The following is a 185,104-nucleotide window of genomic DNA, read 5'->3' on the forward strand; positions in this document are numbered from 1 at the left end:
CGCGCCTTTCGGCGTGATCACTACTTTAGCGGAATTCCTCGGTGACTCATAATCGAGTCATGGTCCGAATTTCGGCATGCCGAAATGCTTCCCGGTGAGGAGGCCGTGCAGTAGTGGTGTGCCGCTGAAGCGGCGGATGGCTGTCCGGGGCCTGACGGCTCCGTGGCAACTCGGAGGACACTACACGAGGCCCCCAGATGCTTCAAACCCCGCGCCGGACGGCGGTTGTAGGGGTACTTTGGCCCGCATGAACCCGCATGCGCTCGTACAGCAGTGGTGGCTCGCCTGACGGCGGCCGACCACCAGCGCATGCATGACCACGGCCGCCGCTTCGGCGGCCGTTCGCGTTTCTCCCACTCGTAGCCGGCCGGCGACAGCGGTGGCTCCCTCACCTCACAGCAGTACGGGAGCGAGACGAGATGGCGATGACGCGGATCTTCAGTGGTGTGAAGCCGACCGGGCACCTGACGCTCGGGAACTACCTCGGGGCGATGCGGCGGTGGGCCGAGGTCGACCAGCACCGCGCGGATGCCCTGTTCTGTGTGGTGGACCTGCACGCGCTGACCGTGCACCACGATCCGGCGCGGGTGCGGCGGCTGAGTCGGCAGGCCGCGACGCTGCTGTTGGCCGTGGGGCTGGACCCGGAACGGTGCACGGTGTTCGCGCAGAGCCATGTGGACGAGCACACGCGGCTGGCGTATCTGATGGAGTGCACGGCCTCGGACGGCGAGATGCGGCGCATGATCCAGTACAAGGAGAAGGCGGCGCGGGAGCAGGCGCGGGGCGGGAGTGTGCGGCTGTCGCTGCTGACCTACCCCGCGCTGATGGCGGCGGACGTCCTGGCGTACGGGACGGACGAGGTGCCCGTCGGTGAGGACCAGGCGCAGCATCTTGAGCTGACGCGGGATCTCGCGGTGCGGTTCAACCAGCGGTACGGGACGACGTTCGTGGTGCCCAAGGTGACGCTGCCCGCGGTGGCGGCGCGGGTGATGGATCTGCAGGAGCCCACGTCGAAGATGGGGAAGTCCCATGTGCGGACCGCGGGGATCGTCTATCTGCTGGACGAGCCGGAGGCGGTACGGAAGAAGGTGTCCCGTGCGGTGACGGACGCGGAGCGGGATGTCGTCTATGACCGTGCCGAGCGGCCGGGGGTGGCGAATCTGCTGGATGTGCTGGCGGCCTGTACGGGTGGTGACCCGGAGGCGGTGGCCGGGGGCTACTCGTCGTACGGGACCTTGAAGAAGGACACGGCCGAGGCGGTGGTGGAGCTGTTGCGGCCGGTGCGGGAGCGGCATGCGGATCTGGCCGCCGACCCGGGGTACGTCGATGCGGTGCTGCGGGCGGGGGCGGAGCGGGCACGGAGGATGGCGCGGCCCCGGGTGGATGCGGCGTACAAGGCGGTGGGGCTGATGCCGGTGGGGTGACGCCGGTGCGGTGACAGCGGGAGGGGAAGAGAGGGGCCGCGGGGTGGGTGCGGCCCCTCGGGCTCGTCAGCCGTTGCCGGAGGCCAGTTCGCGGCTGCGGTCACGGGCGGCTTCCAGGGCGGCGATGAGGGCGGCTCGTACGCCGTGGTTCTCCAGCTCGCGGATGGCGTTGATGGTGGTGCCGGCCGGCGAGGTGACGTTCTCGCGGAGCTTGACCGGGTGCTCGCCGCTGTCGCGGAGCATCACCGCGGCACCGATGGCGGCCTGGACGATGAGGTCGTGGGCCTTGTCGCGGGGCAGGCCCAGCAGGATGCCCGCATCGGTCATGGCTTCGACGAGGAAGTAGAAATACGCCGGGCCGGAGCCGGACAGCGCGGTGCAGGCGTCCTGCTGCGATTCAGGGACGCGCAGGGTCTTGCCGACGCCGGAGAAGATCTCCTCCGCGCGGGTGAGGTGGGTGCCGGTGGCGTGGGTGCCTGCGGAGATGACCGACATCGCCTCGTCCACCAGGGCGGGGGTGTTGGTCATGACGCGGACGACCGGGGTGCCGGCGGCCAGCCGCTCCTCGAAGTAGGCGGTGGGGACGCCGGCGGCGCCGCTGATGACCAGGCGGTCGGCGGGGACGTGCGGGGCCAGTTCGACCAGGAGGGTGCCCATGTCCTGGGGCTTGACCGTGAGGATCAGGGTGTCGGCGGCCTTGGCGGCCTCGGCGTTGGTCACCGCTTCGACGCCGTAGCGGGTGCGCAGCTGCTCGGCGCGTTCGGCCCGGCGGGCGGTGACCAGGAGGTCGGAGGGTGCCCAGCCGCCTCGGATCATTCCGCTGAGCAGGGCTTCGCCGATTTTGCCGGTGCCGAGTACGGCGACCTTCTGGGTCATGCTGCGGTTCACCTCGCCGGTGGTGCCTGATCGCTTACCTCGTCATCCTCGCACCCGGGAGCGCGGGGCGCCGGGGCGTTCCGAGGGCCGGGACGGGTGCCGAGGCGGGCTCCGGCGGGCGCGACCGCCTCGTCAGGCCGTACGGCGTCGGAGGGTGGCGGCCCCCAGGGCCAGGACGAGGGCCGCGCAGCCGGTGACCACGACGATGTCGCGGAGGAAGTCTCCGGTGATATCGGGGTGCTGGAGGACTTCGTTCATGCCGTCGACGGCGTAGGACATCGGCAGGACTGCGGAGAGCGCTTCGAGGGCCGGGTGCATGGTGTCGCGCGGGGTGAACAGGCCGCAGAGCAGGAGTTGGGGCATAAGGACGGCGGGCATGAATTGGACGGCCTGGAATTCGGAGGCGGCGAAGGCCGAGACGAACAGGCCGAGTGCGGTGCCGAGCAGCGCGTCGAGAACGGCCACCAGGAGCAGAAGCCAGGGGGAGCCGATGACGTCCAGGCCGAGCACCCATACGGACAGGCCGGTGGCGACGGCGGACTGGAGGATCGCGAGCAGGCCGAAGGCGAGGGCGTAGCCGGTGATCAGGTCGGCCTTGCCGAGGGGCATGGCCAGCAGGCGTTCGAGGGTGCCCGAGGTGCGCTCGCGGAGGGTGGCGATCGACGTCACCAGGAACATCGTGATCATCGGGAAGATGCCGAGGAGCGAGGCGCCGATGCTGTCGAAGGTGGCCGCGTGGGCGTCGAAGACGTAGCGGAGCAGGGCGATCATCACGCAGGGGACGACGAGCATCAGCGCGATGGTGCGGGGGTCGTGACGCAGCTGGCGCAGGACCCGGGCGGCGGTGGCGAGGGTGCGGGCGGCGGAGAGCGGCGCGGTCCCGTAGCGGGGTGCGGCGCCGGGGAGGGGTGCCGAGGTCATCGCGCTGACTCCTTGGTGCCGGTGGGGTCTTCGGCGTCGGGTGAGGCGGGCCGGTCTTCGCGGGGCCCGGGGTGTGGCGTGTGCCGGGCGGGTTGATCCGGGCGGGTGGTGGCCTGGGGGCCGGCGGCCTGGAGCGGGGCGCCCGGTTCGCGGGCGGACGTGGCCCTGGCCTCGTCGACCAGGTGGAGGAAGGCGTCCTCGACGGTGGCGCGTCCGGTGCGGCCGCGGAGGGCCTCGGGGGTGTCGTCGGCGAGGATGCGGCCCTCGCGCATGAGCAGCAGGCGGTGGCAGCGCTCGGCCTCGTCCATGACGTGCGAGGAGACCAGGAGGGCGGCGCCGCGGTCGGCGGCCAGGGTGTGGAAGAGGTTCCACAGGTCGCGGCGCAGGACCGGGTCGAGGCCGACGGTGGGCTCGTCGAGGACGAGGAGCTCGGGGGTGCCGAGCAGGGCGACCGCGAGGGAGACCCGGCTGCGCTGGCCGCCGGAGAGGTTGCCGGCGAGGGCGTCTGCGTGGCTTTCGAGGTCGACGTCGGCGATTGCGCGGGCGACGCTCGCGCGGCGCGCGGCGCGGGCGGCGCGGCCGGGGTTCAGGACGTCGGCGAAGTAGTCGAGGTTCTGCTTGACGGTCAGGTCGTCGTAGACGGAGGGCGCCTGGGTGACGTAGCCGATGCGGGGGCGCAGCCGGGGGTGGCCGGCGGGCAGGCCGAGGACGTCGAGGGTGCCGGTGACCTTGCCCTGGGTGCCGACGACGGCACGCATCAGGGTGGATTTGCCGCAGCCGGAGGGGCCGAGGAGGCCGGTGATCTGCCCGCGGGGGACGTCGAAGGCGAGAGAGTCCAGGACGGTGCGGCCGCCGCGGAGGACGGTGAGGTCGTCGGCGTGGACGGCTGCGTGGACACCGGTGTGCGCGGCTGCGCGCGCGGTGGGGTCCGAGTGCGTGGCGGGGTCCCCCCGGCCAGAATTCATCATGCGATGAATAATGCTCCTGGCGGAATGCGGCGTCAAGCGGTCGGGTGGGGTGAGCGGACGGGTGACGCCCCGGCCAGGAGGGGGGCAGGGGCCGCATCTCACGACCGGAGGACCGGGCGCACAGAGGTTCCCCCTGCGCTCCGGCGGTCGCCGGAGTGATCGGAACTGATCATTCTGTTTCGATGACACCGCGTTTACCTGACGGTTACACACCGACGTGCCTCAGGCCCATATCTCCGTGGACACAATGGAGTTGAGTGTCCAACCGCGCCGGAAGGGAGCGACGATGGCGAAGGTCCGGGTCGGCGTCCTGTGCCGGCTCCTGGCGATCCTCGCTGCCGTCGTCATGGCCCTCCCCGCCCTCGCCGACGGCACGTACGGAGGGGTCGCGGCAGCCGCGGCCCCCGCGTTCGCCGCCTCCGCCACGGCTCCCCGCGCCGCCCAGCTCGCGGTGGACGCCGTCGAGCACCAGGAAACCGGCGCCGACCGCTGCCAGCCGCGGCGCGGCGGGCGGTCCACAGCCACGGTGCCCATTCCGGCGCCGCTGTCCACCCCGCTGTCGACGACCACCCCGGTACATCCGGTCAGCGGGCTCGCCGTGACCGTCCCGCTGACCGGCCGACAGGCCGTACCCCTGTCGAGATCGGGCGAACTGCCCGTACAGCACCGCGCCTTCCGCTGCTGAGAGCTGCCCCAGGGCTTCCCCGGCCCACGCATCCGACGGATCCAGCCGTCCCCCACCCATGGCGCCTCGCGTACGCGGTGCACCCCGCCGGCCGGCGGGCTGCCGCTCGCGGGCCGCCGCTCGCCGGCACCGGATTCCGGTGAACGGCCGGCGGTGCCCCGCAGCCGGTGGCAGCCGCCCGATGGCCCGTGCCGCCGGCTCCCGACCATGCCGCCGCATCGCCCCGCGGCCGCTTGCGCGCCCCCGCATCCGCATCCGCTGGAGGCATCCCTCGTGCAGAGATTCCCCGTCATCCGCCGCCGTCCGTCGAACCCGGCACGGCAGCGGAGTTCGTTCCGCCCGTCCTTCCCGACCCTGCGCGCCGACTTCACCTCGTCCCTCGTCGTCTTCCTCGTCGCCGTCCCGCTGTGTGTCGGGGTGGCCGTCGCGTCCGGGGTGCCGGCCGAACTGGGGCTGGTCACCGGCGTCGTCGGCGGGCTGCTCACCGGCCTGCTCCCGGGAAGCAGCCTTCAGGTCAGCGGGCCGGCCGCCGGACTGACCGTCCTGGTCTACGAGGCCGTGCAGGAGTACGGGCTCGGCGCTCTGGGCGCGCTCGTGCTGGCCGCGGGCCTGTTGCAGCTGACCATGGGCGCGCTGCGGCTCGGGCGGTGGTTCCGGGCCATCTCGGTCGCCGTCGTCCAGGGCATGCTCGCCGGCATCGGCCTGGTGCTGATCGCCGGTCAGCTGTACGCGCTGGCCGACGCCCCGGCGCCCGGCAGCGGACTTGCCAACCTCGGCGGACTGCCGAACCTGGCGGTCGCCACCGCCGGATCGGGCAGGTCGCTCACCGCTCTCGCGGTGGGCGCCGGGACGATCGTGGTGCTGGTGCTGTGGCCGCGGCTGCGGCGGGCGGCGCGGGTGCTGCCCGCGCCGCTGGTGGCGGTGGCTCTGGCGACGGTCGCGGTGTTCGTGCTCGACCTGCCGGTGGCGCGGGTGGAGGTGCAGGGCCTGCTGGAAGCCGTCCAGCCGCCGTCCGCTGCCGCCTTCGGGCGGCTGGTGGAGCCGGTGATGCTCGCGGGGACGATCGGCACAGTGCTCGCCTTCACCTTGATCGCGTCGGCGGAGTCGCTGTTCAGCGCGGCCGCGGTGGACCGGCTGCACGAGGGACCGCGCACCCACTACGACAAGGAACTGATGGCCCAGGGCGCGGGCAACGCGGTCTGCGGGATGCTCGGCTCACTTCCGATGACCGCGGTGATCGTGCGCAGTGCGGCCAATGTGCAGGCGGGTGCGCGGACGAAGGCCTCGCGGGTGCTGCACGGTGTGTGGCTGCTCGTCTTCGCCGCGGCGTTCCCCGCCGCCCTGGGAGTGGTGCCCCTCGCTGCGCTGGCAGGCGTTCTGATCCACGCGGGCTGCAAGTTGATCCCGCTGAAGGAGTTCGGGCCGCTGTGGCGCAAGCACCGGGGTGAGGCCGTGGTGCTCGCGACGACCGCGGTGGCGATCGTCGCGACGAACATGTTCGAAGGGGTGCTGCTGGGACTGCTGATGGCCATCGCCAAGTCGGCCTGGGAGACCTCGCACGTCCACCTGGAGATCGTGGGGTCGGAGGGGACCGCCGAGCGGGCCGGGACGGAGGACGATGCGGCGGCGTCTCCCCCCGCCCCTGCCCCGTCCGGCGCGACCGCACTGAGTGCGACGGCGCTGTCCGCGGTGCCCGGCACGGCTGTCTCGGCCGGCTCGTCGGGGGCCTCCGGGGCGGCCGGGGCGGCCGGGGCGGCCGAAGCATCCGGGGATGGCCTTGCGGACGGCGGAGCGCGGCGGACGATCCGGGTACGGGCCGTCGGGCATGCGACGTTCCTGCGGTTGCCCAAGCTGCTCGACCAGTTGGAGGCACTCCCCCGGGACCGGGAGATCGAGCTCGACCTCTCCGGGCTGCGGCATCTCGACCACGCCTGCGCGGCCGCGCTGGGCAGCTGGGCCGAGCAGCGCCGGTCGACCGCTGAGGGGGCGGGCAAGGGCGACCGAACGGCCGACGCGGACGAGGCGGACGAGGCCGCCCCCTTCGGCGGGGACGGTGGTACGGGAGGGGCAGAACGCACCGACGACCGGCATCGAAGGTGACCGGGCGACCCGACTGCGGGGTTACGGGGTCGCCGGGGACCGGACGACCCGACTGCGGGATCACCGGGCGACCAAAACCCTCGTAAACGTCCTCATCTGACATCGCACCAGTAATCCATCTCTCATACGACCAAAGCGGAAGGGACCGGCGTTGCGGCGCAAATGACCGTAGGGTCGGGGGGCTTGTGATCACCCACCGACCCTGGGAGTGCTGTGAACCGCCGGCCCCTCCGCTCCTGCGGCGCGACCGCCGTCCTGGCCGTCGCCCTGCTGCTGTCCTCGTGCACCAGCGAGACCGTGGCCGCCAGTGGGGCCGCAGGCTCCGGCAGCGTGGGCGACCCGCTCTTCCCGGGGCTCGGCAACGGTGGCTATCAGGTCACCCACTACGGCCTCGACCTCGACTACGACGTGCCGAGGAAGCAGCTGCGGGCGAAGGCAGCGATCACCGCGAAGGCCAAGGAGGATCTGCGGTCCTTCCAACTCGACCTCCAGGGGCTGAAGGTGTCCGGCGTCCGCGTGGACGGCCAGGAGGCGGCGTTCAGCCGCAAGGGGCACAAGCTGAGGGTCCGGCCGACCACCGGCCTCAAGAAGGGATCCACCTTCCGCACCACCGTCGCCTACGGCGGCACACCGCAGGAGATGGAGGATCCGGACGAGTCGACGGAAGGGTGGGTCAAGACCGGCGACGGCGCTTTCGTGGCGGGTGAGCCCGCCGGGGCAATGACCTGGTTCCCGGTCAACAACCATCTTGGGGACAAGGCCGCGTACGACTTCAAGATCACCGTGCCGCAACGCTACCGGGCCCTCGCCAACGGCGAGTTGCGCGCGATGAGGACGGCCAAGGGCCGGACGACGTACGAGTGGCACAACGGCGAGCCGATGGCCAGCTATCTCGCCACCGCCACCATCGGCGTCTTCGACTTCCGCACCTACCGCACCCCCGAGGGCCTGCCCGTCTACGTCGCGGTGGACCCGGCGGAGGCCGCGGCGAGCAAGCGGGCGCTGGACCGGCTGCCGGAGATCCTGAAATGGCAGACCAAGCTGTTCGGCCGCTATCCGTTCTCCTCGGCGGGGGCGATCGTCGACAACACGCCCGACCGGATCGACTGGATCGCGCTGGAGACCCAGACCAAGCCGATCTACGCCGGCGCACCGGACGCCGCGACGGTGGTGCACGAGATGGCGCACCAGTGGTTCGGCAATTCGGTGACGCCGAAGACCTGGCGGGACACCTGGCTCAACGAGGGCTTCGCCACCTACGCCGAGTGGCTGTGGGAGGAGCGCGAGGGCGGCCGGACGACCCAGGAGCATTTCGACGAACTGTTCGCCTCGTCCGAGGGCGAGGAGCGCTGGGACTTCCCGCCGGGGGACCCGGGCAAGCCGGAGAACGTGACCGAGACGCCCGTCTACGAGCGTGGCGCGATGGTGCTCCAGCAGCTGCGGAACGCCGTCGGCGACAAGACGTTCTTCTCGATCCTCAAGGAGTGGCCCGCCGCGCACCGGCACGGCAACGCCGATTCGGCGGACTTCATCGCCTTCTGCCAGGAGCGGACCGACGAGGACCTGACCGACCTCTTCGACGACTGGCTGTACGGCGAGGGGCAGCCGGACTGGGAGTACTGAGCGGGGTGGGGGCGGCCGGGCTGTCGGAGCCCGCCCCTACCGGTCGGTCTCCGACGCCGCTACCGGCGCTTCCTGCCCGTGGCCTTGGTCTTCCGGGCCGCCGGATTGCCCGTGCGGGCGCCACGGCGGCGCTCATGACGCTCCCGGGCCGCGGCGAATTCGGCACGGTGCAGTTTCTCGCCGGGTGCCTCGACGAGGCTGCGGCAGAAGTAGGCGAGGAGCGAGCCGATGAAGCCGATCAGCTGCAGGCCCTGCGCGGACTTGTCGGCCGTGCTCGCGGCGGACGGGTCGGGGCGGCGGGTGAAGCCTTCCCAGGTGCGCCGGAAGGCGAGAGCGCTGCAGATGGCGAAGCCCGCGACGACCAGGATGCCGACGAAGCCACCGACATCGGCGACCACCAGGCCCTCGAAGGCGAAGCGCAGGACGAGCGCGCCGGCCGCGGCGAGCGCCAGCGAGCCTGCCGCGACGCCGGCCCGGCGCAGGGCGTAGCCCCCGTCGTGCTCGACCCAGGTGGTGCCGAAGAACCGGATCTCCTCCGGCTCGGGGCCGCGCCGCTCCGGGCCGCCGGTCGTCGTCTGCTCGTCGCTCATGGCATCGATTATCCCCGGCGGCCCGGTTTGCTCAGCCGCCGCAGGGCGCCGCGACGAAGCCGTCACTCCCGGTGTGGACGTAGGTGTCGGAGACGTACTGACCGGGGGCGATGTTGTCCCAGATGTCGGAGGTGCCGTACGGGCCGCTGACCCGCTCGCCGTGCCGCTGGCAGCGGATCTCGACGTGGGCGCCGCTCTCCAGCCGCCCGACGATCGGGAAACCGGTGCCGGGGCCCTTGCGGATGTTGACGCGGTAGCCCGGCGCGGTGGCGTAGCTGCGGCGTGCGGGCGTCGCCAGGGCGGTCGGCGCGGTGTCGACCGGGCCCGTGGCGCCCGGTTCCAGGTAGCCCTGAACGTCCTGTGTGCTCATGTCCTGCTCCCCCGTTGCGTGATGCCGGCGCCGCGCTGTCATGTGGCGCTCGGCGCGGGGCGCAAACAAGCCCCGCAACTCGCACGCTAGCAAGCCTCATTCATGTCGTACGCACCATCGACTAGGCTCCGCGCGTCGCACCTGCGACCGAATGGCATGGCAATCACACGGGGGTGGATCGATGCCGTCGCTGCGCGATTCCGGGGTCGGCCCGGAAGCGGAGCGTCCGGAATACGCCGGGCAATACCGCCTGGAGGCGCGCCTGGGCTCCGGCGGCATGGGCGTGGTCCATCTGGCGCGCTCGTCCTCCGGGCTGCTCCTCGCGGTCAAGGTCATCCACGCCGAATTCGCCCAGGACCCGGAGTTCCGGGGGCGGTTCCGACAGGAGGTGGCGGCTGCGCGACGGGTCAGCGGGGCCTTCACCGCACCGGTCGTGGACGCCGATCCGGACGCCGCGCGGCCCTGGATGGCGACCCTGCACATCCCCGGCCCGACGCTCTCGGACCATGTGAAACGGAATGGCCCGCTGCCGCCCGCCGAGGTGCGCAGGCTGGCCGCGGGGCTGGCGGAGGCGCTGCGCGACATCCACCGCGCCGGGGTCGTGCACCGCGATCTGAAGCCGGGAAATGTGCTGCTGGCCGCCGATGGGCCGAAAGTCATCGACTTCGGCATCTCGCGGCCGTCCGACAGCGAGATGCGGACCGAGACCGGCAAGTTGATCGGAACGCCTCCGTTCATGGCCCCCGAGCAGTTCCAGCGGCCGCGCGAGGTGGGGCCCGCGGCCGATGTCTTCGCGCTGGGTTCGGTGCTGGTGCACGCGGCGACCGGAAGCGGGCCTTTCGACTCCGAGAGCCCGTACATCGTCGCGTATCAGGTGGTGCACGACGAGGCGGACCTGACGGGTGTGCCGCCGGAGCTGGCGCCGCTCATCGAGAGCTGTCTGGCGAAGCACCCCGAGGACCGGCCGACACCGGACGCGCTGATGGCGCGGCTGCACTCCGATACGCCGACCGAGGTCCACGACCGGCTGCACGCGGAGCTGCTGGACGAGCTGCACGCGCGGGCACGGGGCGGGGCGACGAGCGGCCCGGGCGAGGACCGGCCGGGCGGACCCGGGGCGGGCGAGGTGCTCAGTGGCACGGACGGCGCGGTCGAAGAGGCCGCCCGGATACCCGGTCAACGGCAGCCGGTGCGCGCCGAATCCGCGCCGCCCCGGGCCGAGGCCACGCATGTCCGTGCCCGTATGCCGGGTGCGGGCCCCGTGGACGGCGTCCCGGCACCGCCTCCCGGGAGGGCCGGAGCGCCTACCGCCGGGGCCGCCTCCGGCGATGCGCACTCGACCGATGACGCGGCGGACGGCGCGGGAGCCGGAGCAGCCCCGCCGGACGACCGGCGCCCCGAAGTCACCGGGGGCGTCCCTCCCCGTGGGTCCGCCCCTCTCCTCGGCCCCACCGGCCACCCCGATTCCGGACGCCCCAGCCATCCCCGGCGCCTCCGCCGCCGAGCGGTCCGCGCCACGCTCGCGCTCGTCCTGGCCGGGGCCGCCGCCTTCGCGGGCTTCCAAGCCCTGTCCGACGACGCGCCCGGCCAGGACCCGGCGCTCCAGACCCGCCCGTCCCGTGCAGACCGCGCCGCCTTCCACCCCTGGCGCACCACCGTCATCGAACGCCCCGAGGGCTACCGCGCCGAGATGCCGTTCTGCACGACGCGCCCGCCGGGCGGCTCCGGCCCCGCCTCCCCCGATGCCGGCGCGGTCTTCTGCGCACAGTCCGGCGTAAGGGCCGCCCGACTCGCCCCGGACACCGGCCGCCTGGCCTGGCGCCGGACCACGAAGCCCCCCGGCAAGGCCGATATGCCGCCGAGCGCCCCGGTGTTGTCCGGCGGACTGCTGTACGTCTCCTCCCCCGACGGAAAGCGGCTGGAGGCACTCGATCCGTCGGCCGAGGGCAAGGGCGCGACGCGCTGGAGCAAGGACGTCTCGGGGTACGAGGGCGGGGCCGTGGTCATCGGGGACCGGGTGCTGCTGACCGCCGGGGACGGCACGGTCACCGCGCTCGACAGCGCCACGCACCGGCAACGGTGGCGCAAGAAGTTCCCCGGCCACGCGCTGACGGCCTTCGTCACGTTCGGCGACCCGCACTCCGCCTTCGCCGCCGAGGCCGGTCCCGGAGGGAGCACCCAGCTGACCGCCATCGATCCGGCCGACGGCCGGCTCCGCTGGCAGAAGCGGCTGCCCGGCTCGCTCACACCGGCCGGGGTCGGCGCCTCCGGGGCCCTCTATCTGACCGCCACCGACCCGCAGTTCACCTTCAGCACCTCAGCCGTCGTCCGCTACGACCCGAAGACCGGTCGCACCCGGCGTCTCCCGCTCGACGCTCCGCTCGACGGCGTGACCGCCGTGGTGCGCGGCGAGACGGCGTATCTGCTGGCCGAGGGCGGTGCGCTGCAGGCGGTCGGGGAGCGGCGATGGGATATGGAGACATCGGTCAGCCGGGGTTCGGCACCGGTGGTGACCGGTGACCGGCTGTACTTCTCCGCCCAGGACGGGCGGCTGATGGCCGTCGACACCACCACGGGCACCATGCTCGGCCAGACCCCGCCCCGGCTCTCGGCCGGCCGGCACCACGGATTCCTGGAGACGCTGCCCGTGCCGCTGGTGGACGCGGCGCGCGGCCGGATCTACGCGGCGGCCCCCGACGGCACGGTCTTCGCGGCGGCGACGAAGGAGCCGGCGGGCTGGTGAAGATCGGGTCGCCCGCCCTCGTGGCAGCAAGGGGAGTGCCCCGGGTGAGCTCAGGCCAGGCGCCGGAACAGCTCCATGAAGACGACCCAGCACACCAGCACACCCGCCAGCGCCACGTACAAAGGGCGAGTTCGGTTGGCGCGCCAGCTTCGGACCATGACATACACCCCGGCATACGAGCCGAGCAGGTTCAGCACCGGGATCCACAGGAGCCCCGGATTCCTTGTGGCAACCCAGATGAAGACCAACGGGGCCGCCAGGCCGATGACCACCATCGAGTTCCTGGTGAAGCGGTACTCCCAGGGAAGAAACCCGTCATACGGAGTCGATTCTTCTATCTCCGGGAGCTCAGGCTGCGTCATGGGTTCCTTCCCCGAGGTGTGTGTGGCACAGCGGACCTGTGCGCGTACGGGTCAGCGTGCAGTCGAGGTGCGAGAGTCCTCGATGCCGGCCTTCAACGTACGTGGCTTCCGGGGACCACCATCTCAGGCCGCCGCCGGGCGGGGCATGCGGGTGCATGTGCCGGGAGCGGGGAGACGTACGCCGTGGATCACGACCGGGCCCGCGTCGATACCGCGCAGCGCCATGTCGAGTATCCACCGGCGTTCCGCCTGCGCCTGTCGCTCGGGGCTGTCCTCGCTCTCCTGCCACCCGCGGTATCGGCTGAGCAGGTAGGGGCGTACGGGGCTGGGCGTGTCCATGAGAGGGCGGTCTTCGGCGGCGTCACGGGCGTAGGGACTCTTTTGACGCGGCAGCGCGCTGCGGGGCCGCCGGTGAGCCGGTGTGGGCGACGGTTCCGGCGCGGGGGAGGCACGGTGCTTCCCGCACGCCGGTAAGAGGTGCGCGAGAAGCCGTAACAGGCACGCGATCACCGGGACGCCGCCTTCTTCAGCGCCTCGATGAGCTTGTGGGTCGTCGCGAGGTTGCAGCGCCCCAACTCGATGAGGGGACTGGGCTGTTCGTAGCTGTAGGACAGCGGATCGACGCACAGTGACGGCAGGACCACATCCACCCGCCGAAGCGCGGCCGCCAACTCGTCGCGGGCCGCCTCGGCCTCTGCGTGTTCCCTCGTCATGCTGCTGCTCCCGTCGTTTCGTTTCCCTGTCCGAGGAACCGGGCCACGACTACGCTGAGTGGTCCGGGGATTACGAGGATGCATCCGGCGGAGGGTGAAAACGCCCCAGACGGGCCGTAATTCCACGCCCAGGCCCGTTAGTTCCACACCTTCCACGGAGGAGGGCGCCATGCCGCCGAGGCGAGCGGTCACCGGTCGCAGCCAGGAGCCACGCCAACGGTTCGCGGAGGAGCTGCGATTACTGAGGAGCGGGAGAGGTGACAGCCTCCGGCAGCTCGGTGAGGTACTGGGCTGGGACTCGTCCCTGTTCGGCAAGATGGAGAGCGGCCAGACCCTGGGCAGCCCGGAGGTCGTCCAGGCACTGGACCAGCACTACGGAACGCCGGGATTACTGCTGACGCTCTGGGAGTTGGCGGCGGGGGATCCGGCACAGTTCAAGGAGCGGTATCGCCGCTTCATGACGTTGGAAGCCGAAGCGACCGGCATTCAGCAGTACTCGCCCGCCGTGGTGCCGGGGCTGCTTCAGACGGAAACGTACGCCCGCAGGCTGCTGTGTCTCGGCGGCTTGGCACCCGGCGCCTACCTCGACCAGCAGGTCGATGCACGAATGAACCGCCGCGGCCTCTTGTACGGGGACAGCGCGCCGCAGTTCCGGGCAATTCTCGACGAGACGGTGTTCCGTCGTTCGCTGCTGGACCGCGAGGAGTGGCAGGAGCAGCTGAAGCACCTCAACGAAGTGGCCGACCAGCCCAACGTGACGCTCCAGATGCTTCCGTTCTCTGCCGGACTGCGGGAGCTGCCCAACACGGACACGGCGCTGCTGCGGCTGCCGGAGGGGCGGACCGTCGCCTGGGTGGAGACCGGATATGACGGGCAACTGGTGGCGGAAAACGCCGGAGTTGAGCGGCTTCAGTTCAGTTACGATCGGCTGCGCGACCACGCCCTGTCCCCGCGCGGGACCGCGGAGTTCATACAGCGCCTCCTGGAGGAAGTCCCATGGCCGTCCGCCGACTCGATCTGAACGCTGCCACTTGGCGCAAGAGCTCCTACAGCAACCAGGACGGGGGCGAGTGCATCGAGGTCTCGGAAGACTTCCTGACCGCCGCAGCGTGGCGCAAGTCCAGCTACAGCAACCCCGACGGCGGCAACTGCATCGAGGTCGCCGACAACCACCCCGCCCTCGTCCCCGTCCGGGACTCCAAGGACCCCCACGGTCCCGCGCTCATCTTCGAGGCGGCCGCGTGGACGTCCTTCATCACCGCCGTAAAGCATCAGGGGCTGGCCGGAGCCTGACAGTCGCCGTCACGCGCACGCGAACGGCCCCCGTCTTCCCGACGGGGGCCGTTGCCGTACTGCTGCCGGATCAGCCCAGCTTGCTCACGTCGCGCACCGCGCCCTTGTCCGCGCTGGTGGCCATCGCCGCGTACGCGCGCAGGGCCTGGGAGACCTTGCGTTCGCGCTGCTTGGGGGCGTAAACGCCGCCCAGGGCCTCGCGGCGGGCGGCCAGCGTGGCGTCGTCCACGAGGAGTTCGATGCCGCGGTTCGGGATGTCGATGCGGATGCGGTCGCCGTCCTCGACCAGCGCGATGGTGCCGCCGGCCGCCGCCTCGGGCGAGGCGTGCCCGATGGACAGGCCGGACGTGCCGCCGGAGAAGCGGCCGTCGGTGACCAGTGCGCAGGCCTTGCCCAGGCCACGGCCCTTGAGGAAGGACGTCGGGTAGAGCATCTCCTGCATGCCGGGGCCGCCCTTGGGGCCCTCGTAGCGGATGACGACGACGTCGCCCTCCTTGACCTGCTTCTTGAGGATCTTGTCGACGGCCTCTTCCTGCGATTCGCAGACCACGGCCGGGCCCTCGAAGGTCCAGATCGACTCGTCGACGCCCGCGGTCTTCACGACGCAGCCGTCCTCGGCGATGTTGCCCTTGAGGACCGCCAGTCCGCCGTCGACGGAATAGGCGTGCGCCATGTCGCGGATGCAGCCGCCCTCGGCGTCGGTGTCCAGGCTCGCCCAGCGCTCGGACTGCGAGAAGGCGGTCGCGGAGCGCTTGCAGCCGGGGGCCGCGTGCCACAGCTCGACGGCCTCGTCGGACGGGGAGCCGCCTCGCACGTCCCAGGTCTTGAGCCACTCCTCCATCGAGGCGCTGTGCACCGTGTGCACGTCCTCGTTCAGCAGGCCGCCGCGGTAGAGCTCGCCGAGGATGGCGGGGATGCCGCCCGCCCGGTGGACGTCCTCCATGTAGTACGTACCGCCGGGCGCGACGTTCGGCGCGACCTTCGCCAGGCAGGGCACCCGGCGGGAGACGGCGTTGATGTCGTCCAGGTCGAAGCTGAGGCCGGCCTCCTGCGCCGCGGCGAGCAGGTGCAGGATCGTGTTCGTCGAGCCGCCCATGGCGATGTCCAGGGCCATGGCGTTCTCGAAGGCGGCGCGGCTGCCGACGTTGCGCGGCAGGACGGTGTGGTCGTCCTGGTCGTAGTGCCGCTTGGTGATCTCCACGACCGTGCGGCCGGCGTTCTCGTACAGCGCCTTGCGGGCGGTGTGGGTGGCCAGCACCGAGCCGTTGCCGGGGAGGGCGAGGCCGACGGCCTCGGCCAGGCAGTTCATGGAGTTCGCGGTGAACATGCCGGAGCAGGAACCGCAGGTCGGACAGGCGTTTTCCTCGATGCGGAGGATGTCCTCGTCCGAGATCTTGTCGTTGACCGCGTCCGAGATCGCGTCGACCAGGTCGAGGGTGCGGACGGTGCCGTCCACCAGCGTCGCCTTGCCGGACTCCATCGGGCCGCCGGAGACGAAGACGGTGGGGATGTTGAGCCGCATCGCGGCCATCAGCATGCCCGGCGTGATCTTGTCGCAGTTGGAGATGCAGATCAGCGCGTCGGCGCAGTGCGCCTCGACCATGTACTCGACGGAGTCGGCGATCAGGTCGCGCGAGGGCAGGCTGTAGAGCATGCCGCCGTGGCCCATCGCGATGCCGTCGTCGACCGCGATGGTGTTGAACTCGCGCGCGATGCCGCCCGCGGCGTGGATCGCCTCCGAGACGATGCGGCCCACCGGCTGGAGGTGGGTGTGGCCCGGCACGAACTCGGTGAAGCTGTTGGCGACGGCGATGATCGGCTTACCGAAGTCCTCGCGCGCTACGCCGGAAGCCTGCATAAGGGCTCGGGCGCCGGCCATGTTGCGGCCATGGGTAACAGTGCGGGACCTCAGCTCGGGCACGATGGTCACTCCCTCGGGGTTCGTACGTCGCCGGTCTCGATACGTGCGGCGCACATATCAGCTGAGCTTCGAGATTACGCCCCTGATCCAAGATCCGGACGCTCTCTCCGCCATGTGAGACAACTGCCCGCAGTGCGGACACCACGGGCGGGCCCGGCCGCTGCGGGCGCGGTTCACGGCTGGGTCAGATACCTCTGCAGCGTCGGCGCGACCATCGCGATGATCTCCTCCACCTCCGCGGAGGCGACCGGCTCCATCTTGATCACGTAGCGCAGCATGGCGATCCCGATGAGGTGCCCGGCGGCCATCTGCACACGGAACTTCGGGTCGGCCACCTGGAGCTCACCGGCCACCCGCTGCAGCAGCCGGCGCTCGATGAGCCCCCGCAGGACCGTGGCTGCGGTCTCGTTGGTGAGCGCCGAGCGCATGATCGCCAGCAGCGGCTGCCGGCTGACGGGGTTCTCCCAGACGGCGAACATGAAGCGGGCCATCCGCTCGCCCACGTCGGCGCCGCCGCCCGCGATGGCCTCCGGCATGGTCATCGCGGGGGCGAAGGACATTTCGATGGCCGCGGCGAAGACCTGCTCCTTGGTACCGAAGTAGTGGTGCACCAGCGCCGCGTCCACCCCGGCCGCCTTGGCGATGCCGCGGACCGAGGTCTTGTCGTAGCCCCGCGCGGCGAACTCGGCGCGGGCCGCGGCGAGGATCCGCTCACGCGCCCCAGGACCGGCTTCGGACCCGGCGCGGGCCGGACGGCCCCGTCTGCGGGCGGCCGGTGCGGCGTCCGGCTCCTCACCGGGCGAGGCGGCGTCCGACGCGCCCGCGCCCCGCCCCTCGCTCACGAGCCCGGCACCCAGGTCGGCGAGGCGAGATGGAGCCGGGTGAAGGCCAGCGCCTCGGCCAGGTCGGCTTCGCGTTCGGCTGCGGACATCGCCCGGCGGGTGTTGACCTCGACGACCACGTGCCCCTCGAAGCCGGTGGCCGCCAGCCGCTCCAGCAGCTCGGCGCAGGGCTGGCTGCCGCGTCCGGGCACCAGATGCTCGTCCTTGGCTGAGCCGTTGCCGTCGGCGAGGTGGACGTGCGCCAGCCGGTCGCCCATCCGCCCGACCATGTCCAGGGCATCGTTGCGGGCCGTGGAGGTGTGCGAGAGGTCGACGGTGAAGTGCCGGTAGTCGTCGTTGGTCGGGTCCCAGTCCGGCGCGTACGCCAGCATCTCGCGGTCCCGGTAGCGCCACGGGTACATGTTCTCGACGGCGAACTTCACATCCGTCTCGTGCTCCATCCGCCACACACCGCGCACGAACTCCCGTGCGTAGGCCCGCTGCCAGCGGAACGGCGGGTGCACCACGACGGTCGAGGCTCCCAGCTTCTCCGCGGCGTTGCGCGCCCGCTGGAGCTTGACCCACGGGTCGCTGGACCACACCCGCTGGGTGATCAGCAGACACGGTGCGTGCACGGCGAGCACCGGCACGCCGTGGTAGTCCGAGAGCCGGCGCAGCGCCTCGATGTCCTGGCTGACCGGGTCGGTCCACACCATGACCTCGACGCCGTCGTAGCCCAGGCGCGCGGCGATCTCGAAGGCCGTCGCCGTCGACTCCGGATAGACCGAGGCCGTGGACAGGGCGACCTTCGCATCGGGGATGCGCACCACTGGCTCTGTCACGAGGGACAGCGTACGGGCCGAGGCCCGGCCCATGGAGGGAGGTCCGGACGACCGGCTTCCGCGCCTGGCGGCATCCTCGCCGCTCCGTGTGAGCCCCGAGGGCGGTGAGACGGGGATCTACGGGTGTGGCGCGCCCTCCGGGCCCCGCCAGGAGTGTGACGCGTCTTACGCCGGCGGGACGCGCCTCATGTCGTGGGCAGATGGTCGAGCCGCCGCAGGATGACGCCCTCGCGCAACGCCCACGGGCAGATGTCCAGCGTCTCGACCCCGAACAGGTCCATCGCCGCCTCGGCGACCAGCGCCCCGGCAAGCAGCTGGCGGGAGCGGCCCTCGGACACCCCGGGCAGCTCGGAGCGCTCCAGCACGGACATCCCGCCCAGCTTCGGCACCCACTCCTCCAGCTTCTTGCGGGACAGCTCGCGCTGGACGTACAGCCCCTCGGCGGAGCGGGCCGCGCCCGCGATCCGGGCGAGCTGCTTGAAGGTCTTGGATGTGCCGACGACATGATCGGGCGTTCCGTAGCGGGTGAAATCGCTCACCACGCGGGCGATCTCGGCCCGGACGCGGCGGCGCAGCGCCCGTACGTCGTCGGCGTCGGGCGGGTCGCCCGGCAGGTCGCTGCCGGTCAGCCGGCCCGCGCCGAGCGGGAGCGAGGCCGCCACGTCGGGCTCCTCGTCGAGGCCGTAGGCGATCTCCAGCGAGCCGCCACCAATGTCCAGCACCAGCAGCCGGCCGGCGGACCAGCCCAGCCAGCGACGGGCCGCGAGGAAGGTGAGCCGCGCCTCGTCCTCGCCGGAGAGCACCCGCAGCTCGACGCCGGTCTCCAGGGCGAGGCGGCGCAGCACCTCCTCGCTGTTGCGCGCCTCACGCACCGCGGAGGTGGCGAACGGCAGGACATCCTCGACGCCCTTGTCCTCGGCCACCTGCATCGCGTCGCGGAGGGTGTGCACCAGCCGCTCCACCCCGGCTTCGCTGATCGCGCCGTCCTCGTCGAGGAGTTCGGCGAGGCGCAGCTCCACCTTGTGCGAATAGGCGGGCAGCGGGCGCGCGCCCGGGTGCGCGTCCACCACCAGGAGATGGACCGTATTCGAACCCACATCGAGGACACCGAGTCTCATACGGGGAAACCTACTGCCGGGGCGGTGACCGTTGGTCGGCCACCCTCCACCCGGGGTCGCCGGCGGCGCCCGGGGGCGACGTGGACGAGCCACCGGCACCCAGGTCGTAGGCTGGAGTGGTGGCTAAGACGAAAAAGGCGAAGCAGGAGAAATCCCTGAAGAAGGACGCAAAGCGGCGCACTCCCGGGGACAAGGGAGCGCAGCCCGCGCACGGGGCTCCGGCCGACGAGGTCGGCCTCGACTTCGCCCGCGCCTGGGTCACCTTCCCCGACCCGGCCGACGACGAGCAGCTCTTCCGCTGCGACCTGACCTGGCTGACCTCTCGCTGGACGTGCATCTTCGGCAGCGGCTGCCAGGGCATTCAGGCCGGTCGGGCGGACGACGGCTGCTGCACGCTCGGCGCGCACTTCTCCGACGAGGACGACGAGAAGCGGGTGGCCGAGAATGTGGCCCGTCTCACGCCGGAGCTGTGGGAGTTCCACGACGTCGGCACGTCCTCCGGCTGGGTGCAGGAGGACGAGGACGGCGAGCGGCAGACCCGGCGGTGGGAGGGCTCGTGCATCTTCCAGAACCGCCCCGGGTTCGCGGCCGGCGCCGGCTGCTCGCTGCACATCCTCGCGCTGCGCGAGGGCAAGGAGCCGCTGGAGACCAAGCCCGACGTCTGCTGGCAGCTGCCGGTCCGGCGCACCTACGACTGGATCGACCGGCCCGACGACACCCAGATCCTCCAGGTCACGATCGGCGAGTACGACCGCCGCGGCTGGGGCGCCGGCGGCCATGACCTGCACTGGTGGTGCACCTCGGCGACCTCCGCGCACGGCGCGGGCGACCCGGTGTACGTGTCGTACAAGCCGGAGCTCACCGAACTGATGGGCAAGAAGGGCTACGCCAAGCTCGCGCAGCTCTGCGAGGAGCGGCTGGCCGCGACGCTGCCGATGGCGCCGCATCCGGCCGATCCGCCGCGGAAGTAACGCCGCAGCGAGCGCAGCGCGCCCGCATCGGGGCCGCCGGGTGTCTCCCGGCGGCCCCGATGCGTTTCAGCTCGTCGGGGACCCGGTGTCCGACGGTGGCGACGTGGGGGTCGGTTCGGTCGGGGTCGGGGTCGGTTCGGTGGGCGGGGCCGTCGGTTCCGTCGGGGTCGGCGTGGGGTCCGTCGGCGTGGGATCCGTGGGCTTCGGGTCCGTGGGCGTCGGGTCCGTGGGCCCTGGGTGGCTCGGGCCGGGGGCGGGACCGGTCGCGCCGTAGCCCTCCAGGGTGACGGCGCTGCCACCGGGACCGATGGTGATCTTCGCCCGCCAGTGGCCCGCGGGCTCCCGGTCGTGGTCGACGTAGACCGTGATCGTCGTGGACTCCCCCGGCCGCAGCTCCCCCGCCGTATGACTCATCTGCAACCAGGCGGCGCCGGACGACGCCCGCCAGCGGACGGGTGCGCCGCCCGAGGCGCTGAGCGTGATGACGGTGGTGTCGCCGCTGGGCTGCGCGCTGACGGTCAGCCGCCCCGGACCGGTCCGCGCGCCCGTCGGCTCGCCGGGCCGCACCGGCGTGCCGTCGGCGCTGATCACCTCGACGGACACGTCGGGGGTGCCCGCACCGGCGGAGAAGCCGGGCCCGGGGGTCGTCCGGGCGTTTCCCGCGTTCTCGTACGGGCGGCCGTCCAGCTCGCCCGCGGTGTCCGACTCGTTGGCCGTCACCGACGGCGAGCCGTCCGCCTCGCCCGTCATGGGGGCGCTGCGATAGGCCGCCCAGAGCGCCAACACCGGCGCGGCGAGCACCGTGGCGACGACCGTGGTGGTCAGCGCCCGGCTGCGCAGCCGTCGGCGGCGGGCGGCCCGGTCCGTGGGAAGGACCGGGAATCCGCTGCGGTCATACCTAGGAGAACCGTTTGCCCCGCCGCTGCGGCCGGTGCGTCCGGCGGCTGCCGCGGCGCCCGCACCCGCCACGCCCTCGGCACGGCCGGAACGGGAGCGCAGCGCCGCCGTCAGCGCACCGAGCACCGCCTCGCGCGGGGCCGCGACCAGCGGCAACGCGCCGTGGTCCGCGGGCGCGGTGCCCGGCCAGGGCCCGGCCGCGGTCGTCCGCTCGGCCATCCGCCGGCACTCCGCGCAGTCGTCAACATGGCGCACCAGCTCACGGCGGAGTGCCGCGCCCAGCAGCATCTGGGTGTCGCCGGCCAGCCGCGCGACGTCGGGGCAGCGGCCGAACTCGACGACGGCCAACGCGGCGCGGGTCCGCTCGACCTCGCAGGACGCGGCGGCGAGCAGGGCGCGGGTGGCGACCGGCTCCGCGCCGAGCACCGCCGCGACCTCTTCCGCCGACAGGCGGTGGCGCACCGAGAGCTCCAGTGCCTCCCGCTGCTCCGGGGTCGTCCCGGCCGCCTCGGGCCAGGCCAGGACGGCGAGTTCGCGCTGTCGGTCGCTCTCGCAGGCGGCGTCGGGGACGGCGTCGGCATCCGGTCCGGAGTGCTCGGCGAGCCGGCGCAGACAGCCCCAGCGGGCAAGGGCGTAGAGCCAGGGGCGGTAGAGGGCGGACTCGGAGGGCCGCTTGCCGTGGTGCCGCTCGGCGAGCGCCAGCACCTCGCCGAGCACGGCGGTGGCCGCGTCGTGTTCGCACAGGACCGACAGGCAGTAGGTGAACAGCCCGTCCAGATGCGTGTCGTAGCGCTCCGGATGCCCCGCACGATCCTGGCCCGCGGGGCCGCCCGGACGGTCGGTGCGGCCGGTGGGGTCCTGGCGGGCGGAGCGATCGCGCCGCTCGGGGTGCTGCGCGGGGTCGGGCGGGCCGGGCCGCTCGGAGGGCTGCGGCCGGCTCCGGCGGGGCGCGCCGCCGCGCGACCGGTGTGCGCCGGTGGTGTGCCTGGGGTGCTCGGGCCTGCTGCTCATCACCCGGCGACGGTAGGCGGATGATGCAGCGGCTCACTCTCCCCTTGAAGGCTTTTAACCCTTACGGGTGACCATCTCCCTCAAAAGGGGACACCAACTGCCCCATCCGCCGCTGAATGCGCTCGGCGTGCGCCGCTCGGTCGGCGCAACCCTCGACGGACGGCGGCGACGGAGGACGACGGCGGAGGACCACCGAGGGGAGCGACCCGTGACCCCGCTGCTCCGCGACCGCTCGGGTGCGGGCGTTGTCCTACCCCGCCGCTACGGTGACTCCATGGCAACCCGTAAAACATCGGCCAAGGAGCGCCCCTCCTACCGCTGCACCGAGTGCGGATGGACGACCGCGAAGTGGCTCGGCCGCTGCCCGGAGTGCCAGGCGTGGGGCACGGTCGAGGAGTTCGGCGGCGCCCCCGCGGTGCGCACCACCACCCCCGGCCGGGTCACCACCGCCGCGCTGCCGATCGGTCAGGTCGACGGCCGGCAGGCCACCGCCCGCTCGACCGGTGTGCCGGAGCTCGACCGGGTGCTGGGCGGCGGCCTGGTGCCCGGCGCGGTGGCGCTGGTCGCCGGGGAGCCGGGCGTCGGCAAGTCCACCCTCCTGCTGGACGTCGCCGCGAAGGCCGCCTCCGGCGACCACCGCACGTTGTACGTCACCGGGGAGGAGTCCGCGAGCCAGGTCCGGTTGCGCGCCGACCGTATCGGCGCCATCGACGACCACCTCTATCTGGCGGCCGAGACCGATCTGTCCGCCGTGCTCGGCCACCTCGACACCGTCAAGCCGTCGCTGCTGATCCTGGACTCGGTGCAGACCGTCGCCTCCCCGGAGATCGAGGGGGCTCCCGGCGGCATGGCCCAGGTCCGCGAGGTCGCCGGCGCGCTGATCCGCGCGTCCAAGGACCGTGCGATGTCCACGCTCCTGGTCGGCCATGTCACCAAGGACGGCGCCATCGCGGGCCCCCGTCTGCTGGAGCATCTCGTCGATGTGGTCCTGAGCTTCGAGGGCGACCGGCACGCCCGGCTGCGCCTGGTGCGCGGCGTCAAGAACCGCTACGGCACCACCGACGAGGTCGGCTGCTTCGAGCTGCACGACGAGGGCATCACCGGCCTCGCCGACCCCTCGGGCCTCTTCCTGACGCGCCGCGCCGAGCCGGTGCCCGGCACCTGCCTGACGGTCACCCTCGAAGGCCGCCGCCCCTTGGTCGCCGAGGTCCAGGCGCTGACCGTCGACTCCCAGATCCCCTCCCCGCGGCGCACGACCTCCGGCCTGGAGACCTCCCGGGTCTCGATGATGCTGGCCGTCCTGGAGCAGCGCGGCCGGATCAGCGCGCTGGGCAAGCGCGACATCTACAGCGCGACGGTCGGCGGCGTGAAGCTGACGGAGCCGGCCGCGGACCTCGCCGTGGCGCTCGCGCTGGCCAGCGCGGCGAGCGACACCCCGCTGCCGAAGAACCTGGTCGCCATCGGCGAGGTGGGACTCGCGGGCGAGGTCAGGCGGGTCACCGGCGTGCAGCGCAGACTGTCCGAGGCGGCCCGGCTCGGCTTCACGCACGCCCTGGTCCCGTCCGACCCCGGCAAGATCCCCGACGGCATGCGGGTGCTGGAGGTGGCCGACGTCGGGCAGGCACTGAGCGTGCTCCCCAAGCGGGTGCGACGGGAGGCCCCACAGGAAGAGGAGCAGCGCCGGTAGACTTTGCCCTGGTCTCGCCCGCCACCGCAGTCTTGCCGCCGGCCACGTACGCTCCGCTGGTACGTACGTCACCGCGGCACCGGCCGGGCGGCCTGCGGACCGACAGACCGTGCGACGGAGGAGTGCAGTGGCAGCCAACGACCGGGCATCGTCCCCTGGTGGCAGGTCTGGTTGGGTTCCGCCCTACCGAAGGTCGGGGGACACCGAGGGCCTGATGCGTGCCTCGCTGAGCGCCGTCGCGCCCGGTACGCCCCTGCGTGACGGCCTGGAGCGCATCCTCCGCGGCAACACGGGCGGCCTGATCGTGCTGGGCTTCGACAAGACCGTCGAGTCCATGTGTACCGGCGGCTTCGTGCTGGATGTGGAGTTCACCGCGACCCGGCTGCGCGAGCTGTGCAAGCTCGACGGCGCGCTGGTGATCGACAAGGACATCACCAAGATCATGCGGGCCGGGGTGCAGCTGGTCCCGGACGCCTCCATCCCCACCGAGGAGACCGGCACCCGCCACCGCACGGCCCAGCGCGTCTCGATCCAGGCCGGCTTCCCCGTCGTCTCGGTCAGCCAGTCCATGCGGCTGATCGCGCTGTACGTCGACGGCGAGCGCCGCGTCCTGGAGGAGTCGGCCGCGATCCTCTCCAGGGCCAACCAGGCGCTGGCGACCCTGGAGCGCTACAAGCTGCGCCTTGACGAGGTCGCCGGCACCCTGTCCGCCCTGGAGATCGAGGACTTGGTGACGGTCCGCGATGTCTCCGCGGTCGCCCAGCGCCTGGAGATGGTCCGCCGGATCGCCACCGAGATCGCCGAATACGTCGTCGAACTCGGCACGGACGGCCGGCTGCTCACCCTCCAGCTCGACGAGCTGATCGCCGGAGTGGAGCCCGAGCGCGAGCTGGTCGTCCGCGACTACGTCCCCGAGCCGACCGCCAAGCGCTCGCGCACGGTCGTCGAGGCGCTCGCGGAACTGGACGCGCTCAGCCACACCGAGCTGCTCGAACTCCCCACCGTGGCACGCGCGTTGGGCTACAGCGGGTCGCCCGAGACGCTGGACTCCGCGGTCTCGCCGCGCGGCTTCCGCCTGCTGGCGAAGGTCCCGCGGCTGCCCGGTACGGTCATCGACCGCCTCGTCGACCACTTCGGCGGCCTGCAGAAGCTGCTCGCCGCGAGCGTCGACGACCTTCAGGCGGTGGACGGCGTCGGCGAGGCCCGCGCCCGCTCGGTCCGCGAGGGCCTGTCGCGGCTCGCGGAGTCGTCGATCCTGGAGCGGTACGTCTAGGCGTCACGCTCCCGCGGCCCTCGCCACGAACGTTTCTGCGGCCCGCGCGGTGCACACCGCGCGGGCCGCTCGCGTCAGCTCGTCGTGCCCCGCAGCGCCGCCGCCTCCTTCTCCGGGGCGAGGCCGACCACCGGGCGGTCCGGGCGTTGCGGCGCCACTCCGCCGATGCTCCGCAGCCAGGCCCAGGTATCGGCCACCGTCTCGCCGACAGGACGGCAACGCAGGCCGACGGCAAGGGCCTTGGAGATATCGGCGCCGTACATGGTGTCGTGCGCCTCGCCCGCCGGCAGCCAGGCCGGCAGCTCCGACCAGGGCTCGATGCCGGCGGCGAGCACGTCCTGCGGCGCCGTCCAGCGCAGCGCGGCATCCGAGCCGGTGACCCGCACGCAGCTCTCCAGCAGCTCTCCCATGGTGGCGTGCCCCGGCTCGCTCACCAGGTTGTATGCGCCGCCGATGCCGCCTTGCACCGCGTCCAGCGTCCACTGCGCCAGATCGCGGACGTCGATGTACTGCAGGGCCAGCTCGCGCGGCCCCGGCGCGAGGACGGTGCCGCCGCGGGCGATCCGGTCCAGCCACCACGGCAGCCGTCCGATGTTCTCGTAGGGGCCGAGGATCAGGCCCGCCCTGACCAGCAGCGCCCGGTCCCCGAAGGCGTCGACCGCGGCCAGCTCGCCGCCTCGCTTGGCCTGCGCGTAGTCGTCGGCGTCGGTGGCGTCGGGTGACGCCTCCACCACCGGGCCCTCCTCGTCGAGCCCGGCCGGGGCGGGGTAGGCGTACACCGACCGGCTGGAGACGTAGGCGTAGGTCCGGACCCGGCCTGCCAGCAGCCGCGCCGCGTCCCGTACGGCCGCCGGAGCGCCGCTCCAGGTGTCGACGACGGCGTCCCACTCGCCTTCCCGCAGGGCCTTGAGGCCCTCGGCGTCCGCGCGGTCGCCGTGCAGTGCCGTCGCGCCCGCCGGCGGGGCGTGATGCCCGCGGTGGAACACGCTCACCTGCCACCCGCGCGCCAGCGCCGCCTCGGCGATCGCCCTGCCCACGAACTCGGTACCACCCAGCATCAGTAGCTTCATGCCGGTGACCCTGCCCCACCACGGTGCCCGGGACCACCGCTCCACGCTGTCAGCGGAATCGCCTACAGCGGACAGGGTTATCCGCGCCGGTCAAAGGCGCGGAGACGGAGGGCGGCAGGCCAACTCCGCATAAGGACGGTGGCGTTGGCGACACTGGGCCGCCGGCTCCGCGACGCCCGGGTCAGTCCTTGGCGAGGACGAAGGAGGTGCGGGCGGTGGACAGCCCGGGGACCTTGGCCTCGATCAGATACGTGCCGGCCGGCACCGCGGCGGCGCTCGGCGTCGCGCACCGCGGGGCGCTCGCCCTGCGGTCCCATTCGACGACGCGCTTCGTGGAGCCCTTCGCCGGCACCTTCAGCAGTGCCGTACCGCTGCCCTCGGGGCAGTCCGCGGACACCCACACCCGGTCGTCGTCCGCGGTGTCGCTGATGGTGAGCACCGCGGCCTTCCGGCCGAGATCCACCTTGCAGGCCGAACCACCGGAGTTCTTGACCGTCACCTCGAACTTCGGCTTCTCGCCCGGGGCGTAGGAATTCTTCACGCTGTGCAGGGCCAAAGTGACCTTGCTGTTCGTGCAGTTGGGGACGGACGAACCGGCCGGTACGGCGACGCCGCCCGATCCCTCGCCGATCGGCAGGCTCGCGCCGGCGCCACCGGAACCGCCGGAGCCCGAGCCACCCGAACCGCCGCTGCCGCCGCTGGCACCGCTGGCACCGCCGGAAGCCGAACCGCCACCCGCACCGCCGGAGCCGGAGCCCGAACCGGAATCGCCCCCGCCGGGACCCGACTCGTCACGCCCGCCCGGCTTCTGACTGATCGCCGGGCCGGTGGAGGAGGGGCCGGGGGTGATGGAGGTCGCGGGACCCGGGCGCTCCGATCCCTTGCCCTGGTTGTCGCCGGAGCCGTCGCCGCCCCAGCTGACGACCCACACCACCAGGAGGGCGAGCAGGACGACGATGGCCAGCGCAACGGCCCTCCGCCGCCAGTAGATGGAGGAGGGAAGCGGCCCGATCGGATTGCGCAGTGATCCCACGCGGAAACTGTACGAGAGATCCGCCGCCGCACCGTCCAGTACCCGCCGTACGAAGCGGCAACTTTTCCCATGATCAGCCCGGAGAGCGGTCCCGGCCCGGCCCTGCCCCTCCCAGGTGCGCCGATCCGACGGCCCATCCGGTCCGATCCGCCCTGGTCGGACCCGTTCCGACCGCTTCGCGACGGCTCGGGCCCGAGGCGGCCGGATCACATCCGTACGGTCGCAGCCTGCGACCCAAGGGTGCCGGAGGGTGGCCTACGAGGCGGCCGCCCGGTGCCACTCCTCCTTGTGCCCGAAGCCCTGACCGTTGTCGATCAGCCGCAGCCAGTCGGGCCGCAGCTCCCACAGCGTGGTGCGCTCCAGGGCCCCGCGGAGCCGCTCGTCCGCCGCGACGAACGGGAAGCGCTCGGTGTAGATCCGCCAGCCGGCCGCCCGCTCCGCCTCGGCCAGCGGCCGGCAGTCGCCGCGCCCCTGCAAGCCGGTCAGCGCGCTCCACTCCTGGCCATCGCGCTGCGCGGTGAACGCCACCCGCGCGCCGGGCCGCGCGAGCGTCCGGCCGTGCCGGGTCGTGGTCGCCGTGACGAAGTACAGCGCGGGCCCGTCCGCCGCGCCCGGCGCCTGCGCATCACTGGCGTACAGCACGGCGCACGCCTGCGGTCCGTCCTCGTCCGTATAGGCGAGCGTCATGGTCGAGTGCGCGGCAAGTGCCCGCCGGATCCCGTCCGGGCAGTTCATCCCAGTCATCCGGGCATCCTCACCCGTCACCGTCGCGGCACACGCACCGGCCCGCCCCGGGCGGCGCGTGTCCGTGTGACAACCCGTCCCGAGCACGAACCGGCCTCCGAACGGGCCGCGTCCGGCGCGCCGCGGTCGCGCCACGCCGTCGGCGCGCGACGAAAACCCGCACTTTCCCGCGCTTCGCCGTCGCGCCCGGGTACTGCGGCCGCCCGCCGGCGCCCGCCCGCAGGTCAGGGGCACGACGCCGGTCGCCGCCCGGGGCAGCCGCGTACCGCCGGTAGCCGCCACCCGTAGGTATCCGGCCGTGCTGCGAGCGGGTGGGCGTGCGGCGGCGCGGGCCCGGTACGTTTCCCGGTCGCTCCTCCTCGTGCCAGGATCGGTGTGCCATGACTTCGACGCCTGCCCTCCCCACTGCCACGACCGCCGCCGCCGAGATCGCCTCCTCCGCCGCATCCGCCGTGGAGGCCGCCGACGGGACCGGCCTGCACGGCCCGGTCACCGACTGGTTCGACGAGCATGCCCGCGATCTGCCCTGGCGCCGCCCCGAGGCCGGCGCCTGGGGCGTGATGGTCAGCGAGTTCATGCTCCAGCAGACGCCGGTCAGCAGAGTGCTGCCGGTGTACGAGCAGTGGCTGGCCCGCTGGCCGCGCCCCGCCGACCTGGCCGCCGAGGCGCCGGGCGAGGCCGTGCGCGCCTGGGGCCGGCTCGGCTACCCACGGCGCGCGCTGCGCCTGCACGCCGCCGCGTCCGCCATACAGGAGCGCCACGGCGGTGACGTACCGCGTGAGCACGGCCAGTTGCTGGCGCTTCCCGGTGTCGGCGAGTACACCGCCGCTGCCGTCGCGTCGTTCGCCTACGGGCAGCGGCACGCGGTGCTGGACACCAACGTGCGCCGGGTCTTCGCCCGCGCGGTCGTCGGCCGCCAGTACCCGCCGAACGCCACCACCGCCGCCGAGCGCAAGCTCGCCCGCGCGCTGCTGCCCGAGGACGAGAACCTCGCGGCGCGCTGGGCGGCGGCCACGATGGAGCTGGGCGCGCTGGTGTGCACGGCGCGCGCACCGGAGTGCGTACGCTGCCCGATCGCCTCGCAGTGCGCCTGGCGGGTGGCCGGGTCGCCGGTGCACGAGGGCCCGCCGCGCCGCGTGCAGACGTACGCCGGCACCGACCGGCAGGTCCGCGGCAAGCTGCTGGCCGTCCTGCGCGAGGCCGTATCGCCGGTGCCGCAGGTCGTGCTGGACTCGGTGTGGGACGAGCCGGTGCAGCGGGCCCGTGCGCTGGACGGGCTGGTCTCCGACGGCCTGGTGGAGCCGCTGGCAGGCGGCCGTTACCGACTGCCGCTGACCTGACGCGAGGGGCGCGCCCGGCCCGCACGCGGGCCGGGCACCGACCGACCGGACAGCGGCACGCCACGTCAGGCGTGCCGCCCTCCCCTCGGTTCGCCCCTGCACTCCGGGCCCGTCGGTGGCGAGCTCTCCGGGCACGCTGATGACGGATCAGCCGCCGAGCGGGCAGCGTCCACGAGGGCCGGACGGTCCCCGATTCCTGCCGCCACCAGGCCGGTAGCCCTTGCGACGGGGGTCGTGTCCGTCCGGAGGATGATCCGCCAAGGCCCGCCGTCCGTCCGAGGTATGACCCCCGGCGGGCTGTTACACAACCGAGGGTTTTCCGTGCACTCGCTGTGGGGCCGACGCACATTACGCCGCAACACCCCCTCCGTAGCGTCTTCCTCGTGCTGGAGATGACCACCAGCGCGGTCAACGTGGGGAACGCAAGCGGATCGGAGGCGTCGGAATGGCGACCAGCGGCGGCAAGGTACTGGACTTCGAGGAATACGTACGTACGCGGCAGGAGGCCCTGCTGCGCAGCGCGCGACGGCTGGTACCCGACCCGGTCGACGCCCAGGACCTGCTGCAGACGGCCCTGGTCCGCACGTACGGGCGCTGGGACGGTATAGCGGACAAGTCACTGGCGGACGCCTACCTCCGCCGCGTCATGATCAACACCAGGACCGAGTGGTGGCGGGCCCGCAAGCTGGAGGAAGTGCCCACCGAGCAGCTTCCCGACGCCAGCGTCGACGACGGCACCGAGCAGCGCGCCGACCGCGCCCTGCTGATGGACATCCTCGGCGTGCTGGCGCCCAAGCAGCGCAGTGTGGTCGTCCTGCGACACTGGGAGCAGATGAGCACCGAGGAGACCGCGGCGGCGCTCGGCATGTCCACGGGTACGGTCAAGAGCACCCTGCACCGCGCGCTGGCGCGGCTGCGTCAGGAGCTGGAGAACCGCGACATCGACGCGCGGATGCTGGAGCGCGGGGAGCAGGAGAGGGATCGGTGCGCGGCCTGAGCGGCGGCTTACGCCACCGGGTACCGGGCGCCTCCCGGCACACAGCTCGGCGCGCGACAATCACCAAGGGAACAGCGGCGAAATCGGCGGCTGTGCGAGCAGCACGGTGAGCAGGAGCGGATTGACCAGGAACAGGTTGACCAGAAGCGGGTTGACCAAGGGCGGCGCGGCCACGGCGGGGGTGGCCGCCGTCGGCCTTTTGCTGGCCGGATGCAATCCCGGAGGCGAGGGCGTGCGTGCCGAGGGGACGGCGAGCAGCACGCCCGCGCCCCAAGGAGCGGTGTCCTCTCCCGCCCCGACCTCCAGCGCCCAGTACAAGAAGGTCGACGCGGTCGCGTTGGTGAAGGCCGACCCGGAAGTCGGCGCCGATGTGAAGAAGTCCCTCGCAGAGCCCTGCGCGGCCGACGAGTACCCGGTCGAGGTGTCCCACGCGTCCCTGACCGGCGGCAAGTCACCTGACATCATCGTCAACGTCATGACCTGCGCGGACTCGGTCGGCATCGGCGCGTACGTCTACCGCAGGGACAGCGGCGCTCCCAGCGGGTACGAGAACGTGTACGCCAATGAGCAGCCCTCGGTCTCCGCCGGGGCCACCAACGGCTACCTCGAGGTCTCGCTGCAGACCTATGACACGGATGACAAGGTGTGCTGTCCTTCCGGTGAGGATGTGATGACCTACCGGTGGGCGGGCGGCCGCTTCACCGGGAGCACCGAGCACCACACCGACTACAGCAAGACCACCGCCGACGGCAGCGAGCCGGAGGACGGCACCCAACGGGAGGGTTGAGACAACCGCATGGCCGACACCCATGTGCTCTTCGTCGAGGACGACGACGTCATCCGCGAAGCCACCCAACTCGCGCTGGAGCGGGACGGCTTCGTCGTCACGGCGATGCCCGACGGCCTCGCCGGGCTGGAGGCGTTCCGCGCCGACCGCCCCGACATCGCGCTGCTGGACGTGATGGTGCCGGGGCTCGACGGGGTCAGCCTGTGCCGGCGGATCCGTGATGAGTCAACGGTTCCCGTGATCATGCTGTCGGCCCGCGCCGACTCCATCGACGTGGTGCTCGGCCTGGAGGCCGGCGCCGACGACTACGTCACCAAGCCGTTCGACGGCGCGGTGCTGGTCGCCCGGATCCGCGCGGTGCTGCGCCGCTTCGGGCACGCCGGCGGCGCGGACCGATCGGCCTCCGCGGACGACGTGCCCGCCGAGGCCGTCCTGCGCTTCGGTGACCTGGAGGTGGACACCGAGGGCATGGAGGTCCGCAAGGGCGGCGAGAACGTCGCGCTGACACCCACCGAGATGCGCCTGCTGCTGGAGTTCTCCGACGCGCCCGGTACGGTCCTCTCGCGCGACCGGCTGCTGGAGCGGGTGTGGGACTACGGCTGGGGCGGGGACACCCGGGTCGTGGACGTCCACGTCCAGCGGCTGCGCGGAAAGATCGGCCAGGACCGGATCGAGACGGTCCGCGGCTTCGGATACAAGCTGAGAGGCTGAGCCCCGCGGTGGTCAGGCTGGCCCTGCGGACGGGTCTGAGATGGAAGCTCAGCGCCGCGATCGCGCTCGTCGGAGCGCTGGTCGCGATCGCGCTGAGCATCGTCGTGCACAACGCCGCCCGCGTCTCCATGCTCGACAACAGCCGCGATGTGCAGGTCGAGCGGCTCAACTTCACCGAGAAGATCTTCGAGTCGACGAACCGGCTGCAGTTCGGCGCGAAGATCGACGACCCCGCCCTGCCCCAGGAGCTGCGCGACGAGGTCGCCAAGAACACCCGCGCCACCTACCTCCAGGACACCGGGCAGACCGCCCCCGAGGTATGGGCCGCCGCACCGATCGGCAACGGCCGGGTGCTGTCCATGCACGACAGCTTCCCCGACCGCTTCGCCGTGCTGGACGACCTCGACCGCGCGCTGCTCGTCGGCTCCACCGCGGTCGTGGTCGGCGGCTGCGCGCTGGGTGTGCTGGTCGGCGGCCGGCTCTCCCAGCGGCTGCGCAAGGCGGCGGCCGCCGCCGGGAAGCTCGCCGACGGCGACACCTCGGTCCGTATCCGCGACGAGGTCGGCGGCCGGGTCCGGGACGAGACCGACGACCTGGCGTGGGCGGTCGACGCCATGTCCGACGCCCTCCAGCAGCGCATCGAGGCGGAGCGCCGGGTCACAGCGGACATCGCCCACGAACTGCGCACCCCGGTCACCGGCCTGCTGACCGCCGCGGAACTGCTGCCCCCCGGCCGCCCCTCCGAGCTGGTGCGCGACCGGGCGCAAGCACTGCGCACACTCGTCGAGGACGTGCTGGAAGTGGCGCGGCTGGACGGCTACGCGGAGCGTGCCGAGCTCCAGGGAGTCGCGCTCGGCGAGTTCGTCACCCGCCGGGTCCGCGCACTCGACCCGGACATCCACATCGATGTCGTACGGGACGCGGAGGTGACCACCGACCCGCGCCGCCTGGAGCGCATCCTGGGCAACCTCATCGCCAATGCCGCCCGGCACGGCAAACCGCCGATCGAGGTCACCGTCGAGGGCCGAGTGCTGCGGGTCCGCGACCACGGGCCCGGCTTCCCCGAGGCGCTGCTGCGGGAAGGGCCGAGCCGCTTCAGGACCGGCAGCAGCGACCGGGCGGGCCGGGGCCACGGCCTGGGCCTGACGATCGCGGCCGGCCAGGCCCGGGTCCTCGGGGCGCGGCTGACCTTCCGCAACGCCGACGCGGTCACCGACGGCTCGACGGGCGCGGTCTCCGTGCTGTGGCTGCCGGAGAACGCGCCGACCGATACCGGCAGCTTCCCCGTCCTCCACCTCCCCGACCGTTGAGCGCCGGCCCGCTCCCCGCGTCAGACCTCGGTCCACTTCTCGTCGACGCAGTCGACCCAGCCCCGGTCCAGGTCGAGCTGCTCGCGCCGCTGGACCAGGGAGAACCGGTTGCCTGAGTCGTCGCGGAAGAGCGCCTCGGTTCCGTACGGCCGCTCCTGCGGCTCCTGGAGGAACTCCACTCCCCTGGCCTTGAGCTCGGTGTACTCGCCGTACACGTCGTCGGTGGCCAGCACGCCCGCGCCCAGCATTCCCTTGCCGACCAGCTGCTTGAGGACGTCGGCGGACTCCGGGTCCATCCCGGGTGGCCCCGGCACCATCAGCGTCAGTTCAACCTCGGGCTGGCTCTTGGCACCGACAGTGAGCAGGCGCGGGCCGCCCGCGCCGCCCATCCGCAGGTCCGTACGGACCTCCATGCCGAGCTTCTCGGTGTAGAACTCCTTGGCCCGGTTCTGGTCGAGCACCCAGACGGTGCTGATGGCGATGCCCTTGATCATGGTCTGCTCCTCACGGTGTCCCGCCCGCGACGCGGTCCCGGGCTGCGTGCGGACTTCTGCCATGTGCACTTGTGCCCGTTCACCGTAGGCAGGACCGCCCCCGCGGCGCTTCTTCGGTGGGACGCGGTTTCGCGGCACGGCCGACCTTCGCACCACAGAGCGAGCGGCCCCCGGCGCGTACGCCGGGGGCCGCTCGGCCGTCATGAGGTGAGGCGGGTCAGACGGACTCCGCCACCGCCGGACGGTCCACCTGAGTGGTGCCCTCCTCGGAGCTCTCGGCCGGAGTGGCCGGGCCACCGCGCAGCGGCACCTCCTTGAGGAACCAGGCCGCGGCGAAGCCGATGACGCTGACGGCAGCGCCCCACAGGAAGACGTGGTGGGTGCCGGTGGCGACCGCGTGCAGGTAGGCGTCCTTGACCATGGGCGGCAGCTGGGCCAGGCCCTTGGGGTCCATCTGGGCCCCGCCGCCGGTCACCTTCTCGCCGGCCCCGCCGATCCGCTCGGTCATCGCGGACTGCACCTGGTTGGTGAAGATCGCCCCGAAGATCGCGACACCGAAGGAGCCGCCGATCGTACGGAAGAGGGTCGCGGAGGAGGATCCGACGCCCATGTCCTTCATCTCGACGCTGTTCTGCGCGATCAGCATCGTGGTCTGCATCAGGAAGCCCATACCGGCGCCGAGCACCGCCATGTAGGCGCCCGAGGTGAAGCGCGTGGTGTCGGTGTCCATCAGCGACAGCAGCGCGAGGCCCGCGGTGATCAGACCGCCGCCCACCACGACGAAGATCTTGTACCTGCCGGACTGGGTGGTGACCCGGCCGGCGAACAGCGAGACCACCATCATCGCCAGCAGCATCGGCAGCAGCAGCAAGCCGGAGTTCGTGGCCGAGGCGCCCTGCACGGTCTGCTGGAACAGCGGCAGGAACGTCATCGACCCGAACATCACGAAGCCGACGAGGAAACCGATGAGGGTGACGAGCGAGAAGTTGCCGTTGCGGAAGATGTGCAGCGGCAGCACCGGCTCGCTGACCTTGCGCTCCACCAGGACGAAGAGGACCAGCGCGACCACGCCGAGGATGCCGAGCCCGACGATCTGGGTCGATAGCCAGTCGTACTCGGTTCCGCCCCAGGTGGTGATGAGCACCAGCGAGGTGATCCCGACGGTGAGCAGCGCGGCGCCGACGTAGTCGATCCGGGCCTGCGCGCGCTTCTTCGGCAGATGCAGCACCGCGGTCACCATGACCAGCGCGATCGCCCCGAGCGGGAGGTTGATGTAGAAGCTCCAGCGCCAGCCGAGGTGGTCGGTGATGGTGCCGCCGACCAGCGGCCCGCCGATCATCGCGACGGCCATCACACCGGCCATCATGCCCTGGTACTTACCGCGCTCCCGCGGCGGAATCAGATCGCCGATGATCGCCATGACGCCGACCATCAGACCGCCCGCGCCCAGCCCCTGGACCGCGCGGAAGCCGATCAGCTGACCCATGTCCTGGGCCATTCCGGACAGCACCGAGCCGATCAGGAAGAGCACGATGGACGTCAGGAAGACGCCCTTGCGCCCGTACATGTCGCCGAGCTTGCCCCAGATCGGGGTCGAAGCGGCGGTGGCGAGCGTATAAGCGGTGACCACCCATGACAGGTGTTCCAGACCGCCCAGCTCACCGACGATGGTCGGCATCGCGGTGCCGACGATCATGTTGTCCAGCATGGCCAGCAGCATCGCGATCATCAGCGCGAAGAGCACCACCCGCACGCTGGCGGGCTGCTTCCCCGAAGCCGCCGGTTTCTGCTCTTCCCCCGCTGGCGTCGCTTGTTTCTGCGACATCCCCCATCACTCCCACTTACTTGCCGCCCGGCTAGTTCAGTACAGTGATGAAGGTAAGCCGCCAACTAGCCGGTCGTCAAGTAAGTTAATTTGCGGTCGCGCCGGACCGGCCACGACAAACGCAGGAGAGCAGCAATGGGCACACCGCAGGCGCGCAGGGGCAACACCCGCCAGCGCATCCAGGACGTCGCTCTGGAGCTGTTCTCGGAACACGGCTACGACAAGACCTCGCTGCGGGAGATCGCCGAGCAGCTCGATGTCACCAAGGCGGCGCTCTACTACCACTTCAAGACCAAGGAAGACATCGTCATCAGCCTGTTCCAGGACCTGGTCAAGCCCATCGACGAGCTGATCACCTGGGCCCAGGGGCAACCACGCACCCTGGAGACGAAGCAGGAGGTCATCCGCCGCTACAGCGAGTCGCTGCGGGCGGGCGAGCCCCTCTTCCGCTTCATGCAGGAGAACCAGGCCGCCGTCCGCGACCTCAGCATCGGCGAGACCTTCAAACAGCGGATGCTCTCGCTCTTCGACCTGCTCAAGGAGCCGGAGTCCGAGCTGACGGATCAGGTGCGCTGCATCACGGCGCTGTTCTCGCTGCACGCGGGCATGTTCGCGATGCAGAACGTGGAGGGCGACCCCGAGGAGAAGCGCAATGCACTCCTCGAGGTCGCCACAGAACTGGTCACGGCGGCCAACCCGCCGAGCCGCCGGCCAGCCCGGCCGGACTCAGCTCAGACAGAGTCGCCGTGAGCCCGCAGGAATCCGGTCGGCTCGACGCCCGTCCCGTAGTCGGGACCGGTGCGGACCTCGAAGTGCAGGTGGGGGCCGGAGGAGTTACCGGTGCTGCCGGACAGACCGATCTCCTGGCCGGTACCGACCTGCTGCCCCACCTGGACCTTTATCGATGACAGGTGGGCGTACTGGGTGTACGTGCCGCCGTCGTGCTTGATCACAATGGCGTTGCCGTACGCGGGACCGTCGCCGCCACCGTTGGGACCGGCCTTGACGACGGTGCCCTTGTGGACGGCCTTGACCGCGGTGCCGCTGGGCACGACGAAGTCCTGGCCACTGTGCTTGCTCGACCACATGTTGCCGGCAAGACCGAAGGTCGAGCCCAGCGTGTACTTGTCGACCGGCTTGACCCAGCCGTTGGCCTTCTTCGCGGCGGCGGCCTTGGCCTTCGCCGCGGCCTGCTTGGCCTCGACGGCAGCCTTCGCCTGTGCGTCGGCCTGCGCGGTGACGGCCGAACCGACGCCAGAGGTCAGGTTCATCAGGCCGCCGTCGGCCGCGGTGGCGACACCGGCGCCGAGCGCGACGGTGACGCCGACACCGGCGGCCACAACGACGCTGCGATTGCGCAGAGCGGACTTCTTGGCGTTAAAGAGAGTGGCGAACTTCGACATGCGGGTTTACCTCCGATGAGAAATGAACTTTCCGGCTGCGGACCGGGATAGCCATTCCTTGGTAACCCCTCGGCGCCACCTCGCCAAGGCCCCTTTCTACTAACCAATGCCGTACCGGGGGGCCTGGAAATAGACCCACGCCGGCACCATCACCACCCCGGTACCAATCGACCGAAATCGGGCATACCGAAGCGGTTCGGGCACCCCCCATGCCCCTATTGAGCTGGGCATTTACGCATACGCCCCACGGCCGCTCCCCATCCCAAGGCAACCCGCGCGCCACCCTTGTGCGCCAGGGGCACACAACCCCCCGCCACCCGATGCCGCATTCTGCTAATTCCTCTAGTAGGGCCAAAATCGCCTGTGCGGCAAGTCACGAATACCTAAGATCGAATCCCTTTTCGCGGGCCTTTCGGGCGTCCGCTTCGGGACCTAAGGCCTTTGTGACGTGGGTTACCGGAAGGCCGGGGACCTTTGTGACGTGGGTTACCGAAAGGCCGATTCCTTTGTGACCCGGGTAACTCAAAAGCACGAGAAATGTCCAAATTGCTCGCAAATGGGGGTCTCGACGCCGCGTCCGGCGCGCGTGGCGGGCTCCGGGCCCCGGCCGGGCGCCTCCCGGCGGATCGCACGCACCCCTGCGCCCCGCATCGCCCCCCCCCCCCCCGCCTCCGCCCCCACCGGCGATGGCCGCACGCCCGCCCCCGGCTCCCGCCGCCACACCCACTGGCTACCGCACGCCGCACCCACCGGCCCCGGCCGCCTGCCCGAGGCCGTCCACACCTGCCCGTCGGCCGCGCCCTCGCCTAGGCTGAACCCTCAACGACCGTGTCCTGAAAAGCAGTTACGGGGAACGCATGGATCCCACGACCGTCGCCGCCCGCCTCAGCCCGCATGTCATCGATCCGCTGATCCGCAAGCTCTTCGCCCACGACGGCCCCGCGGCCGACCTCGTCGACCGCCCCGTACGCATCTCCCGCCTGGTCTCCTTCGCCGGTGAGAAGCGCACCCTGACCGAGCGGGACCTGGATCACATCGCCGCGGTCCTCGTCGAGCGGGCACTGGACGGCGACGGCCCCGGCGAGCGCCTCATCGGCGCGGACGAGGACCCTGCCGTCACCGCCGCCCTCGCCCGCACCCTGCGGGCACTGGACGAGATCGAGATGGACGACCTCCAGGCCGCCCGGCTGCTGCCCGCCGCGTTCGCCGGCCGTCTCCGCGAGACGGTGCCCGGCGTGACGGAGAAGCTCACCGAGCGCGGCGCGCGGCTCTACGGGCTGCTTCTGGACACCGCGGCCCTGCACATCCTGCACTTCTTCACCCGGCGCTCGGCGTTCGTCGCCCGCACCCTCACCGAACAGACCCGCACCCTCGCCGAGCTGCTCCACGGCCACGGGGCCCTCACCCCGGCGCCGTCCCGCGCCACCGAGGACGCCGCCTTCGAGGAGCGCTACGCCCACGACACCGCCGTCCTCCACAACCACCTCACGATCTTCGGCATCGACCTCGCCCACTCCCCCGACAGCTGGCCGCTGGACACCGCCTACCTGGGGCTTCAGTGCGAGCCCGGTGCCCTCGACGACGCCGGCGGCGCCGCACCGCGCGCCGATGGCACCCCGCGGGACGCCGCAGGGCAGGACGAGCCACCGGTGCCCGCCGAGCAGGCGCTCTCCGGCCGCAGCAAGGTCATGGTCCGCGGCGTCGCCGGATCCGGTAAGACGACCCTGCTGCAGTGGCTGACGGTGGCCACCGCACGCGACGAGCTGCCCGAGGCGCTGTCCGACCTCCGCGGAAAGATCCCGTTCCTGCTGCCGGTACGCCGCTTCGCCCGCGACGGCTTCCCCTCCCCCGCGACGTTCCTGACCGCCGTCGGCTACCCGCACGCCGCCTCCCAGCCGCCCGGCTGGGCCGAGCGCGTACTGACCGCCGGCCGCGCCCTGCTGCTGATCGACGGCATCGACGAAGCTCCGGAGAGCGACCGCGAGCAGGTACGCCGCAAGCTGCGCGACTGGACCGCGCGCTACCCCGGCAACGTCTGGATCGTCACGTCCCGTCCCTCCGCCGTACGCGACAACTGGCTCGCCGCCGAGGGCTTCACCGAACTGGCCCTGGCGCCGATGAGCCGCGACGACATCGCCGCGTTCATCCAGCGCTGGCACCGCGCCGCCGCCCAGGAGAACCCCACCGACCTCGACCGCCTCGACCAGTACGAGCACACCCTGCTCAACGCCGTCCGCATCACCCGCGACCTCGGCAGGCTGGCCACCAACCCGCTGATGTGCGGCCTGCTGTGCGCCCTGCACCGCGACCGCCGCGGCTACCTCCCCAACGGCCGCAAGGAGCTCTACGACGCCGCACTGTCGATGCTGCTGGAGCGCAGGGACCGCGAGCGCGCCATGGTCGCCACCGACGGCGTCGACCTGACCCGCCAGCCCAAGATCCAGCTGCTCCAGAAGCTCGCCCAGTGGATGCTGCTCAACGGCCGCTCCGAGATGGACAAGGACGTCGCGATCGCCACGCTCGCGGAGCATCTGCCCGCCATTCCCGACGCGGCCCGCCAGGGCGGACCCGAGGACGTCTTCCGCCACCTCCTCAACCGCACCGGGCTGCTGCGCGAGCCCACCCCCGGCACCGTCGACTTCGTGCACCGGACCTTCCAGGACTACCTCTCCGCCCGCGCCACGGTGCAGCGGCACGACTTCGGACTGCTGCTGAAGCACGCCCACCACGACGACTGGGAGGACGTCATCCGGATGGCCGTCGCGCTCTCCCGCCCGGACGAGTGCGCGGCCCTCCTGGACGGTCTGCTCGCCCCGTACGCCGGCGTACGCGCCGCCGAGGCCAGGCACCGCAAGCTGCTCGCCGCCGCCTGTCTGGAGCACGCCACCGAGCTGGACCCCGCGGTCCGCGCCCGCGTCCAGCGCTTCACCCGCGACATGGTGCGCCCCAGCACGCCATCCGCCGCCCGCGCCCTCGGCTGGATCGGGCCGATCGTGCTGGAAATGCTTCCCGACCCCACCGGCGTCCCCGACGACGAGGCCCACCTCCTCGCCATCACCGCGACCTCCATCGCCGACGACATGGCCATCGACTACCTGACCGGGCTGCGCGACCGGGCGCACCACGACATCCGGTCGCAGCTCGCGGGGGCCTGGCGGCGCTACGACACCGCCCGCTACGCCCGCGAGATCATCGCCCACCTGGAGCCGGCCGAACTGTATTTCCCGGTCTCCGACCTGGAGGAACTGCACGCGCTGCGCCGCCTGGGCGGCCGTCCGCACCTGCGGATCGCCGGGGCCTTCACCCCCGACCAGCTCATCGAGGGCATCGCCCCGGCCGACGGGCTGACCCGGCTGTGGCTCGGCTACGACCTCGGTGTCTCCATGGAGTGGCTGGCCGCCTTCCCCCGGCTGGAGATCCTCATGATCGGCAACCGCATCCGCCCGGTGACCGGCATTCCCGAGGACATCCGCGTCATCCAGCTATAGAGCGTGTCCGCAAAGTCCCACCTCTGGCCCGCGGGCGGGCGATGGCATTTTGCGGACACGCCCTGGCGCACAGCGGCAGTCGCCGGCCCGTCAGCCCCTCCCGCCACACAGAACCGCCCCGGAACCGTACGAAACGGTTCCGGGGCGGTTTCTGTCGTGCGGTGCGCGGACGCGGGTTATGCGTCCTTGCTCAGGTTCGGACCCGAACCGCCGGCCGCGGACTCGATCGGCGGGGCGTCCGGCAGGGCCGACTTCTCCTCGCCGCGGAAGGTGAACTTGGCGGTGTCACCCTCGCCCTCGACATCGACGACCACGATGTGGCCCGGACGCAGCTCGCTGAAGAGGATCTTCTCCGAGAGGGCGTCCTCGATCTCGCGCTGGATCGTCCGGCGCAGCGGCCGGGCGCCGAGCACCGGGTCGTACCCGCGCTTGGCCAACAGCGACTTGGCCTCGCTGCTGAGCTCCAGACCCATGTCCCGGTCCTTGAGCCGCTCGTCCACCTTGGCGATCATGAGGTCGACGATCTGGATGATGTCTTCCTCGGTCAGCTGGTGGAAGACCACGGTGTCGTCGACACGGTTGAGGAACTCGGGGCGGAAGTGCTGCTTGAGCTCTTCGTTGACCTTGTTCTTCATCCGCTCGTAGGAGGACTTGGTGTCTCCCTGGGCCGCGAAGCCCAGGTTGAAGCCCTTGGAGATGTCCCGGGTGCCGAGGTTGGTCGTCATGATGATGACCGTGTTCTTGAAGTCCACGACCCGGCCCTGGGAGTCGGTCAGACGACCGTCCTCCAGGATCTGCAGCAGCGAGTTGAAGATGTCCGGGTGGGCCTTCTCGACCTCGTCGAAGAGCACGACGGAGAACGGCTTGCGGCGCACCTTCTCGGTGAGCTGGCCGCCCTCTTCGTAGCCGACGTAGCCGGGAGGCGAACCGAACAGCCGGGAGACCGTGTGCTTCTCGCTGAACTCCGACATGTCGAGGGAGATCAGCGCGTCCTCGTCACCGAAGAGGAACTCCGCCAGCGTCTTGGACAGCTCGGTCTTACCGACACCGGACGGGCCGGCGAAGATGAACGAGCCACCGGGACGCTTGGGGTCCTTCAGTCCGGCGCGGGTACGGCGGATGGCCTGGGAGAGCGCCTTGATGGCGTCCTTCTGGCCGATGACGCGCTTGTGCAGCTCGTCTTCCATCCGCAGCAGACGCGAGGACTCCTCCTCGGTGAGCTTGAAGACCGGGATGCCGGTGGCCGTCGCCAGAACCTCGGCGATCAGCTCCTCATCCACCTCGGCGACGACATCCATGTCGCCGGCCTTCCACTCCTTCTCCCGCTTCGCCTTCGCGGCCAGGAGCTGCTTCTCCTTGTCGCGCAGGCCCGCGGCCATCTCGAAGTCCTGCGAATCGATCGCGGACTCCTTCTCCCGGCGCACGTCGGCGATCTTCTCGTCGAACTCGCGCAGGTCCGGCGGCGCGGTCATCCGGCGGATCCGCATCCGGGAGCCGGCCTCGTCGATCAGGTCGATCGCCTTGTCCGGCAGGAAGCGGTCGGAGATGTAGCGGTCGGCCAGGGTGGCGGCGGCGACCAGGGCGGAGTCCGTGATGGAGACGCGGTGGTGCGCCTCGTAACGGTCCCGCAGGCCCTTGAGGATCTCGATGGTGTGCGGCAGCGACGGCTCCGCGACCTGGATCGGCTGGAAGCGGCGCTCGAGGGCCGCGTCCTTCTCCAGGTGCTTGCGGTACTCGTCGAGCGTGGTGGCACCGATGGTCTGCAGCTCGCCTCGCGCCAGCATGGGCTTGAGGATGCTCGCGGCGTCGATCGCGCCCTCGGCGGCACCCGCACCCACCAGGGTGTGGAGCTCGTCGATGAACAGGATGATGTCGCCGCGGGTGCGGATCTCCTTGAGCACCTTCTTCAGGCGCTCCTCGAAGTCACCGCGGTAGCGGGAGCCGGCGACCAGGGCACCGAGGTCGAGGGTGTAGAGGTGCTTGTCCTTGAGGGTCTCGGGCACCTCGCCCTTGACGATGGCCTGCGCCAGGCCCTCGACGACCGCCGTCTTGCCGACGCCGGGCTCGCCGATGAGGACCGGGTTGTTCTTGGTACGGCGGGACAGCACCTGCATGACCCGCTCGATCTCCTTCTCGCGCCCGATGACCGGGTCGAGCTTGGTTTCACGAGCGGCCTGGGTGAGGTTGCGGCCGAACTGGTCCAGGACGAGCGAGGTCGAGGGCGTGCCCTCGGCCGGGCCGCCTGCGGTGGCGGCTTCCTTGCCCTGGTAGCCGGAGAGCAGCTGGATGACCTGCTGCCGCACCCGGTTGAGATCGGCGCCCAGCTTCACGAGGACCTGGGCGGCGACGCCCTCGCCCTCGCGGATCAGGCCGAGCAGGATGTGCTCCGTACCGATGTAGTTGTGGCCGAGCTGGAGGGCCTCGCGGAGCGAAAGCTCCAGGACCTTCTTGGCACGGGGGGTGAAGGGAATGTGCCCGGACGGAGCCTGCTGGCCCTGCCCGATGATCTCCTCCACCTGCTGGCGGACCGCCTCGAGCGAAATCCCGAGGCTCTCCAGGGCCTTAGCGGCGACACCCTCACCCTCATGGATCAGGCCCAGGAGAATGTGCTCGGTGCCGATGTAGTTGTGGTTGAGCATCCGGGCTTCTTCCTGAGCCAGGACGACAACCCGCCGCGCGCGGTCGGTGAACCTCTCGAACATCGTTAATCGCTCCTCAGAGCGGTCAGGCAGTTAGGGGTCGGTCCCCTCCCTGTCCTTCCGCATGCTAGTCCCGCAGGGCGGGACAGCTCATTCCAACTGCCGACACCCGTCCTTGGCCTCCTGCCCCGAACAGCCGACATCTGCTCCAACCCGATGGTGCGAGACGATGTTCCCGCAGGCCAGGCATATACGCCCTCCGCCACTACGCCCGTGGCGAACGCGCCCTTTGTCGACACGCCCGCCGACCCGTCCGCCCTCTGCGCAGGACCGGCGCATTGCACGCGGTCACACCGTTTCTTCCCACTGGGAATGTCTTACCCGCTGGCACTGACACTCCATGCAGCGCGGGGCCGCTCCATCCGCTACGGGCGAACAACCGCACGCCACTGAATGCGCCGCCACACCCCCTTCTCCCAGCACGTTGCGTATTCAGCTGTCAACCCAGCGTAACTTCCCGGGTATTCGGCAGTTGCACCGGGCATGGCCCGCGCGCTTCCGCGACCCCGCAGCCCTCTCTCCGCCGTACGCCGGTGGTACGAGGAGGAGCTGGGCTGGGCGACCACCGGCACGGAGCCGGTGGAGCTGCTCACCGGGCTGGGCTTCGACGTCCTGGAGATGCCGGCCGACGCGGGCGGCGCCGTACTGCGCAGGCTGCCGCACACGGGGCCGGTGGCGCTGCTGCGTGACCCGCGCGGCTCCCGCGGTCCGCACGGCCGCCGCCGCGCGGAATGCGGCGGCTGGTGCGCGCGGTGCGGACGCGACGGGAAACGCCATGCTGATCGGCCGAAATTACTCATCCTCATCGCGGCGGGTGGCGCGGAGGAACTCCCCGGAATCCTGGAATGGCTGGAGTGGGGCGACCTCGTGCCGGATCTCACGGCACGCGGGGCAGGAGACCGGATGCCCGCCCCCTCGCTCCCCACGCCCGCGTTACGTGCGGCCGGCCCGCCGTCGTGCGGATTCGGCACGCGGGAGGCCGCGGGGTGGCTGCGACCTCCCGAACCAGGCTGCGAGGCCGGTATTTCCCTGTCCACCACGGGGTTCGGGGCAGGAATCGGGGACGTTGGGGGCGCCCCCGACCTCGTACGACTCGTGGGCGCGGCGGCGACGGAATGCCACCGGGCCCGGTTGCTGCGTGCTGGTAAAGCCCAATCGGATCGCGCGTGTGGCGATCAGCCGTTGGCCTTCTCGTATGCCTCGCGAATGTCGGCGGGGACACGGCCACGGTCATTGACGTTGTAGCCGTTCTCCTTCGCCCAGGCGCGCACCTTGGCGGTGTCCTGCGTGCCACCGGCGGCCGCACGGGCCTTGCCGCGACCCGAGGAAGCACGACCACCGGTACGGCGACCGGCCTTGACGAAGTCGGCGAGCGACTCGCGCAGCTTGGCAGCGTTGGCGGTGGTGAGGTCGATCTCGTAGGACTTGCCGTCGAGAGAGAACGTGACGGTCTCGTCGGCTTCGCCGCCGTCGAGGTCGTCGACAAGAAGAACCTGAACCTTCTGTGCCACCGGGTTTCCCTTTCATCGAATGTGGATTACGACGGAAAGCAAACCGCTTTTCCCGGAAAAACACAAACCCTTGGGTAGGGTTCAGTTGCCCGCAGAGCGGGGAACGCATCCTTCCGTAGCCATGAGATAGGGGAGCGATTCGGACATAGAACACTGATCACAGGTGCAGAAGCATCCGACTGTTACCCAGGGTGTTCGGCTTCACTCGTTCGAGACCGAGGAACTCGGCAACGCCCTCGTCATAGGAACGCAGCAGCTCGCTGTAGACATCACCGTCAACGGGAGTCTCGCCGATCTCCACGAAGCCGTGCTTGACGAAGAAGTCGACTTCGAAGGTGAGACAGAAAATGCGGCGTACTCCGAGCCAACGCGCGGTGCTCAGCAGCTTGTCGAGGACTTGGTGTCCGACGCCGGAGCCCTTCAGCTGCGGGTCCACGGCGAGAGTGCGCACCTCTGCCAGGTCTTCCCACATCACATGGAGTGCCCCGCAGCCGACCACGGCGGCATCTTCGTCGCGCTCGGCGACCCAGAACTCCTGGATGTCCTCGTAAAGCGTGACGGTGGCTTTGTCGAGCAGGATCCCGTCCCGTGAGTAGGAGTCGATGAGGCGGCGTACGACCGGTACATCGCTGGTCCTGGCGCGGCGGACGGTGAGGCCTTTTGAATGCGGAGGCATGCGGGGACGCTATCGCCCCTTGCCGGCATCGCCCGCTTCGGGTTCATCACCTTCGGCCGGCGGTCCTTCTTCAGGCGCTTGCGCGGCTTCCGGAGGCGCGGCTTCAACGGGTGCCACGACTTCTGCAGCTTCGGGTGGCTCATCGACCTGCACCATGCGTACGGCATCACGCAGAGCATGCCGTTGTTCCGGCGACATCATGCCGAAGAAGGCCACGAGAGCGGCCGCCGGGTTGTCACTGGCGGACCATGCTTCGTTCATCAGTGCGGCCGAGTAGGCGGCGCGGGTCGAGACCGCCTCATAGCGATAGGCGCGGCCTTCCGCTTCGCGGCGCACCCAGCCCTTCTGATGGAGGTTGTCCAATACGGTCATGACCGTCGTGTACGCGATCGACCGTTCCTTCTGGAGATCTTCCAGGACTTCTCGAACGGTGACCGGGCGGTTCCACTCCCAGACCCGCGTCATCACCGCGTCTTCCAGATCACCCAAGCGTCTCGGCACACAAGAAGAATAGTGGGAAATGTCGCGAATGACGGTTGATCTCGCAGCGTTGTGCGGGAAAAAGGATGTACGACCCGGGACGATCAATCCCGGGTCGTACCGTGTGTGCGGGCCGCCCGAAAGGCGGCGGGGCGTCAGGCGCCGTGCGCCGTGGGGCCCTGGTGGGCGGCGTCCGAGCGGTTGAGCGCGGCGTCCACGGCGGCGTCTTCCTTGGACTTGTTCGCGCCGCCCTGGCTCTTGACGATCGTGACGATCAGCCCGGTGAAAGCCACCGCCATCACCACGGGCGGAAGCAGCGCTGCGACGTAATCCATGGCGTGGGCCTCCTTGAGACGTGAGGTTTCCAGGGTACGCAGCGCTCAGGCGGTGCGTGTCTCGGGGGGCGGGGCGGGCTTGCGACGGGGCGGGAAGACCTCCCCCGGCGTGGGGATGGGGCGGTCCGGCTTCGGGGGGTGCGACTGCGGCTTCGGCGCGGGGCGCGGCTCCGGCTCGTCGTCGGGACGCTTCTCGGGCTCGTCGCCCGACCGGCCGCCTGGCAGTGCGCGCAGCCGGGCGCGTACGGAGCGCTCGGCCAGCCGCTCGCAGTGGCGCAGCAGCGTGATGCGGCGCTCGCTCTCCACCGCTCCGGTGGGCCGGGCGTTCAGCGCGCGCAGGGCGGCGAGGTCGTCGGGGTCGGGGACGTAACCGGTCGCCAGGACCTCCTTGAGCTGGGCCAGATAGCCGGCTGCGGAGCCCGGCAGGGCCTCGCGGTAGCGGGCGAGGTCGGCGAGCAGAAAGGCGCGCAGCCGGCCGCCTTCGTGGACCGCCTCGTCCACCGCCTCGGCAAGCCGGAGATATTCCTGGATGTCCTCCGTCCGGTCCGGGGCGAAGGCGCCGAACGGGGCGGAGGGGGACGTCGACTGCAGGACATGGGCGAGGGCGCGACGGAGCACACGCAACTCATCGGCGCCGAACGCCATGCCGCCGCGGGATCCGTAGGGCATAGGCATGCCGCGACTTTACGGCCGTTTCGGACAAATGCCGCTTAATTCGTGTGCTGTGGCGCGGCAGCGAGCCGCGCCACAGCGCGCGTGAGGGAGGTGCCGGTCGTGCTCCTCCAGGTCCTGCCGGTCACGACCGGGCGATGTTCCGTTCGTAGACCAGCCGCAGGCCGATGAGGGTGAGCCACGGCTCGTGCTCGTCGATCACCGAGGACTCGCCCAGCACCATCGGCGCCAGACCGCCGGTGGCGATGACCGTCACCTCGTCCGGATCCTCGGCCAGCTCCCGGGCCATCCGCTGCACGACGCCGTCGACCTGACCCGCGAAGCCGTAGAGGATGCCGGACTGCATCGCCTCGACGGTGTTCTTGCCGATGACGCTGCGCGGCCGGGCAAGCTCGATCTTGCGCAGCTGGGCGCCCTTGACCCCCAGGGCGTCCACCGAGATCTCGATGCCGGGCGCGATCACCCCGCCGACGTACTCGCCGCGGGCGCTGACCGCGTCGAACGTGGTGGCCGTACCGAAGTCGACGACCACCGCGGGACCGCCGAACAGCTCGACCGCCGCCAGGGCGTTGATGATCCGGTCGGCGCCGACCTCCTTCGGGTTGTCCATGAGGATCGGCACGCCCGTCTTGACGCCCGGCTCCACCAGGACCGCGGGGACGTCGCCGTAGTAGCGGCGGGTGACCTCGCGCAGCTCGTGCAGGACGGAGGGCACCGTGGAGCAGATGGCGATGCCCTCGATGCCGTCGCCCAGCTCCTCGCCGAGGAGCGGGTGCATGCCCATCAGGCCCTGGAGCAGCACCGCGAGTTCGTCGGCGGTGCGCCGGGCGTCGGTGGAGATCCGCCAGTGCTCGACGATCTCCTCGCCGTCGAAGAGGCCCAGAACGGTGTGGGTGTTGCCCACGTCAATGGTCAGCAGCATGGCGCTCAGGCATCCTCGGGCAGGTCGTCGTCGCCCTCGCGCAGGTCGAGGCCGATGTCGAGGATCCGGGAGGAGTGCGTGAGCGCGCCCACCGCGAGGTAGTCGACACCGGTCTCGGCGTACGTCCGGGCGTTGTCCAGGTTCAGCCGGCCCGACGACTCCAGCATCGCGCGGCCCTTGACGAGGGCCACCGCCTCCCGGGTCTCCTCGGGGGTGAAGTTGTCCAGCAGGATCAGGTCGGCGCCCTCGGCGAGGATCGGCGGGATCTGGTCGAGGCGGTCGACCTCCACCTCGATCGCCAGACCGGGGAACTCCGACCGTACGGCCGTGAAGGCCGCGGCGACGCCGCCCGCAGCGACGACGTGGTTGTCCTTGATCAGCGCCGCGTCCGACAGCGACATCCGGTGGTTGACGCCGCCGCCGCAGCGCACCGCGAACTTCTCCAGGGCACGCAGCCCCGGGGTGGTCTTGCGGGTGTCACGGACCTTGGCCTTGGTGCCTTCGAGGGTGTCCGCCCAGGCCCGGGTTGCGGTCGCGATGCCCGAGAGCCGGCACAGGATGTTCAGCGCGCTGCGCTCGGCGGTGAGCAGATCGCGGGTGCGGGTGGTGACGCTCAGCAGGCGGGTGCCGGCCGCCACCCGGTCGCCGTCCTCGACGTGCCGCTCCACGGCGAACTCGTCGGTGCAGACGATGGACAGGACCGCCTCGGCGATACGCAGCCCGGCGACCGTACCGGCCTCCCGGGCGGTGAAGTCGCCGGTGGCCACCGCGTCCTCGGGGACGGTCGCCACGGTCGTGACGTCCACCCCCTGGTCGAGGTCCTCCTCCACGGCCAGATGGGCGATGTCCTCGACCTGGACGGGGTCGAGTCCGGCGTCCACCAGGAGGGCGGCCAGGTCGGGGTCGAGGCCGCAGGTGAGCGGGTCCAGCTCGTAGGCGCCGTCGTCGGCGCCGCCGCCGCAGCCGCAGGCGTCGCCGCAGCCGCCACCGGTGGGGGCGCTGCTCGCCTGCCCGCCGATCTGGAGGAGAGGGAGGTCGTCGGGGGTGCTGCTCACGGGGCGGGCTCCGAATCGGGGGAGGTGGTGGGCTGAGGGGTGGTGAGGAACGGCTGCCGGGCGAGGGTCGCCGGGAAGTCCGCGGTGTCCGTCGTACGGATCGTCAGCGCGCGGTCCGCGTCGAGGGTGATGCGGAAGTGGCGGCGCCAGGAGACATCGTCCCGGTCGGGGTGGTCCTCGCGCCAATGGCAGCCGCGGGTTTCCTCGCGGCGCTGCGCGGCGGCGACCAGTACCCGGGCCACACACAGCAGGTTGGTGGCCTCCCATGCCTCCACGCCGGGCGTGGGCGGCTTGCCGAAGGCGCCGTCGGCCCCCTGCGCCACCTCGGCCGCCTCACGGTGGGTGCGGTCGAGCGCTTCCGCGGCCCGCGCGAGGCTCTCGGCGCTGCGCAGCACTCCGGCGCCCGTCGTCATGATCCGCTGCACCGCGATACGGGTCTCCGGCGGGAGGAGCCGCAGCGTTGCGGGCTCCGGGGCGGGGGCGGACGCCGGGGCGGGGGCGGCCGGCTCCGCGGCGATGTCCGCGGCGATCCGCTCGGCGAAGACCAGGCCCTCCAGAAGGGAGTTGGAGGCGAGGCGGTTGGCGCCGTGCACGCCGGTGCAGGCCACCTCGCCGCAGGCGTAGAGGCCGGGCACGGTCGTACGGCCGTACAGGTCGGTGCGGACGCCGCCGGAGGCGTAGTGGGCGGCGGGGGCCACCGGTATGGGGTCGGTGACGGGGTCGATGCCGTGGCTGCGGCACGCGGCGAGGATGGTCGGGAAGCGGGTCTCCCACATCGCGGCGCCGAAGTGGCGGGCGTCCAAGTACATGTGCTCGGCGCCCTGTTCGTGCGCCCGCCGCATGATCGCCTTGGCGACGATGTCGCGCGGCGCCAGCTCGGCGAGTTCGTGCTGACCGACCATGAAACGGGTGCCGTCGGCGTCCACGAGGTAGGCGCCCTCGCCGCGCACCGCCTCGGAGATGAGCGGCTGCTGGCCCTCGGCGTCCGGCCCCAAATACAGGACGGTGGGGTGGAATTGGACGAATTCGAGGTCGGACACCTCGGCGCCGGCGCGCAGCGCCAGCGCCACCCCGTCACCGGTGGAGACGGCCGGGTTGGTGGTCGCGGAGAACACCTGCCCCATGCCGCCGGTGGCCAGGACGACCGCAGGGGCGTGCACCGCGCCCACGCCGTCGTGCTGCCCCTCCCCCATGACGTGCAGGGTCACGCCGGACGTACGGCCCTCGGCGTCGGTGAGCAGGTCCAGCACGAGCGCGTTCTCGATGGTGCGCAGCCCGGCGGCGCGGACAGCCTCGACGAGCGCGCGGGAGATCTCGGCCCCGGTGGCGTCGCCGCCGGCGTGCGCGATACGACGGCGGTGGTGGCCGCCTTCACGGGTCAGCGCTATCTCGTCGCTGCCGGGCGCGGTGTCGAAGCGCGCACCGGTGGTGATCAGCCGGTGGACGGCGTCGGGCCCCTCGGTGACCAGGGCCCGGACGGCTGCCTCGTCGCACAGGCCGGCACCGGCGACGAGGGTGTCGGCAAGGTGCTGCTCGGGGGTGTCGCCCTCCCCCAGTGCCGCGGCGATGCCGCCCTGGGCCCAGCGGGTGGAGCCGTCGTCCAGGCGGGCCTTGGTGACGACGACGGTCCGGCGGCCGGCGGCGGCACAGCGCAGCGCGGCGGTCAGACCCGCCACTCCGGAGCCCACGACGACGACATCCGCGGCGATGGACCACCCGGGGGCGGGGGCATTGAGGCGTATGCCGGGGCCGGGGCCTGTTCCGGTGGCGGTCATCGGGTCGCTCCGAGGGGGCCTGGTGAGGTGGTCGGGGACGCGGCGGGGTCGCCGGTCCCGGGTGTGCGGTGGTGCGCAGGGGCGGTGCCCGGGGCCTGCTCGGAGCCCTGCTCCGGGGCCTGCTCCGGGGCGGTGGTGCCGAAGGCGAGGCGGATGTTGTCGATGAGACGGGTGGTACCGACCTTGGCGGCGATCGCGAGCACCGCCTCGCCCTCGTAGTCCTCCGGGACCTCGGTGAAGTCGGACGGGTCGACCAGGGCCACGTAGTCCGGCACGAGCGGCGGGTCGAGGCGGGCCGCGTCCTCCAGGACGGCGCGGGCCGCGGCCAGCGCGACGGACGGGCCGTGCGGCGGTCCCGACGCGGCGTAGGCGACGGCGTGCGCGTCGGCGGCGGCCCGGTCCTCGCCCAGCGCCGCCAGCGCCGCGGACCGGTCCGGCGCGGGGTGACCGGCGAGGGCGGCGCGGGCGCGCAGCGCCTCCTCGGCGGCGAGCCGGTCACGGGCGGCGAAGAGCGCGGCGGACAGCGCGAGCGCGGTGCGCCGCTCCTCTGCGGAGAGGTAGCGGTTGCGGCTGGAGAGGGCCAGGCCGTCGTCCTCGCGAACCGTGGGGACGCCCACGATCTCGACGGGGAAGTTGAGGTCGGCCGCCATGCGTGTGATCACCGCGAGCTGCTGGGCGTCCTTCTGTCCGTAGAACGCGACGTCAGGGGCGGAGAGGTGCAGGAGTTTGGCGACGACCGTCAGCACGCCGTCGAAGTGCCCGGGGCGGCTGGCGCCCTCCAGGGGGGTGCCCATGGGTCCTGCGCTGATCCGGATCTGCGGCTCGCCGCCCGGATAGACCTCGTCGACGGAGGGCGCGAAGACCACGTCCGCGCCCGCCCGGCCGGCCAGTACGACATCGGCGTCAAGGGTGCGCGGATAGCGGTCGAGATCCTCACCCGCGCCGAACTGCAGCGGGTTGACGAAGACCGTCACCACGACCTGGCCGTCCGCGCCGACGCGCTCGCGCGCGGCGCGGATCAGGGTGGCGTGTCCCTCGTGCAGGGCTCCCATCGTCATCACGACGGCACGCCGGCCACTGCGGCGCGGCAGCTCGCGGAGAGCCGCGGCGGAGTGCACGAGCTGGGTGCGCGGGGCGGGAGCCGCGCCGGTGCCAGGGCGGGCGGCGGTCATCGGTCGTCTCCCTCGGGGTCGTGGCCCGGGGACCCGGGACCTTCGTCCGAGCCGGGCCCTTCGTCGGCACCGGGGGTGTCCGGGGGGCCGGAGGTGCCCTCGCCGGACGTGGACGTCTCGGGGCTGGGCTCCTGGGCGCCGGAACCCCGGCCGCCCTCGGCGAGCACCTCCAGCAGGTCCTGGGCCAGCTCCGGCTTGAGCAGGCCGTGGGCCAGCGCCCGGTCGGCCGTCATACGGGCCATGGCGAGGTATCCGGCGACGCTCTGCGGCGCGTGCGCGCGCAGCTCCTCGACGTGGGCGGCGACGGTGCCCGCGTCACCGCGGGCGACCGGGCCGGTCAGCGCCGCGTCACCGGAGCGCAAGGCGTTGTCCAGGGCCGCGCCGAGCAGCGGGCCGAGCATCCGGTCCGGGGCAGCCACACCGGCCGTGCTCAGCAGCTCCATGGACTGGGCGACCAGCGTGACCAGGTGGTTCGCGCCGATGGCGAGGGCCGCGTGGTAGAGCGGACGGGCCGATTCCGCGATCCACTCGGGCTCGCCGCCCATCTCGATGACCAGGGCCTCGGCGGCCATCCGCAGCTCGACGGGCGAGGTCACGCCGAACGAGCAGCCGGCCAGCCGCTGGACGTCCACGGTGGTGCCGGTGAACGTCATGGCCGGGTGCAGGGCCAGCGGCAGCGCACCGGCACGGGTGGCCGGATCGAGCACCGCCGTGCCGAACCGGCCCGATGTGTGCACCAGCAGCTGGCCCGGCCGGACCGCACCGGTCTCGGCGAGGCCGCTGACCAGGCCGGGGAGGGCGTCGTCGGGGACGGTCAGCAACACCAGGTCCGCGCGGGCGAGGACCTCGGCGGGGCTGACCAGGGGGACATCGGGCAGCAGGGCGGCGGCACGTCGTACGGAGGCGTCGGAGACCCCGGACACGGCGACCGGATGGTGCCCTGCGAGCTGCAGCGACGCGGCGAGGGCGGGACCGACGCGGCCGGCGCCGACCACTCCGACGGAGAGTCGGGCGGGGCGGTCCTGGGCCTCGGTGGGTGGGATTGCATTCACGCGGCGATGGCCTTCCGTTCCAGTCCGCGGGGGGTACCGGACGATTCGTGGCCATGCTACGCGAGTGTTTCGGGCGGACTTCAGAGCTGTACGGAGGGTGAGACGGGCGTCTCGTCCGGCGGTTATCCACAGGGGTCGCGGAGGCGCGCGGGGGTGGGCCATGCTCGATGCGACAGCGCGAGCGGAACAGCAGGTGGGGGCCATGCGGGTAGGGGACGGGCAGGTAGGGGACATGGGCGAGAGCGGTCGGGCGCGGGAGCAAAGGCACGGCGGCGGGGCGGCGGCAGGGACCGGCGGCGGAGCGGGGACCCGGCGACCGGGCGCGCACAGCCCGGACATGGAGGCGCGGGTCGACAGCGCGGCGACGGGAGCGGAGCGGGCGGGACCTGTGGGCGGTGCGGAACCCGTGAGCCCCGCGGGCGTCATGGGTCGTGACGGCGGCCCGGCGGCGCGGAGCCGGTTCCTTGCCGCCTTGCACGGCTCGGAGCGGGTGCTGGCCGACGGCCCGACGGGCGAGACGGTCCGCGAGCGCCTGAGCCGCCTGGTGGCCGAGGCTCCGGCCGCATACGACCTGGACGACTGGACCGATGTCTACGGCAACGACGACGGCGTGGTCGGCGAGCTGGAGCGCAGGACCGCCGAGGCCCTGGGCACCGAGGACGCCGCCTTCTTCCCCACCGGCACGATGGCGCAACAGGTGGCGCTGCGCTGCTGGGCGGGGCGGACGGGCAACACCACCGTCGCCGGCCACCCGATGTCCCACATGGAGGTCCATGAACGCGATGCGTTCGCGGTGGTCAGCGGGCTGCGCATGGTGCATCCGACGGGCGAGCCACGGCTGCCGACCGCCGCGGAGCTGTACGACCTCCAGGAGCCGTTCGGCACCCTCGCCCTCGAACTACCGCTGCGCGACGCGGGATTCGTGTTGCCGGGGTGGGGCGAGCTGACCGGGGTGGTGCAGGCGGCGCGCGACCGTGATGCGGTGGTGCACTTCGACGGCGCCCGCCTGTGGGAGTGCACAGCACACTTCGGTCGCCCCCTCCCGGAGATCGCCGCGCTGGCGGACAGCGTCTACGTCTCCTTCTACAAGTCGCTGGACGGCATCTCCGGTGCCGCCCTGGCCGGCTCGGAGGACTTCGTCGAGGAGGCCCGGGCCTGGCGGCACCGGTACGGCGGGCAGCTGTTCCAGCAGTGGCCGGCCGCGCTGGCCGCTCTCGTCGGGCTGGACCGCGAGCTGCCCCGGCTGCCGGAGTACGTCGCCCACGCGAAGGTCGTCGCACAGGCCCTGCACGACGGTCTGGCCGAGGCCGGTGTGCCGTGGTTCCGGGTGCACCCCGAAGTGCCGCACACCCACCAGTTCCAGATATGGCTGCCGCACCCGGCAGGGATACTCAACGAGGCCGCGCTCCGGCAGGCGGAGGAGACACGGACGACGCTGTTCCGGAAGTGGTTCGAGGCGGGCCCGCCCGGCATGTCGATGACCGAGGTGACGGTCGCGTCATCCGCAGCGCACTGGACGGCCGGAGATGTGCGCACCGCTCTCGCCGACTTCCTGGGGCGCGTGGCCGGACCGCGGTGAGTTGGCCGGGCCCGGTGCTCCCGAGGCGGCCGGTGTTCCCGAGGGGTTCGACGTGCCGGAGGGGTTCGAGTCGATGTGGGGCAGGGCGCCGGGCCGGCCGGTCGGCAGGGGGGAGGTGAGGTCGGTCGGAAGGCCGGCTGTGCGGCCGGTCAGCAGGCGGGCCGTTGCCGCTGCCGCGGCGCGGAGGGCGCGGCGGGTGCGGGCCGGAAGCCGGTCGGCAGGGTCGGTGACAACGGCGTGGAAGCGGCGCCACTCGCGGATGTCGCGGACAGCGCGGACGGTGCCGGCTCCCGGGAGGACAGGCGCCTCCTCGCCTCGTCGGGCGGCGCGGTAGGCATCGAGCAGGTGCTGCTGGCTGGCGTTCATGTCTCTCACTCTGCGGGGGGTGCCGGGCCGTCGGCGCGTCGATTGACGGGAGCCGTCAATCGACAACCGTGCAGGTCGCGGCCTCGCGCATGATGGGGACATGGCCAACGTCATCGACATCACCGGGCTGCCGCCTGAGCGCATCGTCTTCGCCCCTTCTCCCCTGGCGGAGCTGGGCGCCGCGCTGCACGCACTGTCCGAGCCGGGGCACCACCCCGGGCTGCACGGCTGGGTCACGGCGACCTCCGCGTCGCTGAAGACCGACCTCGCCGACCGGCTGTGCGAGGCGGACTTCCTGTGGCGGTCCGCCCGCTCCGACCTGCTGGTCCCTGCCCGGCCCGAAGCGACGCTGGCCCAGGAACTCGACGCCATGGACACCATCGACGACGAACGCTTCGTGGCCGCCGCGTTCGAGATCACCTGCTCGGCCAGCTACACCCGCAGCACGCCCTCCCCCCTGGTCGACGAGGGCGAGCGGGCGAGGGTACGGGAGATGGCCGCCGCTCGGGGGCCCCGGCAGGCGGCGTTCACCGACCGGATGCTCACCGACCCGGACGGCATGCGGGTGTGGCTCCGCAGGCTGCTGGAGGACTGTGAGGAGGCGTTCTTCGGGGACATCTGGCAGCGGGTGGGCATCCAACTGGCCGCCGACGCCCGGCACAAGACCGAGCTGCTGCGCCACAAGGGCCTGGCCGAGACGCTGTCCGCGACGTCGAGGGCGCTGGCCCTGGAGGAGGCCCCGGACGGCGGCGGGAGCCGCATTGTGGTGGACAAGCTCGCAGGAGGACGCACCACGGCCTTCGCGAACCCCGCGGACCCCGGGATCACCTTCCTGCCGACCTCGTTCGGCTGGCCGCACCTGGTGGTCAGCTACGCGCCCGGGTGGCGCCCCGTACTGCAATACCCGGTCGCCGGTCCGGAGTTGCCGCCTCCGGCCGAGCTGGAACTCGTACAGCAGCGGCTGGAGGCGCTGGGCCATCCCATGCGGATGCAACTGTGCCGGTCGCTGTCGCGGGGGCCGCACACCACGGGGGAGCTGGCGACGGCCTTCGGGATCACCTCACCCGAGGTGTCCCGCCACATCGCGACCCTGAAGAAGGCGGGCCTCATCCAGACCCGGCGACGCGGACGCTATGTGCTCCACCAGCTGGACCTTCAGGTGGTGGCCCGGCTGGGCAGCGACTTCCTGGAGGGCGTGCTGCGCTGAGGTGGGGGTGGTGGGTGGGAGGGGAGGGGAGGGGGCCCGGGGGGAAGAGGAGGGGCGGGCAGTAGGCGACGGGCGGATTCGCACCGCCCGCGCTCCCCGCGCTCCCGGCACTCCCCGCGCAGGCCCGCGCGCCCGCTGCTCTCTTACGCGCCCGTGCTCCCGGCTCGCACCAGGCCCGTCTCGTAGGCGAGCACCACGGCCTGGACCCGGTCCCGCAGGCTCAACTTGGTGAGGATGCGGCCCACATGGGTCTTCACGGTGGCCTCGGACAGCACCAGCTTCGCCGCGATCTCGCCGTTCGACAGTCCCTGCGCGACGAGCAGCAGCACCTCCCGCTCACGGTCCGTCAGCCGGGCGAGTTCGGGGCGCGCAGGCTCGGCGGACGTCGCGGGCAGCATCGGTGTGAAGCGGTCCAGCAGGCGGCGCGTGGTGGACGGCGCGACCACGGCATCGCCGCTGTGCACCGCCCGGATCGCGGCGAGCAGCTCACTGGGCGGCACATCCTTGAGCATGAAACCGCTGGCCCCGGCCTTCAGCGCGGAGAAGGCGTACTCGTCCAGGTCGAAGGTGGTCAGGATGAGGACCTTCGGCGCCTCCTCCTTGCGCCCGGCCTCACAGACCCGGCGGGTCGTCTCCACACCGTCCAGATGCGGCATCCGCACGTCCATGAGGATCACGTCGACCTCGACGGAGCGCAGCACCTCCAGAGCCTGCACCCCGTCGCCCGCTTCGGCGACGACCTCCATGTCGGGCTGCGCGGCCAGCACCATCCGGAAGCCGGTGCGCAGCAGCGCCTGGTCGTCGACGAGCATCACGCGGATCGTCATGGCAGGGGTCCCTTCGGGAGTGTGACTACAGCGTACGGAGCGGAGGCAAACGGGCCGGCCGGGAGAGGATTGGGGTGTGAGGCGTGGGGAGTGGGGGCGACGCGGGTCAATCGATCGCAGCCGTCACCTCGCCGGCTCTCGGCGCGCGCACACCCATCGCGTCCGCCCCGGCCGCATTGACGCTCATCGTGTCCGCTGCCGCCCCGACCCCTCTGCGTCCACGGTCACCGTGTCCGCGCCCGCCCCGTCCACGCTCACCCCGTCCACGCCCACCGGGTCCGCGCTCACCGCGTCGGCTTCAGGGGCAGTACGGCGCTGACCCGGAAGCCGCCGCCCGGCCGGGGGCCCGCCTCCAGGCTGCCGCCGACCATGCCGACGCGCTCGCGCATGCCGATCAGACCGTGGCCGAGGCCGTCGGCGCCGCCTTCTTCGTACAGCTCGTGCTGCGCGCCCCGCCCGTCGTCCTCGACCAGCAGATCGAGGTCTTCGTCCTTGTATTCGAGGCGGACTGTCGCACCGACGTCCGGGCCGCCGTGTTTGCGGGTGTTGGTGAGCGCTTCCTGCACGATGCGGTACGCGGTCAGTTCGACGCTGCTCGGCAGCGACTGCGGCTCGCCCTCCACCCGGAAATCGACCGGCAGGCCGGCGCCCCGCACCTGGTCGATGAGGTCGGAGAGCTGCTCGACGCCCGGCTGCGGCACGTATTCGCCGCCCTCGGACTTCTCCCCGGTGCGCAGCACCCCCAGCAGCCGGCGCATCTCGGCCAATGCCTGCCGCCCCGTACCGGAGATCGTCTCCAGCGCCTGCCGGGCCTGGTCCGGTGCGGCGTCGAGAACATAGGCGGCGCCGTCCGCCTGCACCACCATCACCGACACGTTGTGCGCGACGACGTCGTGCAGCTCGCGGGCGATCCGGGCCCGCTCCGCCGCGACCGCGATCCGCGACTGCGCCTCGCGCTCCTTCTCCAACCGGGCTGCCTTCTCCTCCAGTTGCGCCCAATAGGCGCGGCGGGTGCGGATGGAGTCGCCCAGCACCCACGCGAGAACGAACGGCACGGTCAGCAGGGCGGTGAAGGCTCCGGCTTCCCAGAGGGGCCGGTCCACGGGGGCGTTCCCGAAGCGCCAGATGGACAGCGCGGGGCCGATAAGGGCACCGGCGAGGGCGAAGCGGGAGGCCCAGCGGGTGGCGGAGGTGCCGGATGCGACGGTGTAGATGATCACGAGCATCGCGAAATCGGCGGGGTTGGTCTCGATGTCGAAGATCAACTGCCCGATGCCGATGGCGGCCGTCAGCAGCAGCATCTTCTCCGGTGCCCTGCGGCGCAGCGCGATGACGAGGCACAGCCCGACGGTGCAGACAGCGCCGTAGATCTGCTGCACGCCACTGAGGTCGGAGGAGATCCACAGGCAGTTGAAACCGAGGAGGAGGACAGCCCAGAAGGAGTCCACTCCTGTCGGGTGCCTGCGAAGGAAATCGTAGAGGCGCTGCACGTAACCCAGCGTAGGCACTCGGATAGGTGTACGGGTCAACCGCTGGAGCGATCCTGCGCGCCGGGACTACTCCCCAAGGTGGAGACGGAGTACGCCGAGCCGCGGGAGGTGCGAGCCGCGCATCGGGGCTTGTCGGTGCCCGTGCGCCTTCCGTCCCGGGACCGGCTCCGGGCGCGCGCCCCGCTCGCCCGTACCGTGGAGCGCGTGACGAACGAGTGGTGCGGCTGGCTGGATGCGACGGAGCGGGCGTTGTACGGCCCGGACGGTTTCTACACCCGTCCCGGCGGCCGGGGCCCCGCCGACCACTTCCGCACCTCCGTGCACGCCTCCCCTCGCTATGCCGACGCCGTCGCCCAGCTCCTCTGCCGCGTCGACGACGCCTTGGGCCGGCCGGACGAGCTGGCCCTGATCGATGTGGGCGCGGGCCGCGGCGAGCTGCTGACAGGTGTGCTCGGCGCGCTGCCCGAGGCGGTGGGCGCACGCGTCCGCCCGTACGCCGTCGAGCGCGCCGCGCGCCCCGCCGGTCTGGACGCACGCATCGAGTGGCGGGCGGAGCTGCCCGCGCCGGGCTCGCTCACCGGTCTGCTGTTCGCGAACGAGTGGCTGGACAACGTGCCGGTGGACGTCGTCGAGACGGACGCCGACGGGGTGCCGCGGCGGGTGCTGGTCCGCGCCGACGGCACGGAGCGGCTGGGCGAACCCGTCGACGGGCCGGACGCGGAGTGGCTGAGCCGCTGGTGGACACCGTCCATGGCCCCGGGCGCCACATCCGACCCGGCCCGCTCCCCAGGGCTGCGGGCCGAGATCGGCCGACCTCGTGACGCGGCGTGGGCGCGGGCGGTCCGCACCCTGCGCTCCGGGCTGGCCGTCGCCGTCGATTACGCGCACGAACGGTCCGACCGCCCGCTCTTCGGCACCCTGACCGGCTTCCGGGAAGGGCGCGAGGTGCCGCCGGTCCCGGACGGCAGCTGCGACATCACGGCGCATGTCGCGCTGGACGCCTGCGCCGGGCCGGCGGCCGAGCTGCTGACCCAGCGCGAGGCGCTGCATGCCCTCGGGGTGGACGGTCGACGCCCGCCGCTCACCCTCGCCTCCACGGACCCGGTCGCCTACGTGCGGGCCCTCGGCGCGGCCGGAGCGGCGGCGGAACTGACCGATCCGGCGGGCCTGGGTGCCTTCGGGTGGCTCCTGGAACCGGTGGGCGGGACGTGCGCGGGGCTGCTCACGGCGTAAGGCGAGGCCCCGACCGCCGGCGGCTTGGGCGCGTACGGAGCGAGCGGAGCCCGGCGGTCAGGCGCCCGGGCGGCTCCGGGGGCGTACGACGTTCGTGGAGCCCGGTCGGCCCGCCGCGAGGCCGAGTCTCACGGCAGCGTCCTCCCCAGCCCCTCAGCTCCCAGCCCCAGCCACCCGGTCCTTGACCACCGTCTTAACCACCGCCTTAACCACCGGCCCTTATCCACCCGCCCACAGCGAACTGCGAGACTGTTCCCATGACGGAGACGACGGTCGGCATCGGCGGCGCGGCGGAGAGCACCGACATGGTGCTGAACATCGGCCCGCAGCACCCCTCCACGCACGGCGTGCTGCGGCTGCGCCTCGTCCTGGACGGTGAGCGCATCGAGCATGCGGAGCCGGTGATCGGCTATATGCACCGCGGTGCCGAGAAGCTCTTCGAGGCGCGCGACTACCGGCAGATCATCATGCTCGCCAACCGTCACGACTGGCTGTCGGCCTTCTCCAACGAGCTGGGCGTGGTGCTCGGCGTCGAGCGGATGCTGGGCATGGAGGTCCCTGAGCGTGCCGTGTGGACCCGGACGCTCCTCGCCGAGCTGAACCGCGTCCTCAACCACCTCATGTTCCTCGGCTCGTACCCACTCGAACTGGGTGGAATCACCCCCGTCTTCCATGCCTTCCGCGAGCGGGAGGAGCTGCAGACCGTCATGGAGGAGATCTCCGGCGGGCGCATGCACTACATGTTCAACCGTGTCGGCGGACTCAAGGAGGACCTGCCGGCCGGCTGGCTGGGCCGGGCCCGGCACGCCATCGCCGAGGTCCGCTCCCGGATGGACGTCTTCGACAACCTGGTCCTCGGCAACGAGATCTTCCGCGGCCGCACCCGAGGCATCGGCGTCCTCTCCCGGGAGGCGGTGCACGCCTACGGCGTCTCCGGGCCCATCGCCCGCGCGTCGGGCGTCGACTTCGATCTGCGCCGCGACGAGCCGTACCTCGCGTACGGCGAACTGGCCTCCACCCTCAAGGTCGTCACCCGCGAGGAAGGCGACTGCCTGGCGCGGTTCGAGTGTCTGCTGGACCAGAGCCACAACGCCCTCGATCTCGCCGACGCCTGCCTGGACCGCATCGCGGACCTGCCGCCGGGGCCGATCAATCAGCGGCTGCCGAAGGTGCTGAAGGCACCGGAGGGCGCGACCTACGCGTGGACCGAGAACCCCCTCGGTATCAACGGCTACTACCTCGTCTCCAAGGGCGAGAAGACCCCGTACCGCCTCAAGCTGCGGTCGGCGTCCTTCAACAACATCCAGGCGCTGACGGAACTGCTGCCGGGCACGCTGGTCGCCGACATGGTCGCCATCCTCGGCTCGCTGTTCTTCGTCGTCGGCGACATCGACAAGTAGATCGACCCGCAGGCGGAACGTAGGCACCAAGCAGCAGCGGGCGAGAGGCTGAGCGCCCGAGCTGAGCTTGGGCTGCCCTTGGCCTATGGGCGGGCGAGGGCGCGCGCCTCCGCGCCATGGCATCCATCGGGAATCTGGCGACGGTGCTCCCGCTCCCGCCGGAGCGCCGCCGAGGCGGACGTGGCGTGGGTGGCGTGCGTGGTGTTGCGACCACTCCATCCACACCCTGTGGATAACTTTTCGCCTGTCCGCAGCTCCACGGGCGGGCACATGCGGGCCCTCGTCGCCTGCACGACCCTGCCCGTCCCAGGCAGGGGTCGCCCCGTCACTGGAGCCTCTAACGCGACGAGCGCAACCCACGACACGACCGCCACATGGCGCAGCCGTGCTGGGGCGTCCAGGACACGGGGCACGCACCTGCAGAGAGGCCTCCGGCGACGCGTGCGATCGGCGAGCACCTGCGGTCGGCGGACGCGTGCTGTCGGCGGGCTCGTGCGATCGCCACAGAAGCGTCGCCCTGCAACCGGCCTGGAAGACGTCGTGGTCCCGCAAGGGCGGGGGCGGGGGCGGGGTCGTGTTCGGGGCCCGGGGTCGGGGTCGGGGTCGGGGTCGTGCCAGGCGTAGAAGGTGCCTTGGCCGTAGCCGCCCCGGGCTAGGTGCCGCAGTCCCCTGAGTCTCCTCCGGCTCAGCCTCGCCCTCAACCTCGACGTCGCCCTCGCCCCTGGCCTCGTCCCCGACCTTGCGGGTGGCTGCGATCAACCGGTTCCCCACCGGACGTGGTCGACGAAGGGGCGCATCGAGCCGGAACAACCGGTGAGCCCGAACAACCGGTGACCGCGACACCGGCGCAATCGCCCGAGCGGCCACCTCCACGGGGCGGACAACAGCACGGACGAAGGGAATTCGAGGCACGGAGCTCCTTTGCGGAACTCTTACGTGCCTTCAATCCTTGCCGCGGACGGGCGACCGTCCGTGCGCCGGGGAAGGCCTCGCCACTCGCCTTGGGCCGTCGGCAGCGCCCCACCGCTCCCCCGGAACGCACTCGGCCGGGGCCAAGACCGGGGCCTGCGCCCTCATCAGTCCCGGCCCCGGCCTGCGCCTAGGAAATCGCGCTGCGCAGCTCGGCGACGTCGAATTGCTCGGTCTCGTCGTGCGCGGTCAGGTCGATGACCGCTCCGACACCGTCGACCCGCCGGCCGTCGCCGGACTCACGGTCCCCCGAGTCGCCGTCGCCTGCCTCGCTGTCCGCTGTCCCACCGTCGGTAGCAGCGCCCTCAGCCGCAGCACCGTCAGCCGCAGCTCCACCTTCGGCGCCAACGCCGTTCGCGACAGCACCGCTCACCGAGGCATCCTGACGCGGCGCCTCAGGGCTCTTCTCCGTACGTCCCTGAGCAGAGGCTTCCGCCGTCATGTGGGCGCGGGCCTGAGCGCGCGCCGACTGCTCGGCGAGGGCCTCGTCGCCGACGACGTCGGCCAGATCGTCCTCCAGGGAAGACGCCAGTTGCCGCGGCTGCGCTGCGGCCACGGTGCCGAAGAAGTCGAAGCCGCCCAGAGCACGGGACGCAGTGGGGCGGTAAGGCGCGACGGCTGCCGCGGCGGCCGGGACCGGTCGCAGCGAGGGTGCGGCCTCGATGGCCCTACGGGCGTGGCGCGCACGGCCCTCGCCAGGTGCGGCGGCCGCCTCGACATTCCCCCGGTGCCTGTCCCCGTCCTGGCTGCCCTGCTCGTCGCTCGCCGACTGACTGCCCTGCGAACCGTCCCGCGGCGCCCGTACGGCGCTCCGGGCGGTCTCACGCTGCTTGGCGGCGTTACGTGCCAGCTGCCGCAGGGCCTGATCCGCCTGCGCAAACGTGGCGTTCGCCGAAGCCGGCCCGCCGGTCGTCGGGCGCGCGCCCCGCGGGGCTGTCGTGTCCCCCGCGGTCCGGGCGCCCGGGACCCCGTCGGTCGAAGTGACGTCAGCCGAAGCCCCGTCAGCCGGTGCGCCACCCGCCCCGGTCGTCGCCGCAGTCGCCGTCGCGGTGGGTTCGTGCCGCACCGGGCGGTGGCCGCCGGCGGCCGGCAGCGCCGCCCTTGCCGGAGTGGCGGCCTCGATCGCGAGGAGCCGGCGGCCTTCCAGCGCGGTGGCCCGCTCGGTCTCCGCGGTGGCGTAACGGCGCAGCAGTTCGGCGTGCTCGCTGCGCAGCCGGGCCAATTCGGCGCGCTTGGCACGCAGTTTGGTGTCCAGCGCGGTACGGATCTCGCGGGACTCCTCGATATCCGTTTCGAGCTCGGCTATCCGTTCCTCGGTGCGCCACTCGTCGCGCACCCGCGCGCGGGTGAGTTCGGCGACCCGCTTACCGGCCTTACGGTCCCAGGCCCGCAGAAGGACCGCACCGGTGACCGCGGCGCCCGCGGCGCCGGCCGCGAGCACCCGCTGCACCAGGTCGTCGCCGACGAGCCACGTGCTCGCGGCGCACGCGATCGACGCACCGGCGACCGTCGACGGAGGAAGCAGCCGGTGGAGGGGTGGTGAATGGCGGTGGCGTCCTCGTGGCATGGCCAGAAACTTACCGTGCGTGCGGGACCTATGGGGCCCCGCCCGCCAATCCGTTTCTCGGTGGTTACTTCTTCAGCAGCCCCTTGGACTCCAAATATGTCTGCGCGACATCCGCGGGCTTGAGGCGCTCGGCATCGACCTTGCGGTTCAAGTTGATCAAGTCCTGGGTCGTGAGCGTGCGCGTGAGCTCGTCGAGGGACGTCTCGATCTCCTTGTCACCGGCGCTCTTGGCATTCACCACCGGCAGCACATTGTCGGCGTTCTGCAGGCTCTTGTCGTCCTCCAGGAGCACCAGACCGAAGCTGTCGAGCGTGGCGTCCGTGGTGGTGGTCAGCACCAGTTGGTCGGTGCCGTCCTTGACTGCCTGCTTCGCCGGCGGGGTGCCCACACCCTTCGGGTCGATGGCGGTGATGTCGATGCCGTACGTCTTCTCCAGGCCCGGCTTGCAGAACACCCGCGTCTCGCACTCCTCGCCCGACGCGAGCCTGATCTTCTGCTTCGACCTGCCCAGATCGGAGAGGGTCTTCAGCTTGTGCTGAGCGGCGAATTCCTTGGTGACCGCGAAGGCGTTCTGGTCGGTCGCCTCCCCCGCCGCCAGCACCTTCAGACCGCGCGGTTCCGCCAGCTTCTTCAGCTCCGTCACCGTCTTGTCGATGTCGCTGGACGCCACGGGCTTCGCCTTGGCGCCGTTCTTCTTCGCGTTGAGAAATTCGGCGAGGGTGGAGGCGTATTCCGGAACGACATCGATCTGCCCCTTCTCCAGGGCCGGTTCATACAGCTCCCGATTGGCGAGCGTCTGCACGCGCGCTTCGTAACCGGCGTTGTCGAGGACCCTGGAATAGATCTCCGCGAGCACCTTCGACTCGGTGAAACCGGCCGAGCCGATGACGATCTCGCCCTTCCCCCCGCCCTTGTTCTTGCTACCGCCCTTGGCCTCCAGGCTCTCGCCGCCACATGCGGCCAGCCCGGCCGCCAGCGCGATGACAGTCCCTGCGACAAGCGCGGTGCGCGCCGCGCGCCTCTTGCTGCTCATGGAATTCACCAATCAGTTCGTTCGGATGGGGTCACGTGCTGGTGTGGGCGATTCCGCCGGGCGGCTTTCGACGCCCGAAGGCCCGGCGGCCCAAAGGGCCAGGGGCCCAGAGGGCCGGAGGCTCGAAGGCCGGTCCCAGCGGTTGGGTTGGGGGTGAGTTGGCGTATCCGGTGACGGTCTGTGGTCAGCCGTGCCGTGCAGTTCGGCGGCTCGGTGCTGACCCGGTATCTGTGCCTATCGCGGTGCCGGCACCGGTGTCATGAAGGCCATGGCCAGGTGCGTGCCATGACCAGGCGCCATGACTCGGTGCAATACCCGGTGCGATGCTCGGTGCGTTGAAGCTCAGTGGGTGAGGGGCCGGTTCGTGACGATCAGCCCTCGAAGGGCTCTGGTACGCGGCGCTCGTGCGTCAAGGGCTCGGTACGTGACGACGCTCGGGCTGCGTCCGGGCCGGGGTCTGCGATCCGTAAGGCAGCTTGGCAAGAGCGGAGGCCCCCGTCAGCTCCGTTTCCCTAACGCGACCGCCTCGTCATCGCGCCCTGGCCCTCCGGTCTCGAAGGCACCCGCCTCGGAAGCACCTGCTCCGGTTCCGCTCACGGCCTTCGCCTCCGGCCCTGCCCCGTTCGCCCGACCCGCCCCCGGCGGCACGCCCTTCGCCGTACGCGAGCTTCCACGTCGCCCGCGCATCGGGTCGAGCAACCGGTCCGCCAGGACCAGGAGACCCTCGACGGCGAGCGCGAGCACGGCCACCAATACCGCTCCGGCAACCACCTGCGCGGTGTCGTAGTTGCCGAAGCCCGCGGTGATGATCCGCCCCAGTCCTCCGCCCCCCGCGAGCGCGGCCAGCGTCGCCGTCGCCACGACCTGGACCGTCGCCGACCGAACCCCGGTCATGATCAGCGGATAGGCGAGGGGTATCTCGACGCGCAGCAGGAGTTGGGGACCCGACATACCCATCCCACGCGCCGCCTCGACCACATCGCGGTCCGCCTCCCGCATGCCCAGATGGGCGTTGGTCAGGAGCGGCGGCACCGCGAACAGCACCAGGGCGATGATCGTCGGCAGGTCCCCCTGCGACCCCAGCGGGCTGAGCGTCAGCAGCACCAGCACCGCGAAGGTCGGAACCGCGCGGCCCACGTTGGAGATGTTGACCGCCAGCGCTCCGCCCTTGCCCAGGTGCCCCAGCCAGAGTGCCGGCGGCAGGGCTATCAGGCAGGAGATGACCAGGCACAACGCGCTCAACTGGACATGTTCGCCGAGGCGGTGCCACACCCCCTTCTCGCCTGCCCAGTTGGCGGCCGTGGTCAGCCATTGCCACGCACCCGTGATCGCGTCCATCGCTCAGGCCACCACCTTCGCCGTGCGGCCCCCGCCTCGCGCGCGGGGCCCTGGCCGCGTCCGGACCCGCGTCCAGGGCGTCAGCAGCCGCTGAAGCCCCATCAGCAGCAGGTCGGCGGACAGGGCCAGCAGCACACACAGCACGGACGCCGTGAGCACCTCGGCCTTGAAGAAACCCTCCATGCCGCTGGCTATCAGATTTCCCAGGCCGCCGTAGCCGACCACCGAACCGATGGTCGTCATCGCCACCGTCGAGACCGTAGCGATCCGCAGCCCGGCCACCAACGCGGGCAGTGCGAGCGGGAGTTCCACCTCGAACAGCAGCCGGGCGGCGCCGTAGCCCATCCCCCGGGCCGCCTCCCGCACCTCCGTGGGCACCGCCTCGAGCCCGGCGAGGATGTTGCGCACCAGGATGGTCAGCGAATACATCACCAGGCCCGTGACCACCACCGAGGCTGATACCCCGAAGAGCGGTGTCAGCAGCGCGAACATCGCCAGCGACGGCACGGTGTAGAGGACCGTCGTCAGCCCGAGGACCGCTCCCGCCGCGCCCCGCCACCGCCGGGCGACCAGCGCGAGCGGAAAGGCGATCAGCAGCCCGATGACGACGGACACGGCCGTGATGCCGATGTGCTGGACCGTGGCGTCGGCCAACTCCGTGTCGCGGGTGCGGACATACTCGGCGCAGATCCAGTCATTGGCCTGCAGACAGCCGGGTCCCGGCACCTGCCCGCCGGCCTGCGCCTGGGTCGCAGCTGCCGCATCCGTCACCGCCCGAACAGCCTCCGGCCCGCCCATCGATGCGCTCACCGTCCTCACCTCCCCCGTCCCGGCCGCTCCCGATTTCGGTAACTCTCTGCGACCCTAACCCCCACCACTGACAATCGACCCGGCCCGCAATCCACGCGCAACACCGCGTTCACGGCGGCCCGTCCACAATGGGGAACCATGATCCGCTTCGAGCACGTCACCAAGAGCTACCCCGACGGCACCACAGCCGTCGACGACCTCTCCTTCGAGGTCGCGAAGGGCGAACTGGTCACGCTCGTCGGTCCTTCGGGCTGTGGCAAGACCACGACGATGAAAATGGTGAACCGGCTCATCGAGCCCACCAGCGGCAGCATCCACCTCGACGGCGAGGACATATCCACCCTCGACCCCGTCGCGCTGCGCCGCCGCATCGGATACGTCATCCAGCAGGTCGGGCTGTTCCCGCACAAGACCGTGCTGGACAACACGGCCACGGTTCCGCACCTCCTGGGCCGCCGCCGTGACAAGGCACGCGCCCGCGCCGCCGAACTCCTCGACCTGGTCGGCCTCGACCCGTCGACGTACGGCGACCGCTACCCCGACCAGCTGTCGGGCGGGCAGCGGCAACGCGTCGGCGTCGCCCGCGCGCTGGCCGCCGATCCGCCCGTGCTGCTGATGGATGAACCGTTCGGCGCGGTCGACCCCGTCGTGCGCGAGCACCTCCAGAACGAGTTCCTGCGGCTCCAGTCCACGCTGCACAAGACGGTTCTCTTCGTCACCCACGACATCGAGGAAGCGGTCCGCCTCGGCGACCGCATCGCCGTCTACGGAGCCGGCCGCATCGAGCAGTTCGACACTCCCGCGGCGGTCCTGGGCGCCCCCGCGACCCCGTACACCGCTGCCTTCGTCGGCGCGGACCGTGGCCTCAAGCGGCTCTCCGTCACCCCCGTGGAACGCGACGACCTCGAACTGCCCCCGGTCGTCCACCTCGACGACCCCGCGGCCGACGCGGCCGCCCGGCTGTCCGCCGACGGCGCGTCCTGGGGCGTCGTCCTCGACGCCGACGAGTCGCTCCACGGCTGGGTCTCCGCAGCCGCACTCCAAGGGACGGGCGACGGCACCGGCGTCGGCGTCGACGTCGACGTCGACGTCGACGACAAACGGCCCGAAACAGCCCACAGCGTCACGAAGCATGCCCGGCAGGCCGTCACCGTCCGGGACTTCGCCCGGCGTATGGACGCCTGGCTGCCGCTCGGCGCCCCGCTCAAGCAGGCATTCAGCACGCTGCTGCAGCACGACGCGGGCTGGGTGGCCGTCCTCGACGAAGGCGAACGCTTCCTCGGCGTCCTCACCCCGACCCGGCTGCACGCCGCGCTACGCCGCTCCACCACCGCGGACGCGGCGAACGTCCCGCGAGGGGAGGTTTCGCTCGACACCGTCCCCGGCCCCTGAGACAGAGCCGACCGCGGGAGGACACCACCGGGGGCACGGAGGGGAGGCCGGGCCACCGCCCTGCACCTACCGCCTCCGACGCACTAAGCCGCCGTCGCGCCCGCGTCGTCCTCGTCGTCCGGCAGTTTGCAGACCCGCTCCAGGAAGATCGCGGCGGCGACCACCGCGGCTCCGGCGAGCACCGAGAGACCGGCATAGATCGCCTGGTCACGGCGGGGCTCGACCTCGATGCCCGAGGCCAGCAGGAAGACGCCGACGCCGCCGTACAGACCGGCCACCAGCGACGCCACCAGGGCGCTCGCCTGCCCGAAGACCACCGCGCGGGCCGCCACCAGCGGATCCACGCCCTTCGCCTCCGGCCTGCGCTCGCGCTGCGCGCGCAGCCGCGACCGCATGGAGAACGCGGTGGCCGCCAGCACCGCGGCGATCAACGCCAGCACGATCGGGGCGGCCACCGGCACGCCCGGCAGGGTGCCCAGGGAGTCCCACAGCCGGGCGCCCGCCCAGGCGAGCACACCGGCCACCAGAAACAGCCCGACCAGCACCTTGATGTGTAGCTGCTTCACCGAGCGATCGCCCCTCGCACCGTCATGGCTGTCCTGCCGTCCTGGGCCACTGTCCTCATGGCCGCCCTGTCCGTTCCGTACGTATCCATGCCGCACCGGCCCGGTTCGTAGGCATCCATGTCATACGGGACCTTTCCCTACGCAGCACACCGCAGGCAACCGACCCGCACCCCTAACGACTACTCCGGCAGCCGCAGTTCCAGATCGGCGCGCTCCGTCACACCCTCACGACCGACCGCCGCCAGCAGCTCGGCGACCACGCCGCGCCCCGGAACCTCGGCCTCCGGGTCGATGTCGTACCAGGGCACGAGCACGAACGCGCGTTCGTGGGCACGCGGATGCGGCAGCGTCAGCTGCGGGTCGTCGGACACCACGTCCTGATAGGCCAGGATGTCGACGTCGATCGTGCGCGGACCCCACCGCTCGTCGCGCACCCGCTCGAAGGCTTCCTCGATCGCGTGCCCGCGCTCCAGGAGGGAGGCCGGCGGCAGCGTCGTCTTGATCAGCACCACGGCGTTGAAATAGGAGGGCTGCGAGCCCGCCTCGACGCCCCACGGCTCGGTCTCGTAGACCGGGGAGACCGCCTTGACCCGCAGGCCGGGAGTGTCCTCCAGCGCGTCGACGGCGCCCTGCAGCGTCTCCAGGCGGTTGCCGAGGTTGCTGCCGAGCGAGATCACGGCGCGTTTGGGATTGGAGAGCGTCACATCCGCGGCGTCCACTCGCTCCACGACGGAGGCGGGCACCGGCTGTACGGTCGGGTCGCTGCTGGTGTTCATACTCGGCTCCGGGTGATGGTGATGGTCACGTCGTCGAAGGGCACGGTGATCGGGGCATCCGGCTTGTGCACCACCACCTCCACCTCCTGCACGCCCTCGTTCTTCAGGCACTGTGCGGCGATCCGCTCGGCGAGGGTCTCGATGAGGTCGACCGGCTCCCCCTCGACGACGGCCACCACCTCCTCGGCGACGACGCCGTAGTGCACGGTCTTCGCGAGGTCGTCCGTCGCCGCTGCCGGCCGGGTGTCCAGGCCCAGCACGAGGTCCACGATGAAGGTCTGGCCTTCCTCGCGCTCACGGGGAAACACCCCGTGGTGCCCTCGGGCCTTGAGCCCGCGCAGCGCGACACGATCCACGCGAATCACTCCCACTGGTCCACTGGCACCTCTGGCGCCACTGCTGATCGGATTTCCGGCGCGCGCCGGAATCCTCCGGCAACACCGCCCTGTCGTCGAATCTACCTGCGAGCACCGACAGTGCTCCCCCACGGGGGCTATGGACAAGCCCCCGTACTGCTGCTAGCCGACCGGGGAGGTCATCCGCGCGGCCTCTTACCCCTGCCCCCCGCGCCCCACCCCTACCCCTGCCGCACTTGGCTCGAACGGGTGCGCCTCGGCCACCCCGCTGACGCCCACCGTTTACGCCGGCCGACGGCCTCCACCGGACGGCCGGCGCCGGCTCCGCGCCGGTGGATCCGCCCACAGAAAGGCGCCTCGGGCTCACCACACGGGACCGGCGGGCCGCGCGCACTCGCGCGGCCCGCACGCCCTCAGACCCCGCCGGGCGCCCCTCCGCCTACCGGGCCGTCGTCGTCGCCGTCCTCGTCGTCATCGCCGTCTTCCTCGTCGTCGCGGTCCGCCAGCACGGGCGAGCCGTGGTGCGACCACACCCGCCAGCCGTCCTCCGTACGCCGGAAGACATTGGTCGCCACCACCAGCTGGCCGATGAGCGGCCCCACCGAGCCGTCATCCTCGGCCGGTCCGCCGCTGAGGATGTTCTCGGTGCAGGTCACCAGCGCCGTGTCGCCGACGACATCGATCTCCACATCCGTCAGGAAGAACTGGATGTACTCGGTGTTCGCCATGATCAGGGCGTACGAGCGGAGTACCTCACCGCGCCCGCGCAACACCGGCCACCCCGGGTGGACGACGCTCACCTCGCCGTCCAGCCACAGCTCGGACAGCGCCTCGTGATCGCCTTGCTCGATGGTCTCGTACAGGGTCGTGTTCGCCTGCTCGACCAGCTCGATGTCCGTCCGTGGGCCCAAGCCGCTCACACCGTTCCCGTCGCGTTCGCCGTCATATCGCTCGTTCCTGCCATATTTCCCGCATTGCCCGTATCGCCCGTGGGGCGCGAGTCAGTCGTACCGGCCGTACGGCCCGCTTCCTCCACGGCACGCGCCACCCGCACCGCATCCGCGCTCGCCCTGACCTCGTGCACCCGCACCGCCCAGGCCCCCTCTCGCGCCACCATCGCCGACACCGCGGCCGTCGCGGCGTCCCGCTCCCGGGCCGGCGGCGGGGTGGCTCCCTCGTCCCCTGCCAGCACCCTGCCCAGGAAGCGTTTCCTCGATGCGGCCACCAGCAACGGCCTGCCCAGCGCCCGCAGCCGCGCCAGCTGCGCGACCAGCGCCAGATCGTGCGCGGCGCCCTTGGCGAAACCGAGCCCCGGGTCGATGACGATCCGCTCGGGGTCGACGCCGCCGGACACGGCCCGCTCCATGCTCTGCCCTAGCTCGTCGACGACCTCCGCGACCACGTCGGTGTAGACGGCACGGTCGTTCATGTCGACGGACTGCCCGCGCCAGTGCATCACCACGAAGGGCACGTGGGAGGCGGCCACCATCGGCACCATCGCCGGGTCGGCGTTCCCCGCGCTCACGTCGTTGACCAGCCGCGCCCCGGCCTCCACGGCCCGCTCGGCGACCGACGCGCGCATCGTGTCGACGGAGACCACGACACCGGCGGCGGCCAGCTCGCGCACGACCGGGACGACCCGGCGCAGCTCCTCGGCCTCGTCCACCCGTGCGGCGCCCGGGCGGGTCGACTCACCGCCCACGTCCACCACGTCGGCCCCCTGGGCCACGAGGTCGAGCCCGTGCTTGACGGCCAGCTCGGTGTCGAACCACTGGCCCCCGTCGGAGAACGAATCAGGCGTGACGTTCACGACGCCCATCACCGCGCAGCGGTCCCAGTCCGGCAGTCCGGCCACCCGGCCACGCAAGGTACTCATGGCACCAGCCTAGGCCGTGTTCCGACTGGCCGGATTGCGGCCACCTGCAGCGGCGAGGCGCCCTCGCACGGGCCGGCGGCCGACAAGGCGGTCCGGGCCGGAGCAGCCCGCCGCGGGGGCCGGCCGGGCCCCCTCAGCCACAGGCACCGCGGCAGGCTTCCGGTCCCCGTACGACGCCCCTCCCCCGCCCTCAGGCGGCCTTCTCGATCGCTGTCGCCCTGGGCGTCACGGGCGCCGGACCATGCGCGCACGGCCGGAGTTCGGCGGGGCCCCCGCGGCGCAGTACGCGCGGCAGGCGCAGCTCCAGATAGCCCTCGGCCTGCAGCGCCGCCAGGCCGATCCGCGGGATGTCGCGGCTGTTGCGGAAGACCACGAAGCGGGGCTCCCAACGTGGCCGGAACTTGTCGTTGAACTTGTACAGCGACTCGATCTGGTACCAGCGGGAGAGGAAGATCAGCATGCCGCGCCAGATCCGGAGAACCGGTCCGGCGCCGAGCTTCTCACCGCGCTCCAGCGAGGAGCGGAACACCGCGAAGTTCAGCGACACCTGTTTGACACTCAGGTCCGGAGCCGCTTGCAGAGCGGCCACGATCAGCAGTTCGTTCATTCCCGGGTCGGCGGCGCGGTCGCGACGCATCAGCTCCAGGGAGATCCCCGTGTCGCCCCACGGCACGAAGTGCTGCATCGCCTTCAAGTCCCCGTAGGGCCCGGCTTCCTCACCCTCGGCGGGCGCACGATGCGCCGTCGCGATCACCGCGTCGCCGTCGTCGCCCGCGTCGATCCGGCCCAGCGCCATGGAGAAGCCGCGTTCGGTGTCGGTGTCCCGCCAGGCGTTCGCGGCCTGCTGGATCCGCTCCAGCTCCGCGGGCTCCAGGTCGCACACCCGCCGCACACGGGTCACGTACCCGTTGCGTTCGATGCGCTTGACCATCTGCCGTACGTTGCGCATCGCCCGGCCGGACAGGGTGAAGTCGGCGACATCCACGATCGCCTCGTCGCCGAGCTCCAGCGCGTCCATGCCCGTCTCCCGGGTCCACACCTGGCCGCCGGTCTCGCTGCAGCCGGTCACCGCCGGCGTCCAGGAGTGCGCACGGGCCTCCTCCATGAAGCGCTCGATGGCACCCGGCCAGGCCTCGACGTCACCGATCGGATCGCCGCTGGCCAGCATCACACCGGAGATCACCCGGTAGCAGACGGCGGCCTTACCGGTCGGCGAGAAGACCACGCCCTTGTCCCGGCGGAGCGCGAAATAGCCGAGCGAATCCCGGCCGCCGTGCTTGTCGAGCAGTTCCCGCAGCCGTCGCTCGTCGTCGTAGGTCAGCCGGGCCGCCGGGTGTTCGGGCCGGAACGCGAGGTACGCGGTGGTGGCGACGGTCAGCAGGCCGAGCGCGCCGAGGGAATAGCCGACGGTGTAGTCGACGCGGTGGGTGTAGCCGACCGGGCCCTCGAAGCCGAACAGGCCCCACAGCACGTGCTGCGCCCGCTCCCAGAAGGACGGCGAGCCGATGGTCTTGTGGGGGTGGGAGCTGACGACGACCATGCCGATGGCGAAGCTCACACCGCCGAGGACGACGAGATTGGCCACCGCCTTCCAGCGGCTCCGGGGATCCGGGAGGGCGGCGAACTCACGCCGGTGCCACACCAGGAACACCAGCAGCGCGAGCGAGAGCGCCGCCCCGAGAGCGGAGTGGCGATAGACGAGCTGCGCGGCGATACCCACCGGCAGCAGCGCCACCGCGGCCACCCACGCGCGCCGCTTGCGCCGCTTCAGACCGTGGGCCAGCAGCAGAAGCAGAATGCCGACGACGATCGACGCGGCCGCCGCCAATGGGCTCACGGCACCGGGCAGCACCTCGGCCATGGCATGCATGCGACTGTGCCGGAATCGCGGGAAGACACCGGCCGCGAGGTTCAGCAGGCCGACGACGGCGCCGGCCGTCCCGACGCACCGCGGCACCGATTCCGGCCGCGGGCCACGGAGCCGGCGTGGCGTTCGCCACGCAACCCTCTCCGGCTTTTCGTCATCTTGCCTGTCAGACATCACTTTCCCGTCGCCCCGGTCGAGAGAACATGCGAGCCTTGTCGCAACATCTGGACTTTTTGCGCCCTGTATGACGGCGTTTCAGGGCTCGGGGTTCCCTTAGCGGCACGGATGGGCCGGCCGCCCGGAAGAAAGCACCACATGGGTCTCACCAGCAAGAAAGTGCTGCTTCTTGCCGTCGTCATCGCAGTAGCACTGTTCATCCTCACCATTTGGCTCTGGCCTCGCCTGTCCAAGGGAAACTGGCGCGCCGTTCTGGGCCGGATCGGTCTGCTGCTGGCCACCCAGATCTCCCTTTTCGCCTCGATCGGTCTTTTCGCCAACCATTCCTTCGGCTTCTACGCCTCCTGGGCCGACCTCTTCGGCCAGGAACAGGCACCCGGCGTGGTCACCGACTACGAGAGCGGCCCGAACGGCACCAAGCTGAAGATGCTGGGCACCCAGCGCGTCAGCGTTCCCGGCGGCTCCGAGCCCAAGGTCGGCGGGCGGATCGACAAGGTCCTGGTCCGCGGCGAGACGTCGAAGATCAACAGCCCGGCGTACGTCTACCTTCCGCCGCAGTACTTCCAGCCGGAGTACGCGCACCGGAAGTTCCCCGCGGCCGTGGTCCTCACCGGCTACCCGGGCACCGCCGAGGCGCTCTACAAGAAGCTGCACTTCCCGCAGACGCAGCACAACCTCGTCAAGCAGCACAAGACGCAGCCGACCGTGCTGGTGATGATGCGCCCGACCGTCGCGCCGCCCCGCGACACGGAGTGCATGGACATACCGCGTGGCCCGCAGACCGAGACCTTCTTCACCCGGGACCTGCGCACGGACATCTCCACGCACTACCGCATAGGGACCGAGGCCAAGAGCTGGGGCATCATCGGTGACTCCACCGGCGGCTACTGCGCGCTGAAGATGACCATGCGCCACCCCGACGCGTACTCCACCGCCGTCGGCCTCTCCGCCAACTACCGGGCGCCGCTCGACGCCACCACCGGCGACCTCTTCGGCGGTGACCGGCAGCTGGAGCGCGAGAACAACCTGCTGTGGCGCCAGCAGCACCTGCCCGCTCCGCCGGTGAACCTCCTGGTCACGAGCAGCAAGCAGGGGGAGCCGAACTACCGGCACACGCTGAGGTTCATCGAGCAGACGAAGTCGCCCTCGCGCGTCGCGTCGATCATCCTCGACAGCGGTGGCCACAACTTCAACACCTGGCGCCGGGAGATCCCCGCCGCCATGGACTGGCTCGGCGACCACCTCAAGGTCTGACGAGGACCCTCGGAGGCCCCACGCGGCCCGGGAGCCTCAGCACGCCCCCAGAAGGGCGCAGAGTGCGCCCTCTCACAACACGCGCCCTCTCATAGCAATACGGCGCACGGAAGGTCCGCACGCCGCATCCGGCCCTCGCAGCACTCCGCCGCACCGCCCCCGGGGGCCGGTGCGGCGCCACGGCTCAGCGGCCGATGATCAGGCTCATCGCCTCGGAACGGGTCGCGGCGTCCCGCAGCTGACCGCGGACGGCCGAGGTCAGGGTCTTGGCTCCGGGCTTGCGGATACCGCGCATCGACATGCACATGTGCTCGCACTCGATGACGACGATCACGCCGCGCGGCTCCAGGATCTGCATCAGGGAGTCGGCGATCTGCGTGGTGAGCCGCTCCTGGACCTGCGGGCGGCGGGCGTAGACATCCACCAGCCGGGCCAGCTTGGACAGGCCGGTGATCTTTCCGTCGGTGGACGGGATGTAGCCGACATGCGCGACGCCGTGGAACGGGACCAGGTGGTGCTCACAGGTGGAGTACACCTCGATGTCCCTGACCAGCACCATTTCGTCGTGGCCTATGTCGAACGTCGTGGTCAGGACATCCTTCGGCTCCTGCCAGAGGCCCGAGAAGATCTCCTTGTACGCCCTCGCCACCCGAGCCGGCGTCTCCTGCAGCCCTTCGCGGTCCGGGTCCTCACCGACGGCGAGGAGCAGCTCGCGCACGGCTTTCTCGGCGCGCTTCTCGTCGAATACGCCGATGGTGCCGTCGCCGGCCAGCGTCACAGGGTCCGTCATGAGGTGCCTCGTTCCTTCTGCGCCCGCACGAATCGCGGAATGCCGCGCCCCCCAGGCTAAAACCTGGGGGGCGCGGCATTCATTCCGGGGCCGGGAAGAACTCCCCGATCAGCTCTCCGAGCGAGGTTCCTCGGGGGCTTCCGTCTTCTCCGTGGAGACGGTGGCGGTCGTCACGGAGCCGTTGGCAGGCGCCAGCTCCTTGGGCGACAGCACCGGCGGCCGGGTCGACGGGGTACGACGCGAGGAGCCGGTCCACGCCGGGCGGGCCGGGCGCTTCACGATGTGCTTGAAGACCTCGGCGATCTCTTCCTTGCCCAGGGTCTCCTTCTCCAGGAGCGTCAGCACGAGGTTGTCGAGGACATCGCGGTTCTCGACCAGGATCTCCCACGCCTCGTTGTGCGCGGTCTCGATGAGGGCCTTGACCTCCTCATCGACCAGCGCGGCGACCTCTTCGGAGTAGTCGCGCTGGTGACCCATCTCGCGGCCCAGGAAGGGCTCGGAGTTGTCGGTGCCGAACTTGATCGCGCCGAGCCGCTCCGTCATGCCGTACTGCGTGACCATCGCGCGGGCCGTTGCCGTGGCCTTCTCGATGTCGTTCGCAGCGCCCGTGGTCGGGTCGTGGAAGACCAGCTCCTCCGCCGCGCGCCCGCCCAGCATGTATGCCAGCTGGTCGAGCATCTCGTTGCGGGTGGTGGAGTACTTGTCCTCGTCGGGCAGGACCATGGTGTAGCCCAGGGCCCGGCCACGGGACAAGATCGTGATCTTGTGTACCGGGTCGGAGTTCGGTGAAGCCGCCGCGACCAGGGCGTGTCCGCCCTCGTGGTACGCGGTGATCTTCTTCTCCTTCTCGGACATGATCCGGGTCCGCTTCTGCGGTCCGGCCACGACACGGTCGATCGCCTCGTCCAGGAAGTGATTGTTGATCAGCTTCGCGTCACTACGAGCCGTCAGCAGAGCGGCTTCGTTGAGGACGTTGGAGAGGTCGGCACCGGTGAAGCCGGGGGTGCGCTTGGCGACGGCCGTGAGGTCGACGTCCGGGGCGACCGGCTTGCCCTTCTGGTGGACCTTGAGGATCTCCAGACGGCCCTGCATGTCCGGGCGGTCGACGGCGATCTGCCGGTCGAAACGGCCGGGGCGCAGCAGCGCCGGGTCGAGGATGTCCGGACGGTTCGTGGCGGCGATGAGGATCACGCCGCCCTTCACGTCGAAGCCGTCCATCTCGACCAGAAGCTGGTTGAGGGTCTGCTCACGCTCGTCGTGGCCACCACCGAGACCGGCACCACGGTGCCGGCCGACGGCGTCGATCTCGTCGACGAAGACGATGGCCGGGGCGTTCGCCTTGGCCTGCTCGAAGAGGTCACGCACGCGGGAGGCACCGACACCGACGAACATCTCGACGAAGTCGGAACCGGAGATCGAGTAGAACGGGACGCCGGCCTCACCGGCGACGGCGCGGGCGAGCAGCGTCTTACCCGTTCCGGGCGGGCCGTAGAGCAGCACGCCCTTGGGAATCTTGGCGCCGACGGCCTGGAACTTCGCCGGCTCCTGGAGGAACTCCTTGATCTCGTGGAGTTCCTCGACCGCTTCGTCCGCCCCGGCGACGTCCGTGAAGGTCGTCTTCGGGGTGTCCTTGGTGATCAGCTTCGCCTTCGACTTCCCGAACTGCATCACCCGGGAGCCGCCGCCCTGCATCTGATTCATCAGGAACAGGAAGACGACCACGATGAGGACGAAGGGGAGCAGCGACAGCAGCACACCGACGAACGGGTTCTGCTTCGACGGGGAGACGGTGTACCCGTCCTTGATCTCGTCGGTCTGGTATTTGGCCTGCAGGTTCTTCGCCAGATCGACGCCTTGGTCGCCGATGTAGCTCGCCTGGATCTTGTTGGAACCATCGATCTTGTTGTCGCCCGACAACTCGACCTTGATCTTGTTCTCGTCACCGGTCGTCAGCTCGGCGGATTTCACCTTGTTGTCAGCGATCGCCTTGACGACCTGACCGGTGTCCACCGTCTTGTAGCCGCCGGACGAGCCGACGACCTGCATCAACACGACCACGGCGAGGACGGCCAGCACGATCCACATGACCGGCCCACGGAAGTATCGCTTCACGTCCATCCATACGGAGCCGCTGAGGCCCCGTCCCTCCTGCCACAGTGAGGCACAACAGCCCTGTGGAGAGCTGGTCGTGCGTACGGTGTATTACTGGCCCGAAAAAGGACTGCCTTCGGACGGTACCCCAGCATTGTCACCCGACGACGCCGCCCACGGTTAACAATCCCGCCTTCCCCTGCTCCAACGGCGGGAAACCCCAGTGGGTTCCCGCCCGGCGTCGGAGTTCGGTCCGGGCCCTCGTCCGGCCACGGCGGCCGGCGAGCGGGTGGTGCTTCCTCAGCCGCCGTAGACGTGCGGCGCGAGGGTACCGACGAACGGCAGATTGCGGTACTTCTCCGCGAAGTCCAGGCCGTAGCCGACGACGAACTCGTTGGGGATGTCGAAGCCGATCCACTTCACGTCGATGGCGACCTTGGCCGCTTCCGGCTTGCGCAGCAGGGTGCAGACCTCCAGGGAGGCCGGCTCGCGCGAGCCGAGGTTGGACAGCAGCCACGACAGCGTCAGGCCGGAGTCGATGATGTCCTCGACGATCAGGACGTGCTTGCCCTTGATGTCGGTGTCGAGGTCCTTGAGGATGCGGACCACGCCTGAGGACTGGGTGCCCGCGCCGTAGGAGGACACGGCCATCCAGTCCATCGTGACGGGGGTGGACAGCGCGCGCGCCAGATCCGCCATCACCATCACGGCGCCCTTCAGGACGCCGACGATGAGCAGGTCCTTGCCCGCGTACTCCGCGTCGATCTTCGCGGCCAGCTCGCCCAGCTTCGCGTCGATCTCTTCTTTGGTGATGAGTACCGACTGAAGGTCGGAGCCCATGTCCTTGTCGTCCACCCGTGCCACTCTCACTCGGTTCGGTGTTCATGTCAGTCGTGAGACTCATGAAGCGGGGCGGCGCCTCGGTGTCCCGCGACTCAGCCCTGCCGAATGACCAGTCTGCCACCCTGCCGTCGCACACCTACTCGCCCGGGGAGGTTGATGGCTCCCTGCCCCCGCCAGGCGGTGATCAGCCGGTCGACTTCTTCGATGTGGCGGGCGAAGAGTGAACCGGCCGGCGCGCCCGCGCTGATGGCGGCCCTGCGCAGCACCCGGCGGCGAACCGCGGGGGGCAGTGCGAAGAGTGCGGCGACATCGAGGGAGCCGCTGTCGTCGAGCACATTGCCCTCGGCGTCGGCGGCCCAGGCGTCCAGGGCGTCGGCGTCGTCACGGGAGAGCTGGGCGGTGCGGGCGAGCGCCTCGACGACCCCTTTGCCGAGCGCTTTCTCCAGCGCGGGCAGCCCTTCGTGGCGCAGGCGCGAGCGGGTGTAGGCGGGGTCGGCGTTGTGCGGGTCGTCCCAGACGGGCAGGGCCTGGATGAGACATGCCTTACGGGCGGTCTGGCGGTCCACGTCCAGGAAGGGGCGGCGGTAGCGGCCGTCCCGTCCGGCGGTCGCGGCCATACCGGAGAGCGAGCGGGTGCCGGAACCGCGGGCGAGGCCGAGCAGTACGGTCTCCGCCTGGTCGTCGCGGGTGTGGCCGAGCAGGACAGCGGCGGCGCCGTGCCGTTCGGCCACGGCGTCGAGGGCGGCGTAGCGGGCGTCGCGGGCCGCGGCTTCCGGGCCGCCCTCCCGGCCGACCCGCACGGTGACGGTCTCGACGGGATCCAGCCGCAGGGTCCGCAGCCGGAGCGCCACCTCGGCGGCACGGAGGTCGGAGCCCTCCTGGAGGCCGTGGTCGATGGTGACGCCCCCGGCGCGTACGCCCAGTTTCGGGGCCTCGAAGGCGAGGGCGGAGGCGAGCGCCATGGAGTCGGCGCCGCCGGAGCACGCGACGAGCACGAGAGGGGAGTCGTGCCGGTCCTGCGCGCAGTGGTGGTTCAGTACGTCGTGGAGTACGCGGCGGACCGCCAGGCGTATCGCGGCGACCGCTGGATGGGGACCCATGTCCGTTTCCAATCGTTCAGCTGGGGAGCCTCGGGCCGTGGACGGAAATCGTCACACAGAGTGCCTAGATGGTGACAGAGGCGAGCGGTTCCCCGAGCATTGCACGCCTATCCATGGGCCACGGTCCCTCAGACGGGTGATAGAAGGGGCGCGCTTCTGCCGAGCGGCGTGCCCAGCACACGCCGCTCGCCTACGGTGCCTACTCCGCCTTGCGGTGCACCCGCGCGACCCAGTCCGCCGGTTTGGCGATCTCCTGTTTGGTGGGGAGGGTGTTCGGCGACGTCCAGACACGGTTGAAACCGTCCATGCCGACCTCGTCGACGACGGCGCTGACGAACCGCTCGCCGTCGCGGTACTGGCGCAGCTTGGCGTCCAGACCGAGCAGCTTGCGCAGGGCCTGGTCGAGCCGGCCCGCGCCGCTGGCCCGGCGCTTTTGGAACTTCTCGCGGATCTCGGCGACGGACGGCACGACGTCGGGGCCGACGCCGTCCATCACGAAGTCGGCATGGCCTTCGAGCAGCGACATCACGGCGGTGAGGCGGCCGAGGATCTCGCGCTGGGCGGGCGTCTGGACGATGTCGACGAGCGAGCGGCCGCCCTCCTCGCCCTCCTCGCCCTCCGGCTTGGCACCGGCCAGCGACTGGGCGGCTTCGCGCAGGCGCTCCAGCAGGGTGCCGGGGTCGATGTCGGTCTCGCCGAGGAACGACTGGATCTCGCCCTCGATGTGGTCGCGCAGCCACGGGACGGCGGTGAACTGGGTGCGGTGGGTCTCCTCGTGGAGGCACACCCACAGCCGGAAGTCGTGCGGGTCGACCTCCAGTTCCCGCTCCACGTGAACGACGTTCGGCGCGACGAGGAGCAGGCGGCCGCCCTGGGCCGCGGCGGGCAGGTCCCGGGAGGCGGGGGCGAACGTCTCGTACTGGCCGAGGACCCGGGAGGACAGGAACGACAGCAGCATGCCCAGTTCGACACCGGTCACCTTGCCGCCGACCGCGCCGAGCACGGCGCCGCCGGGGGTCGACGAGCGACGGTCCTCCATCTTGGCCAGCAGCGGCTTGAGGACGGCCCGGAAGCCGGCGACATTGGCCTTGATCCAGCCGGGCCGGTCCACGACGAGGACCGGTGTGTCATGCGGCGCCTCGCCCTCCGTGCCGGGCTGCGCCATCCGCGTGAACGCGCGGACGTGTTCCTCGGAGGACTTGGCGTGCTTGCGCAGCTCGGCGACGATCGCCCGCGCCTCGTCCCGGCTCACCTCTGGACCCGGCCGTACAAACCGGGTCGCGGTCGCAACCGCGAGATTCCAGTCGACCATCTCCGCACCACCGATGCTCGTCATGAGTTCACGGTACGTGGGCGGTCCGCTCGGGGGTAGCCGACCAGGCGGATCGCGCACGGTCCGCGTACAACTCAGGCGCCGCGCGGCGCGTGCCGGCCGGTCCGAACGTCGTGGACACGGCCTGGGGCGTGTCCGCGAAGTCCCGTCGTCGCCTGTAGGGCGGGGTCCGCGGCGTCTGGTGCACTGCGCTCGTTGCACTCGCTCCGTCTCGGCTCGGCGTCGCCTTCGGAGGCCGAGCGCGATCGCAAGGCGGAGGGGCGTCCTCGTAGTCGGTCCACGTGGGCGATCCCGACAACGCAGCGAGCGTGCGTGCCAGACGTCGCGGGCCAGGCGGGACTTCGTGGACACGGCCTAGCTGTGCTGTCCCGGCACGTTGGTGACACGCGTGCTGGTGCTTGAAAGAGGTGAGGGCCTTCTGGCTCGGTGGGGATTGCGACATCTACCGCCGAGTGCAGGAGGCCCTCGTGATCCACCGTAACGCGCCGCTGACTCCGACCGGACGGCTGCGCCTTGCCCGGTGCGTCGTTGATGACGGCTGGCCGCTGCGTCGGGCCGCGGAGCGTTGCCAGGTCAGCCACACGACAGCCGCACGCTGGGCCGGCCGCTACGAACTGCATGGTCACGCGGGGATGAAGGACCGCTCCAGCAGGCCCCACCACCAGCCACACCGCACCTCCGCAGGCCTCGAGGGCCAGGTCGTGCGCATGCGGCGTGAGCACCGCACCGGTCCACTGCGGCTGGCCGTCCGCGTCGGCGTCGCAGCCTCCACCGCTCACCGGATCCTTCAGCGCCACGGCCTGCCGCCCCTGGCCGTCTGCGACCGGGCCACCGGGGAGCCCGTGCGCCGCTACGAACGAGAGCGGCCCGGCGAACTTCTCCACATCGACGTCAAGAAACTCGGCCGGATCCCCGACGGCGGCGGCCACAAAGTCCTCGGCCGGGCAACCGGACGCAAGAACCGCAACAGCGCCGGCCTGGCCTATCTCCACACCGCGCTGGACGACCACACCCGGCTCGCCTACACCGAAGACCTCCCCGACGAGAAGGCGGCCACCTGCGCCGGTTTCCTCACCCGGGCAACGGCCTGGTTCGCCGCCCGGAACATCACCGTCGAACGCGTCCTGACCGACAACGCCTGGGCCTACAGCAAGAACACCTGGCTCCAGACCTGCCACCAGCTGGGCATCCAACCGCGATGGACACGGCCCTGGCGCCCGCAGACCAACGGCAAGGTCGAACGCTTTCACCGCACCCTGCTCGACGAATGGGCCTACCACCGGCCCTACACCTCAGACGCCGAACGACAGGCAGCGTTCACCGACTGGCTGGACTGGTACAACTACCACCGACCCCACACCGGAATCAGCGGCCACACCCCAGCCAGCCGCGTCACCAACCTCTCCGGTCAGCACACCTAGCGGCACCCGCAGTTCGCCACCGCCGAGGCGAGCTTGTCGAGGGCCCGTTGGGCGCCCTGCGGGTCTGTGGTGCCGCTCGTCATGAAGGCGAAGACCAGTAGCCGCCCGTCGGCGTCGACGACGCTGCCGGCCAGCGTGTTCACGCCGGTGAGCGTGCCGGTCTTCGCGCGCACCGCACCCGCGCCCGCCGTCTCGTCGGCGTAGCGGCCCCTGAGCGTGCCCGTGAAGGCGGCAACCGGCAGGCCGGTGACGACAGGGCGCAGGTTGGGGTGGTCCGGTGCGGATGCGCGCAGCAGGAGCTGCGAGAGCAGGGCCGCGGAGACCCGGTCGTCGCGGTCCAGGCCGCTGCCGTCGTCGAAGACGGCGCCGGCCAGCGGTAGCCGCTGCGCCGCGAGAGCCTTGTGGACGGCTTCGCCGGCGCCCGCGAAGCTGGCGGGCTTTCCGGTGGCGAGCGCCGTCTGCCGGGCCAGTCCCTCGGCGATGTCGTTGTCGCTGTAGGTGAGCATCCGTTCGACGAGGGCGGAGAGCGGCAGGGAGCGGACCCGGGCGACCCGGTCGGCCTTCTCCGGGGCCTTGGCCCCCTCGGGCTTCCCGTCGACGTCGATACCGCGCTCGCGCAGCAGTCCGGCGAAGGCGCGGGCGGCGGCTCCCGCCGGGTCGGCGTCGCGCGGCGCGGTGCCGTGCTCGCTGTCGTCGAGGCGGGCCTCGTCGGCCATCAGGGCGCTGACGGGAGCGATGTTCTCGTTGGCGCCGATGGGGTGCTGGGGCGGTCCCGAGTAGGCCGAGGAGTCGTACCCGAGTGTGATCTTGGTGGTCCGGCTCTTCTTGAGGACGCGGGCGGTGTCGTCGGCCAAAGCGCGCAGGCTCGCGGGCTGCTCCCCGGCTCCCGGTTCCGTCTCGCGGGCGGTGAGGGTCGGGTCGCCGCCACCGACCAGGACGACGCGGTCCTTGCCGTCGCGTACGACCTTGGTGTCGATGCGGTGGTCCGCGCCGAGGACGGACAGTGCGGCCACGGCGGTGGCGAGCTTGACCGTCGAGGCGGGGGTGGCGGCCTCCTTCTGCTTGGCGCCGAAGACCTCGCGCCCCGCAGCGACATCCACGACGGACGCGGTGCGCAAGGGGCCGAGCGCGGGGTCCTTGAGCAGTGGCGCGAGGGCGTCGGCCAGGCCGGCTCCGGTGGGGACGGGCGCGGCGCCGCGGCCGGAGGATCCGTGCCCCGGCCCGCCGAGCGCGGGCAGCACGGGCGGTGCGCTGGGCGCGGGCCCGGCGTTTCCCGGGCTGCCTGGGTTGCCGTGATGCTCACCACCTGTGCCCGCTTCGGCGGCCGCTCGGGCCCGCTCGGCCGTACGCTGACCCGAGTCCCACGGACCGGTCGCCGCCACCGCGACGACCGCGACCGTCAGCCCGGTGGCGGCGGACACCGCTGTCAGCCGCCAGGTCTGCCTCGTACTGCCCGGTGCGGACCGCCACGCGAGCAACGCAGCGTCCGCCGCCGCCCGCGCGGATTGCTGCGCCGACTGCCATCTGACCTGCCATGTTCTGGTCTCCGGCACCTCGGACCAGCCCCTTTCGCCACCACACACCTGCGTGGGGGACACTTAATCACCAGACGTATGTGTTGATCATGGAGGAGCCACCCGTGGAGTTCGACGTCACCATCGAGATCCCGAAGGGTTCGCGGAACAAGTACGAGGTGGACCACGAGACCGGTCGGATCCGCCTGGACCGTCGACTCTTCACCTCGACCAGTTACCCGGCCGACTACGGCTTTGTCGAGAACACCCTGGGCGAGGACGGCGACCCGCTGGACGCCCTGGTCATCCTGGACGAGCCGACTTTCCCCGGCTGCCTCATCAAGTGCCGCGCCATCGGCATGTTCCGGATGACGGACGAGGCCGGCGGCGACGACAAGCTGCTGTGCGTGCCGGCGTCCGACCCGCGTGTGGAGCACCTTCGGGACATCCACCACGTGTCGGAGTTCGACCGCCTGGAGATCCAGCACTTCTTCGAGGTCTACAAGGACCTGGAGCCCGGCAAGTCCGTCGAGGGCGCCAACTGGGTCGGCCGCACCGAGGCCGAGGCCGAGATCGAGGCCTCGTACAAGCGCCTTGAGGCGCAGGGCGGCGCACACTGACCCAGCGGTTTTGCGGCGGTCCGCACTGATCGCCGCACGCTGAGTTCCGCGCACCTCGCGCACTACGATTTTCGTACGCGAACGGGCGGCACCCACTTGGGGGTGCCGCCCGTTCTCGTGTCGCGGCCGGTGGGCCGGCCGGGTGTGCGGGGCCGAGGACGGCTCTAGAACCCTCGGGTGCGCTTGGCCGCGCGGCGACCGCCGGCGACCTCGACGCCCGGAGCCCGCAGGAACAGCCGTGCGACCTCGCTTCCGAGGTTGACCCCGACGGCGATGGCGAGCGCCAGCGAGACCGCCTTGATCAGCGACGAGATGCCGTCGAGCAGGTTGCCCTGGGCGAAGTTGAGCAGCCCGAAGTACGTGGCGCTACCGGGCAGCAGCGGGCCGATGGCCGCGGTGACGTAGGGCAGCGCCGAGGCGTAGCGGTAGCGGGAGAGCAGCTGGCCGAAGAGGCCGACCAGGCCGGCCGCGATGGCGGTGGCGGGCACGGCGTTGAGCCCGGCGACGTTGTCGAGGGCGCCGTAGACGACCCAGGCGACGCCGCCGTTCAACGTCGCGAAGGCCACGGTGTGACGTTCCTGCTGGAGCAGCACGCAGAACGCCAGCGCCAGCAGCATCGAGGCGCCGATCTGCACCAGCGGCTCGTTGTACGCCGCCAGCGCCTGCTCCGGGTTGAGCCGCTGCAGGCCGGGATTCAGCTGGAGGCCGATGTAGAGCACGCTGAGCACGCCGACGACGATGCCGACGATGAGGTAGCCGACCTCCAGCAGACGGGCGGCCGCGGTGATGTAGTAGCCGGTCAGGCCGTCCTGGACGCCGGCGACCAGCGCCCGCCCCGGGATCAGGGCGAACAGCCCACCGGTGATCACCGCGGACGCCTGCACATTGGCGTGCAGCAGGCCGAAGGCGACACCCATCGCGGCCGGCGGCATCGCCGCGACCACGAACTGGTAGAACTCCGGCAGCCCGCGGCCGGACGCGAGCCAGGCGAGCCGGTCACCCAGCATCGAGCCGACCGCCGCGGCGATGAAGACCAGCAGCCCGCCGCCGACCAGCATGCTCGCGCCGCCGGAGAGGAGCCCGGAGGCAAGCGTCAGGCCCCAGCTCGGGTAGGGGTGACGGTTACGGCGGATCTCGGCGAGACCGCGGTAGGCCTCTTCGAGGGTGATGCCCTCGGAGGTGATGTCGTCGACGAGCCGGAACACCGCGGAGAGGCGGTTGTAGTCGACGCCGCGGCGCCGGACGGTCCTGCTGGCCGTGACCGGGTCGTCGACCAGCGACGGCTGGTAGGAGATCGAGAGCAGCGTGAAGGTGACGGTCGGCTCGACCCGCTCCAGCCCGTAGGCGTGCGCGACACCGAACATCGCGGCCTCGACGTCCTCGGCGCCCTCACCGCCGGCCAGCAGGATCTCGCCGATACGCAGGGTGAGGTCGAGCACGCGCGGTACGGCGGGCCCCGACTCGTCGGTGCGCTCGACCCGCTCGGGAACGGGCCGCTCACCGATCGGCATCCGGAGCATGGTGCGCATCCGGTCCTGCCAGGGGACTTCCTTGGTGAGACTGACGATCGGGATGCCGTGCGGCGGGGTGAAGGCGAAGCCCGCGGTGGTCGAGCCGGTCTGGCCGGTCTGGCCCGTGGTGCCGGCGGGGGGCGTGAACGCCGAGCCCTCCTGCTCGGTCGGCGTCTCCGGGCGCAGCCCCTCGGGCAGCGCGAATTCGGAGGTGGGGTGCTCTTCCTCGGGCACGGGGGGATACGGCACGCCCAGCGGCGGGGTGAAGGCGCTGTGCGCCTCGTCCGACTGGGACTTGCGATCTTCAGGGGTGCCGGCCGGGTCCGAGGAACCCTCGCCGGGCTTACCGGTGTTGCTGATGGCGCTGCTGCCGTTCTTCGCGCTCTTCGAGCCGTTGCTGGGGGATGTCTGGTCGTTCGTGCCGTTGGTGCCGCGCTGGCCGCGCCTTGGATCCGACGCCACGTCTCCTCGCTCCTCGTACGCCTCCTGCCGACCGTCAAGGACACGATGCCCGATGACCGATCGCCGCGCTTGCTCGGGGCGCGCGTTTCCGGTGCGGCGTTCTGCCGCCCGGGGCGGGCGGGGAACGCCGATGACACGGTCCGTCGTGTGCCCGGAGGGACGCGTGTGACACGCAGCCGCAGGCGGGGCGGAGGAAACGAGGTGACGGTGAGGGTAAGAGGCAGGGAGCGCGGGAGCAGGCCCCGGCGTCAGCGCTTGGCGTGCCGCCCGCGTCGGCCGTCGGCACCGCTCTGCGGCCGCTCGACCGCCGGGTCCACCGGGCGGGCCGCGCCCGCCGCGGCCTCCTTCTTGGACTTGCCCCGCGCCCGGAGGTACTCGATGGCGATCGGCACCACGGAGACCAGCACGATCAGGATCAGGATGGCTTCGATGTTCTTGTGGACGAACTCGATGTTGCCCAGGGACGCGCCGAGCAGCGTCACACCGGCTCCCCACAGGGTGCCGCCGATGACGTTGAAGGTGATGAAGGAGCGGTAGTTCATCCGGCTCACGCCCGCGATGATCGGCGTGAACGTCCGCACGATCGGCACGAAGCGGGCCAGGATCAGCGACTTCGGGCCGTGCTTCTCGAAGAACTCGTGCGCCTTCTCGACGTTCTCCTGCTTGAAGAGCTTGGAGTCCGGGCGGGTGAAGAGCGCGGGGCCCACCTTGCGGCCGAAGAGATAGCCCGCCTGGTCGCCCAGGACGGCGGCCAGCACGATCAGGGCGCACACCAGCCACAGCGGCTTGTCCAGCTTGTTCGTCGTCACCAGCAGACCGGTGGTGAACAGCAGCGAGTCGCCCGGCAGGAAGAAACCGATCAGCAGGCCGGACTCCGCGAAGACGATGACCAGGACGCCGATCAGGCCGAACGTCGCGATCAGGTAGTCCGGGTCCAGCCACTGGGGGCCGAGCGCGAGAGTATTCACGGGGTGAAGGCTCCTGGGTCGAGGGCGCCGGATCGTGCGGTGCGACGGGTGCAGGCGCAGTGTGCGGCCCAAAGCTATCAACGCCGGGCGACGCGCCATGGTTCCAGTCGGCTCCCGGGCCGTGGCGACGCCACGGGTGTCGTACGCCACTCGGGCGGGCCGCGACCCACGCGCCGCCGGCCGGCCGCCGCCACCCGCTCGCCGCCGACCGCTGGCAGGGCCCGCCGGTGCGGGTGATCCTGGCGCCGAGGAGGTACGCCATGAGCATCGAGGACTACGGCGGCGGGCAGTCCCAGTCCGACGTCCTGGTGGTGACCACGAACGACGTACCCGGCTATGCGGTCCAGCGGGTCATCGGCGAGGTCTTCGGCCTCACGGTGCGCTCCCGGCACGTCGGCAGCCAGATCGGCGCGGGCCTGAAGTCGATGATCGGCGGGGAGCTGAAGGGCCTGACCAAGACGCTGGTGGAGACTCGTAACCAGGCGATGGACCGGCTCGTCGAGCAGGCCCGCTCGCGGGGTGCGAACGCGGTGCTGATGTTCCGCTTCGACGTCACCGAGGCGGCCGACGTCGGCACGGAGGTGTGTGCCTACGGCACGGCCGTGGTGATCGCCCCCAGGAGCTGACCCGGCGCGGCGCGGCGGTACGGGCCGAAGGCGCAGCCCCCGGCCCGTACCGGATCACACTCGGCGGACGGCATTGGCCAAGATCGCGTCGCGCAGGTAGCCGGCCAGGCCCGTCCTGATCTCCTCGTAGGTGGCCGTGAACCGCTCGTCCGCGACGTACATCTCGCCGAGCCCGGTGTGGATCTCGTAGGTGCAGTCGTAATAGGCGCCGCAGATGAACTGCCGGTGCTCCTCGGCGACGTCCGTCGCCGCCTCGGAGTCCGGCGCCACTCCCTGATCGAGCAGGTCCGCCATGCGGTGGTGGATGGCGTCGAGTTCCGCCGTCAGCCGCTGCCAGTCCTCCTTGCCGTACGCGGCCGTGCGGCGCTGCGAATCCTTGTATGCCTCGGTCTCGCCCCAGCGGCGCTCGACCTCCTCCGCGTACTGGTCGGGGTCGAAGTCGCCGAAGACCTCGAACTTCTCCTCGGGTGTGAGTCGAACCTTCATCCTTCGTGCCTCCATCGCTCGTTCGACGGCGGCGGCCATCTCCTGGAGCCTGCCGATCCGGGCGCTCAGCAGCTCGTGCTGATGCCGCAGGTGCTCCTGCGGGTCCGCATCGGGGTCGTCCAGAAGTGCCGCGATGTCATCGAGCGGAAAGCCCAGCTCCCGGTAGAACAGGATCTGCTGCAGCCGGTCCAGATCGGCGTCGGCGTAGCGCCGGTGACCTGCGTGGTTGCGCGCACCGGGCACCAGCAGCCCGATCTCGTCGTAGTGGTGCAGGGTGCGCACCGTGACGCCGGAGAACTCGGCGACCCGCCCTACCGAATAGCTCACTTCCGCTCCTTTTCCGGTACCCACGCCACGATGTGTCCTCACGTCACGTGAGGTGCAAGTCCGGATGCTGAAAGCCGGATGAAGGGGGCGGGCCCGGGATGACATCCTGCCGCCCATGCTGGGAATAACGGATCTGTCCACCTACCTGGTGGGGCTCGCGCTGATCATTCTGCTGCCGGGCCCGAACTCGCTGTACGTCGTCTCGGTGGCCGCGCGGCGCGGTCCGCGTGTGGCGTACCGGGCGGCGGCGGGGGTGCTGTGCGGTGACACCGTGCTCATGGCGCTCTCCGCGGGCGGGGTGGCGTCGCTGCTGCAGACCAGCCCTCTCCTCTTCGCGATCGTGAAGTTTGCCGGCGCGGGTTATCTGACGTGGCTCGCGGTCGGCATGCTGCGCGGCGCCTGGTCCCTGTGGCGCGGCCGCGAGGCGCGCCGGGCGGCCCGTGGCGACGAGGACGCCTCGGCGGGGGCGAAGGAGACCGTCGAGCGGCCCTACCGCAGGGCGCTGGTGGTCTCGCTGCTCAACCCGAAGGCGATCCTCTTCTTCATCTCCTTCTTCGTGCAGTTCGTGGACCCGTCCTACGCGCACCCGGTGCTGTCGTTCCTGGCGCTCGGCGCCTGGGCCCAGCTGTTCAGCCTCACGTACCTGTCGATCCTGATCTTCAGCGGGACGTTCCTGGCCGCGACTTTCCGGCGCCGCCGGCGTCTGTCGGCCGGCCTGTCGGCGGGCGCCGGAGCGGCGTTCCTCGGCTTCGCGGCGAAGCTGTCGATGGCCGGACCGGGCTGAGCCCGGCCCCGGCGGTCGCCCACGGGGCGGGGAAGTGGCCTCACGGGGCCCGCCCCGCCCGTTTGCCTTCCCCCGGCCGCCCTCTGGAGGCTCCACCCCCTTTGTCCCCTTATCGTCGGGGTTCAGGAGGTGTGCCGATGCCCGTGCATGACGTGAACGTCGCCGTCATCTACTACTCGTCGACGGGCACCGTGGCCGAACTCGCCCGGCTCATCGCGGACACCGCCGAGCACGCGGGCGCCGACGTACGGCTGCGCAGGACCGCCGAACTCGCTCCGCAGGCCGTCATCGACGCCTATCCGGCCTGGGCGGCGAACGCCGCCGCGACCGCCGACATCATGGAGGCCGTCCCGGAGGACATGCTCTGGGCGGACGCCGTGATCTTCGGCTCCCCCACCCGCTTCGGCAATGTGACCGCCCAGCTCAAGCAGTTCCTCGACACCCTGGGCGGCCTCTGGCGGCACGGCCAACTGGCCGACAAGGTCTACAGCGGCTTCACCGCGAGCGCCACCGCGCACGGCGGCCAGGAGTCCACACTGCTGGCGCTCTACCAGACGATCCACCACTTCGGCGGCATCCTCGTCACGCCCGGCTACACCGACCCGGCGAAGTACACCGACGGCAATCCCTACGGCACCTCGCACACCGGCGGCCCGGACGCGCCGGTCGACGACGACGCGCGCACCGCTGCCCGGATCCAGGCGGCCCGCGTGGTGAAGTTCACCAAAGCCATCAAATCCGGCCTCGCCCAGGCCGGCTGAGGAGTAGGCGGCCAGATGACTCTCCACAAAGGCGGTTCCGGCGCCGGTCGGCCATCCACCGGACGCTCGGTCAATCCCTTCTACGGCGAGGCCGATCCGGTATCCGGCATGACCGAGGCGCCCCCGTGGCACAAGCTGCCCGACGGCCCGATCTCCCCCCACACCGCCTATCAGTTCGTGCACGACGAGCTGATGCTGGACGGCAACTCCCGGCTCAACCTGGCGACCTTCGTCACCACCTGGATGGAGCCGCAGGCGGGCGTCGTGATGGCCGAGTGCCGGGACAAGAACATGATCGACAAGGACGAGTACCCGCGCACCGCGGAGCTGGAGACGCGCTGCGTGTCGATGCTCGCCGACCTGTGGCACGCGCCCGACCCGGCGACGACCGTCGGCTGCTCCACCACCGGCTCCAGCGAGGCGTGCATGCTCGCGGGGATGGCGCTCAAGCGCCGCTGGATGCAGCGCAACCAGGACCGCTATCCCGCGACCGCCCGGCCGAATCTCGTGATGGGCGCCAACGTCCAGGTCTGCTGGGAGAAGTTCTGCAACTTCTGGGAGGTCGAGGCACGCCAGGTCCCGATGGACGGCGACCGCTTCCACCTCGACGCGGCGACCGCCGCCGAACTGTGCGACGAGAACACCATCGGCGTGGTGGCGATCCTCGGCTCGACCTTCGACGGGTCCTACGAGCCGGTGGCCGAGATCTGCGCGGCCCTGGACGAGATCCAGGAGCGCAGCGGCTGGGACATCCCCGTCCATGTGGACGGCGCGTCCGGCGCCATGATCGCGCCGTTCCTGGACCCGGATCTGGAGTGGGACTTCCGGCTGCCGCGGGTCGCCTCCATCAACACCTCGGGCCACAAGTACGGCCTGGTATACCCAGGTGTCGGCTGGGCCCTGTGGCGCGACCAGGAGGCGCTGCCCGAGGAACTGGTCTTCCGCGTCAACTACCTCGGCGGCGACATGCCGACCTTCGCGCTCAACTTCTCCCGCCCCGGCGCCCAGGTCGCCGCCCAGTACTACACCTTCCTGCGGCTGGGCCGGGACGGCTACCGGGCCGTCCAGCAGGTGACCCGTGACGTGGCCCGCTCGATGGCCGAGCGGATCGCCGCCCTGGGTGACTTCCGGCTGCTCACCCACGGCGATCAGCTGCCGGTCTTCGCCTTCACCACCACGGACGACGTCACCGCATTCGACGTCTTCGACGTGTCCCGGCGGATGAAGGAGCGGGGCTGGCTGATCCCCGCCTACACCTTCCCCCCGCACCGCGAGGACCTGTCGGTGCTGCGGGTGGTCTGCCGCAACGGCTTCTCCCACGACCTCGCCGACATGTTCCTGAAGGACCTGGAGGAGCTGCTGACGGAACTCCGGCGCCAGACCGGGCCGTTGGAGCGTCCGGCGAACGTGGCCACGGCCTTCCACCACTGACGGTCCCCCGCGACCGCGCGCGGCGCCGTACGGGTTCCGTCACGGCCGAGCCCGCGGCCCGGCCTCAGCGCCCCGGCCATCGGCCCTGCGCCACGCCGCCGCTCAAGGTGCCTGCTCACCGGGCTCGGCGCCCGCCTCCGCGCGGCCGGCCTGCTCCTCGCAGGTCCGCTCGCCGACCGGCGGGCCGGAACGCTTCGTCGCGTACGGGTTCGCCACCCCGTCCGGGAGCACGCCGAGGAACGGCTCCCCCTCCCCCGCGAAGACGTACGCCCCGCCCTCGATCCGCTCGATCAGACCACGCGTCCACGCGGCTCCGCTGTCCGCGGAGTGCACCCACATATCCATGATCTCGCCGATGTGGCCGAGCTGCCCCGGCCCGCCTTCGGGCGTGTAGTACTCGGTGACCGTGCCCCGCCACTCCTCGAATGCCCGCACCCGCTCCCTGAGCAGCTCCAGCGCCTCGGCGCGCGGCAGGTCGACCAGGAAGCCGATGCCGGCGCTGAGCACGTCGACCTTCTGGTCGTGCCGGGAGAGCGCCGCACGCAGCAGCGTGAAGAACTCGGCCTCCCCCGCAGCGGTCAGCTCGTACTCGGTACGCGGCGGACCGCCGGCGGTGCTCGGCGCGATGTCGTGGGCGAGCAGCAGGCCGTGCTTCGCCATCTGCTTGAGCGCGTGGTAGATCGAGCCCGGCTTGGCGTTGGACCATTCATCGGCGCCCCAGTACTCCAGGTCGTTGCGCACCTGGTAGCCGTGCGCCCGCCCGTGCTGCCGCACGGCACCGAGTACCAACAGCCGGATCGCCGACATCGTCCGCTCAACCCCTCACATGCGCCGCCGCACCCGTTTGCGGCCGGTGCCGTCAGCCTAGACGGGTGAGGCTATTCAATTTTGACTAACCTCGCCCGACATCCCCGGTCCGGCAGAGGAAAGCCAGGCAGCGCCGCGCGGTGGGCCGCCCGCGCGGCGCCGAGGGCGCGCCCTACTCCTGACCGCCCTGTCGCGCCTTCTGCTCCTCGTCGACCAGGGCGAACGCGGTCCTGCCGTCCAGCGACTCGCGAATGATGTCGCCGTGCCCGGCGTGCCGGGCCGTCTCCTCGATCAGGTGCAGGACGAGCCAGCGCATCGACTGCCGCGCCTCCGGCGGGTACCAGGGCGCCGACGGGAGCGGGAAGGTGTCGTTCAGGCTGGGCACGGACCGGACGAACTTCTCCGTCCGCCGCGCGACGGCCTCGTAGAACTCCAGCACGCTGCCCAGCGTCTCGCCGTCCTCCAGCTGGAAGCTCAGGTGCCAGGTCTCCTCGGTCCGCGCGATGGAGTGCGGCAGCTCCTGCGCGGTCTCCACCCAGCCCTGCTCGGTCTCCGCGACGTGCTTGACGAGGCCCGCGAGCGACAGCTCGCTGGCGCTCGGCCGCTGCGCCGCCTGCTCGTCGGTCAGCCCGAGCACCGCGCGCCGCAGGCCGCCCCGCTGCGCTTCCAGGAAGGCCAGGAGCGCGCCGCGCTCGTCGCCGTGGGCCTCGGCAAGAACGTGAGTGGGCATTGGGTCCACCTTTCGTGACATCCCCGGGCGGACCGGCTCTGCGCCACCCGCCTTCCGACATCACTCAACGTACGAGCACTTGCGGTCAGGTCCTGTCCTCAACGGCCGCGCGACAGGCTGATCCTGAAGTTCTCAGAACGGGAAGGTCGACCGCCCGTGCTGAATCGAGATCCACTTGGTGGTGGTGAAGGCCTCCACCATGGCATCGCCGTTCAGCCGCCCGACCCCGGAGCTCTTCTCGCCGCCGAACGGCACGATCGGCTCGTCGTGCACCGTGCCGTCGTTGATGTGGATCATTCCGGTCTCGATGCGCTTCGCGAAGCGCACCCCGCGCTCGATGTCCCCGGTGTGCACCGCGCCGCTGAGTCCGTACGGCGTCGCGTTGGTGAGACGTACCGCCTCGTCGTCACCGTCGAAGGGGATCAGCAGCACCACCGGGCCGAAGATCTCCTGGGTCAGGATCGAGGAGTCCTCCGCCAGCCCGCTCAGCACGCTCGGCGCGACGAGCGTGCCCCGGGTCTCGCCGTGCAGGAGCGCGCTGGCGCCCTCGGCGAGGGCCCGGTCCACCAGCGAGGAGATGACCTCGGCCTGGCCTTCGTTGATCAGCGGGCCGATGTGGGTCTGCGGGTCCGCGGGGTCGCCGACCTTCAGGGACGCGACCTTGGCGACGAACTTCTCGGTGAACTCGCGCTCCACCGACCGGTCCACGAGCACCCGGTTCGCGGCCATGCAGACCTGGCCCTGGTGCACGAAGCGGCTGAAGACCGCGGCGTCCACGGCGTAGTCGATATCGGCGTCCTCCAGCACGACGAGCGCGCTGTTGCCGCCCAGCTCCAGCACCGCGTGCTTGAAGTGCGAGGCGGCGACGGTCGCGACATGCCGGCCGACCTTCTCCGACCCGGTGAAGGAGATCGTCTTGGGCACCGGGTGCTCGATGAGCGCGTCGCCGATCTCGGCGATGTCGGTGACGACGACGTTGAGGACGCCCGGCGGCAGCCCGGCCTCCTCGAAGATCTTGGCGACCAGCCCACCGCCGCAGATCGGGGTGTTCTGGTGCGGCTTGAGGACCACGGCGTTACCGAGCGCGATGGCGGGTGCGACGGACTTCATCGACAGCAGGAACGGGAAGTTGAAGGGGCTGATGACGCCGACGACGCCGACCGGCAGGCGGTAGAGGCGGTTCTCCTTGCCGTCCACCGGCGACGGCAGGATGCGGCCCTCGGCGCGCAGCGCCAGCTGTATCGCCTCCCGCAGGAACTCCCTGGCGAGATGCAGTTCGAAGCCCACCTTGGCGAGCGTCCCGCCGACCTCCGCGGCGATCGCCTCGCCCAGCTCCGCCTCGCGGTCGTCGATGATCCGCAGCGCGCGCTCGAAGACGAGCCGCCGGCGGTAGGGGTTCACCGCACCCCACTCGCGCTGCGCGCGCTCGGCGGCGCGGTATGCCTGGTCTATCTCCTCGACCGTGGCGACGGGTATGGACGTCAGCTTCTCGCCGTTGTACGGATTGAAGTCGACGATGTCCCACGAGCCGCTGCCGGCCCGCCACTCGCCGTCGATGAACTGATACGCCAACTCGTCGAAGTAGGACATGCCATCCCGATCTGGAGAACAGGGCACACAGGGCGCCGCGTTGGGGGGTGCTGACTCCTGATGGCTTGTCATCCTACCGGTGCGTCACATCAGTTGGAGTAGACCACGCAACAGGTCCCTGGTCTCGGCCGGATTCGGCCCTTCCTCCTGGAGACGGTCCATCGCCCGCGCGTACAGGGCCACCTCTTCGGGCTTGTCCACATACAGCGCGCTGGTCAGCTGCTCCAGATAGACGACGTCCGGCAGACCCGCCTCCGGGAAGCCCAGCATGGTGAAGGCGCCGCTTTCTGCCGCGTGCCCGCCATAGCTGAACGGCATGACCTGGAGGCGCACATTCGGCCGCTCGGACATCTCGATCAGATGCCGCAGCTGATCGCGCATGACCTCGCGCTCCCCGTACGGACGGCGCAGTGCGGACTCGTCCAGTACGCAGTGGAACTGCGGCGGGCGCTCCGCCAGCAGCAGTTTCTGGCGCTCCACACGCAGCGCGACCCGGCGCTCCACATCGGCGGCCGTGGCATCGGGCATCCCACGCCTGACCACGGCGTGGGCATAGCCCTCCGTCTGCAACAGGCCGTGCACGAACTGCACTTCATAGGTGCGGATGGCGGAAGTGGCGCCTTCCAGGCCGACATAGGTCTGGAACCAGCCGGGGAGGACATCGGTGTAACTGTGCCACCAGCCGGTGACGTTGGCCTCGCGCGCGAGGGAGAGGAGCGCTTCACGCTCCTGCTGGTCGCCGACTCCGTACAGGGTAAGCAGGTCCTCGACGTCCCGCGCCTTGAAGCTCACCCTGCCCAGCTCCATGCGGCTGATCTTCGACTCCGACGCGCGGATCGAGTAGCCGGCCGCTTCCCGGGTTATGCCACGGGATTCACGCAGCCGGCGAAGCTGCGATCCGAGCAGGATGCGCCGTACCACCGACCCGCTCGACTCGTTAGCGGACACCTCTCGGACCCTCCTGTGACCACACCCGTCCAACAACGCGCCGCAGTCTGCCACGTTCGCGCTTCGTTGAGTGCTCATCCGGTTACTGATATGTGAGGCCCCCGCAAGCTCTCCACAGAAAGCCGCAAGAAGAATTGGCCGCGAATCCGCCCGTCCTGGCGCAATCACGGCACGTGCACGTGCATCTGCCCTTGCATCTGTCGTGCCCATTGGGAACCATGGGCGTCGCACGCATGCACGCTCGTGAAAGATCCGCCAGATCCGGCTGACCGGCCAGGGTCATGACGTCCGCGAACGCCAGGAGTGCCTCGCATGGGGACCAAGGTTTTGACCATGCTCGAGCCGTTATGGCAGGGCCTTCCTCCCGTCGACCCCTTGGCCGTCTCCGGATCCGCGTCCTGCACGCTCCCGCCGCGGTACGAATCGGTCGGCGGCGCACGGAAGTTCACCCGCGACACCCTGCAGGGCTGGGAGCTGGACGAACTCTTCGACGGAGTCGCCCTGGTGGTCTCCGAGCTCGTCACCAACGCCCTGCGGCACGCGATCCTCGCCGCTCCGGAACACGCCGACGACACCCCGCCGGCACGCCTCCACCTGATGCGCTGGTCCTCCCGGCTGATCTGTGCCGTCCGGGACCCCAGCGACTGCTCCCCGGTCGCCGGCGAGGCCGACGAGGCCGCGGAGTCGGGGCGCGGGCTGTACCTCGTGGACGCCTTCAGCGACAGCTGGGGCTGGCAGCCGCTGACCGGCGCCGCGCCCGGCAAGATCGTGTGGGCCCTCTTCCGGCTGCCGTAGGGGCTTCGCCCCACCGGGCTTCGCCCGCCCTCAGGGCGGCGGGCCCGGCCGTTCGCGTGCGCGCACGCGGGTGCGGCGCGGGCGCCGCAGGCCGCCCCTCGCGCCCTAGTCGGCCACGAGGTGGTCGAACTCCCCGTCCTTGACGCCGAGGAGCATGGCCTCGATCTCGGCCGGCGTGTAGACCAGCGCCGGCCCGTCCGGGAAGCGGGAGTTGCGCACCGCTATCTCGCCCCCGGCCAGCTTCGCGAACTCCACGCACGAGCCCTGCGAGTTGCTGTGCCGGCTCTTCTGCCAGGCCACGTCACGGAGATCCGTTGCGGCCATGCCGTTGTGTGCGTGGGGCACAGAGGTCTCCCGGGGATAACAGATGGCAACTGCCCGGGATCATAGCTGCGTTCATATGCAGATGCATGCGCAGATGCACGTGCACGACAGCCGGTACCGAAACGGTCACAGCTCGTCGCATACCGGATCCTCACTCCCCCACCGTCGGCCCCCGATGCGGGAGAGAACGGCAGGCCCCTCGCGACCGGCCGCACCGTGGAGGTGAGACGGCCGCCGACGCCTTCGGGTTCCACCCCGGGCGCCGGCCCGCTCCCACTCCCCCCGCTCCTCACCGGGAGGCATACGGCAGCAGTGCCATCTCCCTCGCGTTCTTGATGGCGCGGGCCAGCTGCCGCTGCTGCTGCGCCGTGACGCGGGTGATCCTTCGGCTGCGGATCTTGCCGCGGTCGGAGAGGAACTTCCGCAGCAGCGTGGTGTCCTTGTAGTCGATGTAGGTGATCCCGGCCGCATCGAGCGGATTGGGGCGGGATGCGGGCTTGCGGCGAGGGTCGTGCCGACGGGTCATGGCGGGGTTTTCCTTACGGGTACGGGCAAGGCCGGTCGTTGCATACGGGGCGCACCTCGGCGGGCCGCCCCGGCGGGAGGCGACCGGCCTACGAAACGGGATCGAGGAGAGCGTCGAAGGCGGGCGGCAGGCTCTTCCACGCCGCCGGTCCGCCCGCGTACTCGGCGTCGGTGAGCACACAGGACCGCAGCAGGGACGCGAGTCCCTCACGGTCCAGTCCGGGCGAGGTGAAGACCAGATGCTGGGCGCGGTCGCCGTGCTCGGGATGCCAGTCAAGCGCGGCGGCGGCCCGCCGCACCGGCGGGACCATCTCCCAGGCGGCGTCCGGCAGCGAAGCCAGCCAGGGCCCGGCGTTCTCCACGCAGAGCGCACCGCCGGCGGCGTCCCAGGACAGCAGGGTGTCCGGGCGGTCGGCCAGCCAGAAGCGGCCACGGCTGCGCGCCGCCGCGCAGGTGAGGTCCTCCAGCGCCGCGTAGAGCCGCTCGGGGTGGAAGGGCCGGGTGTGCTGCCAGACGAGCGTGGCGACGCCTTCCGCATCCGCGTCCTGCGGAAGGAGAGCGCAAGCGGGGTGCTGTCGCGCCGCGGCCGCCTCGACGTCGAATCCGGCCATCGCGGCAGCAGCCAACTCTCCTGACTCCACGGCGACCTGATGTGCCGTGGGATGCAGTTGCGCGAGCAGCGCCAGATCGGCGGGCTCCGCCTCCTCCTCCCCCGGGGCGAGCGCCAGCACCGGTGCGTACTCCAGCTGGCGGGCCCAGGTGTCCGCGACGGTGCGCTGGTCGGAGGCCGCGGCGGCGAGTCCCGCCTCGGCGAGGTCGTCGCCGCAGCCGAGGTAGGGCAGCAGCAGCGCGGGGTCGACAGCGGTGATCACTCCGGTCAGCGCCAGATTCTCGCTGCCGCAGCCCGTGACCACCTCGGCCATCGCCTTCGGCTCGACCGAGTCCCACAGCTCCACGATCGCCAGCCGGCAGGTGCGGCCTGCGGCCAGGCGCTCCAGTTCGGGCACCAGGTCCTCGCGCAGCGCGCAGCAGGCGCAGTCGTTGACCAGCGGCGCCTCGCCGGTGTCGAGGACGCCGCCGCCGTCGCGGACCGTGCGCCGGACGGCGCCGTCGGCGGCCGAGGCGAGGTCGTGGTGGAGGGCGACGCTGCCGGGGACGGTGCGCAGCAGCCGCTCGACGGCGGCCTGCCGCGCCGTTGCGTGCAGGCCGCCCACCAGCACGACGTTGAGCCGCTCCATCAGCGGGCCTCGCGCTTGCCGTAGCGGCGCTCGAACCGCTCGACGCGTCCCGCGGTGTCCAGCACGCGGGCGGTGCCGGTGTAGAAGGGGTGGCTCGCCGAGGAGATCTCGACGTCGATGACGGGGTAGGTCCGGCCGTCCTCCCACTCGATCGTCTTGTCACCGGTGGCGGTCGAGCGGGTCAGGAAGGCGAAGCCGGCGGCACGGTCGCGGAAGACGACGGGCCCGTACGCGGGGTGGATTCCAGGTTTCACGGTGCTCAGCGCTCCTCTCGGAAGTCGACATGACGGCCGGCGACGGGGTCGTACTTGCGCAGCACGAGGCGGTCGGGGTCGTTACGGCGGTTCTTGCGGGTGACGTACGTGTAGCCGGTGCCGGCGGTGGACCGGAGCTTGACGACCGGGCGTAGTTCGTTGCGGGCCATGTGGTTACTATACGGAAATGGTTTCCATTTTCAATAGGCCCCCGAGGGCCGCGACCGAAGGGACCGCACCTTGTCCGCCCACTGCCAGCTGACCGGCCGCAAGCCCGGTTTCGGCAACACCGTCTCCCACTCGCACCGCCGCACCTCGCGCCGGTTCGACCCGAACATCCAGCGCAAGCGCTACTGGCTGGAGAGCGAGGGCCGGCACATCCGGCTGACGCTGAGCGCCAAGGGCATCAAGACCGTGAGCACGATCGGGATCGAGGCGGCCGTCGCCCGCATCCGGGCACGAGGGGAGAAGGTCTGATGGCGAAGCAGAGCAAGATCGCCAAGAACGAGAAGCGGCGCGCGACCGTAGCGCGCTACGCGGCCCGGCGGGCCCTCCTGAAGGCCGTCATCCGCAATCCGCAGACCCCGCAGGAGGAGCGCGACGCCGCCCGGCACGAGCTGGCCCGCCAGCCCCGGGACGCCAGCCCCACCCGGGTCCGCAACCGCGACAGCGTCGACGGCCGCCCGCGCGGCTACTTCCGCGCCTTCGGCCTCTCCCGCGTACGACTGCGCGAGCAGGCCCACGCCGGCTACCTGCCCGGCGTACGGAAGTCCAGCTGGTAGGACCGGCGGGCCACTGCCCGGGCCGGGCCACCCCCCGGCCCGGGCAGTGGGACCGTTCGGGTGATACTGGACAGAACGTCCACAGGCACCCCCCGACGAAAGCGAGCCCGCGATGCTCCGGAACGCCTTCGAACCCTGGCACCTGGTCCTGATCATCCTGGCCTTCGTGCTGCTCTTCGGCTCGAAGAAACTGCCCGACATGGCACGCGGCCTCGGCCGCTCGATGCGCATCCTCAAGTCCGAGGCCAAGGCCCTCCAGGACGACACCCCTGCGCACCCGTCCGGCCAGGAGCCCGCGACGAAGCCCGACACGGAGCCGCACGCGGAGCCCTCCGCCCGCCACTGACGCCGGGGCACCCGGCCCGCCGGCAACCGCCGGCCACGACCTAGTGGTCGCCGCCCTCGTCGATCAGCCGCCGCACCTCGCGGTCGATCAGCCCGAGCCGCGCCTCGGCCACCAGCGGCACGGCACGGCGCTGCCGGCGCGCCTCCGCCAGATCGATGTCGACGGTGACCAGCGCGGGCTCCCACTTCGGCGCCTGCGCCACCACCGCGCCCCGCGGATCCACCACCCGCGAGCCGCCCCAGAAGGCCGCGCCGTGCTCATTGCCGACCCGGTTCACGAAGACCACCCAGCACTGCAGCATCCGCGCCGTGTAGGACAGCAACGTGTCCCAGTAGAGCCCGGTGTCCATCGCCTCCGGGTCCAGACTCGCCGCGCTGTTCGTCGGCACGAACAGCACCTCGGCGCCGTCCTGCACCGCCAGCCACGGCAGCACCGGCTGCCATGCGTCATTGCACACCAGCGTCGCGCCCCGGCCCCCGCTCGCCGACTTGCTGAGGTCGTACGCCCGCAGCGACTGCCCGGGGCTGACATGCTTGCGCTCCTCCCACGCAAGGTAGTTGGGGAGGTAGAGCTTGCGGTGCGCATGCAGCAGCGCCCCGGCCGAGTAGTGCCCCGCGGTGTTGTACGCGCGCAGGCTGGTGTACTCGTGGAAGCCGACCACGACGTCGGGGCCGAGGATGCTCAGCTCAAGCAGCCGGGGGTCGCGCACCTCGATCGAGGAGTCCCGTTCGAGGGCGCCCAAGTGATAGCCGTGCAGGCTGAGTTCGGGGAAGACGACGAGGTCGGCGCCCTGCGCCGCGGCCTGCTCGATCTGGTCGCGGGCCACGTCGAGGTTCTCCGCCACATCGCCCAGCACACAGTCCGTCTGCGCCAGCGCCACGCGCATCGCCCGCACCTCCCCGATTAATCACCTTTGCCCCTTTCGCCAAGTCTGCCAGAGCTGACGCCGCGCCGAGCGGTGATGGCCGAGCCGGGGCCTTCCGACACCCCCCACGGGTACTGCGGACCGGCTCGGAGGCCCACACCCCCACCACCCCCGGTCGCGAACAGAGATGCCGGAGGGCGGTCTCCCCGGAGCACCGGCCGTTGCCTCGTCCATGCGATGCATTCCAGCCGAGTTCAAACCCCCGGCGTGAGAGGTACCACCAATGAGCGAAAGAACGATCCTTCCCGTGCCGCACACGGGTTTCGCGCGTTGATCCCCACGATCCGCCAGACGCCCCGCCGGACGGCTTCCAGCCGCAGCCCCCCGGCGGCAGGGGCGCAGCGGTAAGCGGTGGAGTCGCCCGGCGATGCCGACGGTCGGCTCGACCGGGTGGCCAAGGCCGAGCGGCCCCGCCGGACCCGCTCGGCCGGCCGCCGAGACCACTCCGCGGCGCCGACCGAGCGGGACCACCGGCCGCCGCCCCGGCGCACAACTGCGCAGCACCATCCCCCGCCGCCACGCGCGGACGTCCCTCTTCCTACGGGCACTTGCGCCCTCTCCCCAGGAATGGACAGGAAGAGAAACAGAATGCACTGAAGACATCGGACGCCGGCGCAATGTTTCCAGAATGTGGATGCTGCGCACCGCATATACGCCCGGAATTGACGGTACGGATCGAGTGTCCGGTCAGTTGTACGCCTGGTGGATAACAGGGAGCTGCTATCGGTCCACACCGAAGTGCTCACCGGTTCCCGCTCCTGGCCTGCATGCCAATGCCCGGGCAACCCCATCAATTTCGCCGGGGCATCGGCATGCATCCCTCCACACACTCTGCTAACGACTGATTCCACACCCGGCAGTCACAACCGAATAACAATGCCGTGTGCGGATGGCAAAGGCCCGGGCCGCCCAGAAGAAGGAGGTCTGGGTGACCCGGGCCTTGAAAGGCTGCTCCAGGATTGTCGGCACCTTTGCCGACTCCGGAGAGGACCGTGATGTCGTCCGGAATGTGCGACGCATCGAGAAGCGAGCCGAGGTTCGCCACCATCGCTCGGGGGGCACCTGGATTTCGGCCGAAAGGGAAAGTGACGCGACGCCAGGTGTCTCACTGCCGGACGACTTCGGTATCCGCCGCCAGCAGGAGCTTTCACACGCCGGGAATTACTTCCCGATCTGCACCCCACCGAGCAGCGGCGACTTCTTGGTGGCCCCCGTGGCGCCACCGAGAAGCCGATCGGGGTCGGACTTCGCCTTGTCGGCAGCTCCCTTGACGGTGTCGACCAGCGGCGCGATCTGGTGGCCGTCCAGGTCCTTGCTCTTCAGCGCGTCCGTCAGTCCGCCGTTGACGCTCATCTTCGAGCCCGTGGCACCGGCGGGACGGGCCGGGCCCGCGGCGAAGGAGGGTGCGGCCGCTCCCAGCGCCATGACCGAACCGACAACAATCGCGGCAGACTTCGCGTACTTCACTTCAGCTGTCCCTTCTCGGGCGGTGCTTGAGGGATCCGCGACACCAGATCCACATGAGCATTCACATCGCTGCTCGGCTCACCGCATTCCCTCTGACTAACGAGTACCGCCCCGCGGGGAAACTCCGCCGCGCCCGGTTCCTCGACACGCCGCCCAAAAGGTTTCCGGAATCCACACCCCGCGCGGGACCACTCGAACGCCGATCGGCCCCGGCGCACAAACTGTGCACCGGGGCCGATCGGAAAGAATTGACTCAGCTGGTGGTGAGTCAGTCGTTGACGCACTTGTTGCCGAACGCGGGGTTCAGCAGCGCGAGGACATTCACGGTGTTGCCGCAAACGTTGACCGGCACGTGGACCGGCACCTGGACGACGTTGCCGGAGATGACACCGGGCGACTTCTTGGCAGAAGCCTTGGCACCCGAGTCGGCGAACGCCGGCGCAGCGGCACCCGCAACCATGAGCGAACCGGCAGCGACCGCAGCGACCTTTGCGTACTTCACTTTCAGCCCTTCCTGCAGCGGGTCCGTAGCGAACACGACCATCGTGCCGCACGGGCGTCGTGACTGCTCGCCCGTAACTCCGCTGCCATGATTGGTAACGACGTCCGCTCGCCCGCGAAACTATTGCGAGGCGGACTTTGCGAAGGATCACCCGAATGCCGCAAGGACATCTCCGGGAGATTTGCCATGCCTACGACACAAAAAAAACCGGTGCCCCTCGAACGGACGGCGGCCCCTACCGAATGCGAATCCTCACCCAATGGGAAACGCGGAATGCAAGGGATGCCGCCACCGCGCACTGATGCGGTGGATCCGCGGGCGGCCCCCCGTGCTTGACGGTCTGCCGATGCCGGCGAGTGGCCGCGGACACGGCAAGGGCCGGTACGGAGAACCCGTACCGGCCCTGAAGGCCTACCGGACAGCGGACGGCCTCGATCGCTGAAGGGGAATCAGCGGTTGGTGCACTTGTTGCCGAACGCCGGGTTGAGGGCCCCGACGAGGTTGGCGGTGTTACCGCAGACGTTGATCGGCACCGAGATCGGGACCTGGACGACGTTGCCCGAGATCACACCCGGGGAGTGCGAAGCACCGCCCACCGCGCTGGCACCGCTTTTGCCGGTGGTGGCGCCGGCGATGCCCGCCCCGCCCACGACAGCGATGCCCGCGGCGGCGGACATGACGACGGCCTTGGAGACAAACTTCACGGCGAACCTCTTCACTGAGCAGCTTCAGGGTCTTTACATGCCGCTTGGAGCGACGATCTGCCCAACGCATGAAGTCAGCGGGAGGTAGCGGTCGCATTCGGGTGAACATGCTTCTCGTGTGCTGGAAGGTGCAAATGGGGCTTTCGTCGTGAACGGGCTGCCCACACTGCTCACGCCCTCTCGGGAATACGGACGAGCGCTCGCCTCATCTGTCAGTGGTGTGCTGTGCAATGACGCCATGAAAGACGTGGTGAAGGTGACGCACGCACAGGTGCTGGCCTGGCGGCTGCGGCAGCAGAGCCTGGCGCCGCGTACGACCGCCTCGCCCGAGCGGCTGGTGGGGCGGCTGGCCGGTGTGCAGGCACAGGTCGCCTCCGCCGCCGAACTGGCCGTCGGGACACGGCGGAAGAACCCGTCCGCCGATGCGGTGCGGCGTGCCCTGGAGGCGCGTTCCGTGGTCAAGACCTGGGCGATGCGCGGCACCCTGCATGTGCTGCCTGCCGACGAAGTGGCCTCGTATCTCGCGCTCTTGGGAGCTGCGCGGAGCTGGGAGAAGCCTTCCTGGCAGAAGGCCTTCGGGGTGAGCCCCCGGAAGATGGAGGCGCTGGGCGAGGCCGTGGACGGCATCCTGGACGGCGAGGTGCTGACCCGTCAGGAGCTGACCGATGCGGTGGCCGCGCGCCGCGGTCTGGAGGGGCTCGGGGAACAGCTGGCCTCCGGCTGGAGCGCCGTCCTGAAGCCGCTGGCGTGGACCGGGAGGTTGTGCCAGGGGCCTCCCCGGGGACAGAAGGTGACCTTCACCTCGCCGCGATCGTGGGTCCCCGGGTGGCATGGCGTGCCGGACGCGGAGGAGGCGGCTGCCGACGTGATCGGCGCCTATCTCGGGGCGCACGGCCCTGCCGATCCGTTGGCGTTCGACGCCTGGCTGCTGCGCGGCGCGACCGGTAAGGCCACTCTGCGCGGCTGGTTCGCCTCGCTCGGGGACCGGCTGACGCGGGTCGAGGTCGACGGCGTGGGCGGCGCGTTCGTGCGGAGCGAGGACGCCGAGGCGCTGACGCGGGCGAAACCGTCGCGGGAGGTACGGCTGTTGGCCGGCTTCGATCAGTACGTCCTGGGGCCCGGCACGGCCGACACCCGGCTGATCGAGGCCGGGCGACGCACGGCGGTGAGCCGGACGGCGGGCTGGATCTCACCGGTGGTGGTGCACGAAGGCCGAGTGGCCGGTGTGTGGGAGTTCACGGAGGAGAGCGTCGCGGTGACATTGTTCGCCGAGCACGGCGAGGTGCCACGTGCCGGTCTGGAGGCGGAGGCCGCGCATCTGGCCCGCTGTACGGGGCGTGAGCGGTCGCTCGCCGTACGAACGGAGTGAGGTCGGCGTGCCGCCGAGTTGGGCCAAAGCGGCGCGTGGGCCGCGCGGCGTGCCGAAGGTGCTGGTCAGGGGCATTGTCAGACCCTGGTGGAAGACTCAGGGACATGAGATGGGCGGTGGCGGAGACGGGCGACGGGGGTGCGCGTCTCTGCCCGCTCGCCCCGGACGGCCGGCCCGCGGGGCCGGTGGTGGAGGAGCCCTCACTCGCCGAGGCGGTGCGAGCGCGACCCGAGGTCGAGCGGTGGGTGTGGCGGTCCACCTCGGAGATCTACCGGCGGCTGCTGGCTTCCGGGGTGCGCGTCGAGCGCTGCTACGACGTCGAGGCCGCCGAGTCGCTGCTGATCGGGCACGAGGAGGGGCAGTCGGGTCAGCCGCGGTCGCTGGCCGCCGCCTGGGCGCGGCTGCACGCTCTGCCCGTGCCGCAGGACGCTCCCGCTCGGGCCGCTGAGACCCAACCGTCGCTGTTCGCGCCCGGCCCTGTGCCGCTGCCGCCGGGGACGGACGAACTCACGGCCCTGCTGGAGGTGTACGCCGGGCAGCTGGCCCGCACGGCCGGGACTGAGCACCCCGAGCGGATGCGCCTGCTGCTGGCCTCGGAGTCCGCGGGCATGCTGGTCGCCGCGGAGATGAACCGGGCCGGGGTGCCGTGGCGGGCGGATGTGCACCGCAAGCTGCTGGACGGGCTGCTGGGTGAGCGCTATCCGGGCGGGCTGGAGCCACGCCGGATGGCGGAGCTCGCGGAGAGGGTGTCCCGGGCCTTCGGGCCGGGCGCGCGGGTGCGTCCCGATCTGCCGAACGACATCATCAGGGCCTTCGCCCGCGCCGGTTTCCCGCTCGCCTCGACCCGTAAATGGGAACTGCAGCAGATCGACCACCCGGCGGTGGCACCGCTGCTGGAGTACAAGACGCTCTACCGCCTGCACACCGCGCACGGGTGGGCGTGGCTCCAGCAGTGGGTGCACGACGGCCGGTTCCGCCCCGAGTACCTCCCCGGCGGCACGGTCTCGGGCCGCTGGACGACGAACGGCGGTGGCGCACTGCAGATCCCGAAGGTGATCCGGCAGGCCGTGCTCGCCGACCCGGGGTGGCGTCTGGTGGTCGCGGACGCCGATCAGATGGAGCCGCGGGTGCTGGCGGCCGTATCCCGGGACCGTGGCCTGATGGACGTCGCGGGCAGCGGCGAGGATCTCTACGCGGATCTGGCGGCCCGTGCCTTCGGCGGCGACCGCGCCCAGGCCAAGCTCGCGCTGCTCGGCGCGATCTACGGCCAGACCTCGGGCGACGCCCTCAAGCACATGGCGGACCTGCGCCGCCGCTATCCGGCCGCGGTGGCCTACGTCGACGACGCGGCGCGGGCCGGCGAGGAGGGGCGGCTGGTGCGCACCTGGCTGGGGCGCACCTGCCCGCCGGCGTCCGTGGCGGCGCCCGACGAGGCCGGGCTGCCGCAGGAGGAGGACCCTCCGACGGGGTACGGCAGCGGTTCGGCGGCCCGGGCGCGCGGGCGCTTCACCCGCAACTTCGTCGTCCAGGGCAGTGCGGCCGACTGGGCACTGCTGGTGCTGGCGGCACTGCGTCGCTCGCTGTCCGAGTCCGGCCTCCGTGCCGAGCTGGTCTTCTTCCAGCACGACGAGGTGATCGTGCACTGCCCCGAGGAGGAAGCGGCGACGGTGTCCGAGACGATCGCGGCGGCGGCCGCGACGGCGGGCCGGATCGCCTTCGGGGAAACGCCGGTCCGGTTCCCGTTCACCACTGCGGTGGTGGGTTGTTATGCGGAGGCGAAGTGAAGCGGGTGTGGGCAGTCGGCGGCGGCGCGGGGTGCCATCGCTGCTTCGCGTTGCCGGGCGTGTTGGCTGCCGGCGTCCTTGGCCGGGGCCGGTGCACGGTGCCGAGGGCATCGCGTGGCAGCTCGGGACGGCCTTCCGCGTGGCGGGTGACACAGGAGAGGACCCTGTGCCGAGTGGTGCTTGTGCGACGCGGGGGTACGTGTCAGGAGACACCGACGGACCACGCGCCCTCGGTGCGCACCGACGGGGACGGTAGGGGTTGCGGAAGCGGTGGGGCAGCGGAAGCGGTGATGCCGTGGCAGCGGCGCCTCACGCGCGACCGGCACCACGCCGGCACGGCACCACGCCGACGCCCCTGATGACCAGGAGGGGATTCGCATGACCAACCGGCCCGCACCGCAGGTGCATCCTGAACTCACCGAGATTTTCGATTCGTTGCCACCGTCCGCCGATCCGTATGAGGACATCGAGGGGACCCGCGAGGGGTTCAGAGCGATGCTCGCCGCGCATCCGGCAGACCGTAGCGGCGTGCGCAGCGAGCGGTTCGACATTCCGCGGGCGGACGGCAGCGCGCTGACGGTCGAGGTGTACAGGCCGGAAGCGTCCTCCCCGGGGAAGCCGTTGCCCGGCGTGCTGCACTTCCACGGCGGCGGATACGCGATCGGGCGTTCGCTGCCGGGCCAGGACCGTGCGGCCATCGCGCTCTGCCGTCAACTGCCCGCCGTCACCATCGCGGTGGAATACCGGCTCGCGCCCGAGCACCGCTACCCGGCCGGCCTGGAGGACTGCTACCTCGCCCTCGAATGGACCGCGCGGCGGGCGGAGGCGCTCGGTATCGACCCCGAGCGGATCGCCGTCACGGGGAAATCCGCGGGCGGCGGCCTCAGCGCGGCCGTCGCGCTGATGGCCCGCGATCGCGGCGGCCCGGCGCTCGCCTATCAGTCGCTGTGCGTCCCCGATTTGGACGACCGCGTGGGCGCCGAGGCGGCGAAGGAGCAACCGGGGGCGGATTCGCGGGTGTCGAGCCCACGGACCGTTCAGGCGGTGTGGGACCACTACCTTCCCGAGGGCGTCAAGGCGGACGCGTACGCCGCGCCGTCCCGGGCCACCGACCTGTCGGGCCTACCGCCGGCCTACGTCCTGGTCTGCGACCTCGATCCGCTGCGCGATGCCGGGCTGGCCTACGCCCGGCGCCTGATGGACGCGGGCGTCGCCGTCACGGTCCGCAACGTGCCCGGCGCCTGGCACGGCTTCGAGCTGTACGCCCCCGGCACCCGGGTGGCGAGGGAGATGACAGCGCACTGGACGGGGCAGCTGCGGACGGCGCTGTACCCGGCGGCAGCCGAGCAGGAGGTGGAGTAGCGGGGGGCGGAGGGACCGGTCCGTGGCTCCCTCTGAGGGTGATGACGAGGGTGCGGTGATGACCCGTCACGCGTACGTCTCCGCGCAGGAAGAGCCCGGCCGCGTGAGGCCGCCGGACCTCCGGGAACTGGCGTCGCCGGGGACTTCGATCACGTCATCTCCGGCGAACCGCTTCCCCGGGAGGATCAGGACGCGCTTGAATCCCTCGGAGTGCGATACGACTTGGCGACAGAGGGGACTCATCGGCCATGAGCACGCAGAACGGCGCGGGGAACGCGGGCCACGCGGGCGGCACCGGCGGCACACCTGCCGGGCGGAACGGGCCCGACGACCACGGCGGCCGCGAGGGCTCGCGACCGGACACCGGCCCGGCCCCGGGCCCCCGCTCCGATCTGGAGCGCATCAACCCGCCCCATCTGGCTCCGCCGACGGGGTTCAGCCACGCCGTGCGCGCCGCCTCCGGCACCATGGTCTTCCTCGCCGGGCAGACGGCCCTCGACGGATCCGGCCGGATCGTCGGCGCCGGCATCGTGGAGCAGTTCGAGCGGGCGCTGAGCAACCTCCTGGAGGTGGCGGCCGCCTCCGGCGCCGGCCCCTCCGACCTCGCCAAACTCACCGTCTTCGCCGTGGACATCGCCGACTACCGCCGGCACGCGGCGGACATCGGCCGGGTGTGGAAGCGCCTGGTCGGCGGTGACTACCCGGCCATGGCGGTCATCGGCGCGACGCGTCTGTGGGACGAGACGGCGCTGGTCGAACTCGAAGGGATCGCCGTCGTCCGCTGAGGCCGTCCGGCGGGGCCGAAGCGCGAAAGACCAGGGGCACTCGCTCCACCGGCTCCCCGGTGGGGCGAGTGCCCCTGGCACTGCTCGAACGCTCGCTCACGCGCGCATGGGACTTCAGTTCCTGCCGCGTGCCGCCCCGACGGGGTCCTTCTTGAACGCCCAGGTCATCTTGGGTTCCATCGCGAACCGGAAGGCGCGCTGTACCGGTGGTGTGCACAACACCGTGACCACTGTGCCGGCGATCACCGTCAGCAGGACCGCGCCCCAGGGCGTGTGCATCCACGGGTTGTCGTACCAGTCCCAGAAGCGGGAGCCCTTGGCGAGGAAGCCGTGCAGCAGGTAGCCGTAGAGGGTGCCCGCGCCGAGCGCCGTGCACCACATCGTGCGGCCCGGGATCCAGGCGAAGAAGCAGGCCACCAGCACAAGGGAGCAGCCGAACATCGCGAGGGTCATCACCGCGCCGCTCCACCAGGGAGCCGCCAGCTCCTGTGCGCTGTCGCGGTGGTAGAACCAGGCGGCGTTCATGCGCGGCGCCGCCCAGTACGCGAAGAGCAGGGCGAGGGCGAAGACCGGCACCGCCAGGATCCGTGCCTTCCGGCGGCGGACCAGCTTGAAGTGCTCCGGCCGCAGGCACAGGCCGATCACGAAGAACGGCAGGAACTGCAGCGTGCGCTGGAGGTCCATGTCGTCGCCGATGTCGGGTGACACGGAGGCGAGTACCGCGATGGCCAGCGCCAGCGGGACCGGCCAGCGCACGATCTTCCACAGCGGGGTGGTCAGCCGCCAGACGAACAGCGCCAGCAGGAACCAGGTGAGGTACCAGGGATCGGTGAGACTGATCGGATAGCCCGGGTCGTCGTCCGCCCACCTCTTGAAGAGCGTGTAGGCCACTTCGAAGAGGACGTACGGGACAGCGACGCCGGTGACCAGTCGCTGCAACCGGTCCTTGCGCATATCGAAACTGCGCGAGAAATATCCGGAGATGATGATGAACGCCGGCATGTGGAAGGCGTAGACGGTGATGTAGAGGGCCGCCGCCGACCGGCTGCCGTCGCGCAGCGGCTCCCAGCTGTGCCCCATCGCCACCAGCACGATGGCCAGGTACTTGGCGTTGTCGAAGAACGCGTCGCGCGGCTTGGCCTTGGCGTCGGCCCCGGTGGGCGCCTTGGCGCGTCCCCTGCCGTGGCCCTTGGGCTTGGCGTGCGAAGCGCCGCCCCGGTTCGCCTGCGCCGGTGGCCGGTTGGTCTTGGTGACGTCGGCGGGCACCGCGGTCATCGTGGCCGTCGCGGTCGCTCCGGCCGGCGCCGCCGGCTGCTGCGCGCCGGGCATCGCGGCCGACGGACTCAATGCGTCATGCGGTACCTGCCGCGGCGGGGGAAGGGGCACCCGCCGCTCGCCGTACGCCGGAAAATCGTTCTTCAAGGGCCCTCCCGGAACGAACCCAGGGGAGGAGCTGAACGCGGGCCCGCACCGGGCCTCAAGACGGAACCCAAAAGCCAAATCCTGCGTCTTAGTTCTTCTACGGGGAGTGTGGCGGCGTCGAACATCTCAGGCACCTTAGCCCCGCCACGGGAATCCCGTAAATCCCCGCCCGGCGGAGCCCACACGCCACTCGTGTGGCGCACACACATCCTTCACGCGGCGCGTCCCGGAAACGAAGTACGGGTCAATATGCCTGTCCGAAACAGGCTACCGGCGAGATCTAGACAATCAGTCCTTCGATACCGCGCCCCAACGCCAACCGCGCGCCGGCACGGTTGCCGACGTCCCACGCGTAGACCTCCAACGGCCTTCCGTGGGGCCCCCGCAGCCGGTGCACGGCCGCGATCCAGCGCGAACTCACCTTCGAAAGCGGTGGGTTGATCTGGTCGGCGAACCGCGCGTAGCGAGCCAGCCGGTCCACGGCGGGGGCTCCCAGAATCCCGGTACGGACCTGCGGCGACAGTCTGTGCACGGTTTCCACGCAGCGCACGCAGAAGCTCTGGACGACCAGCCGGTTTCTCACATGGGCACGATCGAGCCACCCGGTTCGCCGCAGTTCACGGACGACCTGGGCCTCCATTCCCGGGTACCTGAGGGGCGTTTTCAGTTCCAGCAACAAGCGCTGACGGTTGTGATCCATCCGGCGCAAAAAAGCCGTCAGTGTCGGCACACGCTCCCCCGCGAACCGCTTCCCGAACCAGCCGCCCGCGTCCAGCCGGGCGATCTCCGCGGCCGTGAAGTCGGCCACGCGCCAGGGTGCCCGGCGGGGGAACAGCTTTTCGGCGTTCGTGGTCCGCGCCAGCGTGGCGTCGTGCATCACGACCAGTACGCCGTCCTTGGTGCGCTGCACGTCGTTCTCCACCCAGAGGAGTTTGCGGGCGTGCGCCGCGTCGACCGCGGCGAGGGTGTTCTCCGGCGCGTACCGGGACGCGCCGCGGTGCGCGATCATCCGGGGCGCTCCCACCGCCGGACGGTATCCCTCGCCGCTCATCACGCCGACGAACGCGCCGTCCTCCGCGGCCGCGACGGCCGAGGAGGGCACCGCGGCGGCGACGAGGAAGGCGACCCCTGCTGCGGCGAACCGCATCGACCCTCTGACCATGCGGCAGCCTCCTGGTCGCTCCCGCAGACGCGGCGGCCTGCGTCCCGTACGTCCCCTCAGGCCCTTCCCGCGTCCAGGAGTGCGCTGTCAGCTCACGATGCCTCCATCCAGCCGCCCCCGCCACGCGGACGTGCCCCGGCCGGCGGTCCGCCGAACGCCTCGGCTGCCGGGTCTTCGCAGGTCAGCGAGGTCCGATGGCGAGCGCGGTGGCTGCCGCCCATCCGAGTGCGCCGTGTCCGGGCGTCGCGACGGGGCACAGGCGGACACTGTCGGTAAATTGTTGCTATCGCTGCGTCACCGGCGAGGACCGGTCGCCCCTTCGCCGGTGACGCACGGCCATGCCAGGAGATCCGATGGTCTGTCCTTCCGTACGCCCCTTCCGCCCCGGTGACGGACCCTCGCTGCTGACCGCCTGGTGCCGCAGCGCCCCGGGCGATCCGATCACCGCGGCCCGCTTCCGCGCCCAGGTGCTCCTCGACCCCAATTTCGACCCGGACGGGCTGCGGGTGGCCGTCCACGACGGGCGGGTGGTGGGCGCCGCCTACGCCGTCCGCCGACTCGTCCCGATGGCGGGCACCGACCTGGAGCCGGACCAGGGCTGGCTCCCGTTCTTCTTCGTGGACCCCTCCGTGCGCGGCAACGGCGTCGGCCGCCGCCTGCTCACCGACGCCCTCGACTGGCTGCGCGGGCACGGGCGCCGCCGCGTCGACTTCGCCGCGTACGCCCCCCATTACGTGCTCCCCGGCCTGGACCGCGAGGCGTACCCGCAGGCGGCCGGGCTCCTGGAGAGCCTCGGCTTCCGGGTCCGCTACGAGGCGGCCGCCATGGACCGCACCCTGGTCGGCTACCGCGTCCCTGAGGAGGTGCGGCGGCACGAGGAGAGTCTGGTGGCGCAGGGCTACCGCTTCGGCACACCGTCCGACGACGACCTGGTGGACCTGGTCCGCCTGGCGGCCACCGAGTTCAACCCCGACTGGGCGCGCACGATCCGACGGTGCCTGTCCACCGGGACGCCGCTCGACCACGTGGTCATCGCGCGCGAGCCGGCCGGTCAGATGGCGGGCTGGGCCATGCACGGCGCGTACGACGCGTTGGCCGAGCGGTTCGGCCCGTTCGGCGTACGGCCGGAGCAGCGCGGTACGGGACTGGGGAAGGTACTGCTGCACCGGACGCTGGAGCGGATGCGGGCGCACGGCGCCCACGGGGCGTGGTTTCTGTGGACCGGCGAGCAGAGCCCCGCGGGCCACCTCTATCGCGCGGCCGGATTCCGTACGACCCGCACGTTCGAGGTGATGAGGCGTGAGGCCACGTGAGACCACATGAGGCAGCCCGGGACGAGGACGAGGCGCCGGGTGACGGGCAGGGCGTGGCGGGTGGCGCGATGAGGCGCCGGGCGTTCGCCGTGGGCGCCGCGGGCGGGCTGCTTGCCGCGGCCGGGTGCGGTGCGCCGGACGAATCCGCGTCGGGTGCCGGCGGCGGCTTCGGGCGCGCCGCGCACGGCAGGACCGGCAAACCGGTCGTGCTGACGGTCCTTTCGCACTACGCGAGCGACCCGCTGAAGTCGGCCCTGCAAGGGGCGGTCGATGCATGGAACGCCACGCACGACCGGGTGAAGGTCCGGACCACCGCGGTGAAATTCACCGACCTGCTGACCACGTACATGGTCCGTCAGGCCGCGGGCCAGGGGGCCGACATCCTCCATCCGTACTGCCTGTGGACGGGGCAGCTGGCACAGGCGCGGGTGCTGCGGCCGGCGCCGCCCGACGCCGCACGGCAGATCCGCCGGGAATTCTCCCCCGCCGCCGTCACCGCGTCGTCGGTGAACGGCACGGTCTACGGCTATCCCACCGAGGTGCAGACGTACGCGCTCTACTACAACAAGCGGCTGCTGCGGAAGGCCGGACTCCACGGGCCGCCGCGCACGTTGCGGGAGCTGGAGGAGACCGCCTACCGCACCGCGCGGCGGGACCGTCACGGCAACACCCTGGTGCAGGGGTTCGGGCTGTCCCGGGCCGACGACTCCACGGTGGTGGGCCAGACGCTGGCGATGCTGGCCGCCCGCGGGGGCACCTTCCTCACCCCGGACGGCCGGCGGGCCGCCATCGGCTCCCCGGTCGGGCGGGAAGTGCTCGACCTGGAGCGGCGGCTGATCGCCCGGCGGGCCAGTGACTCCGCCATCGCGCTCTTCAAGGCGTTTCCGTCCGGGCAGGTGGCGATGGCGATCAACGGGGGCTGGTGGACGGGGAGCCTGCGCAGCGTGATGGGCAAGGGCTACCGCGATGTCGGGACGGCCCCGGTGCCGGGCCTCACCCCGGCGGACCGCGGCACCCTCGCCACCGGCTTCCTGCTCGGCGTGAACACCCGGAGCAGGCACCCGGACGAAGCCTGGGAATTTCTGCGCTGGCTCAACACCGGCACGGCGCCCGCCCGAGCCGGCGGTGGCACGTCCAGGCAGGTCGCGGTGACGCGGATGAGCGCGCTCCAGGTGTCGGTGGGCTCGATGACCGGACGCGCGGACGACATGCAGGCCCTGCTGGGGAAGGGCAGCGGCAGCGACCCGAACCTCGGGCCGTTCCTGGACGCGCTGCACTACGCCGTCCCGGAGCCGAACGGGCCGCGCGCGCAGAAGGCGAAATCGCTGCTGCGGAAGAACATCGAGGCGGTGTGGACGGGCCACCGGTCCGTCGACGAGGCCCTGCGGATCACCTCCCGGCAGGTCGACCAGGAGCTTTCCCGGCCCGGCTGACCGGTGCCGTACCGCCTTCGGCCGGCAGCTGCCGTCGGTCGACCTTCAGCCGACGCAGCCGGCGAGCCCCCCGGGACCCGACCCCACCACCCGCGAACACCGATGCTCCAGAGAGGTGATGCCGTATGGCTTCCGCCGAAGGCGGTCCGGTCCGGGCGGCACGGCGGCGGCAGACCGTCGTCGCCTACCTGTTCCTGACCCCCACCCTGCTGTTCTTCACGGTCTTCCTCGCCCTGCCGCTGCTGTTCGCCGTCCTGCTCTCGCAGTCGCGGTGGGCCGGGTTCGACCTCACCGACATCGACCCCGTCGGCCTGGACAACTTCACCGACCTCTTCGCCGGCGGCTCGACCTTCCTGACGCCCATCCTGACCAACACCTTGCTGTACGCGATCGGCACCGTGGCGATCGCCCTCTCCGGCTCGCTGCTGGTCGCCAACTGCATCAACAATCTGCGCTTCCAGGGGCTGTGGCGCACCCTGTATTTCCTGCCGATCGTGACCACGGTGGTCGCCGTCGGAAACGTGTGGAAGTACATGTACGAACCCGGCGGACTGATCAACGGCGTGCTCAACGGGCTCGGCATGCCGTCCTTCGCCTTTCTGCAGGACCCCGACACCGCCCTGCCGTCCGTCGTCGTCGTCCAGGCATGGGCGTCCATCGGCACCGCGATCCTCATTCTCACCGCGGGCCTGAAATCGATTCCCGAGGTCTATTACGAGGCCGCGGAGCTGGACGGCGCGGACAAGTTCACGCTCTTCCGGAAGATCACGCTGCCGTTGCTGCGCCCCTCCCTGCTGTTCGTGTGCATCACCCAATTCATCACCGGATTGCAGTCGTTCGCCCTGATCAACGTCATGACCGGGGACGGTGGTCCGGGTGATGCCACCAACGTCGCGGCCCTGGAGATGTATCAGCAGGCATTCCAGTACGGCGACTGGGGACTGGCCGGCGCCGCGGCGTTCGTCCTGTTCCTGGTGATCGCGGTCAGCACCGTGGTGCAACTGTGGCTGTTCCGCCGGAAAGGGGCGGAGGCGTGAGCCCGCGGACGGCCCGGGTGCGCTTCCCCTGGGCGTCCTACACGCTGGTGGCCATCGGCGCCGTGCTGACCGTCGTGCCGTTCCTCGACATGCTGCTGACCTCGTTCAAAGGCCCGGGAGAATACGGCAGGCTGCCCTACCGCTTCCTCCCCGAAGCCTTCGAATTCTCGAACTACCGGGCCGCCATGCGGCAATTGAACCTGCCGCTGCTGTTCCGCAACAGCGTCATCGCCACCGCGCTGATCACCGGCTCCATCCTCATGACCTCCTCACTCGCCGGATACGCCCTGGCCAAGCTGCGCTTTCCGGGTCGTGAGCTGATCTTCCGGGTGGTCCTGTCAACGATGATGTTTCCGCCGTTCATCTTCTTCATCCCGCATTTCCTGATCCTGGTGCACTGGCCGGGAGCCGGTGGGAACGATGTCCTCGGCCGCGGCGGAGCGGGCCTCACGGTCAGCCTCGCCGCACTCGTCATGCCCTTTCTGGTCTCCGGATTCGGGATCTTCCTGATGCGGCAGTTCATGATCTCCATTCCGGACGAGATGCTGGAGGCGGCCCGGATCGACGGCGCCGGGGAATTCGCCGTGTGGTGGCGGATCGTCGCCCCGCAGACCAAACCCGTCGCCGTCACCCTCGCGCTGCTCACCTTCGTCAACGCCTGGAACGAATACATCTGGGCACTCCTGGTCTCCACCGCGAACCCGCAGCTGATGACGCTGCCCGTCGGCATCCAGATGCTGCAGAGCTACCTCGACCCCGATCGCATGGTGCCGGTCATGATGGCCGGACTCGTGCTGAGCATCCTGCCGATCCTGATGCTCTTCCTGCTGCTGCAGAAGCACTACATCCGGGGGGTCATGCTCAGCGGCCTCAAGTGAGCCCGGGGTGCTGCATCCTCGCGACCCGGGAGGGGCTCAGCGCGGCACCCGCCAGCGGTTGCCGCGCGCCGTCGACACCAGCTGGCGGACCGTGGCCAGTTTGACCCGCGGGCGGCCGTCGCTGCGTCCTCGGGCCACCTCGGCCCGGTTGATGGCGGCCAGGCCACGGGCGTCGACGAGATGGCGGTTGCGGCGCCGCGCGAGCCTGCGGAACGCGTTCGGCGCGCCCGTCGGCGCGGGCAGCGAGCCCGCGACGGCGTCGGCGAGCAACGTGCCGACCGTCTCGGCGGCGCAGGTCCGGTTGGCGCCGATGCCGCCCGAGGGACCGCGCTTGATCCAGCCCACGACGTACGCCCCCGGCCGGCCCGTCACTCGGCCCCGCTCGTGCGGGACGGTGCCGGTGGCCTCGTCGAACGGCAACCCGGCTACCGGCGCGCCGCGGTATCCGATCGCCCGCAGCAGCAGGCCGGCCGGCATCTCCACCTCCCCCGAGGCCCCCGTGATGCGTACGGCGCTCACGGGTGCATCGCCGAGCGCCTCCACGGGCGTGGAATGGAAGCGGAAGACGATGCGCCGCCCCGGCGCGGGCGCGACCGACCAGTCCTCCCGGGCACGGTTCACCCCTTGCAGGACGGCGGCTTTGTCCTTCGGTCCCGCCGCGTCGATCGCCGCACCGATCCGCGGATCGTGGTCGTCCACAACCAATTGCACGCCGGCCAGGTGCTTGAGGGCGAGGAGTTCGGGCCGGGTGTACGCCGCGTCCTCGGGACCGCGCCGACCGAGCAGCACCACCTCGCGCACCTTGCTCGCGCGCAGTGCCGCCAGGGCGTGGTCGGCGATGTCGGTGCCGGCCAGGGTCTCCGGGTCCGAGACCAGGATGCGGGCGACGTCGAGGGCGACGTTGCCGTTGCCGACCACTACGACCCGCTCGGTGGACAGGTCGATGGTGTCCGGCGCGACCTCCGGGTGAGCGTTGTACCAGGAGACGAACGTGGTCGCCGAGATGCTGCCGGCCAGGTCCTCCCCCGGAATCCCGAGCCGGCGGTCGGCGGAGGCACCCACGGCATAGATGACCGCGTCGTGATGCGCGGAGAGTTCCTCCGCGGTGATGTCCCGGCCCACTTCCAGGCCCAGGTGCATCCGCACCCGGGGGTGCGTGTGGAACCGCGCGAAGGTCTCGCCGACCTTCTTGGTCGCCGGGTGATCCGGCGCCACGCCGTACCGCACGAGACCGCCCGCCACCGGCAGCCGGTCGACCAGCGTCACCTCGGCGTTGGTGTGCAGCAGCAGGTCCTCCGCTGCGTACATGCCGGCCGGGCCGGTACCGACCACCGCGACCCTGATCGGTGCGAAGTCGGACGGCAGGCTGCGCTCGAACGTCGGCTCGCTCCAGGTGTGGAAGTTCGGTCCTTCGCCGACCGGCTCGGGTTCCGCTTCGTCGAAATACGCCGCGTTGATCTCGGCGTACTCCTTCTGCGGGCCGAACAGGCTGTCGACAGGGAAGATCGCGTCCACCGGGCAGGCGTCCGCGCAGGCCCCGCAGTCGATGCAGGTCTTCGGGTCGACGTAGAGCATCTCCGTACTGCCGAACGCCCGCTCCTGCGGCGTCGGGTGGATGCAGTTCACCGGGCATACGGCGACGCAGGTGGCGTCGCTGCAGCAGGTCTGGGTGATGGCGTAGGTCATGGCCCCGGCTCAGATCAGGTTCGCGCGCTTGTAGAAAAACAGCGCTGGCTTGGTCAGCAGGCGGGCCGAGGCCAGGAAGTCCATAAGGCCCGAACAGCTCGACCGCATCATCGACTTGTGATGTTCGTTGGTCCGCGCCTCGTCGAGGGCGCGCCTTCGGTCGAGCCCGGCGTTCGCGTAGACGCCCTTGTTCACCATGCTGGTGACGATGACGTAGGAGGCGATCGCGATCACGAAGGCATGGATCTGACGTCGTACCCAGCCCGCCTTCTTCAGCCGCTTGAGCGTCTCGTCGCGGGCGAATTTCATGTGCCGGGACTCCTCGACGACATGAATGTTGTTGATGGTGCGGACGAAGGGCACGACCCGCTCGTCGCGCATCCAGTCGCGCTGCATGACGTCGAGGACCTCCTCGGCGACCAGGATCGCGGCGTACGCGGCCTCGCCGAACGCAACTGCCTTGAAGGCACGGCCGAGTTCGATCGCGAAACGGTGCGGGCGGTAGGCCGGCGCGCCGAGTTTTCGGGCACCCCGAGCGAACATGATCGAGTGCCGGCACTCCTCGGCGACCTCCGTGAGCGCCCACTGGAACTCGGCCTCGGTGGGGTCCTTCGCGTAGATGTCACGCAGCACCATCTGCTGCAGGATCATCTCGAACCAGATGCCGGTGCTGGCAACCGACGCGGCCTCCTGCCGCGTCAACTCCTTGCGCTGCGCCTCCGTCAGCTCACCCCAGTACGCCGTGCCGTACAGCGTGCTCCACTCCGGGCTCGCGCCGTGGAAGTTCTTGTCCAGGGGCGTTTCCCAGTCCACCTCCGTGGCCGGGTCGTACGACAGCGTCGCGGCCGAGTCGAGCAACCGCTGGGCGACGACGTGCTCGTGAAGCCGGTCCTGCGTCTCCGGCCGAACGGGGCTGCTTGCCATGATGCGGCTCCTCGAATCGAGTGGGCTGTTCCTTGTTCTCTGTGCCGTGTGCTCTGTGCCGTGTCTCTTGCTGGTGCGTTGAGGCAGTGCGCTGTTGCGTGGGGGGCGTTGCGGGGGGGGCGCCTTGCTCGGGGGTGGGCCGCGGCGCCCGGCGGTCGCGACCCGGAAGGTGCGCGGCTCGTGGCCGCGGCCGTCAGGTCATTCCGTGCGCGCCCTACCGGATCGACGCCGACCGCGCGTCACGACACGCGGCGATGTCAGGCCAGGTCAGGGCGTACCGGGCCGCACGGGTGGCGCGAACAGACGTGGTGGAGCATCCTCATCCGCCGTAACGCTGCAGGTCAGCGCAGGCGTCTTCGTGACCGCCATGATCGACACCTCCGGTGGACCACTGAGAGGCCAACCACCCGCCCTCTCTTGTTAGACGGACCGTATAACAAGCGCCCCGGGCGGGCCTACCCCTCAGTAAGAATTTCGCGTTCCACTCCAGGGTCTCCGCGCGTTGAATGGCGGTCCGAAGGGCCGGAGGCCCGTGCCTGTGCCTCGGATCGGCAGGGGTGGACGCGGGCGGCGCGACGGCGGCGAACATCCCGTTGAGGACGTACGGCTCCCTGTTGAGCAGGGGTCAGCCGGCGGCTATGTCGTGCACGCGCAGCGGCTCCCACCAGGCTCGGTTCCCGCGGTACCAGGCGACGGTCTCGGCCAGGGCCTCATCGAAGTCCCGCTCCGGCCGGTACCCCAGCTCCGTACGGATCTTGGTGTAGTCGACGGAGTAGCGCCTGTCGTGCCCCTTACGGTCAGGGACGAAATCGACCATCTCCCAGTCGGCTCCGCAGGCGGCGAGCAGCCGCTGGGTCAGCTCCCGGTTCGACAGCTCCATGCCGCCGCCGACGTTGTAGATCTCGCCCGGCCTGCCCTTGGCCCGTACGAGTTCGATGCCTCGTACGTGGTCATCGATGTGCTGCCATTCCCGGACGTGGAGCCCGTCGCCGTACAGCGGCACCTTGCGGTGCTGGAGAAGGTTGGTGACGAAGAGCGGAATGACCTTCTCCGGAAACTGGTGGTGCCCGAAGTTGTTGGTGCAGCGCAGGATCCGCGTGTCCAGGCCGTGGGTGTGGTGGTACGCCAGGACGAGCAGATCGGCCGCTGCCTTCGAGGCCGAATACGGGGACGTCGGGTGCAGCGGCTCCGTTTCGAGGCAGGCGTGGTCCACGGAGCCGTACACCTCGTCGGTGGAGATGTGGACGAAGGTGCTGCCGTGTCGGGCGGCCGCGTCGAGGAGGACCTGCGTACCCAGGACGTTCGTCCGCACGAAGGGGGCGGCACCGGTGATCGAACGGTCGACGTGGGTCTCCGCCGCGAAGTGGACGATCTGGTCGTGTTCGGCGACCAGATCGTCCACCAGGGCGGCGTCGCCGATGCCGCCGCGCCGGAAGGCGAACCCGGGGCGGTCGCGCACCGCGTCGAGATTGGCTGGGTTCCCGGCGTACGTGAGCTTGTCGAGAACGGTGACGCGGACGTCGCCGGGGCCGGTGGCGCCGAGCAGCGTGCGGACGTAGTGCGAGCCGATGAAGCCGGCTCCTCCGGTTACCAGGATCCTGTTCGTCATGAGGAGATCTGCACCTTGCTGTAGTCGCCGAGGAGGTGACGGTGCGCCGCACGGGTCCGGGGCGCCGGGATGCTCTGCACGTCCCTGCCCACGAGGGAGATCTCCAGCCGGCGGACACCGGGATATTGGAGGAGTAGCCGTCCGAGAACATCGAGAACTCGATTCTCGCGCACTGCTCGGAGGCCGGGCCGAGCAGTGGCCTCGGCTCAGCCGAAGATGTGGATGTTCTCCTCGACCCAGTCGCGCAGGGTCAGCGGCGCCTTGCCGGTGATCTTCTCGACGGCGTCGGAGATCTTCCAGTCCCAGGCGGCCGACTGACGCTTGAGCTCCAGCAGGGCCTCGAGGCGGGGGCCGCCCCAGCCCAGGCGGTCGAACTCCGCCTGCGTCTCGGCCCTGGTGCGCTCGACGACCTTGACTTCCTGGCCGAGGGCCTCGCCGACGATCTCACCCTGGCGCTGCGAGCTGAGCGCCTCACCGCCGGTGAGCGTGTAGGCCTGGCCCTCGTGACCGGAGGTGGTGAGGACCTTGGCGGCGACGGAGGCGATGTCGCGCGGGTGGATCATGGCGGAGACCGGGTCGCCCTCGGTCACGTAGATGGTCCGCTCCTCGCCGATGGTGCCGGCGTAGCCGTAGAGGTAGACCATGAAGGTGCCGGGACGCAGGATGGTCCACTCCGGACCGGACTCCTGGACGACCTGCTCGCCCTGGCGGTGGCCGGAGGTCAGCGGGTCGGTGGCGCCGAAGCCGACGCCGCTGGTGGAGAGCTTGACCAGATGCTTGACACCGGCCTCGCGGGCAGCGGCGACGAGGGTGCGCTCCTGGACCGGGCCCTCGGGGCCGTAGCCCGGCGGGACGACGAAGACGCGGTCGACGCCTGCCAGGGCGGCGGGCAGCGTCTCGGGCTTGTCGAAGTCGCCGGCGACCACTTCGACGCCGGCGGGGAACTGGGCCTTCTCGGGTGAGCGGGTCATGGCCCGCACGGGTACGCCCTCGGCGGCGAGTTGGGCGACGAGTTCGCTGCCGACATTGCCGGTGGCGCCGGTTACCAGAATCATGCGTGGATCTCCTTGGGATGGGCGGCACGACGGGGCCGTGCCGGAAGTCCGCTGGGTGAAAGGGGTGTGTCAGGATTCGCCGCGAGCAGCGGACGGGGAGTCGCCGACGGCGTCGTCACCGGACTGCTCCGGCTCGGCATCGCCATGGCCGTGACCGCCGGAGAGTTTGACGTCCTTGAGGAAGAGCGCCGCCACGAGTCCGGCGAGGACGATCGGGATCACCGCGTGGAAGACCCCACGGAGCGAGTCCGCGTAGATCTCGGCGACTTCGAGGCGGACGGACTCGGAGAGACGGCGGAGCACCTCGGGCGCGAGCGAGCCGTCCTTGTCGATGTGAAAGCCGGATTCGTTGCCGAGGCGCTCCGTGAGGCCGTTGCCCAGACGCGCGTTCATCAAAGCGGCGAAGAACGAGACACCGAGCCCCGTGCCCAGTTGCCGCATGAGGGTGGCGGTGCCCTGTACGGAGCCGATGTCCTGCATGCTCGCGGTGTTGCGGGCGGCGAGGGTCAGCGCCTGGGAGTTGAGACCGCCGGCGATCCCGAAGAGCAGGACGTACACGATCGCGAGGCCGACGCTCGTCCCGGGACCGGCCCTGGAGAACAACACGGCGGCGACGGCGAACACCACCATGCTGAGCACCGGGAACCAGCGGTAGGAGGCGGTGTGCCCGATGACCTTGGCGCTGGTCCACGAGGTCACCACAACGCCGAGCATCATCGCGGTCAAGATGTAGCCGGACTTCTGCACGTCCAGGCCGAGGACGCTCTGCAGCCACAGGACCAGATAGTTGATCAGGCCGAGGCCGACGAAGCCGGCGATGAAGCCGAGGATGACGACGATGGTGAAGGTCTGGTCGGCGAAGAGCCGCAGCGGGATGACGGGGTCCACCGCGCGGCGCTGCGACAGGATGAACAGGGCCACCGCCAGGGCGGATCCGACGGCGAGGCCCAGGATGACCGGCGAACTCCAGGAGTACTTGACGCCTGCCCAGCCGGTGAGGAGGTTCAGGGCGACGATCGCGGCGACGAGAAGGAGGACCCCTGCGTAGTCGATGCGGGCCTTCTTCCTGGCCTGTGCGGGAAGGCGCAGCATCGAGGAGACGATGACCAGGACCGCGGCGCCGAGTGGCAGATTGACGAAGAACACCCAGCGCCAGTTGGCGAGTTCGGTCAGCACGCCGCCAATGGTGGGCCCGGCGAGCGAAGCGGCGCCGAAGGTGAGGGAGAACCAGCCGTAGTAGCGCGCGCCCTCCCGTGGGGAGAACATCTCGCCGATGAGGGCGAGGACGCAGATGAACAGCCCGCCGCTGCCCACTCCCTGGATGACGCGGAAGGTGATGAGCTGACTCATCGTCTGGGCGAGCCCGCAGAGCGCCGACCCGAGGAGGAACACGACGATGGAGGCCATGAAGACGCGCTTGCGTCCGAACAGGTCACCGAGCTTGCCGTAGACCGGGACGGTGGCGCTGCCGCCGATGAGGTAGCCCGTGGTGACCCAGGCGAACCGGTCCAGTCCGCCCAGGTCACCGACGACGCGGGGCAGTGCGGTGGCGACGATCTGGGAGTCGAGCAGGGAGAGGAAGACCGCCACCATGAGAGTGAGGACCACCGCGTTGGTCCTGGCGGGCGAAGCCGGTGCCGCGGGCGTGCCGAGGGCAGGCTCGGCTGAAGGGGAAGCCATGAGGAATCCTCGTAATCGCGGAACGATGCCGTGCGAGGGGCACCGCTCGAAGTGGGAGTACGCAAACGAAGTCGATGAAGAACGCTGCCTGTCATCAGCAGCGGAGAATGGGGTGGTCGGATCTCGTCCGACTCCGGCCTCTTGCGGCCCTCTCAACCGTTGATCAGACGCCAGCACATGTGCTGATCACGGTTCCTCGTGATTCGTCTTTGCTACTCGTCACTTCCTCTGTCTCGATTACGGATGCCGAACACGGTAGCGGAGGGCCCGGGCGGGGCGCTAGCAGGGCGGCCAGACTGGACGTTGCCTGCCCCCACGGGCCGACTCGCCCTCGAAGGCCAGGAGAGCCAGTCCGGTGACTTTGGCGGCGGCGTCTCACTCGTCCTGCTCAGAGTCGGACAGCTCGCCTGCACCTGCCGCGGAAGACCGCGCCGGTCTGCGCACAACAGCAGGTCCGGCAGCCCTACGTCATAGTCCGCCAGCCGAAGACCGAGGCTTCGTCCCCAGGAGTGGTCCTCAGGACCAAGGGCGACCAGCTCGACGCGGGAGCGCTCACCCAGCACCTCCGACGCCATTTCGCGCAGCGTCGCACTGAGGTCGGCCTCGGGTACACCCCGCTGTGGAAATGCCCACGATCATGGAGGTTCTTCGGCACACGCAGATCCGCCAGACGCGTCGCTGCGTGAAGGGGCGATCGCACCTCTCGAAGGATGCGATGCGCCGGATGGGGGACGTGTTCCTTCCTCGCCCCGAGCCCACACCCGCAACTGAGACCAGAACTGAGACTGAAGACCGCCGCGCGGCCCGCGCCCGGCTGCGCCGCCGCGTCCAGCAAAAGCAAAAGCCCCAGGTCACGGCGAGTGAGTCCTGGGGCTTCCACAGAGCCGCCTTCGGGATTCGAACCCGAGACCTACGCATTACGAGTGCGTTGCTCTGGCCAACTGAGCTAAGGCGGCGTGGTGCGCGGCCTAGTCTACACATCGGCAGGGGGTGCTTTGACACCGGTTTAAGGGCTGGTCAGGGGTGGGCGGCGGGCCTGACGGGCGAGTGTGGTGCAGGTCACTCGCAGCGCTTGTTCTTGGGTGGCGGGGTGCCTTCGAGGAGGTAGGTGTTGATCGCGGTGTCGATGCAGTCGCTGCCGCGGCCGTAGGCGGTGTGGCCGTCGCCGTCGTAGGTCAGGAGGGTGGCGCTGGAGAGCTGGTCGGCCAGGCCCTCGGCCCAGGCGTACGGGGTGGCCGGGTCGCGGGTGGTGCCCACGACGACGATCGGGTCGGCGCCCTTGGCCTCGATGCGGTGGGGCTTGCCGGTGGCCTTGACCGACCAGTAGGCGCAGTTCAGGGCGGCCCAGGCGAAGTTGTCGCCGAAGACCGGGGAGGTCTTGCGGAAGGCGGGGATGGCCGCGCGGGCCTGCTGGGTCGTGGTGAAGGCCGGCGGCAGGTCGAGGCAGTTGACAGCGGCGTTGGCGTACATCTGGTTGGCGTAGGAGCCGTCCGGGTCGCGCTCGTAGTAGCTGTCGGACAGCATGAGCAGGCCGCGGCCGTCGCCGCTCTCGGCCTGGGCGAGGTATTCGCGCAGGACGGACCAGGCGCCTTCGTCGTACATCGCGGCGATCACGCCGGTCGTGGCGAGGGACTCCGTGAGCGGGCGGGCCTCGCCGGTCTCGACCGGGTGCGCGTCCAGCTTCTTGAAGAGGGCGGAGAGCTGCTTGCCGGCGTCCTCGACGCTCTTGGTGCCGAGGGGGCAGTCGCTCCGCTTCACGCAGTCCGCGGCGAACGCGGTGAAGGCCGTGTTGAAACCCGCGCTCTGGTCGGTGTTGTTGGTGCGTGCGTCCAGCGCAGGATTCATCGCGCCGTCCAGGACGAGGCGGCCGGAGCGGGAGGGGAAGAGGCCGGCGTACGTCGCGCCGAGGAAGGTGCCGTAGGAGGCGCCGACGTAGTTGAGCTTCTCGTCGCCGAGGACCGCGCGCAGCACGTCCGTGTCGCGCGCCGCCTCGACCGTCGAGACATGCCCGAGCACCTTGCCGGAGCGGGATCGGCAGCCGTCGGCGAAGTCGCGGTAGGCGTGCGTCAGCTTGCCGACCTCGGCCTGCGAGTCGGGGGTCTGGTCGGTCTGGGTGTAGCTGTCCATCTGCTTGTCGGACAGGCACTTGACGGGTTCGCTGCGGGCGACGCCGCGCGGGTCCATCGCCACCATGTCGTAGCGCGCGCGGACCGCCGCGGGCTGGGGTGCGTACTGCTGGAGGTAGTCGATCGCCGAGCCGCCCGGGCCGCCCGGGTTGACCATCAGCGAGCCGATCCGCTTGCCGGGGCCGGTGGCCTTCTTACGGGCCACCGCGACCTTGATGTCGGTGTCCGCGCCGGGCTCGCGGTAGTCCAGGGGCACCTTCATCGTGGCGCATTCGAAGCCGGAGACCCCGCATCCGTGCCAGCTCAGCTTCTGGTCGTAGTAGGGGCGGAGGTTGGCCGGGGTGGCGCTGGGGAGCGGGGCGAGAGTGGCGGACGCGCCGCCCGGGTCGGTGCGGCCCGCTCCGGCCTCCGATCCGCGGCCGGGCGACGCCTCCTCGTCGGGTGAGGAACTCCCCGACGAGCAGCCGGAGATCAGCAGGGCGGTCGCCGCGAAAACGACGGCGATGGTGCGGAGCGGACGGCTGGTGGCCATGGGTGGTCCCTCGGTCTCGGTACCTGGTTCGGCTTCGGCGGCGATGGCATCGGAGATGGCGACGGGGAGGCGTGGGAGGGGCGAAAGGAGAGGGCTGAGGGGCGGACGCTACGGAGAGAGCGGTCAGCCTGCGCGGAGGGCGGCGGTCATGGCTTCGACCGCGAGCAGGGGCGCCACGTTGCGGTCCAGGGCGCCCCGGCAGGCGATCACGGCTTCTATCCGGCGCAGCGTGCGCTCCGGGGTCGAGCCGCCGGCGACGCGCTGGATGCTGTCGCGGACCTCGTCGTTGGCGATGGGCACCGAGGCGCCCATCTGGAGGGCGAGCACATCGCGGTAGAAGCCGGTCAGGTCGATCAGGGCCAGGTCGAGGCTGTCGCGCTGGGTCCTGGTGGAGCGGCGCTTCTGCTTGTCCTGGAGCTCCTTCATGACACCGGCCGTGCCGCGCGGCATCCGCCCGCCCGTGCCGGAGGCGGCGCCGAGCGCGGCACGCAGTTCCTCGGTCTCCTTGGTGTCGACCTCCTCCGCGACCTGCTTGGCGTCCTCCCCCGCGGCGTCGATCAGCTCCTGGGCGGCCTTGAGGCAGCCGCCGATGTCGTCGATGCGCAGGGGCAGCTTGAGCACCGCCGCGCGGCGGGCACGGGCGCGCTCGTCCGTGGCGAGGCGGCGGGCCCGGCCGATGTGCCCCTGGGTGGCGCGCGCGGCGAGGGCGGCGGCCTCCGGCGGGATGCCGTCCCGGCGGACCAGGACGTCGGCGACCGCGCTGACCGGCGGGGTACGCAGGGTGAGCAGGCGGCAGCGGGAGCGGATGGTGGGCAGGACGTCCTCGATGGAGGGGGCGCACAGCAGCCAGACCGTGCGGGGCGCGGGCTCCTCGATGGCTTTGAGCAGGACGTTGCCCGCGCCTTCGGTGAGGCGGTCGGCGTCCTCCAGGACGATCACCTGCCAGCGGCCGCCGGCCGGGGAGAGGGAGGAGCGGCGGACCAGATCACGGGTCTCCTTGACGCCGATGGACAGCAGATCCGTCCGGACGATCTCGACATCGGCATGGGTGCCGACCAGGGCGGTGTGACAGCCGTCGCAGAAGCCGCAGCCGGGGGCTCCGCCGAGCGCGCGGTCCGGGCTGACGCACTGCAGTGCGGCGGCGAAGGCACGGGCGGCGGTGGACCTGCCGGATCCGGGCGGCCCCGTGAACAGCCAGGCGTGGGTCATCTGCGAGGCGCCCGACTGCTCTTCCGCCACCTGGGAACCGCGCGGCGCGGCGGCCGCGGCGCTGTCGGTGGACACGATGGCGTCGGCGTCGCGCGCGGCCGCGGCGAGCCGCTCGGTCACCTGGTCCTGCCCGACCACGTCGTCCCATACCGCCATCGCTGCCGCCGTCCTGTCCGTGTCGCTCCATGCCGCCCGTATGGCGTACGGCATGTCCTGCGTGTGATGCGTGCTGTACGTCGTGCGCCGTGTCACGCCGCCGCGCACGACGGCCTGCCATACCCGCCGGCCTGCCCGTACGCCTCGCGGTGCTCCGCGTGCGACCCATTCTGGTGCAACCCGCTGACAAACGAATCCCGGGCGCCGGTCCGCGGCCCCCGCCGTGCCGTGCCGACAACCCGAAAGGCCGTGGCCGCAGCATGCGCGCTGCGGCCACGGCCGGTGGTGATACGGGGCGTGCGCTAGCCGCGCCGCCCGCCGCGACCGCGCCGCGGGTCGTCGCCGCCCGCACCGCCGTCCGCGTCCTCCTCGCCCCGCGGGCCGAGGAGTTCGTCGGCGAGCGTGGGCAGGTCGTCCAACGGGGTCTCCTCCGCCCAGTCGGGGCGGCGGCGGCCACGCTGCGGCTGCTGCTCCACGGGGCGGCCCGTGGCCGGGTCGATCTGCGGGAGTTCGCGGGTCCGCTCCGCACCCGACTCCGCGGCGCCGGGCTGCTGCCGCCCGGCTGCGTCGTGGGTGTCGTCCGTCCGGAACATCCAGGACGGCACCCGCTCCGCCGGGTCGGCGTGGCGCGGCTCCTGGTGTGCGTCCCGCGCGTGGCCCCGTCCGTAGCCGTGCTCCTCGCCCCGCACGGGCGGCAGCACGCTGGTCTCTTCGGCGTCGGGAGCCGACCCGGGCTGCGGCAGCACGGCGGTCTCGTCGGCGGCCGGGCCGCCTCGGGCGTCGCGGACCGGCGGCAGCACCGTGGTGTCATCCGTCGTCCCGGGCGCCTCGGGGCGGTGCAGCGACTCCGTCCGCTCACTGTCGGAGCCGGAGTCCGCGGCGAAGCCGGTGGGCGTTCCGCCCGAGGGCCCCTCGCCGCTGTCGTCCGTGCGGTCGGTCCGCTTGTGCAGATCCGGGAGCGGCGTCTCCGTGGTGGGCGCATCGGCCGCCTCGGCGGCGGCAGCGGCTTCGGCGGCAGCCTTGGCCTCCGCCGCGGCCGCGGCCTCGGCTGCGGCCACCCGGGCCTGTTCGGCACGCAGCAGCGCCGCTTCCGCCTTGCGCTGCTTCTCCAAGCGGCGCTCCTCGGCCTCGCGGCGCAGGCGCGCCTCCTCCTCGGCCTGCTTCCGCAGCCGCGCCTGTTCGGCCTCGCGGGCCCGCTCCTCGGCCTCGCGCCGCTGGCGCTCCGCCTCCGCGGCCTGCCGGGCCTCCTCGGCGCGCAGCCGGGCCTCCTCCGCCTGGCGGGCGGCCTCCCGTGCCTTGGCCTCCTCCAGCTCGCGGCGCCGGCGCTCCTCTTCCTCGGCCCGCAGCCTGGCGAGCTGCTCCTGACGCTCGCGCTCCTGACGCTCTTCCTCCGCCTTGCGCGCGGCCTCTTCCTCGGCCCTGCGGCGGGCTTCCTCCTCGGCGGCCTTACGCGCCTCCGTCTGCGCCGTGAGTTCGGCGTCGGACAGCGGCAGCATCTGGTCGAGGCGGTGTCGTACGGCGGTCGTGACGGACTCGGGCTCCTGCCCGGCGTCCACGACCAGATAGCGCGCGGGGTCGGCGGCGGCCAGGGTCAGGAAGCCGGACCGTACCCGCTCGTGGAACTCGGCGGGCTCGGACTCCATCCGGTCCGGCGCCTCGGTGAAGCGTTCACGTGCGGTCTCCGGCGAGACGTCCAGCAGCACCGTCAGATGCGGGACGAGGCCGTCGGTGGCCCAGCGCGAGATCCGGGCGATCTCCGTGGGCGCGAGGTTGCGCCCGGCGCCCTGGTAGGCGACGGAGGAGTCGATGTAGCGGTCGGTGATGACGATCGCGCCGCGCTCCAGGGCGGGCCGGATGACGCTGTTGACGTGCTCGGCACGGTCGGCGGCGAACATCAGCGCCTCCGCCCGGTCCGAGAGACCGGACGTCGAGACGTCCAGAATGATCGAGCGCAGTCGCTTGCCGATGGCGGTGGCGCCCGGCTCACGGGTCACCACGACCTCGTGGCCCTTGTTGCGGATCCAGTCCGCGAGGGCTTCGACCTGGGTGGACTTCCCGGCACCGTCGCCGCCCTCCAGGGCGATGAAGAAGCCGGTGGCGGCGGGCGCCTGGTTCGGGTCGCCACCGCGCAGCGCCTCGCGCAGATCACGCCGCAGCGTCACGCCCTGCCGGTCGTCGGCCTTGCCCAGCACCCAGGCGGCGACCGGCAGCAGCAGCGCGCCGACCAGCATCAGGGCGAAAGCGGCACCGCCGTGCACGAAGCCGTAGGTCTCGCTGCCGATGCGGTGCGGGCCGATGACGGCGGCGAGCAGCGGCGCGGCGATACCGGCCAGTGCGACGGCGAGCCGCACGACCGCGTGCAGATGGGCGGTGATGCGGGCGCCGCGGGCTTCCTCGACCTCCTGCTCCAGCAGGACGTGGCCGGTGTTGGCCGCGATCCCCGCGCCGACTCCGGCCAGCAGCGCGAGCAGCAGCACCGTCGTGCGGTCCGGGACCAGCCCCATGGCCAGCAGCGCGAGGCCGGTGACGGCGACCGCCAGGGCCAGCAGCCGGCGCCGGGAGAGCGCGGGCAGGACCTTGTGGGCGCCACGGATTCCGGCGACCGTTCCGCCGGTCAGCGCGAGTACCAGCAGCGCGAAGGTGACCGGGCCGCCGGTCAGGTCGTAGGCATGCAGAACGGCGAGCGAGACGGCCGCGGCGATCGCGGCGGCCACCGCGGCGCAGGCGAGGACCAGCAGCGGGATCGCGCCCGTGCGGCCCTTTTCGACGGCCTTGTCGGTCTTCGGCCGGCGCAGTCCCTCCAGCGGGGAGCGCGGGCGCGGCGTCTGCACACCGGGGAGTTCGATGAAGTAGAGGATCGACACGGAGGCGGCGAACAGGCCGGCCGAGACGTACGACCCGAGTGCGGCCTGGTGGGCGTCGAACCAGTCGATGCCCAGCCCCAGGAGCTTCCCGATCAGCGTGACGACGACCAGCGCGGCGGCCGCGATGGGCAGGGACACGAAGAGGGTGCGCAGGGAGAGTCGGCGCAGCGCGTCCATGTTGTCCGGCAGCGGTCGCACGGCCGAGCCCTCGGGGGGCGGCGTGGGCAGCAGTCCGGGCGCCGCGCTCTCGTGTGCGACCGTCCAGAAGCGTTCGGCGACGCCGACCACGAAGACCGTGACCAGCAGCATGGCCAGCGCGTCGCCCGGGGTCCAGTCGATCCACAGGGGCGCGATGACCAGGAGCGCCAGCCGGACACCGTCCGCGGCGATCATTGTCCAGCGCCGGTCCAGCGGCCCGGAGGGCGCAGTGAGCGAGGACAGCGGGCCCAGGAGGACGGCTCCGAAGAGGAGCGTCGCCAGCATCCGGGCCGCGAAGACCACGGTGACCGCGAGGGCTGCGCCCCGATAGCCACCGCCGAAGGCCGCCTCGGCTCCCAGCGGTTGGTACAGCGCCGCCTGAAGGGCGAGCAGTACCAGGACAAGCATGGACAGGGCATCGCCGATGCCCCCGACAAACTGGGCGCTCCACAGCCGCTTCAGTGGGGGGAAGCGGAGCAGGGCTCGCACGGCGCGCTCGCGGGAATCCGCGGCTAGGGCGCCAGAAGTGGGGGTCACGACCGTTGGCTGCTCGGCACGCGTCATCTGGCCAGCCTATCCGGAGCGCACGCACCCCCGGGGGCCCCACCCGAACAAACGGGCGGGCCCGACGGAACACTGTCCGCCTTGCCCGCCCTTGTCCCGCACCGCTGCCGCCGACGAGGCCGACGGTCGCGGCCCGACTCAGTCCTCGGCGGCCGCCGTCTTCTTCGCCGCCGCCGTCTTGGCCGTGGCCTTCTTGGCGGTCGTCTTCTTGGCAGTCGTCTTCTTGGCCGCGGTCTTCTTCGCGGTCGTCTTCTTGGCGGCGGTCTTCTTCGCCGCGGTCTTCTTGGCCGGCGCCTTCTTGGCGGTCTTCTTCGCCGGCCCCTTGGCCCGCTTCTCCGCCAGCAGTTCGTAGCCCCGCTCGGCGGTGATCGTCTCGACGTCGTCGTCCCGCCGCAGCGTGGCATTGGTCTCGCCGTCGGTGACGTACGCACCGAAGCGGCCGTCCTTGACCACCACCGGCTTCTCGCTGACCGGGTCGGTGCCCAGCTCCTTGAGCGGCGGCTTGGCGGCGGCCCGCCCGCGCTGCTTGGGCTGCGCGTAGATCGCCAGCGCCTCGTCGACGGTGATCGAGAAGAGCTGCTCCTCGCTCTCCAGGGAGCGCGAGTCGGTGCCCTTCTTGAGGTACGGGCCGTAGCGGCCGTTCTGCGCGGTGATCTCCACGCCCTCGGCGTCCTTGCCCACGACCCGCGGCAGCGACATCAGCTTGAGCGCGTCGGCCAGGGTGACGGTGTCCAGGGACATCGACTTGAAGAGCGAGGCGGTACGCGGCTTGACCGCGTTCTTCCCGGTCTTCGGGGTGCCCTCGGGCAGGATCTCGGTGACGTAGGGGCCGTAACGGCCGTCCTTCGCCACGATCTGGTGGCCGCTCTCCGGGTCCATGCCCAGCTCGAAGTCGCCGCTCGGCTTCGCCAGCAGCTCCTCCGCGTACTCCGCGGTCAGCTCGTCCGGCGCGAGGTCGTCGGGGACGTCGGCGCGCTGATGGCCCTCGGCGTCCTTCTCACCGCGCTCGACGTACGGGCCGTAGCGGCCGACGCGCAGCTTGATGTCGTCGCTGACGGCGAAGGAGGAGATCTCCCGGGCGTCGATCGCCCCGAGGTCCGTGACCAGCTCCTTCAGTCCGCCGAGGTGATCGCCGTCGCCGTTGCCGGCGTCCGCGGCACCGGCCGCGACGGTGTCACCTTCGCCGCCCGCGCCGAAGTAGAAGCGCCGCAGCCACGGCACGGACTGCGCCTCGCCCCGCGCGATGCGGTCGAGGTCGTCCTCCATCTTGGCGGTGAAGTCGTAGTCGACGAGCCGGCCGAAGTGCTTCTCCAGCAGGTTGACCACGGCGAACGACAGGAACGACGGAACGAGCGCGGTGCCCTTCTTGAAGACATAGCCGCGGTCCAGGATCGTGCCGATGATCGACGCGTACGTCGAAGGGCGGCCGATCTCGCGCTCTTCCAGCTCCTTGACGAGCGTGGCCTCGGTGTACCGGGCCGGGGGCTTGGTGGCGTGCCCGTCGGCGGTGATCTCCTGCGCGGAGAGCGCGTCACCCTCGGTGACCTGCGGCAGCCTTCGCTCGCGGTCGTCCAGCTCGGCGTTCGGGTCGTCGGCGCCTTCCACGTAGGCCTTCATGAAGCCGTGGAAGGTGATGGTCTTGCCGGACGCGCTGAACTCGGCGTCCCGTCCGTCGGCTGCCCGGCCACCGATCTTGACGGTGACGGAGTTGCCGGTCGCGTCCTTCATCTGGGAGGCGACGGTCCGCTTCCAGATCAGCTCGTACAGACGGAACTGGTCGCCGCTCAGACCGGTCTCGGCCGGGGTGCGGAAGCGGTCGCCCGAGGGGCGGATCGCCTCGTGCGCCTCCTGCGCGTTCTTCACCTTGCCGGCGTACGTACGCGGCTTCTCCGGCAGATAGTCGCTGCCGTAGAGCTGCGTGACCTGCGCCCGGGCCGCGGCGACCGCGGTGTCCGAGAGCGTGGTGGAGTCCGTACGCATATAGGTGATGAAGCCGTTCTCGTACAGCTTCTGCGCCACCTGCATCGTGGACTTCGCGCCGAAGCCCAGCTTGCGGCTGGCCTCCTGCTGGAGCGTCGTCGTACGGAACGGTGCGTACGGCGAGCGGCGGTAGGGCTTGGACTCGACCGAACGCACCGCGAAGTCGGTGTTCTCCAGGGCGGCGGCGAGCGCGCGGGCGTTCGCCTCGTCCAGATGGAGCACGTCGTTCTTGAGCTGGCCGTTGGAGCCGAAGTCGCGTCCCTGCGCGATACGACGGCCGTCGACGGTGGTCAGCCGGGCGTTGAGCGTGGACGGGTCGGTGGTGTCGCCCGCACGGCCCGTCGCGAAGGTGCCGGTGAGGTCCCAGTACTCGGCGGAGCGGAAGGCGATGCGCTCGCGCTCCCGCTCGACGACGAGGCGGGTCGCCACGGACTGCACCCGGCCGGCCGACAGCCGCGGCATGACCTTCTTCCACAGGACCGGCGAAACCTCGTAGCCGTAGAGACGGTCGAGGATGCGGCGGGTCTCCTGGGCGTCGACCAGCTTCTGGTTCAGCTCACGCGGATTTTCGACGGCCTCGCGGATCGCGTCCTTGGTGATCTCGTGAAAGACCATCCGGTGGACCGGGACCTTGGGCTTGAGGATCTCCTGGAGGTGCCAGGCGATGGCCTCGCCCTCGCGGTCCTCATCTGTTGCGAGGAAGAGTTCGTCGGACTCGGCCAGCAGCTCCTTGAGCTTCTTGACCTGGTCCTTCTTGTCGCTGTTGACGACATAGATCGGCTGGAACTCGGCATCGACGTTCACACCGAGGCGGGCCCACGGCTCACCCTTGTACTTCGCCGGGACCTCTGCCGCGCCGTTGGGAAGGTCGCGGATGTGCCCGACGCTGGCCTCGACCACGTAGCCCGGGCCGAGATAGCCCTTGATCGTCTTCGCCTTGGCAGGCGACTCGACGATGACGAGTCGGCGGCGGCCGCCGCTTGCGGTCTCGCTGGTCGGGGACAACTTCGCTCTTCTCTCCGGTCGACGCTTGTGGGAACCCCCGGGCCGGACGCCCGGGGCGCACTGCGGTGACGCTTGACGCTGCGGAGTGTGACGGTACCTCCCGCCCCCGTGTCAAACGGAAAAACCCCGCAACGCCACTCGAACGGTAACCCGACTACATGCCTTCATGCCGCCCGGACCGCGCTGAGCGCTCGCCGCAGGGCCTCGGCGATCTTCCGCCGCCGGACCGGCGGCCGCCCGTCCGCCCGCATGCACCCCCTCCCCCGGCCTGTCGGTGATCTCTCACAGTGACGGTTCCCACCCCGCAGGGCCCACGGCACGGGGGTCACCGGGGAGGCACCGACTGTCACAACGCTGCCCCGGATCCTGCCGATCCCTTGGTACGGCCCGGAAGGCGGCTGGCAGGATGGTCGCGGCACGGCTCATCTCTGGAGCCGAGGACTGCCGTCATCACGCACTCTCGGGGGTCAGATCACACATGGCGAACCAGTACCCCGGCCCGCCGCAGGAACAGCCCGACCAGAATCCGTACGCCAAGCCGCCGGGTGGTCAGCCCGCCGACGCCGGTTACGGCTACCCGCAGGGCGGCGTACCCGGAGAGCCCGGATACGGCTACCCGCAGGCCGCCCCGCAGCCCCAACCCGGCTACGGCTACCCCGGCGGCGCGGCGCAGCAGCCGCCCGCGCCCGACTTCCCGCCGAACGCCGGGGCGCAGCAGGGCATGGGGGGCTTCCCAGGCCAGCAGCCCGCAGGGGCCGCCACGGGTATGTCGCTCTCCCTCGGCGACATCGCCGTGACGGGCGACACGATCATGACCCCGGCCGGTCCGATGCCGCTCAGGGGCGCCATCTGGACGGCGACCGACATGTCGCGGACCGAGGAGAAGATCCCGGCGCACGCGGTCGTGCTCGCCATCGTCTTCTTCCTCTTCTGTCTGCTGGGTCTGCTCTTCCTTCTGATGAAGGAGCGCGTCACGACCGGGTTCGTGCAGGTGACGGTGAACAGCGGTGGCCGCCACCACTCCACGATGATTCCCGTGCAGTCGCGTGAGCAGGTCATGTTCGTGCTCAATCAGGTCAACTACGCCAGGTCGTTGAGCGTGTGAGTCCCAGCGAGCCCATGAGCCCCGGAGGCTCCATGGACCCCGGCGAGCCGGGGCGGCCCGGCGACGCCCCGGGCACGGTGGGGCCCGCCGACCCGGCGGGCCCCACCGCCCGGTCGATCCGGACGCGCACCATCCGCCAGGCGTCGGCCGCCCTCGGCGTCGGCGCGCTGGGTGCCGTCTACCTCTGGCACACCAATCCGCACCAGCCCGGACAACTGCTGCTCCCCTGCCCGTTCAAATGGGCCACCGGCCTGCTCTGCCCGGCGTGCGGCGGCACCCGGATGGCGTACGACCTGATGCACGGCGATGTCCTGGCGGCCTTCCACGACAACGCCGTGCTGCTCGTCCTGGGTGTGCCGGCCGTCGGCTATCTCCTCGCGCGATGGCTCGGCGCCGGGCTCCGCGGGAGGCGGTTCCGGCCACGGCTGACCGCCCGCGGCAACGCCGCCGTGCTGGGCGTCGCCGCGGTGTGGATGGTCGCCCGCAACCTCGTCGGCTGACGACCGGCCGGGAGCCGCCGCCCCCGGCCGGTCGTCAGCGGACGGTGACCGTGACCACCGGTGAGACGGCACTGCCGCCGACGATGCGCAGCTGGTTGACGCCCTTGAGGCCGAGCTTCACCCGCACCGCGTACCCGCCGGTGGCGTTGACCGGGGTCTGCGCCGGCAGGGCGACCCATTTGGTGCCCTGCTTCTGCTGTACCCCGACCTTGGTGCCGGCGGCGATGCCCTTGGCGATGCCGGAGATCCGGAACTCCTGCCAGGCGTTGACCGTGGTCGCGCTCGCCTTGGCCGTCAGGGACGCGGCGGCGGGAGCGGTGGCGGCGATCGGCTTCGGCGAGTGGAGGTCGGCGGGTGCGGCGAAGGCGGCGGCCGACCCTCCCGCGAGCAGGGAGAGAGCGATCGCGCCGACGGCGACGTAGCGCAGTGCACGGTTCATGCGGAGATCCTCACTGATGGACATGATGTGACCTTCAGTGAGAAACACGGCTGATGCCACACGAAGGTTCCTTCCTACCCCCGCGCACAGGCCACTCGGGTGAGAACTGGCCGGAATTGAACCGCCACGCCTGCGCCCTCAGGGCGCGCCGCCCAGCCGTCACCCAGCCCCTACAGCGACAGCAGCAGCCAGCAGCCCGTGGCCGTGAACAGCGCCCCGAAGAGCACCGCGGCCACGGCGCCCACCGGGCGGCTGACGCCGTCGGCGACCGGCGAGCCGATGCGTGCGCTGACGCCCGTCCACAGCAGCAGTGCCGCGCCGAACAGGGCGAAGGCCGAACCGGCGAAGACCTCGGGTCCACTCTCCATGCGGGCAGCGTGACACCCTGGGACGGCGGCCGGGCGAACGCCGGGTGAACGTCCCCCGTACGGCCCTCAGCCCGCCTGGTCCACCGGCTCCAGGAATCCCTGCTCGACGAGCATCCGGATCGCCTCCGGCGTGCGGTCCCGCAGGAGAACCGGGTCCTCGCCGACGAGTTGCGCGATGGCGTCCAGGATCCGGCCGGCGGGCAGCGAGCCGTCACACACACCGGCAAAGCCCGCGCCGACGGTGTCGACCTTGGTGGCCCGCCGCATACCGCGGTTCTGACGCAGCACCACATGCTCGGGGTCCTCCGCCCCGGGCAGCCCGACCTGCTCCTGGACCACTTCGCCGGCGAGCCGGAAGTGCCCGGCCAGCAGCGCCGCGTCATCCGTCGACCGCAGATAGTCCTGGCGGTCGAAGTGCCCCACGACACGCTCCCCCAGTGGCTGTTCGACCGGATGCGGCCATTCCTCGACCGTGACCGACGGGGTGTCCGAGCCGGACTTGCGCAGCGTGATCCAGCCGAAGCCGACCGCCTTGGTCTTGCGCGCCTCGAATTCGTCGAGCCAGGCGCCGTACCGCGCGGCGTAGGCGTCGTCGGCGGCGCGGTGATCACCGCCGTCCCGCAGCCAGAGCTCGGCGTACTGGGTGACGTCCTGCACCTCGCGCTGCACGATCCACGCGTCGCACCCGTTCGGCACCCACGACCGCAGCCGGTCGCGCCAGTCCTCGCCCTCCACGTGCTGCCAGTTGGCGAGCAACTGGCAGTATCCGCCGTCGTTCAGATACGCCGCGGACTGCTGGACGAGCGTGCGGCAGAGGTCGTCGCCGCCCATCCCGCCGTCCCGGTAGGTCAGACGGGCGCCCGGCGAGATGACGAAGGGCGGGTTGGACACGATCAGGTCGTACGTCTCGCCGTCGACCGGCTCGAACAGCGAGCCCTCCCGCAGGTCGGCCGGCTGCGCCCCGGAGAGGGCCAGTGTCAGCGCGGCGATGCGCAGGGCACGGGGGTTGAGGTCGGTGGCGGCGACACTCGTGGCGTGCTGAGCGGCGTGCAGCGCCTGGATACCGGAGCCCGTGCCGAGGTCGAGCGCCTTGGCTACGGGCTTGCGCACCGTGATGCCGGCGAGGGTCGTCGACGCGCCGCCCACCCCGAGCACCAGCTGCGAGCGGTCCACTCCGCCGGCGCCCTGGATGCCGCCCGCGCCGCCGACCGCACAGCCGAGGTCGGAGACGATCCACCAATCCTGGCCCTCGGGGCCGCCGTAGGGGCGGACGTCCACGGCGGCGCGTACCTCGTCGCCGTCCTGCACCAGCCATCCGTCGGCGAGGCAGTCGTCCACGGGCAGCGCGGCCCGTGCGCGCCGCAGCTCCACCGGACGCTGCAACAGAAACAGCCGCACCAGGGTCTCCAACGGCCCGTCGCCGCGAGTCCGGCGCAGCGCGGGGACGGTCTCGCTGCGGGCCAGCGCGGCGTAGGCGGGCGCGCCGAGCAGGTCGAGCAGACCGTCGGCCGTGAAGGCGGCGGCCAGCAGCGCCTCGCGCAGCCGGGCGGTGCGGGCGCTGCTCTCGGGGTCCTGGGCATCAGCGGTGGGGAGGTGCGTACTCACACCCCCATTGTCAGCCCAACCGCTGACAATCCGCGACGGCCCGGCGCCACGGCCCTCTCGGGCGTGGCGGCCGGGCCGTGCGTCAGCCGGTTACTGCCCCTTCCGCTACGACTTCTTGGACGGCGAGGCGGACGGGTTGCCGGTGGCCGCCTGGCTCTGGCAGCCCTCCTGATTGGCCATCGCCTTGCCGACGTCGCCGGATTCGAGGTTCTTGAAGGCTTCCTCGCTCTGCTGGTTGAGCTTGTTGATGCCGTTGGAGAGGCTCCGCAGGCCGTCCGCGAACTTGAGCTTGTCCGAGGTGTTCAGGGCATCGACCTGCTTCTTGAGGTCCGCGTATCCCTTGGAGAGAGAGTTGAGTTCGTTGACCGCGTTCTTCTGGGCCTGTTCGCCGCCGTCGCTGGGCGGGGGTCCCGCCTTTTCGAGGGACTTGGCCAGCGAGGCGTAGGCATCGGAGATCTTCTGGAAGGCCGCCGAGTCCGTCTGCTGGACCTTCTTGGAGTCCGTGTTGCCGTCATCGGCCGTCTGCATGGCGGCGTTGGCGTCCTGGATCTGCTTGAACTGGGCCTGCGCAGGGTCGCAGAACGACTTGGCCCAGTCGTCGAGCTTCTTGTTGCTGTCGTCGCTGCAGCCGGTCAGCGCGAGCACCAGTGCCGCACCGCCGGACAGTGCAGCCACAAGCTTCTTGTTCACCGGATTGGTCCCTTCCATGGCTCTCGGCCCCGGAACATACACGCCGAAAGGGCCTGGGCCATGGGTCGGGCAGCCCGCCCACCCCTCATTGCAGCCATTTGCACCAAGGAGTACAGGGCCACCCGAGCACGACGAGGGCGGGTGACCGGCGCCCGCAAAATGCGCCGTCCACCCGCCCGTTGAGCGGTTCGTGAGCGTTCTCGGGCTAGGACGCCACGGCCGTCTCCGCCGACTTCGCCGCCTTGTCGGAGGCACCGGAGTTGCCTTCGTCACCCATGGCGATTCCACGCCGCTTGGAGACGTAGACCGCACCGACGATGACTCCGATCGCGAGCAGCGAGACCACGATCCGTACGCCGACGTTCTTGTCCTCGCCGTAGCTGAACTTGACGACCGCGGGGGCGATCAGAAGCGCCACCAGGTTCATCACCTTCAGCAGCGGGTTGATCGCGGGGCCCGCGGTGTCCTTGAACGGGTCGCCCACCGTGTCGCCGATGACCGTCGCGGCGTGCGCCTCGCTGCCCTTGCCGCCGTGGTGGCCGTCCTCGACCAGCTTCTTGGCGTTGTCCCACGCGCCACCGGAGTTGGCGAGGAAGACCGCCATCAGGGTGCCGGTGCCGATCGCGCCGGCGAGGAACGAGCCGAGCGCCCCGACACCGAGCGAGAAGCCGACCGCGATGGGGGTGAGCACCGCGAGCAGCCCCGGGGTCGCGAGCTCGCGCAGCGCGTCCTTGGTGCAGATGTCGACGACGCGGCCGTACTCCGGCTGCTCGGAGTAGTCCATGATTCCGGGGTGCTCCCGGAACTGCCGGCGCACCTCGAAGACCACCGCGCCCGCCGACCGCGACACCGCGTTGATCGCCAGCCCCGAGAAGAGGAAGACGACCGAGGCGCCGAGGACCAGCCCGACGAGGTTGTTGGGCTGCGAGATGTCCAGGCTCAGACCCAGCCCGGTCGCGGCGTCGCCCACTTCCTGCACGGCCGTGGCGATCGCGTCCCGGTAGGAGCCGAACAGCGCGGCCGCCGCCAGCACCGCAGTGGCGATGGCGATGCCCTTGGTGATGGCCTTGGTGGTGTTGCCGACCGCGTCCAGGTCGGTGAGGACCTGGGCGCCGTCGCCGGTGACATCGCCGGACATCTCGGCGATGCCCTGGGCGTTGTCGGAGACCGGACCGAAGGTGTCCATCGCCACGATCACGCCGACCGTGGTGAGCAGACCGGTGCCGGCCAGTGCCACCGCGAACAGCGCCAGCATGATGGAGGTGCCGCCGAGCAGGAACGCCCCGTAGACGCCGAGGGCGATCAGCACACCCGAGTAGACCGCCGACTCCAGACCGATCGAGATTCCGGAGAGGATGACGGTGGCCGGACCGGTCAGCGAGGTCTTCCCGATGTCCTGCACGGGCCGCCGGTTGGTCTCGGTGAAGTAGCCCGTCAGCTGCTGGATCAGCGCGGCGAGCACGATGCCGATGGCGACCGCCACCACGGCGAGGATCCGCGGGTCCCCGCTGTGGTCCAAGATCGTCGTGTCGGTGACGCCGGACAGGTCCGCGTACCTGGACGGCAGGTAGACGTACACCGCGATGGCCACCAGGACCAGCGAGATGCCCGCCGAGATGAAGAATCCTCGGTTGATGGCGGTCATTCCGCTGCGGTCGGAGCGCCGGGGCGCCACGACGAAGATGCCGACCATCGCGGTGAGCACACCGATCGCCGGAACCAGCAGCGGGAAGGCCAGACCGGCGTCTCCGAAGGCCGCGGTGCCCAAGATGAGCGCGGCGACCAGCGTCACCGCGTACGACTCGAAGAGGTCGGCGGCCATACCGGCGCAGTCGCCGACGTTGTCGCCCACGTTGTCCGCGATGGTCGCGGCGTTGCGCGGGTCGTCCTCGGGGATGCCCTGTTCGACCTTGCCGACGAGGTCGGCGCCGACATCCGCGGCCTTGGTGAAGATGCCGCCGCCGACCCTCATGAACATCGCGATCAGCGCGGCGCCGAGACCGAAGCCCTCCAGGACCTTGGGCGCGTCGACCGCGTAGACGAGCACCACACAGGAGGCGCCCAGCAGGCCGAGCCCCACCGTGAACATGCCGACGACGCCGCCAGTACGAAATGCGATCTTCATCGCCGTGTGCGAGACGGCGGTGAGATCCCTTTTCCCGGTATCGCCCTCGGCCGGCGTGGCTTCCCGGGCAGCCGCCGCCACGCGCACATTGCTGCGCACGGCGAGCCACATGCCGATATAGCCGGTGGCCGCCGAGAATGCGGCGCCGATCAAGAAAAAGACACTGCGACCCGCGCGCTGCGTCCAATCGTCCGCGGGCAGCAGCATGAGCAGGAAGAACACCACGACGGCGAATACGCCGAGAGTCCGCAACTGCCGTGCCAGGTAGGCGTTCGCGCCTTCCTGCACCGCCGCCGCGATCTTCTTCATACTGTCGGTTCCCTCGCCGTAAGCGAGGACTTGGCGCACCAGCACCGCCGCGACGGCCAGTGCCGCCAGGGCGACGACGGCGATCACCACGACCAGCGTGCGGTTGCCCGACGTCAGCGACGGTTCGGCCAGAAGAGAGGGGGTGTCCAGCAACTGAGGGGTATAAGGCCCCGCCATTCGTCCTCCTTGACGTTTGGCACATGGGCGCGCGGAAGCACGCTCAGGCGTCCTGAGCAAGATGTGGACGGATTGTAGGGAGCCGCACGAGATCAAAACAGTACGCGTCAAAGGGAATTCGGCCGCAGCCGGGAAGATCAAAAGGATGACGCCCGCAGAATTCGCCCGGACGACGGAAAGCAGCAAATTCGCTGACCACGGGCTGATGATCTCGATGTCCTACTGATCGTCGCTGCTCAAAGCCGTCGCAGGGGGAACCGGACCCTCCGGTGCCCGGCGCGGTGTCCTGGGGAACCGGTCCGGTCCACTACCGCCGAACGGGTGACGGGCTCGTCGAGCGCGGCTCCCGGGCGGTGTTGAGCAGACGTCAGATCGAGTCCTGATCGGAACACGCGGCCTTCCCCCGGAGCGCCGGTGGCGGGGGCACGATGCCGGTCCGGTAGGCGGGGCGTGGGACGCGTGGGACACACGCTGCGCCCGGTCCTGGGCGGCATGGCTCAGGGAGGGCGCGGCACGGCGGTCGCCGGGTCGTGAGTCGACGAGTGTGCCAGCGGGGCGTGCCGGATGCGCTGAGGCGACCAGGGGGCTTGCGGCTGGTCTACGAGGCGCAGCCGTACGTGCGGGGACCACCGGCCGCGGCGTACCGCGTCTACGAAACGGGGCGCGGCCGAGACGGGGCATCGCAGCGGGCGTCTCCCGGGCGTGGAGCCTTCGCTGGGAGGCATGCTCGCGGGCGCGCGGCAGTAGCCGGCCAGGGGAGCCGCTCTCGGGCGTGGCGGCCTGACCGGAGGGAGCAGCGCTCGCTGGTGCTAGGGCAGTGCGGGTGCCGCGGCCGTGGGCCAGCTCATCCGGATCACTCCGCCGCTTTCGCCGGAGGTCACCTCGACGTCGTCGACCAGGCCGCTGATGACCGCGAGGCCCATCTCGTCCTCGCCTTCGGCATCGCTCTCGCCGGAGCCGTCGTAGTCGGCGCCGTCCCCGCCCGCTCCGGCCGCGCCGGAACCGCCGGGCACGCCGTCGCCCACCTCGATCGAGAACTTCTTCTCGTCCTCGATCAGCAAGACCCACACGGGATCGCCGATGTCGTTGCTGGAGTGCAGCCCCACAGCCCGGCTGCACGCCTCACCGACGGCGAGGCGCACCTCGTCGAGCACGGCCTCGTCCACACCGGCACGCCTCGCCACGGCAGCCGCGACCAGACGAGCGGTCCGGACGTGCTCGGGAAGGGCGCTGAAGCGTAGTTCGACGGTGGCCATGCCATCCCCCTCGATATGCGGGCGTGCAACGCAGGGGGCCGGACCGCTACGTCCGGAACCCCCCACTACTTCCATCCCCGCGCCGAGTGGCGCGGGGTACCGCGAAGTCGTCAGTCAGTGGCTGCGACGGCTTCGTCGACCGAGGTGTGAATCGGGAACACCTTGGTCAGACCGGTAATACGGAAGATCTTGAGAATGCGCTCCTGGTTGCAGACCAGGCGCAGCGAGCCCTCATGGGCACGCACACGCTTCAGCCCACCGACCAGAACGCCGAGCCCAGTGGAGTCGAGGAAGTCGACACGTTCCATGTCCACCACGAGGTGGTAGCTTCCGTCGTTCACAAGCTCGACCAGCTGCTCACGCAGCTTGGGCGCGGTGTATACATCAATCTCGCCACCGACCTCGACGACCGTACGGTCGCCAACGGTCCGGGTCGACAGGGACAGGTCCACGGATCCTCCAGCACCTTGCTATCGAGCGGTCGCCCCCCTGGGGCCTCCCCACCATGGTGGGGGCGGATCGGCAGCCGCGATGGCATTCAATCACTTACCAGCAGGCGCGCACGACGCCTTGTGAGCATTGTCCGTCACTCCGGTGACACACTCGGTGCCGATGGCCTCCAATCAACGCCCGCCGGACGCGGGCACGAGACCCACCCCGGGCATGATTCTCGACCGTCTCGCCCGGGGAGCGACCCGCGCTGAACGCATCACTCATACGGAGCACTTGCCCCCGCGCATCGGCAGCCATGCCGACTGGCCCGAACAGATCCGGCCGGAAGTGATCGCCGCCATTCATTCGGCCGGAATCGAGCGTCCCTGGGCTCACCAGGCACGGACATCCGAACACGCGCTGCGCGGCGAGTCGGTCGTCGTCGCCACCGGCACCGCATCGGGCAAGTCCCTCGCCTATCTCGCGCCGGTCCTCTCGACGCTTCTGGACGGCTCCGAGGCGCCGAACGGGCGCGGCGCCACCGCCCTGTACCTCGCCCCCACCAAGGCGCTGGCCGCCGACCAGCGGCGCGCCGTCCGGGAGATCGCAGCCCCGCTCGGCTCCGCCATCCGGCCCGCGGTCTACGACGGCGACACTCCCGTCGAGGAACGCGAATGGGTCCGCCAGTACGGCAACTACGTGCTGACCAACCCCGACATGCTGCACCGCGGCATCCTTCCGGCCCACCACCGCTGGTCGTCCTTCCTGCGGGCGCTGCGCTACGTCGTCATCGACGAATGCCATTCCTACCGCGGCGTCTTCGGCTCCCACGTCGCGCAGATCATCCGCCGCCTCCGCCGAATCTGTGCCCGCTACGGCTCCGACCCGGTCTTCCTGCTCGCCTCCGCCACCGCCGCGAAACCGGCCGAGGCGGCCACCCGGCTCACCGGCCTGCCCGTGGTGGAGATCACGGAGGACACTTCGCCACGCGGCGAGCTTGTCTTCGCGCTGTGGGAGCCTCCGCTGACCGAACTGCACGGCGAACAGGGCGCGCCCGTCCGACGTACCGCCACCGCGGAGACCGCGGACCTGCTCACCGACCTCGCCGTCCAGGGCGTGCGCACCGTCGCCTTCGTACGCTCCCGGCGCGGTGCGGAACTGATCGCCCTGATCGCCCAGGAACGGCTCGGGGAAGTGGACCGCTCGCTGCCGGCCCGGGTCGCCGCCTACCGCGGCGGCTACCTGCCCGAGGAGCGACGCGCCCTCGAACGCGCGCTGCACAACGGCGATCTCCTCGGCCTGGCCGCCACCACCGCACTCGAACTGGGCGTGGACGTCTCCGGCCTCGACGCCGTGGTCATCGCCGGCTACCCCGGAACCCGCGCCTCGCTGTGGCAGCAGGCCGGACGGGCGGGCCGCTCCGGGCAGGGAGCTCTCGCCATCCTGGTGGCCCGTGACGATCCGCTGGACACCTTTCTCGTTCACCACCCCGAGGCGCTCTTCGACCAGCCCGTCGAATCCACCGTCCTGGACCCGGACAACCCCTATGTGCTCGCGCCCCACCTGTGCGCCGCCGCAGCGGAAATCCCGCTCACCGAAGCCGACTTCCCGCTCTTCGGGCCCGCGGCAGCCGGTCTGATGCCGCAGTTGCAGGCCGCCGGCCTGCTGCGCCGGCGCGCCACGGCCTGGCACTGGACCCGCCGCGAGCGGGCCGCCGACCTCGCCGACATCCGCGGCCAGGGCGGTTCGCCGGTGCAGATCGTCGAGGCCGGTACGGGGCGGCTGCTGGGCACCGTGGACGCCGGCGCGGCGCACACCACCGTCCACGACGGCGCCGTCCACCTCCACCAGGGCCGTACGTACGTCGTCAAACACCTCGACCTGGAGGACGACGTCGCCCTCGTCGAGGAGGCCAATCCCCCTTACTCGACGACCGCCCGCGACACCACCGCCATCTCCATCCTCGAAACCGACACCGAGATCCCCTGGGGTGACGCCCGGCTGTGCTTCGGCTCCGTCGAAGTCACCAACCAGGTCGTCTCCTTCCTTCGCCGCAAACTGATCACCGGCGAGGTCCTGGGCGAGACCAAGCTGGACCTGCCCCCGCGCACGCTGCGCACCAGGGCGGTGTGGTGGACGGTCACCGAGGATCAGCTCGATGCAGCCCGGGTCAACCCCGAGCAACTGGGCGGCGCCCTGCATGCCGCCGAGCACGCCTCCATCGGCATGCTGCCCCTCTTCGCCACCTGTGATCGCTGGGACATCGGCGGCGTCTCCATCCCTCTGCACCCGGACACTCTCCTTCCGACCGTCTTCGTCTACGACGGCCACCCGGGCGGCGCCGGCTTCGCCGAACGCGCCTTCCACACGGCCGCCGACTGGCTGACCGCCACCCGCCAGGCCATCGCCTCCTGTGAATGCGAAGCCGGGTGCCCCTCCTGCATCCAGTCCCCCAAGTGCGGTAACGGCAACGACCCCCTCCACAAGCGAGGGGCGATCCGCCTCCTGGGCGAACTGCTCCGAGGGGCGCCGGCGGAGGCGCCAGAGGAGCAGGACGACGCGGAGGAGCGGAAGGAGCCGACGGAGCCGAACCAGCCTGGGGATGCGGGGGCAGGGGAGGGGCCCGAGGAGCCGCGGGCGTAGGGGGCGGTGGAGGCGGTCTGGGCGGGCTGAGGCCTGTGGGACGGACTGGGGCCGGCTGGGTGGGCTCGGGCGGACCAGCTGCGTCATGGCGGTCCCGTAGCGTGCCTGCGCCCTCGACGCGGCGACTCGAAGGCGTCCGGGGCGCCGTACACGCCTACGGCCCACCCGATGGGCCCGGACCGGGCCGGGCCGGGCCACCGCCTCACCAGGACGCCGGCCCGCCTCCTCAGGGGAGCCCCTCTGCCCCGGGGCGGGGCGACGGAGCGAGAGGCGGCCCCGCTCGGGCCCGAACCCGGGACGTGAACGGGGAGCTGCCCGCCTCGGCCGATACGTCGGCGGTCGCGGCGACCACGGAGCAGCGAACGAGGCGAGTGTGCTGGGCCGCCGCCACCCGACGAGCCGCCGCGCAGGCCACCGCCCGCCCCTCCACGGCACGCCCCGCTGCCGCCAACGCCGCCAGGTCCGCCGCGCCGCCGGCCCGGTGCCGTGCCGTGACGGCCTGTCCCAGCCCGATCAGCGCCGTGAAGACAGCACACAGCGCCGCCGCGGCGAAGACCGTCCACACGGTCGCCGAGCCTTCATCGCCCCACCGTCTCCTCTGCAAGAGCCACCGCCTCCCCCTGCACCTTCACCGCGAGACGTCCCATCCCCGGCAAGTCCGCCACGACCCGTACGCGCACCAGGTCGCCCTCCCGCGCCAAGCCGATCCTTGCTCCCCGTGGGGCCGCGTCGCGTGCCGCCTTGAGCACGGCCACCCGCGCCTCGGAACGCGCAGCCGCTCTCGCCCCGGCCCGTGCCGCGTCGACACACTCGATGCGAGCGCAGACGGCCATCAGGCCCCAGATGAGAGCCCCCGCCACAGCCACCAGCACCGGCATCACCAGGGCCGTCTCCGCCGTCACGAATCCGGCGTCACGACGCGCTCGCCCGACGACACCGCCGACGCTTCGCGCGGGCCTCTCCCTCCAAGCCGTGGCGCCGTCCGCCCGGATCCCCGCGCGCCTGGCCCTACGTCGCCATACGCCGACCAGCTGTCTCCAACTCCCGCCCGTGGAAGCAGCTCTCCGCATCCCTCGGGGCGCCACTGCTCTGCTGACCAAAGCCGCGCGTCGTACGGAGGCATCATCTGCATCGGCCGTGCCCCCGTCGTCCGAGGCTCTGGCCCCAGCTCCGGCCCCGGCACTGGTGTCGCCTGCCCGGCCGACGTCCGGGGGCCGGGATCCACCGTCAACGAAAGCCCCACGTGCCCCTGGCAGCACATGTGCCATGAGCCGCGCAGGCAGCCCAACCATCCACGCAGGCCCTACAGCACCGCACTCCCCCTCGCCTTGCCCGCTCTCGCCGCGCGACTGGTGCGATCCAGCCGCCGCCCTGCCGTCAGACGCCGTGCCGTCAGAACTGGACATCGACTGCCCTCTGGATCACAGATCGCAGCATCCCTTGCACCGCTTCGCTCGTCACGACCTTGTAGAGCACCGCCGCGAACGCGCATGCCGCGAGGGTCCCCACGGCGTACTCCGCAGTGGCCATCCCCCGGTCCTTCCCTGCCGCACGCAACTCCGCTCGCCATCGTCGAAACATCGCCAACCCCCTTGAACCCAGCTTCACCAACAGATCAGTTACGCCCCAAGAGCCCGCCGGCAAGGCCGATGAGCACCGGTGCCACCCCGAGCGTCAGAAACGCCGGGAGGAAACACGCCGAGAGCGGCAAAGTGACCAGCACACCGGCCCGCCGCGCTCGCTGTGCCGCCGCCCTGCCCCGCTCCGCACGGAGCTCCGCGGCAATACGCGACACCGCCTCGACGGCCGGCACCCCGGATATCCCGGCGCGCTCCATGGAGCGCGCCAAAGCCTCCGCCCCAGGGAGATCTGCCAACCGTCCCCACACGGTGGCCGGTTCGCCGCCCAACCTCAGCTCCGCCGCCACATGGCGCAGCCGCGCGGCAACCGGCCCGTCGAGCGAGCGCCCCACCGCCTCGGCTGACTCCCGCGGCCCTGCGCCCGCGGCGAGACATGCGGCCAGGAGATCTCCGACCGGCGCCAGATCCGCTTCCACGCGGGCTTTCGCCAACCGGGCACTGTCTCCGACTCGTTGACGCACGATCCAGGCGTGAGCCCCAAAGCCGACGGCGAGGCCCATCAACAAACCGGGCGCCCCATCCACCAGAATGACCACGAACCCGCACGCTCCCAGCGGCCCCACCCACTCCTGCAGTCCCCGGCCCCGACGACCGATGCCCCCAGCTCCACTACGTTCCGCGTCCGGTCGCTCCGCATCCCGATATGCGGCTCGTGCGATCCGGTGCCACAGCCTCCGGGTGCCGCCGTTCCGGCCGTCGTCGCACCGACTCCGGCTCCCACACAAGACAACCGACGCCCTCTTGCGCAGGGCCCGGCGCGACCACACTCCACGTGCCACGGCAATCGCGCACAGCACGCCTCCGATGGCCGCAATCACCATCCCCAGCCTGTGGACAACTTCACTCACGGCCTCCACCTCGCCTTCGCCTCTCCCCGCAGCCGATCGCTACCGGCGTCGGTGTCCATGCGCGTCTCGGCGGCACGCGGTATCGGTGGCATCGCATCGGCGACGATGCGTGCCGTCCATGCCACGCCGCCCCACTCCAGGAGTCCGCCGATCACCAGGCAGCCCCAGCCGACCGGCGTGTGCAGCAGCACCCGCAACGGGTCCGCGCCGAGTGCGGTGCCCATCAGGAGCCCACAGACCGGCAACAGCGCGAGCATCAAGGCCGTCGCCCGCGGGCCCGCCAACTGAGCTCGTAGCTCCTCGCGTTGATCGCGCTGCGACCGGAGCCCGTCCGCGATGCGTTCCAGTCCTGCAGCCAGTCCGGCGCCGCCCTCCACCGCGACCCGCCAACACGCCGCAACGCCCGTCAGCCCATCTGCTCCCGGCAGCCGCGCAGCGTCTCGCAACGCCTGCGCAACATCACCGCCGTAACGCGCCGCCGCCAGAACAGACGAGCCTGCTGCGCGCAGGGAGGGAGTCCGCACCGCCAGGAGGGCCTGAGCCGGCTGGCGCCCCGCCCGCAGCTCGCCGGCCACCGTCGCGCACAGGCTGATCACCTCGGTCGCCCGACGGTCTCTTGCACGCTCCCCGTCCCGAGCGGTCAACCAGCGGCGGACGAGCAACGCCGCCACCACCGAGGCCACGGCGGGCAGTGCCGACCTGCCAAGCACCCCGAGGCCGAGTCCCGCCGGAAGGCACCACGCCTCCCCGCCCACGGTCACCCGCCGCACCAGTCGTAGCCGCCGCGCCGAGCCCGCCCCCTCCACCAGGCGCCCCGCAAGCCACCTCCGCACCGCATCACCCGACGCGACCCCCCAGACCCGCCCCCCGTCTGTCTCCCACACCCCGGGCACCGCATCTCTTGCGCCACCCGCCTCGCCCGTCACCCCGTGCAAGTAGCCGGCGAACAGGACCCGAGCCCGCCGTCGCGTGTCGTCCCGGCCACCACAGGCCAACCAGCCCGCGGCTCCCCCACAGATGACTACCACCCCTGACGACACCGAGAGCCCCATGCTCGACGCCACAGATCCGAATGCCACGCACCTCACCCCCTTCACCCTCACTCGACATTCCTCGCCACTCGCCCCTCGCCGCGCCTGGCGCCCACGCCCCCGGTCCAGCAGCGAGAGACCCGTCCACCGCAGGCTCAGAGCTCGCCGCCGCCCCTCTCGCACAGCCGCATCAACCGCCCCCATCCGCAGGCCTCTTGGAAGCCGTCCGAGGCCCATTCCGCCGCGGGCACGGTCACCACGAAGCCGTCCCGATCCCGCTCCAGGACATGCACCTGGGCGATGCGCCGCCGGCCGTGCCGGTCGCGTACGAGGTGGAGTACGACCGAGAGGGCGGCCGCGAGCTGACTGTGAAGTGCGGCGCGATCCAGCCCCGCGGTCGAGCCGAGCGCCTCCAGGCGGGCGGGGACATCACAGGCGGCGTTGGCGTGCACGGTGCCGCAGCCGCCCTCGTGGCCCGTGTTGAGTGCCGCGAGGAGGTCGGTGACCTCGGCGCCGCGTACCTCGCCCACCACCAGCCTGTCCGGTCGCATGCGCAGCGCCTGCCGGACGAGGTCCCGTAGTGTCACGCGGCCGGCGCCCTCCTGATTCGCCGGCCGTGTCTCCAGCCGTACGACGTGGGGATGGTCCGGCCGCAATTCCGCCGAGTCCTCCGCCAGCACGATCCGTTCGGCCGGACTCACCAGCCCCAGCAGGGTGCTCAGCAGCGTGGTCTTTCCCGAGCCCGTGCCCCCGCTGATCAGGAACGACAGCCTGGCCCCCAGGATCGCTGTGAGCAGCCGTTCCCCGCCGGGCGGTACCGTGCCGGCCGCGACCAGTTCAGCGAGGCCGAACGCGCGTGGCCTGAGCACCCGTAGGGACAGACAGGTGCCCGCGACCGCGACCGGTGGGAGTACGGCGTGCAACCGCGTGCCGTCCGGCAGTCTGGCGTCCACCCACGGCCGGGCGTCGTCCAGTCGCCGGCCGGCCACCGCCGCGAGCCGTTGGGCGAGCCTGCGCACCTCCGCCGCGTCGCGAAAGCGGATGTCCGTGCGCTCCAGGCCGCCGCCCCGGTCCACCCACACCTCGTCCGGTGCCGTGACGAGTACGTCCGTCACGTCCGGCGCGGCCAGCAGCGGTTCCAGCGGTCCGCTGCCCACCATCTCGGATCGCAACGCGGCCACCACGCTCAGGACCTCGGCGTCCCCAAGGAGCCGCCCTTCCTCCCGCAGCGCCACCGCCACCCGGGCGGGTGTGGCATCCGCCCCGGCCTCGGCCAGCCGGGTGCGCACGATGTCCAGCAATTCTCGGCTCATGGCCGGCCCCCGCCCCAGGCCACGGCGGTCGTCCCTCCGCCGGGCGGCAGCAGCCACCACCAACGCGCCGAGCGACCCGTCTCCGGCTCCTGCCTCCCCCCTGGCCCCGGCTCTGCGGTCCGCGGCCACGCAGCCGTCCCCTGCCTCGTGCCGGCCCACCACCCGGCGACGCAGCGAAAGCCGTCCCGCCACCACCACTGCGGACTCCACTCGAAGCCGCGACCACGAATGCCGTAGGTCCGGCCCGAACACCCGGCCACACACACAGAGGCCGTCCCGGCGGCGACACTCCCGATCCGCGGTCCGGCCCCCGCCGCCCCGACCCGGCTCCCGCGAACAGGCGCGTCGAGAGCCGCCGTAGCCCTCCACCACCGCGTCACACCCAGCCCATTTCCTTGCCTCACCTCGGCACACCTCCCCGTACGTCGCCGAACCCCGCCCCGCCCAGAGCCGCCTGTTTCGAAGGCGACTGCGGCCCATCGCCTCTGGCCAGCGCCCTGCTCCAGAAGCCCGAGCAGAACCGCGCCAGAGGCCCGCGGACGTTCGCTCCCGGGGGCACGCCACGCGCCAGCCCGTCCAACAAACCCGCCTCCCATGCCACTTCGCCTGCGAGCGGCAGCTCCAGCAGACGGGCGGTTTCCTCCGGTTCAAGACCCATGTGCAGCCCCTGGCCGCCGCACGCCACCACCCGCAGGTCCCTCAGCTGCCGTTGCGCGCCTGCCGTCACCCGCCGGGCCGCCGCGACGGCTCGTAACTCCATGGGGACGAGCAGCAGCCCGACATCGATCTGGGCGAGAGCCTCCGCCGCCGCTTCGTCCACCCGGCGGGGCAGGTCCACCACCACAACTCCGCCGCGGCGGCGGGCCGCCGCCATGACCGCCCGTATGGCCGGGGGAGGAATCGTGACCTCGGCTCCGCGGTCCCAACTGAGCACCCGCAAGGAGTGCAGTCGCGGGAGCGACTCCTCCAGGGCCCCGCAGGCCACCCGGCCACGCGATTCGCAGAAGGCCGGCCAGCGCAGGCCCTTCTCCTTCTCGCCGCCCAGCAGGACATCGAGCCCGCCGCCGAGCGGATCGCCGTCCACGAGCACGGTGCGCCGGCCGGAGCGAGCGGCGGTGACAGCCAGAGCACAGGCCAGGGAACTCGCACCGGCCCCACCACGGCCGCCGATCACTCCGACCGTCACGGCCGGATCGCCGATGTCCTCGACCGCGTCGGCGATCCGGTCCACCAGCCAGCCCTCACCATCCGGGAGGGTCAGGACGCGTTCCGCGCCGATGGCGACGGCCAGCCGCCAGACAGCTGAGTCGTCCGGGTCCCGGCCGACGAGGAGTACCCCCGGCCGCTTGCCGGTGCCCCGCAGTCGGGGCGCGCAGTCGTCGCCGACGATGACCAGCGGTGCTTCTTCCCAGTCACCTTTCCGCTCGGGCGGGCCGTGGACCGCCTCGGGCAGCGCACCGGCCGCCGCGCACAGCCGCAGGAGATCGTCGAGGAGTTGTTCGTCCTCGGTGATGAGGAGCGGACCCTTCCGCTCTTCGCCGCCGCGAACCGATTGATCGGACGCCAAGGTTCCGGACACGCTCTGTTCCCCTATCGCTACACAAATCGCATCCCCGCGAAGTCCCGCGGGGTTTTTACGGTGCAGCGATCGGGAAAATCCCGCGGATCTTGACCCAAATCTGTGGACAACTCCGCGCCTGTGAATAACTCCGTCACCTATTCGGTGGGAACGGTACTTTCGGCCGCAGCAGGTCTTCCGCAGAGCAGCGAAATGACTACGATGAGTAACGAAGGGGGGTCGGCGTCAACGCCGGCGCCACAAGGCGAAGAGGAGGAGGCGGAGCCGTGCTCGAACGCTCAAAATGCGTCCGGACATGCGACGACCCCCGCCGGGGGGGAGAGCGGGGGTCGTCCCCACGGCCGACTCGGGGGGGGAGGAGCCGGACCGGGTTAGCACGGTCGCGAACGATCCGTGACTTCCATGGTGTACCCGAGGGCCTTCTCAGGCAAACCCACGCGCCACACCTTACGCCGAATGGTGGGCGCCTATGCTCGCCCCGTGGAAAACCACTCCGTGCCTCACTCGACTCCCCGTACTGCCGCGTTCTTCGACTTGGACAAGACCGTCATTGCAAAGTCGAGCACGCTGACCTTCAGCAAGTCGTTCTACCAAGGCGGTCTGATCAATCGGCGGGCCGCTCTGCGCACCGCATACACGCAGTTCGTGTTCCTCGCGGGCGGCGCCGATCACAGCCAGATGGAGCGTATGCGCGAGTATCTGTCCACCCTCTGCCGTGGATGGGATGTCGCGCAGGTCAAGGAAATCGTCGCCGAGACCCTGCATGATCTGATCGACCCGATCATTTACGACGAGGCCGCCGCCCTGATTGAGGAACACCACACCGCCGGCCGCGATGTCGTGATCGTCTCCACTTCCGGCGCAGAAGTCGTCGAGCCGATCGGCGAACTCCTCGGCGCGGACAGGGTGGTGGCCACGCGCATGGTCGTCGGCGAGGACGGCCGCTTCACAGGGGAGGTCGAGTACTACGCCTACGGCCCGACCAAAGCCCAGGCCGTCCGTGAGCTCGCCGCATCCGAGGGCTACGACCTGGATCGCTGCTACGCGTACAGCGACTCCGCGACGGACGTCCCGATGCTCGAGTCGGTCGGCCATCCCTACGCGGTCAACCCGGACCGGGCACTGCGCCGCGAGGCGGTCGCCCGAGGCTGGCCGGTTCTCTCCTTCACCCGCCCGGTTCCGCTCAAGCAACGCCTTCCCTCGCTGTCGATGCCCTCGCGGCCGGTACTCGCCGCTGCCGCGCTGACCGCGGCCGCTGCCACGGCGGGCTTGGTCTGGTACTCGGCCAGACGACGCACACGGCACGGGAAAGCCTGGCCCGAATTCACCGCATTTGACGCTCAGGGCAAAGATCTGCGACGCAGGGTTCCACTTCCCCCACATCAGTAGTACAAAGGAATTAACGGCCCGCGAGACCAAGGACATCCGAGAGGACTACCTTTAACGCATCAAGGCCCCACGGACCGATGCATGAATGCAGGGCACCCACGCGACGCCGACCCGTCGATTACGGGCCAGCCGCACCAGGTAACCAGACGAAGATTCCGACCTGATCGGCAAAATCCGAGCACGCACTGGTAACCCGGCGGACATGCCAGCGGCGGTACCCACCAGCAACGGGTACCGCCGCAACCCTGTTCAGGGCCTCGAATGCAGACCGGGCTGCACACCCGGAGGGTCTCCGCGCCAAGTGGCCCGCCGCGACGGGCCTGCGCTGACCTGCTACTACTCCCTCACCTAGGCAGCGCCGCGCTGCAGCGCCTCGCAGACAGCGGTGCTCTCCCGGGAACCCAGCTCGACCGCGCGCCCGCAGTGCGCGATCCACGCCGCGACGCCTTCCGGGGTGCCCGAGGCGTATCCCTCCAGGGCAGCGGCGTAGGCCGCCCGCCCCTGCTCGGCGTGTCCGACCTCCGCCGGGCAGATCGACTTGGGGTCCAGCCCGCTGCCGACCAGCACGATCCGTTCCGCGGCCCGCGCGACCAGCCCGTTGTGCGAGCCGAAAGGCCGAAGCGCCAGGAGCTCGCCGTGCACCACCGCGGCCGTCACCAGAGCAGGGGCTTCGCTGCCCGCCAGCAGCAGCCGCGCCAGACCGTCCAACCGGCCGGCGACCTCGTCGGCCCCCGGCAGCGTCAGCTCCACCAGTTGCTCCTCCACCACGGGCTCACCGGCCAGCCGCGGCCGCCCCACGGCGTCGTCAGCCGCGCCGCCCCCGGCGGCCACCAAATGGAGTCGCGCCAGCACCCGCAGCGGCGACTGCCGCCACACGCTCAGCAGCTGTCCCGCCTCGGCGGTCAGCCGCAGTGCCGCGCCGACGGTCCGCGGCTCGCCGTCGACACCGAAGTCGGTGCGCCGCCTGACCTCTTCGAGCTCCCAGTCCGCCCCGGAGAGCGCGGCCGAAGCACGCGCTCCGCGCAGCGCGGCCTCCGAGGTGACCTCGGTGCTGCGGCGCCGCATGATCCGGTGCCCGTAGACCCGGTCGACGCCCTTGCGCACGGAGTCCACGGCGTCCGCGACGCCCGGGAGTGACACGAGGGTGGCGAGCGGATCGTCGCTCGCGGTCGGGGGTTCGGGGGTCGTCCCCCGAGGGTTCGCTGCCATGGGGACGACCCTACGCACCGCGGGGCCACACCCCTCGAAGGAGTGGTCTTCTTCACGCAGACCTCTCACTCAAAGCGATACTACGATTACCCTTGGTGAACATGAAGATCGCTTTCGTAGGCAAGGGCGGCAGCGGCAAGACCACCCTGTCCTCCCTGTTCATCCGTCATCTCGCCGCGGCCGGCCACCCGGTCATCGCGGTGGACGCCGACATCAACCAGCACCTGGGCCCGGCACTCGGCCTTGACGAGGCAGAGGCCGCCGCGCTCCCCGCGATGGGTGCCCACCTCCCGTTGATCAAGGACTACTTGCGCGGGGGCAACCCCCGGATCGCCTCCGCCGAGACGATGATCAAGACCACCCCGCCGGGCGAGGGCTCGCGGCTGCTGCGCGTATGCGAGGACAATCCCGTCTTCGACGCCTGCGCCAGGACCGTGCGGCTCGATGAGACCTCGGTTCGCCTGATGGCGACCGGCCCGTTCACCGAATCGGATCTCGGTGTGGCCTGCTACCACTCCAAGGTGGGGGCGGTCGAGCTCTGCCTGAACCACCTCGTGGACGGTCGCGAGGAGTACGTCGTCGTGGACATGACCGCGGGCTCGGACTCCTTCGCCTCCGGGATGTTCACCCGCTTCGACATGACCTTCCTGGTCGCCGAGCCGACGCGTAAGGGCATCGCCGTCTACCGCCAGTACAAGGAGTACGCCAGGGACTTCGGCGTACCCCTGAAGGTGGTCGGAAACAAGATCCAGGGCGCCGACGACCTGGCCTATCTGCACTCCGAGGTGGGCGACGACCTGCTGGTGACCGTCGGCCACTCCGACTGGGTGCGGGCGATGGAGAAGGGCCGGCCGGCCCACTTCACACAGCTGGAGGAGCACAACCGGCAGGCCCTCGGGAAGCTCCACGCCACGGCCGACGGGGCGTACGCGCACCGCGACTGGGAGCGCTACACGCGGCAGATGGTCCACTTCCACCTGAAGAACGCGGAGAGCTGGGGCAACGCGAAGACGGGGGCCGACCTGGCAGCCCAGGTCGACCCCGCGTTCGTGCTCTCCGAAGGTGCGGCTACTCCTCAGCCTGCCTGACCTCCGCGTGGGCCGGCTCCGCCGGCACGGCCGACCGCGCGGGCAGCGACGGACCCGCGGGCCGGGACGGCGCCGAAGAGGAGGGCGAGTCGGTCAGGTACCCCGACCAGCCTCCCTTCGGGGCCTGGCCCACGGGCAGGGCGCGCAGCTTGTCGAGCACATCCGGGTCCTGCGCGTCCAGCCAGTCCGTCAGCTGTTTGAAGCTGACACACCGGACGCCCTTTCGGGGGCAGACCGTCTTGATGGTGTCCTCGACGGCCTTCATGTAGGTCCCGCCGTTCCAGGACTCGAAGTGGTTGCCGATGAAGAGCGGCGCCCGGTTGCCCTTGTAGGCGCGCTCGAAGGCACTCAGCAGGCCTTCCCGCATCTGGTTCCCCCACGCGGCGTGCATGGCCGGGTCGCCCTTGGTGGTCCCGGACTGGTTCGCCAGGAAGTTGTAGTCCATGGACAGGGTCTCGAAGTTGCGGCCCGGAACGGGGATCTGCTGGAGCGGGAAGTCCCAGACGCTGTCGATCTGCTGGGGCCAGATCTGCCGGCCGCCCACCGAGCTGGCGTCGTAGCGGAAGCCCATCTCCTTCGCGGCGGGAATGAGATTGCGCTGGCCTTCCAGACACGGCGCCCGCCCACCGACCAGCTCCTTGGAGTAGTCGAACGGCAGCGGCTCCTCCCCCTTGAGCTGCGCGTTGGTCTTCCAGGTCTTCACGAACATCTCGGCCTGCTCGATCTCGCTCTTCCACTCCTCCGACGACCAGGTGCCCACGCCGCCGTTGGAGCCGCAGAAGTGGCCGTTGAAGTGGGTGCCGATCTCATGGCCCTCCAGCCAGGCGCCGCGCATCTGCGCCACGGTGGCCTTGATCCCGCTGACGTCGTTGAAGCCGATGTCCGAGGCGCCGGCGCTGTGCTTGGGCGGGTTGTACAGCCCCTTGGAGTCGCCGGGGAGCATGTAGACGCCGCTGAGGAAGAAGGTCATGGTCGCGTCGTACTTCTTGCCGACGTCGCGGAAGTGGGAGAACAGCTTCTGGCCGTCCTCGCCGGCGCCGTCCCAGGAGAACACCACGAACTGCGGCGGCTTCTTCCCGCGCTTGAGTCGCTTGGCCTTGGGCTGGTTCGGCTGCGCGCCAGTGTAGGCCGTGGAGCCGTCCCCGATGAGCTTGAGCGTCTGCCCCTTGAGCGCCGCGCGCCCCTTCTCCGTGTTCGGCGGCGAACCGCTCTGCAACGAGGCGGAGCAGCCGGCGACGGCAGCCAGTGCCACCGCCGCCGCGAGCCCCACCGTGACTTTTGATGCGGCTGCCATCAGCCACCTCATTCCTGGCGCTGCGTGCACCTTCCGAGGGATAAATCGGAAAAACTGCCCACAAGATCGCATACGCCAAGACGAGGGATTAAAACGACAAGCCCTTAGTCATTACATTCACCCGATAGACGGAACGACTGGCTCGTATGCCCGAAAAGACCCCTCCGAGGCTTTACGTGGCATTACGATTCATTTACCGAAGCTTGAGAGTCACCGGACCATCACGCACCGCGACGACCCACCCGGTCAGCTCGCGTCCCGCCGCAGTACACCGCCGCCCACGATCGCGCCCCGCGCGACCGCGTCGCCCCGGAGGAGACGGGAATGTCCCAGATCGAGAAGTCGCGGCCGCAGCCGCAGCACATGCCGCACCGCTCGGAGCTGCCCCCCGAGTCCCGCCGGAAGCCCCGGCCCGAACCCCGCGAGAAGGGCGCCCGCCGCACGGCGGTCCGCCGGGACCTCTCCGCCTCGATCGTCGTCTTTCTGCTGGCCGTCCCCCTGTCGCTCGGTATCGCTCTCGCCACCGGCGCACCGCCCCAGGCGGGCCTGGTGGCCGCTGTCGTCGGCGGCATCGTCGCCGGGCTGCTCGGCGGCGCGCCGCTCCAGATCAGCGGCGCGGCCACCGGCCTGCTGGTGGTCACCGCCGATCTCGTCCAGCGCTACGGCTGGCGCGCCACCTGCGCGATCACCGTTCTCGCCGGCCTGGCGCAACTCGCCCTCGGTGCGGCCCGCGTGGCGCGCGCCGCACTGGCCATCAGTCCGGCGATCGTGCACGGCATGCTGGCCGGCATCGGCGTCACGATCGCGATCGGGCAGCTGCACGTGGTGCTCGGCGGCAGTCCCGACAGCTCGGCGCTCGACAACGCCGCCGCGCTGCCCGGCCAGCTGGAGCATCCGCACCTCGCCGCGCTGCTGATCGGCGCCGTCACCGTCGCCGTACTGGTGGGCTGGGGCCGACTGCCGGGCCGCGCCGGCCGCTGGGCCCGGATGGTGCCCGCCCCGCTGGCCGCGGTCCTGGCCGCGACGGCCGCCAGTGCGGGGATGGCCGTCCCCCGGGTCGACCTGCCGTCCTGGCAGATGCCCGAGCTGCCGGCACTGCCGGACGCCTCCGTTCCCGCCATCGCCGCCGCCGTGCTCACCGTCACCCTCGTCGCCAGCATGGAGTCGCTGCTGTCCGCCGTGGCGGTGGACCGGCTCGCGGCCGAACAGCCCGGCGCTCCCGTGGCGCGGGCGCATCTCAACCGCGAGCTGGCCGGTCAGGGCGTGTCGAACGCCGTGTCCGGGCTGCTGGGCGGATTCCCGATCTCCGGGGGCGCGATGCGCGGCTCGGCCAATGTGAAGGCCGGCGCGGTCAGCCGCAGGTCCACCGTGCTGCACGGCGTCTGGGTGCTGGTCTGTGCGGGTCTGCTGGCCGGAGCCCTGGAGCAGATCCCGCTGGCCGCCCTCGCCGCGCTGGTCATGGTCGTCGGCATCCGGATGGTGAGCTTCGCGCACATCCGGCATGTGCAGCGGCACCGCGAATTCCCGGTGTACGCCGCCACCTTGGGTGCCGTGGTCATCCTCGGCGTGCTGCAGGGCGTGGCGACGGGCATCGCCGTGGCGGTCTTCCTCGCTCTCCGGCGGCTGACCCACACCCGCATCACGGTGACCGAGGAGCCCGACAGCCACCGGGTACGCGTCACCGGCCAGTTGACGTTCCTGGCCGTGCCGCGGCTGACCCGCACACTCGCCCTGGTGCCCCCGCAGGCCAACGTCGTGGTCGAGCTGTGCGGCTCTTTCATGGACCACGCCGCCTACGAAGCGCTGCAGACCTGGTCGACCGCCCATCAGGCGCACGGCGGCTGGGTGACCCTCAGCGGCCGCTCCCGCCGGCCGATCGCCGAGCCCGCCAGTGCGCACGCCTGCCGGCCGTGGACGCCGTGGCGCAATCACCACTGCACCCGCCCGGCTCCGGCCCGCGAGTCCGTGCCGGAGTCCAGTGGCAGCCAGCTGATGGGCGGCGTGAGCGCGTTCCAGCGCCACACCGCTCCCCTGGTGCGCGAGGAGCTGGCCCGGCTGGCGCGCGAGGGCCAGCGACCCACCCAGCTCTTTCTGACCTGCGCGGACTCCCGGCTGGTGACGAGCATGATCACATCCAGTGGGCCGGGCGACCTGTTCACCGTGCGCAACGTCGGCAACCTGATGCCGCCACCCGGCTCGGACAGCTCCTGTGACTCCGTGGGGGCGGCGATCGAGTACGCCGTCGACGTGCTCAAGGTCGGCTCCATCACGGTCTGCGGCCATTCCGGATGCGGCGCCATGGCAGCGCTGCTGACCTCCGCGCCGGCCGGGTCGCAGGGCGATTCGCACACCGGGGTGCAGTCCACCGACGCGACCCCGCTCGCCCGTTGGCTGCGCCACGGCCGGCCGAGTCTGGCGCGCATGGAGCGGATCGGGCGGCTCGGCAGGGGCGAAGTGGCGCTCTCCGAGCGGCCGGTGGCTGACGATCAGGAGCGGCTGGCCTTGGTCAACGTCATGCAGCAGCTCGATCACCTGATGGCGCACCCCTGCGTGGCCCGCCGGGTCGCCGAGGGCTCGCTCGCGCTGCACGGCATGTACTTCCATGTCGGCGAGGCCCAGGCGTACGTCCTGGACGAGCCCAGCGGACGGTTCTGCGCGGTGCGCGCCGAAGCGGCTCCGGTCACGGTCTGACCTGCGAAAGCACCCGCGAAGACGGGAGAAAATGACAGGTCTACACCAATTTACCCGGGCGGCCCTTGTCAGGGGTGGCCGCGGGCTGATGAGCTATGGCCTGGGACACATCGGACGCCCTGGGAATGGGAGATGTCGTGAGCAACGAAAGCCTGGCCAACCTGCTCAAGGAGGAACGGCGATTCGCACCGCCTGCCGAACTGGCCGCGAACGCCAACGTCACGGCAGCCGCGTACGAACAGGCCGCGGCGGACCGCCTCGGGTTCTGGGCCGAGCAAGCCGAACGCCTGTCCTGGGAGACCGCGCCCACCCAGACGCTCGACTGGTCCAACGCACCCTTCGCGAAGTGGTTCGCCGACGGCAAGCTCAACGTCGCCTACAACTGCGTGGACCGTCACGTGGAGAACGGCCTGGGCGACCGGGTCGCCATCCACTTCGAGGGCGAGCCCGGCGACACCCGCGCGATCACCTACGCCGAACTGCAGCGTGAGGTGTCCAAGGCGGCCAACGCGCTGATCGAGCTCGGGGTGCGGACCGGCGACCGGGTCGCCATCTACCTGCCGATGATCCCGGAGGCGGTCATCGCCATGCTGGCGTGCGCCCGTCTGGGCGCCCCGCACTCCGTGGTCTTCGGCGGCTTCTCCGCGGACGCGCTGGCGACCCGCATCAACGACGCCGACGCCCGCGTCGTGATCACCGCCGACGGCGGCTACCGCCGCGGCAAGCCGTCCGCCCTCAAGCCCGCCGTGGACGACGCGCTGACCAAGCCCGGTACGGAGAACGTCCGCAACGTGCTCGTCGTGCGCCGCACCGGCCAGGAGGATGTCGCCTGGACCGAGGGCCGGGACGTGTGGTGGCACGAGGTCGTCGACCGGCAGAGCGACCGGCACACGCCCGAGGCGTTCGACGCCGAGCACCCGCTGTTCATCCTCTACACCTCCGGGACGACGGGTAAGCCCAAGGGCATCCTGCACACCACCGGCGGCTACCTCACCCAGGTGTCGTACACCCACCACGCCGTCTTCGACCTCAAGCCGGAGACCGACGTCTTCTGGTGCACGGCCGACGTCGGCTGGGTGACCGGCCACTCGTACATCACCTACGGCCCGCTCTCCAACGGCGCGACGGAGGTGCTCTACGAAGGCACGCCCGACACCCCGCACCAGGGCCGCTGGTGGGAGATCGTGCAGAAGTACGGCGTCACGATCCTCTACACCGCGCCGACCGCGATCCGCGCCTGCATGAAGTGGGGCGACGACATCCCCGCGAAGTTCGACCTGTCCTCGCTGCGTGTCCTGGGATCGGTGGGCGAGCCCATCAACCCCGAGGCATGGATGTGGTACCGCAAGCACATCGGGGCGGACACCACGCCGATCGTCGACACCTGGTGGCAGACCGAGACCGGCGGGATGATGCTCACCCCGCTGCCGGGCGTCACGGCGACCAAGCCGGGCTCCGCCCAGCTGCCGCTGCCCGGTATCGCCGCGACCGTCGTCGACGACGACGCCAACGAGGTGCCCAACGGCGCGGGCGGCTATCTCGTGCTGACCGAGCCGTGGCCGGCCATGCTCCGCACCATCTGGGGCGACGACCAGCGCTACCTCGACACTTACTGGTCCCGCTTCGAGGGCAAGTACTTCGCCGGTGACGGTGCCAAGAAGGACACCGACGGCGACATCTGGCTGCTCGGCCGGGTGGACGACGTCATGCTGGTGTCCGGCCACAACATCTCCACCACCGAGGTGGAGTCGGCGCTGGTCTCGCACCCGAAGGTGGCCGAGGCGGCGGTCGTCGGCGCGACGGACCCGCAGACCACCCAGGCCATCTGCGCCTTCGTCATCCTGCGCGGCGGCGCCACCGACGAGGACGAGGGCCTCGTGGACGAACTGCGCGCGCATGTCGCGCAGCAGCTCGGCCCGATCGCCAAGCCCAAGCGGATCCTGCCCGTGGCGGAGCTGCCCAAGACTCGCTCCGGCAAGATCATGCGGCGCCTGCTGCGCGACGTGGCCGAGAACCGCGACCTCGGTGACGTCAGTACGCTCACCGACTCGTCCGTCATGGATCTGATCCAGACGAAGCTGCCGAGCGCGGCCAGCGAGGACTGAGCGAGCGACCCCACGAGCGGAGGGGCACCGTCCATTTCAGGCGGTGCCCCTCCGTCGTTCCGGCAGAGCGTTGCCCGCCGTTCGTTCGCAGCAAGGGGGCCCGGTGGGCGCCGCCACGTGGCGCGCGGGCCGACGCTCCGACGACATGGCATGGCCGACCGGCGACCGGTATGCCCGTAAACTCCTTATTGTCAGATCGCCGCTCGCGCGCGCCGGGTAAGGTGGGAACCGCGTCAATGACACGCTAAGAACTCAGGGTGCGCCGGGAAGTCTGGTCGGCAACTGCAACAGCCGTACACAGCTGCCGAAGGCCGGAGGTCACCGCGTGAGCGCCCCCCAGAACCGTCGTTCCACCTTCCTCGGACGCATGCCCCTGCCCGAGCGGAACTTCATCGCGGACACGCTGCGCGCCGAGACCGTGGGCGGCGTCCTCCTCCTCACCGCCGCCGTGGTGGCCCTCATCTGGGCCAACACCCTGAGCGGCAGCTACGAGTCCGTCCGCGAATTCCACCTCGGCCCCGCCTCCCTGGGCCTGGACCTCTCCATCCAGCACTGGGCCGCAAACGGCCTGCTCGCCGTCTTCTTCTTCGTCGCTGGCATCGAACTCAAACGCGAACTGGTCGCCGGTGAACTGCGGGACCCCAAGGCCGCCGCCCTCCCGGTGATCGCAGCGGTCTGCGGCATGGCGATGCCCGCGCTCGTCTACGTCGTCGTCAACGCCATCGGCGGCGGCTCGATGGACGGCTGGGCGGTCCCCACCGCCACCGACATCGCCTTCGCGCTCGCCGTGCTCGCCGTCATCGGCACGTCCCTGCCGTCGGCGCTGCGCGCCTTCCTGCTCACCCTCGCTGTCGTCGACGACCTCTTCGCGATCCTGATCATCGCGGTCTTCTTCACCTCGCAGATCAACTTCCTGGCCCTCGGCTTCGCCTTCGTCGGCCTCGGAGTCTTCTATCTGCTCCTGCGCAAGGGAGTCCGCGGCTGGTACATCTACCTCCCGCTCGCCCTGGTCATCTGGGCCCTGATGGAGAACAGCGGGGTGCACGCCACGATCGCGGGCGTCGCCATGGGTCTGATGCTGCGCTGCTCCCGCCGCGAGGGCGAGGAGCACTCCCCCGGCGAGCACATCGAGCACCTCGTCCGCCCACTCTCGGCCGGCCTCGCCGTGCCGCTCTTCGCCCTCTTCTCCGCCGGCGTGTCCATCTCCGGCGGCGCGGTCCACGAGGTCTTCACCCGGCCGGAGACGCTAGGAGTCGTCCTCGGCCTGATAGTCGGCAAGGCGCTGGGCATCTTCGGCGGTACGTGGGTCACCGCCCGCTTCACCAAGGCGGAACTCAATCCGGACCTGAAGTGGCCGGATGTCTTCGCGGTGGCGTCGCTGGCCGGCATCGGCTTCACCGTCTCGCTGCTCATCGGCGAACTCGCCTTCACCGAGAACCTGACGCTGGCCGACGAGATCAAGGCGTCGGTGCTGATCGGCTCGCTCCTCGCCGCGGTCGTTGCGGGCGTCCTGCTCAAGATCCGTAACAACAAGTACCGGAGCTTGTGGGAGGAAGAGGAGCGCGACGAGGACCAGGACGGCATCCCCGACATCTACGAACAGGACAAGCCCGAGTACCACTTGCGGATGGCCGCGATCCTCGAAGCGAAGGCCGCGGAGCACCGGCGCCTTGCCGAAGTGGCCTCCGACGCACGCACCGGGGACGATGGTCCGGCATGATCTGAGAGGCTTGATTTTTCCGGTGACGAGATGAGGGAGACGGCGATGAGCACTGCCGACGACGGCGCGGACCGCAGCCTCGGGCAGCTGGTGGCCACGGCCACCGCCGAGATGTCCGCACTGGTCCACGACGAGATCGCGCTGGCCAAGGCGGAGTTGCGGCAGGACGCCAAGCGTGCGGGCATCGGCGGCGCCGCGTTCGGCGTGGCCGGGGTACTGGCCCTGTTCGCGTTGCCGGTGCTGAGCTTCGCCGCTGCCTACGGCATCCACAACCTCGGCCTCGGGCTCGCCTGGTCCTTCCTGATCGTGGGCGGTGCCTTCCTGGTGGTCGCCGGGCTGTTGGTGCTCATCGCGATGGCCAAGCTCAAGAAGATCAAGAAGCCGGAGAAGTCCATCACCTCCGCCAAGGAGACCGCGGCCATGCTGCAAAAGGCCAAGCCGCACCCGCGTCCGGCGCCGGTGGAGCACCCGGTCCTGGAGTCTGTGACACGCTCATCGGTATGACTGCCCCCGACAGCACCACCTCGGTCGTCCAGCTCGATATCCCCGGCGGGAAGGAGCTGTCGCACCGCGACGTCGCGGCGAACGGCGCGCGCTTCCACATCGCCGAGATGGGCGACGGCCCTCTGGTGCTGCTGCTGCACGGCTTCCCGCAGTTCTGGTGGACCTGGCGGCACCAACTCCCCGCGCTCGCCGACGCGGGCTTCCGCGCGGTCGCGATGGACCTTCGGGGCGTCGGCGGCAGCGACCGCACGCCCCGCGGTTACGACCCGGCAAATCTCGCCCTCGACATCACCGGGGTCATCCGCTCCCTGGGCGAGCCGGACGCCGCACTCGTCGGACACGACCTGGGCGGCTATCTCGCGTGGACGGCCGCGGTGATGCGGCCCAAGCTGGTGCGCCGGCTCGCGGTGTCCTCGATGCCGCACCCACGGCGCTGGCGCTCGGCGATGCTCGCCGACCTCAAGCAGAGCACCCGGAGTTCGCACATCTGGAACTTCCAGCGGCCGTGGCTGCCCGAGCGCCGGCTGACCGCCGACGACGCGGCGCTGGTCGGCCGGATGATCCGCGACTGGTCCGGGCCCCGGATGCCGGACGACGAAGCGGTCGCCGTGTATCAGCGGGCGATGAGCATTCCCTCCACGGCGCACTGCTCGATCGAGCCCTACCGCTGGATGGTGCGGTCCATGGCCCGTCCGGACGGCATCCAGTTCAACCGGCGGATGAAGAAGCCGGTACGGGTCCCGACGCTGCATCTGCACGGGTCACTCGACCCGGTGATGCGCACCCGCAGTGCGGCCGGCTCCGGGCAGTACGTCGAGGCCCCCTACCGCTGGCGGCTGTTCGACGGCCTCGGACACTTCCCGCACGAGGAGGACCCGGTGGCGTTCTCGACCGAGCTGATCAACTGGCTGAAGGACCCCGAGCCGGACCGCTGACGGGGGCTCCCCGGCCCGAGGGGCCGGAGCCGTTCGGCCCCGGACGGCAGGGCCGTTCGGCCGATCGGTGCGAACGTTCGTCTGACGAACAGCCAATTGCCCGGCGCATAGGCCAATTGGCGGCGGCCGGAGCGATTACGGACCTTGGGGCAAGGGCAGAGTCGTGTGTATGGGCTGGACGCACGACTACCGTGACGTGGCACGCAACCGCCGCAGCAGTGCCGCTGCAGTGGGCACTCGGGAGAGGGGCACGCCGGACCTCAGGTCCGCCGACTCCCCCGATCCCGCCCACCCGATGGGCATTCCCCTCATCCTGCGCCGCAGAGCGCGCTGGGTGAGCGCACGCCTGCGCCATCCTCGCGGCTGAGCCGCGCGGCGCAGGTCTCTCTCCTCCTTCGGCGCACAGCGCGGTGACCCTCGCGTCCCCGCGTCTGCGCCCTGACCCGCCTCAGATCGCGCAGCCCTGGCTGTCGACCTGACGCTCGGCCGTACGCCCCTTGGTGATGTCCTCACGGACTTCGTCGGCGGTCAGCGCATAGCCGGTACGGGAGTCGTCCAGCGACTTCGCGAAGACGACGCCGTAGACCTCGCCGTTCGGCGTGAGCAGCGGGCCGCCGGAGTTGCCTTGGCGGACGGTGGCGTAGAGGGAGTAGACGTCGCGGCCGACCGTGCCCCGGTGGTAGATGTCCGGGCCGTTGGCCTGGATGCGGCCGCGGATACGGGCCGAGCGGACGTCGTAGCCGCCGTTCTCCGGGAAGCCGGCGACGATGGCGCTCTTGCCACTGTCCGCGTCGGCCCGGGCGAACCGCAGGGCCGGGGCATTCAGTGAGGGGACGTCCAGCACCGCGATGTCGCGCTGCCAGTCGTAGAGCACGACCTTGGCGTCATAGCGCCGCCCCTCGCCGCCGACCTGCACGGTGGGCTCGTCGACGCCTCCGACGACATGGGCGTTGGTCATCACGCGGTGCCGTCCGAAGACGAAGCCGCTGCCCTCGAGGACCTTGCCGCACCCGGGGGCCGTGCCGACGACCTTGACGATGCTTCGCTTTGCCTGCTCCGCCACCGGGCTGCTGGCCAGCCGGGGATCGGGTGCGGGCACGGAGGTGATCGGCTCGTTGGAGAACGGCGTGAAGACCTGGGGGAAGCCGTTCTGCGTCAGGACCGAGGAGAAGTCCGCGAACCAGGTGTTGGCCTCAGGGGGCATCACGCGGGACACGCCGAGCAGCACCTTGGAATTGCGGACCTCCTTGCCGAGGGTCGGCAAGGAGGTGCCGGCCAGGGCCGATCCGATCAGCCAGGCGACCAGCAGCATCGCCAGGACGTTGACCAGCGCGCCGCCGGTGGCATCCAGCGCCCGCGCGGGTGACCAGGTGATGTAGCGGCGCAGCTTGTTACCCAGATGGGTGGTGAGCGCCTGGCCCACGGATGCGCACACGATCACGACGGCCACCGCGGCGATGGCCGCGAAGGTGCCGGGTGTCGCGTCGTCGGTGATCTCGTTCCAGATCACGGGCAGCAGATAGACCGCGATCAGGCCGCCTCCGAGGAAGCCGATCACGGACAGGATGCCGACGACAAAGCCTTGCCGATAGCCGATGATCGCGAACCACACGGCCGCGACCAGCAGCAAGATGTCCAGGACGTTCACGCCCGACACCGTCTCACGAGCGCCAGTCGAGCGGGACCTGCTTGTCACGGTCCCACGGAATCTCCCAGCCCGCGTAGTGCAGGATGCGGTCGATCACGCCGGCCGTAAACCCCCATACCAGGGCATTCTCGACAAGAAACGCGGGGCCTACGTGGCCGCTGGGGTGACGTGTCGTCACGCGGTGACCGGGGTCCGTGAGATCCGCCACGGGCACCGTGAACACCCGGGCGGTCTCCGCCTGGTCGACCGCACCCACCGGACTCGGCTCCCGCCACCACCCCAGGACGGGTGTCACCACGAAGCCGCTGACGGGGATGTACAGGCGCGGGAGCACACCGAAGACCTGGACGCCGGACGGGTCGAGGCCGGTCTCCTCCTGGGCCTCGCGCAGCGCCGCGCGCACCGGGCCGCGTCCCTCGGGATCGCCGTCCTCCGGGTCGAGGGCGCCTCCGGGGAAGGAGGGCTGACCGGCATGCGAGCGCAGGGTCCCGGCGCGCTCCATGAGCAGCAGCTCGGGGCCGCGCGGGCCGTGCCCGAAGAGGATCAGCACCGCGGACTGCCGGCCGCCGCTCTCGGGTGGCAGGAACCGGCTGAGCTGGCGCGGCTCGATGGCGCCGGCCGCTGCGGCCACCGGGGCCAGCCACTCGGGCAGTCCCTCGGCCGTGACCGGAACGTCCCGGCCGGACGACGCCTCGCGGGTGCCGGTGTCCTCGCCGTACTGCTCCCGTGCTCTCGTCATCCGCGCCCCCTCAGGCCCTGGCTTCGATGGTTGGTCCCCCTCGGGGGCACTCCTGCCCGCGGCGCCGCAGCCGTCATGGGGCCGCCATCGGGGGCGCGGGCTGCCCCGGATAGTCGGCAGGCGGATTCAGCCGCTGCCCCGGCCGGCCGCCCAGCTCGTACTTCAACAGCTTCTTCGCCTTCTCCGGGTCCGTCTCGCCCTCGCCGTACGACGGACAGAGGGGGGCGATGCCGCAGGCGCCGCAGGCGGGCTTGCGGGAGTGGCAGACGCGGCGGCCGTGGAAGACGACGCGGTGCGAGAGCATCGTCCACTCGCTCTTGGGGAAGATCTCGGCGATCTCCGCCTCGACCTTCTCCGGGTCCTCCTGGGTGGTCCAGCCGAAGCGGCGCACCAGCCGGCCGAAGTGCGTGTCGACGGTGATGCCGGGGACGCCGAAGGCGTTGCCCAGCACCACATTGGCGGTCTTGCGGCCGACGCCGGGGAGCGTGACGAGATCCTCCAGCCGGCCCGGCACCTCGCCTCCGAAGCGGTCGCGCAGCGCGGTCGACAGCCCGATCAGCGACTTGGTCTTGGCGCGGAAGAAACCGGTGGGGCGGATCAGCTCCTCCAGTCGCTCCGGGTCCATCGCCGCCATGTCCTCGGGCGTCGGGCAGACGGCGAAGAGGCCCGGGGTGGTCTGGTTGACCCGCAGGTCGGTGGTCTGCGCGGACAGCACCGTCGCGACCAGCAGCTCGAAGGGGTTGGTGAAGTCCAGCTCCGGATGGGCGTACGGATACAGCTCGGCCAGCTCGCGGTTCATCCGGCGGGCCCGGCGGACCATGGCCACCCGGGACTCCGGCTTGCCCGCCGGGGCCTTCCCGGCGGGCGCGGCGGCGCTCGCGGCCGAGGGAGCGGTCTTCTTCGCTGCGGTCTTCTTCGCGGCAGTCTTCTTCGCGGCGGACTTCTTCGCGGGCTTCGCCGCCTGCTCGGCGGGCTGCCCGGCGGGTTTCTTCGCCGTCTCAGCAGCGGTCTTCCGTGCGGGTGCCTTGGCCACAGTCGCCTTCTTCGTCGCCGCGTCCTTGGTCGTCACGGCCTTTTTGGCGACCGTCTTCTTCTTCGCGGCGGCACGCTTCGGGGCGGCCTCGTCCGCGGCGGCCTGCGCGGCCGCCACGGGCTTCGCGGGAGTTTCGTTCACGGCGGCCTTCTTCCCTGCAGAGCTCTTGCGTACCGAGTTCTCACCCGCCGAGATCCCCCTCGCGGAGATCTTCGGGGTAGCGTCCTTGACGATCACGTCCTGCGCTGCCGCTCGCGACGCGCCGAGCCTTCCCGCCGTCGCCGTCCGGGCGGACCTCACCCTGGAGGACGATTTGTTACCTTTATCCGAATTCGAGCCACTACTGGATGACTGTTCGCCCACAGCGGAATCGGGCCCTGCGCTCACTCGCTCAGCCCCCAGTCCTGTGCTCCCACCGGCGTATTGGACACCCGGCCAGACTAAGGCCACCCACTGACAACCGACTCGATCACTGTGATTCCAGACCCCAATCGGCCCCCTGCCGTATGGCTCGGGCCACGGGTCCGGCAAACTTGTGATTGATCGCACTGTTTTGCATTCCGGCATGATGGGGACCACAGTCCCCCGGAGCATGTCGACAAGGAGAGATCTCGTGGACGACGTTCTGCGGCGCGCACCGCTCTTCGCGGCGCTCGATGACGAGCAGGCGGCCGACTTGCGCGCCTCAATGGGAGAGGTCACGCTCGCCCGCGGCGACGCCCTGTTCCACGAAGGGGACCCCGGCGACCGCCTGTACGTGGTCACCGAGGGCAAGGTGAAGCTGCACCGCACTTCCCCGGACGGCCGGGAGAACATGCTCGCCGTCCTCGGCCCCGGAGAGCTCATCGGTGAGCTCTCGCTCTTCGACCCGGGCCCGCGCACGGCCACCGCCTCCGCCCTCACCGAGGTCAAGCTCCTCGGCCTCGGCCACGGCGACCTCCAGCCCTGGCTGAACGCCCGCCCGGAGGTGGCCACTGCCCTGCTGCGTGCGGTCGCCCGCCGCCTGCGCAAGACCAACGACCAGATGTCCGACCTGGTCTTCTCGGACGTGCCGGGCCGCGTGGCGCGCGCCCTGCTGGACCTGTCGCGCCGCTTCGGCGTGCAGTCCGAGGAAGGCATCCACGTCGTGCACGACCTGACGCAGGAGGAGCTGGCCCAGCTGGTGGGCGCCTCTCGCGAGACGGTCAACAAGGCCCTCGCGGACTTCGCGGGCCGCGGCTGGCTCCGCCTGGAGGCACGCGCCGTGATCCTGCTGGACGTCGAGCGGCTGGCCAAGCGCTCGCGCTGATCCGTACGACCACCGGCACCCTCCGGCACGCACTCGGAAGGACCCCGCTCCGGCGGGGTCCTTCGTGCGTTTCCCGGCACCCTCCGTACCCGGGGCCCTGCAACAAAGCAGTCGCGGGCGGGGAGTCCCGCTCGCCATAGTGACGCCATGAACGACATGCGGCGGGACGCCGCGGCCGAGGGCGTGCATCGCCGGGTGAACGACCGCGTACACGGCGTACACGGCCTGTGCGACGCCGGCACCGGACTGGACCAAGAGGGCTACTTCGTCCGCGAAGGCTCCCTGGACCGGGTGTCCGCCCCCTTCGCGCCGATCGTGACGGCCCTTCGCGACCAGCTCGCCGAACGCTTCGGTCCCTCCCGCCTCACCTGTGCCTACCTGTACGGCAGCATCCCGCGCGGCACAGCCGTGCCCGGCCGCTCCGACCTCGACGTCCTGCTCGCCCTGAGCGCCCGGCCCACCCCGACCGACCACGCCGACGCCCGCGCAATGGAGGCGGAACTGGACGCGGCCTTCCCGCAGATCGACGGCGCCGGGATCCTGCTGTGCGGCGTCGAGGAGGTGCTGAGCGACCTGGAGCGGTACGACCTCGGATGGTTCGCCGCCTGCCTGTGCACGCCGCTCATGGGCGAGGACGTCACGTCGGGGCTGCCTCCCTACCGCCCGACCTCGTTGCTGGCCCGGGAGACCAACGGCGACCTCCACGAGCGGCTGCCCGTCCTCCGGGAGAAGGCCGCCGCGGCGCGCACCGACGCCGAGCGCACCCGGATGACCCGGGTGGTGGCACGCAAACTCGTACGGACCGGGTTCACGCTGGTCATGCCGCGCTGGGGTGGCTGGACCAGCGACCTCGCCGAGTCCGCCGAGGTGTTCGGCCACTACTATCCGGCGCACGCCGACCGCATGCGCGCGGCGGCACGCGCGGCGCGTACGCCCCGCGCCGACCCCGAGCTGCTCGACGAGCTGCTCAACGGCCTCGCGCCCTGGCTGGCGGACGAGTACCTCGCCGTCCACGGCCCGAAGGCACCCCGCCCCTAGGAACGGTGACGGGGCGACGGCAGCCGGCTCCGGCTGCCCAACGGCATCAGGAGGGCAGCACGGCTCCTGCAGCAGCCGGCGGGCGACCTGCCCGTCCCTGGAGTGGCCCTGACCGGTGCGGCCAAGCCAGTGGCCGCCGCACACGTCCCGTCCCGCCTCGTCCGCCTCATCCGGGCGTCCGTTCCTGGACGTGCTCGTGGGTTCCCCCATCGCGCCCGCGCCCACCCGTGGCCGGATCCGGCGTCGGACCGCACGGCCGCCGGCGCGGCCGGAGCGGGCTCCGCTGTCAGATCAGCCCATGTTCGCCCAGGTAGTCGAGCTGTGCCCGCACCGAGAGCTCGGCGGCCGGCCACAGGGAGCGGTCGACATCGGCATAGACGCTGGCGACGACATCGGCGGGGGTGCGATGGCCCGACTCGACGGCCGTCTCGACCTGCGCGAGCCGATTGGCCCGGTGCGCCAGATAGAACTCCACCGCTCCCTGGGCGTCGTTCAGCACGGGTCCGTGGCCCGGAAGCACCGTCGACACGCCGTCGTCGACCGTGAGGGACCGCAGTCGGCGCAGCGTGTCCAGATAGTCGCCCAGTCGGCCGTCCGGGTGCGCGACCACCGTGGTGCCACGGCCCAGGATCGTGTCGCCCGTGAGCACCGCGCCGTCGGCGGGGAGGTGGAAGGACAGGGAGTCCGCGGTGTGCCCCGGGGTCGGCACCACCCGCAGCTCCAGACCGCCGGTGGTGATCACATCGCCCGCTTCGAGCCCCTCGCTGCCGAGACGCAGCGCCGGATCCAGGGCGCGTACGGCCGTACGGGTCAGTTCGGCGAAGCGTCCGGCGCCCTCGGCGTGGTCGGGGTGGCCATGCGTCAGAAGGGTCAGGGCGATGCGCTTCCCGGCCCGCTCGGCGGTGTCGACGACGGCCTGGAGATGTCCCTCGTCGAGCGGCCCGGGGTCGATGACGACCGCGAGGTCGGAGTCCGGCTCGGTGACGATCCAGGTGTTCGTGCCGTCCAGGGTCATCGCCGACGCGTTGGGGGCCAGCACGCAGTGGGCCCGCGCGGTGGCCTGCCCCTGGATGACGCCGCCTCGGGGCTGCCCGGGGAGAGCGGCTGCTTCGGTCATGCGGGGGTCCCTCCCGAGGGGCTGGGGGTGTCCGAGGGGCCGTCGGCGGCGCCGGGCCGCGCACCGTCGTCCTTCGGCGTGAGGTGCTTGGTGAACTCGTCATGGCCCGGCCAGCTCAGGAGGATCTCGCCGTTCACCAATTCGGCCCGGGCCAGGACCGGTGTCAGGTCCTGGGCAGGCGCTGCGCCCAGCGCCTCGCTGGCGGTGCCGTAGGTCTGGAGGCCGCGAAGCGTCGCGATGGTGGGCGGCATCATCAGCAGCTCGCCGCGGTCGTAGCCGGCGGCTGCCTCCGCCGGGCGGATCCACACCGTGCGGTCCGCCTCCGTGGAGGCATTGCGGGTGCGCTGGCCCTCGGGCAGCGCGGCGACGAAGAACCAGGTGTCGTACCGGCGCGGTTCGAACTCCGGGGTGATCCAGCGTGCCCAGGCGCCGAGCAGGTCGGAGCGCAGCAGCAGACCACGCCGGCCCAGGAACTCGGCGAAGGACAGCTCGTGCGCGACCAGCGCCGCACGGTCCGCCTCCCAGTCCTCGCCCGTGGTGTCCTCGACGACCGTGTCGGCCGAGGTCCCGGCGAGCAGCACGCCGGCCTCTTCGAAGGTCTCGCGCACCGCGGCGCAGACGATGGCCTGCGCGGTCGCGGGGTCGACCCCCATCCGTACGGCCCATTCGGTCCGCGACGGGCCCGCCCAGGCGACCGGCGCCTCGTCACGCGGATCGACGGAGCCGCCCGGGTAGGCGTACGCCCCGCCCGCGAAGGCCATGGAGGCGCGTCTGCGCAACATGTGGACGTCAGGCCCGGGGGAACCGGCGGAGCCAGGGAGCGCGTCCCGCAGCAGCAGGACGGTCGCGGCCCGCCGGGGCGCGACCGGCGTCAGCTCGCCGTTCGCGAGTGCCCGGATACGGGCGGGCCACTCCGGCGGGTACCACTGGCCATTGGTCGTCGACGACATGGCCGGATGCTATGCGCTCACGCGTGGATGTTCGAGGGGCCTTCCGGTACCGGGCTGCTTCGCGGCGACGAGGGGCCCCGGAATGGCGCGAACGCCCCGGGCCCCTTCGCCGCACGCGAACCGGCTGCGGACGGGTGCGTTACTTTGCGACCTCGACCTGGATCTCGACCTCGACCGGCGCGTCGATCGGCAGCACCGCCACGCCCACCGCGGACCGGGCGTGCACGCCCTTGTCGCCCAGGATCTCGCCGAGCAACTCACTGGCTCCGTTGATGACGCCCGGCTGGCCGGTGAAGTCCGGCGCGGAGGCCACGAACCCGACGACCTTCACGACGCGCTGGATCTTGTCCAGGTCGCCGATCACCGACTTCACGGCCGCCAGCGCGTTGAGCGCGCAGGTCGCGGCGAGTTCCTTGGCCTGCTCGGCGCTGACCTCGGCGCCGACCTTGCCGGTGGCCGGCAGCGCGCCGTCCACCATCGGCAGCTGGCCGGAGGTGAAGACATGGTCGCCGGAGCGCACCGCGGGCTGGTAGGCAGCCAGCGGAGGCACGACCTCGGGCAGCTTCAGGCCCAGCTCGGCGATCTTGTCCTCGACCGCGCTCATGCCTTCTCCCGCTTCAGGTAGGCCACCAGCTGCTCGGGGTTGTTCGGACCCGGCACGACCTGGACGAGCTCCCAGCCGTCCTCGCCCCAGGTGTCCAGGATCTGCTTCGTCGCGTGCACGAGAAGCGGCACGGTTGCGTATTCCCACTTGGTCATGGGCCGAGCGTAATGCCTGTCCACGGCCGCGGTGGACGGCGCCCACCACGGCCCGCGCGCACCCGCCCCGGACGGCCTCCACCGGAGGATGCGTCAGCACCCTTGGGGAACATCCCGGGCGCGGCCCCGAGGACATCGCGCGCAGATCCCAGGGGCATCACAGGCCCGTCCCGTGCGTACTCCGGACGCGGACTGGTTAGGCTCCTTGACGTGAGCAGGCTCCATGTCGTCAGCGGCAAGGGCGGCACCGGCAAGACCACGGTCGCCGCTGCCCTCGCCCTCGCCCTGGCCACCGAGGGACGACGCACCCTCCTGGTCGAGGTCGAGGGCCGTCAGGGCATTGCCCAGCTGTTCGAAACCGAAGCGCTTCCCTACGAGGAACGCAAGATCGCCGTAGCCCCGGGTGGCGGCGAGGTGCACGCCCTGGCCATCGACGCCGAGCGCGCCCTCCTGGACTACCTCCAGATGTTCTACAAGCTCGGCAGCGCGGGCCGGGCGCTGAAGAAACTCGGCGCCATCGACTTCGCCACGACCATCGCACCGGGCCTGCGGGACGTCCTGCTGACCGGTAAGGCGTGCGAGGCGGTCCGCCGCAAGGACAAGAGCGGGAAGTTCGTCTACGACGCGATCGTGATGGACGCCCCGCCGACCGGCCGCATCACCCGCTTCCTGAACGTCAACGACGAGGTGGCCGGGCTGGCCAAGATCGGCCCGATCCACAATCAGGCGCAGGCCGTGATGCGGGTCCTGAAGTCGCCCGAGACGGCGGTGCATCTGGTCACCCTCCTGGAGGAGATGCCGGTCCAGGAGACCGCGGACGGCGTCGCGGAACTGCGCGCCGCCGGCCTGCCCGTGGGCGGCATCGTCATCAACATGGTCCGCCCCGCCGTACTGGACACCGACGACCTCGACATCGTCGCCCGCGGAGCCCGTACGGGCATCGCCAAGGCGCTCTCCCAGGCCGGCCTGGGCGGCGCCCGCCGCGGCGGGCTGGCGGACCGGCTGATCGACCCCCTGCTTGAGCAGGCTCGCGAGCACGCCGAGCGGGTCGATCTGGAGCGCGCCGAACATGCCGAACTGACCGGCATCGGGCTGCCCACCTACGAGTTGGAGCTGCTCCCCGAGGGAGTGGACCTCGCCGGGCTCTACCGCCTGGCGAGAGACCTGCGGAAACAGGGGCCCATATGACGTCGGAGGACACCACGCTGGACGCCTCGGCCCCGTGGCTCGGGGTCGACGCGCTGATCGACGACCCGCACACCCGCATCGTGGTCTGCTGCGGCTCGGGCGGCGTGGGAAAGACCACGACCGCCGCGGCCCTGGGCGTCCGAGCCGCCGAGCGCGGCCGCAAGGTCGTCGTGCTGACCATCGACCCGGCCCGGCGGCTGGCGCAGTCGATGGGCATCTCCGAGCTCGACAACGTCCCCCGGCAGGTCAAGGGCGTCGACGACACCGCGGGCGGCGAACTGCACGCGATGATGCTGGACATGAAGCGCACCTTCGACGAGATCGTCGAGGGCCATGCGGACGCCGACCGGGCCCGCGCGATCCTGGAGAATCCTTTCTACGAGTCCCTGTCGGCCGGCTTCGCGGGCACGCAGGAGTACATGGCCATGGAGAAGCTCGGCCAGCTGCGCGCGACCGACGAGTGGGATCTGATCATCGTCGACACCCCGCCGAGCCGTTCCGCACTGGACTTCCTCGACGCACCCAAGCGCCTCGGCTCGTTCCTCGACGGCAAGTTCATCCGGGTCCTGATGGCACCGGCGAAGGTCGGCGGGCGCGCCGGCATGAAGTTCCTGAACGTCGGCATGTCGATGATGACCGGCACCCTCAGCAAGCTGATGGGCGGCCAACTGCTGCGCGACGTCCAGACGTTCGTGGCGGCGATGGACACCATGTTCGGCGGTTTCCGCACCCGCGCCGACGCCACCTACCGGCTGCTTCAGGCACCCGGCACGGCATTTCTCGTGGTCGCCGCCCCCGAGCGGGACGCGCTCCGCGAGGCGGCGTACTTCGTCGAGCGGCTGGCCGCGGAGCAGATGCCGTTGGCCGGCCTGGTGCTCAACCGTGTGCACGGCAGCGGCGCTGCCCAGCTGAGCGCGGAGCGGGCGCTGGCGGCTGCCGAGACCCTGGCCGACCACACCGCCGAGGACACCGCCGCGGATGCGGATACGGACGCGGATACGGACGCGGAAAATCTTGAAACGACCGGCATTGTGGATCTCGACGGCGGGAATGCTGGATCACGTGCCGCCGGCGACCACTCCCCCGGTGCCGCGGCGCGCCCTACGACACGCTCCTCCGCCTCGGCGGCGCACCTGGCTGCCGGGCTGCTCCGACTGCACGCCGAACGCATGCAGGTCCTCGCGCGCGAACGTCGCACGCGGGACCGCTTCACCGCACTCCACCCCGAGGTCCCGGTGACGGAGGTCGCCGCACTGCCCGGTGACGTCCATGACCTCACGGGGCTGCGCGCGATCGGCGACCGCCTGGCGCTCGGCCCCGCAGAGACCGACACCGACAGCTGACGGCCGTACCACCCGGCACACCAACTCACCGGTGCTGAGCAGTCCCCGGCCGGCTCGCCCTGCCTGCACAAACGGTTCGGCATCCCGCGGGCGCACCGTGCCGCACCATCAGCTCCCCAGTCGTCTCGCCCTGCCCCTCCAAGGGCGAGACGCGATGGCCCGGCCCGACGACACGCCGTGGCCCACTGGCGCACTCACGGCGCACCCGGCCCATGAGTTCACACCGGCCCGCAGGTAGCCCCAACCCGCGGGCACGCCGAAGTCGTTGACGGCGCAACCGGCCACATCCCGGCCCGGTACCTGCCCGTCGCCCGACCTCGCAACAGCCCGACTCACGCAATAGGCGGAAGTCGAAGCTCCGCCGGCCCGCTAGCCGACCGCGGCGTACTCGTCGAAGACCTCTTCCTCACAGTCGACGGGCAGCGGGCCCGTGCTGTGCTCATATTCCGAACGCGCTGTCTCCAACAGGCGACGCCATGACGTCACGGTCGGGCGGCGGCGCAGCAGCGCCCTCCGCTCGCGCTCGGTCATTCCGCCCCACACACCGAACTCCACCCGGTTGTCCAGGGCATCGGCCAGGCACTCCGTGCGTACCGGACACCCGGTGCACACCGCCTTGGCGCGGTTCTGCGCCGCCCCTTGCACGAACAATTCATCCGGATCGGTAGTGCGGCAGGCTGCCTGTGCACTCCAGTCGGTTACCCAGCTCATGCTGGCGCCGTCCTCTCCCGAATCGAGGCTCCCCCACGGCGGCAAGCGGCATATTCACCGTTGCCAGTTGAGGACGTTACGGAAGGCAGGCAGGGCGCAACACCCCCTTCGGGCCCAATCTTGAATGGCCCGAACGGACTATGCGTACGCGGCAGATCACCCAACGGAGTGACCGAAGGGCATACGCGACTTTCCCCGCAAGCGGGGCAGTTCACCATGGTCACGCGGGCTTTCCGGTGATGCCGGCGGGCAGGTCGAGGCGCGATCCCCGGGGGAGGGGGGCTTGACGAACTGGCGCGTAACCATCCGCTTCGGCAGGTGTGAACAGGCTAAGCGAACAGGTGCGCCCCTGTCCGGCGATTGAGAACGTAGGGTGCCCTCATGGCTAAGAAGCGCGAAGGCGGGGGTCTGACCAAGACCCAGCGGGCCGCCAAGTTCCTCGGTGTCAGCGTCCTCGCCGGAGCCGTGCTCGCGGGCCTGGCGCTGCCCGCGGCCGGAGCGCTCGGCCTGGCGGCCAAGGGTTCGGTCGAGGGATTCGACGACATCCCCGCGAACCTCAAGACACCGCCGCTCAGCCAGCGGACCACCATCCTCGACTCCGACGGCGGCGAGATCGCGAAGGTCTACTCCCGCGACCGCACGGTCGTCGGCCTCAAGGACATGTCGTCGTACATCCGGAAGGCGATCATCGCGATCGAGGACGCGCGCTTCTACGAGCACGGCGCGGTCGACCTGAAGGGCATCCTGCGTGCGCTCAACAAGAACGCCCGCACCGGCGGCGTCTCCGAGGGCGCCTCGACGCTGACCCAGCAGTATGTGAAGAACGTCTTCATCGAGGAGGCGGGTGACGACCCCGACAAGGTCGCGCAGGCCACCCAGCAGACGATCGGCCGGAAGGTCAAGGAACTCAAGTACGCGATCCAGGTGGAGAAGGAGCTCGGCAAGAGCAAGATCCTTCAGAACTACCTGAACATCACCTTCTTCGGGCAGCAGGCCTACGGCATCGAGGCCGCCGCCCAGCGCTACTTCAGCACGTCCGCCAAGGACCTGAAGCTGGAGCAGGCGGCCCTGCTGGCCGGCATCGTCCAGTCGCCGAGCCGCTACGACCCGGTCAACGACCCGAAGGAAGCGACCCTTCGGCGCAACACCGTCCTGCAGCGGATGGCCGACCTGAAGGACATCACCCAGGCGCAGGCCGACGAGGCGTCCGAGAAGCCGATCCAGCTGTCGGTCAGCCGTCCCAAGAACGGCTGCATCACCGCCACCCACGGCGCGGGCTTCTTCTGCGACTACGTCCGCGAGGTGTTCCTCAACGACAAGAAGTTCGGCAAGTCCCGGAAGGTCCGCTCCCGGCTGTGGAACCAGGGCGGCATGACGATCCGCACCACTCTGGACGCGCAGACGCAGAAGTCGGTCCAGGCATCCCTGAAAAAGCACGTCTACGAGGACGACCCGGTCGCCGGCGCCGCGGCCATCGTCGAACCGGGGACGGGCAAGATCCTCGGCATGGGCCAGTCCCGCCCCTACGGCTTCGGCGAGAACCAGACGCAGATCAACCTCTCGGTGGACCGCAGCATGGGCGGCGGCGCCGGCTACCAGCCCGGCTCGACCTTCAAGCCGGTGATCGCGGCGGCCGCGCTGGAGCAGGGCACCAACCCGCAGCAGGAGTTCTCCTCGCCCTACCGCATGCGCTACCCGAGCCCGGTGCAGACCTGCAAGGGCCAGTGGCGGGGCTCGGAGATGACCCAGAACGAGAACAAGAAAGAGGTCGGCCCGTACGGCATGAAGGAGGCGACCGCGAAGTCGGTCAACACCTACTTCGTCCAGCTGATCAGCGACATCGGCATCTGCCCCGCGGTCAAGATGGCCCAGGGCATGGGCATCGAGCGGGCCGACGGCAAGAAGCTGCAAGAGGTCCCTTCGATGACGCTCGGCGTCCAGGAGATGTCGCCGCTGACGATGGCGGGGGGCTACGCGGCCTTCGCCAACGGCGGCGAGTACTGCTCCCCCGTCGCGATCCAGTCGATCACCGACCCGCAGGGCAAGAAGATGAGCGTCCCGCGCAGCAGCTGCCGCCGGGCCATGTCGGAGAAGACCGCCAAGACCATCAACGCCCTCCTCAAGGGCGTCGTCGAGGACGGCACCGGCAAGCAGGCCGGTCTGCGTGGCCGGGACAGCGCCGGCAAGACCGGCACCAGCGACAGCCGCTATGCCGCCTGGTTCGTCGGATACACCCCGAACGCGGCCGGCGCGGTCTGGGTCGGCGACCCGCAGCACAAGCGCAAGATGTTCGACATCTCCATCGGCGGCGCCTACCACGACAAGGTCTACGGCGCGGACACTCCGGGCCCGATCTGGCGCGACGCGATGTCCGGTGCCCTGACGGGCCGCCCCGCGCCCACCCTGCCCACCGTCCCGATAGGGGATCCGCACAAGGACAAGGGCAAGCCCCCGGCCGGCGAGGACGGCAAGGGCAGGCACCGGCCGGGCAACGGAGGCGACAACAAGCCGGGCGGCGGCTGGCACCTTCCCGACTTCCCGGACATTCTGGGCGGCGGTAACGGCGGCTGGTGACCGTCGCGTTGCCCGCGAGGACGGCTCACGGTCCTTGACGGACCCACGTCATGACGGCACGCAGGTCTTGACGGCACGCAGAAGGGGCGCCCTCCCGAGGGGGGCGCCCCTTCTGTCAGTTCGTTGATCGAGCTGCCTGCGGGCGACGTCAGCCGGCGAGCAGCTTCTTCACCACCGCGGCCACCCGGCCGCCCTCCGCGCGACCCGCCACCTGCGGGTTCACGATCTTCATGACGGCGCCCATCGCCCGCGGCCCCTCGGCTCCGGCACCCTTGGCCTCCGCCACGGCGGCCGCGACCAGCCCCTCCAGCTCCTCATCGGTCAGCTGCTTGGGCAGGTAGTCGGCGAGGAGCTCACCCTCGGCCCGCTCACGCTCGGCCGACTCGCTGCGCCCGCCCTTGTCGAACGCCTCGGCGGCTTCGCGACGCTTCTTCGCCTCGCGCGCGATGATCTTCTCGACGTCGGCGTCGGAGAGCTCGCGTGCCTCGGTACCCGCGACCTCCTCCTTCTGGATCGCGGTCAGCGTGAGGCGAAGGGTGGAGGAACGCAGCTCGTCCCGCGCCTTGATCGCGAGGGTGAGGTCGTCGTGCAGCTTGGACTTGAGCGTGGTCATGACGTCGAGTATGCCCGCACCCGGCGCCGACCGCCGCGACTTTTCCCCCGCCCCACGGTCTGCCACCTCCCTGTCGTCTTCCGCTGCCGCCCAAGATCACCTGCCGCAAGCGGCCTGCCGAAGGCCGCCCACCGCATGACCGCCCCGGACCGCGGACCGCCCACCCCGCCTGTCGCTCGAACCGGCCCTGCCCGCCCCCGGTCCCCGCTCCCCCCTCCCCTCCTCCTCTTCCCCACTCCTCCCGCTGCGTCTTTCCGCGCCACTCTGCGACCATGGGGTTCATGCGCGCGCGATACGGAGTACCCCTGTCCCTGACCGCAGTCGGGGCCGCCGGCGTGGCCTACGCCGCCGGCTTCGAAGTCCGTTCCTTCCGCCTGCGGCGCGTCACGGTTCCCGTACTGCCCCGTGGCATGCGCCCGTTGCGCGTCCTGCAGGTCTCCGACATCCACATGGTCCGCGGCCAGCGCAAGAAGCAGCGCTGGCTGCAGTCACTCGCCGGGCTCCGCCCCGACTTCGTGATCAACACCGGCGACAACCTCTCCGACCCCGAGGGCGTCCCCGAGGCACTGGACGCGCTCGGACCGCTGATGGAGTTCCCCGGCGCCTACGTCTTCGGCTCCAACGACTACTACGGCCCGAAGCTGCGCAACCCCGCCCGCTACCTGATCGAAAAGGTTCAGGGGCGGCACGGACTCAACGGCAACGCGCCGGCCGTCGGCGTCGTCCACAACCCGTGGGAAGAGCTGCGCGACGCGTTCGACGCGGCCGGCTGGGTCGGCCTCTCCAACACCCGCGGCCGCCTCAAGCTGGAGGGCGTCGACATCGCCCTGACCGGCCTGGACGACCCGCACATCAAGCGCGACCGCTACGCCGAGGTGGCCGGCGGCCCGGAATCCGGTGCCGACCTCTCGCTTGCCGTCGTACACGCTCCGTATCTGCGGTCCCTGGACGCCTTCACCGCCGACGGCTATCCCTTGGTCCTGGCCGGCCACACCCACGGCGGCCAGCTCTGCATCCCCTTCTACGGCGCGCTGGTCACCAACTGCGACATCGACACCAACCGCGTCAAGGGCCTCTCCACCCACACCGCCGGTGGGAACACCTCCTACCTCCACGTCTCCGCGGGCTGCGGCACCAACCGGTACACCCCGGTCCGCTTCGCCTGCCCCCCGGAGGCGACCCTCCTGACCCTGACGGCGAAGGCGTAAGCGGGAGGATCGGGCGCAAGCAGGACGATCGAGATTGCTCGCGGGGGCACGGGCCGAGGCCGAAGGCGAGTCGCGCCACCGACCGAAGCCGCGCGACTGACCAGGCTCGCGGGCCGGCCAGGCCGGCGGGCTTACCCGGGCCCTGCGGGCGATCTGAGCCGTCTCCGCTGACCGGGCCGTCTCCGGACGGTCTCGGGGTCGACGCCACCGGATCGGGCGCCCGGGGCGGGCCAAGCCGCGTACCGGCTGCGCAGCGGCACGGCGGCATACGACGGCACAACGACACGACAGATGAAGATCGGCTTCCGGGAGCCTCGTGGCCACGAAGCGGCACGCGGCCCCTTCGGGCCCTCGGGAACGGCGGACGGCCCGTATCCGCGAACCACAGGCCCAAGACTTACGGAGCGCTGCGGCGGACCGGAACCGTTCCCGACCGGCGGCCGGTCCACCCGCCCCGCCACCCCTCTCCGCGCGGCCCCGGCCTCTACCGTGGAGGAATGTCCGACCCCACCCGGACCTCGCAGTCCACGCGCCACGCGACCGGCGCCGCCCGCGCAGCCGACCGCACGCCGGCAACAGCCGTCGCCCCCGCCGTCCGACGCCCCCTCGCCGCCGCCGTCCGCGCCCTGATCGCCGCGGCCGCCCTCACCGGACTCGCCACAGAGGCCGACCTCGCACCCGATCTCCCCCATTTCCTGGGCAACTTCGCGGTGCAGGCGAACATCGCCGTCGCGCTCGTCTTCCTCTGGTCCTCCCACCGCTCGTGGACCGGGCGCCGCCCCGTGTCCCCCCGCCTCACGGGCGCGACCCTCTTCTTCATCACCCTCGCCGGCCTCTTCGCCCTCTTCGCCCAGGCAGCCCCATCCGGCGATACCGGCGGCTTCGCCCTCCCCGGAGCCACCGCCGGACCGACCGGTGCCCACGCCATCGCGGGCCCACTCCTGCACACGGTCATCCCCCTCGCCGTCCTCGCCGACTGGCTCCTGCTGACCGCACCCGGCGGCTTCCGCCGCTCCGACGCCTGGCAGTGGCCGGCGTACCCACTCCTGTACCTCGCCTTCACCTTCCTCCCCGGCCCGCCGCCCCACGCCCTCGCCATCGCGGTGACCGCCTGCCTCCTGCCACTGATCACCATCGCGATCGACCAGGTCAGGCCGTCTCCTGGGCTCCACCGGAACCGGATTTCGCCTACGGGGATCAGTCCGCTAAAGTAGAGCTCGTTGCTTCGGGGTGTAGCGCAGCTTGGCAGCGCGCTTCGTTCGGGACGAAGAGGTCGTGGGTTCAAATCCCGCCACCCCGACTGAAGAAACACCAGGTCAGCCCTGGTCTTCCGATAAGGAAGACCAGGGCTGATTGGTTTTCAGATCCTCTTTGGGAGAACCCTGGGGGAAGATCTTGAAATTCGACTCCCAGCGAGCCGCTACCGGCGTTCGGCCAGCCGCACCCGCAGTAGTTCATTTGAGAGCGGCTACGGGCGGCGACGAGTGACCTGTGACACATCGCCAGCCGGGCATCCGGTACCGCTTCCCACTCCGCAGTGAGTCCGGCCGCCAGGTCCTCACGCATCTGCCGCGCGGAGTGGCTGTACCGATGGGGTACGCGGCGAGCGCAGGTGGTCGTGGAGGACCGCGAATGCCGTGCACGTGAGGGGGAGGGCCAGGGCCGCGGTGACCAGGATGCCGACGGCGACGGGGGCGAGGATGCCCGCGTAGTAGGCCGCGAAGAAGTTTCCCGTGGCCTGTTCGAGGAGGGCTCGCACGAGGGGGCGCAGCGGCAGCGCGAGCTGCACCGCAAGCCGGAGCACGCCGGCGGTGAGCGCGGCCAGCGGCAGCGCGAGAGCGAGGACGCGAACTCCTCCGGCGCGCGTACACGTCAGCGACCAGGAACGACGCAGGGCCGCGCGGGGCCCGAGGCCGTCGGCCGCGGCGGCCGGGGCGAGCGCCAGCGATAGGCGCAGCAGCACGGCGGCGAACACGGCCACAGCCGGGGAGGCCGCGACGAGTGTGTGGGGCCACGATCCGCGTTCCAGAATCTGCTCCTCGGTGTCGAGATGGAGGCCGGTGAGGCTGTTCGCCACGGCACTGACGAGCAGCGGCAGGGGCCATACGACCAGGCCGCGCAGCGCGTACACGGCGAGCACCGGTCGCAGTCCCGTACGGACCGGGGCACGCAGCCCTTCTGCCACCGAGGGCGCTCGCGTCCCTGCTGCTACGGCTCGGGAGTACGCACTCTGCAGGGCCGCGGTGCCGGCGCCGAGGAGGAGCAGGAAGAGCGGGAGCGTGCAGAGGGCGACCAGCACCAGGTCGGTGTGGTCGTGCAGGTAGGGGTCCTCGACGTGGTGATACCAGATGCGTTGGTTCCGCATGCGGGTGAAGAGGGGCCAGGCGAGCGCGAATATCGCAACCGTCGTCAGCAGCCCGGCCAGTCCGGACAGGCCGACGACGCGTACCGTCGCAGCCGCCAGCGACCTCCGGTGCCGCCGCAGGACGGCGAACCCCGTCGCGGTGACGCCTCGTTGCGGATTTCCGCTCGTTGGTGGGGTCGGGCGGTCGTACTGCGCCGTAGGTGTCACGGGGGCGAGCTTTCTGTAATTGCGGGCCGGTTCCCGGTGGAGACGCGGGGCGGACCGGCGCGGTTCTGCGGGCGTGCTCCGGCTCTTCGGGGGCGCCTGAGGGAATCAATTCCCTTCTGCCCGCGTGATTTCAGCAGAGCCGAGGCCGGACAGGTCAAACGCTGGCTGGGCTCATCGGACGGTGCCCGGCATGCAGTTGCTGACGAAACACATTCCCCGGGCCGCCGCGGAGGCCCGGGGAATATGTTCGTTCTGCTTCAGAGCCCGGCGCCATGCCATGCGGAGCATTCGGGCCCGATGGGATGCAAGAAGGGCACAGGGTTACCCATCACGAGCCGATATTCAGTCGTTGCCCACTTCGAGCAGCCAGCCATCGCTCTGCTCGGTGCACATGTAGCCGGCCGTCTGACCGTTGTTCGTCAGCGCTGCTCCCTTGTCCATGCACGCCTTCTGGGTGGGGAAGCCACGGTATTCATCCGCTGCCTGCGCCGCCCCCATGCTGATCGTGGTGGCCGCCGCCACACCGGCCAGGACGACAGCTGCCTTGCTGAGCTTCTTGCGCATATCCTCGCTCCTCCGAAGTGTTTCCGTGGACGATCACCACGCTCTCCGGCCCCGCTAATGGATCACTAAATGGTCACTAACGTGCGGCGCAGGGCCCACGAAGAGGGCGGCCCGCCGGAGTGATCCACCCGGGGGCTCTCACGCCGGCCGGGCAGTTGCGGGGGCGTTCGTAACGCACCAACAATCCCGGAAACGCGGATCCATGGGCGGAGCCGCCCAGGTGCTCCGCGGCGGTGATGGCGGGTTTTCGTCACCGTTCCGCAACAGGCATGAACCGCCCCCGCAGGTGCCCCGTACAGCCCGGTGTGTGCGGCCCTCTGGCCGCGGCGATACGGAGCGATGGAAGGAATCGACATGGCCGGCGGCAACATCCAGATCAGCCCGGAAGAGATGCGGGAGGCTTCGACCTGGCTGCAGAACCAAAAGGAACTGATGCAGCAGAGCCTCCACGAGGCCAACACCAAGATGGACGAGATGGTCGAGGCGGCCTACGCCACCCCGGGCTCCGAGAGCAAGTTCCGTCCGTTCTGGGAGGAGTACAAGAACGGCACCGAGAAGGCGATCGAGGGCCTGCAGGGCGTCAGCGAGTTCATCAAGCAGGTCGCCGACGCGTTCGTCGACACCGACGACCAGACGGCCGGCTCGATCGGCTGACTTCTCGACCACGGCCGTGGGGGGGGGGGGGGGGGGGGGGCGGGGCGCCGCCCCCGCCCGGGGGCGGGGGGGGGGGGGGGGGTGGCTCTCAAAAAAACGGGGGGGAGACGCCAACCACCACCACGCCAC

The 185,104-nt window shown here is 71.0% G+C and carries 166 protein-coding genes and 2 tRNA genes; 62 read left to right on the top strand and 106 right to left on the bottom strand.

What is annotated here, in order from left to right:
* Positions 1 to 425: 425 nt before the first annotated feature.
* Positions 426 to 1,424, top strand: a complete 999-nt coding sequence (trpS, locus tag ACGFZW_RS30085; RefSeq protein ID WP_393896416.1) for a tryptophan--tRNA ligase — start codon at positions 426 to 428, stop codon at positions 1,422 to 1,424.
* 66 nt (positions 1,425 to 1,490) lie between these two features.
* On the opposite strand, the gene proC is transcribed toward trpS, so the two are convergent.
* The 3 genes from proC to ACGFZW_RS30100 all read right to left on the bottom strand — a co-directional run bounded on the left by proC (position 1,491) and on the right by ACGFZW_RS30100 (position 4,189).
* The gene (proC, locus tag ACGFZW_RS30090) at positions 1,491 to 2,300 is read right to left on the bottom strand and encodes a pyrroline-5-carboxylate reductase (protein ID WP_393896417.1); all 810 of its coding nucleotides are present in this window, start codon (positions 2,298 to 2,300) and stop codon (positions 1,491 to 1,493) included.
* Between the two features lie 132 nt (positions 2,301 to 2,432).
* The gene (locus ACGFZW_RS30095) at positions 2,433 to 3,221 is read right to left on the bottom strand and encodes an ABC transporter permease (protein WP_393896418.1); all 789 of its coding nucleotides are present in this window, start codon (positions 3,219 to 3,221) and stop codon (positions 2,433 to 2,435) included.
* The gene (locus ACGFZW_RS30100) at positions 3,218 to 4,189 is read right to left on the bottom strand and encodes an ATP-binding cassette domain-containing protein (protein ID WP_393896419.1); all 972 of its coding nucleotides are present in this window, start codon (positions 4,187 to 4,189) and stop codon (positions 3,218 to 3,220) included. Before ACGFZW_RS30100 ends, ACGFZW_RS30095 begins: the two co-directional genes overlap by 4 nt.
* Positions 4,190 to 4,475: 286 nt before the next feature.
* On the opposite strand from ACGFZW_RS30100, the gene ACGFZW_RS30105 reads away from it, so the two are divergent.
* The 3 genes from ACGFZW_RS30105 to ACGFZW_RS30115 all read left to right on the top strand — a co-directional run bounded on the left by ACGFZW_RS30105 (position 4,476) and on the right by ACGFZW_RS30115 (position 8,597).
* Entirely contained in the window at positions 4,476 to 4,874 is a 399-nt protein-coding gene (locus ACGFZW_RS30105) for a hypothetical protein (protein WP_393896420.1), read from the top strand.
* Between the two features lie 354 nt (positions 4,875 to 5,228).
* Positions 5,229 to 6,974 (top strand): SulP family inorganic anion transporter, encoded by a 1,746-nt coding sequence (locus ACGFZW_RS30110; RefSeq protein WP_393896567.1) that lies wholly within the window; start codon positions 5,229 to 5,231, stop codon positions 6,972 to 6,974.
* A gap of 213 nt (positions 6,975 to 7,187) precedes the next feature.
* A complete protein-coding gene (locus ACGFZW_RS30115; RefSeq protein ID WP_393896421.1) occupies positions 7,188 to 8,597 on the top strand; it encodes a M1 family metallopeptidase in 1,410 nt (469 codons plus the stop codon).
* A gap of 59 nt (positions 8,598 to 8,656) precedes the next feature.
* Here ACGFZW_RS30115 and ACGFZW_RS30120 read toward each other — a convergent pair whose 3' ends face one another.
* Positions 8,657 to 9,187, bottom strand: a complete 531-nt coding sequence (locus ACGFZW_RS30120) for a hypothetical protein (RefSeq protein WP_393896422.1) — start codon at positions 9,185 to 9,187, stop codon at positions 8,657 to 8,659.
* Between the two features lie 31 nt (positions 9,188 to 9,218).
* On the bottom strand, positions 9,219 to 9,557 hold the full coding sequence (locus ACGFZW_RS30125; RefSeq protein WP_393896423.1) for a peptidase: 339 nt from the start codon (positions 9,555 to 9,557) through the stop codon (positions 9,219 to 9,221).
* A gap of 181 nt (positions 9,558 to 9,738) precedes the next feature.
* On the opposite strand from ACGFZW_RS30125, the gene ACGFZW_RS30130 reads away from it, so the two are divergent.
* A complete protein-coding gene (locus ACGFZW_RS30130; RefSeq protein WP_393896424.1) occupies positions 9,739 to 12,300 on the top strand; it encodes a PQQ-binding-like beta-propeller repeat protein in 2,562 nt (853 codons plus the stop codon).
* Between the two features lie 50 nt (positions 12,301 to 12,350).
* On the opposite strand, the gene ACGFZW_RS30135 is transcribed toward ACGFZW_RS30130, so the two are convergent.
* From ACGFZW_RS30135 to ACGFZW_RS30145, 3 genes are all read right to left on the bottom strand, one after another.
* Positions 12,351 to 12,662 carry a hypothetical protein gene (locus ACGFZW_RS30135; protein WP_393896425.1) on the bottom strand — a complete coding sequence of 104 codons (312 nt, stop codon included), beginning with the start codon at positions 12,660 to 12,662 and terminating at the stop codon, positions 12,351 to 12,353.
* A gap of 123 nt (positions 12,663 to 12,785) precedes the next feature.
* Positions 12,786 to 13,001, bottom strand: coding sequence for a hypothetical protein (locus tag ACGFZW_RS30140; protein WP_393896426.1), 216 nt, complete (start codon positions 12,999 to 13,001; stop codon positions 12,786 to 12,788).
* A 167-nt stretch (positions 13,002 to 13,168) separates the two neighbouring features.
* On the bottom strand, positions 13,169 to 13,375 hold the full coding sequence (locus ACGFZW_RS30145) for a hypothetical protein (protein ID WP_393896427.1): 207 nt from the start codon (positions 13,373 to 13,375) through the stop codon (positions 13,169 to 13,171).
* Between the two features lie 169 nt (positions 13,376 to 13,544).
* Between ACGFZW_RS30145 and ACGFZW_RS30150 the strand changes: the two genes are divergently transcribed.
* Both ACGFZW_RS30150 and ACGFZW_RS30155 read left to right on the top strand, forming a co-directional pair.
* Positions 13,545 to 14,396 (top strand): helix-turn-helix domain-containing protein, encoded by an 852-nt coding sequence (locus ACGFZW_RS30150; RefSeq protein ID WP_393896428.1) that lies wholly within the window; start codon positions 13,545 to 13,547, stop codon positions 14,394 to 14,396.
* Complete coding sequence (locus ACGFZW_RS30155) at positions 14,372 to 14,668, top strand: DUF397 domain-containing protein (protein ID WP_393896429.1); 297 nt, start codon at positions 14,372 to 14,374, stop codon at positions 14,666 to 14,668. The genes ACGFZW_RS30150 and ACGFZW_RS30155 overlap by 25 nt, the downstream gene beginning before the upstream one ends.
* A 70-nt stretch (positions 14,669 to 14,738) precedes the next feature.
* Here ACGFZW_RS30155 and ilvD read toward each other — a convergent pair whose 3' ends face one another.
* From ilvD to ACGFZW_RS30175, 4 genes are all read right to left on the bottom strand, one after another.
* Positions 14,739 to 16,589: a dihydroxy-acid dehydratase gene (gene ilvD / locus ACGFZW_RS30160; RefSeq protein ID WP_393896430.1), complete on the bottom strand. Its 1,851-nt coding sequence runs from the start codon at positions 16,587 to 16,589 to the stop codon at positions 14,739 to 14,741.
* Positions 16,590 to 16,762: 173 nt separating this feature from the next.
* Positions 16,763 to 17,431 (bottom strand): TetR family transcriptional regulator, encoded by a 669-nt coding sequence (locus tag ACGFZW_RS30165; RefSeq protein WP_393896431.1) that lies wholly within the window; start codon positions 17,429 to 17,431, stop codon positions 16,763 to 16,765.
* The gene (locus ACGFZW_RS30170; protein ID WP_393896432.1) at positions 17,428 to 18,252 is read right to left on the bottom strand and encodes a sugar phosphate isomerase/epimerase family protein; all 825 of its coding nucleotides are present in this window, start codon (positions 18,250 to 18,252) and stop codon (positions 17,428 to 17,430) included. The genes ACGFZW_RS30165 and ACGFZW_RS30170 overlap by 4 nt, the downstream gene beginning before the upstream one ends.
* 185 nt (positions 18,253 to 18,437) lie before the next feature.
* Positions 18,438 to 19,370 carry a Ppx/GppA family phosphatase gene (locus tag ACGFZW_RS30175; protein WP_393896433.1) on the bottom strand — a complete coding sequence of 311 codons (933 nt, stop codon included), beginning with the start codon at positions 19,368 to 19,370 and terminating at the stop codon, positions 18,438 to 18,440.
* 119 nt (positions 19,371 to 19,489) lie between these two features.
* On the opposite strand from ACGFZW_RS30175, the gene ACGFZW_RS30180 reads away from it, so the two are divergent.
* Positions 19,490 to 20,341, top strand: coding sequence for a hypothetical protein (locus ACGFZW_RS30180; protein WP_393896434.1), 852 nt, complete (start codon positions 19,490 to 19,492; stop codon positions 20,339 to 20,341).
* Positions 20,342 to 20,407: 66 nt separating this feature from the next.
* Here the strand turns inward: ACGFZW_RS30180 and ACGFZW_RS30185 are convergent, their stop codons facing one another.
* Positions 20,408 to 22,249: a sigma-70 family RNA polymerase sigma factor gene (locus tag ACGFZW_RS30185; protein ID WP_393896435.1), complete on the bottom strand. Its 1,842-nt coding sequence runs from the start codon at positions 22,247 to 22,249 to the stop codon at positions 20,408 to 20,410.
* A 274-nt stretch (positions 22,250 to 22,523) separates the two neighbouring features.
* Here ACGFZW_RS30185 and radA point away from each other — a divergent pair, with 274 nt between their 5' ends.
* On the top strand, positions 22,524 to 23,936 hold the full coding sequence (gene radA / locus ACGFZW_RS30190; RefSeq protein WP_393896436.1) for a DNA repair protein RadA: 1,413 nt from the start codon (positions 22,524 to 22,526) through the stop codon (positions 23,934 to 23,936).
* Positions 23,937 to 24,063: 127 nt separating this feature from the next.
* A complete protein-coding gene (disA, locus tag ACGFZW_RS30195) occupies positions 24,064 to 25,209 on the top strand; it encodes a DNA integrity scanning diadenylate cyclase DisA (RefSeq protein ID WP_393896437.1) in 1,146 nt (381 codons plus the stop codon).
* A 74-nt stretch (positions 25,210 to 25,283) separates the two neighbouring features.
* Here the strand turns inward: disA and ACGFZW_RS30200 are convergent, their stop codons facing one another.
* The 3 genes from ACGFZW_RS30200 to ACGFZW_RS30210 form a co-directional block, all read right to left on the bottom strand.
* A complete protein-coding gene (locus tag ACGFZW_RS30200) occupies positions 25,284 to 26,279 on the bottom strand; it encodes an NAD-dependent epimerase/dehydratase family protein (RefSeq protein ID WP_393896438.1) in 996 nt (331 codons plus the stop codon).
* Positions 26,280 to 26,460: 181 nt separating this feature from the next.
* The gene (locus tag ACGFZW_RS30205) at positions 26,461 to 27,312 is read right to left on the bottom strand and encodes a hypothetical protein (protein ID WP_393896439.1); all 852 of its coding nucleotides are present in this window, start codon (positions 27,310 to 27,312) and stop codon (positions 26,461 to 26,463) included.
* A gap of 255 nt (positions 27,313 to 27,567) precedes the next feature.
* A complete protein-coding gene (locus ACGFZW_RS30210; protein WP_393896440.1) occupies positions 27,568 to 28,056 on the bottom strand; it encodes a pyridoxamine 5'-phosphate oxidase in 489 nt (162 codons plus the stop codon).
* Positions 28,057 to 28,436: 380 nt separating this feature from the next.
* Here ACGFZW_RS30210 and ACGFZW_RS30215 point away from each other — a divergent pair, with 380 nt between their 5' ends.
* Entirely contained in the window at positions 28,437 to 29,396 is a 960-nt protein-coding gene (locus ACGFZW_RS30215) for an A/G-specific adenine glycosylase (protein ID WP_393896441.1), read from the top strand.
* A gap of 445 nt (positions 29,397 to 29,841) precedes the next feature.
* The gene (locus ACGFZW_RS30220) at positions 29,842 to 30,393 is read left to right on the top strand and encodes a SigE family RNA polymerase sigma factor (protein WP_393896442.1); all 552 of its coding nucleotides are present in this window, start codon (positions 29,842 to 29,844) and stop codon (positions 30,391 to 30,393) included.
* Between the two features lie 60 nt (positions 30,394 to 30,453).
* Here ACGFZW_RS30220 and ACGFZW_RS30225 read toward each other — a convergent pair whose 3' ends face one another.
* Positions 30,454 to 30,654 carry a hypothetical protein gene (locus ACGFZW_RS30225; protein ID WP_393896443.1) on the bottom strand — a complete coding sequence of 67 codons (201 nt, stop codon included), beginning with the start codon at positions 30,652 to 30,654 and terminating at the stop codon, positions 30,454 to 30,456.
* A 19-nt stretch (positions 30,655 to 30,673) separates the two neighbouring features.
* On the opposite strand from ACGFZW_RS30225, the gene ACGFZW_RS30230 reads away from it, so the two are divergent.
* Genes ACGFZW_RS30230 through cseC form a run of 3 tightly spaced genes read left to right on the top strand, consistent with a single transcriptional unit; the run spans position 30,674 to position 33,201 of the window.
* Positions 30,674 to 31,180, top strand: coding sequence for a hypothetical protein (locus ACGFZW_RS30230; RefSeq protein WP_393896444.1), 507 nt, complete (start codon positions 30,674 to 30,676; stop codon positions 31,178 to 31,180).
* A 9-nt stretch (positions 31,181 to 31,189) separates the two neighbouring features.
* Positions 31,190 to 31,891 carry a two-component system response regulator CseB gene (gene cseB, locus ACGFZW_RS30235; RefSeq protein WP_393896445.1) on the top strand — a complete coding sequence of 234 codons (702 nt, stop codon included), beginning with the start codon at positions 31,190 to 31,192 and terminating at the stop codon, positions 31,889 to 31,891.
* A gap of 8 nt (positions 31,892 to 31,899) precedes the next feature.
* Positions 31,900 to 33,201: a two-component system sensor histidine kinase CseC gene (cseC, locus tag ACGFZW_RS30240; RefSeq protein ID WP_393896446.1), complete on the top strand. Its 1,302-nt coding sequence runs from the start codon at positions 31,900 to 31,902 to the stop codon at positions 33,199 to 33,201.
* A gap of 20 nt (positions 33,202 to 33,221) precedes the next feature.
* Here cseC and ACGFZW_RS30245 read toward each other — a convergent pair whose 3' ends face one another.
* Both ACGFZW_RS30245 and ACGFZW_RS30250 read right to left on the bottom strand, forming a co-directional pair.
* Positions 33,222 to 33,695, bottom strand: coding sequence for a VOC family protein (locus ACGFZW_RS30245; RefSeq protein ID WP_393896447.1), 474 nt, complete (start codon positions 33,693 to 33,695; stop codon positions 33,222 to 33,224).
* 217 nt (positions 33,696 to 33,912) lie between these two features.
* A complete protein-coding gene (locus ACGFZW_RS30250) occupies positions 33,913 to 35,520 on the bottom strand; it encodes an MDR family MFS transporter (RefSeq protein WP_393896448.1) in 1,608 nt (535 codons plus the stop codon).
* Between the two features lie 135 nt (positions 35,521 to 35,655).
* Between ACGFZW_RS30250 and ACGFZW_RS30255 the strand changes: the two genes are divergently transcribed.
* On the top strand, positions 35,656 to 36,270 hold the full coding sequence (locus ACGFZW_RS30255) for a TetR/AcrR family transcriptional regulator (protein ID WP_393896449.1): 615 nt from the start codon (positions 35,656 to 35,658) through the stop codon (positions 36,268 to 36,270).
* On the opposite strand, the gene ACGFZW_RS30260 is transcribed toward ACGFZW_RS30255, so the two are convergent.
* Positions 36,252 to 36,923 carry a M23 family metallopeptidase gene (locus tag ACGFZW_RS30260; protein ID WP_393896450.1) on the bottom strand — a complete coding sequence of 224 codons (672 nt, stop codon included), beginning with the start codon at positions 36,921 to 36,923 and terminating at the stop codon, positions 36,252 to 36,254. The two genes, ACGFZW_RS30255 and ACGFZW_RS30260, sit on opposite strands and share 19 nt — an antisense overlap.
* A gap of 857 nt (positions 36,924 to 37,780) precedes the next feature.
* Here ACGFZW_RS30260 and ACGFZW_RS30265 point away from each other — a divergent pair.
* A complete protein-coding gene (locus ACGFZW_RS30265; RefSeq protein WP_393896451.1) occupies positions 37,781 to 40,411 on the top strand; it encodes an NACHT domain-containing protein in 2,631 nt (876 codons plus the stop codon).
* A 176-nt stretch (positions 40,412 to 40,587) separates the two neighbouring features.
* Here the strand turns inward: ACGFZW_RS30265 and ACGFZW_RS30270 are convergent, their stop codons facing one another.
* The gene (locus tag ACGFZW_RS30270; RefSeq protein WP_393896452.1) at positions 40,588 to 43,113 is read right to left on the bottom strand and encodes an ATP-dependent Clp protease ATP-binding subunit; all 2,526 of its coding nucleotides are present in this window, start codon (positions 43,111 to 43,113) and stop codon (positions 40,588 to 40,590) included.
* Between the two features lie 615 nt (positions 43,114 to 43,728).
* Between ACGFZW_RS30270 and ACGFZW_RS30275 the strand changes: the two genes are divergently transcribed.
* The gene (locus ACGFZW_RS30275) at positions 43,729 to 44,355 is read left to right on the top strand and encodes an SCO3374 family protein (protein ID WP_393896568.1); all 627 of its coding nucleotides are present in this window, start codon (positions 43,729 to 43,731) and stop codon (positions 44,353 to 44,355) included.
* On the opposite strand, the gene ACGFZW_RS30280 is transcribed toward ACGFZW_RS30275, so the two are convergent.
* The 10 genes from ACGFZW_RS30280 to ACGFZW_RS30325 form a co-directional block, all read right to left on the bottom strand.
* Positions 44,286 to 44,621 (bottom strand): Lsr2 family protein, encoded by a 336-nt coding sequence (locus tag ACGFZW_RS30280; RefSeq protein WP_393896453.1) that lies wholly within the window; start codon positions 44,619 to 44,621, stop codon positions 44,286 to 44,288. The two genes, ACGFZW_RS30275 and ACGFZW_RS30280, sit on opposite strands and share 70 nt — an antisense overlap.
* 157 nt (positions 44,622 to 44,778) lie before the next feature.
* A complete protein-coding gene (locus ACGFZW_RS30285; RefSeq protein WP_393896454.1) occupies positions 44,779 to 45,297 on the bottom strand; it encodes an amino-acid N-acetyltransferase in 519 nt (172 codons plus the stop codon).
* Positions 45,298 to 45,306: 9 nt separating this feature from the next.
* The gene (locus tag ACGFZW_RS30290) at positions 45,307 to 45,762 is read right to left on the bottom strand and encodes a BlaI/MecI/CopY family transcriptional regulator (RefSeq protein WP_393896569.1); all 456 of its coding nucleotides are present in this window, start codon (positions 45,760 to 45,762) and stop codon (positions 45,307 to 45,309) included.
* Between the two features lie 170 nt (positions 45,763 to 45,932).
* Positions 45,933 to 46,112 carry a hypothetical protein gene (locus ACGFZW_RS30295; protein ID WP_393896455.1) on the bottom strand — a complete coding sequence of 60 codons (180 nt, stop codon included), beginning with the start codon at positions 46,110 to 46,112 and terminating at the stop codon, positions 45,933 to 45,935.
* Between the two features lie 45 nt (positions 46,113 to 46,157).
* Positions 46,158 to 46,787 (bottom strand): hypothetical protein, encoded by a 630-nt coding sequence (locus tag ACGFZW_RS30300; protein WP_393896456.1) that lies wholly within the window; start codon positions 46,785 to 46,787, stop codon positions 46,158 to 46,160.
* A gap of 121 nt (positions 46,788 to 46,908) precedes the next feature.
* Entirely contained in the window at positions 46,909 to 47,706 is a 798-nt protein-coding gene (locus tag ACGFZW_RS30305) for a type III pantothenate kinase (protein ID WP_393896457.1), read from the bottom strand.
* A 5-nt stretch (positions 47,707 to 47,711) separates the two neighbouring features.
* On the bottom strand, positions 47,712 to 48,761 hold the full coding sequence (gene nadC / locus ACGFZW_RS30310; RefSeq protein WP_393896458.1) for a carboxylating nicotinate-nucleotide diphosphorylase: 1,050 nt from the start codon (positions 48,759 to 48,761) through the stop codon (positions 47,712 to 47,714).
* The gene (locus ACGFZW_RS30315) at positions 48,758 to 50,536 is read right to left on the bottom strand and encodes an L-aspartate oxidase (RefSeq protein ID WP_393896459.1); all 1,779 of its coding nucleotides are present in this window, start codon (positions 50,534 to 50,536) and stop codon (positions 48,758 to 48,760) included. The genes nadC and ACGFZW_RS30315 overlap by 4 nt, the downstream gene beginning before the upstream one ends.
* Positions 50,533 to 51,708: a pantoate--beta-alanine ligase gene (gene panC, locus ACGFZW_RS30320; RefSeq protein ID WP_393896460.1), complete on the bottom strand. Its 1,176-nt coding sequence runs from the start codon at positions 51,706 to 51,708 to the stop codon at positions 50,533 to 50,535. The genes ACGFZW_RS30315 and panC overlap by 4 nt, the downstream gene beginning before the upstream one ends.
* Positions 51,705 to 52,760: a Rossmann-like and DUF2520 domain-containing protein gene (locus tag ACGFZW_RS30325; protein WP_393896461.1), complete on the bottom strand. Its 1,056-nt coding sequence runs from the start codon at positions 52,758 to 52,760 to the stop codon at positions 51,705 to 51,707. The genes panC and ACGFZW_RS30325 overlap by 4 nt, the downstream gene beginning before the upstream one ends.
* A gap of 424 nt (positions 52,761 to 53,184) precedes the next feature.
* Here ACGFZW_RS30325 and ACGFZW_RS30330 point away from each other — a divergent pair, with 424 nt between their 5' ends.
* Positions 53,185 to 54,339, top strand: a complete 1,155-nt coding sequence (locus ACGFZW_RS30330) for a threonine aldolase family protein (protein ID WP_393896570.1) — start codon at positions 53,185 to 53,187, stop codon at positions 54,337 to 54,339.
* On the opposite strand, the gene ACGFZW_RS30335 is transcribed toward ACGFZW_RS30330, so the two are convergent.
* Positions 54,259 to 54,705: a hypothetical protein gene (locus ACGFZW_RS30335; protein WP_393896462.1), complete on the bottom strand. Its 447-nt coding sequence runs from the start codon at positions 54,703 to 54,705 to the stop codon at positions 54,259 to 54,261. The genes ACGFZW_RS30330 and ACGFZW_RS30335 overlap by 81 nt on opposite strands.
* A gap of 100 nt (positions 54,706 to 54,805) precedes the next feature.
* Between ACGFZW_RS30335 and ACGFZW_RS30340 the strand changes: the two genes are divergently transcribed.
* Positions 54,806 to 55,912, top strand: coding sequence for a DUF5937 family protein (locus ACGFZW_RS30340; RefSeq protein WP_393896463.1), 1,107 nt, complete (start codon positions 54,806 to 54,808; stop codon positions 55,910 to 55,912).
* 143 nt (positions 55,913 to 56,055) lie between these two features.
* On the opposite strand, the gene ACGFZW_RS30345 is transcribed toward ACGFZW_RS30340, so the two are convergent.
* Positions 56,056 to 56,739, bottom strand: coding sequence for a response regulator (locus ACGFZW_RS30345; RefSeq protein WP_393896464.1), 684 nt, complete (start codon positions 56,737 to 56,739; stop codon positions 56,056 to 56,058).
* 284 nt (positions 56,740 to 57,023) lie between these two features.
* Positions 57,024 to 58,229 carry a sensor histidine kinase gene (locus tag ACGFZW_RS30350; RefSeq protein WP_393896465.1) on the bottom strand — a complete coding sequence of 402 codons (1,206 nt, stop codon included), beginning with the start codon at positions 58,227 to 58,229 and terminating at the stop codon, positions 57,024 to 57,026.
* Positions 58,230 to 58,433: 204 nt separating this feature from the next.
* Here ACGFZW_RS30350 and ACGFZW_RS30355 point away from each other — a divergent pair, with 204 nt between their 5' ends.
* Both ACGFZW_RS30355 and ACGFZW_RS30360 read left to right on the top strand, forming a co-directional pair.
* Complete coding sequence (locus tag ACGFZW_RS30355; protein ID WP_393896466.1) at positions 58,434 to 59,462, top strand: SAM-dependent methyltransferase; 1,029 nt, start codon at positions 58,434 to 58,436, stop codon at positions 59,460 to 59,462.
* Positions 59,463 to 59,719: 257 nt separating this feature from the next.
* A complete protein-coding gene (locus ACGFZW_RS30360) occupies positions 59,720 to 60,862 on the top strand; it encodes an NADH-quinone oxidoreductase subunit D (RefSeq protein ID WP_393896467.1) in 1,143 nt (380 codons plus the stop codon).
* 1,099 nt (positions 60,863 to 61,961) lie between these two features.
* Here the strand turns inward: ACGFZW_RS30360 and ACGFZW_RS30365 are convergent.
* The 4 genes from ACGFZW_RS30365 to ACGFZW_RS30380 form a co-directional block, all read right to left on the bottom strand.
* Complete coding sequence (locus ACGFZW_RS30365) at positions 61,962 to 63,398, bottom strand: hypothetical protein (RefSeq protein WP_393896468.1); 1,437 nt, start codon at positions 63,396 to 63,398, stop codon at positions 61,962 to 61,964.
* Between the two features lie 64 nt (positions 63,399 to 63,462).
* Positions 63,463 to 64,431, bottom strand: coding sequence for an ABC transporter substrate-binding protein (locus tag ACGFZW_RS30370; RefSeq protein WP_393896469.1), 969 nt, complete (start codon positions 64,429 to 64,431; stop codon positions 63,463 to 63,465).
* Positions 64,432 to 64,929: 498 nt separating this feature from the next.
* Entirely contained in the window at positions 64,930 to 65,769 is an 840-nt protein-coding gene (locus ACGFZW_RS30375; RefSeq protein WP_393896470.1) for an ABC transporter permease, read from the bottom strand.
* Positions 65,770 to 65,772: 3 nt separating this feature from the next.
* Entirely contained in the window at positions 65,773 to 66,495 is a 723-nt protein-coding gene (locus ACGFZW_RS30380) for an ABC transporter permease (RefSeq protein WP_393896571.1), read from the bottom strand.
* Between the two features lie 222 nt (positions 66,496 to 66,717).
* On the opposite strand from ACGFZW_RS30380, the gene ACGFZW_RS30385 reads away from it, so the two are divergent.
* A complete protein-coding gene (locus ACGFZW_RS30385) occupies positions 66,718 to 67,971 on the top strand; it encodes an ABC transporter ATP-binding protein (protein ID WP_393896471.1) in 1,254 nt (417 codons plus the stop codon).
* An 83-nt stretch (positions 67,972 to 68,054) separates the two neighbouring features.
* Here ACGFZW_RS30385 and ACGFZW_RS30390 read toward each other — a convergent pair whose 3' ends face one another.
* The 6 genes from ACGFZW_RS30390 to ACGFZW_RS30415 all read right to left on the bottom strand — a co-directional run bounded on the left by ACGFZW_RS30390 (position 68,055) and on the right by ACGFZW_RS30415 (position 73,586).
* Positions 68,055 to 68,537 (bottom strand): DUF3180 domain-containing protein, encoded by a 483-nt coding sequence (locus ACGFZW_RS30390; protein ID WP_393896472.1) that lies wholly within the window; start codon positions 68,535 to 68,537, stop codon positions 68,055 to 68,057.
* A 179-nt stretch (positions 68,538 to 68,716) separates the two neighbouring features.
* The gene (gene folK / locus ACGFZW_RS30395; RefSeq protein ID WP_393896473.1) at positions 68,717 to 69,313 is read right to left on the bottom strand and encodes a 2-amino-4-hydroxy-6-hydroxymethyldihydropteridine diphosphokinase; all 597 of its coding nucleotides are present in this window, start codon (positions 69,311 to 69,313) and stop codon (positions 68,717 to 68,719) included.
* Positions 69,310 to 69,669 carry a dihydroneopterin aldolase gene (folB, locus tag ACGFZW_RS30400; protein WP_393896474.1) on the bottom strand — a complete coding sequence of 120 codons (360 nt, stop codon included), beginning with the start codon at positions 69,667 to 69,669 and terminating at the stop codon, positions 69,310 to 69,312. Before folB ends, folK begins: the two co-directional genes overlap by 4 nt.
* Before the next feature lie 413 nt (positions 69,670 to 70,082).
* The gene (locus ACGFZW_RS30405) at positions 70,083 to 70,580 is read right to left on the bottom strand and encodes a nuclear transport factor 2 family protein (RefSeq protein WP_393896475.1); all 498 of its coding nucleotides are present in this window, start codon (positions 70,578 to 70,580) and stop codon (positions 70,083 to 70,085) included.
* A 5-nt stretch (positions 70,581 to 70,585) separates the two neighbouring features.
* Positions 70,586 to 71,545, bottom strand: coding sequence for a dihydropteroate synthase (gene folP / locus ACGFZW_RS30410; RefSeq protein ID WP_393896476.1), 960 nt, complete (start codon positions 71,543 to 71,545; stop codon positions 70,586 to 70,588).
* A gap of 190 nt (positions 71,546 to 71,735) precedes the next feature.
* Complete coding sequence (locus tag ACGFZW_RS30415; RefSeq protein ID WP_393896477.1) at positions 71,736 to 73,586, bottom strand: phosphatidylglycerol lysyltransferase domain-containing protein; 1,851 nt, start codon at positions 73,584 to 73,586, stop codon at positions 71,736 to 71,738.
* A 141-nt stretch (positions 73,587 to 73,727) separates the two neighbouring features.
* On the opposite strand from ACGFZW_RS30415, the gene ACGFZW_RS30420 reads away from it, so the two are divergent.
* Positions 73,728 to 74,843, top strand: coding sequence for an alpha/beta hydrolase (locus tag ACGFZW_RS30420; protein WP_393896478.1), 1,116 nt, complete (start codon positions 73,728 to 73,730; stop codon positions 74,841 to 74,843).
* Positions 74,844 to 75,027: 184 nt separating this feature from the next.
* Here the strand turns inward: ACGFZW_RS30420 and folE are convergent, their stop codons facing one another.
* The 5 genes from folE to ACGFZW_RS30445 all read right to left on the bottom strand — a co-directional run bounded on the left by folE (position 75,028) and on the right by ACGFZW_RS30445 (position 81,003).
* The gene (gene folE, locus ACGFZW_RS30425; protein WP_393896479.1) at positions 75,028 to 75,633 is read right to left on the bottom strand and encodes a GTP cyclohydrolase I FolE; all 606 of its coding nucleotides are present in this window, start codon (positions 75,631 to 75,633) and stop codon (positions 75,028 to 75,030) included.
* A gap of 108 nt (positions 75,634 to 75,741) precedes the next feature.
* Positions 75,742 to 77,751, bottom strand: coding sequence for an ATP-dependent zinc metalloprotease FtsH (ftsH, locus tag ACGFZW_RS30430; protein WP_393896480.1), 2,010 nt, complete (start codon positions 77,749 to 77,751; stop codon positions 75,742 to 75,744).
* Positions 77,752 to 78,024: 273 nt separating this feature from the next.
* Complete coding sequence (hpt, locus tag ACGFZW_RS30435) at positions 78,025 to 78,564, bottom strand: hypoxanthine phosphoribosyltransferase (RefSeq protein WP_393896572.1); 540 nt, start codon at positions 78,562 to 78,564, stop codon at positions 78,025 to 78,027.
* Positions 78,565 to 78,659: 95 nt separating this feature from the next.
* Complete coding sequence (tilS, locus tag ACGFZW_RS30440) at positions 78,660 to 79,667, bottom strand: tRNA lysidine(34) synthetase TilS (protein ID WP_393896481.1); 1,008 nt, start codon at positions 79,665 to 79,667, stop codon at positions 78,660 to 78,662.
* A 199-nt stretch (positions 79,668 to 79,866) separates the two neighbouring features.
* Complete coding sequence (locus ACGFZW_RS30445; protein WP_393896482.1) at positions 79,867 to 81,003, bottom strand: zinc-dependent metalloprotease; 1,137 nt, start codon at positions 81,001 to 81,003, stop codon at positions 79,867 to 79,869.
* A 464-nt stretch (positions 81,004 to 81,467) separates the two neighbouring features.
* Here ACGFZW_RS30445 and ACGFZW_RS30450 point away from each other — a divergent pair, with 464 nt between their 5' ends.
* Complete coding sequence (locus ACGFZW_RS30450; protein ID WP_393896483.1) at positions 81,468 to 82,421, top strand: IS481 family transposase; 954 nt, start codon at positions 81,468 to 81,470, stop codon at positions 82,419 to 82,421.
* Here ACGFZW_RS30450 and dacB read toward each other — a convergent pair.
* A complete protein-coding gene (gene dacB, locus ACGFZW_RS30455; RefSeq protein ID WP_393896484.1) occupies positions 82,418 to 83,974 on the bottom strand; it encodes a D-alanyl-D-alanine carboxypeptidase/D-alanyl-D-alanine-endopeptidase in 1,557 nt (518 codons plus the stop codon). The genes ACGFZW_RS30450 and dacB overlap by 4 nt on opposite strands.
* 86 nt (positions 83,975 to 84,060) lie before the next feature.
* Between dacB and ACGFZW_RS30460 the strand changes: the two genes are divergently transcribed.
* A complete protein-coding gene (locus tag ACGFZW_RS30460; protein WP_108151010.1) occupies positions 84,061 to 84,555 on the top strand; it encodes an inorganic diphosphatase in 495 nt (164 codons plus the stop codon).
* A 164-nt stretch (positions 84,556 to 84,719) separates the two neighbouring features.
* Here the strand turns inward: ACGFZW_RS30460 and ACGFZW_RS30465 are convergent, their stop codons facing one another.
* Both ACGFZW_RS30465 and ACGFZW_RS30470 read right to left on the bottom strand, forming a co-directional pair.
* Positions 84,720 to 86,426 carry a threonine/serine exporter ThrE family protein gene (locus tag ACGFZW_RS30465; RefSeq protein ID WP_393896573.1) on the bottom strand — a complete coding sequence of 569 codons (1,707 nt, stop codon included), beginning with the start codon at positions 86,424 to 86,426 and terminating at the stop codon, positions 84,720 to 84,722.
* A 350-nt stretch (positions 86,427 to 86,776) separates the two neighbouring features.
* Complete coding sequence (locus ACGFZW_RS30470; protein ID WP_393896485.1) at positions 86,777 to 87,496, bottom strand: DedA family protein; 720 nt, start codon at positions 87,494 to 87,496, stop codon at positions 86,777 to 86,779.
* 260 nt (positions 87,497 to 87,756) lie between these two features.
* Between ACGFZW_RS30470 and ACGFZW_RS30475 the strand changes: the two genes are divergently transcribed.
* A complete protein-coding gene (locus ACGFZW_RS30475; protein ID WP_393896486.1) occupies positions 87,757 to 88,122 on the top strand; it encodes a YbjQ family protein in 366 nt (121 codons plus the stop codon).
* 54 nt (positions 88,123 to 88,176) lie between these two features.
* Here the strand turns inward: ACGFZW_RS30475 and ACGFZW_RS30480 are convergent, their stop codons facing one another.
* Positions 88,177 to 88,935, bottom strand: coding sequence for a MerR family transcriptional regulator (locus ACGFZW_RS30480; RefSeq protein WP_393896487.1), 759 nt, complete (start codon positions 88,933 to 88,935; stop codon positions 88,177 to 88,179).
* 115 nt (positions 88,936 to 89,050) lie between these two features.
* Between ACGFZW_RS30480 and leuE the strand changes: the two genes are divergently transcribed.
* The 3 genes from leuE (at position 89,051) to ACGFZW_RS30495 (ending at position 91,911) form a co-directional block, all read left to right on the top strand.
* Positions 89,051 to 89,719, top strand: a complete 669-nt coding sequence (gene leuE, locus ACGFZW_RS30485) for a leucine efflux protein LeuE (RefSeq protein ID WP_393896488.1) — start codon at positions 89,051 to 89,053, stop codon at positions 89,717 to 89,719.
* Positions 89,720 to 89,856: 137 nt separating this feature from the next.
* Positions 89,857 to 90,480, top strand: coding sequence for an NAD(P)H:quinone oxidoreductase (gene wrbA / locus ACGFZW_RS30490; RefSeq protein ID WP_393896489.1), 624 nt, complete (start codon positions 89,857 to 89,859; stop codon positions 90,478 to 90,480).
* Between the two features lie 15 nt (positions 90,481 to 90,495).
* Entirely contained in the window at positions 90,496 to 91,911 is a 1,416-nt protein-coding gene (locus ACGFZW_RS30495; protein ID WP_393896490.1) for a glutamate decarboxylase, read from the top strand.
* A 102-nt stretch (positions 91,912 to 92,013) separates the two neighbouring features.
* Here the strand turns inward: ACGFZW_RS30495 and ACGFZW_RS30500 are convergent, their stop codons facing one another.
* From ACGFZW_RS30500 to ACGFZW_RS30515, 4 genes are all read right to left on the bottom strand, one after another.
* Positions 92,014 to 92,718 carry a PadR family transcriptional regulator gene (locus ACGFZW_RS30500; RefSeq protein WP_393896491.1) on the bottom strand — a complete coding sequence of 235 codons (705 nt, stop codon included), beginning with the start codon at positions 92,716 to 92,718 and terminating at the stop codon, positions 92,014 to 92,016.
* A 172-nt stretch (positions 92,719 to 92,890) separates the two neighbouring features.
* Positions 92,891 to 93,448, bottom strand: coding sequence for a DinB family protein (locus ACGFZW_RS30505; protein WP_393896492.1), 558 nt, complete (start codon positions 93,446 to 93,448; stop codon positions 92,891 to 92,893).
* A gap of 132 nt (positions 93,449 to 93,580) precedes the next feature.
* Positions 93,581 to 95,038, bottom strand: a complete 1,458-nt coding sequence (locus tag ACGFZW_RS30510; protein WP_393896493.1) for an aldehyde dehydrogenase family protein — start codon at positions 95,036 to 95,038, stop codon at positions 93,581 to 93,583.
* Between the two features lie 84 nt (positions 95,039 to 95,122).
* Positions 95,123 to 95,986, bottom strand: coding sequence for a helix-turn-helix domain-containing protein (locus ACGFZW_RS30515; protein WP_393896494.1), 864 nt, complete (start codon positions 95,984 to 95,986; stop codon positions 95,123 to 95,125).
* A gap of 312 nt (positions 95,987 to 96,298) precedes the next feature.
* Between ACGFZW_RS30515 and ACGFZW_RS30520 the strand changes: the two genes are divergently transcribed.
* Positions 96,299 to 96,781, top strand: a complete 483-nt coding sequence (locus ACGFZW_RS30520) for an ATP-binding protein (RefSeq protein WP_393896495.1) — start codon at positions 96,299 to 96,301, stop codon at positions 96,779 to 96,781.
* Between the two features lie 105 nt (positions 96,782 to 96,886).
* Here ACGFZW_RS30520 and ACGFZW_RS30525 read toward each other — a convergent pair whose 3' ends face one another.
* From ACGFZW_RS30525 to rpmG, 5 genes are all read right to left on the bottom strand, one after another.
* Positions 96,887 to 97,126, bottom strand: coding sequence for a DUF397 domain-containing protein (locus ACGFZW_RS30525; protein ID WP_393896496.1), 240 nt, complete (start codon positions 97,124 to 97,126; stop codon positions 96,887 to 96,889).
* Positions 97,127 to 97,394: 268 nt separating this feature from the next.
* Entirely contained in the window at positions 97,395 to 97,631 is a 237-nt protein-coding gene (gene rpsR, locus ACGFZW_RS30530; protein WP_393896497.1) for a 30S ribosomal protein S18, read from the bottom strand.
* Positions 97,632 to 97,719: 88 nt separating this feature from the next.
* Complete coding sequence (locus ACGFZW_RS30535) at positions 97,720 to 98,868, bottom strand: CobW family GTP-binding protein (RefSeq protein WP_393896498.1); 1,149 nt, start codon at positions 98,866 to 98,868, stop codon at positions 97,720 to 97,722.
* Positions 98,868 to 99,122, bottom strand: coding sequence for a type B 50S ribosomal protein L31 (locus tag ACGFZW_RS30540; protein WP_393896499.1), 255 nt, complete (start codon positions 99,120 to 99,122; stop codon positions 98,868 to 98,870). Before ACGFZW_RS30540 ends, ACGFZW_RS30535 begins: the two co-directional genes overlap by 1 nt.
* 5 nt (positions 99,123 to 99,127) lie before the next feature.
* Positions 99,128 to 99,292 (bottom strand): 50S ribosomal protein L33, encoded by a 165-nt coding sequence (rpmG, locus tag ACGFZW_RS30545; RefSeq protein WP_030284084.1) that lies wholly within the window; start codon positions 99,290 to 99,292, stop codon positions 99,128 to 99,130.
* 70 nt (positions 99,293 to 99,362) lie between these two features.
* Here rpmG and rpmB point away from each other — a divergent pair, with 70 nt between their 5' ends.
* The 3 genes from rpmB (at position 99,363) to tatA (ending at position 100,250) form a co-directional block, all read left to right on the top strand.
* On the top strand, positions 99,363 to 99,599 hold the full coding sequence (gene rpmB, locus ACGFZW_RS30550) for a 50S ribosomal protein L28 (protein WP_393896500.1): 237 nt from the start codon (positions 99,363 to 99,365) through the stop codon (positions 99,597 to 99,599).
* Positions 99,599 to 99,904, top strand: a complete 306-nt coding sequence (rpsN, locus tag ACGFZW_RS30555) for a 30S ribosomal protein S14 (protein WP_393896501.1) — start codon at positions 99,599 to 99,601, stop codon at positions 99,902 to 99,904. The genes rpmB and rpsN overlap by 1 nt, the downstream gene beginning before the upstream one ends.
* 112 nt (positions 99,905 to 100,016) lie before the next feature.
* A complete protein-coding gene (gene tatA / locus ACGFZW_RS30560; RefSeq protein ID WP_393896502.1) occupies positions 100,017 to 100,250 on the top strand; it encodes a Sec-independent protein translocase subunit TatA in 234 nt (77 codons plus the stop codon).
* 40 nt (positions 100,251 to 100,290) lie between these two features.
* Here the strand turns inward: tatA and ACGFZW_RS30565 are convergent, their stop codons facing one another.
* The 4 genes from ACGFZW_RS30565 to ACGFZW_RS30580 form a co-directional block, all read right to left on the bottom strand.
* Complete coding sequence (locus ACGFZW_RS30565) at positions 100,291 to 101,136, bottom strand: nitrilase-related carbon-nitrogen hydrolase (protein WP_393896503.1); 846 nt, start codon at positions 101,134 to 101,136, stop codon at positions 100,291 to 100,293.
* Between the two features lie 1,200 nt (positions 101,137 to 102,336).
* Entirely contained in the window at positions 102,337 to 102,642 is a 306-nt protein-coding gene (locus ACGFZW_RS30570) for a hypothetical protein (protein WP_393896504.1), read from the bottom strand.
* Between the two features lie 268 nt (positions 102,643 to 102,910).
* Positions 102,911 to 103,144, bottom strand: coding sequence for a chaplin (locus tag ACGFZW_RS30575; RefSeq protein ID WP_393896574.1), 234 nt, complete (start codon positions 103,142 to 103,144; stop codon positions 102,911 to 102,913).
* A 449-nt stretch (positions 103,145 to 103,593) separates the two neighbouring features.
* On the bottom strand, positions 103,594 to 103,848 hold the full coding sequence (locus tag ACGFZW_RS30580) for a chaplin (RefSeq protein WP_393896505.1): 255 nt from the start codon (positions 103,846 to 103,848) through the stop codon (positions 103,594 to 103,596).
* A 238-nt stretch (positions 103,849 to 104,086) separates the two neighbouring features.
* Here ACGFZW_RS30580 and ACGFZW_RS30585 point away from each other — a divergent pair, with 238 nt between their 5' ends.
* The 4 genes from ACGFZW_RS30585 to ACGFZW_RS30600 all read left to right on the top strand — a co-directional run bounded on the left by ACGFZW_RS30585 (position 104,087) and on the right by ACGFZW_RS30600 (position 109,148).
* Positions 104,087 to 105,217 (top strand): winged helix DNA-binding domain-containing protein, encoded by a 1,131-nt coding sequence (locus tag ACGFZW_RS30585; protein WP_393896506.1) that lies wholly within the window; start codon positions 104,087 to 104,089, stop codon positions 105,215 to 105,217.
* Positions 105,218 to 105,321: 104 nt separating this feature from the next.
* The gene (locus tag ACGFZW_RS30590) at positions 105,322 to 107,001 is read left to right on the top strand and encodes a bifunctional 3'-5' exonuclease/DNA polymerase (protein ID WP_393896507.1); all 1,680 of its coding nucleotides are present in this window, start codon (positions 105,322 to 105,324) and stop codon (positions 106,999 to 107,001) included.
* 378 nt (positions 107,002 to 107,379) lie between these two features.
* Positions 107,380 to 108,363, top strand: a complete 984-nt coding sequence (locus ACGFZW_RS30595) for an alpha/beta hydrolase (protein ID WP_393896508.1) — start codon at positions 107,380 to 107,382, stop codon at positions 108,361 to 108,363.
* 392 nt (positions 108,364 to 108,755) lie between these two features.
* On the top strand, positions 108,756 to 109,148 hold the full coding sequence (locus ACGFZW_RS30600) for a RidA family protein (RefSeq protein WP_393896575.1): 393 nt from the start codon (positions 108,756 to 108,758) through the stop codon (positions 109,146 to 109,148).
* Between the two features lie 114 nt (positions 109,149 to 109,262).
* On the opposite strand, the gene ACGFZW_RS30605 is transcribed toward ACGFZW_RS30600, so the two are convergent.
* A complete protein-coding gene (locus ACGFZW_RS30605) occupies positions 109,263 to 110,570 on the bottom strand; it encodes an acyltransferase family protein (protein ID WP_393896509.1) in 1,308 nt (435 codons plus the stop codon).
* A gap of 280 nt (positions 110,571 to 110,850) precedes the next feature.
* Positions 110,851 to 111,732, bottom strand: a complete 882-nt coding sequence (locus tag ACGFZW_RS30610; RefSeq protein ID WP_393896510.1) for a glycerophosphodiester phosphodiesterase — start codon at positions 111,730 to 111,732, stop codon at positions 110,851 to 110,853.
* Between the two features lie 353 nt (positions 111,733 to 112,085).
* Here ACGFZW_RS30610 and ACGFZW_RS30615 point away from each other — a divergent pair, with 353 nt between their 5' ends.
* From ACGFZW_RS30615 to ACGFZW_RS30630, 4 genes are all read left to right on the top strand, one after another.
* Entirely contained in the window at positions 112,086 to 113,045 is a 960-nt protein-coding gene (locus tag ACGFZW_RS30615; protein ID WP_393896511.1) for a GNAT family N-acetyltransferase, read from the top strand.
* Positions 113,042 to 114,478 (top strand): ABC transporter substrate-binding protein, encoded by a 1,437-nt coding sequence (locus ACGFZW_RS30620; protein ID WP_393896512.1) that lies wholly within the window; start codon positions 113,042 to 113,044, stop codon positions 114,476 to 114,478. The genes ACGFZW_RS30615 and ACGFZW_RS30620 overlap by 4 nt, the downstream gene beginning before the upstream one ends.
* Before the next feature lie 125 nt (positions 114,479 to 114,603).
* The gene (locus ACGFZW_RS30625; RefSeq protein ID WP_393896513.1) at positions 114,604 to 115,515 is read left to right on the top strand and encodes a carbohydrate ABC transporter permease; all 912 of its coding nucleotides are present in this window, start codon (positions 114,604 to 114,606) and stop codon (positions 115,513 to 115,515) included.
* On the top strand, positions 115,512 to 116,393 hold the full coding sequence (locus ACGFZW_RS30630; protein WP_393896514.1) for a carbohydrate ABC transporter permease: 882 nt from the start codon (positions 115,512 to 115,514) through the stop codon (positions 116,391 to 116,393). Before ACGFZW_RS30625 ends, ACGFZW_RS30630 begins: the two co-directional genes overlap by 4 nt.
* Positions 116,394 to 116,429: 36 nt before the next feature.
* Here the strand turns inward: ACGFZW_RS30630 and ACGFZW_RS30635 are convergent, their stop codons facing one another.
* From ACGFZW_RS30635 to topA, 11 genes are all read right to left on the bottom strand, one after another.
* Positions 116,430 to 118,079, bottom strand: a complete 1,650-nt coding sequence (locus ACGFZW_RS30635) for an FAD-dependent oxidoreductase (protein WP_393896515.1) — start codon at positions 118,077 to 118,079, stop codon at positions 116,430 to 116,432.
* A gap of 9 nt (positions 118,080 to 118,088) precedes the next feature.
* On the bottom strand, positions 118,089 to 119,003 hold the full coding sequence (locus tag ACGFZW_RS30640) for a diiron oxygenase (RefSeq protein WP_393896516.1): 915 nt from the start codon (positions 119,001 to 119,003) through the stop codon (positions 118,089 to 118,091).
* 625 nt (positions 119,004 to 119,628) lie between these two features.
* Positions 119,629 to 120,612, bottom strand: coding sequence for a dTDP-glucose 4,6-dehydratase (gene rfbB / locus ACGFZW_RS30645; RefSeq protein WP_393896517.1), 984 nt, complete (start codon positions 120,610 to 120,612; stop codon positions 119,629 to 119,631).
* Positions 120,609 to 120,785 (bottom strand): hypothetical protein, encoded by a 177-nt coding sequence (locus ACGFZW_RS30650; protein WP_393896518.1) that lies wholly within the window; start codon positions 120,783 to 120,785, stop codon positions 120,609 to 120,611. The genes rfbB and ACGFZW_RS30650 overlap by 4 nt, the downstream gene beginning before the upstream one ends.
* A 33-nt stretch (positions 120,786 to 120,818) precedes the next feature.
* Entirely contained in the window at positions 120,819 to 121,667 is an 849-nt protein-coding gene (locus tag ACGFZW_RS30655; protein ID WP_393896519.1) for an SDR family oxidoreductase, read from the bottom strand.
* Between the two features lie 69 nt (positions 121,668 to 121,736).
* On the bottom strand, positions 121,737 to 123,347 hold the full coding sequence (locus ACGFZW_RS30660; RefSeq protein ID WP_393896520.1) for an MDR family MFS transporter: 1,611 nt from the start codon (positions 123,345 to 123,347) through the stop codon (positions 121,737 to 121,739).
* Positions 123,348 to 124,229: 882 nt separating this feature from the next.
* Positions 124,230 to 124,303, bottom strand: a tRNA-Thr gene (locus tag ACGFZW_RS30665).
* 103 nt (positions 124,304 to 124,406) lie between these two features.
* Positions 124,407 to 126,005 carry an alpha/beta hydrolase gene (locus ACGFZW_RS30670; RefSeq protein ID WP_393896521.1) on the bottom strand — a complete coding sequence of 533 codons (1,599 nt, stop codon included), beginning with the start codon at positions 126,003 to 126,005 and terminating at the stop codon, positions 124,407 to 124,409.
* 123 nt (positions 126,006 to 126,128) lie between these two features.
* Positions 126,129 to 127,370: a DNA polymerase III subunit delta' gene (locus tag ACGFZW_RS30675; RefSeq protein ID WP_393896576.1), complete on the bottom strand. Its 1,242-nt coding sequence runs from the start codon at positions 127,368 to 127,370 to the stop codon at positions 126,129 to 126,131.
* Positions 127,371 to 127,672: 302 nt separating this feature from the next.
* Positions 127,673 to 130,996 carry a dTMP kinase gene (tmk, locus tag ACGFZW_RS30680; RefSeq protein WP_393896522.1) on the bottom strand — a complete coding sequence of 1,108 codons (3,324 nt, stop codon included), beginning with the start codon at positions 130,994 to 130,996 and terminating at the stop codon, positions 127,673 to 127,675.
* A gap of 138 nt (positions 130,997 to 131,134) precedes the next feature.
* Positions 131,135 to 133,981, bottom strand: coding sequence for a type I DNA topoisomerase (gene topA, locus ACGFZW_RS30685; protein ID WP_393896523.1), 2,847 nt, complete (start codon positions 133,979 to 133,981; stop codon positions 131,135 to 131,137).
* A 478-nt stretch (positions 133,982 to 134,459) separates the two neighbouring features.
* On the opposite strand from topA, the gene ACGFZW_RS30690 reads away from it, so the two are divergent.
* Positions 134,460 to 135,086, top strand: coding sequence for a hypothetical protein (locus ACGFZW_RS30690; protein WP_393896524.1), 627 nt, complete (start codon positions 134,460 to 134,462; stop codon positions 135,084 to 135,086).
* Between the two features lie 32 nt (positions 135,087 to 135,118).
* The gene (locus ACGFZW_RS30695) at positions 135,119 to 135,586 is read left to right on the top strand and encodes a DUF2752 domain-containing protein (protein WP_393896525.1); all 468 of its coding nucleotides are present in this window, start codon (positions 135,119 to 135,121) and stop codon (positions 135,584 to 135,586) included.
* 34 nt (positions 135,587 to 135,620) lie between these two features.
* On the opposite strand, the gene ACGFZW_RS30700 is transcribed toward ACGFZW_RS30695, so the two are convergent.
* The 7 genes from ACGFZW_RS30700 to bldG form a co-directional block, all read right to left on the bottom strand.
* Complete coding sequence (locus ACGFZW_RS30700) at positions 135,621 to 136,025, bottom strand: hypothetical protein (protein ID WP_393896526.1); 405 nt, start codon at positions 136,023 to 136,025, stop codon at positions 135,621 to 135,623.
* Between the two features lie 170 nt (positions 136,026 to 136,195).
* On the bottom strand, positions 136,196 to 136,393 hold the full coding sequence (locus ACGFZW_RS30705) for a hypothetical protein (RefSeq protein WP_393896527.1): 198 nt from the start codon (positions 136,391 to 136,393) through the stop codon (positions 136,196 to 136,198).
* A gap of 66 nt (positions 136,394 to 136,459) precedes the next feature.
* Positions 136,460 to 137,998 carry a methyltransferase gene (locus tag ACGFZW_RS30710; protein ID WP_393896528.1) on the bottom strand — a complete coding sequence of 513 codons (1,539 nt, stop codon included), beginning with the start codon at positions 137,996 to 137,998 and terminating at the stop codon, positions 136,460 to 136,462.
* Between the two features lie 105 nt (positions 137,999 to 138,103).
* Positions 138,104 to 138,688, bottom strand: a complete 585-nt coding sequence (locus ACGFZW_RS30715) for a small secreted protein (RefSeq protein ID WP_393896529.1) — start codon at positions 138,686 to 138,688, stop codon at positions 138,104 to 138,106.
* Positions 138,689 to 138,893: 205 nt separating this feature from the next.
* The gene (locus ACGFZW_RS30720; RefSeq protein ID WP_393896530.1) at positions 138,894 to 141,299 is read right to left on the bottom strand and encodes a sodium-translocating pyrophosphatase; all 2,406 of its coding nucleotides are present in this window, start codon (positions 141,297 to 141,299) and stop codon (positions 138,894 to 138,896) included.
* A gap of 809 nt (positions 141,300 to 142,108) precedes the next feature.
* A complete protein-coding gene (locus ACGFZW_RS30725; protein ID WP_393896531.1) occupies positions 142,109 to 142,555 on the bottom strand; it encodes an ATP-binding protein in 447 nt (148 codons plus the stop codon).
* A gap of 110 nt (positions 142,556 to 142,665) precedes the next feature.
* Positions 142,666 to 143,007 carry an anti-sigma factor antagonist BldG gene (gene bldG, locus ACGFZW_RS30730; RefSeq protein ID WP_004571875.1) on the bottom strand — a complete coding sequence of 114 codons (342 nt, stop codon included), beginning with the start codon at positions 143,005 to 143,007 and terminating at the stop codon, positions 142,666 to 142,668.
* Positions 143,008 to 143,167: 160 nt separating this feature from the next.
* Between bldG and ACGFZW_RS30735 the strand changes: the two genes are divergently transcribed.
* Positions 143,168 to 145,630: a DEAD/DEAH box helicase gene (locus tag ACGFZW_RS30735; RefSeq protein WP_393896532.1), complete on the top strand. Its 2,463-nt coding sequence runs from the start codon at positions 143,168 to 143,170 to the stop codon at positions 145,628 to 145,630.
* A gap of 226 nt (positions 145,631 to 145,856) precedes the next feature.
* On the opposite strand, the gene ACGFZW_RS30740 is transcribed toward ACGFZW_RS30735, so the two are convergent.
* From ACGFZW_RS30740 to ssd, 7 genes are all read right to left on the bottom strand, one after another.
* Positions 145,857 to 146,195 (bottom strand): Rv3654c family TadE-like protein, encoded by a 339-nt coding sequence (locus ACGFZW_RS30740; RefSeq protein WP_393896577.1) that lies wholly within the window; start codon positions 146,193 to 146,195, stop codon positions 145,857 to 145,859.
* Between the two features lie 13 nt (positions 146,196 to 146,208).
* Positions 146,209 to 146,532 (bottom strand): TadE family type IV pilus minor pilin, encoded by a 324-nt coding sequence (locus tag ACGFZW_RS30745; protein WP_393896533.1) that lies wholly within the window; start codon positions 146,530 to 146,532, stop codon positions 146,209 to 146,211.
* Positions 146,533 to 147,022: 490 nt separating this feature from the next.
* Positions 147,023 to 147,211, bottom strand: coding sequence for a DUF4244 domain-containing protein (locus tag ACGFZW_RS30750; protein ID WP_393896534.1), 189 nt, complete (start codon positions 147,209 to 147,211; stop codon positions 147,023 to 147,025).
* A 34-nt stretch (positions 147,212 to 147,245) separates the two neighbouring features.
* The gene (locus ACGFZW_RS30755) at positions 147,246 to 147,806 is read right to left on the bottom strand and encodes a type II secretion system F family protein (RefSeq protein ID WP_393896535.1); all 561 of its coding nucleotides are present in this window, start codon (positions 147,804 to 147,806) and stop codon (positions 147,246 to 147,248) included.
* Between the two features lie 308 nt (positions 147,807 to 148,114).
* Positions 148,115 to 148,951 (bottom strand): type II secretion system F family protein, encoded by an 837-nt coding sequence (locus tag ACGFZW_RS30760; RefSeq protein WP_393896536.1) that lies wholly within the window; start codon positions 148,949 to 148,951, stop codon positions 148,115 to 148,117.
* 353 nt (positions 148,952 to 149,304) lie between these two features.
* Positions 149,305 to 150,462 (bottom strand): TadA family conjugal transfer-associated ATPase, encoded by a 1,158-nt coding sequence (locus ACGFZW_RS30765; RefSeq protein ID WP_393896537.1) that lies wholly within the window; start codon positions 150,460 to 150,462, stop codon positions 149,305 to 149,307.
* Positions 150,463 to 150,862: 400 nt separating this feature from the next.
* Entirely contained in the window at positions 150,863 to 152,041 is a 1,179-nt protein-coding gene (ssd, locus tag ACGFZW_RS30770; RefSeq protein ID WP_393896538.1) for a septum site-determining protein Ssd, read from the bottom strand.
* Positions 152,042 to 152,497: 456 nt separating this feature from the next.
* On the opposite strand from ssd, the gene ACGFZW_RS30775 reads away from it, so the two are divergent.
* The gene (locus tag ACGFZW_RS30775; protein ID WP_393896539.1) at positions 152,498 to 153,430 is read left to right on the top strand and encodes an HAD family hydrolase; all 933 of its coding nucleotides are present in this window, start codon (positions 152,498 to 152,500) and stop codon (positions 153,428 to 153,430) included.
* 348 nt (positions 153,431 to 153,778) lie between these two features.
* Here the strand turns inward: ACGFZW_RS30775 and ACGFZW_RS30780 are convergent, their stop codons facing one another.
* Positions 153,779 to 154,639, bottom strand: a complete 861-nt coding sequence (locus ACGFZW_RS30780) for an oxidoreductase (protein ID WP_393896540.1) — start codon at positions 154,637 to 154,639, stop codon at positions 153,779 to 153,781.
* Positions 154,640 to 154,740: 101 nt separating this feature from the next.
* Between ACGFZW_RS30780 and ACGFZW_RS30785 the strand changes: the two genes are divergently transcribed.
* Entirely contained in the window at positions 154,741 to 155,727 is a 987-nt protein-coding gene (locus ACGFZW_RS30785) for an ATP-binding protein (protein WP_393896541.1), read from the top strand.
* Here the strand turns inward: ACGFZW_RS30785 and ACGFZW_RS30790 are convergent.
* Positions 155,708 to 157,021, bottom strand: a complete 1,314-nt coding sequence (locus ACGFZW_RS30790; protein WP_393896542.1) for a hypothetical protein — start codon at positions 157,019 to 157,021, stop codon at positions 155,708 to 155,710. The two genes, ACGFZW_RS30785 and ACGFZW_RS30790, sit on opposite strands and share 20 nt — an antisense overlap.
* A gap of 324 nt (positions 157,022 to 157,345) precedes the next feature.
* Between ACGFZW_RS30790 and ACGFZW_RS30795 the strand changes: the two genes are divergently transcribed.
* From ACGFZW_RS30795 to ACGFZW_RS30820, 6 genes are all read left to right on the top strand, one after another.
* Positions 157,346 to 159,712 (top strand): SulP family inorganic anion transporter, encoded by a 2,367-nt coding sequence (locus tag ACGFZW_RS30795; protein ID WP_393896543.1) that lies wholly within the window; start codon positions 157,346 to 157,348, stop codon positions 159,710 to 159,712.
* Between the two features lie 137 nt (positions 159,713 to 159,849).
* On the top strand, positions 159,850 to 161,817 hold the full coding sequence (gene acs, locus ACGFZW_RS30800) for an acetate--CoA ligase (protein WP_393896544.1): 1,968 nt from the start codon (positions 159,850 to 159,852) through the stop codon (positions 161,815 to 161,817).
* Between the two features lie 325 nt (positions 161,818 to 162,142).
* Entirely contained in the window at positions 162,143 to 163,537 is a 1,395-nt protein-coding gene (gene nhaA, locus ACGFZW_RS30805; protein WP_393896545.1) for a Na+/H+ antiporter NhaA, read from the top strand.
* A gap of 45 nt (positions 163,538 to 163,582) precedes the next feature.
* Positions 163,583 to 164,041: a phage holin family protein gene (locus tag ACGFZW_RS30810; RefSeq protein WP_393896546.1), complete on the top strand. Its 459-nt coding sequence runs from the start codon at positions 163,583 to 163,585 to the stop codon at positions 164,039 to 164,041.
* Positions 164,038 to 164,976, top strand: coding sequence for an alpha/beta fold hydrolase (locus ACGFZW_RS30815; RefSeq protein ID WP_393896547.1), 939 nt, complete (start codon positions 164,038 to 164,040; stop codon positions 164,974 to 164,976). Before ACGFZW_RS30810 ends, ACGFZW_RS30815 begins: the two co-directional genes overlap by 4 nt.
* A gap of 169 nt (positions 164,977 to 165,145) precedes the next feature.
* Positions 165,146 to 165,343, top strand: coding sequence for a hypothetical protein (locus ACGFZW_RS30820; RefSeq protein ID WP_393896548.1), 198 nt, complete (start codon positions 165,146 to 165,148; stop codon positions 165,341 to 165,343).
* Between the two features lie 81 nt (positions 165,344 to 165,424).
* Here ACGFZW_RS30820 and ACGFZW_RS30825 read toward each other — a convergent pair whose 3' ends face one another.
* The 3 genes from ACGFZW_RS30825 to nth all read right to left on the bottom strand — a co-directional run bounded on the left by ACGFZW_RS30825 (position 165,425) and on the right by nth (position 168,537).
* On the bottom strand, positions 165,425 to 166,624 hold the full coding sequence (locus tag ACGFZW_RS30825; RefSeq protein WP_393896549.1) for a MarP family serine protease: 1,200 nt from the start codon (positions 166,622 to 166,624) through the stop codon (positions 165,425 to 165,427).
* A 13-nt stretch (positions 166,625 to 166,637) separates the two neighbouring features.
* The gene (locus ACGFZW_RS30830; protein WP_393896550.1) at positions 166,638 to 167,363 is read right to left on the bottom strand and encodes an NUDIX hydrolase; all 726 of its coding nucleotides are present in this window, start codon (positions 167,361 to 167,363) and stop codon (positions 166,638 to 166,640) included.
* A 73-nt stretch (positions 167,364 to 167,436) separates the two neighbouring features.
* On the bottom strand, positions 167,437 to 168,537 hold the full coding sequence (gene nth, locus ACGFZW_RS30835) for an endonuclease III (protein WP_393896551.1): 1,101 nt from the start codon (positions 168,535 to 168,537) through the stop codon (positions 167,437 to 167,439).
* Positions 168,538 to 169,009: 472 nt separating this feature from the next.
* Between nth and ACGFZW_RS30840 the strand changes: the two genes are divergently transcribed.
* Together ACGFZW_RS30840 and ACGFZW_RS30845 are read left to right on the top strand one after the other, a co-directional pair.
* Complete coding sequence (locus ACGFZW_RS30840) at positions 169,010 to 169,684, top strand: Crp/Fnr family transcriptional regulator (protein ID WP_393896552.1); 675 nt, start codon at positions 169,010 to 169,012, stop codon at positions 169,682 to 169,684.
* A gap of 147 nt (positions 169,685 to 169,831) precedes the next feature.
* The gene (locus ACGFZW_RS30845; RefSeq protein ID WP_393896553.1) at positions 169,832 to 170,722 is read left to right on the top strand and encodes a nucleotidyltransferase; all 891 of its coding nucleotides are present in this window, start codon (positions 169,832 to 169,834) and stop codon (positions 170,720 to 170,722) included.
* A 286-nt stretch (positions 170,723 to 171,008) separates the two neighbouring features.
* Here the strand turns inward: ACGFZW_RS30845 and ACGFZW_RS30850 are convergent, their stop codons facing one another.
* The 4 genes from ACGFZW_RS30850 to ACGFZW_RS30865 form a co-directional block, all read right to left on the bottom strand.
* Complete coding sequence (locus tag ACGFZW_RS30850; RefSeq protein WP_393896554.1) at positions 171,009 to 171,839, bottom strand: MBL fold metallo-hydrolase; 831 nt, start codon at positions 171,837 to 171,839, stop codon at positions 171,009 to 171,011.
* Entirely contained in the window at positions 171,836 to 172,789 is a 954-nt protein-coding gene (locus ACGFZW_RS30855) for an NUDIX hydrolase (protein WP_393896555.1), read from the bottom strand. The genes ACGFZW_RS30850 and ACGFZW_RS30855 overlap by 4 nt, the downstream gene beginning before the upstream one ends.
* 139 nt (positions 172,790 to 172,928) lie before the next feature.
* Positions 172,929 to 173,393 (bottom strand): RidA family protein, encoded by a 465-nt coding sequence (locus ACGFZW_RS30860; RefSeq protein ID WP_393896556.1) that lies wholly within the window; start codon positions 173,391 to 173,393, stop codon positions 172,929 to 172,931.
* Positions 173,390 to 173,548 carry a DUF4177 domain-containing protein gene (locus ACGFZW_RS30865; RefSeq protein ID WP_003967454.1) on the bottom strand — a complete coding sequence of 53 codons (159 nt, stop codon included), beginning with the start codon at positions 173,546 to 173,548 and terminating at the stop codon, positions 173,390 to 173,392. Before ACGFZW_RS30865 ends, ACGFZW_RS30860 begins: the two co-directional genes overlap by 4 nt.
* A 210-nt stretch (positions 173,549 to 173,758) precedes the next feature.
* On the opposite strand from ACGFZW_RS30865, the gene ACGFZW_RS30870 reads away from it, so the two are divergent.
* Positions 173,759 to 174,736, top strand: coding sequence for an ArsA family ATPase (locus ACGFZW_RS30870; protein ID WP_393896557.1), 978 nt, complete (start codon positions 173,759 to 173,761; stop codon positions 174,734 to 174,736).
* Positions 174,733 to 176,079 (top strand): ArsA family ATPase, encoded by a 1,347-nt coding sequence (locus ACGFZW_RS30875; RefSeq protein ID WP_393896558.1) that lies wholly within the window; start codon positions 174,733 to 174,735, stop codon positions 176,077 to 176,079. The genes ACGFZW_RS30870 and ACGFZW_RS30875 overlap by 4 nt, the downstream gene beginning before the upstream one ends.
* Positions 176,080 to 176,448: 369 nt before the next feature.
* On the opposite strand, the gene ACGFZW_RS30880 is transcribed toward ACGFZW_RS30875, so the two are convergent.
* The gene (locus tag ACGFZW_RS30880; RefSeq protein ID WP_393896559.1) at positions 176,449 to 176,790 is read right to left on the bottom strand and encodes a WhiB family transcriptional regulator; all 342 of its coding nucleotides are present in this window, start codon (positions 176,788 to 176,790) and stop codon (positions 176,449 to 176,451) included.
* Between the two features lie 381 nt (positions 176,791 to 177,171).
* Between ACGFZW_RS30880 and ACGFZW_RS30885 the strand changes: the two genes are divergently transcribed.
* Positions 177,172 to 179,364, top strand: coding sequence for a transglycosylase domain-containing protein (locus ACGFZW_RS30885; RefSeq protein ID WP_393896560.1), 2,193 nt, complete (start codon positions 177,172 to 177,174; stop codon positions 179,362 to 179,364).
* 148 nt (positions 179,365 to 179,512) lie between these two features.
* On the opposite strand, the gene ACGFZW_RS30890 is transcribed toward ACGFZW_RS30885, so the two are convergent.
* Positions 179,513 to 179,977: a GatB/YqeY domain-containing protein gene (locus tag ACGFZW_RS30890; RefSeq protein ID WP_393896561.1), complete on the bottom strand. Its 465-nt coding sequence runs from the start codon at positions 179,975 to 179,977 to the stop codon at positions 179,513 to 179,515.
* 281 nt (positions 179,978 to 180,258) lie between these two features.
* Between ACGFZW_RS30890 and ACGFZW_RS30895 the strand changes: the two genes are divergently transcribed.
* From ACGFZW_RS30895 to ACGFZW_RS30905, 3 genes are all read left to right on the top strand, one after another.
* Positions 180,259 to 181,185: a metallophosphoesterase gene (locus ACGFZW_RS30895; protein WP_393896562.1), complete on the top strand. Its 927-nt coding sequence runs from the start codon at positions 180,259 to 180,261 to the stop codon at positions 181,183 to 181,185.
* 497 nt (positions 181,186 to 181,682) lie between these two features.
* Positions 181,683 to 182,399: a Pr6Pr family membrane protein gene (locus ACGFZW_RS30900; protein WP_393896563.1), complete on the top strand. Its 717-nt coding sequence runs from the start codon at positions 181,683 to 181,685 to the stop codon at positions 182,397 to 182,399.
* 12 nt (positions 182,400 to 182,411) lie between these two features.
* Positions 182,412 to 182,485 (top strand) — tRNA-Pro (locus ACGFZW_RS30905).
* A gap of 258 nt (positions 182,486 to 182,743) precedes the next feature.
* Here ACGFZW_RS30905 and ACGFZW_RS30910 read toward each other — a convergent pair.
* Together ACGFZW_RS30910 and ACGFZW_RS30915 are read right to left on the bottom strand one after the other, a co-directional pair.
* Positions 182,744 to 183,757 (bottom strand): hypothetical protein, encoded by a 1,014-nt coding sequence (locus ACGFZW_RS30910; protein WP_393896564.1) that lies wholly within the window; start codon positions 183,755 to 183,757, stop codon positions 182,744 to 182,746.
* Positions 183,758 to 184,099: 342 nt separating this feature from the next.
* Positions 184,100 to 184,321, bottom strand: coding sequence for a hypothetical protein (locus tag ACGFZW_RS30915; protein ID WP_393896565.1), 222 nt, complete (start codon positions 184,319 to 184,321; stop codon positions 184,100 to 184,102).
* 339 nt (positions 184,322 to 184,660) lie between these two features.
* Between ACGFZW_RS30915 and ACGFZW_RS30920 the strand changes: the two genes are divergently transcribed.
* Positions 184,661 to 184,975: a WXG100 family type VII secretion target gene (locus ACGFZW_RS30920; RefSeq protein WP_393896566.1), complete on the top strand. Its 315-nt coding sequence runs from the start codon at positions 184,661 to 184,663 to the stop codon at positions 184,973 to 184,975.
* Positions 184,976 to 185,104 lie beyond the last annotated feature (129 nt).

It is taken from the genome of Streptomyces sp. NPDC048248, from assembly GCF_043201875.1.
Lineage (GTDB): Bacteria > Actinomycetota > Actinomycetes > Streptomycetales > Streptomycetaceae > Streptomyces.

What these genes read in the sequence shown, in the direction of transcription:
- trpS (WP_393896416.1), top strand. Translation starts at nt 426, where the DNA reads ATGACGCGGATCTTCAGTGGTGTGAAGCCGACCGGGCACCTGACGCTC.
- proC (WP_393896417.1), bottom strand. Translation starts at nt 2,300, where the DNA reads ATGACCCAGAAGGTCGCCGTACTCGGCACCGGCAAAATCGGCGAAGCC.
- ACGFZW_RS30095 (WP_393896418.1), bottom strand. Translation starts at nt 3,221, where the DNA reads ATGACCTCGGCACCCCTCCCCGGCGCCGCACCCCGCTACGGGACCGCG.
- ACGFZW_RS30100 (WP_393896419.1), bottom strand. Translation starts at nt 4,189, where the DNA reads ATGATGAATTCTGGCCGGGGGGACCCCGCCACGCACTCGGACCCCACC.
- ACGFZW_RS30105 (WP_393896420.1), top strand. Translation starts at nt 4,476, where the DNA reads ATGGCGAAGGTCCGGGTCGGCGTCCTGTGCCGGCTCCTGGCGATCCTC.
- ACGFZW_RS30120 (WP_393896422.1), bottom strand. Translation starts at nt 9,187, where the DNA reads ATGAGCGACGAGCAGACGACGACCGGCGGCCCGGAGCGGCGCGGCCCC.
- ACGFZW_RS30125 (WP_393896423.1), bottom strand. Translation starts at nt 9,557, where the DNA reads ATGAGCACACAGGACGTTCAGGGCTACCTGGAACCGGGCGCCACGGGC.
- ACGFZW_RS30130 (WP_393896424.1), top strand. Translation starts at nt 9,739, where the DNA reads ATGCCGTCGCTGCGCGATTCCGGGGTCGGCCCGGAAGCGGAGCGTCCG.
- ACGFZW_RS30135 (WP_393896425.1), bottom strand. Translation starts at nt 12,662, where the DNA reads ATGACGCAGCCTGAGCTCCCGGAGATAGAAGAATCGACTCCGTATGAC.
- ACGFZW_RS30140 (WP_393896426.1), bottom strand. Translation starts at nt 13,001, where the DNA reads ATGGACACGCCCAGCCCCGTACGCCCCTACCTGCTCAGCCGATACCGC.
- ACGFZW_RS30145 (WP_393896427.1), bottom strand. Translation starts at nt 13,375, where the DNA reads ATGACGAGGGAACACGCAGAGGCCGAGGCGGCCCGCGACGAGTTGGCG.
- ACGFZW_RS30150 (WP_393896428.1), top strand. Translation starts at nt 13,545, where the DNA reads ATGCCGCCGAGGCGAGCGGTCACCGGTCGCAGCCAGGAGCCACGCCAA.
- ACGFZW_RS30155 (WP_393896429.1), top strand. Translation starts at nt 14,372, where the DNA reads ATGGCCGTCCGCCGACTCGATCTGAACGCTGCCACTTGGCGCAAGAGC.
- ACGFZW_RS30175 (WP_393896433.1), bottom strand. Translation starts at nt 19,370, where the DNA reads ATGAGACTCGGTGTCCTCGATGTGGGTTCGAATACGGTCCATCTCCTG.
- ACGFZW_RS30185 (WP_393896435.1), bottom strand. Translation starts at nt 22,249, where the DNA reads ATGAGCAGCAGGCCCGAGCACCCCAGGCACACCACCGGCGCACACCGG.
- radA (WP_393896436.1), top strand. Translation starts at nt 22,524, where the DNA reads ATGGCAACCCGTAAAACATCGGCCAAGGAGCGCCCCTCCTACCGCTGC.
- ACGFZW_RS30200 (WP_393896438.1), bottom strand. Translation starts at nt 26,279, where the DNA reads ATGAAGCTACTGATGCTGGGTGGTACCGAGTTCGTGGGCAGGGCGATC.
- ACGFZW_RS30210 (WP_393896440.1), bottom strand. Translation starts at nt 28,056, where the DNA reads ATGACTGGGATGAACTGCCCGGACGGGATCCGGCGGGCACTTGCCGCG.
- ACGFZW_RS30215 (WP_393896441.1), top strand. Translation starts at nt 28,437, where the DNA reads ATGACTTCGACGCCTGCCCTCCCCACTGCCACGACCGCCGCCGCCGAG.
- ACGFZW_RS30220 (WP_393896442.1), top strand. Translation starts at nt 29,842, where the DNA reads ATGGCGACCAGCGGCGGCAAGGTACTGGACTTCGAGGAATACGTACGT.
- cseB (WP_393896445.1), top strand. Translation starts at nt 31,190, where the DNA reads ATGGCCGACACCCATGTGCTCTTCGTCGAGGACGACGACGTCATCCGC.
- ACGFZW_RS30245 (WP_393896447.1), bottom strand. Translation starts at nt 33,695, where the DNA reads ATGATCAAGGGCATCGCCATCAGCACCGTCTGGGTGCTCGACCAGAAC.
- ACGFZW_RS30250 (WP_393896448.1), bottom strand. Translation starts at nt 35,520, where the DNA reads ATGTCGCAGAAACAAGCGACGCCAGCGGGGGAAGAGCAGAAACCGGCG.
- ACGFZW_RS30255 (WP_393896449.1), top strand. Translation starts at nt 35,656, where the DNA reads ATGGGCACACCGCAGGCGCGCAGGGGCAACACCCGCCAGCGCATCCAG.
- ACGFZW_RS30260 (WP_393896450.1), bottom strand. Translation starts at nt 36,923, where the DNA reads ATGTCGAAGTTCGCCACTCTCTTTAACGCCAAGAAGTCCGCTCTGCGC.
- ACGFZW_RS30265 (WP_393896451.1), top strand. Translation starts at nt 37,781, where the DNA reads ATGGATCCCACGACCGTCGCCGCCCGCCTCAGCCCGCATGTCATCGAT.
- ACGFZW_RS30270 (WP_393896452.1), bottom strand. Translation starts at nt 43,113, where the DNA reads ATGTTCGAGAGGTTCACCGACCGCGCGCGGCGGGTTGTCGTCCTGGCT.
- ACGFZW_RS30275 (WP_393896568.1), top strand. Translation starts at nt 43,729, where the DNA reads ATGCCGGCCGACGCGGGCGGCGCCGTACTGCGCAGGCTGCCGCACACG.
- ACGFZW_RS30285 (WP_393896454.1), bottom strand. Translation starts at nt 45,297, where the DNA reads ATGCCTCCGCATTCAAAAGGCCTCACCGTCCGCCGCGCCAGGACCAGC.
- ACGFZW_RS30290 (WP_393896569.1), bottom strand. Translation starts at nt 45,762, where the DNA reads ATGACGCGGGTCTGGGAGTGGAACCGCCCGGTCACCGTTCGAGAAGTC.
- ACGFZW_RS30295 (WP_393896455.1), bottom strand. Translation starts at nt 46,112, where the DNA reads ATGGATTACGTCGCAGCGCTGCTTCCGCCCGTGGTGATGGCGGTGGCT.
- ACGFZW_RS30300 (WP_393896456.1), bottom strand. Translation starts at nt 46,787, where the DNA reads ATGCCTATGCCCTACGGATCCCGCGGCGGCATGGCGTTCGGCGCCGAT.
- ACGFZW_RS30305 (WP_393896457.1), bottom strand. Translation starts at nt 47,706, where the DNA reads ATGCTGCTGACCATTGACGTGGGCAACACCCACACCGTTCTGGGCCTC.
- ACGFZW_RS30315 (WP_393896459.1), bottom strand. Translation starts at nt 50,536, where the DNA reads ATGACCGCCACCGGAACAGGCCCCGGCCCCGGCATACGCCTCAATGCC.
- panC (WP_393896460.1), bottom strand. Translation starts at nt 51,708, where the DNA reads ATGACCGCCGCCCGCCCTGGCACCGGCGCGGCTCCCGCCCCGCGCACC.
- ACGFZW_RS30330 (WP_393896570.1), top strand. Translation starts at nt 53,185, where the DNA reads ATGGGTCGTGACGGCGGCCCGGCGGCGCGGAGCCGGTTCCTTGCCGCC.
- ACGFZW_RS30335 (WP_393896462.1), bottom strand. Translation starts at nt 54,705, where the DNA reads ATGAACGCCAGCCAGCAGCACCTGCTCGATGCCTACCGCGCCGCCCGA.
- ACGFZW_RS30340 (WP_393896463.1), top strand. Translation starts at nt 54,806, where the DNA reads ATGGCCAACGTCATCGACATCACCGGGCTGCCGCCTGAGCGCATCGTC.
- ACGFZW_RS30345 (WP_393896464.1), bottom strand. Translation starts at nt 56,739, where the DNA reads ATGACGATCCGCGTGATGCTCGTCGACGACCAGGCGCTGCTGCGCACC.
- ACGFZW_RS30360 (WP_393896467.1), top strand. Translation starts at nt 59,720, where the DNA reads ATGACGGAGACGACGGTCGGCATCGGCGGCGCGGCGGAGAGCACCGAC.
- ACGFZW_RS30365 (WP_393896468.1), bottom strand. Translation starts at nt 63,398, where the DNA reads ATGCCACGAGGACGCCACCGCCATTCACCACCCCTCCACCGGCTGCTT.
- ACGFZW_RS30370 (WP_393896469.1), bottom strand. Translation starts at nt 64,431, where the DNA reads ATGAGCAGCAAGAGGCGCGCGGCGCGCACCGCGCTTGTCGCAGGGACT.
- ACGFZW_RS30375 (WP_393896470.1), bottom strand. Translation starts at nt 65,769, where the DNA reads ATGGACGCGATCACGGGTGCGTGGCAATGGCTGACCACGGCCGCCAAC.
- ACGFZW_RS30385 (WP_393896471.1), top strand. Translation starts at nt 66,718, where the DNA reads ATGATCCGCTTCGAGCACGTCACCAAGAGCTACCCCGACGGCACCACA.
- folK (WP_393896473.1), bottom strand. Translation starts at nt 69,313, where the DNA reads ATGAACACCAGCAGCGACCCGACCGTACAGCCGGTGCCCGCCTCCGTC.
- folP (WP_393896476.1), bottom strand. Translation starts at nt 71,545, where the DNA reads ATGAGTACCTTGCGTGGCCGGGTGGCCGGACTGCCGGACTGGGACCGC.
- ACGFZW_RS30415 (WP_393896477.1), bottom strand. Translation starts at nt 73,586, where the DNA reads ATGTCTGACAGGCAAGATGACGAAAAGCCGGAGAGGGTTGCGTGGCGA.
- ACGFZW_RS30420 (WP_393896478.1), top strand. Translation starts at nt 73,728, where the DNA reads ATGGGTCTCACCAGCAAGAAAGTGCTGCTTCTTGCCGTCGTCATCGCA.
- folE (WP_393896479.1), bottom strand. Translation starts at nt 75,633, where the DNA reads ATGACGGACCCTGTGACGCTGGCCGGCGACGGCACCATCGGCGTATTC.
- ftsH (WP_393896480.1), bottom strand. Translation starts at nt 77,751, where the DNA reads ATGGACGTGAAGCGATACTTCCGTGGGCCGGTCATGTGGATCGTGCTG.
- hpt (WP_393896572.1), bottom strand. Translation starts at nt 78,564, where the DNA reads ATGGGCTCCGACCTTCAGTCGGTACTCATCACCAAAGAAGAGATCGAC.
- tilS (WP_393896481.1), bottom strand. Translation starts at nt 79,667, where the DNA reads ATGGGTCCCCATCCAGCGGTCGCCGCGATACGCCTGGCGGTCCGCCGC.
- ACGFZW_RS30445 (WP_393896482.1), bottom strand. Translation starts at nt 81,003, where the DNA reads ATGACGAGCATCGGTGGTGCGGAGATGGTCGACTGGAATCTCGCGGTT.
- ACGFZW_RS30475 (WP_393896486.1), top strand. Translation starts at nt 87,757, where the DNA reads ATGAGCATCGAGGACTACGGCGGCGGGCAGTCCCAGTCCGACGTCCTG.
- leuE (WP_393896488.1), top strand. Translation starts at nt 89,051, where the DNA reads ATGCTGGGAATAACGGATCTGTCCACCTACCTGGTGGGGCTCGCGCTG.
- wrbA (WP_393896489.1), top strand. Translation starts at nt 89,857, where the DNA reads ATGCCCGTGCATGACGTGAACGTCGCCGTCATCTACTACTCGTCGACG.
- ACGFZW_RS30495 (WP_393896490.1), top strand. Translation starts at nt 90,496, where the DNA reads ATGACTCTCCACAAAGGCGGTTCCGGCGCCGGTCGGCCATCCACCGGA.
- ACGFZW_RS30500 (WP_393896491.1), bottom strand. Translation starts at nt 92,718, where the DNA reads ATGTCGGCGATCCGGCTGTTGGTACTCGGTGCCGTGCGGCAGCACGGG.
- ACGFZW_RS30505 (WP_393896492.1), bottom strand. Translation starts at nt 93,448, where the DNA reads ATGCCCACTCACGTTCTTGCCGAGGCCCACGGCGACGAGCGCGGCGCG.
- ACGFZW_RS30510 (WP_393896493.1), bottom strand. Translation starts at nt 95,038, where the DNA reads ATGTCCTACTTCGACGAGTTGGCGTATCAGTTCATCGACGGCGAGTGG.
- ACGFZW_RS30520 (WP_393896495.1), top strand. Translation starts at nt 96,299, where the DNA reads ATGGGGACCAAGGTTTTGACCATGCTCGAGCCGTTATGGCAGGGCCTT.
- rpsR (WP_393896497.1), bottom strand. Translation starts at nt 97,631, where the DNA reads ATGACCCGTCGGCACGACCCTCGCCGCAAGCCCGCATCCCGCCCCAAT.
- ACGFZW_RS30535 (WP_393896498.1), bottom strand. Translation starts at nt 98,868, where the DNA reads ATGGAGCGGCTCAACGTCGTGCTGGTGGGCGGCCTGCACGCAACGGCG.
- rpmG (WP_030284084.1), bottom strand. Translation starts at nt 99,292, where the DNA reads ATGGCCCGCAACGAACTACGCCCGGTCGTCAAGCTCCGGTCCACCGCC.
- rpsN (WP_393896501.1), top strand. Translation starts at nt 99,599, where the DNA reads ATGGCGAAGCAGAGCAAGATCGCCAAGAACGAGAAGCGGCGCGCGACC.
- tatA (WP_393896502.1), top strand. Translation starts at nt 100,017, where the DNA reads ATGCTCCGGAACGCCTTCGAACCCTGGCACCTGGTCCTGATCATCCTG.
- ACGFZW_RS30565 (WP_393896503.1), bottom strand. Translation starts at nt 101,136, where the DNA reads ATGCGCGTGGCGCTGGCGCAGACGGACTGTGTGCTGGGCGATGTGGCG.
- ACGFZW_RS30585 (WP_393896506.1), top strand. Translation starts at nt 104,087, where the DNA reads ATGAAAGACGTGGTGAAGGTGACGCACGCACAGGTGCTGGCCTGGCGG.
- ACGFZW_RS30590 (WP_393896507.1), top strand. Translation starts at nt 105,322, where the DNA reads ATGAGATGGGCGGTGGCGGAGACGGGCGACGGGGGTGCGCGTCTCTGC.
- ACGFZW_RS30595 (WP_393896508.1), top strand. Translation starts at nt 107,380, where the DNA reads ATGACCAACCGGCCCGCACCGCAGGTGCATCCTGAACTCACCGAGATT.
- ACGFZW_RS30610 (WP_393896510.1), bottom strand. Translation starts at nt 111,732, where the DNA reads ATGGTCAGAGGGTCGATGCGGTTCGCCGCAGCAGGGGTCGCCTTCCTC.
- ACGFZW_RS30615 (WP_393896511.1), top strand. Translation starts at nt 112,086, where the DNA reads ATGGTCTGTCCTTCCGTACGCCCCTTCCGCCCCGGTGACGGACCCTCG.
- ACGFZW_RS30625 (WP_393896513.1), top strand. Translation starts at nt 114,604, where the DNA reads ATGGCTTCCGCCGAAGGCGGTCCGGTCCGGGCGGCACGGCGGCGGCAG.
- ACGFZW_RS30635 (WP_393896515.1), bottom strand. Translation starts at nt 118,079, where the DNA reads ATGACCTACGCCATCACCCAGACCTGCTGCAGCGACGCCACCTGCGTC.
- ACGFZW_RS30640 (WP_393896516.1), bottom strand. Translation starts at nt 119,003, where the DNA reads ATGGCAAGCAGCCCCGTTCGGCCGGAGACGCAGGACCGGCTTCACGAG.
- rfbB (WP_393896517.1), bottom strand. Translation starts at nt 120,612, where the DNA reads ATGACGAACAGGATCCTGGTAACCGGAGGAGCCGGCTTCATCGGCTCG.
- ACGFZW_RS30655 (WP_393896519.1), bottom strand. Translation starts at nt 121,667, where the DNA reads ATGATTCTGGTAACCGGCGCCACCGGCAATGTCGGCAGCGAACTCGTC.
- ACGFZW_RS30660 (WP_393896520.1), bottom strand. Translation starts at nt 123,347, where the DNA reads ATGGCTTCCCCTTCAGCCGAGCCTGCCCTCGGCACGCCCGCGGCACCG.
- ACGFZW_RS30670 (WP_393896521.1), bottom strand. Translation starts at nt 126,005, where the DNA reads ATGGCCACCAGCCGTCCGCTCCGCACCATCGCCGTCGTTTTCGCGGCG.
- ACGFZW_RS30675 (WP_393896576.1), bottom strand. Translation starts at nt 127,370, where the DNA reads ATGGCGGTATGGGACGACGTGGTCGGGCAGGACCAGGTGACCGAGCGG.
- tmk (WP_393896522.1), bottom strand. Translation starts at nt 130,996, where the DNA reads ATGACGCGTGCCGAGCAGCCAACGGTCGTGACCCCCACTTCTGGCGCC.
- ACGFZW_RS30690 (WP_393896524.1), top strand. Translation starts at nt 134,460, where the DNA reads ATGGCGAACCAGTACCCCGGCCCGCCGCAGGAACAGCCCGACCAGAAT.
- ACGFZW_RS30695 (WP_393896525.1), top strand. Translation starts at nt 135,119, where the DNA reads ATGGACCCCGGCGAGCCGGGGCGGCCCGGCGACGCCCCGGGCACGGTG.
- ACGFZW_RS30700 (WP_393896526.1), bottom strand. Translation starts at nt 136,025, where the DNA reads ATGAACCGTGCACTGCGCTACGTCGCCGTCGGCGCGATCGCTCTCTCC.
- ACGFZW_RS30705 (WP_393896527.1), bottom strand. Translation starts at nt 136,393, where the DNA reads ATGGAGAGTGGACCCGAGGTCTTCGCCGGTTCGGCCTTCGCCCTGTTC.
- ACGFZW_RS30720 (WP_393896530.1), bottom strand. Translation starts at nt 141,299, where the DNA reads ATGGCGGGGCCTTATACCCCTCAGTTGCTGGACACCCCCTCTCTTCTG.
- ACGFZW_RS30725 (WP_393896531.1), bottom strand. Translation starts at nt 142,555, where the DNA reads ATGGCCACCGTCGAACTACGCTTCAGCGCCCTTCCCGAGCACGTCCGG.
- ACGFZW_RS30735 (WP_393896532.1), top strand. Translation starts at nt 143,168, where the DNA reads ATGGCCTCCAATCAACGCCCGCCGGACGCGGGCACGAGACCCACCCCG.
- ACGFZW_RS30750 (WP_393896534.1), bottom strand. Translation starts at nt 147,211, where the DNA reads ATGTTTCGACGATGGCGAGCGGAGTTGCGTGCGGCAGGGAAGGACCGG.
- ACGFZW_RS30765 (WP_393896537.1), bottom strand. Translation starts at nt 150,462, where the DNA reads ATGAGCCGAGAATTGCTGGACATCGTGCGCACCCGGCTGGCCGAGGCC.
- ACGFZW_RS30775 (WP_393896539.1), top strand. Translation starts at nt 152,498, where the DNA reads ATGGTGGGCGCCTATGCTCGCCCCGTGGAAAACCACTCCGTGCCTCAC.
- ACGFZW_RS30780 (WP_393896540.1), bottom strand. Translation starts at nt 154,639, where the DNA reads ATGGCAGCGAACCCTCGGGGGACGACCCCCGAACCCCCGACCGCGAGC.
- ACGFZW_RS30785 (WP_393896541.1), top strand. Translation starts at nt 154,741, where the DNA reads ATGAAGATCGCTTTCGTAGGCAAGGGCGGCAGCGGCAAGACCACCCTG.
- ACGFZW_RS30790 (WP_393896542.1), bottom strand. Translation starts at nt 157,021, where the DNA reads ATGGCAGCCGCATCAAAAGTCACGGTGGGGCTCGCGGCGGCGGTGGCA.
- ACGFZW_RS30795 (WP_393896543.1), top strand. Translation starts at nt 157,346, where the DNA reads ATGTCCCAGATCGAGAAGTCGCGGCCGCAGCCGCAGCACATGCCGCAC.
- ACGFZW_RS30810 (WP_393896546.1), top strand. Translation starts at nt 163,583, where the DNA reads ATGAGCACTGCCGACGACGGCGCGGACCGCAGCCTCGGGCAGCTGGTG.
- ACGFZW_RS30815 (WP_393896547.1), top strand. Translation starts at nt 164,038, where the DNA reads ATGACTGCCCCCGACAGCACCACCTCGGTCGTCCAGCTCGATATCCCC.
- ACGFZW_RS30820 (WP_393896548.1), top strand. Translation starts at nt 165,146, where the DNA reads ATGGGCTGGACGCACGACTACCGTGACGTGGCACGCAACCGCCGCAGC.
- ACGFZW_RS30830 (WP_393896550.1), bottom strand. Translation starts at nt 167,363, where the DNA reads ATGACGAGAGCACGGGAGCAGTACGGCGAGGACACCGGCACCCGCGAG.
- ACGFZW_RS30845 (WP_393896553.1), top strand. Translation starts at nt 169,832, where the DNA reads ATGAACGACATGCGGCGGGACGCCGCGGCCGAGGGCGTGCATCGCCGG.
- ACGFZW_RS30850 (WP_393896554.1), bottom strand. Translation starts at nt 171,839, where the DNA reads ATGACCGAAGCAGCCGCTCTCCCCGGGCAGCCCCGAGGCGGCGTCATC.
- ACGFZW_RS30855 (WP_393896555.1), bottom strand. Translation starts at nt 172,789, where the DNA reads ATGTCGTCGACGACCAATGGCCAGTGGTACCCGCCGGAGTGGCCCGCC.
- ACGFZW_RS30860 (WP_393896556.1), bottom strand. Translation starts at nt 173,393, where the DNA reads ATGAGCGCGGTCGAGGACAAGATCGCCGAGCTGGGCCTGAAGCTGCCC.
- ACGFZW_RS30865 (WP_003967454.1), bottom strand. Translation starts at nt 173,548, where the DNA reads ATGACCAAGTGGGAATACGCAACCGTGCCGCTTCTCGTGCACGCGACG.
- ACGFZW_RS30875 (WP_393896558.1), top strand. Translation starts at nt 174,733, where the DNA reads ATGACGTCGGAGGACACCACGCTGGACGCCTCGGCCCCGTGGCTCGGG.
- ACGFZW_RS30880 (WP_393896559.1), bottom strand. Translation starts at nt 176,790, where the DNA reads ATGAGCTGGGTAACCGACTGGAGTGCACAGGCAGCCTGCCGCACTACC.
- ACGFZW_RS30885 (WP_393896560.1), top strand. Translation starts at nt 177,172, where the DNA reads ATGGCTAAGAAGCGCGAAGGCGGGGGTCTGACCAAGACCCAGCGGGCC.
- ACGFZW_RS30890 (WP_393896561.1), bottom strand. Translation starts at nt 179,977, where the DNA reads ATGACCACGCTCAAGTCCAAGCTGCACGACGACCTCACCCTCGCGATC.
- ACGFZW_RS30895 (WP_393896562.1), top strand. Translation starts at nt 180,259, where the DNA reads ATGCGCGCGCGATACGGAGTACCCCTGTCCCTGACCGCAGTCGGGGCC.
- ACGFZW_RS30900 (WP_393896563.1), top strand. Translation starts at nt 181,683, where the DNA reads ATGTCCGACCCCACCCGGACCTCGCAGTCCACGCGCCACGCGACCGGC.
- ACGFZW_RS30915 (WP_393896565.1), bottom strand. Translation starts at nt 184,321, where the DNA reads ATGCGCAAGAAGCTCAGCAAGGCAGCTGTCGTCCTGGCCGGTGTGGCG.
- ACGFZW_RS30920 (WP_393896566.1), top strand. Translation starts at nt 184,661, where the DNA reads ATGGAAGGAATCGACATGGCCGGCGGCAACATCCAGATCAGCCCGGAA.